The sequence below is a fragment of the Georgenia ruanii genome, assembly GCF_009193175.1.
Classification (GTDB): Bacteria; Actinomycetota; Actinomycetes; order Actinomycetales; family Actinomycetaceae; genus Georgenia; species Georgenia ruanii.
Genome location: NZ_VUKE01000002.1, coordinates 1 through 230,686 on the forward strand (window position 1 = coordinate 1; position 230,686 = coordinate 230,686).

187 protein-coding genes and 3 pseudogenes (1 of these 190 cut by a window edge) are annotated in these 230,686 nt (G+C 73.3%); 104 read left to right on the forward strand and 86 right to left on the reverse strand.

Going from position 1 to position 230,686, the window contains the following annotated elements:
- Positions 1-219 precede the first annotated feature (219 nt).
- The gene (locus GD880_RS03090) at positions 220-1,347 is read left to right on the forward strand and encodes a hypothetical protein (RefSeq protein ID WP_152230168.1); all 1,128 of its coding nucleotides are present in this window, start codon (positions 220-222) and stop codon (positions 1,345-1,347) included.
- Here the strand turns inward: GD880_RS03090 and GD880_RS03095 are convergent.
- A complete protein-coding gene (locus tag GD880_RS03095) occupies positions 1,305-1,910 on the reverse strand; it encodes a GtrA family protein (protein ID WP_319593242.1) in 606 nt (201 codons plus the stop codon). The two genes, GD880_RS03090 and GD880_RS03095, sit on opposite strands and share 43 nt — an antisense overlap.
- Positions 1,911-1,944: 34 nt before the next feature.
- Here GD880_RS03095 and GD880_RS03100 point away from each other — a divergent pair, with 34 nt between their 5' ends.
- The gene (locus GD880_RS03100) at positions 1,945-3,165 is read left to right on the forward strand and encodes a 5-(carboxyamino)imidazole ribonucleotide synthase (protein WP_152230170.1); all 1,221 of its coding nucleotides are present in this window, start codon (positions 1,945-1,947) and stop codon (positions 3,163-3,165) included.
- Positions 3,166-3,249: 84 nt separating this feature from the next.
- Here GD880_RS03100 and GD880_RS03105 read toward each other — a convergent pair whose 3' ends face one another.
- Positions 3,250-3,729, reverse strand: a complete 480-nt coding sequence (locus GD880_RS03105) for a hypothetical protein (RefSeq protein WP_152230171.1) — start codon at positions 3,727-3,729, stop codon at positions 3,250-3,252.
- A gap of 263 nt (positions 3,730-3,992) precedes the next feature.
- Between GD880_RS03105 and purE the strand changes: the two genes are divergently transcribed.
- Positions 3,993-4,496: a 5-(carboxyamino)imidazole ribonucleotide mutase gene (gene purE, locus GD880_RS03110; protein WP_152230406.1), complete on the forward strand. Its 504-nt coding sequence runs from the start codon at positions 3,993-3,995 to the stop codon at positions 4,494-4,496.
- A 61-nt stretch (positions 4,497-4,557) separates the two neighbouring features.
- Here the strand turns inward: purE and GD880_RS03115 are convergent, their stop codons facing one another.
- The 8 genes from GD880_RS03115 to GD880_RS03150 form a co-directional block, all read right to left on the reverse strand.
- Positions 4,558-5,463: a type II secretion system F family protein gene (locus GD880_RS03115; RefSeq protein WP_152230172.1), complete on the reverse strand. Its 906-nt coding sequence runs from the start codon at positions 5,461-5,463 to the stop codon at positions 4,558-4,560.
- Positions 5,464-5,473: 10 nt separating this feature from the next.
- Positions 5,474-6,406, reverse strand: coding sequence for a type II secretion system F family protein (locus GD880_RS03120; RefSeq protein WP_152230173.1), 933 nt, complete (start codon positions 6,404-6,406; stop codon positions 5,474-5,476).
- On the reverse strand, positions 6,403-7,863 hold the full coding sequence (locus GD880_RS03125) for a CpaF family protein (RefSeq protein WP_452176728.1): 1,461 nt from the start codon (positions 7,861-7,863) through the stop codon (positions 6,403-6,405). The genes GD880_RS03120 and GD880_RS03125 overlap by 4 nt, the downstream gene beginning before the upstream one ends.
- Before the next feature lie 191 nt (positions 7,864-8,054).
- A complete protein-coding gene (locus GD880_RS03130; protein WP_152230174.1) occupies positions 8,055-9,254 on the reverse strand; it encodes an AAA family ATPase in 1,200 nt (399 codons plus the stop codon).
- Complete coding sequence (gene cpaB, locus GD880_RS03135; RefSeq protein ID WP_152230175.1) at positions 9,251-9,997, reverse strand: Flp pilus assembly protein CpaB; 747 nt, start codon at positions 9,995-9,997, stop codon at positions 9,251-9,253. The genes GD880_RS03130 and cpaB overlap by 4 nt, the downstream gene beginning before the upstream one ends.
- 10 nt (positions 9,998-10,007) lie before the next feature.
- The gene (locus GD880_RS03140; RefSeq protein ID WP_152230176.1) at positions 10,008-10,997 is read right to left on the reverse strand and encodes a pilus assembly protein TadG-related protein; all 990 of its coding nucleotides are present in this window, start codon (positions 10,995-10,997) and stop codon (positions 10,008-10,010) included.
- On the reverse strand, positions 10,985-11,374 hold the full coding sequence (locus tag GD880_RS03145) for a TadE family protein (protein WP_226909344.1): 390 nt from the start codon (positions 11,372-11,374) through the stop codon (positions 10,985-10,987). Before GD880_RS03145 ends, GD880_RS03140 begins: the two co-directional genes overlap by 13 nt.
- A 103-nt stretch (positions 11,375-11,477) precedes the next feature.
- Positions 11,478-11,693: a Flp family type IVb pilin gene (locus tag GD880_RS03150; RefSeq protein ID WP_152230178.1), complete on the reverse strand. Its 216-nt coding sequence runs from the start codon at positions 11,691-11,693 to the stop codon at positions 11,478-11,480.
- Between the two features lie 406 nt (positions 11,694-12,099).
- Between GD880_RS03150 and GD880_RS03155 the strand changes: the two genes are divergently transcribed.
- Both GD880_RS03155 and GD880_RS03160 read left to right on the forward strand, forming a co-directional pair.
- Positions 12,100-12,738 (forward strand): TetR/AcrR family transcriptional regulator, encoded by a 639-nt coding sequence (locus tag GD880_RS03155; RefSeq protein ID WP_152230179.1) that lies wholly within the window; start codon positions 12,100-12,102, stop codon positions 12,736-12,738.
- Positions 12,739-12,939: 201 nt separating this feature from the next.
- Positions 12,940-14,193, forward strand: coding sequence for a lanthionine synthetase LanC family protein (locus GD880_RS03160; protein WP_152230180.1), 1,254 nt, complete (start codon positions 12,940-12,942; stop codon positions 14,191-14,193).
- A 42-nt stretch (positions 14,194-14,235) separates the two neighbouring features.
- Here the strand turns inward: GD880_RS03160 and GD880_RS03165 are convergent, their stop codons facing one another.
- The 7 genes from GD880_RS03165 to GD880_RS03195 form a co-directional block, all read right to left on the reverse strand.
- On the reverse strand, positions 14,236-15,744 hold the full coding sequence (locus tag GD880_RS03165) for a M23 family metallopeptidase (RefSeq protein WP_152230181.1): 1,509 nt from the start codon (positions 15,742-15,744) through the stop codon (positions 14,236-14,238).
- Between the two features lies 1 nt (position 15,745).
- Positions 15,746-16,384: a hypothetical protein gene (locus GD880_RS03170; protein WP_152230182.1), complete on the reverse strand. Its 639-nt coding sequence runs from the start codon at positions 16,382-16,384 to the stop codon at positions 15,746-15,748.
- Entirely contained in the window at positions 16,368-17,729 is a 1,362-nt protein-coding gene (locus tag GD880_RS03175) for an ATP/GTP-binding protein (protein WP_152230183.1), read from the reverse strand. Before GD880_RS03175 ends, GD880_RS03170 begins: the two co-directional genes overlap by 17 nt.
- 281 nt (positions 17,730-18,010) lie before the next feature.
- Positions 18,011-19,621 (reverse strand): hypothetical protein, encoded by a 1,611-nt coding sequence (locus GD880_RS03180; RefSeq protein WP_152230184.1) that lies wholly within the window; start codon positions 19,619-19,621, stop codon positions 18,011-18,013.
- Positions 19,618-20,979, reverse strand: coding sequence for a hypothetical protein (locus GD880_RS03185; protein ID WP_152230185.1), 1,362 nt, complete (start codon positions 20,977-20,979; stop codon positions 19,618-19,620). Before GD880_RS03185 ends, GD880_RS03180 begins: the two co-directional genes overlap by 4 nt.
- Before the next feature lie 33 nt (positions 20,980-21,012).
- Positions 21,013-21,333, reverse strand: a complete 321-nt coding sequence (locus GD880_RS03190; protein WP_226909345.1) for a hypothetical protein — start codon at positions 21,331-21,333, stop codon at positions 21,013-21,015.
- A gap of 519 nt (positions 21,334-21,852) precedes the next feature.
- Positions 21,853-22,719: a DUF559 domain-containing protein gene (locus GD880_RS03195; RefSeq protein ID WP_193314331.1), complete on the reverse strand. Its 867-nt coding sequence runs from the start codon at positions 22,717-22,719 to the stop codon at positions 21,853-21,855.
- Between the two features lie 159 nt (positions 22,720-22,878).
- Here GD880_RS03195 and galE point away from each other — a divergent pair, with 159 nt between their 5' ends.
- The 3 genes from galE (at position 22,879) to GD880_RS03210 (ending at position 27,276) form a co-directional block, all read left to right on the forward strand.
- Positions 22,879-23,862, forward strand: coding sequence for a UDP-glucose 4-epimerase GalE (gene galE, locus GD880_RS03200; protein WP_152230187.1), 984 nt, complete (start codon positions 22,879-22,881; stop codon positions 23,860-23,862).
- A gap of 142 nt (positions 23,863-24,004) precedes the next feature.
- On the forward strand, positions 24,005-25,822 hold the full coding sequence (locus tag GD880_RS03205) for a hypothetical protein (protein WP_152230188.1): 1,818 nt from the start codon (positions 24,005-24,007) through the stop codon (positions 25,820-25,822).
- Between the two features lie 593 nt (positions 25,823-26,415).
- Complete coding sequence (locus GD880_RS03210) at positions 26,416-27,276, forward strand: HAD family hydrolase (protein ID WP_193314332.1); 861 nt, start codon at positions 26,416-26,418, stop codon at positions 27,274-27,276.
- A 40-nt stretch (positions 27,277-27,316) separates the two neighbouring features.
- On the opposite strand, the gene GD880_RS03215 is transcribed toward GD880_RS03210, so the two are convergent.
- Together GD880_RS03215 and GD880_RS03220 are read right to left on the reverse strand one after the other, a co-directional pair.
- Positions 27,317-28,948 (reverse strand): PucR family transcriptional regulator, encoded by a 1,632-nt coding sequence (locus GD880_RS03215; RefSeq protein ID WP_152230190.1) that lies wholly within the window; start codon positions 28,946-28,948, stop codon positions 27,317-27,319.
- Positions 28,949-29,098: 150 nt separating this feature from the next.
- Positions 29,099-30,595: an NCS1 family nucleobase:cation symporter-1 gene (locus tag GD880_RS03220; RefSeq protein WP_152230191.1), complete on the reverse strand. Its 1,497-nt coding sequence runs from the start codon at positions 30,593-30,595 to the stop codon at positions 29,099-29,101.
- Between the two features lie 357 nt (positions 30,596-30,952).
- Here GD880_RS03220 and GD880_RS03225 point away from each other — a divergent pair, with 357 nt between their 5' ends.
- Positions 30,953-32,479, forward strand: a complete 1,527-nt coding sequence (locus tag GD880_RS03225; protein WP_152230192.1) for a CoA-acylating methylmalonate-semialdehyde dehydrogenase — start codon at positions 30,953-30,955, stop codon at positions 32,477-32,479.
- 23 nt (positions 32,480-32,502) lie between these two features.
- Positions 32,503-33,870: an aspartate aminotransferase family protein gene (locus GD880_RS03230; protein WP_152230193.1), complete on the forward strand. Its 1,368-nt coding sequence runs from the start codon at positions 32,503-32,505 to the stop codon at positions 33,868-33,870.
- 241 nt (positions 33,871-34,111) lie between these two features.
- On the opposite strand, the gene GD880_RS03235 is transcribed toward GD880_RS03230, so the two are convergent.
- The 8 genes from GD880_RS03235 to GD880_RS03270 form a co-directional block, all read right to left on the reverse strand.
- Complete coding sequence (locus GD880_RS03235; protein WP_152230194.1) at positions 34,112-35,272, reverse strand: glycoside hydrolase family protein; 1,161 nt, start codon at positions 35,270-35,272, stop codon at positions 34,112-34,114.
- A gap of 5 nt (positions 35,273-35,277) precedes the next feature.
- The gene (locus GD880_RS03240; RefSeq protein ID WP_152230195.1) at positions 35,278-35,733 is read right to left on the reverse strand and encodes a hypothetical protein; all 456 of its coding nucleotides are present in this window, start codon (positions 35,731-35,733) and stop codon (positions 35,278-35,280) included.
- A 474-nt stretch (positions 35,734-36,207) separates the two neighbouring features.
- Positions 36,208-37,713, reverse strand: a complete 1,506-nt coding sequence (locus GD880_RS03245; RefSeq protein ID WP_152230196.1) for a tripartite tricarboxylate transporter permease — start codon at positions 37,711-37,713, stop codon at positions 36,208-36,210.
- On the reverse strand, positions 37,710-38,213 hold the full coding sequence (locus GD880_RS03250; protein WP_152230197.1) for a tripartite tricarboxylate transporter TctB family protein: 504 nt from the start codon (positions 38,211-38,213) through the stop codon (positions 37,710-37,712). The genes GD880_RS03245 and GD880_RS03250 overlap by 4 nt, the downstream gene beginning before the upstream one ends.
- Positions 38,201-39,121 carry a dihydrodipicolinate synthase family protein gene (locus GD880_RS03255; RefSeq protein WP_226909346.1) on the reverse strand — a complete coding sequence of 307 codons (921 nt, stop codon included), beginning with the start codon at positions 39,119-39,121 and terminating at the stop codon, positions 38,201-38,203. The genes GD880_RS03250 and GD880_RS03255 overlap by 13 nt, the downstream gene beginning before the upstream one ends.
- Before the next feature lie 197 nt (positions 39,122-39,318).
- Positions 39,319-40,290, reverse strand: coding sequence for a tripartite tricarboxylate transporter substrate binding protein (locus tag GD880_RS03260; protein WP_152230198.1), 972 nt, complete (start codon positions 40,288-40,290; stop codon positions 39,319-39,321).
- A gap of 44 nt (positions 40,291-40,334) precedes the next feature.
- Positions 40,335-41,009, reverse strand: coding sequence for a GntR family transcriptional regulator (locus GD880_RS03265; protein WP_152230199.1), 675 nt, complete (start codon positions 41,007-41,009; stop codon positions 40,335-40,337).
- A 274-nt stretch (positions 41,010-41,283) separates the two neighbouring features.
- On the reverse strand, positions 41,284-42,036 hold the full coding sequence (locus GD880_RS03270; protein WP_152230200.1) for a DeoR/GlpR family DNA-binding transcription regulator: 753 nt from the start codon (positions 42,034-42,036) through the stop codon (positions 41,284-41,286).
- Between the two features lie 212 nt (positions 42,037-42,248).
- Here GD880_RS03270 and GD880_RS03275 point away from each other — a divergent pair, with 212 nt between their 5' ends.
- The 7 genes from GD880_RS03275 (at position 42,249) to GD880_RS03305 (ending at position 49,582) form a co-directional block, all read left to right on the forward strand.
- Positions 42,249-43,292, forward strand: a complete 1,044-nt coding sequence (locus GD880_RS03275; RefSeq protein WP_152230201.1) for a substrate-binding domain-containing protein — start codon at positions 42,249-42,251, stop codon at positions 43,290-43,292.
- Between the two features lie 64 nt (positions 43,293-43,356).
- Positions 43,357-44,871 (forward strand): sugar ABC transporter ATP-binding protein, encoded by a 1,515-nt coding sequence (locus GD880_RS03280; RefSeq protein WP_152230202.1) that lies wholly within the window; start codon positions 43,357-43,359, stop codon positions 44,869-44,871.
- Complete coding sequence (locus GD880_RS03285; protein ID WP_152230203.1) at positions 44,868-45,956, forward strand: ABC transporter permease; 1,089 nt, start codon at positions 44,868-44,870, stop codon at positions 45,954-45,956. The genes GD880_RS03280 and GD880_RS03285 overlap by 4 nt, the downstream gene beginning before the upstream one ends.
- Positions 45,953-47,032: an ABC transporter permease gene (locus GD880_RS03290; protein WP_226909347.1), complete on the forward strand. Its 1,080-nt coding sequence runs from the start codon at positions 45,953-45,955 to the stop codon at positions 47,030-47,032. The genes GD880_RS03285 and GD880_RS03290 overlap by 4 nt, the downstream gene beginning before the upstream one ends.
- A 35-nt stretch (positions 47,033-47,067) precedes the next feature.
- On the forward strand, positions 47,068-48,069 hold the full coding sequence (locus GD880_RS03295) for a dihydroxyacetone kinase subunit DhaK (protein ID WP_152230204.1): 1,002 nt from the start codon (positions 47,068-47,070) through the stop codon (positions 48,067-48,069).
- A gap of 5 nt (positions 48,070-48,074) precedes the next feature.
- Positions 48,075-48,701: a DAK2 domain-containing protein gene (locus GD880_RS03300; RefSeq protein ID WP_193314333.1), complete on the forward strand. Its 627-nt coding sequence runs from the start codon at positions 48,075-48,077 to the stop codon at positions 48,699-48,701.
- Positions 48,698-49,582, forward strand: a complete 885-nt coding sequence (locus GD880_RS03305) for an NAD(P)-dependent oxidoreductase (RefSeq protein ID WP_152230206.1) — start codon at positions 48,698-48,700, stop codon at positions 49,580-49,582. The genes GD880_RS03300 and GD880_RS03305 overlap by 4 nt, the downstream gene beginning before the upstream one ends.
- Before the next feature lie 107 nt (positions 49,583-49,689).
- On the opposite strand, the gene GD880_RS03310 is transcribed toward GD880_RS03305, so the two are convergent.
- A complete protein-coding gene (locus GD880_RS03310) occupies positions 49,690-51,165 on the reverse strand; it encodes an FGGY-family carbohydrate kinase (protein ID WP_152230207.1) in 1,476 nt (491 codons plus the stop codon).
- A 334-nt stretch (positions 51,166-51,499) separates the two neighbouring features.
- Here GD880_RS03310 and GD880_RS03315 point away from each other — a divergent pair, with 334 nt between their 5' ends.
- From GD880_RS03315 to GD880_RS03325, 3 genes are read left to right on the forward strand one after another with little or no spacing between them, the layout of a single operon-like run.
- Positions 51,500-52,510, forward strand: a complete 1,011-nt coding sequence (locus GD880_RS03315) for an ABC transporter substrate-binding protein (RefSeq protein ID WP_152230208.1) — start codon at positions 51,500-51,502, stop codon at positions 52,508-52,510.
- Positions 52,511-52,517: 7 nt separating this feature from the next.
- A complete protein-coding gene (locus tag GD880_RS03320) occupies positions 52,518-53,438 on the forward strand; it encodes an ABC transporter permease (RefSeq protein ID WP_152230209.1) in 921 nt (306 codons plus the stop codon).
- On the forward strand, positions 53,438-54,229 hold the full coding sequence (locus GD880_RS03325) for an ABC transporter ATP-binding protein (protein WP_152230210.1): 792 nt from the start codon (positions 53,438-53,440) through the stop codon (positions 54,227-54,229). The genes GD880_RS03320 and GD880_RS03325 overlap by 1 nt, the downstream gene beginning before the upstream one ends.
- 70 nt (positions 54,230-54,299) lie before the next feature.
- Here the strand turns inward: GD880_RS03325 and GD880_RS03330 are convergent, their stop codons facing one another.
- Positions 54,300-55,754: a cell wall-binding repeat-containing protein gene (locus GD880_RS03330; protein ID WP_193314334.1), complete on the reverse strand. Its 1,455-nt coding sequence runs from the start codon at positions 55,752-55,754 to the stop codon at positions 54,300-54,302.
- Between the two features lie 465 nt (positions 55,755-56,219).
- Between GD880_RS03330 and GD880_RS03335 the strand changes: the two genes are divergently transcribed.
- Complete coding sequence (locus GD880_RS03335; protein WP_193314335.1) at positions 56,220-57,383, forward strand: acyltransferase family protein; 1,164 nt, start codon at positions 56,220-56,222, stop codon at positions 57,381-57,383.
- Between the two features lie 31 nt (positions 57,384-57,414).
- On the opposite strand, the gene GD880_RS03340 is transcribed toward GD880_RS03335, so the two are convergent.
- Positions 57,415-57,846: a CoA-binding protein gene (locus tag GD880_RS03340; protein ID WP_152230213.1), complete on the reverse strand. Its 432-nt coding sequence runs from the start codon at positions 57,844-57,846 to the stop codon at positions 57,415-57,417.
- A gap of 77 nt (positions 57,847-57,923) precedes the next feature.
- On the reverse strand, positions 57,924-59,165 hold the full coding sequence (locus GD880_RS03345) for an LCP family protein (protein ID WP_152230214.1): 1,242 nt from the start codon (positions 59,163-59,165) through the stop codon (positions 57,924-57,926).
- A gap of 223 nt (positions 59,166-59,388) precedes the next feature.
- Here GD880_RS03345 and GD880_RS03350 point away from each other — a divergent pair, with 223 nt between their 5' ends.
- The 5 genes from GD880_RS03350 to GD880_RS03370 all read left to right on the forward strand — a co-directional run bounded on the left by GD880_RS03350 (position 59,389) and on the right by GD880_RS03370 (position 69,797).
- On the forward strand, positions 59,389-61,386 hold the full coding sequence (locus GD880_RS03350) for a glycosyltransferase (protein WP_152230215.1): 1,998 nt from the start codon (positions 59,389-59,391) through the stop codon (positions 61,384-61,386).
- 18 nt (positions 61,387-61,404) lie between these two features.
- Positions 61,405-63,480: a DUF6541 family protein gene (locus tag GD880_RS03355; protein WP_152230216.1), complete on the forward strand. Its 2,076-nt coding sequence runs from the start codon at positions 61,405-61,407 to the stop codon at positions 63,478-63,480.
- 535 nt (positions 63,481-64,015) lie between these two features.
- A complete protein-coding gene (locus GD880_RS03360) occupies positions 64,016-65,338 on the forward strand; it encodes a UDP-glucose dehydrogenase family protein (protein ID WP_152230217.1) in 1,323 nt (440 codons plus the stop codon).
- Positions 65,339-65,442: 104 nt separating this feature from the next.
- The gene (locus tag GD880_RS03365) at positions 65,443-67,554 is read left to right on the forward strand and encodes an acyltransferase family protein (protein ID WP_226909348.1); all 2,112 of its coding nucleotides are present in this window, start codon (positions 65,443-65,445) and stop codon (positions 67,552-67,554) included.
- A gap of 167 nt (positions 67,555-67,721) precedes the next feature.
- Positions 67,722-69,797, forward strand: coding sequence for a cell wall-binding repeat-containing protein (locus GD880_RS03370; protein WP_152230218.1), 2,076 nt, complete (start codon positions 67,722-67,724; stop codon positions 69,795-69,797).
- Between the two features lie 23 nt (positions 69,798-69,820).
- On the opposite strand, the gene GD880_RS03375 is transcribed toward GD880_RS03370, so the two are convergent.
- The 3 genes from GD880_RS03375 to GD880_RS03385 all read right to left on the reverse strand — a co-directional run bounded on the left by GD880_RS03375 (position 69,821) and on the right by GD880_RS03385 (position 74,052).
- Positions 69,821-71,248, reverse strand: a complete 1,428-nt coding sequence (locus GD880_RS03375) for a cell wall-binding repeat-containing protein (RefSeq protein WP_152230219.1) — start codon at positions 71,246-71,248, stop codon at positions 69,821-69,823.
- A gap of 158 nt (positions 71,249-71,406) precedes the next feature.
- The gene (locus GD880_RS03380) at positions 71,407-72,303 is read right to left on the reverse strand and encodes an LCP family protein (protein ID WP_226909349.1); all 897 of its coding nucleotides are present in this window, start codon (positions 72,301-72,303) and stop codon (positions 71,407-71,409) included.
- 447 nt (positions 72,304-72,750) lie between these two features.
- A complete protein-coding gene (locus tag GD880_RS03385) occupies positions 72,751-74,052 on the reverse strand; it encodes an LCP family protein (protein ID WP_193314336.1) in 1,302 nt (433 codons plus the stop codon).
- 221 nt (positions 74,053-74,273) lie between these two features.
- Between GD880_RS03385 and GD880_RS03390 the strand changes: the two genes are divergently transcribed.
- Positions 74,274-75,491, forward strand: coding sequence for a glycosyltransferase family 4 protein (locus tag GD880_RS03390; protein WP_152230222.1), 1,218 nt, complete (start codon positions 74,274-74,276; stop codon positions 75,489-75,491).
- 21 nt (positions 75,492-75,512) lie between these two features.
- On the opposite strand, the gene GD880_RS03395 is transcribed toward GD880_RS03390, so the two are convergent.
- Both GD880_RS03395 and GD880_RS03400 read right to left on the reverse strand, forming a co-directional pair.
- Positions 75,513-75,959, reverse strand: a complete 447-nt coding sequence (locus GD880_RS03395) for a DUF2304 domain-containing protein (RefSeq protein WP_152230223.1) — start codon at positions 75,957-75,959, stop codon at positions 75,513-75,515.
- A gap of 8 nt (positions 75,960-75,967) precedes the next feature.
- A complete protein-coding gene (locus GD880_RS03400; RefSeq protein ID WP_152230412.1) occupies positions 75,968-76,660 on the reverse strand; it encodes a glycosyltransferase family 2 protein in 693 nt (230 codons plus the stop codon).
- Between the two features lie 197 nt (positions 76,661-76,857).
- Here GD880_RS03400 and GD880_RS03405 point away from each other — a divergent pair, with 197 nt between their 5' ends.
- Genes GD880_RS03405 through GD880_RS03415 form a run of 3 tightly spaced genes read left to right on the forward strand, consistent with a single transcriptional unit; the run spans position 76,858 to position 79,612 of the window.
- Positions 76,858-77,472 carry an acyltransferase gene (locus tag GD880_RS03405; RefSeq protein WP_152230224.1) on the forward strand — a complete coding sequence of 205 codons (615 nt, stop codon included), beginning with the start codon at positions 76,858-76,860 and terminating at the stop codon, positions 77,470-77,472.
- An 8-nt stretch (positions 77,473-77,480) separates the two neighbouring features.
- A complete protein-coding gene (locus GD880_RS03410; protein ID WP_152230413.1) occupies positions 77,481-78,584 on the forward strand; it encodes a DegT/DnrJ/EryC1/StrS family aminotransferase in 1,104 nt (367 codons plus the stop codon).
- A complete protein-coding gene (locus GD880_RS03415) occupies positions 78,584-79,612 on the forward strand; it encodes a Gfo/Idh/MocA family protein (protein ID WP_152230225.1) in 1,029 nt (342 codons plus the stop codon). The genes GD880_RS03410 and GD880_RS03415 overlap by 1 nt, the downstream gene beginning before the upstream one ends.
- A gap of 62 nt (positions 79,613-79,674) precedes the next feature.
- Here GD880_RS03415 and GD880_RS03420 read toward each other — a convergent pair whose 3' ends face one another.
- The 9 genes from GD880_RS03420 to GD880_RS03460 all read right to left on the reverse strand — a co-directional run bounded on the left by GD880_RS03420 (position 79,675) and on the right by GD880_RS03460 (position 89,628).
- Entirely contained in the window at positions 79,675-80,232 is a 558-nt protein-coding gene (locus tag GD880_RS03420; protein WP_152230226.1) for an OsmC family protein, read from the reverse strand.
- Positions 80,233-80,330: 98 nt separating this feature from the next.
- The gene (locus GD880_RS03425) at positions 80,331-81,182 is read right to left on the reverse strand and encodes a 3-hydroxyacyl-CoA dehydrogenase family protein (RefSeq protein ID WP_226909350.1); all 852 of its coding nucleotides are present in this window, start codon (positions 81,180-81,182) and stop codon (positions 80,331-80,333) included.
- 123 nt (positions 81,183-81,305) lie between these two features.
- Positions 81,306-81,992 carry an NADPH-dependent FMN reductase gene (locus tag GD880_RS03430; protein ID WP_226909351.1) on the reverse strand — a complete coding sequence of 229 codons (687 nt, stop codon included), beginning with the start codon at positions 81,990-81,992 and terminating at the stop codon, positions 81,306-81,308.
- A gap of 78 nt (positions 81,993-82,070) precedes the next feature.
- The gene (locus GD880_RS03435) at positions 82,071-82,976 is read right to left on the reverse strand and encodes a MaoC/PaaZ C-terminal domain-containing protein (RefSeq protein WP_152230227.1); all 906 of its coding nucleotides are present in this window, start codon (positions 82,974-82,976) and stop codon (positions 82,071-82,073) included.
- Positions 82,973-84,241: a CaiB/BaiF CoA transferase family protein gene (locus GD880_RS03440; protein WP_152230228.1), complete on the reverse strand. Its 1,269-nt coding sequence runs from the start codon at positions 84,239-84,241 to the stop codon at positions 82,973-82,975. Before GD880_RS03440 ends, GD880_RS03435 begins: the two co-directional genes overlap by 4 nt.
- 62 nt (positions 84,242-84,303) lie before the next feature.
- The gene (locus GD880_RS03445) at positions 84,304-85,356 is read right to left on the reverse strand and encodes an LLM class flavin-dependent oxidoreductase (protein WP_152230229.1); all 1,053 of its coding nucleotides are present in this window, start codon (positions 85,354-85,356) and stop codon (positions 84,304-84,306) included.
- Between the two features lie 29 nt (positions 85,357-85,385).
- Entirely contained in the window at positions 85,386-86,855 is a 1,470-nt protein-coding gene (locus tag GD880_RS03450; protein ID WP_152230230.1) for an aldehyde dehydrogenase family protein, read from the reverse strand.
- 128 nt (positions 86,856-86,983) lie between these two features.
- Positions 86,984-88,177, reverse strand: a complete 1,194-nt coding sequence (locus GD880_RS03455) for an MFS transporter (protein WP_152230231.1) — start codon at positions 88,175-88,177, stop codon at positions 86,984-86,986.
- A complete protein-coding gene (locus tag GD880_RS03460) occupies positions 88,174-89,628 on the reverse strand; it encodes a flavin-containing monooxygenase (protein ID WP_193314337.1) in 1,455 nt (484 codons plus the stop codon). Before GD880_RS03460 ends, GD880_RS03455 begins: the two co-directional genes overlap by 4 nt.
- 141 nt (positions 89,629-89,769) lie before the next feature.
- Here GD880_RS03460 and GD880_RS20195 point away from each other — a divergent pair, with 141 nt between their 5' ends.
- The 13 genes and pseudogenes from GD880_RS20195 to GD880_RS20590 form a co-directional block, all read left to right on the forward strand.
- Entirely contained in the window at positions 89,770-90,033 is a 264-nt protein-coding gene (locus tag GD880_RS20195) for a hypothetical protein (protein ID WP_193314338.1), read from the forward strand.
- A 56-nt stretch (positions 90,034-90,089) separates the two neighbouring features.
- Positions 90,090-91,271, forward strand: a complete 1,182-nt coding sequence (locus GD880_RS03465; protein WP_193314339.1) for an ABC transporter substrate-binding protein — start codon at positions 90,090-90,092, stop codon at positions 91,269-91,271.
- A 66-nt stretch (positions 91,272-91,337) separates the two neighbouring features.
- Positions 91,338-92,207 carry a branched-chain amino acid ABC transporter permease gene (locus tag GD880_RS03470; protein WP_193314340.1) on the forward strand — a complete coding sequence of 290 codons (870 nt, stop codon included), beginning with the start codon at positions 91,338-91,340 and terminating at the stop codon, positions 92,205-92,207.
- Positions 92,208-92,212: 5 nt separating this feature from the next.
- Entirely contained in the window at positions 92,213-93,292 is a 1,080-nt protein-coding gene (locus tag GD880_RS03475; RefSeq protein WP_152230235.1) for a branched-chain amino acid ABC transporter permease, read from the forward strand.
- Entirely contained in the window at positions 93,282-94,100 is an 819-nt protein-coding gene (locus GD880_RS03480) for an ABC transporter ATP-binding protein (protein ID WP_193314341.1), read from the forward strand. The genes GD880_RS03475 and GD880_RS03480 overlap by 11 nt, the downstream gene beginning before the upstream one ends.
- Complete coding sequence (locus tag GD880_RS03485) at positions 94,097-94,795, forward strand: ABC transporter ATP-binding protein (RefSeq protein WP_152230237.1); 699 nt, start codon at positions 94,097-94,099, stop codon at positions 94,793-94,795. Before GD880_RS03480 ends, GD880_RS03485 begins: the two co-directional genes overlap by 4 nt.
- 11 nt (positions 94,796-94,806) lie before the next feature.
- Entirely contained in the window at positions 94,807-96,123 is a 1,317-nt protein-coding gene (locus GD880_RS03490) for a PucR family transcriptional regulator (protein WP_152230238.1), read from the forward strand.
- Between the two features lie 123 nt (positions 96,124-96,246).
- Positions 96,247-97,008 carry a crotonase/enoyl-CoA hydratase family protein gene (locus GD880_RS03495; protein WP_152230239.1) on the forward strand — a complete coding sequence of 254 codons (762 nt, stop codon included), beginning with the start codon at positions 96,247-96,249 and terminating at the stop codon, positions 97,006-97,008.
- Between the two features lie 273 nt (positions 97,009-97,281).
- Positions 97,282-97,415, forward strand: a pseudogene (locus GD880_RS20585) (helix-turn-helix domain-containing protein); the annotation flags it as partial.
- Positions 97,416-97,557: 142 nt separating this feature from the next.
- Positions 97,558-97,885, forward strand: a pseudogene (locus GD880_RS03505) (gfo/Idh/MocA family oxidoreductase); the annotation flags it as partial.
- A 139-nt stretch (positions 97,886-98,024) separates the two neighbouring features.
- Positions 98,025-100,172 carry a cell wall-binding repeat-containing protein gene (locus tag GD880_RS03510; RefSeq protein ID WP_152230240.1) on the forward strand — a complete coding sequence of 716 codons (2,148 nt, stop codon included), beginning with the start codon at positions 98,025-98,027 and terminating at the stop codon, positions 100,170-100,172.
- Positions 100,173-100,817: 645 nt separating this feature from the next.
- A complete protein-coding gene (locus tag GD880_RS03515) occupies positions 100,818-102,488 on the forward strand; it encodes a cell wall-binding repeat-containing protein (protein WP_152230241.1) in 1,671 nt (556 codons plus the stop codon).
- Between the two features lie 246 nt (positions 102,489-102,734).
- Positions 102,735-102,950, forward strand: a pseudogene (locus tag GD880_RS20590) (transposase); the annotation flags it as partial.
- A gap of 600 nt (positions 102,951-103,550) precedes the next feature.
- On the opposite strand, the gene wecB reads toward GD880_RS20590, so the two are convergent.
- A complete protein-coding gene (gene wecB / locus GD880_RS03525; protein WP_152230242.1) occupies positions 103,551-104,609 on the reverse strand; it encodes a non-hydrolyzing UDP-N-acetylglucosamine 2-epimerase in 1,059 nt (352 codons plus the stop codon).
- A gap of 60 nt (positions 104,610-104,669) precedes the next feature.
- Between wecB and GD880_RS03530 the strand changes: the two genes are divergently transcribed.
- From GD880_RS03530 to GD880_RS03545, 4 genes are all read left to right on the forward strand, one after another.
- Positions 104,670-105,791, forward strand: a complete 1,122-nt coding sequence (locus GD880_RS03530; protein WP_152230243.1) for a glycosyltransferase family 4 protein — start codon at positions 104,670-104,672, stop codon at positions 105,789-105,791.
- The gene (locus GD880_RS03535) at positions 105,784-106,887 is read left to right on the forward strand and encodes a glycosyltransferase family 2 protein (protein ID WP_152230244.1); all 1,104 of its coding nucleotides are present in this window, start codon (positions 105,784-105,786) and stop codon (positions 106,885-106,887) included. Before GD880_RS03530 ends, GD880_RS03535 begins: the two co-directional genes overlap by 8 nt.
- A gap of 60 nt (positions 106,888-106,947) precedes the next feature.
- Entirely contained in the window at positions 106,948-108,102 is a 1,155-nt protein-coding gene (locus tag GD880_RS03540) for a cell wall-binding repeat-containing protein (RefSeq protein ID WP_152230245.1), read from the forward strand.
- A 67-nt stretch (positions 108,103-108,169) separates the two neighbouring features.
- Positions 108,170-109,303 carry a glycosyltransferase family protein gene (locus GD880_RS03545; RefSeq protein WP_152230246.1) on the forward strand — a complete coding sequence of 378 codons (1,134 nt, stop codon included), beginning with the start codon at positions 108,170-108,172 and terminating at the stop codon, positions 109,301-109,303.
- A gap of 30 nt (positions 109,304-109,333) precedes the next feature.
- Here the strand turns inward: GD880_RS03545 and GD880_RS03550 are convergent, their stop codons facing one another.
- Complete coding sequence (locus tag GD880_RS03550) at positions 109,334-110,482, reverse strand: heparan-alpha-glucosaminide N-acetyltransferase domain-containing protein (RefSeq protein ID WP_193314342.1); 1,149 nt, start codon at positions 110,480-110,482, stop codon at positions 109,334-109,336.
- Between the two features lie 91 nt (positions 110,483-110,573).
- Between GD880_RS03550 and GD880_RS03555 the strand changes: the two genes are divergently transcribed.
- Together GD880_RS03555 and GD880_RS03560 are read left to right on the forward strand one after the other, a co-directional pair.
- Positions 110,574-111,866 (forward strand): lipopolysaccharide biosynthesis protein, encoded by a 1,293-nt coding sequence (locus GD880_RS03555; protein ID WP_152230248.1) that lies wholly within the window; start codon positions 110,574-110,576, stop codon positions 111,864-111,866.
- 283 nt (positions 111,867-112,149) lie between these two features.
- Positions 112,150-113,751 (forward strand): cell wall-binding repeat-containing protein, encoded by a 1,602-nt coding sequence (locus tag GD880_RS03560; RefSeq protein WP_152230249.1) that lies wholly within the window; start codon positions 112,150-112,152, stop codon positions 113,749-113,751.
- Between the two features lie 126 nt (positions 113,752-113,877).
- On the opposite strand, the gene GD880_RS03565 is transcribed toward GD880_RS03560, so the two are convergent.
- From GD880_RS03565 to GD880_RS03580, 4 genes are all read right to left on the reverse strand, one after another.
- Positions 113,878-114,867: a glycosyltransferase gene (locus GD880_RS03565; RefSeq protein ID WP_152230250.1), complete on the reverse strand. Its 990-nt coding sequence runs from the start codon at positions 114,865-114,867 to the stop codon at positions 113,878-113,880.
- A gap of 135 nt (positions 114,868-115,002) precedes the next feature.
- The gene (locus GD880_RS03570; protein ID WP_193314343.1) at positions 115,003-117,636 is read right to left on the reverse strand and encodes a fibronectin type III domain-containing protein; all 2,634 of its coding nucleotides are present in this window, start codon (positions 117,634-117,636) and stop codon (positions 115,003-115,005) included.
- Positions 117,637-117,822: 186 nt separating this feature from the next.
- A complete protein-coding gene (locus GD880_RS03575) occupies positions 117,823-118,875 on the reverse strand; it encodes a hypothetical protein (protein WP_152230252.1) in 1,053 nt (350 codons plus the stop codon).
- A gap of 80 nt (positions 118,876-118,955) precedes the next feature.
- On the reverse strand, positions 118,956-119,981 hold the full coding sequence (locus GD880_RS03580; protein WP_152230253.1) for a cell wall-binding repeat-containing protein: 1,026 nt from the start codon (positions 119,979-119,981) through the stop codon (positions 118,956-118,958).
- Positions 119,982-120,164: 183 nt separating this feature from the next.
- Between GD880_RS03580 and GD880_RS03585 the strand changes: the two genes are divergently transcribed.
- The 5 genes from GD880_RS03585 (at position 120,165) to GD880_RS03600 (ending at position 127,539) form a co-directional block, all read left to right on the forward strand.
- Positions 120,165-121,460, forward strand: coding sequence for a nucleotide sugar dehydrogenase (locus GD880_RS03585; protein WP_152230254.1), 1,296 nt, complete (start codon positions 120,165-120,167; stop codon positions 121,458-121,460).
- A gap of 25 nt (positions 121,461-121,485) precedes the next feature.
- Positions 121,486-123,513 (forward strand): DUF6541 family protein, encoded by a 2,028-nt coding sequence (locus tag GD880_RS03590; RefSeq protein ID WP_152230255.1) that lies wholly within the window; start codon positions 121,486-121,488, stop codon positions 123,511-123,513.
- Positions 123,514-123,596: 83 nt separating this feature from the next.
- On the forward strand, positions 123,597-124,574 hold the full coding sequence (locus GD880_RS20200; RefSeq protein WP_226909352.1) for a glycosyltransferase: 978 nt from the start codon (positions 123,597-123,599) through the stop codon (positions 124,572-124,574).
- Positions 124,567-125,457 carry a glycosyltransferase gene (locus GD880_RS20205; RefSeq protein ID WP_193314344.1) on the forward strand — a complete coding sequence of 297 codons (891 nt, stop codon included), beginning with the start codon at positions 124,567-124,569 and terminating at the stop codon, positions 125,455-125,457. The genes GD880_RS20200 and GD880_RS20205 overlap by 8 nt, the downstream gene beginning before the upstream one ends.
- Positions 125,458-125,568: 111 nt before the next feature.
- Positions 125,569-127,539, forward strand: coding sequence for a DUF6541 family protein (locus GD880_RS03600; protein ID WP_152230256.1), 1,971 nt, complete (start codon positions 125,569-125,571; stop codon positions 127,537-127,539).
- Between the two features lie 4 nt (positions 127,540-127,543).
- On the opposite strand, the gene GD880_RS03605 is transcribed toward GD880_RS03600, so the two are convergent.
- Complete coding sequence (locus GD880_RS03605) at positions 127,544-128,800, reverse strand: polysaccharide pyruvyl transferase family protein (RefSeq protein WP_193314345.1); 1,257 nt, start codon at positions 128,798-128,800, stop codon at positions 127,544-127,546.
- 217 nt (positions 128,801-129,017) lie between these two features.
- On the opposite strand from GD880_RS03605, the gene glf reads away from it, so the two are divergent.
- The 9 genes from glf (at position 129,018) to GD880_RS03650 (ending at position 140,965) form a co-directional block, all read left to right on the forward strand.
- Positions 129,018-130,205 carry a UDP-galactopyranose mutase gene (gene glf, locus GD880_RS03610; RefSeq protein WP_152230258.1) on the forward strand — a complete coding sequence of 396 codons (1,188 nt, stop codon included), beginning with the start codon at positions 129,018-129,020 and terminating at the stop codon, positions 130,203-130,205.
- On the forward strand, positions 130,202-131,071 hold the full coding sequence (locus GD880_RS03615) for an ABC transporter permease (protein WP_152230259.1): 870 nt from the start codon (positions 130,202-130,204) through the stop codon (positions 131,069-131,071). Before glf ends, GD880_RS03615 begins: the two co-directional genes overlap by 4 nt.
- The gene (locus GD880_RS03620) at positions 131,071-131,820 is read left to right on the forward strand and encodes an ABC transporter ATP-binding protein (RefSeq protein ID WP_226909353.1); all 750 of its coding nucleotides are present in this window, start codon (positions 131,071-131,073) and stop codon (positions 131,818-131,820) included. The genes GD880_RS03615 and GD880_RS03620 overlap by 1 nt, the downstream gene beginning before the upstream one ends.
- A complete protein-coding gene (locus GD880_RS03625) occupies positions 131,817-133,523 on the forward strand; it encodes a glycosyltransferase (RefSeq protein ID WP_152230260.1) in 1,707 nt (568 codons plus the stop codon). Before GD880_RS03620 ends, GD880_RS03625 begins: the two co-directional genes overlap by 4 nt.
- Entirely contained in the window at positions 133,523-134,422 is a 900-nt protein-coding gene (locus tag GD880_RS03630) for a glycosyltransferase family 2 protein (protein WP_152230261.1), read from the forward strand. Before GD880_RS03625 ends, GD880_RS03630 begins: the two co-directional genes overlap by 1 nt.
- Positions 134,419-135,633 carry an acyltransferase family protein gene (locus tag GD880_RS03635; protein ID WP_152230262.1) on the forward strand — a complete coding sequence of 405 codons (1,215 nt, stop codon included), beginning with the start codon at positions 134,419-134,421 and terminating at the stop codon, positions 135,631-135,633. Before GD880_RS03630 ends, GD880_RS03635 begins: the two co-directional genes overlap by 4 nt.
- Positions 135,634-135,779: 146 nt before the next feature.
- A complete protein-coding gene (locus tag GD880_RS03640; protein ID WP_152230263.1) occupies positions 135,780-137,738 on the forward strand; it encodes a DUF6541 family protein in 1,959 nt (652 codons plus the stop codon).
- Positions 137,739-137,828: 90 nt separating this feature from the next.
- Positions 137,829-139,742, forward strand: a complete 1,914-nt coding sequence (locus GD880_RS03645) for a SpoIID/LytB domain-containing protein (protein WP_152230264.1) — start codon at positions 137,829-137,831, stop codon at positions 139,740-139,742.
- A 233-nt stretch (positions 139,743-139,975) separates the two neighbouring features.
- Positions 139,976-140,965: an excalibur calcium-binding domain-containing protein gene (locus GD880_RS03650; protein ID WP_152230265.1), complete on the forward strand. Its 990-nt coding sequence runs from the start codon at positions 139,976-139,978 to the stop codon at positions 140,963-140,965.
- Positions 140,966-141,040: 75 nt separating this feature from the next.
- Here the strand turns inward: GD880_RS03650 and rfbB are convergent, their stop codons facing one another.
- Positions 141,041-142,033 carry a dTDP-glucose 4,6-dehydratase gene (rfbB, locus tag GD880_RS03655; RefSeq protein WP_152230266.1) on the reverse strand — a complete coding sequence of 331 codons (993 nt, stop codon included), beginning with the start codon at positions 142,031-142,033 and terminating at the stop codon, positions 141,041-141,043.
- Positions 142,034-142,237: 204 nt separating this feature from the next.
- On the opposite strand from rfbB, the gene GD880_RS03660 reads away from it, so the two are divergent.
- The gene (locus GD880_RS03660) at positions 142,238-144,415 is read left to right on the forward strand and encodes an N-acetylmuramoyl-L-alanine amidase (RefSeq protein ID WP_152230267.1); all 2,178 of its coding nucleotides are present in this window, start codon (positions 142,238-142,240) and stop codon (positions 144,413-144,415) included.
- Between the two features lie 101 nt (positions 144,416-144,516).
- Here the strand turns inward: GD880_RS03660 and GD880_RS03665 are convergent, their stop codons facing one another.
- The gene (locus GD880_RS03665) at positions 144,517-145,161 is read right to left on the reverse strand and encodes a dTDP-4-dehydrorhamnose 3,5-epimerase family protein (protein WP_152230268.1); all 645 of its coding nucleotides are present in this window, start codon (positions 145,159-145,161) and stop codon (positions 144,517-144,519) included.
- A 102-nt stretch (positions 145,162-145,263) separates the two neighbouring features.
- Here GD880_RS03665 and rfbD point away from each other — a divergent pair, with 102 nt between their 5' ends.
- The 3 genes from rfbD to GD880_RS03680 are packed head-to-tail and all read left to right on the forward strand — an operon-like array spanning position 145,264 to position 147,270.
- On the forward strand, positions 145,264-146,130 hold the full coding sequence (gene rfbD / locus GD880_RS03670; RefSeq protein WP_152230269.1) for a dTDP-4-dehydrorhamnose reductase: 867 nt from the start codon (positions 145,264-145,266) through the stop codon (positions 146,128-146,130).
- A complete protein-coding gene (locus tag GD880_RS03675; protein WP_152230270.1) occupies positions 146,123-146,890 on the forward strand; it encodes a glycosyltransferase family 2 protein in 768 nt (255 codons plus the stop codon). Before rfbD ends, GD880_RS03675 begins: the two co-directional genes overlap by 8 nt.
- Positions 146,887-147,270 (forward strand): DUF2304 domain-containing protein, encoded by a 384-nt coding sequence (locus tag GD880_RS03680; RefSeq protein WP_152230271.1) that lies wholly within the window; start codon positions 146,887-146,889, stop codon positions 147,268-147,270. The genes GD880_RS03675 and GD880_RS03680 overlap by 4 nt, the downstream gene beginning before the upstream one ends.
- Here the strand turns inward: GD880_RS03680 and GD880_RS03685 are convergent.
- Genes GD880_RS03685 through rfbA form a run of 3 tightly spaced genes read right to left on the reverse strand, consistent with a single transcriptional unit; the run spans position 147,240 to position 150,435 of the window.
- Positions 147,240-148,256, reverse strand: a complete 1,017-nt coding sequence (locus tag GD880_RS03685; RefSeq protein ID WP_152230272.1) for a glycosyltransferase family 2 protein — start codon at positions 148,254-148,256, stop codon at positions 147,240-147,242. The two genes, GD880_RS03680 and GD880_RS03685, sit on opposite strands and share 31 nt — an antisense overlap.
- Complete coding sequence (locus tag GD880_RS03690) at positions 148,253-149,569, reverse strand: lipopolysaccharide biosynthesis protein (protein WP_152230273.1); 1,317 nt, start codon at positions 149,567-149,569, stop codon at positions 148,253-148,255. Before GD880_RS03690 ends, GD880_RS03685 begins: the two co-directional genes overlap by 4 nt.
- Positions 149,566-150,435, reverse strand: a complete 870-nt coding sequence (gene rfbA, locus GD880_RS03695) for a glucose-1-phosphate thymidylyltransferase RfbA (RefSeq protein WP_152230274.1) — start codon at positions 150,433-150,435, stop codon at positions 149,566-149,568. Before rfbA ends, GD880_RS03690 begins: the two co-directional genes overlap by 4 nt.
- A gap of 61 nt (positions 150,436-150,496) precedes the next feature.
- On the opposite strand from rfbA, the gene manA reads away from it, so the two are divergent.
- Together manA and GD880_RS03705 are read left to right on the forward strand one after the other, a co-directional pair.
- Positions 150,497-151,723: a mannose-6-phosphate isomerase, class I gene (gene manA / locus GD880_RS03700; RefSeq protein WP_152230275.1), complete on the forward strand. Its 1,227-nt coding sequence runs from the start codon at positions 150,497-150,499 to the stop codon at positions 151,721-151,723.
- Between the two features lie 369 nt (positions 151,724-152,092).
- The gene (locus GD880_RS03705) at positions 152,093-154,060 is read left to right on the forward strand and encodes a S8 family peptidase (RefSeq protein WP_226909354.1); all 1,968 of its coding nucleotides are present in this window, start codon (positions 152,093-152,095) and stop codon (positions 154,058-154,060) included.
- A 62-nt stretch (positions 154,061-154,122) separates the two neighbouring features.
- On the opposite strand, the gene GD880_RS03710 is transcribed toward GD880_RS03705, so the two are convergent.
- The gene (locus GD880_RS03710) at positions 154,123-155,019 is read right to left on the reverse strand and encodes a glycosyltransferase family 2 protein (RefSeq protein ID WP_152230276.1); all 897 of its coding nucleotides are present in this window, start codon (positions 155,017-155,019) and stop codon (positions 154,123-154,125) included.
- A gap of 250 nt (positions 155,020-155,269) precedes the next feature.
- On the opposite strand from GD880_RS03710, the gene GD880_RS03715 reads away from it, so the two are divergent.
- Entirely contained in the window at positions 155,270-157,387 is a 2,118-nt protein-coding gene (locus GD880_RS03715) for a DUF6541 family protein (protein WP_152230277.1), read from the forward strand.
- A 117-nt stretch (positions 157,388-157,504) separates the two neighbouring features.
- Here GD880_RS03715 and GD880_RS03720 read toward each other — a convergent pair whose 3' ends face one another.
- A complete protein-coding gene (locus tag GD880_RS03720) occupies positions 157,505-158,383 on the reverse strand; it encodes a TIGR03089 family protein (RefSeq protein WP_193314346.1) in 879 nt (292 codons plus the stop codon).
- Between the two features lie 350 nt (positions 158,384-158,733).
- On the opposite strand from GD880_RS03720, the gene GD880_RS03725 reads away from it, so the two are divergent.
- The 4 genes from GD880_RS03725 to GD880_RS03740 all read left to right on the forward strand — a co-directional run bounded on the left by GD880_RS03725 (position 158,734) and on the right by GD880_RS03740 (position 166,618).
- Positions 158,734-158,982 carry a WhiB family transcriptional regulator gene (locus tag GD880_RS03725; protein ID WP_193314354.1) on the forward strand — a complete coding sequence of 83 codons (249 nt, stop codon included), beginning with the start codon at positions 158,734-158,736 and terminating at the stop codon, positions 158,980-158,982.
- A 13-nt stretch (positions 158,983-158,995) separates the two neighbouring features.
- A complete protein-coding gene (locus tag GD880_RS03730; protein WP_152230279.1) occupies positions 158,996-162,694 on the forward strand; it encodes a glycosyltransferase in 3,699 nt (1,232 codons plus the stop codon).
- Positions 162,694-164,676 carry a DUF5719 family protein gene (locus GD880_RS03735; RefSeq protein WP_152230280.1) on the forward strand — a complete coding sequence of 661 codons (1,983 nt, stop codon included), beginning with the start codon at positions 162,694-162,696 and terminating at the stop codon, positions 164,674-164,676. The genes GD880_RS03730 and GD880_RS03735 overlap by 1 nt, the downstream gene beginning before the upstream one ends.
- 370 nt (positions 164,677-165,046) lie before the next feature.
- On the forward strand, positions 165,047-166,618 hold the full coding sequence (locus GD880_RS03740) for a lytic transglycosylase domain-containing protein (protein WP_226909355.1): 1,572 nt from the start codon (positions 165,047-165,049) through the stop codon (positions 166,616-166,618).
- Positions 166,619-166,873: 255 nt separating this feature from the next.
- Here GD880_RS03740 and GD880_RS03745 read toward each other — a convergent pair whose 3' ends face one another.
- Complete coding sequence (locus GD880_RS03745) at positions 166,874-167,524, reverse strand: alpha/beta hydrolase (RefSeq protein ID WP_193314347.1); 651 nt, start codon at positions 167,522-167,524, stop codon at positions 166,874-166,876.
- A 166-nt stretch (positions 167,525-167,690) separates the two neighbouring features.
- On the reverse strand, positions 167,691-168,155 hold the full coding sequence (locus tag GD880_RS03750) for a metallopeptidase family protein (protein ID WP_152230282.1): 465 nt from the start codon (positions 168,153-168,155) through the stop codon (positions 167,691-167,693).
- A 175-nt stretch (positions 168,156-168,330) separates the two neighbouring features.
- Here GD880_RS03750 and GD880_RS03755 point away from each other — a divergent pair, with 175 nt between their 5' ends.
- The 3 genes from GD880_RS03755 (at position 168,331) to GD880_RS03765 (ending at position 170,201) form a co-directional block, all read left to right on the forward strand.
- Entirely contained in the window at positions 168,331-168,744 is a 414-nt protein-coding gene (locus tag GD880_RS03755) for a DUF3499 domain-containing protein (protein ID WP_152203377.1), read from the forward strand.
- A 46-nt stretch (positions 168,745-168,790) separates the two neighbouring features.
- Complete coding sequence (locus GD880_RS03760) at positions 168,791-169,030, forward strand: Trm112 family protein (RefSeq protein WP_152230283.1); 240 nt, start codon at positions 168,791-168,793, stop codon at positions 169,028-169,030.
- A 199-nt stretch (positions 169,031-169,229) separates the two neighbouring features.
- The gene (locus GD880_RS03765) at positions 169,230-170,201 is read left to right on the forward strand and encodes a cation diffusion facilitator family transporter (RefSeq protein WP_152230284.1); all 972 of its coding nucleotides are present in this window, start codon (positions 169,230-169,232) and stop codon (positions 170,199-170,201) included.
- Positions 170,202-170,340: 139 nt separating this feature from the next.
- Here GD880_RS03765 and GD880_RS03770 read toward each other — a convergent pair whose 3' ends face one another.
- The 5 genes from GD880_RS03770 to GD880_RS03790 form a co-directional block, all read right to left on the reverse strand.
- Entirely contained in the window at positions 170,341-171,387 is a 1,047-nt protein-coding gene (locus tag GD880_RS03770; RefSeq protein ID WP_152230285.1) for a hypothetical protein, read from the reverse strand.
- A 399-nt stretch (positions 171,388-171,786) separates the two neighbouring features.
- Complete coding sequence (locus tag GD880_RS03775; protein WP_152230286.1) at positions 171,787-172,677, reverse strand: glycine betaine ABC transporter substrate-binding protein; 891 nt, start codon at positions 172,675-172,677, stop codon at positions 171,787-171,789.
- A 275-nt stretch (positions 172,678-172,952) separates the two neighbouring features.
- Complete coding sequence (locus GD880_RS03780) at positions 172,953-173,861, reverse strand: glycine betaine ABC transporter substrate-binding protein (protein ID WP_152230287.1); 909 nt, start codon at positions 173,859-173,861, stop codon at positions 172,953-172,955.
- Between the two features lie 184 nt (positions 173,862-174,045).
- A complete protein-coding gene (locus GD880_RS03785) occupies positions 174,046-174,915 on the reverse strand; it encodes an ABC transporter permease (RefSeq protein WP_152230288.1) in 870 nt (289 codons plus the stop codon).
- A complete protein-coding gene (locus tag GD880_RS03790) occupies positions 174,912-176,225 on the reverse strand; it encodes a quaternary amine ABC transporter ATP-binding protein (protein WP_152230289.1) in 1,314 nt (437 codons plus the stop codon). Before GD880_RS03790 ends, GD880_RS03785 begins: the two co-directional genes overlap by 4 nt.
- 575 nt (positions 176,226-176,800) lie before the next feature.
- Between GD880_RS03790 and GD880_RS03795 the strand changes: the two genes are divergently transcribed.
- Entirely contained in the window at positions 176,801-178,711 is a 1,911-nt protein-coding gene (locus GD880_RS03795; protein WP_152230290.1) for a glycoside hydrolase family 2 protein, read from the forward strand.
- 254 nt (positions 178,712-178,965) lie between these two features.
- Positions 178,966-179,355 carry an SHOCT domain-containing protein gene (locus GD880_RS03800; RefSeq protein ID WP_226909356.1) on the forward strand — a complete coding sequence of 130 codons (390 nt, stop codon included), beginning with the start codon at positions 178,966-178,968 and terminating at the stop codon, positions 179,353-179,355.
- Positions 179,356-179,674: 319 nt separating this feature from the next.
- On the opposite strand, the gene GD880_RS03805 is transcribed toward GD880_RS03800, so the two are convergent.
- From GD880_RS03805 to GD880_RS03815, 3 genes are all read right to left on the reverse strand, one after another.
- Positions 179,675-180,466 (reverse strand): MBL fold metallo-hydrolase, encoded by a 792-nt coding sequence (locus tag GD880_RS03805; RefSeq protein ID WP_152230291.1) that lies wholly within the window; start codon positions 180,464-180,466, stop codon positions 179,675-179,677.
- Between the two features lie 148 nt (positions 180,467-180,614).
- Positions 180,615-181,631: an isopenicillin N synthase family dioxygenase gene (locus tag GD880_RS03810; RefSeq protein ID WP_152230292.1), complete on the reverse strand. Its 1,017-nt coding sequence runs from the start codon at positions 181,629-181,631 to the stop codon at positions 180,615-180,617.
- A gap of 770 nt (positions 181,632-182,401) precedes the next feature.
- Complete coding sequence (locus GD880_RS03815; RefSeq protein WP_452176729.1) at positions 182,402-183,829, reverse strand: helix-turn-helix domain-containing protein; 1,428 nt, start codon at positions 183,827-183,829, stop codon at positions 182,402-182,404.
- 268 nt (positions 183,830-184,097) lie between these two features.
- Between GD880_RS03815 and aceA the strand changes: the two genes are divergently transcribed.
- The 8 genes from aceA to GD880_RS03855 all read left to right on the forward strand — a co-directional run bounded on the left by aceA (position 184,098) and on the right by GD880_RS03855 (position 193,355).
- Positions 184,098-185,423, forward strand: a complete 1,326-nt coding sequence (gene aceA / locus GD880_RS03820) for an isocitrate lyase (RefSeq protein ID WP_152230293.1) — start codon at positions 184,098-184,100, stop codon at positions 185,421-185,423.
- A gap of 26 nt (positions 185,424-185,449) precedes the next feature.
- Positions 185,450-187,363 carry a malate synthase A gene (aceB, locus tag GD880_RS03825; protein ID WP_152230294.1) on the forward strand — a complete coding sequence of 638 codons (1,914 nt, stop codon included), beginning with the start codon at positions 185,450-185,452 and terminating at the stop codon, positions 187,361-187,363.
- Positions 187,364-187,541: 178 nt separating this feature from the next.
- Positions 187,542-188,162 carry a GNAT family N-acetyltransferase gene (locus GD880_RS03830; RefSeq protein ID WP_152230295.1) on the forward strand — a complete coding sequence of 207 codons (621 nt, stop codon included), beginning with the start codon at positions 187,542-187,544 and terminating at the stop codon, positions 188,160-188,162.
- A complete protein-coding gene (locus GD880_RS03835) occupies positions 188,159-188,680 on the forward strand; it encodes a class I SAM-dependent methyltransferase (protein ID WP_152230296.1) in 522 nt (173 codons plus the stop codon). The genes GD880_RS03830 and GD880_RS03835 overlap by 4 nt, the downstream gene beginning before the upstream one ends.
- Before the next feature lie 160 nt (positions 188,681-188,840).
- Positions 188,841-190,286 (forward strand): sensor histidine kinase, encoded by a 1,446-nt coding sequence (locus GD880_RS03840; RefSeq protein WP_152230297.1) that lies wholly within the window; start codon positions 188,841-188,843, stop codon positions 190,284-190,286.
- 75 nt (positions 190,287-190,361) lie between these two features.
- Complete coding sequence (locus tag GD880_RS03845) at positions 190,362-191,069, forward strand: response regulator (RefSeq protein ID WP_405002723.1); 708 nt, start codon at positions 190,362-190,364, stop codon at positions 191,067-191,069.
- 193 nt (positions 191,070-191,262) lie between these two features.
- Entirely contained in the window at positions 191,263-192,159 is an 897-nt protein-coding gene (locus GD880_RS03850; protein WP_152230299.1) for an ABC transporter ATP-binding protein, read from the forward strand.
- A complete protein-coding gene (locus tag GD880_RS03855; RefSeq protein ID WP_152230300.1) occupies positions 192,156-193,355 on the forward strand; it encodes an ABC transporter permease in 1,200 nt (399 codons plus the stop codon). Before GD880_RS03850 ends, GD880_RS03855 begins: the two co-directional genes overlap by 4 nt.
- Positions 193,356-193,619: 264 nt before the next feature.
- Here GD880_RS03855 and GD880_RS03860 read toward each other — a convergent pair whose 3' ends face one another.
- Entirely contained in the window at positions 193,620-194,162 is a 543-nt protein-coding gene (locus GD880_RS03860; RefSeq protein ID WP_152230301.1) for a CGNR zinc finger domain-containing protein, read from the reverse strand.
- Between the two features lie 108 nt (positions 194,163-194,270).
- On the opposite strand from GD880_RS03860, the gene GD880_RS03865 reads away from it, so the two are divergent.
- On the forward strand, positions 194,271-195,236 hold the full coding sequence (locus tag GD880_RS03865) for an EamA family transporter (protein ID WP_226909358.1): 966 nt from the start codon (positions 194,271-194,273) through the stop codon (positions 195,234-195,236).
- Between the two features lie 67 nt (positions 195,237-195,303).
- Here GD880_RS03865 and GD880_RS03870 read toward each other — a convergent pair whose 3' ends face one another.
- The 4 genes from GD880_RS03870 to GD880_RS03885 all read right to left on the reverse strand — a co-directional run bounded on the left by GD880_RS03870 (position 195,304) and on the right by GD880_RS03885 (position 199,588).
- Positions 195,304-196,146 (reverse strand): carbohydrate deacetylase, encoded by an 843-nt coding sequence (locus GD880_RS03870; RefSeq protein WP_152230303.1) that lies wholly within the window; start codon positions 196,144-196,146, stop codon positions 195,304-195,306.
- Positions 196,147-196,326: 180 nt separating this feature from the next.
- Positions 196,327-197,982 (reverse strand): ABC transporter permease, encoded by a 1,656-nt coding sequence (locus GD880_RS03875; RefSeq protein ID WP_152230304.1) that lies wholly within the window; start codon positions 197,980-197,982, stop codon positions 196,327-196,329.
- Between the two features lie 25 nt (positions 197,983-198,007).
- On the reverse strand, positions 198,008-198,925 hold the full coding sequence (locus GD880_RS03880) for an ABC transporter ATP-binding protein (RefSeq protein WP_152230305.1): 918 nt from the start codon (positions 198,923-198,925) through the stop codon (positions 198,008-198,010).
- A 12-nt stretch (positions 198,926-198,937) separates the two neighbouring features.
- Positions 198,938-199,588 carry a TetR/AcrR family transcriptional regulator gene (locus GD880_RS03885; protein WP_226909359.1) on the reverse strand — a complete coding sequence of 217 codons (651 nt, stop codon included), beginning with the start codon at positions 199,586-199,588 and terminating at the stop codon, positions 198,938-198,940.
- A 121-nt stretch (positions 199,589-199,709) separates the two neighbouring features.
- Here GD880_RS03885 and GD880_RS03890 point away from each other — a divergent pair, with 121 nt between their 5' ends.
- Positions 199,710-200,228 carry a cysteine hydrolase family protein gene (locus GD880_RS03890; RefSeq protein ID WP_152230306.1) on the forward strand — a complete coding sequence of 173 codons (519 nt, stop codon included), beginning with the start codon at positions 199,710-199,712 and terminating at the stop codon, positions 200,226-200,228.
- Positions 200,225-200,929: a putative glycolipid-binding domain-containing protein gene (locus GD880_RS03895; protein ID WP_226909360.1), complete on the forward strand. Its 705-nt coding sequence runs from the start codon at positions 200,225-200,227 to the stop codon at positions 200,927-200,929. The genes GD880_RS03890 and GD880_RS03895 overlap by 4 nt, the downstream gene beginning before the upstream one ends.
- Before the next feature lie 406 nt (positions 200,930-201,335).
- Here the strand turns inward: GD880_RS03895 and GD880_RS03900 are convergent, their stop codons facing one another.
- Positions 201,336-202,199, reverse strand: coding sequence for an RDD family protein (locus GD880_RS03900; RefSeq protein ID WP_152230307.1), 864 nt, complete (start codon positions 202,197-202,199; stop codon positions 201,336-201,338).
- An 18-nt stretch (positions 202,200-202,217) separates the two neighbouring features.
- Between GD880_RS03900 and GD880_RS03905 the strand changes: the two genes are divergently transcribed.
- Positions 202,218-203,213 (forward strand): stage II sporulation protein M, encoded by a 996-nt coding sequence (locus GD880_RS03905; RefSeq protein WP_152230308.1) that lies wholly within the window; start codon positions 202,218-202,220, stop codon positions 203,211-203,213.
- 77 nt (positions 203,214-203,290) lie between these two features.
- Here GD880_RS03905 and GD880_RS03910 read toward each other — a convergent pair whose 3' ends face one another.
- Together GD880_RS03910 and GD880_RS20210 are read right to left on the reverse strand one after the other, a co-directional pair.
- Positions 203,291-203,998 carry an ATP-binding protein gene (locus GD880_RS03910; protein WP_226909361.1) on the reverse strand — a complete coding sequence of 236 codons (708 nt, stop codon included), beginning with the start codon at positions 203,996-203,998 and terminating at the stop codon, positions 203,291-203,293.
- Positions 203,999-204,030: 32 nt separating this feature from the next.
- Positions 204,031-204,726 carry a hypothetical protein gene (locus tag GD880_RS20210; RefSeq protein WP_193314349.1) on the reverse strand — a complete coding sequence of 232 codons (696 nt, stop codon included), beginning with the start codon at positions 204,724-204,726 and terminating at the stop codon, positions 204,031-204,033.
- Positions 204,727-205,016: 290 nt separating this feature from the next.
- Between GD880_RS20210 and GD880_RS03925 the strand changes: the two genes are divergently transcribed.
- Positions 205,017-205,460: a hypothetical protein gene (locus GD880_RS03925; RefSeq protein ID WP_152230311.1), complete on the forward strand. Its 444-nt coding sequence runs from the start codon at positions 205,017-205,019 to the stop codon at positions 205,458-205,460.
- Between the two features lie 103 nt (positions 205,461-205,563).
- Here GD880_RS03925 and GD880_RS03930 read toward each other — a convergent pair whose 3' ends face one another.
- The 5 genes from GD880_RS03930 to GD880_RS03950 all read right to left on the reverse strand — a co-directional run bounded on the left by GD880_RS03930 (position 205,564) and on the right by GD880_RS03950 (position 211,318).
- Complete coding sequence (locus tag GD880_RS03930) at positions 205,564-206,856, reverse strand: DUF58 domain-containing protein (protein WP_152230312.1); 1,293 nt, start codon at positions 206,854-206,856, stop codon at positions 205,564-205,566.
- A complete protein-coding gene (locus GD880_RS03935) occupies positions 206,856-207,863 on the reverse strand; it encodes an AAA family ATPase (RefSeq protein WP_152230423.1) in 1,008 nt (335 codons plus the stop codon). The genes GD880_RS03930 and GD880_RS03935 overlap by 1 nt, the downstream gene beginning before the upstream one ends.
- Before the next feature lie 161 nt (positions 207,864-208,024).
- Complete coding sequence (locus GD880_RS03940) at positions 208,025-209,236, reverse strand: DUF4350 domain-containing protein (RefSeq protein WP_152230313.1); 1,212 nt, start codon at positions 209,234-209,236, stop codon at positions 208,025-208,027.
- Positions 209,233-209,880, reverse strand: a complete 648-nt coding sequence (locus GD880_RS03945; RefSeq protein WP_152230314.1) for a DUF4129 domain-containing protein — start codon at positions 209,878-209,880, stop codon at positions 209,233-209,235. The genes GD880_RS03940 and GD880_RS03945 overlap by 4 nt, the downstream gene beginning before the upstream one ends.
- A gap of 1 nt (position 209,881) precedes the next feature.
- Positions 209,882-211,318, reverse strand: coding sequence for a glycerophosphoryl diester phosphodiesterase membrane domain-containing protein (locus tag GD880_RS03950; RefSeq protein WP_152230315.1), 1,437 nt, complete (start codon positions 211,316-211,318; stop codon positions 209,882-209,884).
- A 211-nt stretch (positions 211,319-211,529) separates the two neighbouring features.
- On the opposite strand from GD880_RS03950, the gene mtrA reads away from it, so the two are divergent.
- The 5 genes from mtrA (at position 211,530) to hpf (ending at position 217,849) form a co-directional block, all read left to right on the forward strand.
- A complete protein-coding gene (gene mtrA, locus GD880_RS03955; RefSeq protein WP_152230316.1) occupies positions 211,530-212,213 on the forward strand; it encodes an MtrAB system response regulator MtrA in 684 nt (227 codons plus the stop codon).
- Positions 212,210-214,228 carry an MtrAB system histidine kinase MtrB gene (gene mtrB / locus GD880_RS03960; protein ID WP_152230317.1) on the forward strand — a complete coding sequence of 673 codons (2,019 nt, stop codon included), beginning with the start codon at positions 212,210-212,212 and terminating at the stop codon, positions 214,226-214,228. Before mtrA ends, mtrB begins: the two co-directional genes overlap by 4 nt.
- Positions 214,225-215,907, forward strand: coding sequence for an LpqB family beta-propeller domain-containing protein (locus GD880_RS03965; RefSeq protein WP_152230318.1), 1,683 nt, complete (start codon positions 214,225-214,227; stop codon positions 215,905-215,907). Before mtrB ends, GD880_RS03965 begins: the two co-directional genes overlap by 4 nt.
- Positions 215,908-215,996: 89 nt before the next feature.
- Positions 215,997-216,782: a ComF family protein gene (locus GD880_RS03970; RefSeq protein WP_226909362.1), complete on the forward strand. Its 786-nt coding sequence runs from the start codon at positions 215,997-215,999 to the stop codon at positions 216,780-216,782.
- A gap of 368 nt (positions 216,783-217,150) precedes the next feature.
- Positions 217,151-217,849 carry a ribosome hibernation-promoting factor, HPF/YfiA family gene (gene hpf / locus GD880_RS03975; protein WP_152230319.1) on the forward strand — a complete coding sequence of 233 codons (699 nt, stop codon included), beginning with the start codon at positions 217,151-217,153 and terminating at the stop codon, positions 217,847-217,849.
- 131 nt (positions 217,850-217,980) lie between these two features.
- Here hpf and aroD read toward each other — a convergent pair whose 3' ends face one another.
- Positions 217,981-218,742: a type I 3-dehydroquinate dehydratase gene (gene aroD / locus GD880_RS03980; RefSeq protein ID WP_152230320.1), complete on the reverse strand. Its 762-nt coding sequence runs from the start codon at positions 218,740-218,742 to the stop codon at positions 217,981-217,983.
- A 176-nt stretch (positions 218,743-218,918) separates the two neighbouring features.
- On the opposite strand from aroD, the gene GD880_RS03985 reads away from it, so the two are divergent.
- The 7 genes from GD880_RS03985 to GD880_RS04015 all read left to right on the forward strand — a co-directional run bounded on the left by GD880_RS03985 (position 218,919) and on the right by GD880_RS04015 (position 228,775).
- Entirely contained in the window at positions 218,919-219,776 is an 858-nt protein-coding gene (locus GD880_RS03985) for a DUF72 domain-containing protein (RefSeq protein ID WP_152230321.1), read from the forward strand.
- Positions 219,773-220,402 carry a UdgX family uracil-DNA binding protein gene (locus GD880_RS03990; RefSeq protein ID WP_152230322.1) on the forward strand — a complete coding sequence of 210 codons (630 nt, stop codon included), beginning with the start codon at positions 219,773-219,775 and terminating at the stop codon, positions 220,400-220,402. Before GD880_RS03985 ends, GD880_RS03990 begins: the two co-directional genes overlap by 4 nt.
- 146 nt (positions 220,403-220,548) lie before the next feature.
- Positions 220,549-221,847, forward strand: coding sequence for a DNA glycosylase AlkZ-like family protein (locus GD880_RS03995; protein WP_226909374.1), 1,299 nt, complete (start codon positions 220,549-220,551; stop codon positions 221,845-221,847).
- A 181-nt stretch (positions 221,848-222,028) separates the two neighbouring features.
- Positions 222,029-224,857: a preprotein translocase subunit SecA gene (gene secA / locus GD880_RS04000; RefSeq protein ID WP_152230323.1), complete on the forward strand. Its 2,829-nt coding sequence runs from the start codon at positions 222,029-222,031 to the stop codon at positions 224,855-224,857.
- 298 nt (positions 224,858-225,155) lie between these two features.
- Positions 225,156-226,352 (forward strand): CE1758 family FMN-dependent luciferase-like monooxygenase, encoded by a 1,197-nt coding sequence (locus GD880_RS04005; RefSeq protein ID WP_152230324.1) that lies wholly within the window; start codon positions 225,156-225,158, stop codon positions 226,350-226,352.
- 35 nt (positions 226,353-226,387) lie between these two features.
- Entirely contained in the window at positions 226,388-227,005 is a 618-nt protein-coding gene (locus GD880_RS04010) for an FMN reductase (protein WP_152230325.1), read from the forward strand.
- A 390-nt stretch (positions 227,006-227,395) separates the two neighbouring features.
- The gene (locus GD880_RS04015) at positions 227,396-228,775 is read left to right on the forward strand and encodes an HNH endonuclease (RefSeq protein WP_226909363.1); all 1,380 of its coding nucleotides are present in this window, start codon (positions 227,396-227,398) and stop codon (positions 228,773-228,775) included.
- A gap of 40 nt (positions 228,776-228,815) precedes the next feature.
- Here the strand turns inward: GD880_RS04015 and GD880_RS04020 are convergent, their stop codons facing one another.
- The 3 genes in view from GD880_RS04020 to GD880_RS04030 are tightly spaced (at most 47 nt apart) and all read right to left on the reverse strand, a layout consistent with a single transcriptional unit that may run on beyond the window.
- Positions 228,816-229,841 (reverse strand): NADPH:quinone reductase, encoded by a 1,026-nt coding sequence (locus tag GD880_RS04020; RefSeq protein WP_226909364.1) that lies wholly within the window; start codon positions 229,839-229,841, stop codon positions 228,816-228,818.
- Between the two features lie 47 nt (positions 229,842-229,888).
- On the reverse strand, positions 229,889-230,491 hold the full coding sequence (locus GD880_RS04025; RefSeq protein WP_152230327.1) for an Rv3235 family protein: 603 nt from the start codon (positions 230,489-230,491) through the stop codon (positions 229,889-229,891).
- Positions 230,488-230,686 carry the end of a LysM peptidoglycan-binding domain-containing protein gene (locus tag GD880_RS04030; RefSeq protein ID WP_152230328.1) on the reverse strand. Its footprint extends 734 nt past the window's final position, so 199 of the gene's 933 nt are visible here — the last part of the coding sequence; its start codon lies off the right edge, out of view; the stop codon is at positions 230,488-230,490. Before GD880_RS04030 ends, GD880_RS04025 begins: the two co-directional genes overlap by 4 nt.

Here is a 230,686-nt window from a genome sequence, read left to right on the forward strand (position 1 = left end):
CGGCCCTCCCGGCCATGACCGCCCTGCCAGGACCGCCCTCACCGCCTCGAGCACTCACGATGTTCGCGAACCGACCCAATGACCGCGGTCAGCGCGTCGCCATGCCCTTACCGACCCACGCTCCTAGGGGCCGCCGTCCCCCGGGCGGGGGAACGCCGATCGGCCCGTTCACCCACCCAGGTGATCCCCGGGCGGCGCCGGCCCGGCAGCGTGGCGGGCATGGACACCAGACCTCATCACTCGCCCCGCCCGGTCCTCGGCCAACCGGCCTCCGAGCGGCCGCCGCGCCTGCCCAGTCCCACCCGTCACGCCCCGACGCGGCGCCGCCCCTGGGCGCCGGGCGCCGCCGCCGGGTACTGGGCCACCGTCGCCCTCGCCGGTCTCCTCCTGCTCGCCACGGGCACGGAGGTCGCCGTCGGCGCCGCCGAGCCCGCCGGCTTCCCCGCACTCGTCAACCACGTCCCGGCCCGGGTGCTCCTCGCCGCGGTGACCGCGCTCGCCGTCGTGCTTGCCGCCGCCGGGACCTGGATGCGCCGCGCGCTCACCCTGGCCACCACCGGACGGCTCACCGCCGCAAGGGCGGGCCGCGCCGTCGTCCTGGCCCTCGCCTGGGGGCTGCCCGCGCTCGCGGCGCTCACGCTGCTGGACGCCGAGCTCCTCGCGCTCGTCGGCTACCTGCCGCTGCTGGCGGTCACCGCGCCGTTCAACGCCGAGATGCGCGCGAGCCTGGAGGCCGCGCTCACCGCCGGGCTGCTGCTCGAGCTCGTCGTCGCCGTCGGCCTGGGCCTGTGGGCGGGCGCCGTGCTCGCCTACCAGCGGGCCACCGCGATACCGGGGCGCCCGGCGGGCTGGACCACCCCCGCCGCCGCGGCCCGCTGGGGACGCGTCGCGGCCTACGTGGCGGCCACCGTCCCGGCCGTGTACGCGCTGACCCGGTTCGTGTGGATGGTCTACCCGCTCGGCATCGACCGGGAGCTGTGGGAGGCCGGCCGCAGCGACCTCCTCGCCGGGGTGTGGCTCGGCGCCTTCGGCCTGGTCGGCGCCTGGCTGACGATCGGGCTGACCCGCCCCTGGAGTCGGCGGTTCCCCCGGTGGATCCCGGGCCTCGGTCGGCGCCGGGTGCCCGTCGCCGCCGCGGTGGTGCCGGCCTGCGCCGTCGCGCTCCTCGTGCTGCCGGCGGGGACGAGCATGCTTCTGAGCGTCCTGGACAAGCCGGCCGGGGAGCTCGCGAAGAGCTGGGCGGCCGTCGGGCCCACGCTGCTCTGGCCGCTGTGGGGCGTGGCGCTGGCCGCCGCGGCGCTGGGCTACGCGCTGGCCCGGCGCGGCGAGCCGGTGAAGACCAGGTAGCGGTAGCAGACGTACCGGAAGGCGGTGCCGAGCACCAGGCCGACCCCGTTGGCGGCGATGTTGTCCGCCAGCGGCGAGGTCAGGCCCAGCACGTAGTGGCTCACCGCCAGGCAGGCGACGGCGATGGCCATGCCGCCGAGGTTGACGGCGACGAACATCACCAGCTCCCGGGCCCGGGAGGATCGCTTGCCGCCGGCGAACGCCCAGTACCGGTTGCCCAGCCAGGCCACGAGCACCGAGACCGCGACGGAGATCACCTTCGCGGTCAGCGGCTTGTCGCCGAGCACCTCACCGGGGCCGAAGCGCAGCAGGTTGAACAGTCCGACGTCGACGACGAACGCCACGCCGCCGACCGCCCCGAACCGGACGAGCTCGAGCAGCCAGGCGCCCAGGCTCTGTCCGCGCGTCAGCCGGCGCACGAGGCCGGGCCGGGCGGCGGGCGCCGTGGTGGTGGCGGGCGCGGCGGGCGCGTGGTTCTCGGAGGGCGCCGCCGCGGCGGGGTCGCGGGTCTCCGGGGCCGCCGCCGGGCGGCTCGCGGCGTCGGCTGGGCGGGACGCGGTCACCTCCGCAGCGTAGACGCCGCTACGCTCGATGACCGTGGGAGCACCGGTAGTCGCAGTCGTGGGCGGGGGCCAGCTGGCCCGGATGATGCAGCAGCAGGCCATCGCGCTGGGGGTGCACCTGCGGGTGCTCGTCGAGTCGCCGACCGTCTCCACCGCGCAGGTCGTCCCGGACGCCCCGGTCGGCGCGGCCGACGACGCCGCCGCGATCCGGCAACTGGTCGACGGGGCCGCGGTGCTCACCTTCGAGCACGAGCACGTGCCCAACGACCTGCTGCGCGAGCTGGAGGCCGAGGGCGTGCCGGTGCGCCCCGGCCCCGCCGCCCTGGTGCACGCCCAGGACAAGATCGTCATGCGCCGCCGGCTCAGCGAGGTCGGCGCCCCCTGCCCCGCCTGGGCCGCGGTGACCAGCGACGCGGAGCTGGCCGCGTTCGGCGACGCCACCGGTTGGCCCGTCGTCGTCAAGACCGCCCGTGGCGGCTACGACGGCAAGGGCGTGCGCGTCGTTTCCTCCGCGGCCGAGGCCGCCGACTGGCTCGCCGCCCTCGCGCCCGGCGACGCGCTGCTGGCCGAGGAGAAGGTGCCCTTCACCCGGGAGCTGGCCGTGCTGGTCGCGCGCCGGCCCTCCGGGGGCGCCGACGGCGACGGCGAGGTCCGCGCCTGGCCGGTGGTGGAGACCATCCAGGAGCGCGGCGTGTGCAGCGAGGTGCTCGCCCCCGCGCCGGGCCTGTCGGCGGAGACCGCGGCCCGGGCGCAGGAGGTCGGCGAGCGGATCGCCACCGGGCTCGGCGTCACCGGCGTGCTGGCGGTGGAGATGTTCGAGGTCCACCACGACGACGGCACCTCCCGCCTCGTGGTCAACGAGCTCGCCATGCGCCCGCACAACTCCGGCCACTGGACCATCGACGGCGCCGTGACGAGCCAGTTCGAGCAGCACCTGCGCGCCGTGCTCGACCTGCCGCTGGGGGAGACGGCGGCCACCGCCGAGCACACGGTCATGGTCAACCTCCTCGGCTCCGAGCTGGAGGACCCCCGCGCCGCCTACCCCGCCCTCATGGCCCGCTATCCGGAGGCCAAGGTGCACCTGTACGGCAAGGAGGTGCGCCCCGGGCGGAAGCTCGGCCACGTGACGGTGACGGGCCCGGACCTGGCGCAGGCGGTCGCCACCGCCCGTGCTGCGGTCGCGCTGCTGCGCGGGGACGAGCACGTCGAGGGCGGGGAACTGGGCGCCGGGGACCTGGACACGGTCGACCGCTGACCGCCCCTCGGCGAAGCACGCGCGAGGGTTGCCGCACGCGGGATCATCGGGGAGCCGGTGCCCCGGAACGAGGTGAGGTCGCCCCTAGAGTCGGCGCGCCTCCTGGTCCGGGGTGGCGGGCGCGGCGGCGGCTCCCGACCAGCCGCCCGCCGAGGGCAGGTGCTTGCCGGCCGCCGCGCGCGCCGAGAGCACGCCCGCGGTGAGGAGCGCGCTCGAGGTCAGCACGTTGAGGCCCACGGCGACGGCCGCGGCGAACGAGCGCGGCCGCCATGTGGACGGCTGGACGAGCGTGTCGAGGAACGCGGCGCCACCCATGACGGCGCAGACCCGGCCGGGCAGCGGGCTCTCCGCGTCCCCGAGCAGCGCTTGCCACAGCGCCGCGGCCGCGAGCGGCCACGGCACGGAGAGTCCGGTGCCGAGCCCCACGCCCTGCTGCACGGCGGCCGAGCCAGGCACCTTCCGACCGAAGGGCCGGCGGGGCGTCTCGGTGGAGACGGCGACGACGCCGCCGAACGCCGTGGCGCCGGCGAAGGCGCTGGCCGCCGTCGCGAGGGGAACGTCCATGGCGATGCTCCTTCGTCGGAGGGCCGGTGCGTGCCGGATCCAGCGTGCCAGCCCACGGGCGGCGCGGCGCGCTCTGCTGAAGATGAGCGGCGCGCGCTGCGCCGAGGATGAGCGGCTGCGCCGAGGACGCGCGCCGCGCGGTGCGCCGAGAATGAACGGCCCCACCGCCCGTCGGTGGGCGGTGGTTGACTGACGCCAGGAGCCGGCGGGCCTCGCCGGCCAGAGCAGCGGGAGGCAACGTGGGCGCCGTCGTCGGGATCGTCATGGGCTCGGACTCGGACTGGCCGGTGATGGAGGAGGCCGCCGACGTGCTGGCCGACTTCGGCGTCGAGACCGAGGTCGACGTCGTCTCGGCGCACCGGATGCCCGCCGAGATGCTCGAGTACGGCCGCAGCGCCGCCGAGCGGGGGCTGCGGGTGATCATCGCCGGCGCCGGCGGCGCGGCGCACCTGCCCGGCATGCTCGCCGCCGTCACCCCGCTGCCGGTCATCGGGGTGCCGGTGCCGCTGCAGCACCTCGACGGGATGGACTCGCTGCTGTCCATCGTGCAGATGCCCGGCGGGGTGCCGGTCGCCACGGTCTCGGTCGGCGGGGCGAAGAACGCCGGGCTGCTCGCCGCGCGCATCCTCGGCTCCGGCAGCGACGACGACGCCGCCCGGGTCCGCGAGCAGATGGTCACCTACCAGGAGGGGCTGCGGCAGGTCGCGCAGGAGAAGGGCGCCCGTCTGCGCGCCCAGCGCGGGCACAAGATCGGGTTCGGCGCCTGAGCGGGAGCGGTCGCCGTGTGTGCGGCCGCCGCCACCGGCTCAGACGTCGATCCGCAGGCCGTCAGCCGCTGAACGCCTCCATGATGTCCATCGCCGCCGGGCCCATGAGCACGATGAACAGCACCGGCAGGATGCACAGGATGAGCGGGAAGATCACCTTGACCGGGATCTGCATGGCCTTCTCCTCCGCGCGCTGACGGCGCTTGAGCCGCATCTCGTTCGCCTGGGTGCGCAGCACGTCGCCGATGGCGATGCCGTAGGTGTCGGCCTGGACGACGGCGCGGACGAACCGGCGCAGGTCGGCGACGTCGGTGCGGGCGGCCAGCGCCTCGTAGGCCTGCCGGCGCGACTGGCCCACCTGGATGTCCTGCAGGGTGCGGACGAGCTCCTCCGCCAGCGGGCCCTTGCCGTTCTTCCCCGCCCGGGCCATGGCGGAGTCGAACCCCAGCCCGGCCTCGACGGCGATGGTCATCTGGTCCAGGGTGTCGGCCAGCTCGAGCTGGATCTGCTCCCCGCGTTCCTGGGCGCGGCTGTGCAGGAGCAGCTCGGGCAGGAAGTAGGCGACCGCCACCACGACGAAGCCGATCACCAGCGTGAGCGCGCCCGGCTTCGCCGAGGCGTAGAGCACCACGAGCACCGCGGCGGCCAGGCCGAGGAGCAGCTTGCCGGCCAGCAGCCGCTCCAGGGGCCAGCCCGCGGGCCGGCCGGCGCGGGCGAGGAGCCGGTCGAGCAGGCGGATCGACCCGCCCGGGGTGAGCCGGCGCGCGAAGGCGGACAGCCCGCCGGCGTCGGGCGCGAGCCCCGCCGCGGCGAGCTCGGCGGCGGCCGGGTCGCTCCGCTCGAACCCGCGCTGCAGGTTTGCCACGGTGCGCCGTCGGCTGGTGTCCGGCCCGGCGAGCAGCAGCCAGACGAGCGCGGCGATCGCCGCGCTCAGCGCGGCGGCGGCGGCAAGGACCAGGGCGGGCACGGGCGTCCTCTCAGAACTTGATCTTGACGGTCTTGCTCAGCCACACCCCGCCCACGACGAGCAGGACGACGGCGAGCCCGATGAGCCCGTAGCCGAGCAGGCTCTGGGTGAACTTGGCGAGGTAGCTGGGGTTGGCCACCAGCAGGAACGCGACGATGCCGAACGGCAGCGCCATGAGCACGATCGCGGAGAGCTTGCCCTCGGCGCTCAACGCCTTGACCTGGCGGCGGATCTGGTTGCGCTCGCGGATGGTGCGGCCCACGCCGTCGAGCACCTCGGCGAGGTTGCCGCCCACCTCCCGGTTGATGGCGATGGCCTGGGTGACCCAGTCGAAGTCCTCGCTGCCCATCCGGGCGGCGGTCTCGGCCAGCGCCTCGCCGAGCTCGCGGCCCACCCGGGCCTCGTTGATGACCCGGGCGAACTCCTCGGAGGTGGGTTGCTCGGACTCCCGCGCCACCGAGGCCAACGCCTGCGGGAGGCTGTGCCCCGCCCGCAGGCTCGACGCCATGAGCTGCAGCGAGTCGTCGAGCTGGTCGGCGAAGGCGGCCTGCCGCTTGCCGACGAGCATCCCCACCCGCACCCGCGCCCCGACGGGCACCAGGGCCGCGAGCACCAGCCCGAGCAGCGGGCCGCCGAGGACGGTGCCGACCGCGGCGGCCACCACAATGCCCACCACGAGCAACACGAGCAGGTCCTGCGGGCGGGTCTTGATCCCGGCGCGCTCGAGCGCCGCCACGACGCCGCCGGCGCGGCGGCGTCGCAGCGCCCGGGCGGCCGCCTCGGTGGTCAGCGCGGCGGCCCCGGCGAGCAGGCCCGGGTTCGGGGCGGCGCCGAGCCGGCGGCGGTCCAGCGGCAGCCGCGCGGGACGCGGACCGAGGAGCAGGTAGACGGCGACGCCGAGTCCGAGCACGAGGGTGGCGAGGCCCAGCTGGAGCTCGATCATCGCAGCGTCCATTCCTCCGGCACGCCGAACACCCGCGGGGAGACGGCGATGCCGAGCTCGGCGAAGCGGTCGGTGAACCGGGGCCGCACGCCGGTGGGCCGGGTGGTGCCGAGGAAGCGCCCGTCGGGGGCGACGCCCGCGGAGTAGTCGAAGAGGAAGGCGTCCTGGAGGGTGACCGTCTGGCCCTCCATGCCCTGTACCTCGGTGACGGCGGTGACCCGGCGGGTGCCGTCGCGCAGTCTGGTGAGCTGGACGATGACGTCGACGGCGGAGGCGATCTGCTCGCGGATGGCGCGCAGCGGCAGGTCCATGCCGGCCATGAGGACGAGGGTCTCCAGGCGGGCGATGGCGTCGCGCGGGGAGTTGGCGTGCACCGTGGACAGCGAGCCGTCGTGGCCGGTGTTCATCGCCTGGAGCATGTCGAGGGACTCCCCGCCGCGGACCTCGCCGACGACGATGCGGTCGGGCCGCATGCGCAGCGAGTTGCGCACGAGGTCGCGGATAGTGATCTCGCCCTTGCCCTCGGTGTTGGCCGGCCGGGCCTCCAGGCGCACGACGTGCTCCTGCTGGAGCTGCAGCTCGACGGCGTCCTCGATGGTGACGATCCGCTCGCCGTCGGGGATGAACGAGGACAGCACGTTGAGCAGGGTGGTCTTCCCTGTGCCGGTGCCGCCGGAGACGATGATGTTCAGCCGGGCCTCCACGCAGGCATGGAGCAGCTCGGCCATCTCCGGGCTCATGGTGCCGAAGCGGATCAGGTCGTGGACCTGGAACGGGTCGCGCGCGAACTTCCGGATGGTCAGCGACGAGCCGTTGAACGCCAGCGGTGGGATGACCGCGTTGACGCGGGAGCCGTCGGCGAGGCGGGCGTCGACGAGCGGGGAAGACTCGTCGATGCGCCGGCCGACCTTGGAGACGATGCGCTCGATGATCCGGCGCAGGTGCTCCTCCGAGGCGAACCGCACGGGGCTGCGGGAGAGCTTGCCGTGCTGCTCGACGTAGACCATCTCCGGGCCGTTGACCATGATCTCGGTGACCGCGTCGTCGTCGAGGAGACGCTGGAGCGGGCCGAGGCCCAGGGCGTCGTCCTGCACGTCGCGGATGAGGCGCTTGCGCTCCTCCCCGGTCAGCGGGACCTTCTCCTCCTCGACCACCTGGTTGAGCTCGGCCCGCACCAGCGCGTGCAGCTGCTCCTCGCTCAGCGAGGGGTCGGTCAGGCGCGCGCCCATGCGCTCGAACAGCGCCGTGGCCGCCCGGTCCTTGAGCCGGCCCAGGGCGTCGCTGGGCGCCGCGGCGGGCGCGGAGGCCGTGGCGCTCCCGGCGCGGCGACCGGAGAGCGTGGTGCGCTCGGGGGCTGGGGCGGCGACGCCGGCGGGCACGGTCGCACCGCCGGCCGCGGGCAGACCGGCGGGAGCGGCCGGGGCGACGGGTGGCATCGCGCCGACGGGCACCTCCATCCCGGAGGGCGCGGCAAACGGGCTGCCCGGGCCGGTCAGCGGGTCCGGGGTGCCGGCCGCCCGCCCACCGGCGCGGTGCGCCGTCGCGCCGTCGTCGGGCGTCGCGAGGGATGAGCCCGCCGGGGCGGCGGCGGACGGTGTCGGCTCCGCCCCGTGGGTGCCGGCGGCCCGCAGGCGCTGGGCGAGGTTCATCAGGCGCCCACCTTGACGCCGCGGTGGCGGCCGCGCCGCCGGCCCGGCCGGGCCACGAGGGTCGGCACGCCGGCGAAGCGCTCCACGAGCCGGCCGAGCTGGCGGGTCATCGGGTTCTTCTTGCCGCCCAGCTGCAGCAGGGGGATGCCCTGGTTGACCGACGCGGGGACGGCCGGGCAGCGGGGCAGCGTCAGGTCGACGTCGCGGGCGATGGTGGCCTCGACGTCGGCGATGGACAGCCCGCCCGCCGGGTCCTCGAAGTTGAGCAGCACGAAGCGGCCCTCGGGGAACATGCCGAGGTCGGTGAGGGTGTCGAGCTCCTTGCGCAGCCCGCGCACGCCGGGCACGTCCATGCTCGTCAGCAGCACCGGGTCGGTGGTCTGGTCGAGCGCGGCGAGGGTGTGCTCGTTGAGGCCCGGGGCGGTGTCGACCACGACGTACTGGAACTGCGAGGCGAGGGCCTGCAGCAGCCGGCCGACGTCGTCGCCGGAGATGCCGTCCGCCGCCGCGGGCGACTCCGGGGCGCACAGCACGTACAGCCCGGTCTCGTGCAGCGTGAGGAACGTCTTGAGCACCATCGTGTCGCGCCGGGCCGGGTTGTGGACGGCGTCCGCCAGGGAGTACTCGGGGTCCAGGTTGAGGGCGCTGGCGACGTCGCCGAACTGCAGGTCGAGGTCGACCAGCACGGTCGAGTGCGGCACGGTCCGCGTGAGGCCGACGGCGAGGTTGGTCGCCACGGTGGTCTTGCCGACGCCGCCCTTGGGCGAGACGACGGTGATGACCTTCCCGGCGGGGCCGGCGTCCGGTGTCAGCGGCAGTCCGGTGGTGGGCGTCTGCGGACGGGCGAGCTGGGCGGCGCGGGTGAGCGCGTCGCGCATCTCGGCGGCGTCGGCGGCCGGCGTGAGGATGTCGCGCACGCCGGCCCGCATCGCCGCCAGGCCCACCTCGGCCGGGCAGTCGCTGACGAGCACGACGCCGATGCCGGGGGAGATGGCGGTGAGGCCGGCGGCGACGTCGAGCACCTGGTCGGGAGCGGTGCGCGCGTCGAGGACGACGACCTCCGGCAGCCCGCCGGCGACGGCGAGCACCTCCCCAGGGGTGGCGGGCAGCTGGGGCAGGGCGACGTACGCGCCCGCGGTCGCCGCCGCGACGGTGGCGGTGAGCTCGGGGGAGGCGGTGGCCAGCACGACGTGGCTCATGGGTACACGTTCTCCTCGGTGACGATGCGGGTGCCGTCGGTGGTGGCGTCCTCGGACTCCAGGGAGAGCCAGACGGTGCCGTGCTCGGCGCCGAACACGAGGCGTTCGGCGTCCGGCGGGTTGACGGCCAGGGTGACCATGACGGCCCCGGTGGGGGCGACGTCGGGCCCGGCGGCCGCGTCGCCGTCGGCGACGGCGGCCGTCCCACCCTCGGCCTCTGGCGGGGGCGCCACGCCGCCCTGCACGGCGGTGACGAGCACCTTGTCCAGCGTCAGGCGGGTGCGGGCCGGGTCGGTGAGCGAGACGAACACGCCCACGATGTCGCCGGGCCGGACCCGCCCGCCGACGACCCGGCTGGGGTCCAGGAGCACCGAGACCTGGTGCATGCCGGTCGGCATCTCGACCGCGCCCGTGTCGACCATGGCCGGGTCGGCGAACCGGGCGGCGAGGAGCTGTTCGCCGACCTGCAGGTCGGTGGTCGCGACCTGCCCGGCGAGGTCGTCCAGCGTGCTCAGCGCGCCGCCGGCCACGGCCGTGGCGGGGAGTTCCTTGACGGCGACGGCGTCGCCGAGCTGGTCCGCGGGGGTGCCCTGGGGGACGGGCCGGGTGATCACGAGGACGCGGACGGGCTCCATGCCGGCCATGGCGCGCTGGTCGGCGCCGGCTACGTAGGCGAGCACGAGGGCGCCGCCGAGGACGGCAAGGACGATCGCCGCGAGGGCGGCGAGGACACGACGTTTCACGATGTCTCGTTCACTCGGTGAGGGCGACGACGGACGCGCCCAGGTTGGGGGCGGTCGCGCCGTAGCGGAAGGCGTCGGAGAGGTCGACGAACTCGACGAACTGGCCGCTGATGCAGGTGTTGACGGTTTTAGGGCACTTGACGCCCCACGAGCCGCTGCCGTGTCCGACGAATTCGTAGCCGCGGAGGTTGAAGGCGGCGTAGCCGATGATGTCGAACCAGGCGTTGTTGCCGGTGCCGCCGTAGTCGTTGTAGATCGGTAGCAGCACCGTGGCGTTCTGCAGCGCCTGGATGTCGGTCGACCCGCACTCGGACGGCAGGGAGTTTCCGGGGTCGGAACCTTCCACGTTGGTGCCGATGGCGCTGGTGGTCTGGCACGTGCCCGGTTTGGTCTTGAGCCAGCCGAAGCCGCCGGGGACGGGGTTGCCGGAGTTCGTTCGCTTGCAGGGCCAGTCGGCCGGGAGTCCCGTCTTTTCGAGGTCCTTCGAGCGCAGGATCGTCAGGACGACCGGGCTCGAGGACGTCAGGCTGCCGCCCTGACGCTTGATCTGGGCCTCCAGCTCGCACTTGTGCAGGGCCAGGGGCAGGACCGCCGTCCCGCCGGTGGGCCGGCCCCAGGAGGCGGTGGCGCGCGCGCCGAGGGGGGTGCTGTCCGCGCCGATCACCGGCGCGAACCAGTGCTGACGGACACCGGAGGTCTGGACGGTCACGCGGCCCGAGGCCGGGGTGAGGCCCGGGGTCACGACCTGGCCCCGAACGTCTTCGTCCTCGACGTTAGCCTCGGCCATGCGCTGGGCGGTGAGGGCTGGTGTGCCGCAGTTGCCGTGGGCGCAGTCCTGGGCGATGGCCAGTGCCGCCGCGTCGGCCCCGGTCTGGAGCTGCTGGCGCTCGGCCCACATGGCGGCCACGTCGATCGAGATGGCCGCGAAGCCGATGAGCGGGATGGCGAGCAGCGCCACGATGACGTTGACCGCCCCGCGCTCGTTCCTCAGCCGTGGCATCGCATGGTCCCCTTCCCGGTGAGCGTGAGGTCGGCACCGAACAGGCCGGTGAGGAAGCGTATGGGGTAGGTGACGGTGACCGTGGCGGTCGCCGTCGGCGCGGACGACGTGGTGACGCAGGTGGTGGGCGTGACCCGAATCTGGCTGTCCTTCAGGGAGAGCTCCGGGGCATAGGCCCGGACGGTCTCGCGGGTGCTCGTCACGCTGTTGTGCAGGGCCATCACGCGCACCCCTTCCCGGGCGGCGCCCGAGAGGGTGGTCTGGAGGTGGTAGGCCCGGCCGAACTCGGCGATGCCGACAACGAGGAGGAGTAGCAGGGGGAGGACCAGGGCGAACTCGACGGCGGCCGAGCCGCGGTCGCGCTGCTTGCGGCTCACCGTGTCTCCCTCAAACCGATTTCCGGTGACCTCCCATGCGCCTACGAGCGGCGACCCGGTGCGCGGTCGAGCAGAACCGACGCACCGGATCGCCCTAGGCATGTCAGGCCGCCTTGGCCTTGGTCAGTTCGGTCGAGACGTTGTTGAAGAGCTCCTTGAGCTGGCCGCCGAGAGCCGTCACGGCAACGATGATTGCGACGGCGATGAGGCCGACCATGAGGCCGTACTCGACGGCGGTGGCGCCCCGGTCGTTCCGGCCCTCGAAGCGGCCCTGGACGACGTGGAACATGGAGAGCAGGAAAGCGGCTGCACGGTTCATGTTGATCTTCCTTGGCTTGGCGCTCCGGATGCCCGGACCGCGGACTGCGCCAGATCGGTCGATCCGGCGGCTGCGACCAAGGTGGCAGACGTTTGCGCGTTCGGCAAGAGTTCCGGCTAGGTTGAGTTGCATAGCCCGCAAAAACGCTTCGGTAGCGGTTCGCGCATCGTTGCTGGACGTCAACGGCCGTCGAACATGGCTAAGTGGCGCCCGAAATGTCATGGCCCTATCGCCAGGTGTGGGGCTCGAGAGCGTTGCGGCTCTGGTGCGGATGTGGCTCGGAGAGGGGTCGCGGACGCTAGGCTGTGGCCACCATCACATCCTGAATGCCTCATGTGCCGACCTTGAAGCGAAAACCTGCGTTGTCGGCAAGCTCGCGGATTAGGCATGCCCTAGGGTGTGGCGCATGACGGCGACGGAGACGACGGTGAACGAAGCCCCGGAGATGGGTCTGCGCGAGCTCAAGAAGCAGATGACCCGGGAGGCTCTCGCGGACGCCGCGCTCCGGCTCACCGGGGAGAAGGGTCTCGACAACGTCACCATCGAGGAGATCGCCCGCGCCGCCATCGTCTCCCCGCGCACCTTCTCGAACTACTTCTCCTGCAAGGAGGAGGCGGTCGTGACCGCCGGCGCGGCCGACCCCGCCGTGATCGTCGCAGCCTTCCTCGCCGTCGCCGACTCCGAGCCCCCGCTCAAGGCGCTGTGCCAGGTGCTCTCCGACCACGCCAGCTCCAAGACCGCCGACCAGCTCCGCGTCATGGTCGAGAAGATGGAGCTCGTGCAGCGCTACCCCTCGCTCCTGCCGTTCCAGTCGGCCCAGTACGACCGGCTGGAAGAGGGGCTGCGCGGCGCCGTGGCCGAAAGGACCGGCACGCAGCCGGACACCGACGTCTATCCCTGGCTCGTGGCGGGTGCCGCGGTGTCCTGCCTCCGATCGGCCCTGCAGCTGTGGGCGCACGCCGGCGACGACGCCGGGCGCCTCGCGCCGTTCATCCAGGACGCCTTCAACCAGGTCAGCGCCGGCCTGCCGGTCCCGCAGCGCTGACGCTGCCGGCCGAACGGCGACACGGGACCGCGCGGGTCGCCGTCTGGCACGTTCCGGCCATGGCAGCACCCTGTCACCTCTGAACGGCTCCACCCCCCACCGCGTGGGGCAGCATGTCGTCATCACATTCGTCGGCCGAGGCCGGTGAACACGAACCCGGCTGCTGGGGCGGAGCACCGGGCATGGCGAAGGAAGTCACCCATGTCTGTCCCGTCCGTCCGCGTGCCGGTCGCCGACCTGCCCGCCACGACGCTCCGAGGTGTGCGACCGGCCGAGGTCACGCCCCTCACCCGGCGCTCGGCCGTTCGGGTCACGTGCGACCGTGGCGAGCGCGACGCCGTCGGCGGGCTGCTGCCGTGGGCTCGCAGCGCCCGGGAACGGCGCGACCCGGTCATCAACCTCGCCGACGTCGAACGGCGCCACCAGCTCGTGGCCGGCTTCGCCGGCGGCATCGCGGTCGCCGCCCAGGCGGACGCCGAGCTGCTCGCGGGCGACCTGTGCACGGCGCAGTCCCTCGGTTTCGCCGGAGGCATGGCGGGGGTGCTCTGGGCGCTCGCCGAGGTGGGCGGACACGTCCCCGACGCGCTCGCGGCCTCGCTCGCCGCGGCCGCCGACCGCATGCCGCTCGACGCCGGGCTGGCGCACGGGCGCAGCGGTGTGGCGCTCGCGCTCGACGCCCTGGGACACCACGACGCCGCCGCCCGCCAGTGGGCCGCCGTCGAGCGGACGGATCCCGAGGCGCTCGGGCTCACGCTCGCCGACGGCCTGCCCGGCGTCGGCCTCGCCCTGCTCGAGCGTGCCCCCATCCGCGACGGCGAGGCGCTCCTTGCGCGCGTGGAGATGCTGGCCCGCACGCTCGCGGACCAGCTGCGCGAGGAGCCGCGGATGGACCGGCTCGGCCTCATGCGCGGCGGCGCGGGGGCGGCGCTGTTCCTGCTGCACGTCTACGACCTGACCGAGGACGAGTCCCTGCTGGCGGCCATCGAGCGGTGCCTGCGCCACGACCTCGCCATCCTCGGCTGGGGCTCGTTCGGCCGGCACGCCGCGCTGCCGCTGTGGTCGCGGCCCGGCTCGCTGAGCGAGGGCAGCATCGGGGTCGGCGTGGTGCTCCACCAGGCGATGCAGCACCTGGACGCCCCCTGGGTGGCCCGGGCCGCCGCGGACATCACCGAGGCCGCCGAGCGGTGGCTGCTCGAGCGGCCCGGCCTCTCGAACGGGCGGGCCGGCGCGATCCTCGCGCTGCAGTACCTGCGCTCCCACCCGTGGGAGACGGCGGAAGAACGGTTCGCGCGCATGCGGCCCTTCCTGGAGCCGCTGACCGTGCACGGGTCTGCCCTCGGCAGCGAGCCGTCCGCCCCGGTGTCCCTGAGCCTCGACGGCGGCGCGGCGGGGATCCTGCTGGCGCTCGGCCACCTCGGGATGGCGGGGGACCGACGGCTGCCGTTCTTCTGGTGAGCCGGTGGTGAGCGGGCACCTCACCGCCGCGCTCCGCGCTACTCAGCCCAGCGGCGCCCCACGGCCGGCCATGAACGGCTCGGGGTCGACGTGCCGGCCGTTCTCGTACACCCCGAAGTGCAGGTGGCACCCGGTGGAGTTGCCCGAGTCGCCCACCAGCGCGATGACCTGGCCGGCGGCGACGTGGTCGCCGGAGCGGACGAGCACCCCGCCGGCGTCCATGTGGTTGTAGGACGTCTCCACGCCGCCGCCGTGGTCGACGAACACGACCCGCCCGGTCAGGCCACGGAACGGCCCGCCCGCGTAGGTCACCACGCCCTCGGCGGCGGCGTAGATGGGCGTGCCGCAGGCGGCGGCGAGGTCCGTGCCGGCGTGGAAGTGCGCGCCCTCCCCGCTGCCGCCCTCGCCGCCGGCGAGCACCCGGGGCCCGTAGCGCGAGCTCACCGGGGCGTCGAGCGGGGCGAGCCACTGGCCGGTGCCGAACGCCGCCGGCCGCACGCTGCTCGCCATCAGGCAGGTCAGCGCCCCGGCGCCCGGGCCGGGGGCGGCCGAGAGGTTGATGTGCGGGTGGTCCATGTGGTTCGCCGTCGGGCCGCCGCGGTCGTCCATGGGACGCCAGCCGTCCTGCGGCGAGGCGGCGAACCAGATGCGCTGGCGCCAGATGATGTAGTCCACTCCCAGCCGCTGAGCGTTGGCGATCGCATAGTCGACGATCGCGTCCCCCTTGGCGGCGTCGTCGCCCACCATGAAGTCCAGCGCCAGCCCGGCCGGGTGGCCGCCGCTGTCGACGGCGTTCTCCCGGTACCCGCCGATCTCGGCGACGGCGAAGCGCTGCCCGATCTCCGCGGCCACCGCGGCGGTGTGCGGGGCGACCGGGCCGAGGTTGTATCCGCCAGCGGGCACGGCCGGGGTGGCGCCCGCACCCGACGGCTGGGCGGCGGGCGGCGGCCCGGCCGGGGGCGCCGTCTGGCCGCCCGGCACCCCGGCGAGCGCGGCCACCACGGCCACGGCGTCGGCCCAGAACTTGGCGTAGTGGCCCGGGTCGGCGTTGCGCTGCACCCGGTTGGCCGCCAGGGTCGGCTCGAGCCCGCGCCAGCCCTCCACCCGGTCGAGCGCCCGGAAGAACAGCCGGGCCGAGCGTTCCGGCGTCATCCGGTCGGCGTAGCTGCCCCAGTTGTCCTGCTGCTGGAACAGCCCGACCGAGGTGGTCGGCCGCCCGTCCGGGTTGGTCACCCCGCGCACGGCGTCGCCGAAGGGCAGGTTGCGCAGCGACGACTCGCCCATCGCCGTCATCACCGCGATGGTCTGCCCCCACGGATCGAACCCGAGCTCCTTGCCCACCCGCAGGATGGTGGCCGCGTTCTGCAGCTGCTCCCCGGCGTACCCGGCCACCTCGCCGTCGGGCACCCCCGCGACGTCGACGCCGGACCCGCCCGGCTGGCACCACGCCTGCGGCCGGTTGCTCAACCCGGCCCCGACGAACAGCACCAGCGCCATCCCCGCGCCGCCCAGCAGCGCCAGGGCGACGACGGCGGCGAGCAGCTTGCGCACCTCACCCACCCGCCGGCTCGGCGTGCTGCACCAGCCAGGGCGCGCCGGCGGCGGTGCGGGTGAGGGTGACGACGTAGTCGCCCGCGTCGGTGCCGACGACGACGGTCGCCACGTACGCCGACGGCCCGTCCTGCGCGGCGGCGGTGCCCGTCACCGCGGAGGCCGGCACGTTCCGCGGGTCGACGGCGGCGTAGTAGTCGCGCGCCTCGGGCGCCATGAACGGCTGGATGCCGGCGAGCCAGTCGCGGGCGGGCAGGTCCGGCCGGGCGAAGGCGCGCATGAACGCCACCGCCTGGCTCTCGGCGTCGCGCTTGGCCGCCTCGTCCCAGACCGGGGGCGTGTGGTTGGCCTGGTCCTGGCCGGACAGGTCCTCCATCGGCGCGCCGGCGGTGGGGGAGGCGGACGGCGAGGAGGTGACGGTCGCCGTCGCCGGCGGGCTCGGTGGTGGCGGCTCCGGGGACGACGCGCACCCGCTGAGCAGGGCGGCGCCGAGCGCGAGGGCGACGGTGCCGGCGCGCAGGACCGGCTCGCGGGGCCCGCTTCCGATCGCCCCGCGGGTCTCTCTCGCGCCGGCCGCGGGGCCCGGCGCGAGGTCCGCCGCGGCGCCAACCGCGCCGTCGGCCCTACCTGCGCCCGCCACGGGTCATGGCCTCGTCGGTGTTGGTCAGGCCCGTCTCGAAGGCCGAGCGGATGTGCTCGACCATGACCTCCGGGTCCCGGCCCCGCTTGAAGAGGTGGAAGCCGTCGCCGAGCGCGGGCAGCGTCGCGGCCAGGCCGGGCTCGAAGCCGAAGTCGTGCACCACCCGGTCGATGTCGTCGGCGCGGGACTGGCGGTAGCAGTGCACGGTCTGGGCCTCCTGCAGCACCGTGAGGGCGGGGGAGTCGACCGGGATGTCGGCGATCTTGTGGATGGCGACGACCAGGGCCAGGCCGAGGCCGCGGGCGAGCTTGGTGTTGGCCCGCATGAGCTGGGCGTTGGGCCCGCCGACCAGGTGCCAGCCCTCCTCGGCGATGAGGTTGGTGAACCGGCCGCGCTCGCGGCGCAGCGTGCCGAGCAGCCACATGTTCGCGATCGCCATGACGGTCGGCACCGCGGGGCCGTCCTCGGGCAGCTGGGAGACGTCGAAGCTGGTGAGCTTCTCGCCCAGGGACACCCACGGCGAGGTGGGCCCGTCGAAGATGCCCGAGTACTCCTCGAGCAGCCCGTCGAGCAGGAAGCGCACGCCCAGGCCGGCCTCGTGCAGCCGCTCCAGGGCCCCCGGGGTGAGATCGGCATAGGCGGGGTCCTCGGCGGCGTGGCCGGCCTGGGAAAGGACGTCGGGCAGGACCGGGATGCGCTCGTCGGCCTCGGCGGCGCGCATGGCCAGGCGGTAGGCGCTGCGCAGCGCCTCGCGCTCCCACGGGTCCAGCGGGGCCCCGCCCTGGGCGAGCTCGGCGGCCACCTGGAGCAGGTGCGCCTGGTTCTTCGCGCCGGTTCCGCCGGTGATGATCGGATCGAGCAGGTTGAGCACGGTGCCGCCGGGCTCGAGGGAGAAGCGCATCGGCGCGGCGCCGTAGCGCTCGACCAGCGCGCAGTACTCGCCCTCGCCGCCGCGGTCCTTCTTGTCGAAGATCACCGACCGGCGTCCGGCCAGGGTGAGCGGGCGCAGCACGTAGACGGTCTTGAGCAGGCTCGACTTCCCGGCGCCGATGTCGCCCAGGACGAGGACGTTGGGGGAGGAGACCAGCCCCTTGGCGTAGGCGGTGAACGGGTCGTGCGCCACGACGGCGTTGGACAGGCAGTCCCGCCCGATCGCCACCCCCTCGGCGTCGGTGGGGGCGGCGACCACGGCGGTGTTGAGCACCTCCGCCTGCCGGGTGGTGGTCGGGGCGCCGCGGTGCAGCGGGGCGTAGTAGCCCCGGCGGGCGCGGCGCAGCCTGGGCCGGGCGGGCCAGCCGCGGGCCTCCCACGGCGGTCGGCCCTCGCCCTCGCCGGGGGCGGACACCGGGGCGCGGAAGATGTTGCGGCGCTTCTTCGCCGGCGCGATCGGGGCCGACGGCTCCGCCGGCGCGCCTGCGTTCGCCGGCGCGGTCGCTGCGCCATTGCTCGACGCCGGCGAGGCGAGCGGCGGCGCAGCTGAAGTCGCCGGGGCCGTGTCCTCGGACCCTCGAGCTTTCGACGGGGCCTTGAGGTCGGTGCCGGCCTCCGCCGGAGCCGCATCCGGCGAGGCGGCGGACGTTGTTGCGCTATCCCCGGCGTCAAGGCGCGGGCTGCGGCGGAACCGGCTCACAGCGCCTCCCTCGCCCCGTGCCCGCTGAGCGAGCGCATCATCCGCTGCGCCGTGGTGGGCGCCGGCGGGCGCATGCCGCGGACGATCGGCCACGTGCACCCCGACGCCGCCGCCTGGTAGGTGTCCAGCCACTCCAGCCGCTCGATGCCCAGCCCCCGCTCCGCCGTCGCCGTGACCAGGCGCACCGCCTGGGCGAGCTCCTCGCGGGAGGGCGCGGAGACGGTGAGGTGCCCGAGCCACTCCGCGCCGTGGTGCTGGGTGCCGGGGCGCAGGTCCTCCAGGCGGCGTTGGGCGGCGGAGAGGGACGCCTCGCTCTCGTCGTCGAGCAGCCGGCCCGCCTCGCGCCGCCGCAGGATCTCGGAGTGGTCGCTGGTGGCGTCGAGGCGGGCGGTGGCCTTGGCCTCGCGGGCCGGCACCATCCAGGTCTGCAGCGACAGGGTGCGCACGATCCGCTCGGGCATCCCCGACAGCAGCGGCGTCACCCACAGGCTGTTGCGTTCGCCGGTGGCCATCGCCTTGGCGGTGACCAGCGCGGTGCGGTGCCACCACCGCACGGGTTCGCCGGTGGAGGGGTCGACGTCATCGACCACGTGCGCGGAGTAGGCGTCGGTGCCCGCCAGGCCGAGGGCGTCGGGGTCGACGTCGTGCGTCTGGTCGACGGGCCGCGAGGGGTTTTGCATGTGGGCGATGACCGCGGCCGCCTCGTGCGCGGTCAGCGCCCGCACGCGCCCCATCCGCGCCCGCCGCAGGCCGCGGGTGATCGCGTCGACCTCGTGGTCCATGAGGCGGCGCCAGCCGTCGCGGCCGGGCCCGTAGCGCGCGGCGGCGCGGGAGAAGGCGCCGGTGAGCGGCCAGCGCACCGCGACGTAGTGGCGCTGGGCCATCTCGCGCCGGCCCATCCGGTGCAGCAGGTCGTCGTAGGAGCGCAGCAGCTCCTCCGGGGCGTCCGGGTCCACCTGCGAGACCACCCAGGCCTCGTGCCCGGCGGAGTCCGGCGGGAGCACCCGGCTGAGGCTCTGGACCGCGCGGGCCAGGGAGTCCTCGCTGCCGAGGGAGGCGAGGAACGCCCCCCACGCGACCTGGGACTGCTCGACGGCGTGCTCGGACTCGATCCCGCGGACCTGCCCGGAGACCTCGAAGGCCACCGACAGGTACGGCTCCTCGCCCGTGGGCGCGTGCCAGGCGATGCCGGGCCGGCCGGGCCGCTTGTCCAGCCAGCCCAGGCCCTCGGCGCCGTCGGGGCGCTCGCGCAGCGCGGCCGCCTCCCGCGCGGCGGCGCGCCGGTGACGTCGCCGGGCGCCGAGCTCGTGCCAGCGGGCGTCGTCGAAGGGCGCGTAGGCCACCGTGCCGGTGCGGGTGCGCTCCTTCCACCGCCGCCGCGCCACCCACCGCTCGGCCAGCGAGCCGTGCACGGTCGGGGACGTGACCAGCCAGGTGACGATGACCAGCGCGGCGCCGACGGCGAAGCCCGGCGTCCCGAGGGTGATGGTCAGCACCATGCCGGCGACGGCCGCGGCCAGCAGCGCGAACAGCCGGCTGTGCGGGACCGAGCCGCCGAGGAAGCTCCGGTGGCCGCTCTCCCCGCCGAGGATCGACGTGCGGGTCATCGGGCGGCTCCCGGCTTGCGGTGGCGATGGTGCGCGACGGCGGAGGTGGCGCCGGGTGCGGCGCCATCCGGGCCGCCGGGCGCGGCGCCGTCGGGTGGTGCGGCCGTGGCGCCTGCAGAGCCCGGCTCGGCGCCGACCGCCGGGCTGCCCGCAGGCGCAGCACCGGCGGTCGTGGTGCCCGTGGCCCCGTCAGGGGTGGTGCCGGTCCCGCCGCCGGGGCCGCTGGGCGTCGCGGGGTCGTCCGGGCCCTCCTCGCGGGACTGCTGGGCCATGGCGGCGCGCTGCACCGGGCCCGGCTCGGGCGGCGCGGGGCGCCCGTGGACGGTGTTGGACAACAGGGGGAGGAGCGTCGCCGTGCCGTCGAAGGTCGCCGATCCGCCCAGGGACAGCGGCCGGTTCGCCTGCAGCCGGGCCACCCGGGCGATGGAGGACTCCCCGGTGGGCCCGGGTCCGGTGCGTGCCGCGGCCGTCGTCCCGCCGGTGCCGGGCAGGTCCGGGGCGGGCGCCGGGCGCAGGCTGAGCAGGGCGACCGGGGCGAGGGCGGCGAGGATCATCGCCACGGCGGCGGCGGTGAGGTTGGCGAGCTGCTCGATGCGCGGGTCGGTGGACAGCCAGCGGGTCTGGGCGGCGGTCATCCGCAGCGTCAGGCCGACGAGGAAGAACAGCAGCGGCTTTGCGGCCAGGATCGTCACCCACGCCAGCACCATCCGGGTGCCGGTGCGCCGGTGTGCCGGGTCCACCAGCCACACCAGGGCCAGCGGCACCAGCGCGCCGGTGAAGTACAGCGTCACCATGGCCACGACCAGCACCAGCGCCACGAGCAGCAGCCCGAGCAGCATGAGGCTCATGGCGAGCAGGGCGACGACGCCGCCGCCGACCACCCCGCTCGGCTCGGTGGCGTCGATCATCGCGGTGAGGTTCGCGACGGCGCCGGTGACCGACCCGCCGGCGGCCCAGTCGATGAGCGACTGGCTCAGCGCGCCGAAGAAGCGCACCACCACCCATCCGGCCGCGGGCCCGTAGATCGCCCCGCCGAGGAAGAGGACGGAGTAGGTGGTGAAGGACTCGAGCAGCTCGTGTCCGGTGATGAGGCGCCGGGCGGCGCGCACGACGTTCCACAGCAGCAGCACCGCCCACAGGAAGATGGCGGCGGCGAAGGAGATCCGGTAGGCCTCGAGGAACCAGTTGGCGCTGAGGTCCGGCTGGGTGGCGTTGAGCAGCCAGGGCAGCAGGTCGCTGGCCAGGCCGTGCGCCGCCTCCTTGATGTTGGCGAACAGGAACCCGAGCGGGTCGACGTCGAAGGAGACCACCGGCGCCGGGGGCGGGGGGACGGTGGCTCCCAGGACGCCGGCCGTCACGTCGGGACTCCGGTGCTCATCCGCGCGCTCCCGTCAGCCCGCGACCTGGAGGATCGCGCCGACGATGACGCCGAACGCGGCCACGCACACCAGCGAGATGGCGGCAGTCACGGCGCGCGACCGCCCCCGGGTGTGGTCGTGGGGGTTGTCCCCGGCGGTGGCCATGACGACGATCCCCTGCAGCAGGAAGACGATCGTCACCAGCAGCGCGAGCGCCCACAGCGCGGCGAAGACCTTCTGCCACCACTGGGTGAACTCGGCGCCGAAGATGGTGAAGTCCGGCAGGATCCCGTCGATCGGGTTCTTGATGGATCCCTGAGCCGCGAGCACCTGTGCTCCGAGCCGGTCAAGCATCGACACCCTCCCCCTGCCGTGCAGTCATGGCGGCGGCATCCCCGCCGTTCCGTGACGACATCTCCACCCCCTCGTGCAGCGCAACGGCCGACCGTTGCACCGGACGCAGCCCGTCGGAGTTTGCCAGGCCGCGTTGCGCGGCGCGCTCCGAACGCCATCTCGATTCTGCCTCCGGGGGCAGGGTCTGCCCACCCTTTCGGTGGGGGAGTTCTCTTGGCGTGCGGGACGTCGCGGCGGGTGGTTGTTCGCGGCGACACGCCCGGCAAAACGGCCCTCGGTTTTCCGATATGAGGGTGTAGCCGTGTAACTTCCAGCCCAGACGAGGAGGTTGGAGCATGAACGAGGCGGACGAGCGCTGGTTCGACGACTGCGACGTCGAGTAGAGATCTGGATCTGGAAAACGCGCCACAAAGTACCTGCGGGAGACCTCAGAACCGGCGTGGCGGGACCGTTTCGACGGCTCGGAGTCGCACATTGTGGCGCGATTTCCAGGACAGGTGACCCGCCGTGTCGCAGGCCCTAGCGTCGGTGCGAGACACGGAGCCGTTTCAGCGCACGTAAGACCTCGGTGACGACAAAGGCGGGGTCGTTGGTGACGTCCCGCCAGGTGAACCGCAGGACGACGTACCCGCGGGCGACAAGTTCGCGGTCCCGCCGCCGGTCCTCCTGGAACGCGCGCCGGTCGGCGTGGTAGCCGTAGCCATCGCACTCGACGACCACACACTGCTCGACCAAGAGATCCACCTCGCCCACCCCGTGAACGACCTCACCGGCCCGCACGTTCAGTCCGGCATCGACGAGGGCGAGCCTCGCGAGCGTCTCGATGGCTGACCGGCTGCGCTCGTTGCACCGCCGCAGGGTGGCGAAAGCCAGCGGGCTGCCGGGTCCGAGGAGACCGCGTTCGAGCTCCTCGACGGTGATGAGGTTCTTGTTCAGCGCCGAATCCACCATCACGATGGACTGCTCGGCTTGCTGACAGCGCAGCGCACGAGTGAGTACCTCGGCGATCGGGGCGACAGGCCAGCGTGCCTCGGCGGGGCGCGTCCAGCCCGTCTCGCGGTGGACCACCGTGTCGGCCGTCGGACGAGACGACCGCGGGCGCGCGCCACGGGTACGCGGGACCGCCAGGTGGATCGCGGGGACGGTGTCGAGCGTGGCGAGGCCGTAGAACCCGGCCGCGCTGACACAGGTGATGGTCGCGTTGAGCCGCCGCGCCTTCACGATCGCCGGATGGGCTGTGGCCAGGGCGACCCATCCGGCGCCGAGGTCGACGATCGTGCCCTCGTCCAGGGCCTCGGCCAGCTCCCGCCGCTGTGCGGGAGTGTGAACCAGGTGGGCACGTCGGGCCACGCCGCCCAGGCCGTGCAGCACGTCCCAGAGGTCCATGCGGGCAGATTCGCAAAGACAGGGCGCGTGGCGGTGGCGGGGTGTGAATTGCTGAGGCGATGGGTTGCGGCTGAGGCGGCGGGCTGTGGATCGCTGAGAGGTGCTCGGCGCCGGCCCAAGGACGGCCGGGTCCTCCGGCGCTGTCGATACGCTGACCCGGTGAGCACCCTGGTGATTGGCGGCGCCGGCTACATCGGCGCCCATGTGGTCCGTCTGCTGCTCGACCGCGGGGAGGAGGTCGTCGTCGTCGACGACCTGTCCACCGGTGCCGGGGAGCGGGTGGGGCAGGCCACACTGGCCGAGCTCGACGTCGCCGCCCCGGGGGCGCAGGAGAGCCTCGAGAAGCTCATGGCGGAGCGCGGGGTCACCGCCGTCATCCACTTCGCGGCGAAGAAGCAGGTGGGGGAGTCGGTCGCGAAGCCGGCCTGGTACTACCAGCAGAACATCGGCGGGATGGCGAACATCCTCGCGGCCATGGAGAACGCCGGCGTGCGGAACATGATCTTCTCCTCCTCCGCCGCCGTGTACGGCATGCCGGACGTCGAGCTCGTGCGCGAGGACATCCACGGCCGCCCCATCAACCCCTACGGCGAGACCAAGCTCGTCGGGGAGTGGATGCTCGCCGACTGCGAGCGCGCCTGGGGGCTGCGCTGGGCCGCGCTGCGCTACTTCAACGTCGCCGGGGCGGGCTGGCCCGAGCTGGGTGACCCCGCGATCCTCAACCTCGTGCCCATGGTGCTCGACCGCCTCGCCCGCGGGGACCGGCCCAAGATCTTCGGCGACGACTACCCGACGCCGGACGGCACCTGCGTCCGCGACTACATCCACGTCCTCGACCTCGCCCACGCCCACCTCGCCGCGATGGACTACCTCGAGGGGGACGCCCCGCTGGCCGAGCACGTCTTCAACGTGGGCACGGGGGAGGGGGCCTCGGTGCGGCAGGTGATCGACACCCTCGGCGAGATCTCCGGGCTGGACACGACGGCGGACGTCGAGCCGCGCCGCCCGGGTGACCCGCCCCGGCTGGTCGGCGACCCCGCGCGCATCAAGGACGTCCTCGGCTGGAAGGCCGAGCACCGCCTCGAGGACATCATCCGCAGCGCCTGGGAGGCCTGGCAGGCGGGTCCGCGCCGGATCGGCTGAGGGCTCGCGCGGACGACGGCGACGACCAGCGCCCTTCGCACGTCCCCCGTTCGGGCCGCGGACCCTACATGTTCACGGACGGGTCATGTCCGCTTCCTACCGTGCGGGTGACTAGTCATCCAGTACGAACAGGGGCAGGGGCATGACATCGGCAATCACACGACGCGGCGTCCTCACGGCGGGAGCGGCACTGGGGATCGGGGCGGCGGTCGGCCCGCTGCCCGCCGTCGCGGCCCCCGCCCGTGCCGCGGGCAATCGCGGCACCCGCGCCATCAGCATGGCGATGCACATCCACTCCTCCTTCAGCGAGGGCGTGGGGAGCATGGAGGCCCACCTCCAGCAGGCCACCGAGCACGGCGTCGACGTCATCTGGTGGACCGACCACGACTTCCGGCTGCAGGCCCACGGCTACCGTCAGGCGGTGCGCTTCGAGGGCCTCAACGAGCCCGAGAACGGGCGCTCCTGGACGTGGAAGCAGCTCCTCGAGGGCAGCAGGCTCGACCTCGCCACCGCAAGCTTCGTCGCCGAGCCGCACACCCCGGACGAGCCGGGCAAGGCCATGCGCCTGCGCGCCCAAGGCCCCAAGGCTGCCTGGGGCGAGCTGCTCTACGAGGGCATCGCGTGGAACAGCACGTACACCACCAGCGTGGCCGGCACCGTGCTCGAGCTCGACGTGCTCGCCGAGCAGCTGGGCGCCGACGCCGAGCTCGTCGTGCGGGTGATGTCCTCCTACCGCCCCGCCCTCGCCGGACGCCCCAAGGGCCGCTACACGCTGGAGTACCGCATCGGCGAGCGCACCGGTCACTGGACGGAGAACAACGGACTGCTCGGCGTCGTCGGCATCGCCGCCGTCCCCGGGCAGTGGCAGCGGCTCGCCCTCGATCTCGAGGCCGACGTCGCGGCGTTGTGGCCGGACCTCCTGGCCGCCGACTCCGGCCTGCACCGGCTGCGCGTCGGTGCCCGCTCCCGCAACGGCGCGCTGGCCTCGGGCCTGTTCGACCGGTTGCGGTTCGTGCGCACGGGCCGCGAGGGCGACGCCACGGTCGCCATCCAGGGCGCCATGATGCGCGAGTACGCCCGCCGCTACCCGGCCGTGCGCCAGTTCCACGGCTCCGAGCTCTCCCTCGTGCGCCACCTCAACTCCTACGGCGGGAACTTCACCCTCCCCGACTACGGCGACGCGCCGCCCACGAAGGTCAAGGCGGTCCAGGCGGCGGTGGACATGGTCGACTTCGTCCACGCCCACGACGGCCTCGTGACCTTCAACCACCCGCTCGAGGAGGCGCCGTCGGGCCCGGAGCTCGCCCGGCTGCTCATCGAGACCAACTCGCTGGGCGCCGACATGGTCGAGGTCGGCAGCAAGGAGGACTTCGGCGAGTCGGTCTACGGCTACGACGCCGCCGCCCGCAACGCCGTCTTCGTCACCGCGACCGGGGTGAGCGACGACCACGGCGGCCAGGACTGGATCGGGCAGAACCAGCGGTGGATCACCTCGGTGTGGGCCGACTCCACCGAGGAGGCCGACCTGTTCGCCGCCCTGCGCGGCGGCCGCGCCTGGTTCTACGACCCGCAGCACTGGCGCGGGGAGCTCGACATCGTCGTGCAGGGCGCCGTGCCGATGGGCGGCGTCGCCGTCACGCCGGCCGCCCAGGTCCCGGTGGAGGTCACCGCCACCGACCTGCCCGACGGCGCCACCGTGCGGCTCGTCGTCGGCGAGGTGGACTTCGCCGGGCTGGCCGACCCCACGCCCGCCATCACCACGCAGGAGCTCACGATGAAGCGCGGGCGCGGGCACCTCGTGCTGCCGGTGCCCTCCGACCGGTACGTGCGCATCGAGGTGCGCAGCGCGGACGACGCCGTCATCGGCTTCTCCAACCCGGTCTGGATCCTCGACCGCGAGCCGGCCGGCGGGGTGCCCGCCGAACGGCGCGGCAACTACGGGTGGGCGCTGCGCCGATAGGGCACGGGCGGGCGGCGGTGCGCACGAGGGTGGCGCGCCGCCGCCCGCTGCTGGGCGACGACGTCCTGTCACTCGCACACTGCTGTTCTCGGCCCGGCTGCCGCCAGGTCACCGGCTGGTCACCCGGCCGCCCTAACCTCCGAGGTGCAGTCCCACTGGCGCAGTTGCAGCAGCGCCCGGGGCGGGGGCGCACGGAGGAAGTCACGTATGTCCGTCACCCCGCTGAAGTTCAGCCCTACCACCGGCCGCAGGCGGCCAGTCCCCGTCACGCGACGGCGCCCGTCCCGCAATCCGGTCGCCGCGCCAACCGCCGCCACGGCGACGCCGACCCGGGCGGTCCGGGGCCGGGACGGTCGGCGGCCAGGGCACGGCGCTTGAGCCGCCCCGCTGAGAATCACGCCGGCATTTCGCCAATCCGTCTCCGTCTGACAGGCTGACGGAAGGTCGCTGTGCGGATCGGAGATGGTGTGGAGCTGGCGAGGCGTCGCGTGACCGGCGAGTCGGAACCGGGTCAGGTCGGGGCGTCCTCGTCCCCGAGCCGGGCAAGCCTCGGGTCCGTCGACCCCACGCGCACCGCTCGGCCGCCGCGGCTCGTGGCCACGGACATCGACGGCACGATCCTGCCCCACGGCGGAGCCGTCTCCGCCCGCACCCGCGCCGCCCTCCAGAACTCCGTCCGTCAGGGAGTGCCCGTGCTCCTCGTCACCGGCCGGCCGCCGCGCTGGCTGCCGCCGGTGCTCGAGGCCACCGGTCACCGCGGGCCGGTCATCTGCGCCAACGGCGCGGTGGTGCTCGACGGCGACAGCCGGGTCGTGACCGCCCACGCCATCGCGCCCGAGCAGGTGCGCGAGGTGGCCGGCCGGCTCCGGGCCCGGGTGCCGGACGTGCTGTTCGCCGTCGAGACCACCGAGGACCTGCGGGTGGAGAGCGGCTATCTCGAGCTCCGGGGCCGACGGCGGGCGGAGGGCCTGGTGCCCACGCTCCCGCCGCGCACCAGGCACGCCAGGCAGGTGGAGGACCTGCTCGACGGCGCCCCGATCGTCAAGGCCGTCGCCCTGAGCCCCGCCTCGCGCCCGGACGCGCTCCTGGCCCTCGGCCGCACCCATCTGGCCGACCTCGTCGCCCCCACGCACTCCAGCACCGGGATGGCCCTGCTCGAGCTCGGCCCGCTGGGCGTGTCCAAGGCTTCCACGCTGGCCGACGTCGCCGGGTCCCTCGGCGTCGCGCGGGCGGACGTGGTGGCGTTCGGCGACATGCCCAACGACGTGGAGATGCTGCGGTGGGCGGGCCGGGGCTACGCGATGAGCGGCGGGCATCCCGACGCGGTCGCCGCGGCCGCGCACGTCGCGCGGCCGGCCGCCGAGGACGGCGTCGCGCGGGTGCTCGAGCAGCTCCTCGACCTGCCGCGGAACCCGGCGTCCGAGGAGCCGGTGCCGGTGGCGGGCGGTCGCTGAGCCCGCCCAGCGCCCGGGCCCACGCCCGGCGGTCGAGGGGTCAGCCCGCGCCGACGTCCTTCGCCAGCAGCGCCACGTGGAGCCCGGTGCGCGTCTCGGCGTCGCTGAGGTGGGCGCCCAGCACCCGCTCGATGCTGCGCAGCCGGGCGTACAGGGCCTGCCGGCTCAGGTGGGAGGTGCGCGCCAGCGCGGCGATGTTGCCGCCGGCCTCGAGGTACTGGCGCAGGACCTCCACCAGCCCGGTGCCGTGCTTGGCGTCGTGGACGAGCAGCGGCTGCAGCTCGCGCTCGGCGAAGGCGGTGACCCGCGCGTCGTCCCCGAGCAGCATGAGGAGGCCGCGGATGCCGATGTCGGTGATGCGGTAGTAGGCGGGGCGCCGGCCGCCGGGCATGAGCGCCGCCGCGCGGGCGACGTAGGTCGCCTCCGCGAGGTCGGACCCGGCCAGGACGAGACCATCGCGCTCGCGGACCGCCGCGCGCACGTGGCGCAACGGTGAGCCGTCCAGCGCGCGTGCCAGCCGGTCCAGGGCCGTGGCCTCGGTGAGCTTGCCGGTGAGGGCCAGGACGGCGCCCACGACGCCGTCCTCGACCGGCGCCACGAGCGCGGACAGCTTGGCGGTCGCGGCGGCGGCCGCGACGGTCTCGGCCAGGTCCTGGTCGGGGTGCGGGCCGGCGAGGAAGCCGGTCGACGTCGCGGTGGCCCGGTCGGGTGCGACGGCCGGTTGAACCGGCGCGACGCACACGGCGAGATAGCGCGACGCCGGCGCCAGGCCGAGTGCCCCCGCCGCGGCCCGCAGGTCCTCCTCGTCCGCGCCGCGCGCGTGGAGCAGCTCACCGAGCAGGCGCGCGTGGGCCCGCGCGCGCACGGAGGCGACGTCCCGCTCCAGAAGGCGCGCGACGGCGAGCGCCTGCGCGGCGCGCTCGAGGAGCATCCGGGCGGCCGGCTCCGGCACGGCGGCGGAGCCGGCGAGCACCAGCCGGCCCCACACCCCCTGCCGCGGGCCGACGTCAGCGAGCAGCCAGCCTTGCTCGGTGTCCGCCCGCGTGCCCGCGCCCTCCGGCACCAGGCGCGAGCGGGCGGACCAGTCGTGCAGCACCTCGCTCGCGGACGCTCCGGCGAGCGCGTGCGCCACCACCTCGTGCCCGAGGTCTTCGAGGACGACGGCGGTGCCCGCCATGGCGGCGGTGCGGTCCACGATCTCCTGGGCGTTCGCGCCCTCGACGCCGAACTCGGTGAACGCCTCGTGCACCCGCCGCGAGAAGGTCAGGAGGTCGTGCTGCTCGTCGACGATCTGGGCGTGCACCGCCTCGGTGATCCTCACGAACTTGACCACCTTGTGCAGCGCTATGACCGGAAGCTCGGCGGTGGCCGCCTCGGCGACCATGACATCGGGAACCTTGGCGAAGCGCCGGCCCAGCTCGACCACCAGCGCCACCGCCCCGGCGTCGGCCAGCGCCCGGACGTAGGCGCGCTGCTCGCCGGGATCGTCGGGCAGCGCGATGAGCGTGGTGAGCAGCAGCTCGCCGCCGGAGAGCAGGTTCGCGGGGTCGGCGCCCTCGAAGACGTGCACCCAGCGCACCGAGCGGTCCAGCCGGTCGGGCGCGCACAGGAGCTCGGGGTGCCCGGCCTGGACGGCCGGAGCGGCCAGCACCTGGCCGACGGTCACAGGCATGGGCCAGAGTGTATGAGCCCGCCGCCGTCTGGTGGACACATTGGCGCCCGCCACGTGGGCCCCAGGAACCCGCGGCTCGTCGCCGAGCGGTGCCTACGACCCGCGTTGTCTCGACGAGCCGCGCCGTCGACGAGCCGCGGGCCTCCCGACCTACGGCAGGACCTCGGGCGGCTCGGCTCCCGCCAGCTGGCCGGGCGTCTCCCGCTCGAGGCTGATGGCGGCCCGGACCGACGCGGCGATCGTCTCGTCGTTGTGGGCGATGGCGTAGTGGATCGCTGCCGCCAGGCCTGCGCCGATGAACCACGAGAAGGGCGCCAGGACGGCGAACACCGGTACCAGGGCCACGATCACGGTGGGGACGGCCGCGACGAGGAACGACACGACCGCCTTGGCGTTCCAGCCGCGCGTGTAGGTGTAGTAGCCGTCCTCGTGGAAGAGGTCCGCCACCACCACCTTCTGCCGGCGGAGGATGTAGTAGTCGGTGGCGATGATGCCGAAGAGCGGACCGAGCACGGCGCCGAGGCCGCCGAGGAACAGGTTGACCGCCTGCGGGTTATTGTACAGGTTCCACGGGGTGATCACGAGGGCGACAAGGGCCGCGATGAGCCCGCCCTTGCGGAAGTCGATCTTGGAGGGCCAGGTGTTCGCGAGGTCGTAGGCGGGAGAGACGAAGTTGGCGACGACGTTGATGCCGAGCGTGGCGACCGCGAACGTCACGGCCCCCAGCAGCAGGGCGACCATGTTGTCCATGCGGCCGACGAGCTCGACCGGGTCGTAGATGTACTGCCCGTAGACCTGGAAGGAGCCGGCGGTGACGACGACGGACACGATCGAGAACGCGATGAAGTTGACCGGCAGGCCCCACAGGTTCGCCTTGGTGACGGCCCTGCGGCTCGGGGCGAAGCGCGAGAAGTCGCAGAAGTTGAGAAGCAGGGTGGAGAAGTAGGCCACCGTCAACGCGATCGCCGCGAAGAAGGCCTGCGCCACGCCCCACTTGGCGACGCCGCCGGGAAGCGAGAACGAGACGTGCCAGCCGGCGGCGTTGAGGACGTAGAGCGTCAGCAGGAGCATGACGACCCACACCGCCGGCCCGGCCCAGTCCTGGAACCTGCGGATCGTCTCCATGCCGTTGCGCAGCAGGAGCAGCTGCAGCGCCCACATGATGAGGAAGGCGATCCAGCCGAGCGTCGACTCCCCGAGCAGGTTGTTGTGAGTGAGGCCCGCGAGATCAGGCCAGATCCGCAGGGCGATGACGATGACCGCGCGGGAGGCGAGCCAGGTCTGGATGCCGTACCAGGCGACGGCGACGAGGCCGCGGGTCAGCGCGGGCAGGTTCGCGCCGAAGGTGCCGAAGGAGATGCGCGCCAGGACGGGGTAGGGCAGGCCCGTCTTCTGACCGGCCCAGCCGCTGAGGTTCATCAGCAGGAAGACCAGGATGATGCCGAGCACGAGGGCTCCGAAGACCTGGAACCCACCCAGCCCCAGGGCGAACAGCCCGGCGGCGAAGGTGTACCCGCCGATGGAGTGGATGTCGGACATCCACATGGCGAAGAGGGAGTAGAAGCCCCACTTGCGGTGCTCGGCCGGCGCGAGGTCCTCGTTCCACAGCCGTGGGCTGAAGCCCGCCGGCACCTTGCTCGTTGACATGCGGGTCACCTCGTCGTCGAGATGCGGGGCCACGTGCGGCCCTGGCCCCTGGGGAGTGTGGCGTTGTGGAGGTCGTGCTCCGCGACCGTGGGCGGAGCTGCGGCGGCGCTGCCCCTTCGGCGAACCCAGAGAGCTGAGTTGGCCTGTCCTGCGATCGCCAGCGTATTCCGTGCGGTCGGTGCTGTCATCGGCCGGTCCTGCCGCCTAGCGGGCCGGCGGCAACGGTGCCACGTCGGCGCGGCACCCAGAGGCCGCCACAGTGTGCGAATCTCGGCTGGTCACAAGACACTGTGCCGCTTCCCTGCGCGGCCAGCGGGAACCACACTCGGGGCATCACCTGCGCCCGAAGGAGCCGCCATGACCAGCACGCAGACCACGACCTCCGGCACCGCGACGGTGCCCGCCTCGCACTGGCTCGACGGCAAGCCCTTCGCGGGCAGCGCCGCCCGCACCGGCGAGGTGTACAATCCCGCGACCGGGGAGGTGACCTCCCTCGTCGCCTTCGCCGACGGGGCCGACGTCGCCGCCGCCGTCGCCTCCGCCAAGGCCGCCTTCCCCGCCTGGCGCGACACCTCCCTGGCCCGGCGCACCCAGGTGCTCTTCGCCTTCCGCGAGCTGCTCAACGCGCGCAAGAACGAGCTCGCCGAGATCATCACCGCCGAGCACGGCAAGGTGCTCTCCGACGCCCTGGGCGAGATCGCCCGCGGCCTGGAGGTCGTCGAGGTCGCCTGCGGCATCGCCCACCTGGTCAAGGGCGAGATGACCGAGAACGCCTCCACCGACGTCGACGTCTACTCCATCCGCCAGCCGCTCGGGCCCGTCGCGATCATCTCCCCGTTCAACTTCCCGGCGATGGTGCCGATGTGGTTCTTCCCGATCGCCATCGCCGCCGGCAACACCGTGGTGCTCAAGCCCTCCGAGAAGGACCCCTCGGCCTCGCTGTGGCTGGCCGAGCTCTGGGCCGAGGCCGGCCTGCCCGCCGGGGTGTTCAACGTCGTCCAGGGCGACAAGATCGCCGTCGACGCCCTGCTCACCCACCCGGACATCAAGGCCGTCTCCTTCGTCGGCTCCACCCCGATCGCGAAGTACGTCTACGAGACCGCCACCGCCCACGGCAAGCGCGTCCAGGCCCTCGGCGGCGCGAAGAACCACATGGTCGTCCTGCCCGACGCCGACCTCGACCTCGCCGCCGACTCCGCCGTCAACGCCGGCTTCGGCTCCGCGGGGGAGCGGTGCATGGCCATCTCCGCCCTTGTCGCGGTCGGTCCGGTGGCCGACGAGCTCGTCGCCAAGATCGCCGAGCGCGCCCAGGGCATCAAGACCGGCGACGGGCTCCGCAGCTGCGACATGGGTCCGCTGGTGACCAAGCCGCACCGGGACAAGGTCGCCGGCTACATCGAAGCGGGCGAGAGCGCCGGCGCCGCCGTCGTCGTCGACGGCCGCACCGTGCAGCCCGACGGCGCCGCGGGCGGGTTCTGGCTCGGCCCCACCCTGCTCGACCACGTCACCCCGGAGATGAGCGTCTACACCGACGAGATCTTCGGCCCCGTCCTGTCGGTGGTGCGGGTGGAGACCTACGAGGAGGCACTGGCGCTGATCAACGCCAACCCCTACGGCAACGGCACCGCGATCTTCACCAACGACGGCGGCGCCGCCCGGAAGTTCCAGAACGAGGTCGAGGTCGGCATGGTCGGCATCAACGTGCCCATCCCCGTGCCGGTGGGCTACTACTCCTTCGGCGGCTGGAAGAACTCCCTCTTCGGGGACACCCACGCCTACGGCGCCGACGGCGTGCGATTCTTCACCCGCACCAAGGCGGTCACCGAGCGCTGGCTGGACCCCAGCCACGGCGGCATCAACCTCGGCTTCCCGCAGAACCACTGACGACGGCGACAAGGAGACTCCCCGTGCCCGCACCCACCGACCCCGCCGCGAGACGCGCCTACGAGCTCGACCGCGCCCACGTCTTCCACTCCTGGTCCGCCCAGGGCGCCCTCGACCCCATGGTCGTCACCCGCGCCGAGGGCTCCTACGTCTGGGACGGCGACGGGCGGAGGTACCTCGACTTCTCCTCCCAGCTCGTCAACACCAACATCGGCCACCAGCACCCCAAGGTCGTCGCCGCCATCAAGGCCCAGGCCGACGTCCTGTGCACCATCGGGCCCCCGTATGCCAACACCGCCCGCTCCGAGGCGGCCCGGCTCATCGCCGAGCGCGCCCCGGAGGGGCTGAACAAGGTGTTCTTCACCAACGCCGGCGCCGAGGCGGTGGAGAACGCCGTGCGCATGGCCCGCCTGCACACCGGCCGGCAGAAGGTGCTGTCCACCTACCGCAGCTACCACGGCGCCACGACGACGGCGATCAACCTCACCGGGGACCCGCGGCGGTGGCCCAACGAGTTCGGCAACGCCGGCTTCGTGCACTTCTTCGGCCCGTTCCTGTACCGCTCGCCCTTCCACGCCACCACCGAGGCGGAGGAGTGCGCGCGGGCGCTGGAGCACCTCGAGCAGGTCATCACCTTCGAGGGGCCGGGCACCATCGCGGCGATCATCCTCGAGACCGTGCCCGGCACCGCCGGCATCATGCCCCCGCCGCCCGGCTACCTCGCCGGGGTGCGCGAGCTGTGCGACCGGCACGGCATCGTCTACATCGCCGACGAGGTCATGGCCGGCTTCGGCCGGACGGGCACGTGGTTCGCCGTCGACCACTACGACGTGACGCCGGACCTCATCACCTTCGCCAAGGGCGTGAACTCCGGGTACGTGCCGCTGGGCGGGGTGATCATCTCCGACGCCATCGCCGCCACGTTCGACGAGCGGGTCTTCCCCGGCGGGCTGACCTACTCCGGGCACCCGCTGGCTTGCGCCGCCGCGGTCGCCACCATCGAGGCGATGACGGAGGAGCGGATCGTCGAGCACGCCGCCGAGCTGGGGGAGCGGGTCATCGGGCCGCGGCTGCGAGAGATGGCCGAGCGGCACCCCGTGATCGGCGACGTCCGCGGCCTGGGCGTGTTCTGGGCGCTGGACCTGGTCGTGGACCGGGAGACCAAGGAGCCGCTGGCACCCTACGGCGGGTCCTCGCCCGCCATCGCCGAGCTCATGGGCGCGGCGAAGAAGGCCGGGCTGCTGCTGTTCAACAACTACCACCGCATCCACGTGGTCCCGCCGTGCACGATCAGCGAGGCCGAGCTGGAGGAGGGGCTGGCGATCCTCGACGAGGTGCTGTCGCTCGCGGACGCGCACACCACCGTGGGAGCGGTGGTCACGGCGCGGTAGCGGCGGCGCCGTCGTCGTGCGGACGTTGTCGTCGGCGCGCAGGCGTTACGTGCAGGAATGACGCGCAGGCGTTACGGCGCAGGCGTTAGTGGTGTGCTTTCGGCAGGCATTGCCTGCTGAAAGCACACCACTAACCGCCGGCCCCGCCCGGCCCCGTGCGGCCCGCCCGACCCCGTGCGCGTCACCAGAAGCCCGTGCGCGTCGCCAGGACCCCGTGCGCGTCACCAGAGGCCCGGGTGCCTCACCAGAAGAAGGCCATCCGCGGCTCTTGCTCGGCGTGCAGATAGTGCGCGGTGTGCAGGACCGGGGCGGCGAGGGACACCGCGATGTGCTGGGGCGTCCGGATCCGCGGCCGGGCCTCCCGGGGGTGTCGCAGCCGAGCGGCGCCCGCCCGGAGGTGTCTGAGCCGGGCCTCCACCGGCCGGGGGTGCCTCGGCCGAGGGGTAACCGCCCGCGGGACCTCCGTCGGCGTCTCGGGCCTGGCGGGGTCCGGCCGCCCCTGTGCGGTGCGGCGCACGTACTCGACGGCGAGGACCGTCCCGACCCCGCGGCGCGTCAGCGGGTGGGCGGCATGGTCCTGGCAGGTGGCAAGGAGGTCGTCACGGGCCGCGGCGATCCAGGACGCGTCGAGGTGGCGCGCGGCCTCGTGCAGGACCATCGCGATGCCGGGCAGGCCCGTGGCGACGCCGCCGGTCGGTGCGTGACGCAGCGGGCGGCCGGCGCCGGGCGACCAGCCGAGGAGGTCGAGATCGTGGCGCAGGCAGTGCTCGACGGCGCGCAGGAGGGACGCGTCCCCGGTCAGGCCGTAGGCGTGGAGCAGGTACAGCGCCGGGCCCGAGTACCCGAACAGGATCCCAGGTCGGATCAGACGGTGACCGGAGACGAGCTGCGCGACCAGCGCTTCGGCGATGGTGTCGAGCCGGGCGAAGAGCTCCTCCGCGTCGCGGACGGGCGCCCGCTCGAGCAGCGCGAGGCCCACGCCCGCGAGACCGTCGGCCACCGTGACGCCGAGCCGGTCGAGCGGGAAGACCTCGGCGTCGTGCCAGAACTGGTCGGCCTCGTCGTGGTGGCCCACGCCGTCCAGTGCCAGGGCCACGCCGCTGTAGCCGGCGGCGAGGCCCGGGCCGGCCATCGAGGCGGCGCTCGCGCGCTGCACGAGTCGGTCCGCGCCGAGAGCCGGCACCTCGGCCCCGACATAGGCCAGGGACCAGAAGAGCCCGGCGGCGCCGTCGGCGAACCGCACCCTGGCGTCCAGCGTCCCGCCGTCGACGAGCGCGGCCACCTGAGAAGCGATCGAGGTGGTGAGGCGAGCTGCCGCGAAGGTGGCAGAGACGTCGATCGTGAGGTGCGGCTCGGCTCGACCGGAGGACGGTGCACCCGGGATGAGTGCCGTCGAGGTCATGATGTTCACGCTCCACTCACGATGACCGCCATCGTTCCGCTGCCGTAGCCCCTGACCGTGACGTCGACGTCGATCCGGGGCAGGTGGCTTCGCAACACGGCGACGACGTCCGAGGGTGGAAAGGTCTGCAAGGTGTCGTACACGGTGGCCCGCCGCACGTGCGGCGCGCCGTCCGCGTTGAGCAGGGTCGCGAGGACGTTGAAGACCTCGGAGATGTCCTCGAACTGCTCGGCCCACAGGGTGCCGCCCGCGATCCGCTCGTCGATGCGTCGGGGCGCGACCAGGGCGAGCGCGCCCGCGATGCGAGCGGCCAGGGGCGTCTCCATGGCGATGAGGGCGACGGTTCGCCACTCGTCGTCCGCGTAGAGCGCGATGACGGTGGATCCGGCCGTCTGCAGCGGATGCGCGGCCTGCTCCAGCTCCACCTCCCGGCCCAGGGTGTCGACGAGGACGTCACGCACCTGGGCCAGAGCGGGCAGCGGGGTTCCTCGCGTGATCCGGGGAGGGCGCCGCCGGGAGCGGCCGGGAGAAGGGGGCGCACCGCGGGGGCGATGGGGCGCGGAGGCGGTCGTCGGTGCCACGCCAACTCCCCTCAATATAGGACGGCTGTCTCTGCTATGTGTTATAGCGCACCAGGGGCGGAATTAGTAGTACTTGTCCGCGAACGGTTCGCTCGAGTGACATGGGCAACATGCTCGACCCTGTCGGTGCCCGTCCCGGCGGTGCAGGCCGTCCGAACGGTTCATTAACGATTCAATTAGCCGGCCGGGATGTCTCCGTCGGCCGGTGATGGTCTCCGGAGGCGGCGGTGCGCGGCGCTCGGCGGGCGCGTGCGCCGCGCGGGGCGCGTGCGCCGCGCGGGGCGCGGTCACCGTGGACGGCGGTGACCGCGCCCCGTCCCAGACCGGCGAGGCGTCGCACCTCGCCGGTCCGGATCAGACCGAGACGGTGTCCCGCTCCGCCGCGACGCTCTCCCCGCTGCGCTTGTTGCGGCGCAGCAGCGTGCCCAGCAGCACCACGGCGGTGAGGCCGAGCAGGGCGATCGAGATGGGGCTGGCGACGAGGCTCTCCGGGCCGCCGATGACCAGCGCGCGGCGCAGGTTGCTCTCCGCGAGCGGGCCGAGCAGCAGGCCGAGCACCACCGGGCCGGCGGGGATCTCCGCCCGCTTGAGGGCCAGGCCGATGAACCCGAACACCAGCATGGTGCCGACGGTGAAGAGGTTGTTCGTCGTGGCGTAGGTGCCCACCATGCAGAAGATCAGGATGGTCGCCCACAGGTACTGCGGCTTGAGGTCGAGCAGCTTGACCATGCCCCTGGTCCGCAGCAGGCTCAGCCCGCCGGTGACGAGGGTCGCGATGATCATGATCGCCGCGATGAGCACCACCATGTCGGGGTGCTGGGTGAACATCGACGGGCCGGGCTGGATCCCCCAGATGATCATCGAGCCGATCATGACGGCCATGACGGAGTCGCCCGGGATGCCCAGCGCCATCGTGGTGGTCAGGGCGCCGCCGAGGGTGGCGCTGGAGGCGCTGTCCGAGGCCGCGAGGCCGCCGATGTACCCGGTGCCGAACTTCTTCCGGTGCTTGGAGACGGCGCGCGCCCGGTCCCAGCCGACCAGGCCGGCGATGTCGCCACCCGCGGCGGGGACGATGCCGACGCCGAGCCCGACGCCGGTGCCGACGGCGGCGGGCTGGACGATCTCCCTGAGCTCCTTCTTCGTCGGCCACCAGCGGCCCAGGCTGGAGATGGGCCGCACCGCGCTGGCGCGGTGGGTGAGCATCTGGTCGAGCACCTCGGCGATGCCGAAGAGGCCGATGATCACGGCGATGAACTCCAGGCCCGAGCTGAGGTCGTTGGAGCCGAACGTGAACCGGGCGCTGCCGGTGATCGGGTCGCGGCCGATCACCGCGATGGCCAGGCCGAAGAGCCCGGCGAGCAGGCCCTTGAGGATCGACTTCGACGCGATGCTGATCATGATCGTCAGCCCGAAGAGGACCAGGGCGAACATCTCGGCCGGCCCGAACTTCAGGGCGAACGTGGCCACCGGCCGCGCCACCAGGATGAACAGCAGCATGCTGGCGAGCAGCGCCGCGGTGGTGACCAGGGCCGAGACCACCAGCGCCAGCCCGGCCTGGCCGTTCTTGGCCATCGGGTAGCCGTCGAGCGTGGTCGCGATGGACGCCGGCGTGCCCGGGGTGTTGACGAGGATGGACGGGATGCGGTCCCCGAACTGGCCGGCCACGTAGATGGTCAGCATGACCGCCAGGCCCTGCGCCGGCTCCAGGGAGAGGGTGAAGCCGCTGGCCAGCGCCACCGCCATGGTCATGGTGACCCCGGGGAAGAACCCGACGAGCAGGCCCAGGACGATGCCGACGGCCATGCACAGCAGGAACGTGGGGTCGGTGAAGGAGCTGAGCCCCTCGAGGAGTGTGCTCATAGCGGAACCCTCAGGATCAGGTCGAAGAGGACGTAGATCAGGGCCGTGACGGCCACCGGGAAGATGACCAGCCCGCGGCTGCGCAGCCCGTACGTGGCCAGCAGCGCCGCCAGGTAGATCGGGCAGGCGACGACGAAGCCGACCAGGCCCCACGCCGCCAGGAACAGCACCGTCAGCGCCGAGCTGACGAGCACCCGGAACCAGCCCTCGCGGGTGCCGGACTGGAGGTCCTCACGCGCCGGCGGGCGGCGGACGAGCGCGAGGACAAGCAGCGCCACGGAGATGGCCAGCGCGGCACCGGAGACGACGGTCGGCCACCAGCTCGGAGCGAGGCCGCCGGCGTCCACCTTCGACTCGATGCCCCGGCTGAGCACCAGCACGACGGCGGCGAGGACCACTGCGAGGACGGCGATGAGCAGCTCGAGGCGACGCGAGGCCGGGGCGGGGTGCCCCTCCGCCTCCACCGGCGCGGCCTCGGGCGGCGCGGTCACTGGTTCCATCGCTCGAGCTCCCCGGCGATGGCGGCACGGTCCTCGTCCGGGATCGTCTCGACGGCGGCCCGCACCGGGCCGGCCGGCAGGCCCTGGAGCTCCAGGCCGGCCTTGAGGTGGGTGAGGCTGCCGGCGCGCACGAGCCCGACGGCCCGGGCGACGTCCGCCGTCGCGACGCTGACGGCGTCGTCGTCGCCGGCGCGCAGGGCGGCGCGCAGGTTGAGGAAGGGCTGCGGGAAGACCGAGGAGACACCGGAGATGATGCCCTGGCCGCCGGCCCGGACCAGCTCCCCGTAGGCGATGTCGTTGCCGGAGAGCACCTCGAACCCCGCCGGGGCGTTGGCCAGGTAGGTCGCGACGGACTCGTCGCTCTCGCCGCTGATCTTCACGCCCGCGACGCCGACCTCGGCGAGGGCGGCGAGCGCGTCGTGCGGCACGGCGGTCCAGGTGCGGGCGGTGAACAGGTAGGCGTAGACCGCGGCGTCGTCGGCGGCGTCGACGACCTGGCGGAAGTACTCGACGACGGCGTCCAGCGGCGCGGGGAAGTAGTACGGGGTGATCGCGGCGAGCTTGCGGCCGCCCATGGCCACTGCCGCCCGCGTCAGCTTGACGGCGTGACGGACGTGCGCGGCGCCGACGTGCAGGTACGCCCGCTCGGCGCCGAAGGCCTCGAGCCCGGCGTCGAGGACGGCGAGCCGCTCGTCGTCGTCCAGGGTGGTGAACTCGCCGGTCGTGCCGGCGACGAAGGCGCCGTCGACGTCCCGGGCGGCCAGTGCCGCGAACAGGCGCTTGGTGCCCGGCACGTCGAGGGCGCCGTCCGCGAGGAAGGGGGTGGGGACCGCGGTGATGAGGTCGCTGCGCGGGGCGGCCGACGCCGTCGGGTCGGTCAGCGCGGCAAGGTTCTCGGGCGAGGGCACGGAAGGGCTCCTGGGGTGTCGATGGGGGCCGGCGCCCGGTGGGCCGGACGCCGGCGGTGGGAGAGCGGGGGTGGGCCGCCGGCAGCGGGTGGCTGCCGGCGCCCGCCCGTAGGGATGGGCCGGGGCGCCGCGGGCGGTGGGCCCGGGATGGCGCGGGGGCGCCGCCGGGCGGCGGCGCCCCCGGGCGGTCGGGTGGCTCAGCCGGCGAGGATCGCGGCGAACCGGGCGGCCTCGTCGGAGACGAAGGCCTGGGTGTCGGCCGCGGACTTCCAGCTCGGGATGTTGCCGGCCTTGGTGATGACGTCGGTGTAGCTGTCGGAGGCGACGGCGGCCTCGACGGCGCCGTCGAGCACCTCGACGACCTCCTCGGGCAGCCCGGTGGGCGCGCCGAGCAGGCCCCAGCCGCCGATGGAGACGTCGATGCCGAGGTCCTTGGCGGTCTTGACGTCCGGCAGCGCGTCGGCCGGCTCGTCCGCGAGGACGGCGAGCACGCGGATCTGCCCGTCCTTGTGCGCCTGGGCGGTCTCCGAGACGCCCGCGACGACGGCGTCGACCTGGCCGCCGATCGCCGCGGTCACGGCGGGCGCGCCGCCGTCGAACGGCACCGGCTTGAGGGCCGCCCCGGTCGCCTCGTTCAGCGCGGCGGTGGCGGCGTCCCAGATGGAGCCGGCGCCGGAGTTGGACACGCTGAGGGTGTCCGGGTTCTCCGTGGCGGCGTCGATGAGCTCCTGGAGGGTCTGGTACGGGCTGTCGGCCGGGACTGCGATCGTCGCGGGGACCGCGACGATTTGGCCGAGGTAGTCGTAGTCCTCCGGGTCGGTGTCGTAGCCCCGGTGGCCCAGCATCACCGTCTCCACCGGCATGTACCCAAGGGTGTAGCCGTCCGCCTTGGCGTTGGCGAGGGAGCCGAGGCCGACCGAGCCGGCGCCGCCCGTGCGGTTCTCGACGATGACCGACACGTCGAGGCTCTTCTCCATCTCCTTGGCCAGGGTGCGCGCCGCGAGGTCGGAGGCGCCGCCGGCGTCGTAGGGGACGACGAGGGTGATGTCCTTCGACGGGTAGTCCGCCGAGGAGTCGTCGCCGCCCTTCGCCGATGAGCAGGCAGCGAGCAGGGAGGTCGCCGCGACGATCGCGACGAGCGACGAGGTGGTGCGCTTGGACAGCTTCATGGTGAAGGTCCACTCCTTCGTGGTGGTGGGAGGGGGAGGGGGAATCAGCTGGCTGGCGCCGCAACCTCGGACTCGTAGAACGTCCGGACACGCAGCCGGGCGTTGTCGAGGTGCTGCGTCAGCTCGTGGAGGGCCGGGCCGGGATCGCCGGCGCGGATGAGGTCGGCGAGGGTGTAGTGGCTGCCGATCGACGGGGCGAGGTCCTTGTAGGTCTCTCGTGAAGACAGCAGGACCATCTCGATGCTGGGTCGGTACTGCGCCCAGATCGCGGTGAGCCGGCTGTGGCCGGCGGCCTGGTAAAAGCTGGAGTGAAAGCGGGAGTCCGCCTCGGCGAAGGCCTGCGCCTCGCCGCTGGCCACGGCGGCCTCCATCTCGTGCAGGGCGCCATCGAGCGAGGCCGTCAGACCCTGCGGGTTGCGCTCCATCGCCAGGGGCAGGGCGGTGCTCTCGAGCATGTGGCGCAGCGAGAACAGCTCGTCGATGTCGACGGCGGTGAGGCCGCGGATCTTCGCGCGGCGGCCGCGCGAGGTCACCAGGCCCTCCGCCACGAGGATCTTCAGGGCGTCGCGCACGGGACCGCGGCTCACGCCGAACTGGTTCGCCAGCGCCTCCTCGACCACGGGCGTGCCGTCGTCGATGCGCCGGGTGGCGATGAGGCGCCGCAGCTCGCCGGCGATCTGCTCGCCGAGCGAGTTCTGCTGGATGGGGGTGATCTCCATGCGGCGGACTCCATTGTTAACCGTTAACCGTTGACCGTTTCCAAGATGGAACACTGTGGCGTCGGTAACGTCAAATCAGGTTCCGGTTGGCGGGACGACCAGGTCCTCGACCTGGGTGGGTGGCGGGCGCTAGGAGCGCGGCGGTCGCGAGTCTGGGCGCGCGAGTCTGGGCGCGGGCGCGGGCGCGGGCGCGCGCGGGCGCGCGCGCGTGGGCGCGGTGCGCGGTGCGCGGTCCGCGAGGCGTGCGGTCGCGCCGCGGCGCGACCCCGAGGCCTCAGTCGCTGCTCGGTGTCACCCGGATCAGTGGCACGGGGAACCGGGCCGCCCGGATCGGGTCGAGCGTGTCGTCGGTGATCCCCGCGGTGAAGTTGTCGAACCCGAAGACCTTGAAGAGCGCCTCGCGGCCGAACTTCGTCGAGTCCGCGACGAAGAAGGCCTCCGAGGCGATGGACCGCATCTTGCGCTTGAGCTCGATGGCGTAGCTGCTGGACGCGTAGATGCCGTCGTCCATGACGGTGCCGGCGCCGAAGACGGCCACGTTCACGCGCATGGTCTCGAGCTGCTGGATCGACGCCGGTCCCCACATCGAGGTGCTGGTCGGCAGCAGCTCGCCGCCGATGAAGGCGAGGTTGATCTGCGGCTTGCTCGCGATCTCCAGCCCGATGTGCAGGTCGTTGGTGACGACGGTCAACCGGGCGTGGTCGAGGTGGCGGGCGACCTCGAGGCAGGTCGTGCCGCTGTCGAGCAGGACGGTCTGCCCCTCGTGGATGCGTTCGGCCATCGCCGCGCCGATGGCCCGCTTCTCGGGCAGCTGGGGATCCCGTTCGGAGACGGGCCGGCCGTTCTCCCCGGCGCCCGTCGGCGCGGCGGCGCCACCGTGGGTGCGCACCACGACGCCGTCGGCGGCGAGGCGGTCGAGGTCGCGGCGGATGGTGGAGCTGTCCACGGCGAACCGCTGCGCGAGGGCGGTGACGCTCTGGAAGCCGCGCTGCTCGACGAGCTCGGCGATCTGCTGGCGGCGCGACATCGTTGACCTTCCGCTTGACCTGGGCAAAGGGTACCAACCTGCACGAAACCGTGCATGAAGTGCCTGGAACCGTGCTCATTCTTGCACGACTCATTGGACTTTCAGACGGCGGCCCCCTAATGTGTGCGCCAAGTCAGGAATCTGACGCACGAAAACGGGAATAGATGCGCGGACGTAGGCGTCCCTGCGCACCATCACGAGGGAGTGAACGGATGAGGAACAAGCGCGCCGCGGGCGTTGTCGCCGCGGGACTGGCCACCCTGCTCTTGGCCGCCTGCGGCTCCGTCAACGACGGCGCCGCCGCGAGCGGCGACAAGGCTTCGAGCGGCGGGAGCGGCTCGGACCAGACGATGGTCACGGTCGTCAAGGTCAAGGGCATCGCCTGGTTCGACCGCATGGACGAGGGCGTCGTCGCCTATGGCGAGCGGACGGGCATCGACACGCGCACCGAGGGCGGTGACGACGTCTCCCCGGAGAAGCAGATCCAGATCATCCAGGACCTCATCGCCCAGAAGCCGACCGCCATCACCGTCGTGCCCAACTCGCCCGAGGCGCTCTCCGCGGTCCTGAAGCAGGCTCAGGCCCAGGGGATCAAGGTCGTCGCGCACGAGGCGACGGGCATCGAGAACGTCGACATCGACATCGAGGCCTTCGACAACGCCGACTACGGCATCGACATCATGGAGAACCTCGCCCAGTGCATGGGTGAGGAGGGCAAGTACGTCCAGTTCGTCGGCGGCCTCACCGCCAAGACCCACATGGAGTGGGTCGGCGCCGCCTACGACTACCAGACCGAGAACTACCCGAACATGACGCGGGTCGAGACCCCGATCGAGAGCACCGACAACGAGACGGCCGCGTACGAGAAGGCCAAGGAGATCCTCGCCAAGCACCCGGACATCAAGGGCTTCCAGGGCTCCGCCGGCAACGACGTGCCGGGCATCGCCCGCGCCATCGAGGAGGCCGGCCTCGAGGACAAGGTCTGCAACATGGGCACCTCGATCCCGTCGGCCGCCGCCAAGTACCTGGCGACCGGCTCGATCGACAAGATCTTCTTCTGGGACCCCGCGCTCGCCGGTGAGGCCCAGCTGGAGATCGCCCGCATCCTCGCCGAGGGCGGCACGATCGAGGAGGGCACCGACCTGGGCATCGAGGGCTACAACAGCCTTCGCAAGATGGACGGGTACGACAACGTCTTCGTCGGCGACGCCGGCATCGCGGCCGACGCCGAGGCGGCCAAGCAGTACAACTTCTGATCCGTCCCCAGGCGCGGGGCGGACGCAGCGGTCCGCCCCGCGCCGGTGTCGAGAGGCGCACGGCATGACAACCACCGCCCGTTCGGGCACCCCAGCACCCGTCCTCGAGGTGCGCGACATCGTCAAGACCTTCGGCGGCGTGACCGCCCTGGGCGGGGTGTCGCTCGACCTGCGTCCCGGCGAGGTCCTCTGCCTCGCCGGCGAGAACGGCTGCGGCAAGTCCACCCTGATCAAGATCATCTCCGGCGCGGAGAAGCCCGACGCGGGCGCCATCGTGGTGGACGGCGCGACCTACGCGTCGATGGACACCACCGACGCCATCAAGAGCGGGATCCAGGTCATCTACCAGGACTTCTCGCTCTTCCCCAACCTCACGGTCGCCGAGAACATCGTCTTCACCTCGGCCATCGGCGCCCGCCGGCGGTTCTTCAACCCGCGCGCCGCGCGCCCGGCCGCCCAACGGATCGTCGACGACCTGGGCCTGACCCTCGACCTGGACGCCGAGGTCGGCACCCTGTCGGTCGCGGACAGGCAGCTCACGGCGATCTGCCGCTCCCTCGTCGACGAGGCGCGGGTGATCATCATGGACGAGCCCACCACGGCCCTCACCCACACCGAGGTCGCGCACCTGTTCGCGATCGTCGAGCGGCTGCGGGCCCGCGGCGTGGCCTTCATCTTCGTCTCCCACAAGCTCGACGAGGTCCTGGCGATCTCCGACCGCGTGACCGTGCTGCGCTCCGGCCGGCACGTCGTCACCGCCCCGGCGGCGGACCTCGACCCCCGCAGCATCGCCCAGCACATGACCGGGCAGGAGGTCGACGACTCCCGGCGGGTCACCGAGCTCGTCCCCGGCGCCGCGCCGGTGCTGGAGGTGGCGGGGCTCACCCTCCCGGGCGCCTTCCGCGACGTCTCCTTCACGCTGCGCCGCGGCGAGATCCTGGGCCTCACCGGCCTGCTCGGCTCCGGCCGCACCGAGATCGCCGAGTCCCTCTTCGGCGTCCACCCGTACCAGTCCGGGACGGTGACGGTGGACGGCGTCCCGACGGCGGTGCGCCGCATCGACGACGCCATCGCGGCGGGCATCGGGTACGTCCCCGAGGACCGCCTCACCCAGGGCCTGTTCCTCGAGAAGTCCATCGCGGACAACATCATCGCCAGCTCCGCCGAGCGGCACCGCACCCGCTGGCGCACCCTCGACAAGCGCGCGATCCGCACCACCATCGACACCCTGTTCCGCCGGCTGCGGGTCAAGGCGCCGAACGTCCAGGCGCCCGTGCGCTCCCTCTCCGGCGGCAACGCCCAGCGGGTGGTGCTCGCCAAGTGGCTCGCGCGCCGGCCCAAGGTGCTCATGCTCAACGGGCCGACCGTCGGGGTGGACGTCGGCTCCAAGTCCGAGATCCTCGACATCCTGCGCGCGCAGGCCGCCGAGGGCATGGGCGTCATCGTCATCTCCGACGACGTCCCCGAGCTCGTCGCCTGCTGCCACCGCGTGCTGGTGGTGCGCCACGGCCGGGTCGTGGAGGAGCTCGCCGGCGAGGACGTCGACGTCGACAGCATCCGGAAGAAGGTGGCCGCATGAGTGCGGACAGGTCCCCGGCGGCGTGGGCGCGCCGCCTGCGCGGGCGGAACAACGAGGGCGTCCTCGCAGTCGTGCTGCTCGTGCTCGTCATCGGCATGTCGATCGCCAACCCGGCGTTCTTCTCGCTGCCGACCGCGTTCGGCATCCTGCGCAGCGCGATCGTGCCGATGATCTTCGCCCTCGGCGTGCTGCTGGTCATCATCTCAGGCGGCATCGACATGTCGTTCGCGGCGATCGCGGTGTTCGCCGCCTACACGACCATCAAGCTGCAGCTGGCCGGCGGGTTCGACCTCGGCCTCGTCGGCGCCTTCGTCATGGCCCTGGTCCTCGGGGCCGGGCTCGGTGCGATCAACGGCTTCCTCATCGCGAAGTTCCGCCTGCCGACGATGATCGTCACGCTCGGCACCCGCGGCATCTTCACCGGGGCGCTGCTCACCTACGTCGGCTCCCGCTACATCGCCGACCTGCCGGCGGGCATGGCCTCGGCCTCGACCACCAACCTCGTCGCGGTGACGTCCCCGACCGGCAACGCCTACCTGCACGTCATGGTCCTGCCGGCGATCCTCCTGGCGACCCTCATCGCCTGGGTGCTGCGCCGGACGATGTTCGGCCGCAGCATCTACGCCATCGGCGGCGACACCGAGGCCGCCCGCCGCGCCGGGATCCGCGTGGTCCGCACGCAGGTGTGGATGTACGTGCTCGTCGGGATGATGGCCGCCGTCGGCGGCATGGTCTACATGATCATGGGCCGCAGCGGCACCCCGCAGGAGCTGGTCGGCGGCGAGCTGGACATCATCGCCGCCGTCGTCCTCGGCGGGGCGTCGATCTTCGGCGGCCGCGGCTCCGTGACCGGCACCGTGCTCGGCGTCCTGCTCATCCAGGTCATCAACAACAGCCTCATCCTCGCCGGGGTGCCCAGCGCCTGGCAGCGCACCGCGGTCGGCCTGCTGCTCGTCGTCGGCGTCGGCATCCAGGCGATCGCCGCCCGTCGCTCCGCCCGCAGGATCCGGACCACCGACGCGGCCGACGACGGCGAGGCCGGCCCGGCCCCGGCCCCCGCCCAGCACGAGAAGGTGACGGCATGAACGACGCCCAGCAGCCGATGCGACGGCTCAACCGGTCCGTCGACTCCCGGTGGCAGGACCTGCTCGGCAGGGTGCACGTGGACCGCAGCGCGCGGCGGATGCTGCTGCTCGTCATCGCCGCGTTCGCGCTCTTCACCGCGCTCAACCCCGCGGTGTTCCTCAGCCCGATCAATCTGCAGAACATCGCGCTCGCCTCGCCCGAGGTCGGCGTGCTCGCCCTGGCGATGATGCTCGCGATGCTCACCGGCGGGATCGACCTCTCGCTCGTGTCCATCGCGAGCCTGACGGCGATCACCATGTCGACGCTCCACACGGCCATCGCGGCCAGCGACCCGGCCCGGGCCGACCAGCTGTTCCCGGTCATCACCGTCGTGGGCCTGCTCGTGGGCGTCGTCGGCGGGTTCCTCAACGGCGTCCTCGTCGCCTGGATCGGCATCACCCCGATCCTCGCGACGCTGGGCACGATGCAGATCTACAACGGCATCGCGGTCGCCTGGACCGGCGGCAAGACGCTCTACGGCGCGCCGGCGGGGCTGACGGCCCTCGGGCAGTCGACCGTCGGCGGGGTCCCCACCCTGTTCGTCGTCTTCGTCGTCGTCGCCCTGGCGATCGGGCTGCTCGTCAACCGCACCCCGCTCGGCCTGAAGGTCACGCTGCAGGGCGCCAACCCGACCGCCGCGCGCTTCTCCGGCATCAACAGCTCCCGGGTGCTCATGAGCACCTACCTGACCACCGGCCTGCTCGGCGGCGTCGCCGGGGTGCTGTTCCTCGCCCGCAACCCCACCGCCTCGGCCGACTACGGCGCCTCGTACGTGCTGCTCGTCGTGGTCATCGCCGTCCTCGCCGGCACCAACCCCAACGGCGGCTTCGCGACGGTGCTCGGCGTCGTGCTGGCGACCTTCACCCTGCAGATCGTCCAGAGCGGCTTCACCGCCGTGCGCCTCTCCGCCTTCGAGTACGCCATGGCCCAGGGCCTCATCCTCGTGGCCGTGATGGTCCTCGACCAGGTCAAGTGGCGCCGGCGACGGCGGCCGGCACCCCCCGTCGGCGCGGCCGGCGCGACGACCACCGCGTGAGCGTGACCCCCACCAGCCTCGACGAAAGGAACGTCATGAGAAAGATCATCAACAAGCCCGAGAACTTCGTCGACGAGATGATCGAGGGCATCCTCCTCGCCCACCCGGACCAGGTGAAGACCCCGGGCGAGGACCCCCGCATCCTCGTGCGGGCGGACGCCCCCGTCGCCGGCCAGGTCGGCATCGTCACCGGCGGCGGCTCCGGCCACCTGCCGCTCTTCAAGGGCTACGTCGGCCAGGGGCTCGCCTCCGGGGTGGCGATCGGCAACGTCTTCAGCTCGCCGAGCTCCCAGCAGGTCTTCGAGGCCACCAAGGCCGTCGACGGCGGCCGCGGCGTGCTCTACCTGTACGGCAACTATGGCGGCGACGTCTTCAACTTCGACCTCGCCGCGGACCTGGCCGAGCTCGAGGACATCGAGACCCGCACCGTGCTCGGCCGCGACGACGTCGCCAGCCAGCCCAAGGAGCGCAAGCACGACCGCCGCGGCGTCGCCGGCATCTTCTTCGCCTACAAGGCCGCCGGCGCGGCCGCCGAGCGCGGCGACAGCCTCGAGGAGGTCGCCGCCGTCGCCGAGGACGTCGTCGAGCACACCGCCACGATGGGCATCGGCCTGTCCCCGACGATCCTCCCCACCACGGGCGAGCCGAGCTTCGACGTGCCCGCCGGCGAGATGGAGGTCGGTATCGGCATCCACGGCGAGCCCGGCATTCACCGCGGCCCGCTGGAGACGGCCGACGAGATCACCGACCGCCTCGTCTCCGCGCTCGTCGCGGACCTCGGGATCACCGCCGGCGACCGCGTGGCCGTGCTCGTCAACGGGCTCGGCGCCACGCCGCTGGAGGAGCTGTACGTGATGTACCGCCGCGTGCACCAGCTGCTCGCCGACCGCGGCGTCACCATCGAGCGCCGGTACGTCGGCGAGTACGCCACGAGCCTGGAGATGGCCGGGGCGTCCATCTCGCTGCTCACGCTCGACGACGCCCGCCTCGCCCTGCTCGACGCGCCCGCCGCGTCCCCGTTCTTCCAGGAGGTCTGATCATCATGCAGTCCACAGAGCTCGTCGGCGCCATCCAGCGCAGCCTCGCCGAGCTGGTCACGTACGCCGACGAGCTGCGCGACCTCGACCAGGCGCTGGGCGACGGCGACCTCGGCATCACCGTCTCGCTCGGCGCCAACGCCGTCATCGAGGCGCTCGGCGCCATCCCGGAGGACGCCCGCCCGTCCGAGATCGCCCGCGCCGCCGCCAAGGCCTTCGCCAACGCCAACCCCTCCACGATGGCGGCGCTGGTCGCCGGCGGCCTGCTCGCCGGGTCCAAGGCGTGGGCCGACGTCGAGGACGTCGACGTCGCGGCCGCCGCGGCCTTCGTCCGGGCGGCCGGGGACAACATCGCCCAGCGCGGCAAGACGCAGCTGGGGGACAAGACGATCCTCGACGCCATCCTGCCCGCGGCCGACGCGCTCGCCGCCGCGGCGGACGGCGCGGCCGGCCTCGAGGACGCCATCGCGGCGGCCGAGCGGGCCGTCGTCGAGACCCGCGACCTGCAGTCGCGCCGCGGCCGGGCGTCCTGGCTGCAGGAGCGCAGCATCGGCCTGCAGGACCCCGGCGCCACGGCGATGCTGCGGTTCCTGCAGTCCTGGCAGAAGGCCGCGGCGGTGGTGGCACGATGAGCGCCGTCGCCGTCCTCGGCCTGGGCACCATGGGCCGCGGCATGGCCACCAACCTGGTGGCCGCCGGGCACGAGGTCACGGTGTGGAACCGCACGCCCGGGGCGCGCCCCGAGGTGGCCGGCGCCCGCGCGGCGGCGTCGATCGCCGAGGCCGTGCGCGGCCAGGACGTGGTGCTGTACTGCCTGTCCGACGACGCCGCGGTGCGCGCCGTCGCCCTGGGGGAGGACGGGGTGCTCGCTCACGTCGTCGCCCCGACCGTCGTTGTCGACATGTCGACGATCTCCGCGGCGCTCAGCGACGAGGAGCACGCGGCCTACGCCGAGCGGGGCATCGCCATGCTCGACGCGCCGGTGTTCGGGTCGAAGGGCGAGGCCGAGGCGGGCGGGCTGTGGGTCGTGGTCGGCGGGGACGCCGACACATTCGCCCGCGTGCGCCCGGTGCTCGAGGCCGTGAGCGAGTCGGTGCACCACATGGGCCCGGCCGGCTCGGGCGCGCGCATGAAGCTCGTCGGCAACCTGCTCGTCGCGGCCCAGCTGCAGTCGCTCGGCGAAGGGCTCACCCTGGCCCGGGCGGCCGGGCTCGACCTGGCCAAGGTGCTCGAGGTCGTCGCCGTGACGGACTTCCGCACGCCGATCTACGACGGCGTCGGCGCGGCCGTGCTCGCGGACGACTACTCCCCGAGCTTCGCGCTGCGCCTCATGCGCAAGGACGTGCGGCTGATCGGCGAGCTCGCCGCGCAGGTCGGCGCGCCGGTGCCCGGGGCGATGGTGGCGGCCGAGACGCTCGACGCCGCGATGACCGCCGGGCTCGGGGACCTCAACGCCTCGGCCCTCATCAAGGTGCTGGCCGGCTGGGCGGAGGTCGACCTCGCGCAGCGCTGAGCCTCGCGCGGGTGACGGTGCGGCGGGTGGCGTGGCCACCCGCCGCACCTTTCTGTATGTGGTGCGGCGGGTGGATCCGCGCTAGGCGGTGCGGTGCTGGATCCGCGCTAGGCGGTGCGGTGCTGGATCCGCGCAAGCGCGTGCGTGATCTCGCGGGTGGCGGGGTAGAGGTCGAGGTAGAGGTTGTACCGCTCGTCGTACAGGGCGGTGGTTTCCGGGTCGGGCACGCGGGTGTCGGCGGGCGGGTTCCAGTCGGCGATCGAGACGTCGTCGGCGAGGAGGCGGGCGGCGAGGAACGCGGCGCCGTAGCTGGCGCCGATGGTGCGGCTGGGGATGACCTGCTCGAGCCCGGTGACGTCGGAGACGATCTGCGTCCACAGGTTGCCCTGGGTGCCGCCGCCAACGGCGACGACCCGGTCGATGCGCGCGCCGGCCGCGCGGAGGGCCTCGACGTTGTGCCGGACGCCGAACGCGGTGGCCTCCAGGACGGCCCGGTAGAGGTCGCCGCGGGTGTGGGAGACCGTCAGCCCGGCGATGACGCCGCGGGCCTCGGGGTCGAAGATGGGGGTGCGCTCGCCGGCGAAGTAGGGCAGGGCGAGCAGGCCGCGGGCGCCGGGCCCGGACGCCTCGGCCTCGGCGAGCAGGGTGGGGTAGTCCACGCCGCCGGCGATCTCCCGGAGCCAGCCGGTGAGCGCCCCGGAGGTGGCCATCCCGCCGGCGAGGTTGCGGGTGCCCTGGTAGGCCCCGACGGTGCCCCACATGAGCTCGCTGGTGAGCCGGTCGGGCACGGTGGCGATCAGGAACATGGTGGTGCCGTACATGAGCATGAGGTCGCCGGGGTTCTGCGCGTCGACGCTGACCGCCTCGGACCAGGCGTCGATCGTGCCGGTGATGACCGGCACCCCGGCCGGGATGCCGGCGACCGCCCGCCGGGTGAGGCCGGCCTGCTCGCCGGGCCAGCGCAGCGGCGGCAGCTCGAGCCCGGGGGCGATGCGCTCGGCCCAGGGCGCGTACCAGGTGAGGTTGCGGGTGTCGAACAACGGGGTGCACTGGCTGGCGGAGTGGACGTCGAGCACGTACTGCCCGGTGAGCTGGTAGGCCAGCCACGAGGCGGGCATGAACAGCCTGCGGGCCCGGGCGTAGACGTCCGGCTCGTGCTGGCGCACCCAGGCCAGCTTCGGGCCGACGGCCTGGCTGGACAGCGCCGAGCCGGCCCGCTCGAGGATCGCCGCGGCGCCCAGCTCGGCGTCGAGGGCGGCGATCTGCTCGGTGGCGCGGGTGTCGACGCCGTAGAGGATGGCCGGCCGCAGCGGGGTGCCGGCGTCGTCGGTGAGCAGGACGCACGGGCCCATGCCGCTGACCCCGACCGCGGCGACGTCGACGTCCCCCGGGGCGGTCAGCTCCCCGGCGATGTCGACGAACTCGCGCCACCAGATCTCCGCGTCCATCTCGACCTGGCCCGGCGCGGGCCGGTCGACCGTGTGCTCGCGCGCCGCGGTGCGCAGGATCGCCCCGTCGGGCAGGACGAGCACGCCCTTGCTGCTCGAGGTGCCGATGTCGACCCCGAGGATCGCCCGTTGCATGTCGCCGCCTTTCATGTGCCGGCCGTCGCGACGCCGCGAGCGACCTGGTCCTATTGTCCCGCGCTTTCGGATCGCTCCCGACCCAAAACCTCGGCGACCACCATGCCCATCTGGTCGCAGCCACATGGGCATTCCGGCTGCGGGGCCGGCGGGAGGGCCGGCGAGGTCCACGCCCGCGTGAGCGCCGACACGTGAGACGCCCGCGCCCATTTTTCGGAGGGTCCACTACAGTCTGCCCCCACAGCGGGGCCGTCAGGCCCCAGCGCTGGTCACCCCCTCCGACCGGCGTCCGAACGATGGGCCACAGCCGGCCCGCCTGTCCGGAAGGATCCCCATGAAGCGCTCGACGACGAGCATTCTCACCGCGGCGCTCGCGGCCACCGCCCTCACCCTGTCCGCCTGCAGCTCCGACTCCAAGGCCGCCGGCGCCGACGCCGCCGCCGAAAAGCAGGACGCCGTCGAGATCGGCATCACCCAGATCGTCTCGCACACCTCCCTCGACGCCGCCCGCGAGGGCTTCAAGAAGGCGCTGGCCGAGAACGGCTACGTCGAGGGCGAGAACGTCACCTACGACGAGCAGAACGCCCAGGGCGACCAGGCCACCGCCACCTCCATCGCCAACAAGTTCGCCTCGGACGGCAAGGACCTCGTCCTCGCCATCGCCACGCCGACGGCGCAGGCCGCCGCGCAGGCCATCACGGACATCCCGATCCTCATCACCGCCGTCACCGAGCCCGCCGAGGCCGGCCTGGTCGACAGCTGGGAGGCCCCCGGCGGCAACATCACCGGCACCTCCGACCTCAACGCGGTCGAGGAGCAGCTGAGCCTGGTCAAGGAGCTCGCCCCGGACGCGAAGACCGTCGGCGTCGTCTACTCCTCCGGCGAGGTCAACTCCCAGGTGCAGGTGGACCTGGCCGAGGCGGCCGCCAAGAAGCTCGGCCTGACCCTGAAGCTGACCACCATCACCGCCTCCGGCGAGGTGCAGCAGGCCGCGAACTCCCTCGACGTCGACGCCTTCTACGTCCCCACCGACAACAACGTCGTCTCCGCGCTCGACGCCCTCGTCCAGGTGGCCGAGGCCAAGCAGGTGCCGGTCATCGTCGGCGAGGGCGACTCGGTGGCCAACGGCGGCGTCGCCACCTACGGCTTCGACTACGAGCAGCTGGGCTACCAGACCGGCCTCATGGCGGTGAAGATCCTCAAGGACGGCGCCGACCCGGCCGAGATGGCCATCGAGAAGCCGACCGACCTGCAGCTGTACCTCAACCCGGCGGCCGCCGAGCGCATGGGCGTGACCATCCCGCAGAAGCTGCTCGACAGCGCCGACGTCGTCGTCAAGGAGTAGACCCCGCATGATCGGCGCCCTCGAGCTGGGACTGATCTACGGGCTCATGGCCCTGGGGGTCTACCTGACGTTCCGGATCCTCGACTTCCCGGACCTCACGGTCGACGGCAGCTTCACCACCGGCGCCGCCGTCGCCGCCATCCTCGTCGTGGGCGGCACGAACCCCCTGCTCGCCACGCTCGCGGCCATCGCCGCGGGCCTGGCGGCAGGGGCGATCACGGGCATCTTGCACACCAAGGGCAAGATCAACCCATTGCTCGCCGGCATCCTCACCCAGGTCGGCCTGTACTCGATCAACCTGCGGATCATGGACAACAAGGCGAACCTCTCGCTGCTGCGCGAGGACACGCTGCTCACCCCGCTGCGCGAGGGCGGGCTCATGGGCACCGCGGTGGCGGTGGCGATCTTCGCCGGCGTGGCCCTGGTCTTCAAGGTGCTCCTGGACTGGTTCCTGCACACCGACCTCGGGCTCGCTGTGCAGGCCACCGGCGACAACGCGGAGATGATCCGCAGCTTCGGGGTGAGCACGGACCGGATGAAGGTGCTCGGGCTGGCGCTGTCGAACGGCCTGGTCGCGCTGTGCGGGGCGCTGATCGCGCAGTACCAGGGCTACGCCGACATCGGCATGGGCATCGGCCTCATCGTGGCCGGCCTGGCGTCGGTGATCATCGGCCAGGCGATCTTCGGCGCCCGGACCATCGTCATCGCCACGCTCGCGGTGGTGCTCGGCTCGGTGGTCTACCGGGTGGTCATCCAGCTGGCGCTGGTCATCAACCTCAGGCCCAACGACATGAAGCTCATCTCCGCGGTCCTGGTGGTCCTCGCGCTGGTCCTGCCCCAGTGGGGCGGGGCCCGGCGGCTCGGCTCCCGGCTCGGCCTGCGCCCGTCCCGGGCCGTCGCCGGCGCGAAGGTGGAGGTGGACGCCTGATGCTGCGCCTGGACGACATCACCCAGACCTTCTTCGCCGGCACCGCCAACGAGCGGGTCGCCCTGCGCGGCGTCACCCTCGCGCTTGAGCCGGGCGAGTTCGTCACCGTCATCGGCTCCAACGGCGCCGGCAAGTCCACGCTGCTCAACGTCGCCGCCGGCAAGCTGCGCCCGGGCACCGGCACCGTGACCGTGGCCGGCGCGGACGTCACCGCGCTGGCCGACCACCAGCGCGCCCGCGACGTCGCCCGGGTGTTCCAGGACCCCATGGCCGGCACCGCCCCGCACATGAACATCGAGGAGAACCTCGCCCTGGCCTACGAGCGGGGACGGCGGCGCGGGCTGCGCCGCGGCGTCACCGCCGCCAAGCGGGAGCTCTTCGCCCGCGAGCTCGCGACCCTCGAGCTCGGCCTGGAGCCGCGGCTCAAGGCCAAGGTCGGGATGCTCTCCGGCGGGCAGCGCCAGGCGCTGTCGCTGCTCATGGCCACCTTCAGCCACCCGAAGATCCTGCTGCTCGACGAGCACACCGCCGCCCTGGACCCCCAGCGCGCCGAGCTGGTGGCCCGGCTGACGGCGGAGGCCGTGGAGCGCCACCACCTCACCACGCTCATGGTCACCCACAACATGGAGCAGGCCCTGCGCCTGGGCACCCGGCTGGTGATGATGCACGAGGGCCGCATCATCCTCGACCTCGACGCCGCCACCAAGGCGACCACCACCGTGGCGGACCTGCTGGGGGAGTTCGAGAAGATCAAGGGCGCCCGGCTCGACGACCGGACGATGCTGCAGTAGGTCACCGGGCCGGGCGATCAGTAGGTCGCCGGGCCGGGCGATCAGTAGCTCGCCGGGCCGGGCGACCGCGTCAGCTGCAGGTCCCGGCGAAGCGCTGCGTGTTGCGCACGTCCTTGCCGTCCACGACGGTGCCCGTGGCCACGTAGCGGTACCCGGGGTTGAGGATGTTCGCCCGATGGCCCGGCGAGTTCATGTACCCGGTTATGGCGATGGCGGGGTCGGCGGGGTGGCCCCAGGACGTGTAGATGTTCTCGCCCCACGAGGATCCGCACCCGGCCGCGAAGACGTCGGCGCGCAGGTTGTCGGCGGTGGCGTGCTGGAAGAGCCGGCTGTCGAGCATCCACCTCGAGTGCGCCGCGGCACCCGTGCGCAGCGGCGCCCAGGACGTCAGCGCGGGCACGCCCGCCTTGGCGCGCTCGGCGTTGATCAGCTCGACCATGCGCCGGTCGTACTCGGTCACGGCGGGGGCAGGCGCCGGGGCGGGGGCCGGCGGGGGCGCCGGCGGCTGCGCCGGCAGCTCCCCGGAGGCGAGTCGGGCGGCGTCGCGGCCGGTCGCGTCGGGCACGACGGCGCTCCCACCGAGGACGACGACGCGGCCGGGGCGCAGCTCGGCGAGCCGCTCGCGCACGGCAGCCGGGATGCCCGCCCCGGGCACGAGCAGCACCGGGGAACCGGAGGCCCCGGCGGCGGCCGCGCCCGCGAGGGCGTCGGGGAACCCGCGGCCGCTGGCGAGGTAGACGGTCGGCACGCGGGGGCCGAAGAGGGCGGCGGCGACGCTGGCCGAGGTGGCGTAGCGGTCCTCACCGGAGAGCCGGACGACGCCGCCCCGCGTGAAGGACCCCAGCTGCTGCTCCACCCCGGCGCTGACGGACGCCTCGCCGCCCAGGACGACGATGCGTGCCGGCCGCAGCCGGGCGAGCTCGGCCCTGACCGGCTCGGTGATGTCCGGGCCGGGCACGAGGAGCACGGGCGAGCCGGTCGCCCCGGCGGCCGCCGCACCGGCCAGGGCGTCGGGGAACCCGCGGCCGCTGGCGACGTAGGCGACGTCCGCCCCGGGGTCGAACGTCGCCTCGGAGACCGCGGCGGAGGTGGCGTAGCGGTCCGCGCCGTGCAGCCGGGTGACGGGGCCGCTGGTGTACCGGTCGAGGTCGTCGACGACGGCGGAGCTGACCGCCGACTCCCCGCCCAGCACGGCGATGCTGCGCGGGTCGAGCCGGTCCAGCTCGGCGCGCACGCCGGGGGTGATGCCGGGCCCGGGCACCAGCAGCACCGGGGCGTCAGAGGCCCCGGCGGCCGCGGCGCCGGCGAGGGCGTCGGGGAAGTCCCGGCCGCTGGCGACGTAGGCGACCTCGGCTCCCGGGGCGAAGGTCTGCTCGGACACGATCGCCGAGGTGGCATACCGGTCGGCGCCGGCCTGTCGGGTGTAGGCGTCGCTGGCGATCGCGGGGGCCGACGACACCGCGACGGCGGCCAGCGCGGTCGCTGCTATCAGGGCGCCGGCGAGGGCGCGTCGGGCTGGTCTCATGCGGGTCCCTTTCGTTGGCATGCGGCCGCAAGGAACTGGAGGCTATGCGGCCGTAGCCGTCGCGGGCAGGCTAGCGGCGTCCGCTCGGCGCGTCTCGTCATTCGTGGGGTCGAGCCCCTCGCGCCGGCGTCGACTCGGCGTGGACTGCGGCGCCCGGCACTGCGGCGCACGGCACCCGGCGGCACCGTCCACGTGCCGGACCGCAGGGATCGCATGGTGGTCCGGGGATGAGACGTACGCGGCTCGCCAAGCCCCTGACCTGCACAGATGCCGCCACAACCGGGGACATGAGTCGCCAACACGGGAAATGACGACATAAGGTGCTTGGACGGCGGCCTCGCCCGCTCCTGGGGACCGTAAAGGGAGCGGCGCGGGGCCGCTGCCATGCCAGCGGCACCGCGGCGCCGTGATCGAACCGTGACCTTCCGGATGCGGAACGCCGAGGTCCGACTTAGCGTGGCCGGGATGGTGACCGTCCTGAGCCCCGCCGTAGAAGAGCCGGTGGCCGCGCCGCCGGCGCGTCCGCGCCCGCGCCTGTACGCCCTGGACGGCCTGCGCTTCCTCGCCGCCGCCGGGGTGGTGCTCTACCACTTCACCGCGCGGTGGTCGCAGGTCTGGGGCGACGACCCCGGCCACGTGTTCCCGGGGCTGGGCCACGTCAGCATGTACTTCTCGCTGGGCCCGGAGCTGTTCTTCGTCATCTCCGGCTTCGTCATCCTCATGACGGCGTGGGGCCGGGACGTGCCGCACGTGGTCGCCTCCCGGGTGGCGCGGCTGTACCCGGGCTACTGGATCGCCGTCATCGCGACGTCGGTGCTGCTGCTGTGGGTCTGGCCGGGCGGCAAGAACATCACCGCGGGGGAGTCGCTCGTCAACCTCACGATGCTCCAGTCCCTCGTCGGGGTCCGCCACGTCGACGGCGTGTACTGGACTCTCTGGGTCGAGCTCCGCTTCTACCTGCTGATGATCGCGCTCGTCGCCTGGGGCATCACCCGGCGCCGGCTCCTGTGGTTCTGCGCCCTGTGGCCCCTGGCGGCGCAGGTCGTGTTCGAGCTGAACGGCCCCCACCTCCTGGCCACGGTCCTGCTCGACAAGTACGCCCCGTACTTCGCCGGCGGCATGCTGCTCTACCTGCTGCACCGCGACGGGCACGCGAAGGCGCCCTGGCTGCTCCTCTCCCTCAACGTGGCGCTGGCGCTGCGCAACAACGTCCCCTGGCAGATGCACGCGCTGACGGCGAACACCGTCTTCGCCCCCAACCCGTGGGTCCTCGGCCTGCTGACCGCGGGCTGCTTCGCCGCGGTGGGACTGGTCGCCCTCACCCGGGTGCAGCACCTGCGGTGGGCGTGGCTGGTGCCCCTGGGCGCGCTGACCTACCCGCTGTACCTCATCCACGAGTACTGGGGCTGGTGGGCCATCGCCCAGCTCGCGCCGCACGCGAACCGGTGGGTGGTGCTCGCGGCGGCGATCGCCCTCGCCGTGGCGCTGGCGTGGGGCCTGCACCAGGTCGAGAAGCGCGTGGGGCCGCCGATGCGGCGCGGCATCGAGGCGGGGCTGCGGCGGCTGCGCCGTCCGGCGCCGGCCTCACGGCCCCGCACGGCCCTCGCTGCTCAGGGCGTCCGGCTGTAGGGCGGCCAGGCTCGCGGGATGGCGCTGGGGTTCAGCCGAGGCCCAGGCGCGGGGCCTCGATCGCCGGGCAGGTGTCCATGACGACGGCGAGCCCGGCCGCCGTCGCCCGGGCCGCGGCCGCCTCGTCCACCACGCCGAGCTGCAGCCACACCGCGCCGGCGCCGACGGCGATGGCCTCGTCGACGATCGCGCCGGCCAGCTCGGAACGGACGAACACGTCGACGACGTCGATCCGGCCCGGCACGTCCGCCAGCGTGGGGTAACCGGTCGCCCCGTGTACGGTCTCCGCGCGCGGATGCACCGGGACGATCTCCATCCCGAGGTCGCGCTGGACGTACCGGGCCACGCCGTAGGCGATGCGGGCGGTGTTCCGTGAGAGTCCGACGACCGCCCACCGGCCCCGGGTGGTGAGCAGCCGGCGGATGACCTCGACGTCGTTCACGTGGTGAGTGGCCTGGCTCATGAGGCTCAGCGAACCACGTCGGGGGCCGCCAGGCTCCCCGGAAGGCGGCGTCGGTCGGGCTGTGCTGCCCGCTCCCGCTACTTCCGGCACACCGGGGCAGGCGAGGCCGCGGCGCCCGGTGCCGCCGTCGCCGCTGCCCCGGCCGGCGTCGCGGAGGCGTGCGAACGGCCACCGGACGTGCCGGCCGTCGCCTGGGCCGACGCCGCCGGCGCCGTGCCCTCGGCGGTGACCGCGCCGGGGATGGGCTTGTCGGCGCGCAGCGCGGCCCACACCTCGGCGGCCGCCGGCGCCGGCCGCACCCGGGGGCCGACCGACTCGAACGGCATCGTGGTGAAGACGATGTTCTCCGGGGCGATCCGCCGCAACGAGTTCGCCAGCCCGGCCATCGTGGAGAGCTGCCCGATCTCCGGCCCGGTGACCAGGGTCTTGGTGGTGGCGTCGAGGAAGCGGTAGAGCGCGGGCGGGTTGGTGAGCAGGTTCTTGCCCAGGGCCTCCCGCGCGATCGCCGCGACGAGGTCTTGCTGGCGCCCGATGCGCGAGATGTCGGACCCGTTGCCCACCGACTTGCGCACGCGGGCGAACCCCAGCGCGTCGTGGCCGTTGAGCACCTGGCAGCCGGCGGCGAGCTTGACGTCGGCCTCCTTGTCGTCGATGGCCTGCGGCACGTCCATCGGCACCCCGCCGAGGGCGTCGACCACGCGGGTGAACCCGGCGAAGTCCACGACGACGAAGTCGTCGACGTAGATGCCGGTGAGCTTCTCCACCGTGCGGATGGAGCAGGCGGCGGCCGCGCCCACGTCGCCCGTCTGGCCGCCGATGGAGAAGGCCGAGTTCACCATCGCGCCCCTCTCGGCCCGGGTCTGCGTGCCGCCCGGCAGCGTGCACGCCGGGATGTCGAGCAGCGTGTCGCGCGGGATCGAGACGACCTCGAGGCGCGAGCGGTCCGCCGCGACGTGCACGAGCATCGTCGTGTCCGCCCGCATGCCCGAGATCCCCGAGTTGTCGTTGTTCGCGCCGGCGCGCGAGTCCGAGCCGAGGACGAGGAAGTTCAGGGCCTGGCCCGCCTTGGGATCGATCGGGGCCGCGGCGCCCGCGGGCCGGTCCCCGCCGAGGAAGCTCGTGATGTTGTGCCGCTGGACGTTGCCCTGGATGTGGCGGTAGGCGAGGACGCCGCCGGCGGCGAGGACCAGGACGACGGCGAGGGCCACCAGGCCCAGCCGGCTCAGCAGCGGGTGGCGCCGCTCGCTGCGGGCATGCCGACGGGGCGACCCGAGCGTCGCCGTCGCGTCGGCGGCATCGCTCGCTCGCCGTGACCTCATCCGCCGTGACTCCTTCGCCACAGCAGAATCCTAGGGATTTCCGGCGTTTCCGCCTCCGCCGGCGTGGCCTGGCGACGTGGAGGTTCTGTGCGGATCGGGCACCGCGACGATCCCAGGGTGGCCCCGACAAGTCGGAAACAGGTGTTGCCGTTACTCTCACTTGACAGCAACGGCGCCACGTACCGCACGTCCGCATGCGTCCGTCCACGGTGGGAGTCGACGAATGAGCACGACCGCGACCGACACGGTTTCCCAGGCTGCGTCGAGCAGGAGTCCTTATCGGGTGGTCCAGCGGGTGATCCTCCCGCTCGAGGCCGACTCGGACAGCGTGCCGCTCTACGTCGACGCCGGCGCCACCTTCCTCGACTCGCGCCGCGACGCCGCCGGCGCGGGGGAGGGGGGGGCCCTCGCCGGGCAGGCCGGCCGCGCCGAGGCGGTGCAGTCCTCGGACTTCCGGGGGCGCTTCTCCACCATGGTCCGGCCCAGCGCCCGCGTCTCCTTCGCGACGTACTTCAACGCCTTCCCCGCCAGCTACTGGCGCCGGTGGACCACGGTGCGGTCGGTCCGCCTCGAGGTGTCCGTCTCCGGCGCCGGCGTCCTGGCCGTCTACCGGTCCAACGCCAAGGGCGCCCAGCAGCGGGTGGAGTCCGTCGCCTTCGACGGCGCGCTGACCCAGGCGTTCGACCTGCCGCTCGCGCCCTTCGGCGACGGCGGCTGGTACTGGTTCGACGTCGTCGGCGGCGCCGAGGGGGCACTGCTCGAGAGCGCGCACTGGGCCGTGCCCGATCCCGGCGGCAAGCGCGGCCGGGCCTCCCTGGCGATCACCACGTTCAACCGGCCCGACTACTGCCTGCGCACCATCGAGGCGGTGTGGGCGGCCGACACGGTGCGCGACCTGCTCGACGAGCTCCTCGTCATCGACCAGGGCACCCAGCTCGTGGCCGACGAGGAGGGCTTCGCCGACGTCGCCGCCCGGATGGGGGAGCAGCTGCGGGTCGTCCGCCAGGGCAACATCGGCGGCTCCGGCGGGTTCTCCCGGGGCATGTACGAGGTGGTCCGTGCCGGGCGGAGCGACTACGTCGTCCTGCTCGACGACGACATCGTCCTCGAGCCCGAGAGCCTCACCCGGCTGGTCGCCTTCGCCGACTTCGCCCGCCGGCCCACGCTCGTCGGCGGGCACATGTTCGACATGTACAACCGCACGGTGCTGCACACGTTCGGCGAGGTCGTCGACCCCTGGCGCTTCCAGCCCCGCCCGGCCCAGGAGGACATGGAGCTCGGCCACGACTTCGCCCGGTCGAACCTGCGGACCACCGGGTGGCTGCACCGCCGGGCGGACGTGGACTACAACGGCTGGTGGATGACCCTCATCCCCACCGAGGTGATCCGCGAGATCGGGCTGTCCCTGCCGTTGTTCATCAAGTGGGACGACTCGGAGTACTCGCTGCGGGCGAGCAAGGCCGGGTATCCGACGGTCTCCCTGCCCGGGGCGGCGGTGTGGCACATCTCCTGGGTGGACAAGGACGACCTCGTCGGCTGGCAGGCCTACTTCCATGAACGCAACCGGGTGATCGCCGCGCTGCTGCACTCCCTGTACGACCGCGGCGGGCGGGTGATCCGCGAGTCGGCGTACATGGACGTCAAGCACCTCATCTCCATGCAGTACTACTCCGAGCAGGGGCGGTTGACGGCGCTGCGCGACGTGCTCGCGGGCCCCGACCGGCTCCACGAGCTCCTGGGGGCTCGGCTGGGCGAGATCCGGGCGCTCACCGCGCAGTTCAGCGACGCCCAGCTCAAGCCCGACGTCGACGCCTTCCCGGCGCCGCGCCGGCACAAGCCGCGGCACAAGGGGCACGGCCCGCATCAGCCGGCGCGCATCGCGCTCGCCCCGTGGGCGGCGAAGACCGTGCTGCGCCAGACCCTGCGCCCGGTCGCGGAGGAGGCGCGGGAGCGCCCGCAGGCGCTGATCGCCCACCAGGACGCCCGCTGGTGGCGCCTGGCGCAGTACGACAGCGCCGTCGTCTCCAACGCCGAGGGCACCGCCGCCGCGTGGTACCGGCGCGACCCCCGCCAGGTCCGCACGATGCTGGCCGAGGGCATCGAGCTGCACCGCCGTCTCCTCACCGAGTGGCCCCGGCTGCGGCAGAGGTATCAGGACGCCGCGCCGCGGCTGGCCTCCTTCGAGGCGTGGGAGGAGACCTTCCGGCGCCACGCGGTCTGAGCGCGATCGGGGCGTGCCATGCTCGGCTGGACGGCGGGCGACCTGGCCCTCATCGCCGGGGCCACCGCGCTGCTCGTCGCCCCCGGGCTGCTCGTGCTGGTGGCGGCGCAGGGCGGCCGTCACGTGCGCGGTCCGGTCGCCCTGGCCGCCGCCCCGCTGGTCACCTCCGGCGTGGTCTACGCGGCGGGCGTCCTCGCTGGTGTGGTCGGGGTGTGCTTCAACCTCGGCGCCGTGCTCGTCCTCACCGCGCTCGTCGGCGCCCTCTGCGCCGGCGCGCGCTGGGTGCGCGGCCGGCGCGCGGGTGTCAGACGCGCAGTGGCCGCGCCCGCGCCGCTGCGCACGGCTCCGTTCGGGCCGGAGCCGACCTCGCGCGGCTCAGCGCTCGTCGGGGCGGGGGCGACGGCGGTCGCCGCGGGCGTCGCGCTGTGGACGTGGGCGACCGGGCTCGGCCGCCTCGCCGTGGTGCCGCAGGAGCACGACACCGTCACCCACACCCTCATCACCGCCTACATCGCCCGCACGGGCGAGGCGGCCCCGGGGCAGGAGTGGCCCGCGGACCTGGTCACCGGCGCGCCGGACCGGTTCTACCCCGCGGGGCTGCACAAGCTTGCGGCGCTGCTGGCCCAGCTGGGCACCGACCCGGTCACGGCGCTGAACGCCGTCACCGTCGCGATCTTCGCCGTCGCGCTGCCCGTGGGCATGCTCGCGCTAGGCTCGTTGGTGCGCTGGCGGGGCGCCGGCCCGGTCGCCGGCGGGGCCGCGGCGCTCGCGGGATCGTTCGCCTACCGGCCGGTCTACGCCATGATGCACGACGGCGGGGTGCTGAGTAACGCCGCGGCGCTCGCCCTCGTGCCCGCCGCGGTCGCGGCCCTCGTGGCCGCCGGGCGCCGGCCGGCCCGGGAGATCCCGGGCAACCTGCTGCTCATGGCCGGGGCCTTCTCGCTCTACCCCTCCGCCGTCGTGGCGGTGGCCGGGGGCGTGCTCGCCTGGGTCGCCGGGGAGTGGCTGCTGCGCCGGCCGCCCCGGCCGGAGGTGGGCCGGTGGTTGCTGTCGGTGGGCGGGGCCGGGGCGATCGCCACCGTGCTGGCCGTGCCGGCGCTCGTCGCGGCGCGGGGGGCCGCGGACTTCACCACCCGGTTCCCGAACGACGTCCCGGCGCCGACGCTGACCGGGGCCCTCGGGCTGGCGGTGCAGATGCCGTACGGCGGGTACCTCGATCCGCACTGGAGCCGGCACCAGGTGCTCCTCGCGGTGTTCGTCGGTGTCGGGCTGGTCTGCGCGGTGGTGGTGCAGCGGGCGCTCGGGCCGGTGCTGGCGTGGGCGTGCTGGGTGGGGTTCTTCGTCGCCTTCGCCGTGGGGGCCGGCGGCCCGGTGGTCGGCGCCGTCGCCGGGCTGTTCTACAACAGCTACATCCGGCTCTCGGGCGTCTACGCGCCGTACCAGTGGCTGCTCGTCGGGCTGGCCTGCACGACGGCGGCGGTCTTCGCCGCCGACGCGCTCGGGTGGGCGGCCCGACGGCGCGGGGTGCGCTGGGAGGCGGTGACCGTGCGCGCGGCGGCGACCGGCGCCGTCGTCGCGGCGCTGACGCTGGCCTGCCTGCCCTACGCGTCGCTCAACGCGACGAGCCTGCAGGAGCGGTACCGGTATCCCGAGTTCGTGCGCGTGGGTCCGGACGACCGGGCGGCCTTCGCCTATCTCGACAACCACGTCCACCGCGGCGAGGGGGTGATGAACAACGGCAACGACGGGTCGACGTACCTCTACGTCTACGACGGGATCCCGGTGGTGAACGTCCAGACCCTGCCCAACGGCCCGGACTCGCTGGCGCTCCTGAGCCATTTCAACCGGATCGACACCGACCCGCAGATCCGCCGGCTCGTCCGCGAGCACGACATCCGCTGGGTCTACGTCGATGCGGACGCCCCGCTCATCGGCGCGCAGTTCTCGCCCGTCGGACGCCCGGACGGGCTCTACTCCACGGCGCCGGGGCTGACCGGGCTCGACCGCGTCCGGTCGCTGCAGGAGGTGTTCCGCTCGGGCACGGTCACCGTCTACCGCGTCAGCGACGCGGCGGTCTCAGGGGCCGGACGTTGAAGCGATTCGCGCGCCACGAGCACCCGCCCGGCGCCTGCGCATCCGCACCACGTTGGCGTGCGGGCCAGGTGCCGGCAACCGCAGAGTTCTGCCGACCATGGGGAGAACTCCCCATGGTCGTGTCCTCCTGCGGGGCGATATCAAGCGATTCGACACCGCTTCACCGGGCGGGTGATCTGCGCAACATGGGTCCGCCTTGCGAACAAGGCTGCGCCCGGGCAAGGTGGGGGCACGTCACGAGCGACGTAGGGGCGCACCGTGCTGGGGTGTCATTTCTGACCTCCTACCCCCAGCACGGTGCGCCCTACCGCTGCCGATACTGGCACGGACTTCCCAACGGCGCACCCATTACCTCTAGGTGCCGTCCAAATCGTGACCCGACGGAGACTCTCTTCGCCCCCTGGTGGCCACGGGTCGGACGGCGTCCCTCTCCGCTTGCGTCGTCGTTCATCCGCCCTCCACCTTGCGTTCGCCGCACCCGCGCATGCTGCGTGCGCCACACTGGCCCGGTCATCGAACGCGAGGGAGTTCGGGCATGCGCATCTCGGTCATCGGCTGCGGCTATCTGGGAGCGGTCCACGCGGCGTCGATGGCCAAGCTGGGGCACGACGTCGTCGGGGTGGACACGGACGCGGCCAAGGTCGAGGCGCTGGCGCAGGGCGAGGCGCCGTTCTACGAGCCCGGCCTGCCCGAGCTGCTGCGCGAGGCGGTCGCCACCGGGCGGCTGATCTTCACCACCGACATCGGCGCGGCCGCCGACGCGCAGGTCCACTTCCTCTGCGTGGGCACCCCGCAGAAGCGCGGGGAGTACGCGGCCGACCTGCGCTACGTCAACAGCGCGGTCGACTCCCTGCTCCCGCACCTGGCCCCGGGCAGCCTCGTCGCCGGCAAGTCCACCGTGCCGGTGGGGACCGCCCGCGGGATCGCCGAGCGGGTGGCCGCGGTGCAGCCGGAGGCGATGGTCGCCTGGAACCCGGAGTTCCTGCGCGAGGGGTACGCGGTCAAGGACACCCTGCACCCGGACCGCATCGTCTACGGCGTGCCGGGCGGGCCCGGCTCGGACCGCGGCCGGATCGCCGAGGTGATGCTCGACGAGGTCTACGCCGCCCCGCTGGCCGAGCACACCCCCAAGGTGGTCACCGACTACACCACCGCCGAGCTGGTCAAGACGGCCGCCAACTCCTTTCTGGCCACCAAGATCTCCTTCATCAACGCCATGGCCGAGCTGTGCGAGGCCACCGGCGCCGACGTCACCCAGCTGGCCGACGCCATCGGGCACGACGCCCGCATCGGGCGGAAGTTCCTCAACGCCGGGCTAGGCTTCGGCGGCGGCTGCCTTCCCAAGGACATCCGCGCCTTCATGGCCCGCGCCGGCGAGCTCGGGGTGGACCAGGCGCTGAGCTTCCTGCGCGAGGTGGACTCGATCAACATGCGCCGCCGGGTGCGCATGGTCGATCTCGCCCGGGAGGTGTGCGGCGGGTCGATCGTGGGCCGGCGGGTCGGCGTCCTCGGCGCGGCGTTCAAGCCGGACTCCGACGACGTGCGCGACTCCCCGGCGCTCAACGTCGCGGCCCAGATGCAGCTGCAGGGCGCGCACGTGACGGTCACCGACCCCCAGGCCGTCCCCAACGCCGAGCGCGCCTGGCCGGACCTGACCTTCGCCGCGACCGCGGAGGCGGCCGCCGCGGGGGCCGACGTCGTCCTGCTCCTGACCGAGTGGCGCGAGTACCGCGACCTCGACCCCGTCGCCTTCGGTGAGGTGGTGGCCGGCAAGCGGCTCATCGACGGCCGCAACGTCCTGGACCCGGCCCGGTGGCGCGCGGCGGGCTGGACCTACCGCGCGCTCGGCCGGCCCTGACCCCGGGGATCGGTGGGTCCGATGGCGACGCTCCCAGTCCCTTCGTCCCCACGGCGGCGCGCCGACATTTTGGGGGGCATCAGCCCCTCGCTTAGCCTCGCACGGTGCCCGAAACCTCCTTCAGTGCTGTGGTGCGCCCACGGCGAGCGGTGAAGGTCCCGCCGTCGCCGAGCCCCCGGCACGCGGCGGGCCGCCGTCGTCTCGCGACCGGCGCCGGCACCGGCACCGGCACCGGGCACTTTCGGCCGGAGATCCAGGGCCTGCGCTCGCTCGCGGTGCTGATGGTGGTGGTGTACCACGTCTTCCTCGACCGGGTCTCCGGTGGGGTCGACGTGTTCCTCATGATCTCGGCCTTCCTGCTCACCCTGTCGTTCGTCCGCAAGGTGGAGGGTGGCCGACCGCTCGGCCTGGCCGGCCACTGGCTGCACCGGTTCAAGCGGCTGCTGCCCGCCGCGGCGGTGACCATCCTGGGCACCCTCGTGGCGGTGGGCGTCCTGCTGCCCAGCTCGCGCTGGACCGCCGTCATCGAGCAGGCGTGGGCGTCGCTCCTGTACTGGCAGAACTGGCTGCTGGCAGCCGCCTCCGTGGACTACTACGCCCGCGACGACTCCCTGGCCAGCCCGCTCCAGCACTTCTGGTCGCTGTCCATCCAGGGCCAGGTCTTCATCCTGTGGCCGCTCATCTTCGCCGCCGGCGCCTGGCTGAGCCGCCGCCTCGGCTGGCGCTATCGCACCGTGCTCGCCGTGGCCTTCGGTGCCGTCTTCGCCGGGTCGCTGGCCTTCTCCGTGCACGAGACCGCGACCAACCAGGCCTTCGCCTACTTCGACACCCGCGCCCGGCTCTGGGAGTTCGCCGCCGGCTCGCTGCTAGCCCTCGCGCTGCCGTACCTGCGGCCGGCGCGTGCACTACGGGTGGTGCTGGGCTGGACCGGGGTGCTGGCCATGCTGGCGTGCGGGCTGGTGCTCCCGGTCGGGCAGGCGTTTCCCGGCGCCGTGGCGCTGTGGCCGCTCCTCGCCGCCGCCCTGGTGATCGTCGCCGGGCAGACCGGCGCCCAAGTCGGGGCGGACCGGGTGCTCAGCGCCCGGCCCCTGGTGGGCCTGGGCAACGTCTCCTACGCGCTCTATCTCGTCCACTGGCCGATCCTCACGGTCTACCTCGCGACCACGGACCAGGCCCGCGCGGGCCTGGGCGCCGGGCTGGCGATCATCGCCGCCTCCATCGGCGCGGCCTACCTGGTCACCTATCTCGTGGAGACGCCGCTGCGCCGGGCCACGTGGACCGAGGCGGCATGGTGGCGCATGGGGACCGTGGTCGCCGCGTGCCTGCTGGTGGTCGCGACGCCGGTGGCGGCATGGCAGCTGAACATCGACAGGGCCGCCCGGGCCGCCGCGTCCGGCGTGTCGGCCGACAACCCCGGCGCGCTCGCCCTCCGGCCGGGCTACGAGGCTGTCGGTGACCCCGACGCGCCCACCCTGCCGCTGGCGACACAGCTGGACCTGCAGTGGGCGAGCCTCGACCACCCGTGCGAGGGAGACCTCGCCACCGCCGACCCCCTGCTGGAGCTGTGCCGTCAGACCACACCGCTGACCGCTCCGGACAAGGTGGTGGTGCTCGTGGGCGACTCCCACGCCGAGCAGTGGCTGGAGGCGCTCGAGCCGGTAGCCGCCCAGCAGAACTGGCAGCTCGTCGCGCTGCTCAAGGGCGGTTGCGCCTTCGGGGAGCCGACGGCACCAGGTCAGAACCCCGACTGCCTCGACTGGCTCCATGCCGCGAAGCAGTACGTCCTCGACGTGCACCCGGACGCCATCTTCACCGTCGCGACCGCCGCGTCCCCGACCGGCCCGGACGAGCGCCTCGTCACGGGATACCGGGACCTCGTCACCGAGATGACCGGCCTCGGCATCGACGTCCTCGGGGTCCGGGACAACCCCCGCTTCGCCGTCGACATGTACGAGTGCGTCGAGCAGCGGGGGGCGGACCCGTGCGAGGTGGACTTGGACCGGGCGCTGGCGCCCGTCAGTCCCGCCGAGGCCCTGTCCGGGATCCCGGGGTTCTTCCCGGTCGACCTGACCGACCGGTTGTGCCCCGGCACCGCGTGCCCGCCGGTGATCGGCAACGTCTACGTCTATCTCGACGACAACCACCTCACGGCGGACTACGCCGCCACCCTCGCCACCGACCTGCGGGAGCGGCTGCTGGCCGTCACGGGCTGGTGACGCCCGCCACCGTCGCCGCGCCGGCCGCTCCGTAACAACGGACCGGCGCCTGCCGATGGAGATGGTGCAGCGGCCCGGACGCCTCGTCCGCGCCGCGAGAAGGCCGCAGTCGCGGCGTCTCGTCAGCGCGAGGAAGAGGTCGGCTGGTGCGCCGCGTCAGAGCATCCGTGGTTTCGTTCGCCGTCCTCACGGCCCTGGTCGCCGGCGGAGGGACGACGGCGGCCGGCGCCACCCCCGGGGAGGACGCGGCGGCGCCGCACACCATCGAGGTCGCGCCCGGAGCCGAGGGGCTGGTCCGGCAGGAGCTCGCCGAGATGGGCGTGACGCCCGACTACGAGTTCACCGCCACCGCTGACGGGTTCACCGCCGAGCTCACCGAGGCGCAGGCGGACCGGCTCGAGACCCTCCCCGCGGTGGAGTCGGCCGAGCCGGCCCGGCCCATCGGCATCCTGGACACCCAGGACCGCGCGCCGTGGAGCCTCGACCGCATCGACCAGGTCTCGGGGACGGACGGTCGCTACACCTACCCCAGCTCCGCCGGACTGGGGGTGCGCGTGTACGTCGTCGACACGGGCGTCACGCCGCTGGCCGACTTCGGCGGCCGCGTCGCGCCGGGGGCGGACTTCACCGGCGATGGCCGCAACACGACCGCCGACTGCCAGGGGCACGGCACGCACGTGGCCGGCACCATCGCCTCGCAGACCTACGGGGTGGCGAAGCGGGCGACCATCGTGCCGCTGCGTGCCCTGCGGTGCGACGGCAACGGGGTGACGAGCGACGTCCACAAGGCCGTCGACTGGGTGCTGACCCATCACCCGGCGGGGACGCCCGGCGTCATCAACCTCAGCATCGGCGGCGCCGAGGTCGACCGCAGCCTCGAGGCGGCCATCCAGGCGGCCATCGACGCCGGGATCACCGTGGTGGCGGCCGCGGGCAACAACAACGGCGACGCCTCCCGGGTCTCGCCCGCCGACATCGACGACGCCATCACCGTGGCCGCCTCGACCGGGGCGGACGCCCGCTGGGTCGACGACGCCCAGAACGGCTCGAACTGGGGCCCGCAGGTCGACCTGTTCGCCCCCGGCACCGCCATCCGGTCGCTGTACTTCGACGGCCGGGTCGCCCTCATGACCGGCACGTCGATGGCCGCCCCGCACGTCGCGGGGGCGGTGGCCCTCTACCTCGCCAACGCGCCGACGGCCAGCCCCGCCGCCGTCGCCGCGGCCCTCCGCAGCGGCGCCAGCGCCGGGGTGCTGAGCGCCGCCGGGCTCAACGGCTCACCGAACCTGTTGCTCAACGTCCGGGCGGCCCTCGCCCCGGCCGCGCCGGCGACGAACGCGGTGGCGCGCGCCGGCGGTCGGGACCGGTACGAGACCTCCGCCGCCGTCTCCGCCGCGACATTCGACCCGGGGGTCGCCGTCGCCTACGTCGCCACGGGCGCGCAGTTCCCCGACGCGCTGTCCGGCGCCTCCGCCGCCGCGCACGACGACGGCCCCGTGCTGCTCGTGCGCCCCACCGCGATCCCGCCCGCGATCGGCGCCGAGCTGGGCCGGCTGCGGCCGCGGGCGATCGTCGTCCTGGGCGGGGAGGGGGCGGTGGCCCCGGCCGTCTACTCCGCGCTGGGCGCCTACACCGACGGCGCGGTGACTCGCCTGGGTGGGGCCGACCGGTACGCGACCGCGGCGGCCATCTCCGCCGCCACGTTCGCCGCCGGCGCGCCGGTCGCCTACCTCGCCACCGGCGCCAGCTATCCCGACGCCCTCGCCGGCGGCGCGGCCGCCGGCGGCACCGGCCCGGTGCTGCTCACCGCGAAGGCGACGATTCCGCCGGCGGTGGCCGCCGAGCTGGCCCGGCTCCGGCCCCGGCGGATCGTGGTCCTCGGCGGGGAGGGGACGGTCGCCCCGGCCGTCGTGACCGCGTTGCGCGCCTACACCGACGGCGCGGTGACCCGGCTCGGTGGCGCCGACCGGTACGCCACCGCGGCGGCGGTCTCCGCCGCCACCTTCGCCGGCGGCGCGGCGGTGGCCTACCTCGCGACCGGCACCGACTTCCCCGACGCCCTGTCCGGCGCGGCCGCGGCCGGTGGGGCCGGGCCAGTGCTCCTCGTCGGCCGGGACGGGAACGTGGGGCCGGCCCTGGCCGAGCTCGGCCGGCTCCGCCCGGGCCGGATCGTCGCCCTCGGCGGCGAGGCCTCGGTCGGCCGCCCGGTGTTCGACGCGCTCGGCTGGTACGTCGCCCGCTGACGTCCACCCCCGCGACGTCCGGGCTACCCGATCCGCCCGCCGAACGGGAGCAGGTTGGTCTCGAGCATCGGCACCAGCTCGACCGTCTTGCCGGGGGAGGGGGACTGCAGGCGCATGTGCTTGCCGGTGACGGGGTCGACCCCGGCGTAGAGCGCGTCGTGGTAGATCCCCGTCGGCTCGCCGTCGCTGGACCAGAACACGATGTCGCCGGGCGTCAGGTCCGCCAGCGCGACCCGGCGGGTGGCGGCCCACTGCTGCTTGGTGGTGCGCGGCACGGTCGCCCCGGCGTGCTGGTAGGCCCGCATGATCAGGCCGGAGCAGTCGTAGCCGGTGTGGCCGCCCTCGGGCCCGGTGCCGCCGTAGAGATAGGGCACACCGAGCTGCGTGCCGGCCCAGGCCAGGGCCGCGGCCCCGGCGCCCTTGCTGGCCGGCGGCGGGGTGTACGTGGCGGCGATCTTCGCGATCTCGCCCGAGCCGGTCGCCTGCGCGAGCACGGCGTCGCTCACCGCGCCGGGGCCGCCGAGGACGACGACACGTTGGGGCGCCAGCCGGGTGAGCTCGGTGCGGACGGCGGCCGGCACGCCGTCGGGGGTGACTAGCAGCACCGGCGCGCCGGACATGCCGGCCACCGGTGCCCCGGCGAGCGCGTCGGGAAAGTCCCGGCCGCTGGCCAGGTACGCCACCGGCACGCCCGCCGCGAACGTGCTCGCGGAGACCTGCGCGGAGGTGGCGTACCGGTCCGCGCCGGCGGTGCGGCTCACGGAGCCGTAGCGGGCCAGCTCGGCCTTGACGGCGTCGCTGACGGCGCCGACGCCGCCGAGGACCACGACGCGCCCGGGCCGCAGGCGCTCGAGCTCGGCGCGCACCTCCGCGGTGATCCGGTCGCCCGGGACGAGCAGCAGCGGGGCGCCGCGGCTGCCGGCGGCGGCGGCGCCGGACAGGGCGTCGGGGTAGTCACGCCCGCTCGCGACGTAGGCCACCGGCACGCCCGCGCCGAAGGCGGACGCGGAGAGCCTCGCCGAGGTGGCGTACCGGTCGTCGCCGCTGATCCGGCTCACCTGACCAGTCGTGTGGGCCTTGAGGGCCTGGAGGATGGCGTCACCGACCGCCCCGGGACCGCCGAGCACGACGATCCGCCCGGGGCGCAGGCGGTCCAGCTCGGTCCGCACCGTGGCCGGGACCGCGGTCGGGCTGACGAGCAGCACCGGAGCCCCCTGCCGGCCCGCCACCGCCGCCCCGGCGAGGGCGTCGGGGTAGTCCAGCCCGCTGGCGACGTAGGCGACGTCGACGCCGCGCGGAAAGGTCGCGGCGGAGATGGTCGCGGACGTGGCGTACCGGTCAGCCCCGGCGAGCCGGGTCGCCGACGTCGCTGCGTGGGCCGCCGGGACCGGGGCGACCAGCGTCAGCAGCGCGACGGTGAGCACGACGGCGCGCGAACGACGAGGCAACATCAGCGGGCCGGGACGGGGAAGACGATCACGCCGTCCATCCTGACGGCTGCGGACCTAAAACCGGACGAGTACCGACCGAGTGTTGCGGATCATGCGTGGCGCCGGCGACCGGCGCGGGCTCCCGAGGTCCGCGCGGGCGGAGACAGCCGGCGCGGCCGTCAGGGCGTGACGTCGGCCGCGGTGAGCTGCCCGTCGCGCATGCGCTGGAAGAAGGTGGGGGCCTTGTCCTGGTCGAGCAGCACGGCCGACCCGATGCGGCCCGGCCGGTAGTTCAGGTTCGCGACCGGCGGGGTGCCGACGATGCCGTTCGGCCCGGTGGCGGCGCGGAACGCCAGCGCCATGCGGCCCAGGTCGACGATGCCCGTGTCGGTGTCCACCACCAGCGCGCCGGTGCCGGCGTCGAGGAGCTTCACCTGATCGGCGGGGTTGAGCAGGGTGGCGGGCGTGGCCACCTTCTTCACCACGGCGCCGACCACCTGCCGCTGCCGCTCGGCACGCCCGATGTCGCCCTTGGGGTCCTGCTTGCGCATCCGGGAGAACGCCAGCGCGGTGGGGCCGTCGGCGATGTGGCACCCGGCGGTCCACTCGAGCATGCTCTCCGGGTCGCTCACGTTGTAGTCGAGGCAGAGCTCGACCCCGCCGACGGCGTCGACCACCTGCTGCACGCCGCCCATGCCGATCTGGACGTAGTGGTCCACGGTCAGCCCGGTGAGGTGTTCGACGGTCTGCACGAGCAGCGGGGCGCCGCCGAGGGCGTAGGCGGCGTTGAGCTTGTTGCCGCCGTGCCCGGGGATCTCGACGTAGGTGTCGCGCGGCAGGGAGATCAGCGCCGCGGGCCCGGAGGCGGGCTGCTGCAGCAGCATGATCGAGTCGGTGCGCTGGCCCTCGGTGCCGTCGGGGATGGTGCCGTCCGCGCGCGAGTCCGAGCCGGCGATCAGGTAGGTGGTGCCGGGGGTGTTCGAGGCCCCGGAGAGGGCCTCGGTGTGCTGGATCTTGCCGTCGGCCCACACGAGCAGCCCCACCGGCCAGGCGATGAGCAGGACGAGCAGCACCACGAGCAGCACGGTGAGCGGACGGCGCCGCCGCCGGCGACGGCCCGCGACGGGCGCCGGGGGAGTCGCGCGGTATGGCCGGGGCGGCGCCGACGGGGCCGGGCGCCGACCGGTCGGTTCGTACAGCCGCGTGCCCGTCGGGGCGGACGCGGCGGGCCGGCCGCCCGGTGAGTACGACGGCGGCGTCCCCGGCCGTGGCTCGCGCACCGATCGACGCTGGACGGGCGTCGGCCCGGCCACCCGTCGCGGGTGTGGTGCCGCGGGGCCCTGGTCCGGCCCCACCGGCCGGGCGCCCCGGGCGTCGGGGCGGCGGCCGCCGGAGCCCGGGGTGAAACTGGGCGGCGGGTTGTCCTTGGCCATCGCCGCCCCTTTCGTTGGTTTGTGCCGCACGGCGCGGCGTGCCGTCAGCGTAGGCGCCCGGTGGGCGCCGCCGGGCATCCTAGCGGTGCCTCACCGGGTGCAGGCCGGTGTGGTGGGCTCCGGGGCCGCGGAGACCGCCCCGTCGTCCGCGGGCGCCGACGGCGTCTCGGTCCCCTCGTCGGCGGGCGACGACGGGGTGGCCGGCACCGGGGCCTCGCCGGTGCCGGAGAGGGTGCCCTCGATCGCCAGGTCGGCCGCGAGGGCGTCCCACAGGTCCGCGGCCTCGGCGGCGGGCCGGACCCGCGCCCCGGCCCAATCGAAGGGCATGGTGGCGAACGCGATGCTGGCGGGGTCGATCCCGCGCAGTGAGTTGGCGAGCCCGGCCAGCACCGGGATCTGCCCGACCTCGGGGCCGGTCGTCAGCGTGGAGGTGGCGGCGTCGAGGAACTGGTAGAGGGCCGGCAGGTCGGTGAGGAGGTTCTTGCCGAGCGCCTCGCGGGCGATCGCCGCGACGAGCTCCTGCTGCCGGCCGATGCGGGAGATGTCCGAGCCGTCGCCCACGGACTTGCGCACCCGGGCAAAGCCGAGCGCGTTGTGCCCGTCGAGCACCTGGCAGCCGGCCGTGAGATAGAGGTCGGCCTGCCTGTCGTTGATGTTCTGGTCGACGTTCATCGGCACCCCGCCGAGGGCGTCGACCACGCTGATGAACCCCGCGAAGTCCACGACGACGAAGTCGTCGATGAAGACCCCGGTGAGGTTCTCCACCGTGCGGATCGTGCACGCGGCGGCCGCGCCGACGTCGCCGGTCTGCCCCCCGATGGAGAACGCGGAGTTGAACATCGCGCCGTTCGCCGCACGCGTCTCCGTGCCGTTGGGGAGCCGGCACGAGGGGATGTCCACGAGGGCGTCACGCGGGATGGAGACGACCTCGACGCGGGAGCGGTCGGCGGAGACGTGCACGATCATCGTCGTGTCCGCGCGCATGCCGTCGACGCCGGAGTGGTCGTCGTTGGCGCCGGCGCGGGAGTCCGAGCCCAGGACGAGCAGATTGAGGGCCTTCCCGGCCTTGGCATCGATCGGTGCCGCCTCGGCCCCGCCGGTGGGCCGGTCGCCGAGCAGGGCCGAGATGTCTTGGCGGTCGACGTTGCCCTGGATGTCGGAGTAGGCCAGCGCACCGCCGGTGCCGGCGAAGAGGACCAGGCCCAGGGCGCCGGTGCCGACCTTGCTGAGCAGCCGATGCCGGCGCCGGTCGCGCCCGTGCCGCGGTGTGCCAGGCGCAGGTCGTCCGCGCCGTGCGTGTCGCGCCGCGGCCTCGCGGGCAGCGCGGCGACCACCGACCGGCGCTGCAGCCGTGCGGCGGCCGCTCCTGGCGGAGGAGAGGGGGCTCGACACAACACGCGATCCTACGGAATCGGAGGGCATGGGTGATATCAGCGACGCGTGTGGCGGCGTAGAGACTTCGTGGAGATTCTCCGCGGTGAGCCCCGCGACAGCAGGCCGTTCCTGTCCGCAAATGTGCCACGATCGTCGGTGGAGGGCCGATCCGGCCGCTCCGGCCCCGCTTCCGCCACCGGCCCGCGGGGGCACGCACTTCCGGCAACTCAAAGGCGTCCATGCGCATCGTCCTGACCACACGGATCTTCACCCCCGAGCCGGCCGCGGCCTCCTTCCGGCTGCACGCGCTCGTCACCGCGCTGGGCCAGGTGGGGCATCGGGTGACGGTGCTCACCACCCGCTACCCGGAGGCGGAGGCGGTGGATCCGGCGGGCGCGGTGGTCAAGCGCTGGCCCGTGCTGAGGGACGCGCAGGGGTACGTGCGCGGGTACCTCCAGTACGTCAGCTTCGACGCCCCCCTGGCGCTGCGGCTCCTGCGCGAGCCGGCCGACGTCGTTGTGACGGAGCCGCCGCCGACGACCGGGGCGGTGGTCCGCGTCATCGCGGCGATCCGCCGCGTGCCCTACGTCTACTACGCCGCGGACGTCTGGTCGGACGCGGCGGCGCAGACCGCTCCGGCCGCGCTGGTGGCGCTGCTGCGGCGGCTGGAGGGCTGGGCGATGCGCGGCGCCCGTCGGGTCATCGCGGTCTCGGACGAGGTGGCCGCGCGGGTGCGCGAGCTGGGCGTGCGCGAGGTGGACGTCGTCCCCAACGGGATCGACACCCGCACCTTCACGCCCGACGGCGCGGCCGCCTCGCCCGGCGCGTACCTCCTCTACGCCGGCACCGCCTCGGAGTGGCAGGGCGCGGACATCTTCGTCCGGGCGATGCCGCAGGTCCTCGCCCAGGTGCCGGAGGCCCGGCTGGTCTTCGTCGGCCAGGGCAGCGCCTGGGAGCAGATCCGGGAGCTGAGCACCGAGCTGGCGCCGGACGCCGTAGAGCTGCTGAGCACGATGCCGCCCGAGGAGGTGGCCCGCTGGCAGCGGGGCGCCGCCGCGGCGCTGGTGAGCATCGTCCCGGGGCAGGGCTACGACTTCGCCTACCCCACGAAGGTCCTGGCGGCCCTGGCCAGCGGCACCCCGGCGCTGTTCGCCGGGGTCGGCCCGGCCGCCGAGGACATCGCCGCACACGACCTGGGCGAGGTCGTCGCCTACGACGTCGACGCCGTGGCGGCCGCGATGATCCGGGCGCTGCAGCGTGGCCGGAATGAGGCCGTCCGGCTCCGGCTCGTCGAGTGGGTGGAGCAGCACCGGTCGCTGCGCACCACCGGCCGCCGGGCGGCCGGCGTGGTTGCCGGCGCCGGGACGGCCGCGGTGCCCGGCCGGCGCAAGAGCCCTGACGGCGATGTCGCCGCCGTGGCGGGCCTGCGCCGGCCCCGCCTGCGCCCCCGGCGGTAGCACACCCGCCGGCGTGGCTGGCTAGGAGGTCAGGTCGCCGCCCTTGGTGGCGCCGTCCGTCGGGGCGGCCTCCGGCTCCTCGCTGGGCATGACCTGCTCCAGGCCCGGCTGTGAAGCGGTCTCCTGCGGCGTCGCCGCGAGGCCGGTCTGGCCCTCGGCGAGCGCCAGCTTGCGCGTCAGGATCGTGATCCGCCGGTCCTGGGCGGCGAGGCGGCGGTAGTTGCTGGAGACGTAGGTGAGGAAGGCGATGACCAGCAGGTAGAGGAGCAGGTCGGTCCCGCGCCCGACCCCCAGCAGGTTCGCGACCTTGCTGAACCACGAGGGGAAGAGCACCGCGAAGGCGGCCAGGACCACGAAGCCGAACAGCATCAGCCGGCGGATGGCCTGATGCCGCGCGCCCGCGGCGGACCGGGTGAGCGGGAGCACCGTGGCGGCGATGCCGAGGAGCAGAAGGACCTGGATCCACATGGGCGCTCCTAGTTCACGAGCAGGTCGACGAGGATGTTGATCGAGTTGAGCAGCGATTGCCCCTTGGCCCGGGAGTACTCGGTGTAGCGGATGAACACCGGGTACTCGCGCCAGGGCAGCTTGGTGCGCCCGAGCTGGGTGACGATCTCGCTGGCGTGGGCCATCCGGTTCTGGTGCAGGTGGACCTCGGCGGCGGCGTCGCGCCGGATGACCCGCAGGCCGTTGTGCGCGTCCGTGAGGCGCAGCCCGGTGGACTGGTTCGTCACCCAGACGGCGGTCTTGAGCACGGCGCGCTTGGCCAGGCCTGGCTTGGTCCGGTCGTCGAGGAACCGGGAGCCGAAGACGATGGCGAGATCGTCGTGCTGCGCCAGCCGCACCATGGCCGCCGCGTCCGCGACGTCGTGCTGGCCGTCGGCATCGAACGTCACGACGAACCGCCCCGGGGTGTGGCCGACGACGAACTCGATGCCGGTCTGCAGCGCCGCGCCCTGCCCGAGGTTGACCGCGTGCTGGAGCACCACGGCGCCGGCGCGGCGCGCGCGCTCCGCCGACGCATCGGTCGAGCCGTCATCCACGCACACGATGTGCGGAAAGGTCTGCAGCGCCTCGGCGATCACCTCCTCGATGACCGCCGCCTCGTTGTAGAGCGGGATGACGAGCCACGCGTCGCTGAGGGGCGAGGGCACAGTCATGGGCGCCATTGTCGCAGCCGTCACCCACCTCCTCAGGTCATCGGGACCTGCATCACATCCTCCGCGCCGCCTAGCCACCAGCGGCGGGTGGAGCCGCCCTGGGCCTTCGGCCCCGGGAGCGGATCGGACGGGTTGGGCTAAGTTTTCCTTCGGACCCATCCCGGCCGAAGAGCGGCGCGCCGGCGCCGCGATGGAGGAGCATGCCGATGCCAGCGCGGATCGTGGACAGCGCGGACGTCTCGCCCGACGCCAGCATCGGGGACGACACCTCGGTCTGGCACCTGGCCCAGGTGCGTGAGGGCGCCGAGCTCGGGGAGAACTGCGTCATCGGCCGCGGCGCCTACATCGGCACCGGCGTGCGGATGGGCAACAACTGCAAGGTGCAGAACTACGCCCTCGTCTACGAGCCCGCCAGCCTGGCCGACGGCGTCTTCATCGGCCCAGCGGTGGTGCTCACCAACGACACCTACCCCCGCGCCATCAATCCCGACGGCTCCCTGAAGTCCGCCCACGACTGGGAGCCGGTGGGCGTGACCATCGAGACCGGCGCCGCCATCGGCGCCCGCGCGGTGTGCGTGGCGCCGGTGACCGTCGGGGCCTGGGCCACCGTCGCCGCCGGCGCGGTGGTCACGAAGGACGTCCCGCCCCATGCGCTTGTCGCCGGGGTCCCGGCCCGCCAGATCGGCTGGGTGGGGCAGGCCGGCGTGCGCCTGGAGCCGGTGCCCGGGGCCGACGGCGGAGCGCCGCGGTGGCGCTGCCCGCAGACCGGCCAGCAGTACGACGAGTTTGAGAACACGATCAGGAAGGTGGCGGCCGAGTGAGCCTGCCCATGATTCCCGCGGCCAAGCCGATCATCGGCGAGGACGAGCGCCGCGCGGTCGACGCCGTGCTCGCCTCCGGCATGGTGGCCCAGGGCCCGGAGGTCAAGGCCTTCGAGGCCGAGTTCGCCGAGCACTTCACGCCCGGCCGCGCCTGCGTGGCGGTGAACTCCGGCACCTCCGGCCTGCACCTGGGCCTGCTCGCCGCCGGCATCGGCCCCGGCGACGAGGTCATCGTGCCGTCCTTCACCTTCGCCGCCACCGGCAACGCCGTCGCGCTGACCGGCGCCACCCCAGTCTTCGCCGACATCGAGCCCGACCACTTCTGCCTCGACCCCGAGTCGATCCGCGCCTCCATCACCGAGCGCACCAAGGCGATCATGCCGGTGCACCTGTACGGCCACCCCGCCAACATGCCCGCCATCCGGGCCCTGGCCGACGAGCACGGCCTGATGGTCTTCGAGGACGCCGCCCAGGCCCACGGCGCCAGCCTGAACGGCGAGCAGGTCGGCACCTTCGGCACCTTCGCGATGTTCTCCCTGTACCCGACGAAGAACATGACCTCCGGCGAGGGCGGCATGGTCGCCTGCGCCACCGAGGAGATCGCCCGCAACGTCCGGCTGCTGCGCAACCAGGGCATGGAGACGCAGTACGCCAACGAGCTCGTCGGCCTCAACAACCGCATGACCGACATCCACGCCGCCATCGGCCGCGTGCAGCTGACCAAGGTCGATGCCTGGACCGCCCAGCGCCAGGCCAACGCCAAGTTCCTCGACGCCCACCTCGAGGGCGTCACCACCCCGCCGGTGGCCGACGGCGCGGTGCACGTCTACCACCAGTACACGATCCGCATCCCCGGCGCCGCGGGCGCCGAGCGCGACCGTGTCGTCACCGCGCTGCGGGAGGAGCACCAGGTCGGCAGCGGGGTCTACTACCCCATCCCCAACCACCGGCTCGCGTCGCTTGCGCCCTACGCTCCGGGCCTGGAGCTGCCCGAGACCGAGCGGGCCGCCGCCGAGGTCATCTCCCTGCCGGTGCACCCCTCCCTCTCCCAGGACGACCTCGAGCGCATCGTCACCGCCGTCAACACCGTCGTCGTCAAGGCGGGCGCCTGATGAGCGGCGCCACGAAGACCCTGCGCATGGGCCTCATCGGCCTGGGCTCCATGGGTCGCCACCACGCCCGCGTCATCCGCGAGACCCCCGGCATGGAGCTGGTCGCCCTCGCCGACCCCGCCGGGGACGCCTGGGGCGTCGCCGGCGACCTCGAGGTGCTGCCCGACGTCGAGGCGCTCATCGCCGCCGGCATCGACGCCGCCTTGGTGGCCGTGCCCACCGTCTACCACGAGGACGTCGCCCTGGCGCTGGCCGCCGCGGGCGTGCACACCATGGTGGAGAAGCCCATCGCCGCTACCGCCGACGCCGGCCGCCGGGTGGCCCAGGCATTCGAGGACGCAGGCCTGGTCGGCGCCGTCGGCTACGTCGAGCGGTGCAACCCGGCCCTGCTCGAGGCGCGCCGGCGCATCGCCGACGGCGAGCTCGGCGAGGTCTACCAGATCGCCACCTCCCGGCAGGGCCCCTTCCCGGGCCGCATCTCCGACGTCGGCGTGGTCAAGGACCTCGCCACCCACGACGTCGACCTCACCGCCTGGCTGGCACAGAGCCCCTACGCCTCCGTCTCCGCGCACGTCACGCACCGCTCCGGCCGCGACCACGAGGACATGGTGGTCGCCACCGGCCGGCTGGAGAACGGCATCATCGTCAACCACCTGGTCAACTGGCTCTCCCCGCGCAAGGAGCGCCAGACCGTCATCACCGGCGAGCGGGGCGCCTTCGTCGCGGACACCGGCGCCGGCGACCTTACGTTCTACGCCAACGGCAAGGTCCCCACCGAGTGGGACCGGATCGCCGCCTTCCGCGGCGTGAGCGAGGGCGACATGATCCGCTACGCCATCGCCAAGCGCGAGCCGCTGCGGGTGGAGCAGGAGAACTTCCGCGACGCCGTGCTCGGCACCGGCGACCACATCGTCACCATGGCCGAGGGCGTGCACACCCTCACCGTGGTCGAGGGCATCCTCGAGTCGGCCGCCACCGGGCAGAGCGTGCACCTGCAGCCCGCCGACGTCGCCGCCGTCGCCGGCTGAGCCGGCCTGCGCGGCCCACCGCATGACCTGGTGAGGGCGCCGCGGTCATCCGCGGCGACGCCTCACGCCAGTTCGGTGGTGACCGGGACCCCGCGAACGAGCGTGTCTCGGATCGGAGACCGTTGCTCGACCAGCTCGACGAGCTCGACGAGCTGGTCGCGGCTCACGCCCGGGGCGTCGAGCTCGACGCGTACCCGCACACCCTGCACTCCGGGGGAGACGCTGTGATCCACGCCGAGGAATCCGCTCAGATCGAAGTCCGCCTCCAGATCCAGGCGGTAGCTCTTCAGCTCGATGCCCCGCGCGGCTGCGTTGGCCACGAGCGTGACGGTGTAGCAGCCCGCCAAGGCCTGCAGGACGTACTCGGCCGGGGACACCGCGGTGTCGGTGCCCAGCAGCGCGGTGGGCTCGTCGCTCTCCATGACGTACTTGCCAAGGCGCGTCTGGTCGCTCGAGCCACCCTGGACCAGCGCACCGGTGGTCGCCCTCATGGATAGGCCGCCACGCCATTCGCCGTGCACGGCGAACGTGACGTGCCCGAGCTGGCGGTTCTCGGTGACCGCCTCGATCGTCGCTCTGAGGGCCTGCGCGTCGAAGCCGTTGATGGTGAGTGTCTCCATGTCATGTCCTTACTGTGTGGTCGCTGGTCAGTCGTCTGCGTAAGTCGTGCGCGTGGTCGTCTGCGTGGTCGGGGGTGGGCCGCCGGGGATCCCGGCGCTCACCACCGATAGAAGCCCTGTCCGGTCTTGCGGCCGAGCTCTCCTCTCGCGACCTTGTCGATCAGCAGCTCGGGCGCGGCGAACCGGCTGCCGAGCTCACGCTCAAGCTCCCGGGCGATGGCCAGGCGGACGTCCAGGCCGACGAGATCGGTCGTGCGCAACGGGCCGAGGGGATGGCGGTAGCCGAGCGTCATGGCGGTGTCGATGTCCTCGATCGACGCGACGCCCTCGTCGACCATGCGCATCGCCTCGAGGGCTATCACGACCCCCAGGCGGCTGCTGGCGAAACCCGGTGAGTCGCGGACGACGATGGACGTCTTCTCCAGGGCGGCCACCCAGCGCTGAGCCTGGCTGACGACTTCTGGTGAGGTCGCTCGGCCCACCACGATCTCGACCAGCGAGCTCGCCGGGACGGGGTTGAAGAAGTGGAGGCCCAAGAACCGGGCGGGATCGGTCACGGCCTGCGAGAGCGCGTCGATCGACATCGAGCTGGTGTTGCTCGCGAGGACTGCCTCAGCGCTGATCCGATCGATCCGCCGCAGGACGTCACCCTTCAGCGCGGCGTCCTCGGGCACGGCCTCGATGACGAGCTCGGCATCGTGGAGCACGTCCGGCTCGGTCACCACGTCGAAAGCTGCGGGTGCCGCCTGATCCGCTGACCGCGCGAGCGTTGCCGCGAGCCGGTCGCGGGCCTGGTCGACGGACTTGGGGACCTCCACGATCGTCACCCTGGCGGCGATCGACCCTAACGCGTGGGCGATGCCGATCCCCATCCGTCCGCCGCCGAAGACACCGACATGTGCGAGCGGACGCATCTTGTGCTTCAACGTTCCGTTGAGGGAGAGGCTCATCTTGCTTCTGCTTTCTTCGTGGTGCGACAGGAAGCGTGGGAGACCGTCCGCACGTGGTGATGTGCGGGAGAACCCGTGACGGCCGCGTGCAGTCAGCGGCGGTCGCGGAGCCGGGCGCGCGGATCAGGCCCGGTGGACAGGTCGGACCATCGATGTGCTCGGCGCAAATTTGGCCATCTGCTCGGCCCGCATCGCCTGCGTGAACCGAACGACCTGGGAGGCGACGGTCGTCAGCTGGATCGCGTGATGATTCGTCGGATCCTGGGCGATGGTCTCCATGGAGTTGACGCTGGTGTTCAGGGCGACGCCCAACGGAGTGGGCCAGGCGCGCAGAGCGTGGGCCACTCCCCGCAGGTGCTGAAGGGCGCTGACGGAGGCCTGCCATCCGTAGGCGACGGAGATGCACCCCACGGCGAGGCCGTCGAAGTAACTGCGGCCGATGCGCCGGAGGTCTTCGGCATAGTCGAGGGCATTCTTGATCATTCCCGACATTGAGCCGTGGTATCCCGGGCTTGCGATGATGATGCCGTCGGCGCGGGCATAGGCCTCGACCAGCCGCGTGCTGCTCGCGGAACGAAAGGAGTCCTCGGCGTCGTAGATCGGGAGCATCAGGTCACGCCCTACGAGGAACTCGACCTCGGCGCCGGCCTGGCTGGCGCTGTCGGCGGCGATACGCAGCGCGATCTCTGAGGACGAGTTCTCGCGGGTCGATCCGCCGAGGGCGAGGAGCCTGATGGGCGGCTCTGATTCCGGCCCGTCCTCGTGCAACCGAGGAAGAATCCGAACGGTGGTCGTCTTCTGTGCGTTCACGGCGGTTCCTTCTGTTCCTCGGATCGGGCTCTTACTCGTCGACGGTTTCACGGGGCCTCAACTGACCGCCATGGCTCGTCATCCAGAGTGTTGAGCGAGCGATTGGGGTGTGCCCCAAAGTGGCTCAAGGAGTTGCGGGGCAGGCGCGAGTGTGACGACCCCGTCGCTGAGGAGGGGGACACCTTCCGGGTCGCGCAACTCAAAATCGACGACCGTGCCGGTCTCGTCCTCGTGGGTGGCGTAGACAAGGCGCGCTCGGGTGCCGACAAAAACGGGCTTCCGGAAACCGCACCGGAAGTGCTTGACCCTGGCGTGATCCGTCACGCCGACCGCACCCAGGAGGGCCGACAGGCAGTACGAGAGGGTCGCGGTGCCATGGAGGATGAGTCGCGGGAAGCCGGCCCGCTGAGATTCGCGGAGGTCGGTGTGGAAAGGCACCCAGATCCGGGCGCACTCCGAATAGACGTGCGCGGCGACGTCGGTGAACTCGATCTCGACGGCGGAGCTCAGCGGCAGCTGGCCGTGGCCGGGCGGAGGCATGCGATGCTCGTCAGGGGGGAGGTCGGCCATGGGGGGCAGCTTGAGGCCGCGATAGAGGCTCGTGGCTGTGGTGATCGCGGCCGTGGTGGCGGTCGTCTTGTGCGTGACGACGAACTCGGTGGCGACCACCGTTGCGGTCGCCGTCGGAGTTATCGACGAGATGCGGCCGGTGACCTCCAGGTCGTCGTCCCACTCGAGGGGACGCATCATTGACGTGGAGCTGGTGAGCTGCACGACGGATCGTGCACCGGCGAGCACGGGCGCCTCACGGATGCGCTGCCTGATCAGCCATTCGAGGTGTGCCAGGTAACCGCAGTGCACGGTGCGCGACTCGCCAAGCAGAGCGGGGTTCGGGTCGAGCACAGCCGCGGCATAGTTCATCGCCCACCGAGGCTCGATCCGGTGACTGACCGGACCGAACTCGTGATCGGGCGCATCGGTCATGCCCAGTCCCCGATCCCGCTGCTGCGGGGACCTGAAGGCTGACCGCCACGGGGCGGCCCGGCGGCACCGACACTGGCGGCATAGGCGCTCGCGGGAACCGAGACAACGCCGGAAGCGGCCAGGGCGTCGATCTCGTCGGTCTCGAACCCGCACGACGTCAGGATGCCCATCGTGTCGGCGCCCAGGCCCGGCGCGCGCGCCGGCACGAGGGGCACCTCGGCGCTCATGTGGGCGACGCGGCCGGGCATGGGCACGTGCCCGTCACCGTGCCTGACGTGGGGCAGCATGTCGCGATCGGCGAGCTGATCGGACGCGAGCAGATCGTCGATGGAGCTGACCTTGCCGGTCGGGACCCCCCGAGCCTGAAGCCGCGCGACGATCTCGTCGCTGGAGTGCTGCGTGGTCCACGCGGTGATGGCCTTCTCCAGGCTGTCGTAGTCCTCGACACGCCGCGCGGCCGAGAGATACCTAGGATCGGCCAGCTCGGCAGTGCCCACCTCCTCGGCCAGCCCGGTCCACATACGCTCGGAGAGCGCGGCGATGTAGACGTAACCGTCACGGGTACGGAAGGTCGTGGCGAAGACGTTGGCGCTCCGGTTGCCCGAGCGGGCCGGCTCCATCCCCACGTGCGCCCGGGCAGGCTCGTAGGCGAGCATCGCGACGATCGAGTCCAGCATCGACACGTCCACGAGCTGGCCGACCCCGGTGCGCTCGCGGTGCTGCAGCGCCAGCAGGGCGCCGAGCGCGCCGTGGAGCCCCGCGGCATGATCGGCGATATAGGCGCCGGCCTTCAATGGAGGTCCGTCCCTCTCGCCCGTCAGGTAAGAGATCCCGCTCAACGCCTGGATGATCCCGTCGAACGCCGACAGGTCGCTCATGTGGCCGGTCAGCCCGAAGCCGGTCACCTGGACCATGATGATCCGCGGGTTGATCTTGCTGATCCGGTCATAGTCGAAATGGAGCCGTTCCGGCACGCCCTTGGAGTAGTTGGTGACGACCAGGTCCGCCGTCGACACCAGCTGGTCGACGACGGGCCGGGCCTCCGGCCGCTTCAGATCGATCGCCAGGGACTTCTTGTTCCGGTTCATGGACGTGAAGTAGAGGCTCTGCCCGTCATAGACCGGCTGGGCATGACGGGACGGTTCACCGCTCAGCGGTTCTAGCTTGATGACCTCGGCTCCGTGGTCGGCCAGGAGCAAGGAGCAGTGCGGGCCCGCGATGTAGTGGCTCAGGTCCAGCACGCGGATGCCGTCGAGTGCGAACATCGTTGATCTTTCTGTCGTGTCCAGTCGATCTGTCTGTCGTGCCCGGCGCTGTCCGGGCAGCGTCACACCGCGTGCAGGTGGGGCAGGACGTGGCGGTTGAACGCGGGATCGCCCAGGGACAGGTGCAGCATGCCGACGCCGATTTCCTTGAGCTCCTCCACCTTGGTGAGGATCGTGTCGGGAGAGCCGATCAGCCCGGTGGCGTAGCCCTCGTTCATGTCGAGCGCGGCCAGCTTGCTGTCCCAGTCGCTCCACATGCCCACGCTGTCGGTCATCTTGCGGCGGCTGTTCACGGCGTCCCAGTCGATCGCGCCCACCATCGTGTCGATCTCGTTCCAGGCCGCCTTGTCCGTCGAGCGGCACACCGGCGACGCGGTGACCGCGAAGCGCACCTCGCGGCCCTCGTTGGCGGCTCGCTTGCGCACTTGGGTGATGATGCCCTCGATCTTCTCGGGCGAGCCGCCGTTGAGGAACATCCAGTCGCTGTGCTTGGCGCCCATCTCCATCGCGGCCTCGGACTGCCCACCCTGGAAGACCTCGAGCTCGCCGAGGGGGCCAGGATCGATGATCAGGTCGTCGACGGAGTAGTACTCGCCCTGGTAGGCGACGGACTCGCTGGACCAGGCACGCCGCAGGATGTCGATGAACTCGGCCGAACGGGCGTAGCGGTCGTCATGACTGACCAGATCGGCGCCGAAGCTCGCGAACTCGGAGACCTTCCAACCTGAGACGACGTTGATCCCCCAACGACCGCCCGAGAGCCGGTCCATGGTGGCTCCCCACTTGGCGACGACAGCGGGAAGTGTGAACCCGGGATGGATGGCGGAGATGATCTTCATCTTCGTCGTGCACGCTGCGAACAGCGTTGACATCGCGAAGACGTCGAAGCTGGACGGGCCGTTGTTCGCGGTCCCGTACCACCGCTGCGGCACGAGCAGGTTGTCGATCAGGCCGTCCAGCGCTCCCACGGACTCCTGGAATGCGGCGGTGAGCTCGCTGCCGCCGCCGGCCTGCATCAGCTCGGTCTGGTCGACGGTGGTCGCCAGCGACGGGTCGCCCTTGCGGAAAAGCTTGGCCCGCAGCGTGGTGGTGGGTGCCCAGGTACAAGTTTGCACGGCTACTCCTGTTTTCTCGCGAGCCGCTGCTACGGCTGCGGTGTCTTGTTGAGGTTCACGACCTGCGTGCTCGTGTAGGCCCGGACGCCCTCGATCCCGAACTCCAGACCGAATCCCGACTGCTTCACACCGCCGTAGGGGACGTCCTGGCGCAGCGCGCCGTGCTGGTTGATCCAGACCGTGCCGGCATCGAGCTCCTCCGCGAGCTGCAACGCCCGGTCCGTGTCCTTCGTCCATACGGAGGCGCCCAGGCCGTAGACCGAGTCGTTCGCAAGCCGGACCACGGAAGCGGTGTCGTCGAAGGCGCTGACCGTGCGGATCGGCGCGAAGATCTCTTGGGAGAGGAGTGCGGAGCCGGGCCGGACGTCCGTGACGACGGTGGGCTCGACGAAGTAGCCGGGGGTGTCAAGGGTCCGACCGCCCGTGGCGACCCGCCCTTCGGAGGTGGCCAGTCGAAGCCAGTTCTTCGCCTGCTCGAACTGCTGGGAGTTCTGCACGGGCCCGAGTTGTGTGCTGGGATCGAGGCCGTGGCCGACCTTGAGCTGGCTAGCGTGGTACGCCATCGCGTCGACCAGGGCGGTGTAGACGTCGCGTTGGGCGTAGATCCGCTTGCTCGAAATGCACACCTGTCCCGCGTTCTTGAAGGATGTCGCGACCAGGCGCTGCGCGACGAAGTCGACGTCGACGTCGTCAAGGATGATCGCCGCGTCGTTCCCGCCAAGCTCGAGGGTGAGTCGTTTGAGCGTTCTGGCCGCCGTCTCCATGACCCGGCGCCCGGTCGCGGTGGAGCCGGTGAAGCTCACTTTCGCGACGTCGTCGGCGTCAGCGAGGATCGGGCCGACGTCGCCGCCGTCGGTGACGATGTTGATCAGCCCGGGTGGCACCTGGTCGTGGAGCAGCTCGCCGAGGACGAGGGTGCTCAACGGAGTGGTGGGGGCGGGCTTGACGATGACGCTGTTGCCCGCCATGAGTGCCTGGGTCGTCTTGAAGACGGCCTGGTAGAGCGGGAAGTTCCACGGCACGATCGCGGCGACGACGCCGAGCGGGCGCGGCACGAGCCACACGCTGTTCGTGTCGTCATCGACGAGGAGGGACCGCTCGAGCCTGATCCCGGCCATGAACTCGGCGAACTGGCTCGCTCGCGTGACGTCCGAGCGGGCTTCGTCGATGGGTTTGCCCTGCTCGAGCACGATCAGCGGTGCGAGGCGCTCCACGTTCTCGTGCAGGACGGCGGAGATCCGCAGGGCGACTTCCCGGCGCTGCTCGTACGTCGAGCTTCGCCACACCCGGAACGCGTTGGAAGCTGCGGCGATCGCGCTGTGAACCTGCCTGGGCGATGCCGTCGGGCTCTCGGCGAGGTGCTGACCGGTGCCGGGGTCGGTGATGCTCGTGCGACCCTCGCCGTCGACCAGCTCGCCCCCGATCAGCATTCTCAAGCCGGCAAGCGCCGCGCTGTCGATCACCGGGCTCGCGATGTCCGATTCGGTCGTCTGGTGCATCAAATTTCACTCACCAATCCGTTAAAGCCGCTCATTGCGGCGGTGAACCTCATTCTTCGCGCGAGGGTGAGCCCCATCAATGGAGGGCTGCCCAACGTGTACAGGAGCCACTGTTCAGGTCCACAGCCTCACGAGGGAGCGGGCACGAGGCGCCTTTCGCGAAGGGCCAACACCCCGAAAAGTGGCCCGGCGGAAAGTGCGACAAAGGCAATTCGCCAGCTTGTCGCTTCCGCCAGATACGGCAGGCCCTGGATGGAGACCGTCGTCACGGCAAAGCCGACGGCGGTCTGGACGGTCAGCGCGGTCCCGACGTGGCCGGGGTCGGTGACGTGCGACAGAGCTGCCGAGAACTGTCCGGAGTCGGCAACGACGCTGGCGCCCCAGATCATCAGGAGCGCCGTGAGCGGGACGAGGCCGAGCATCGAGACGCCGTACGAGGCGACGGCACAGGTGCCGCTCGTGACGAGCGCCAGGCGCGCCATGCGCACGGGCCCCGCGCCCTCGCCCCAGCGGCCCGCGGCGACGCACCCCGCGGTGCCGGCGACCCCGATCACCGTGAAGGTGAGGAGCCCGACGGCGGGGCTCTGGATGGCGATGCCGTCACCGAAGATCTCGACCGCTGCGAGATACGTGGGAAGCCACGTCCAGAACGCGTACAGCTCCCACATGTGCCCGTAGTAACCGAGATTGATGCGGCGCTGGTTCGGGTCCTGGAACATGCGGATCGCATAACGCGGGGCGAATGGCGCGGCGCCTGCGAGATGGGGACCGGGCCGAACCAGGACCAGGGCCACGATGCCGCCCAGGCCGGCAAGGAGGGCGGCGGCGACAAGCACCGGTCGCCAGTCGCTGGCCGAGACGGCGACCAGGAGCTGCGGAAGGCTGGAACCGAGCGTCAGGGCGCCGATCAGGACCCCCATGGCGAAGCTGCGGCCGCGGTCGAACCAGGTGGCCATAAGCTTCATGCCCACCGGGTAGACACCGGCGAGGCAGACCCCCGTGAGGAAGCGGATCAGCACGGCCAGGACGTACTCCTCGCCGATGACCAGCACCAGCGCCGTCAACAGGCTGCCGGTGAGGGCGGAGACGCTCATGAGCAGGTGCGCCCGGACCCGATCGGCGATGTTGAGGAAGGCCGAGAGCAGCGCGCCGGCGACGAACCCGACCTGCAGGGAGGTCGCCAGCAGGTTCGCGGCGGACGTTCCGAGATCCCACTCCTGCCGCAGCGCCGGGAGCACCGCCGACGCCGAGAACCACAGCGCCATGGCGAGGACCTGCACGAGCGCGATGAGCGCGAGCTGGCGCCCCTGGGACCGAGTCACATCCTGAACTCCTCATAGATCCACGGGAGGCCCGGGTGTGCTGCCTTGAGGAGACCGGCGTACGCGATCGAGGTGTGCGGCCAGTTCGTGACGATCTTGCCGTCCTGGGTGCTGAAGTAGTTGTTGCAGCCGGCTGTCCACACCGTGTCCGAGATCGACGACTGCAACCACTGGTTGAACCTGCGGTGGGCGTCGGGCCGCACCATCAGACCGGTCAGGCGGTTGCGGTCGGCGTAGGCGAGCGCACGGACGATGTGCTCGACCTGGCGCTCGAGGACGAAGACCATGGAGGTGGTTGCCGTGTTGCTGTTGGGCCCGTAGGTCATGAAGAAGTTCGGCAGCCCGGGGACGGCGACGCCGAGGAACGCCTCCGGGCCGCCGGCCTCTGCCCACTGGTGGCTCAGCAGCCGGCCGTCCGGCCCCTCCACCTCGACGGTGTTCAAGAACTCCTGGGCCCGGAACCCGGTGGCCAGGACCAGGAGGTCCACCTCGACCGTGGTCCCGTCCGCGGCGATCACGCGCGATCCGTCCACACCGACCAGGGCCGACGGGACGGTGGTGACGTTGTCGCGCAGGAGCGCCGGGTAGAAGTTGCTGTCGCGAACTGCTCTCTTGCAGCCGAAGGGGTACGAGGGTTTCAAGACCTCTTGGAGGGCGGGGTCGTCGACCGCTCGCTCGAGGAAGTCCACCGCATGGCGCAGCTGTCGGACGTTTCGCCGGGATCCCATCTCGTACTTGCCGTGGGCAAGCTCGCGTCGGAGGTACTGCCAGCAGCGTTCCGCCTTCTGCAGCGGCCCGGCCGGCCGCTTGACCGTCCCGGCGTGCACCTTGTCCGGCTTCGGCAGCACCCAGCCCGGCTGCCGCTGGAACAGATGGAGACTGTGCACGTGCGGTGCGATCGCCGGCACGATCTGGGCGGCTGACGACCCGGTGCCCACGACAGCGGCGCGTAGCCCGTGCACGTCGAGGTCCTTGGGCCAGCGAGCCGTGTGCGTGGCGACCCCGGTGAACGCGTCCAGCCCGGGTATGTTCGGGATCAGTGGGTCGTTCAACATCCCGACGCAGGCAATGACGCCATCAAAGTTCTGCTCGAAGCCATCTTCGCAGGCGATGCGCCACTGCTTGGAGCTGGGGTCGTAGACGCACGACCGCACGTCGCTCGATGTCCGGATCTTCGGGCGCAGGCCGAATCGGTCGACCACCTCGTTGAGGTAGTCGAGGATCTCGGGCTGCTCCGCGTACCTGCGGCCCCACTGCTTGCGCGTATGGAAGGAGTAGCTGTAGAGCCGCGAGTCCACGTCGCACGCCGCACCGGGGTAGGAGTTCAAGAACCAGGTGCCACCGACGTCCGGGTTCTTCTCGAAGATCGTGAACTCCTCGATGCCCACCTTCTGCAGATTGACGCCGGCAGCGATGCCGGAGATTCCAGCACCGATCACGGCTATGCGCATCGTGGATCCGCCCGCGTGTACAAGCATCAGATTCTTCCTCATCTTCGGGGTCGACCACGAGCGTGCCTGCTCGGGAATGTGACGACCATGGCGAGAGCCACAACAGTCCGGCCGCGGCGTTGGGAACGAGTCCAAAGAGCGATGCTGACTATTGCCACGGTCCGGCTCGCCGTTAAGACTCCGAGCCGTGCTGGCCGTTCGGTGCGGGTCGTGGACGGCGGTGGTGACGATGCAGTTGCCGCCGGCTTTAACGCATCGGTCCAGCATCTGGTAATCAACCCGGTTTTTTGCTGTCTCTCAGTGATTCCCCCCCAACTGAACCGACGGATGCTGTTGGATCAACAGGTTCCAGCCGGAACTGATGAGGCGGCTCATCCGAAGTTCCAAGAGAAGGGCTTGACGTGATCGACTCAATTGAGCCAGATGCGAGGCGAACGAAGATGCGGCCGCGGTTCCGTCGGATGCTGGGGGTCGCGGCTCCGATGTTCCTGGCCGCCTCGCTGCTGAGTGCCTGCGGGCCGGCGAGCGGGGTCAACGACGACGAACCGGTCAAGCTGGGGCTCGTCTACGGCATGAGCGGGGCGTGCGCGTCCGCCGGTGAACGGCAGGAGAAGGGGGCGCGCCTCGCCGTCGACCAGGTCAACGAGCAGGGCGGGATCGACGGCCGCACGGTGGAGCTCACCGTCAAGGACACCGCCTGCGACCCGACCCAAACGATCCGGCAGATCCGCGACCTCGCCCAGAAGGATGTCCACCTGCTGTTCGGCCTCGGCGTCAGCAACGAGGCGCTCGCGGCGAAGCCGATCCTCAACCAGGTCGAGTCGACGCTGATGGTCACCGCGGCCCACACGTCCCAGCTCTTCGACGACAACCCCACCGACTTCATGTTCCGGATCTCCGACGACGCCAGGACCAGGAACGTCGCCGCCGCGCGCCTCATGCACGAGAAGTTCCCCGACGCGCACAAGTGGGCCAGTGTCTCGCCGGACTACGGGTACGGGCACGAGACCTGGGAGTTCTTCCGCGGCGAGATGGAGCGCCTCGACCCGGACTTCGAGGTGGTCGAGGAGGCATGGACCCCGCTCGACACCACCGACTACCGGCCGTACATCCAGTCCGTGATGGGCGCCGAGCCGGACGGCGTGTTCTCGTCCCTCTACACCTCGCTCGCCGTGACCTTCTACCAGCAGGCCAAGCCCTTCAACTTCTTCAAGGACCTCGACGCGTTCCTCATCGTCAGCGACGAGCTCGAGGTGGCCAAGGCCATGGGCGAGGGCATGGAGGACGAGTGGGCCGGCTCGCACTACTACCCCGGCTCCTTCGACAATGAGCTCAACGACCGCTTCGTCGAGACCTACAAGGCCAAGTACGGCGAGGAGCCCACCGGGTACTCCTCGGAGTCCTACAGCGCGGTGTGGGCCTACAAGGCGGCGATCGAGAAGGCGGACAGCTCATCCGCGAAGGATGTGAGCGAGGCGCTGAAGGGCCTGGAGGTCGACACGGTCAAGGGTGTTCGCACGTTCCAGGAGAACGGTCAGGCACTGACCGCCGTGGCCTTCTTCCGGATTGCACCCGATGACGCCCCGCCGGGGTGGAAGGTCGCCGAAGCGCTGGCGGTGCCCGCGACAGATCTCGGTCAGTAATTCCGCACCAACAGGGGTTGGCTAGGCGCCCGCCTAGCCAACCCCGGAACCGAAATGGCTGATCACATGACACTTCTCCTGATCGCGCTGGTCACGGGACTTTCTCTCGCGTCCATCTACTTCATCGCGGGCGCCGGGCTCACCACCGTCTACGGGGTGCTCCACGTCCCCAACTTCGCCCATGGCGCCTTTCTCATGGTCGGCGGCTACCTGACGTACGCCATCACCCGCGGCATCGCGGTGAGCGTCCCGGTCTATCTCGCCGTGATCATTGTGGCGAGCCTGGGTGTGGGGGTGCTCGCTGCCCTGGTCGACGTCCTCGTGCTGCGTCGCAGCTATCGAGGGCAGGCCTTCGCGCCCGTGATCGCGACGTTCGGCGTCCTGCTGCTCGTCGAGGGCATCGTCGAGGCCGTGTGGGGCCTGGAGCCGATGGCTCAGGCGTTCCCCACGGGCACCGGAAGCTCCCTGGAGATCGGTGGGGTGACGGTGCCCTACTACTCGATCTTCACCATCCTGGTCGCGGTGGCGGTGGGGGTCGCGCTCTGGCTCGTTCTCAGTCGCACGTCCATCGGCATGCTCATCCGCGCCGCGGCGCAGGACAAGGAGATGGCGGAGGCGCTGGGCGTTCCCGTGCAGCTGATCTACACCGGCGTGTTCGCCGTCGGTGGAGTGCTGGCGGGCCTGGCCGGCGGCCTCGCGGTTCCGAACTACGCGCTCTCGCCCGAGATGGGCGCACTGTTCCTGCTGACCGCGTTCGCCGTCGTGGTGGTCGGCGGGATGGGCAGTATCCGTGGTGCTCTGCTCGCCGCGGTGGTCCTTGGCCTCGGTGCCTCCGTGCTGACGGTGTACGGGCCGGCACTGAGCGGAATTGCCCTCTTTGTTCCCATGATCCTGATCCTGCTCGTGCGGCCTCAGGGCCTCCTCAAAGGTTGGTGACTCTAGTGCAAAAGCTCAGCCTGCCCGGCGGCCGGTCCGTGCCTGCCCGAACTCCGACAGCCATTGTCGGCATCGTGATCGTGATCGTGCTGCTCCCTATGCTGCCGAGCGTCCTGGACGGCATCACCATCTTCTGGGTCAGCGGGATGCTGATCTCGATGCTGTTCGCTGCCTCCTATCACCTGCTCCTGGGCACCAGCGGACTCCTGTCCTTCGGGCACGCCGCCCACTTCGGCATCGGTGCGTACATCACGGCGATCTGCTACCGAGAAGGCTGGGGTCTCGTCCCCACGCTGGGCCTCTGCCTGCTCGTCAGCCTCGTGGCGGCCATCGTGATCGGGCTGGTTACGCTGCGTACCTCGGGCGTGCAGTTCGCGATCCTGACACTCGCGTTCAGCATGGTCGCCCACCAGCTCACGTTCCTGTTCCGCGAGTTCACCGGCGGTGATGACGGCATCTCCGCGTTGTCCCCGCCGCCGCTGGAGATCCTGGGGACGAGCATCGAGCTGACGATCCCGAGCGAGTTCTTCCGGGTGCTGGCAGTCATCGTCATCATCGGGCTGACGATGTTGTACCTGATCGACCGTTCCTCGCTGGGGCACGTCCTGCGGTCGATCCGGGACGACTCGATCCGCTCGCAGTACCTGGGTTTCCGCCCGCGCCGCTACCGCATGGTCGCGTTCGCCCTGTCCGGCACCTCTGCCGGGATCGCGGGGGCGCTGTTCGTCACGCTGAACGGCATCACGACCCCCACCACGCTCTATTGGACGACGTCGTCGCTGCCGTTGATCATGGTGCTGATCGGAGGGATGCGCAGCTTCTGGGGAGCGCTGATCGGTGCGGTCGTCTACGAGGGGCTCATGTACCTCACCGCAGACGTGGTCAAGGGTGTGAACATCTACCTCGGCCTGCTCGTTCTCCTAGTCGTCCTCTTCCTGCCCAACGGGGTGGTCGGCCTGAGGCCCACCCTGAGGAGTCTGCTGACCCGGCGACCGGGGGAGGCGCGCGAACGCGCCAAGAATCCAGTCCCGGCGAGCCAACCAGATCCGGGATTCGAGCTGGAAGGGGCACACAGTGGCCGTTGAGCTGCGTTCGAAGACGCCAGTCGACCACGAGCCGGAGTATGCGCTGCAGCTCGCGGGCGTGACCAAGACCTTCTCCGGGTTCTTCGCCCTCAAAGATGTGTCGTTGACGGTTCGGCCCGGGGAGATCCAGGCCATCATCGGCCCCAACGGAGCGGGGAAGAGCACCCTTTTCGCCTCGGTCGCAGCCGAGATCGCCGTGGACGGTGGCTCGGTCGCGATCCTCGGGCACGCGACGTCGAAGAAGGATCCGTCCAGCCTCGTCCAGCTCGGGCTGTCCCGCGCGTTCCAGGTGGCCCGGATCTATCCCAGCATGACTGTTTTCGAGAACATCATGATCGCGGTGCTCGGTATTGAAAGGCTGCGGCCCACGTCTCTCGGCCGCCGGGTGGGCACGTTCTTCGCGCCGCGGCGGTTGCTCAGCGCACGTGTGGTCCAGGCGGCGACGGAGACCGGCCTGGAGGACGTGCTGAGTTACCGGGCCGGGGCGATCTCCCACGGGGACAAGAAGCGGCTCGAGCTGGCCATGGCGCTCTGCATGGAGCCCAAGGTGCTGTTGCTGGACGAGCCCACCGCCGGGATGTCACCGGAGGAGACCGAGTCGACGGTGGCGCTGCTCAAGAAGCTGCACAACGACCGCCGGCTCACCATGTTGATCACCGAGCACGATCTCAGCGTCGTATATGCCCTCTCGGACCGCATTGCCGTCCTCAACAGAGGCGCGATCATCGCCAACGGCTTGCCCGACGAGATCCGCCGTAACAGTGAAGTCGCCAGGGTGTACATGGGCGGCGGAGGGGTGAAGTCATGATGAAGGTCAGCGGTCTGGACGCGTTCTACGGCTCCAGTCATGTGCTCTTCGACGTCTCGCTAGAGATCGGGGACGGTGAGTCCGTCGCTCTTCTCGGCAGGAACGGTGCGGGAAAGTCGACCACGCTCAAGAGCATCATGGGTCTGGTCGGCAGCACCTCCGGAACGGTGGAGTGGCGGGGGAGCGGCATCCGTGGCCTTAGGCCGTCGGTCATCGCCCGGCGCGGAGTCGCCTACGTTCCCGAGGATCGCCGCATCTTCCCCGACCTGACGGTGGAGCAGAACCTGCGCATGGGCCGCTCGGCGAACCCCAAGGGGGCGCTTGCGGTGGAGGAGGTCCTGGAGATGCTTCCCCTGCTCGCCCCCCTGGTCGACCGGCCGGGCGGTGTGCTCTCCGGCGGCGAGCAGCAGGCGTTGGCGATCGGGCGAGCGTTGATTGGTCGCCCCGCCCTCGTCCTCCTCGACGAGCCGTCGGAGGGTCTCGCGCCCCTGATCGTCGAGAGCCTTGGCCAGGTCATCAACGATCTGCGCACCCAGCAGGGCATCTCGATGCTGCTGTGCGAGCAGAACCGTGACTTCGCGCTGGCGCTGACGGATCGTGCCTATGTACTGGACGGCGGCCGGATCGTCTATTCCGGCACGACGGCGGAGATCCGGGCACAAAGCGGGGACATCGATCGTCTCCTGGGCGTCTAGGGGACCGGTCGATGCTCGATTCCGCGCTGGGTGCACACGGCAAGGCCGAGACGTTCGAGGCCCACGTCAAGCAGATGAGCGAAGACATCGAGGTACTCGTCGAGCGGGTCTTCGATCGCGTGTCCCGCCTTCCCGAGTATTCCGTGCTGGCGGGCCAGCCCGATGGCAGGCGGTACATGCGTGACGGGACCCGCTTCCTCATCCGCACCTTCTGCGACCGCCTCCGCGGGGTGTATCGCGAGGTCGCCCACGTCGACTTCGTCCACCGGGCATCGAAGAACAGGGCCGAGTCCGGTGTGCCTGCCCAGACGGTGCTGTACTCCTATCAAGTCGCCTCACGGGTCCTGTGGGACTGGTTGTTCGAGCAGGAGTCCACGCGCAAGGCGGGGGATCCCGTCGTCGGCGGGTTCTGGTCGGCGTGGATGGCCCATGTCGACCGCGCGACGCGTGCGGTGCTTGACGCTTACATCGCCGCGGCGAGCGTGGAGGCGGTCTCGACGTCGACCATTCGATGGCAGTTCCTGCTGGACTTCATCGGTGGTGAGCTCGCCCCCGAGACGTTGACGCACCGGCTGAACGCGATCGGGTTCGCGCGGAGCAAGTCCTATGTGCTGGTGGTGGTCGGCGCGGGCGGTCAGCACAGCGCCGTGCCGTCACGGATGGCGCACCTCGGTGGGCAGTTCGTCCAGAGCCTAACCAGGCTGAGCAGGGGCGCGCCACCGTGCGTGGCCGTGCACGGCCACCGTGCGGTGATCCTCGTTAGCGAGCCGAGGGTCGGCGTGGACGCGATCAAGAAGGCTGTCCTGGAGGTCGTCCAGGACGAAGGCGACAGCCTGGGCATCGTGGTGTCCCGTGAGGTCGCCTGGACCGTTCCCGGGCAACAGGTCTTCGCTCAGCTCGACGCGGTCGCCCGGACGGTACGCCCCGGCGAGGCCGTGTACGTCGACGATCTCTCGCTCGTCGACCACGCCGCCAGCCGGCTGCACTCGGAGTTCAATGAGATCTGCCCGCCGGAGCTCAGGAGGTTCGTCTCTCGTGTGTTCGGCGACCATCCCGAATGGCTCGAGACCGTGGACGCCCTCGTCACCCACAATCTGAACGTTCGCGACGCGGCGAAGGAGCTGTTCGTCCACCCGAACACGATCTACTACCGGATCGACCAGATAAAGCAGCAGGTCGGCATCGATCCCACCGCGATCCGCACGCTCATGGACATGCGGATCGCGATCCGCCTCGCAAGTGCCCTCGAGGAGGTGGTGGCCCCCGCCTCGCTCCCGGCTGCGCCAGGTCTCGCTCACCTCTCGCAGGCCGGTGAGCTCGCGCAATGACGGCACGTCACGCCCAGCGGTCGTGTGCGGGGCCCGCTCGACGCCGCGACCAGGTTCGCTCGGGAGCGGCTGGACACCAGCGTCGCACGCGACCACCAAGAGCCTGTCGAGGTAGGGAGTCAGATGGCTGACCTCAAGGTCGAGGAGCGCGGCCCGGTGCTCGTACTCACCATGGACCGACCCGAGACCCGCAACGCGATGTCCCTGGCGATGGCCGAGGAGGTCGCCGCCGCTGTGACCATGCTCGACGACCGGCCGGACCTCGCCGTCGGCGTGATCACCGGAGCAAACGGCACGTTCTGCGCCGGCATGGATCTGAGGCAGTTCGCGGCGGGGGAGCGGCCATTTGTCGAGGGCCGCGGCTTCGCCGGCCTCGTCGAGCAGCCGCCCCGAAAGCCCTTGGTCGCCGCCGTCGAGGGATATGCGCTCGCCGGCGGATTCGAGATCGTGCTCGCCTGCGACCTGGTCGTCGCCTCCCGGGAGGCCACCTTCGGGCTTCCGGAGGTCAAGCGCGGTCTCACGGCCGCAGGCGGGGGCTTGCTCCGCCTGCAGCAGCGGGTGCCCTATCACCTTGCGATGGAGCTCGTCCTGACGGGCCGGATGTTTCCGGCGACCGAGGCGGCCGATGTCAGGCTGGTGAACCGGGTCGCCGAGCCGGGGACGGCCCTCGATGTAGCCGTCGCCCTCGCCCTGGAGATCGCCGCCAACGCACCCATGGCGCTCGCCGCGTCGAAGCAGGTGCTGCGGCGCTCAGTGGACTGGCCGCTCGAGGAGGAGTTCGACTGCCAGGAGGCGTGGCTGGGTCCGGTGCGCCGGTCCGCCGACGCCAAGGAGGGGGCCCTGGCATTCGTGGAGCGACGCGCCCCCCAGTGGACCGGTAGCTGAGCAGGGGCAGCTCACCGTTCCACCCTCGGGCAGGACGTCGCCAAGGCGGCACGTCGCCCGTCGTCGCGGCAGCGACCACTCAGGCTCCGGCCTCGGCACCACCAGCCGGCGCACAAGCAGTACGAGACATGGTCGCCCTTCCGTGGCGCCCCCGGCGACGGCGAGATCAGGAACCAGCCAGGGTGCCTGCCGGGTGTCGACGGCGGGTGAAAGCTGGACAGTGACGGCGCTCGAAGAGTGAACACACTGGAGACGATTTGGAGTGTGATCACTGTGGAGGATTGGGCGTTGATCAGGAGGCTGGCGGCCGAGGGGTGCCCAAGGCCGCGATCGCCAGACGGGTGGGGGTGTCGAGGGGGACGGTGATCAGGGCGGTCGCCTCGGACGGGCCGCCGAGGTACGAGCGAAGACTGCCGGTCCAAGAGCTCGCTAGCCTCGGCCGTTCATGCCGGAGTGAGGGGTGCAATCGTGGGCTCGCCATCCTCCGGCGGCAGGACCGCCTGGTAATAGAGATCCAGGCGGAGGACATGATGGTCCCCACCGGGCGCCGTCAACTGGCTCTCCCCGCGCAAGGAGCGCCAAACGGTCATCACCGGCGAGCGCGGCGCCTTCGTCGCGGACACCGGCGCCGGCGACCTGACGTTCTACGCCAACGGCAAGGTCCCTACCGAGTGGGACCGGATCGCCGCCTTCAGCGACGTGAGCGGGGGCGACATGATCCGCTACGCCATCGCCAAGCGCGAGCCGCTGCGGGTGGAGCAGGAGAACTTCCGCGACGCCGTGCTCGGCACCGGGGACCACATCGTCACCATGGCCGAGGGCGTGCACACCCTCACGGGTAGTCGAGGGCATCCTCGAGTCCGCAGCCACGGGGAGACCGTCAGGCTGGAGGCTGCCGCGCGGGTCTGAGCGCGACACCTGTCAGTCTCTCCCCGGAAGTTCCGGACGAACCTGTGTGACGTGTGGGACAGTGACGCGTCAATGTGCCGCCTTCCCCAGAAAGCACAGGCAATCTCGTGACCCCTCGTGCCCTCGCGCGCCCGGCCGCCCTCAGCGCGGCGCTTGCGCTGCTCGGTGTTGGACTGACCGCCGCGCCCGCCCCCGCCGAGCCGGCTAGCCCGGCTGACGCCCCGGCGCCCTCGGCGGCTGCCGCCGCTGGGCTGCCCGACAGCACCACCCCCACCGTCGGCGACGCCGTCCCGGTGAGGACCGAACTCGAGGCCGTACCGATGGACGACGTCGAGACGGCCACCGCCGGCGGCCGGCGAGTGGAGGAGGTCACCGTCTCCGGGGCCGGGGGCCATCTCGTCGTGGTCGGCGTGAGCTGGGCGGAGGTCGACGCCGACGCCGGGCTGACCGCCCGGTTGCGCAGCCGCGACGGCGCGACGTGGTCGGACTGGACCGCCATGGAGATCACCGCCGCGCAGACCGACGCCGAGGCCGACGGCGGCATGCGCGGCGGCACCGAGCCGGTGGTCGTCATGGACGCCGACGAGGTCGAGGTCACCCTGGCCGGCGCCCCCGGCACGCTGCCCACCGACCCCCAACTCGTCGTCGTCGACCCGGGCGAGAGCCCCGCCGACGCCGCCGTCCCGGTGGGGGAGCGGCCGCTCGGGGAGCCGGGCGCGGGCGGGGCCGCGGTCGGGGCCTTCGCCGTGGGCGCCACCAACGCCGTGCCGACTATCCGGACCCGCGCCGACTGGGGCGCGGACGAGTCCAAGCGCTTCTGGGTGCCGGAGATCGGCCAGGTCACCGGCGTGGTGGTGCACCACACCGCCGAGACGAACGACTACGGCCCTGAGGACGTCCCCGCGATCATCCGCGGCATCTACGGCTTCCACGCCGACAAGACCGGTCGTGGCTGGGGCGACATCGGCTACAACATCATCGTCGACAAGTTCGGCCGCGCGTGGGAGGGCCGCTACGGCGGGCTGACCAAGGCCGTCATCGGCGCCCACGCCTCCGGGGTGAACTCCACCACGTTCGGCATCTCCGTCATGGGTAACTACGACCTCGTGCCGGTGCCCGACGCCGCCTTTCGCACCGTCGCCCAGGTCATCGCCTGGAAGTTCGCCATCCACGGGATCACTACGGCCGGCACCGCAATCGGCAAGAACGGCGTCCCCATCAAGCGGGTGGTCGGGCACCGCGACGTCGGCCAGACGGCGTGCCCGGGCCAGTACTTCTACGCTCGTCTGGGCGAGCTGACCAGCCTGGTGGACGACTACCAGGCCATGCTGCCCGCAGGCCTCGCGGCGGACCCCGGCGGTGCGCCAACTGTCGTCCGGCTCGGCGGGGCGGACCGGTACGCCACTGCGGCCGCTGCCTCGCGCTTTGCCTTCCCGACGGCGGACGCCGTGTTTATCACCACAGGAGCGGAATACGCCGACGCCCTGTCCGCCGGTCCGGCCGCGGCCATGCTCGGCGCACCGGTACTGCTCGTCCAGCGCGGCGCAATCCCGGCCGACGCGCACCTCGAGCTGCAGCGGCTACGGCCCTTGCGGCTGTACGTGCTTGGCGGCACCGGGGCGGTCTCAGCCTCTGTAGAGACCGAGCTGCGCGCCTACGGCGACGTCGTGCGCCTGGAGGGGGCGGACCGATACGAGACCTCGGCCCGGGTGGGCCGCGCGACGTGGAGTGATGCCGCCACCGTGTACCTCGCCTCGGGGCAGGACTTCGCTGACGGGCTCGCGGGCGGCGCCGCCGCGGCCGCGAGCCGATCCCCGTTGTACGTCACGCCCGGCGGTTCCCTCGCCCCCGCGATCCGCACCGAATTACGGCGGTTGACCCCTACGCGCGTCGTCCTCCTGGGCGGCGAAGGGGCACTCAGTGCGGGCGTGGCCGGCGCGGTGCGGGACGCCTTGCCTGGCGCGGTCGTGACGCGTCTTGACGGTGCCGACCGTTACGCCACTGCTGCCGCCATCGCCGAGGCCACCTGGCCGGTGGGCGCCGACGCCGTCTTTCTGGCTACCGGCCTGCAGTTCGCCGACGCACTTACCGGCGTGCCCGCCGCGGGCAGAGCCGGTGCCCCGATACTCCTCACACGACCCGCGTGTGTGTCCCGTGGGACAAACGACGCTATGAGCGCCCTGGCGCCCGGCACGATCGCGATCCTGGGCGGCACGGTAGTAGTGGAGGAATCGGCGATCAACCGCACCTGTTGATTGGCGCTTGAATCCTCTCCGAGTGTTGCGTGTTGCACCCCAGGCGGCATCTGGCTAATCTTGCGGCGGTGCGGAAGGTCTTGCGGACATGTCTTAGCTCGAAACGGTCCCCTCGGGCGCAACGGTCATGACCAACATATGAGCACCTGGCCGGCGGTCTACTTCGTTTAACACGAAGGAGGCCGCCGGCCGCCGTCTTACTGGGTTTCGCCCGAAGGTTTTGTAGCGTCGTTACGGACCGACTCGGCGGTGGATCCTGGTGGGAGGCCGTGGATTGGGCTGTCGATGCTGTCAGGTGCGCAAAGGGAAGCCGACGGTCGCTTCCCGTATCATGTTCCGTGACTCGTCGCGACGGATTGCGGTGAACAATCTCAAATTGTTATCAACTTGTGACAATTGCATGTTGGGTTACGGTCGCACCACAGCCTGGCGGCATTGACGTAAGGACCTCGACAGCCGGACGCCACGCCGAGAAACGGACTTGCGCGAACACATCTACAACCCCTACCGTCACCTGTGACCCACCGATGTGAGTTGTTGGTGAAGCACGGCCGAGGGAATGTTCCCGAGGTGGCTCTGGCCAAATGGCACGGGTTGTGGGGACCAGATGTACATCTAGCTCGTGACCTTAGGAGGTCAACACAAATGGGTAAGATTACCCGCCGGGGCTCCCTCGCCCTGACCGCCGCACTTGCGGTGGTTCTCGCTGGCACGACCAGCGCTTCTGCTGCTGGCTCGATCGACCGCCTGTCCGGCGAAGACCGTTTCGGGACCGCGATCGACGTTTCGAAGCAGGCTGACACCGCCGCCAAGGCCGCCAACTACGTCATCATCGCTCGGTCCAGCGACTACCCGGACGCTCTGGCGGCCGCTCCGCTCGCTGAGGTGCTTGGCGGAGCTCCCATCCTGCTCAACGAGAACGACAAGGGCCTGCGGGAGGATGTCCTTAAGGAGATCCAGCGTCTGAAGGCACTTAAGGGCGGCACGCTTAACGCCGTCATCGTCGGTGGCACGGGTGCGATCTCGGCTCAGGCCGAGACCGACCTTAAGCTGGAGCTCGGCAAGGACGCTGGCGGCGAGTACCGCGTCTCGCGCATCGCGGGCAGCGACCGCTACGAGACGGCCGTCAACATCGCTGCCGCAGTTGAGACCGGTAACCTGGACTCCGACGCGGCTATCGAGGCTCCGAACCCGTTCGGCCCGAACCTTCCCGTGTTCGTCGCCGACGGCCTGGGCTTCGCTGACGCCCTCGCCGCTGGTCCCGCCGCAGTCAAGGCTAAGGGTGCGATTGTGCTCTCCAGGGGCACGGGCTTCGACTCCTACACGGAGACGGTCCTTGGTCAGACTGAGACCCGCAGCCAGACGCGTGACTACCTGCTCGACGTGACCGCCTCGCAGACCGTCTACGCCGTGGGCGGCCCGGCCGCCGCCGCCGTCGGTGGCCAGGTGAAGGCTGACAACAAGCTCGTGGGCATTGACCGGTTCGAGACCGCGACTAAGGTCGCGGGCAAGTTCTTCCCGAGCCCGACGGTCGTGGGTCTGGCCAACGGCCTCGACTACCCGGACGCCATCGTTGCAGGCGCTTACCTTGGCGCCGACGGTCCGCTGCTTCTTACGAGGGCGAATGAGCTGCCCGGGGTCACCGCTACCTACCTGAAGGACAAGGTCGCCGCGAACGTTACCGCGACGATCTTCGGTGGTAAGGGCGTTGTTGCCGACAGCGTCTCCACGAGCATCAGCGACGCGATCGGTCAGTTCAAGGTTCAGGCGCAGTTCGGTCTCACCGGTTCCGGTGATGAGCAAGTCCTGACCGTGACCGCGCTGCCGGCGTCCAGCGTTACGGTGCAGACCGCGAACGGTCTCGTCGACATCTTCAAGGGCGTGACGGACTCGAAGGGCATCGTCACGACGACCCTGGAAGCCGGTGACAGCGACCCCACCACGCTGACCGACGCCGACGAGGGCGCTAAGTTCCTTGTGACGGTCAAGAACGGAGACACGACTTCGACCGTGTACGCGGTTGTCAACACGACCCCGACCGCTCCCTCGGCCCTCGCAGTTGATGGCACGGTCACGAGCCAGGTCAACGGCACGATCGCCGCTGGCACCGCCAAGGTGAACGTCTACAAGAAGGACGGCACCTTCTTGGGCAGCAAGACGGTTGCCGCGACGGACACCACCTTCAAGTTCGACCTGAAGGGTGTCGCCCCGGCGGCCAACCACGCTGCCGGTGACCTGGTGCTCCGCGCCGCTGACGCCAAGGGCAACCTCTCCGCTACGGTCAACGTTCCCGTGATCGTGGTTCCGGCGGCCTGATCCCGCCACAGAGGACGGATCCGCTTTGAGTGCGTGATCCCGCATCCTGCAGGGCCCTCCACCGTCCTCGGTGGAGGGCCCTGTGCGTAGTTGAAGTGTGACCGCAGGGCGGTGGTTAGGCCCGCCGCCGACTCATAGGGCATCACCGACTCCGCCTTCTCCGGTGCGGTCGGCGCCTGAGGTTTTCATCCTGTCCGCCGATAAGGTGAGCGGCACCCTCTGGGCGGTCGAGATCGAGGCTCCCACTCACCGTGGCAGCGCGGCTCGAACGAGAACACGAACGGACTGCTGCGCGCTTACTTCCCCGAGGCCACCGGCCTGAGCCTTCACTCGCCCCAACACCTACTGGCCGTCGAGAACGAACTCAACCAGCGGCCGCGGATCGTGCTCGACGACCACGCTCCCGCCGAGTTGTTCCAGGCGCTGTTAGACGCACAAACACAGTCCGTGTTGCAACGATGACTGGAACCCGGCCCGTCGTTCCTGGCCTACTCGTCGACCGTCGCCGGAATCTGCACTCCGCCGTCGACGGCGCGCGCGCCGCGAGAACGATACGTGTCATGGGGGCCGGCACGCACCGCTCCACTATCCGGGTAAGGACGGGCACGGGGCCGTGGACCACGTCAACTGGTATTTCACCGCCCCCACCCAGAACCACATCCTGGTCGCCGCTTTCACTTACGTGAGTAGGTGGCTTGGGGAACCGCCGGGTTCCATGGAGGGATTCCTCCTTGGAGGTTGCCTCAAATGTCTGAATCGGCTATGAGGTACTCGGTTAAGGTGTGTGGGCTGGGTGCGTGGTCCTTCAGCCTCGGCAGAACTGTCCCAATGAGAGGCGATCGGCACGATCGCTGACACGCTGGGGTGTGCACGAGACGCTGCGCGGTGGATGCGCCGCCAGGGGTCACCGGGCTGGATGGATTAGGTCTCGTCAGCGATCACGAGGTCGTTGGGGCGTAGCCGGCAGGTGTTCCTTCCGTGCTGGATCGGATGGTCCAGCGAGGGCTTGCCCCGACGAGGACCTTCGATCACTGAACGCGCTGATCCGTTGGTACCGCTCCCTCAGTTGCTGAGGGAATCGATCACCCGCGTTGCCGCGTGGCCGTCGCCGTACGGGGTGGCGTGTGTCGCAATTGGTCTAGATCGGGAGGCTGCCGCAACTAGAGCCTCGCCCGGCTCGACAAGAACGTTCCAGCCCAGCTCGACCGTTTCCACCCACTCTGTCTCGGGCCGCACAGTGGTGCACGGCACTCCAAGCAGGAATGCCTCCTTTTGGAGGCCACCGGAATCGGTGATGATGCCGCGGCTGGCCTGCGCTGCGGCTACCAGGTCGGGGTAGGCCAGCGGCGAGCGTGCGCGCAGGTTGCCGTGCTCGAGGGTAAGCCCAGACTCCTCGGCCTTGGCCACCAGGCGCGGGTGGGTGAGCAGCACCACCGGGTGGTCGACCATTGCCAGCGAGTCGAGGACCGCGGCGAGCCGGTCGTCGTCGTCGGTGTTCTCCGCACGGTGGATGGTTGCGAGCGAGAAGGCGCCCTGCTCTAGGCCCAACTCGGCGAGCAGCGCCGGCGGCCGGCCCGCGACGGCGTCGCGTACCTGCAGCAGCACGTCGGTCATCACGTCTCCGACCAGCGCGCTGCGCCCGGCCAAACCCTCGTCGGCAAGGTGGCCCATGGCGATCTCGGTGGGGGCCAGCAGTAGGTCGGCGGCGTGGTCGGCCATTACCCGATTGATCTCCTCGGGCATAGCGCGGTTAAACGAGCGCAACCCGGCCTCCAGGTGGGCCACCGGCACGTGCAGCTTCACCGCGGATAGTGCCGCGGCCAGGGTGGAGTTGGTGTCCCCGTAGACCAACACCCAGTCGGGTTGTTGGGCCTCCAGTACGCCATCGAGCGCGGCGAGCATGGCGCCGGTCTGCACTCCGTGGCTCCCGCTGCCGACGCCCAGATGCACGTCCGGATCGGGGATCTGGAGGTCGCGGAAGAACACGTCCGACAGCATTGGGTCGTAGTGCTGGCCCGTATGCACGATGACGTGCTCGACACCGCGCGTCGTCGCCTCGTGTGCGATGGGGGCAAGCTTGACGAACTGTGGGCGCGCGCCGACGACGCTGAGAACCTTCACGTCCGGCACTCTAACGGCGCCTGCGAGGAGCGCTCGGCGGCGGCTGGCACAATGAGCCACATGCGGGTCGTTGCGGTCACCACCTGGTTCCCCACCACCCGCGCCCCATCCTCTGGCACCTTCGTGGCGAAGGACGTCGCGGCCGTCGCCGCGGCAGGACACGACGTCGCCGTCGTCCACCTCGTCCCACCCCACCAGGACGACGGCACCCGGGCGCTCGAGCACGAGGGCCTGCGAGTGTGCCGCGTCCCCATGGCCACCAACCGGCCGGACGCCATCGCCGCGGCCGGCCGGGCGCTTCGCCCCCTGCTCGCCGGCGCCGACGTGGTGCACACCATGGCGTTCTCCACCCTGCTGCCCTTCGCCTGGCGGCGCCCGGCGGGGCCATGGGTACACACCGAGCACTGGTCCGGCCTGACCAACCCCGCCACGCTGCCGCCCGCCTGGCGGCTGGCGCTGCCGATGCTCAGCCGGCTGCAGGCCCGCCCGGACGTGACCACCGCGGTCTGCGACTTTCTTTGCCGCACCATCCGCCGCTCCCGCAACGGGCCGCTGGAGATCGTGCCGTGCCTCGTCCCGCCGCTGCACCCGGTGCCGCCGCGCCGGCACCGGGACGGCGTGCTGCGGCTGGTCGGCGTCGGCGGGCTGGTCGAGCGCAAGGATCCGGTCGTCGCGGTGCGCACCCTGGCCGAGCTCCGCCGCCGCGGCACGGAGGCGGCTCTGACCTGGGTGGGGGAGGGGCCGCTGCGGACGGAGGTCCTCGGCGAGGCCGACCGCCTGGGCGTCGCCGACCACCTCACGCTCACCGGCAACCTGGCGACCGCGGGCGTCTCGGCCGCACTCGCCGCGGCCGACCTGTTCTTCCTGCCCACCCGGGCCGACAACTTCTGCGTCTCCGCCGCCGAGGCGCTCGTCCATGGTCGGCCCGTGGTGGTCGGCGCCACCGGCGGGCAGGGCGAGTACATCGACCGCGCCGTAGGCGAGCTCGTCGAACGGCAGGACCCGGCGCTGTACGCCGACGCGATTCAGCGCGTCGACATCGCCACCCAGGACCTTGCGGCGGAGACGATCGCAGCGACCATCGGGGACCGCTTCTCCGCCGCGCAGGTGGCCGCCGGGTACGAGCGCGCCTACGCCGAGGCGCTCGCGGTGCGCGGACGGCGGGTGGGCGACCATGGCTGAGCGGCCCGACGTCGACGTCGTCATCGCCGTCCACACCCCCACCCGCCCGATTGCCCGCGCCGTCGCCTCGGTGCTCGACGGCAACGGTGCGCTCGACGGCCGGCCGGGCGCGGTCCGGCTGACGGTGGTGTGCCACAACATCGGCGCCGACGTCATCGCGGCGAAGGTGCCCGCGGGGCACCGGGAGCGGGTGCGGTTCCTCGAGCACCGCGACGGGCTGCGCAGCGCCGCCGGCCCGTTCAACGCGGGCATGCGCGACTCCGACGGGGAGTTCGTCTCGATCATGGGCTCGGACGACACTCTTGAACCCGGCGCCGTCGCGTCCTGGGTGGCGCTGGCGCGGCGGACGGGGGCGGAGACGGTCGTCTCCCGCCTTGTGCGTGGTGCCGGCCGGGCCGTCGTTCCCACCCCACCCGCGCGGCCGTGGCTGCGCGGGCTTGCCGACCCGGTGGCCGACCGGCTCAGCTACCGCAGCGCCCCGCTGGGGCTGGTGGCCACGGCCGCGCGGCGGCGGCTCGGCGCGGAGCTGGTGGAAGGCCTGCCCGTGGGGGACGACGTGCCCTACGTGACCCGACTGTGGTTCGAGACCCGAGTGGCGGTCGCCCGCCGCGGCCCGGCGTACGTCATCGGCGAGGACGCCGCGGACCGCGTGACGTACGCGGCACGCCCCATCGCCGTCGAGCTCGCGTTCGTCCACCACCTGCTGGACCAGGAGTGGTTCGCCGCCTACCCGCTGCCGGCTCGGCGGGCGGTCGCCGCCAAGCTGGCCCGCATCCATCTCTTCGGGGCGATCTACCACCGCCAGGAGCTCTCCTCGTGGACGCCGCAGGAACGGGCGGATCTCACACGGGTGGTCATCCACCTCGCCGCGGCCGCCCCCGGCTATGCACGCGTACTCTCGATCGCCGACCGGCGCGTGCTTGACGCTGCACTCGCGCCCGAGGTGCCGGCCAGCGACCTCGTCGCCGCAGCCCGGGCCCGTCGCCGTCACGGCCGACCGACCACTCTGATCACCCGTGACCCGCGCGGACTGCTCGCCGCCGAAGGGCCCGTGCGGTTCATGGCGGCGTCCGCGATGACGCGCCTGCGGACCTAACGCGCAACGGACCTGCGCCGGCTGTAATGTCGGCCTCCATCGCCTGGGAGGTCGATTGACGTGCGCAGCTTCGTCCGACGCGGCTCGGTTGCCGCCGCCACAGCCCTGACCTTGCTGTTCGTCGCCGGGAGCGCGGCCGGCGCGAGCAGCGACGACGTTCCGCAGCCCACGGCCGACGCGGTCACCCGGGTGGCCGGCACGGACCGGATCGGGACCGCGATAGCGGCGTCGCAGGCGCAGCAGCCCGCTCCGGTCGCCCCGGGGACCGGCACCGTCATCCTCAGCCGCTCGGACGACTTCGCCGACACGCTCACGGCCGTGCCGCTGGCCGACGAACTCGACGCGCTGATCCTCACCACGCCCAGCGGCGCGGACCTCGATCCCCGCGTGGCGGCGGAGGTTCAGCGGCTCGCCCCGGCCCATGTGGTCGTCGTCGGCGGGGCGGGCGCGGTGTCGACGGCCGCAGAGGCGAGCCTCAAGGCGGTCGTCCCTGGCCAGGGGGCGGTGGTGCGGATCTCGGGCGTCGACCGCTACGACACGGCCGCGCAGTTGGCCCGGTGGACCATCACGTCAAGGGGACAGTCCGCCCCGACCGAGCCGCGGGACATGCACACCATGTGGCCGATCGACGAAGCGAATGAGCGCCGGAACACGCCGGTGTTCCTCGCTACCGGCCTCGACTATCCCGACGCCCTCGCCGCGGGCGCGGCCGCCGCGCAGACGAACGGGGTAGTGCTCCTCACCCGCGGCGACCAGTTCGACGACCACACGGGCTTTGGTGGCCCGAAGCAGCGCAGTTACACGCTCAACTTCATGGTCGACGAGGAGGGCGGCAGGATCACGGGGCCGGTTCACACCGTGGGAGGCCCGGCCATGAGAGCCACCTCCGGCAATTACACGTCTCTCGTTGGCGCCGATCGATACGAGACGGCCGCCCTCGTGGCGCGGTACGCCGGGTGGTTCCCGGCCGCCGACACTCACACGGTCGCCATCGCCTCCGGCGAGGACTATGCCGACGCGGTGGTGGCGGCCGGCTTCATCGCCAACCAGGACGGCCCCCTCCTACTGACGAGGGCGGCCTCGCTGTCGGCGGTCACCGCCAACTACCTCGCGTCGGTGTCCTCGGCCGAGACCGCGACGCAGGTGCACCTCTTCGGCGGCACGGGCGCCGTTTCCGGGGACGTGGCCACGGCTATCCGGCGCGCGCTGAGATGACGCCTGTGCACTCCGGCTCACCCCGCAGGCGGGCTGACCGACGACAGCACCGTGGGAGGATGCCGGGGTGCCCGACCGCCCCCGCCTGCTGATCCTCGCCTTCTCCCCAATTCATCGCGACGCGCGGGTGCTGCGCCAGGTACGACTCTTGGCCGGCCGCTACGAGGTCACCACCTGCGGGTACGGGCCCAAGCCCGACGGCGCGGACCACCACGTGCAGATCCCCGACGAGCTGATCTACTGGCACAAGAGCCGGAGCCTGCTCATCCAGCGCCGCTACGCCGCGGTCTACCGGAGCAACGCCGTCGTGCGCCACCTCCGGGACGCTCTGCCCCGTGAGCACTTCGACGTCGTCCTCGCCGACGACATCGACACCGTCCCCCTGGCGCTCTCGCTGCACCCGCGGGGCGGCGTGCACGCCGACATGCACGAGTACGCCCCCCGGGAGAACGAGCACCTGTGGCGGTGGCGCTGGTTCGTGGCCCCCTACGTGCGGTGGCAGTGCCGCACGTTCCTCACCCGGGTGGACTCGGTGAGCACGGTGGGGGAGGGGCTGGCCACGGAGTACGACCGGGAGTTCGGCATCCACGCCTCTGTGGTGGTCAACGCCGCGCCCCTCGCACCGCTCGCGCCCGCCCGGGTGGCGGACCCGATCCGGCTCGTGCACTCGGGCAACGCCCAGCGCAACCGCGCGCTCGGCCTGATGGTCGATGCCGTCGAGGCGGCCTCCCGGCCCGTGACGCTGGACCTCTACCTTGTGCCCAACGACGCCGCCTACCTCGAGGAGCTGCGCGCCCGGGTCGCGGGCAACCCGGCGATCACCATCCACGACCCAGTGCCGCCGGCCGACCTGCCCCGCACGCTCGCCGCGCACGACGTCGGCGTGTTCGTGCTGCCCCCGGTGACGTTCAACTACCTGTGGACGCTGCCCAACAAGTTCTTCGACTACGTCCAGGCCCGCCTGGGCCTCATCGTCGGCCCCTCGCCGGAGATGGCCGGGCTGGTGCGCCGGCACGGCCTGGGCGCCGTCACCGACGGCTTCACCGCCGCCGACCTGACCCGGGCGATCGACGAGCTCGACCCCGCCAACGTGGCCCGGTGGAAGCACGCCTCGCACGCCGTCGCCGAGGAGTACTCCGCCGAGCGGCAGGTGCAGGGCTGGGCGGACGCCGTCGACGCGCTCGCCGCCCGCGCCCGCTAACCGGCGCGACCGCGAGGCGAGCGTCGCCGTTCAGGCGTGGACGTAGATGCGCCGCCAGTGCAGTACGAGCGCCAGCAGCCACCACGCCGCCAGCGAGACAAGCACGAACTCCAGTCGGGGGTCGGCGTCCAGGGCCACGGCCTGGGCGATCCGCTCGGCGAGCGGAGGCTCGCCGGTGCGCAGCAGCAGCGAGTGCGCCACGTGGGAGCCGAAGTACACCAGCAGGCTGTTGCGGCCCAGCGCAATGAGGGGCACCCCGAGCCGCGCGCGGACTGCCGCCCAGCCAGCGCGGGTGGGAATGTCGTGCAGGAGGTACCCGATGGCGAGGATCGCCACGCCCAAGGCCGCAGTCATGAGGCCGAAACTGGGCGTCCACAGCCGCTTCATCGGCTCGACCCACTCGGTGAGCACCGCCCCGGCGCCGCCCACCACCACCGCCCACCCGCCCAGCCACACCGGGGCCAGGCGCGACCGGCGGTAGCGCACCGCCAGATGGCCCGCCGTCACCCCGGCGGCGGCGGTGACGAACGTCCCGCAGATGGCCACGAGCCCCTCGGGGTCGTGACCCAGCACGCCCGCCGCGTACATGTGGGCGCCGAGCAGCGGGCCGTCGATCGCGCCGGACGGGTTGCACTCCGGCGTCAGGGCCCCGCCGGGGCAGCCGGCCGCCGCCCGGGCCAGCGCCGCGGCCAGCGCGCCGGAGGCGACCAGCGTGGTGAGCGCCCAGGCGCGGGCAGTGCGGACGACGTGGTGCAGGCTTGCGATGACGAGCACCAGCACGGCGTAGACCTGGAGCGGCCCGGTGACGCGGAAGGTCGCCCACGTCAGCTCCGCCGTCGTCACGGCGTTGTACGCCAGCCCGGCGAGCAGGAGCACCACCACCCGGCGGGCGGTGGTGCGGGCGGGCACTTGGTTCTTGTAGGCGAACGCCAGCCCGCAGCCGGAGAGGGTGACGAACAGGGGGAAGATGAGGTCGTAGGCGGTCATCCCTGACCACGCCGGGTGCTGCAGCTGCGCCGGGCGCGGGGAGAGCACCGCCTCGCTGCACACTGAGGCGATCAGGAGCAGCCCGCGGGCCCAGTCCAGGGCGGTGACGCGCCCCGGCCTCCCGTCGGGCTCGGATGCGGCGCCGACGGCGCGGTGGCGAGCGGACGTCGTCGTCCTGTCGGGTGCGGTCACGGGCCGCCACGGTATCGGACGGGCAGGGAGTGGTGGGCGACACGGCCGCGGATGCGGGCCGGGCGGCGTGCCCGTGCCAGGATCGACGGCGATGAGCAGGCTGCGAAGGTACGTGAGCGAGCACGAGTTCGTGCGCCACTTCCTCACCCTGCTCTCGGGCTCGGCGATCGCGCAGGCCATCCCGATCGCGGCGTCGGTGGTGCTCACCCGCCTTTACAGCCCCGCCGACTACGGCGTGCTGGCGCTGTACACCTCCGTCATCACGGCCGTCGTGACGATCGCCGCGTGGCGCTACGACGTCGCCATCGTGCTGCCGCGCACCGACGCCGAGGCCCGGGCGCTCATGCGGCTGGCGTCGCGGCTGGTGACGGCGACCGCGGCGGTCGTCACCGTGCTGATGGTCGCGCTGGGCGGGCACGTGGCCGAGTGGCTCGGGGCACCGGGGCTGGCGCCGTGGCTGTACGTGGCGGGGCTGAACATCTGGATCCTGGGCCAGACGCAGATCTACATCAGCTGGCTCAACCGGCGGAAGAGCTACGCGACCATGAGCGGCAGCCGGCTGCTGCAGTCCGCGGGCACCTCCGGCACGCAACTCGCCGCCGGGTTCGCCCGGGCCGGCACACCCGGGCTGATCGGCGGCACGTTCGTCGGGCAGATCATCGGGCTGGCCCTGCTCGCCCGGCGCTCGCGCCCCGAGCCGGGCGAGCCAAGGAGGGGGACGCGGGCGGAGACGACCGGGCTGGCCCGCAAGTACTGGCGGATGCCGGTGCTCAACGGTCCCACCGCGCTGATCGATGCATTCCGCCTCAACGGCATCAACATCCTCATCGGCCGGGTGTTCGGGAACGCCTTGCTGGGGCAGTTCTCCCTGGCCTGGCGCACCGTCCAGGCGCCGCTGACGCTGGTGAACGGCGCGCTGTCGCAGATCTACTACCAGAAGTTCGCCACCACAGAGCGCGGCGGCATGGGGACCCTCACCGTGTGGTGCGTGACGCGGTCGGCGGCCTTCGGGGTGGTGCCCTTCGCCGCGCTGTTCTTCGTGGCCGAGCCGGCCTTCGGGTTCGTGTTTGGTGAGCAGTGGCGGGTGGCCGGACGGCTGGCGGAGCTACTCGTGCCCTGGCTGTACCTGAACTTCATCACCTCGCCGCTGTCCACGGTGTTCCTCGTGGTCGAGCGCCAAGCCGTCTCGCTGGTGTTCTCCGTGGCGTATATGGCGGCGCCGCTGTTGACGCTCCTGCTGGTGGACGCCAGCCTCGAGCGGGTGGTCCTGTTGATCTCCCTCGAGATGGCCGCGCTGCTGGTGGTCTTCATCGGCCTGGCGCTGTGGGTGGCGCGGGACTGGGACCGACGGGCCTCCCGGCCGGCGCCCGCAGGGGTCGTCTGATCCTCTCCGGACGCGTGAGGTCCCACACAGTTCGAACTTGGATGGTCGCGTCACCACAGGTCACGGCGCCGTGCTCAAGATGTGCGCAAGGCGCAACGAAAGTGGAGCGAAAGCGACCGGAAGCAAAAAGGGACAGTGTTGGTCCGGCGAGGTAGCGTGCTCTTGACCCGCCCCGAAGTCGCCAATCGAGACGGAATCGGGACGGTAGCGCAGGCAACGGCGCGACCGTCCTGGGGCAGGGGGGACCAGTTGCACACGTTCGTGACCTTGGAGGTCATACACCATGGGTAAGCTCACCCGTCGCGGCTCTCTCGCCGTCACCGCCGCGCTCGCGGTCGTCCTCGCCGGCGCCAGCGGCGCTTCGGCCGCCGACAAGGTCGACCGCCTCGGCGGTCTCGACCGCATCGACACCGCCATCGCGACGTCGAAGGACATGTACCCCGACACCGACGCCAACGACTCGGCCGTCAAGTACGTCGTCGTGGCCCGCTACGACGACTACGCCGACGCCCTCGCGTCGACCCCTCTCGCCGAGGCTGCCTCTAACGCCCCGATCCTGCTCACCCAGCCCGGCAAGGGCCTGGACAGCCGCGTGCTGGACGAGGTCAAGCGCCTCAACGCCGAAAACGGCAACACCACGCTGCGCGTGATCATCGCCGGCAGCGAGGGCGTCGTCTCCGCCGCCGCGGAGAAGGACCTCGTCTCCGCCGTCGGCACCGAGAACGTGTTCCGTGCCGGTGGCGTCGACCGCTACGAGACCGCCACCAAGATCGCCAACGTCATCAAGTCCGGCAAGGTCGGCGCCGCCACCCTGGCGGACTTCAACGCGGTCAGCGCGCCCAAGGTCTACCTCGCCCGCGGCGACGACTTCGCCGACGCCCTCGCCGCCGGCGCGGCCGCCGCCCAGAACGACGGCGTCGTGCTGCTCACCAAGGGCAATGGCCTGGAGTTCTTCACGCAGGACTACTTCAACAACAACGCCCCCGCGGCCGCGAACGTCGTCGCCGTCGGTGGCCAGGCCGCTGCCGCCGCCGGCGCCAAGGCCAAGACGAAGCGCGTCGGCCTCGACCGCTACGAGACCGCCAAGCTCGTCGCCGACAACGAGTTCACCGGCCGCGACACGGCCGCGCTCGCGAGCGGCCAGAACTTCCCCGACGCCGTCGTCGCCGGCGCCTGGGCCGCCAAGAACGACGCCCCGGTGCTGCTCACCCCGAAGGCCAGCACCTCGCCGTTCACCACCGTGTACCTGACCGCCAACAACGCCGCGGACGTCACCATCTTCGGTGACGAGGGCGCCGTCACCAAGGGCGTCGGCGACGCCGTCAAGGCGACCCTGACCGCGATCACCGTGCCCACCGCCGCGTTCACGGCGTCGACCGCCGACAACGCGCGCACCATCGAGGTGACCTCGGCGAACAACGCTCAGCTGAGCATCGCCACCAAGGACGGCAAGGTCGTCGCGAGCCGCCAGGCCGACTCCGACGGCACCACCACGGTGACGTTCGCGGGCGCCGCTGCCGGCGGCGAGTGGCTCATCCTCACCTCCACGCAGTCCAACGGCGCGGTGGCGGCGATCGAGGTCCAGGCCCCGGTCGTGCTGTCCGCGGACGCCGCGACCGTCAAGGCCGAGGCTGCGACCAAGGCGATCACCGGCAAGGCGACCCCGGGCGCGTCTGTGACCATCGCGGGCGCCAATGTCGGGTGGACCAAGAACGCCACCGTGACGGCGAACGCCAGCGGCGTCTTCTCCTTCCCGGTGACCGACACCGCGAATGCACCGATCGCTGCGGGTAGCTACACGATCTCCGCCAAGCTCACTGGTGCGCCCGACGCGTTCCCGGTGACCGTCACCGCCGAGGCGCCGGCCGCGGCCGACGCGAAGTGACCCACCTCCGCGGCTGACACTGCGGGTGAGCGGGGCTCCTGCCTTCGGGCAGGGGCCCCGCTTCGTTCCCCCGAGGTGCCGGTGGCTCATACTTCGGCCGCCTGCCGAGGGACGGTCGGACACCGCTCAGTTCGCCGCGCTGCGGTACCGCTCTTGCAGGGTGGGGACCTGACGCGCCGCGTCGTGATGTTCGCGAACCCACGGCCCACCCGCGAGGGAACGTGACGCGGCCAGTGGATCACTGAGGGCGCCGACCGCCTGATCGACGGTGTCGTCGACGCTGCCGGTGAGGATGGGCACCTTGGTGCCCTCGGGTCCCGGGTGATGCGCGCCTGGCGCCGCAAGAGGCACGCCGATCGCCATGGCCTCGAGCTCGCTGACGCTGAGGATCGCCGTCGCCTGCCCGATCGCCAGATGCGCCGAGGCGAGCAGGCTGAGGTACTCCCGATGCGGCAGCCGGGGGACGAGCCGGACGCCGGCCGCGCTCGCCGCTGGGGCCCCAGGACCCCAGTCCAGGCCGACCAGCTCGACCGCCGGGCCGAGCGCGTGGGCGAGCTGCTCGGCGAGAGCCAGCTGGTCGGCGAGCCCCTTGACCTCTTCCCAGCGGGAGACGAAGACCACCCGCGGCCGCTCGGACGGTTGCCAGGCGGGAAGCTCGTCGAAGTTGACGAACACCGGCATGTACTCCGCGTCCGCGCGGGCCTGCTCGGCGTGCTCACGGTTGTCGGGCGTGGTGTAGAAGACGCCCACAGCCTCGCCGGCGGCCCGGCGAATCTCCTCGTGGTACGCGAGATCGAGCCACTGCGTGCGGATGTCCGTGCCGTGCAGGTGAAGGAAGTACGGGCGCGGCGGCATGAACCGCTCACGCAGCAGACGGGCCGAGGTGGCGTAGTGGACGTGCACCACGTCCGCCCGCTGCAGGGCCCGGCGGCGACGGACGAGATATGGCGCGTAGCGGGCCCTTCCCAGGCCCTGGAGCCGCTCGGGAGACACACTGGGGCGCACCCGCTCGGGCGACATGTACTCCCAACCCCAGCCGCGCGCCTGGGCGGCACGCACGAGGTTGGCACCCACGTTGGCGCAGTCGTTGAAGTGCAGGACAGCGGGCTCGGTCACGGCTCGACCATACGGGTCGCCGTCTGTCCGGGCCGCGCCTGCCCGTCTGTGCACCGCGGCGTTCCTCGTCGACCCACTGGTCTATGGCCGACGATGGTGCCCCTACCTCCGGGCAGGGACCCCATCCGCGCACCGTTACCTCACGAACGCGCCGAGGGCGTTGACGAGAGCCTCCGAGATGGCCACCTCGCCCCCGAGCACCACGATCCGCCCAGGCTGGAGCCGCTTGAGCTCGCTGAGCACAGAGGCCGGCGCCTCGCCCGGGCGGACGAGGAGGACCGGACCACGTCCGCCAGCGGCGGCCGCCGCGGTGAGGGCATCGGCGTAGGTGGTCCCCGTGGCGACGTAGGCGACCGGGACGCGGGGCGTGAACGTCGCCGCGGAGATCTTCGCGGACGTGGCGTACCGGTCGGCGCCGCCCTGGCGCGTCACCTCACCTCGGGTGTACCGGCCGAGAGCATCGACGACCTCTCTGGACACCGCCGCCTCGCCGCCGAGGACGACGATGCGCGCCGGCCTGAGCCGCTCGAGCTCGTCCGCCACGGCCGACGGCAGAGCGTGGCCTCGCGTGAGCAGGACCGGCCCCGCGCCGCCCGCTGCTGCCGCTCCGGAGAGCGCGTCGGCGTAGTCGTTGCCGGTGGCGACATAGGCGACAGGAACGCCCGGGGCAAACGTTTGGGAGGACACCACGGCCGAGGTCTCGTACCGGTCCGCGCCGCCCTGCCGGCTCACCCGGCCATACGCCCCGAGGGCCTCGAGCACCTCCGCGGACACAGCGTGCTCACCGCCGAGGACGACGATGCGCTCCGGCTTCAGGCGCGCCAGCTCCGCCATGATCGAGCTCGGGATCGTGCTCGGCCGTACGAGGAGCACCGGACCTCCGTCGAAGGCTGCCGCGGGGGCGCCGGCGAGCGCGTCGGCGTAGCCGGTGCCGGTGGTCACGTAGGCCACCTTCACGCCAGGCTTGAAGGTTGCGGCGGAGACGCGTGCGGCCGTGTCGTACCGGTCGATGCCGCCGGCGCGGGTGATGTCGCCCGCGGACGGGGCCGGGCTCGTCGACGGAGGGGCCGGGGTCGGGGCTGGGCCTGGGGCGGGCGGCGCGGGAGGTGTGCCGCCCCCGGGAACCGGCATGACCACGTCCCCTGAGCCAGCGGTGGTGAAGGTGATCTCTGACGCGGCGGGCCCAGGCCCGTGTGTAAACACGGCGCGCAGCCGCGCCGTGTAGCGCACGCCCGGCTGCAAACCGGCAATGGCGTAGGAGGTCTCGGAGGTGGCGGTGTAGCGGATCGACCACTCGGCGACGCCCTCCGGCCGGTACTCAAGCTGATACCCACCCCTGTACGTTCCCTCGACCTCAGGTGCCTCGTTCCAGGCGAAGAGTGCGGCCGTGTCGTTCTTCATGAGCAGCGTGAAGTCACGGGGCGCCGTCAGGGCCGGAGCGGGCGTGTGGAACTCCACCACCTCGCTGGGGGTGGACTGGACCCATTCGGACGTGACGGCCACGACGCGCAGCTGGTAATCCCGGCCGCCGAGGAGATCGAGCTCAAGCGAGGTCTGTGGCGGGGTGGCGACGCCTGCCAAGTACCACCATTCGCCGTCGGGATTGTCTCGCTCGCGCAGCTGCACCCGATACTCGACGACCGGGACGCCGTTGATCGCCTTGAGACTGTCCCAGGACGCTGTCGCATGCCCGGCGGTGACATCGCGGATGCGCACCCCGGTGACTGGTTCTGGCGTCGCGGGCTCCGGCTCAGCGGCCGGTTCCGTGGAGAACCACGCCCCATAGCTCGCCTCGCCAAGACCGTCCTCGTTGTATGCCGTGACGCGAGCCTCATACGACGTACCGGGCCGCAGGCCCGTAAGGCGCGACTCCCAGGCCGTCGTGTCAGGTGACACCACCCAGTCCTCCGACCCAAACTCCCGGTACTCCAGCCGATAACCTGTCGGCACCCCCGTGGGCCTCGGCGGGAAATCTGCCCAGCCGGAGTACGGCGGCAGCCACATCACCAGAGCCTCCGTCTGGCCCAGGGCGTAGGCCCCGACAGCCGAGACCGGCAGCGGTGTCATGGAGTTCGCCGATGTCGCCGATCCGAAGGGAACAGGACGGCTCGACGGCCCCGGACGCCCAATGGCGTACGACATCCCGCTGACCCTGAGCTCGTACCCGCGCCCAGGCTCCAGTCCTGCAAGCGTGGCTTCGGGCTCCAACGTGGTTTGACCGAGCCATCCCCACGTCGGCTTCCTATCCTCGGCAACCTCACGCCACTCGACAGTGTAGTAATCGGCCGGTACATCTCCATTGTTGGAGGGCTCCCACGAGGCCGTGGCAGTTCCGTCGGTGGTGATGTTGGAGACGACGACATTGGCCGGGATGCCGGGCGTCTTGCTGCCCGTTGCTTGCCGCAACAGCGTGGGTGCGCTGTGCGCGTCGGCAGACGCAGCGACAATGCGAAACTCGTATTCGCTCTGCTCCTTAAGTCCGGAAACCGTCACGGTCCGCGCCGTCGACACGCCGTCATCGGTGTGGATCCAGGTGCGGGGGGCGCCTGCTGGTGGAACCTCTCGGTAATCGATGAGGTAGTCGATTACCTCAGCGCCCTGGACAGGAGGCGGTGTGATCCAACCCAACGTGACGGAGTCAGCCGTCGCTCGCAACGTTCCGATCCGCTCGATTGGTGACGGCGTTGGCTTCTCGCCGCTGATCGTCGTCGCGCCGGCGCTCACTCCCAGTGGCAGCACGAGCGCGCCAGCCGCAGCGAGCGTGCTCAATGCTCTCCATGTTCGACGCAACCCGACCGCCTTCCGCCGCCGTCCTCGCGCGGCATTTCCTGTTTCCGCAGATTGGTGACAGGCGGAACGTATCGACGGTGCCTCACCGCCAATCGGGTGAATGAGACCCGATATTCCTGTAATCACCCTGCGGGTGACGCAGGGTGATCTCGTCCGGCTCCTCGGTCAGGTGATGTGACGGAAAGCCTGCTGCCGAGGGAAGAGCACGTGGTTCGCGGCCAGTGGCAGGTCGCCCGTGCGCCAGTAGTTGTCCGGCGCGGCGAGCCACCCGAAGGCCACCTGCTGGGCGCCCACCCGGCGCCAGGAGGACGGGTTGCTGCCACTTCCTTGCAGGCCCATCAGCCCCGCGTAGTCGTCCTCGCTGAGGGTGAAGGTGTCGGTTGCGCTGTCGTCGAACGGCTGGGTGACCCCCCAGGCGCCCTCGTCGGCGAGCCTGGCGAGGCTGGGGAGGGCGTCTCTCACGGCGACGTGGTCCGGGTGCTTGTCCGGCAGGGCGCGGGGGTCGCCGTCGGGCCCGTTGACGTAGCTGGCCGCCAGCACCGTGGACAGCGGAAGGTCGGGCAGCGGACCGCCCCGCAGGGCCAGCACCGCCCGCACCGCCCACCGCACCTCGTCCTGGGTCAGGTTGCCGTCGCCGAGGTCCAGGGCGAGCCGGGCGCCGTCCGGCCCGATCCAGGCCTGCGCCTTGGTGGCGCCGAGGGGGGCGTGCGGGTTCTGCGGCTGGGGCACACCCGCGACCGGTCCGAGCGTGAGCACGGTGCCGGTCACCGGGCCGGTGTCCGCCGCCGGCGTCACCTTCGCGGCCAGGTTCAGGAAGGCGACCCAGGAGTCGATGCGGGCTGCGGCACACGCGGGGGAGTAGCGGCCCGCGGGCATCGGGTGGGGCGGGCGTTCGCCGAGGTCCTGCTGCAGGTTCCGGCGTGCCGCGGCGGGCTCGCAGTAGCCCGACGCCTCGCCGTGGGTGAGCGTCACGAAGACGGTGTAGGCGTCCTCCTGACCCAGCGCCGCCCACGCCTCCATCTCGTCGTCGGGATGCGGGGAGAGGAAGAGTCGCATCGATTGCTGCTGGGCCGGCGCGCTCTCCTGACGCGAACCTGAGCGGGCACCGAGTCCGCTCGCGGCAGGAGACGCGGCGAACGTCGTGATCAGGACGACGACGAGGAAGGAGAGCCCGACCGAGACGGTGTGCCCGGCCGTCGATGCCCGATGGGGCGGCACGGGTCAGAAGCCTAGAGCGGACGCGGCGCGGCGCCTCTCGACCGAAACGGAGCACGCGGGGGGCAGCCGCGAGTCGCGCGTCAGCACACGGTCAGGTGCGCCGCCTCCTCGCCCACGGAGGCCTTCCCACCCAGCACGACGACGCTCGTCGCGCCGAGGCGCGAGATCTCCGCGTCGGTGGCCGGCGGCAGGCACTCCCTGGTGGTCAGCAGCAGCGGAGCGCCGCTGCGCGCCGCGGCGGGGGCGCCGGTGAGGGCGTCGGCGTAGCTGGTCCCGGAGGCGAGAAACACCGTGCGCGCGCCGTGCGGGTAGGTCTGCCGGGAGATCACGGCAGCGGTCTCGTACCGGTCTCGCCCGGACCACCGCTCCACCGGCACACCGGGAAGGGCACCTCGGAGCTGCCGGACGACGGCGTCGCTCACCGAGCCTTGCCCGCCGAGCACGACGACCTTCGCCGGATCGTGGGCCGCCAGCCACCTCCTGGTGGGCTCTGGCAGCGACTCGCGCCTGGTCAGCAAGAGGGCGCCCCCACTCTCCCCGGCCGCCGCGGACCCGCCCAGCGCGTCCGCGACCGCGCCGTCCCCGGCAAGGAAGACGGTGGGCTGACGTGCGCCGGTCGTGCGCGCCGCCGCCGCGGCGGTCTCGTAGCGATCCCGCCCGGCGAGCCGGAAGACGAACGGGGCCGAGAGCGTGAGCTGGGTCTCGACCCGGCCGCTGACGCTCCCGGCTCCGCCCGTGACGTTGACCAGGTAGGGGTGCAGGCGTGCGAGTTCCTGGGTGACGACCGGCGGGACCACCCCGTCCTCGGGTACGAGCAGGAGCGGCCCCGTTTCGCTGCCGGCCAGCAGCCCGGCGGCGAGCGCATCGGTGAGCTCGGTGCCGGAGGCCACCGTCACCGCGAACTGGTCCCCGCCGTACCGCGGCTGGTAGGCGTACCTCGAGATGGTCACGGCGGTGGCGTATCGGTCCTCCCCGGCGAGGCGGGTGTAGCTGGATTCCGCCGAGGCCGTTCCCGTGACCGTGACCAGCAGCGCGGCGAGGGCGACCAGAAGTGCGAGCGCGACCGGTCGGGGGCGCCCGGGCGTCCTTGCCCGCGGGAACGGCACGGTTCAGCACCCTAATCTCGCGGCGCGGGGGCGCCTCTCGACCGATTCGCGAACACGGACGGGGCGCCGCGGAAGCGGATTCGGGGCTTCGGTCACGAGGCACTGGTGGTGGAGGCCCGACAATTATGCTGACAGGCGCGTCCGTCCCAATCGGGCGGCGCCACGGACCAGCTGAGGAGCTTCATGCGTATCGCCGTCGTCGCCCTGGGAAAGATCGGGCTGCCGCTGGCCGTCCAGTTCGCCGACGCCGGCCACGACGTCATCGGCGTCGACGTCCAGCAGCGCGTGGTCGACCGGGTCAACGCCGGCACCGAGCCGTTCCCGGGCGAGGCGCACCTGCAGGAGAAGCTCAGCGAGCTCGTGCCGGCCGGGCGGCTGCGCGCCACCACGGACTACGCCGACGCGATCCCCGGCGCGGACGCCGTCGTCGTCGTCGTGCCGCTGTTCGTCGACGACGCCACCTGGGCGCCGGACTTCGCCTGGATGGACGCCGCCACCCGGTCCCTGGCCGAGCACCTCACGCCCGGCACGCTGATCTCCTACGAGACCACCCTGCCGGTCGGCACCACCCGCACCCGGTGGAAGCCGCTCATCGAGGAGCTCTCGGGGCTGACCGAGGGGGAGGACTTCCACCTCGTGTTCTCCCCGGAGCGGGTGCTCACCGGGCGGGTGTTCGCCGACCTGCGCCGTTACCCCAAGCTCGTCGGCGGGCTGTCCGAGGCGGGCACCCGCCGCGCCGTCGACTTCTACGAGGCGGTGCTCACCTTCGACGCGCGGGAGGACCTGCCGCGCCCGAACGGGGTGTGGGACATGGGCTCGGCGGAAGCCGCCGAGATGGCCAAGCTCGCCGAGACCACCTACCGCGACGTGAACATCGGCCTGGCCAACCAGTTCGCGCTGTTCGCGGACAAGGCCGGCATCGACGTCCACAAGGTCATCGAGGCGTGCAACTCCCAGCCCTACTCTCACATCCACCGCCCGGGCATCGCGGTGGGCGGGCACTGCATCCCGGTCTACCCGCGGCTGTACCTGTCCACCGACCCCGACGCCTCCATCGTGCGCACCGCCCGGCAGTCCAACGCCGCGATGCCCGAGTACGTGGTGGACCGGGCCGCCGACGTGCTCGGTGACCTCGACGGGCTGCGCGCGGTGGTGCTGGGCGCCGCCTACCGCGGGAAGGTCAAGGAGACGGCCTTCTCCGGGGTGTTCGCCACGGTCGACGCTCTGCGCGCCCGCGGCGCCGAGGTGGCCGTGCACGACCCGATGTTCTCCGACGACGAGCTCGCCGAGTTCGGCTGGGCCCCGTACCACCTGGGCGAGCCGGTCGACCTAGCCATCGTGCAGGCCGACCACCCCGAGTACGCGTCGCTCACCCCGGCCGAGCTGCCGGGCGTGCGGCTGCTCTTCGACGGCCGGCGGGTGACCGACGCGGCGCTGTGGAACGGCACGCCGCGGCTGACCGTGGGCGGCGGGGCCTGAACGCCTTCCTCCCGGGGCGCCGGCGATGAGCTGGTGGGCGGCGCTGCCGGGCACCCTGGCGCTCGCGGCGCTGTGGGTGGCGCCCGGCTGGGCGGTGCTCCGCGGCCTGGGCGTGCGCGGGCTGGTCGGCCTCGGGGCCGCCCCGGCGGTGACCGCGGCGCTGCTCGGGCTGCTCGGAGTGGGCTACCAGCAGCTGGGCGTGCGGTGGTCGCTCGCGTCCCTGCTCGCCGGTCTCGTCCTCGCCGCGGTGGTGGCCGCCGCGGCGGGGCTGCTGCTGGAAACCTGGCGGCCGAGCCGGGGGGTGATCCGGCGGTCCCGACCGGCGATGAGCGGGTCCGGCCTGCCGGCGGGAGCCGCGCTGCCCGCCCCGTTGACCGGCGGGCAGGCGCTCCTGCTCGGCGGCTCGCTTCTGGCGGCCGCGGTACTCACGGCGGGGCCGCTGATGGCCGGCATGGGCGGACCCGACCGGCCCGAGCAGGCCTGGGACGCCGTCTTCCACCTCAACGCCCTCGCCCTGGTCCGGGAGAGCGGCAACGCCTCGATCTTCGGTGCCCTCGGGCCCCTCTACGGCGAGGGCGCGCCGTACTACCCGACCGTGTGGCATGCTATGGCCGCCGTCGCGCCCGGCCTGGCATCCGTGCCGGCCGCGGCGAACGTGCAGAACCTCGTGCTCGCGGCGGTGGTGTGGCCGCTCGGCCTCGCCGCGCTGACCCGGGCCAGCGTGCGCGGCGCGATGCCGGCGGTCCTCGCCCCGGTCGTCGCGGCGAGCTTCGTCGCGTTCCCCACCGTGGTCCTCACCGTGCTGGCCACCTGGCCGTTCGGGCTCTCGATCGCGGTGCTGCCCGGTGCCCTGGCCGCGCTCCTCGTCGCGCTGCGCACCCCGTGGCGGTGGCGGCCCAAGGCCGCCGTCCTGCTCGCCGCCGCGGCGGCGCTGGCCGGTGTGGTGCTCGCGCACGGGTCGGGGGTGTTCTCGGTGCTCGCGCTCGCGGGCGTCACCGTGGTCGTGATCCTCGCCCGGCAGGCGCGGCACTGGTGGACCCGCGGCCGGCCCCGGGTCGTGGCGGCCGCCGCGGCCGGGGCGCTCGCCCTGGCCCTGGCGGGGGCGGCGCTGCTGACCCGCGTGCCGGCGCTGTGGGCCACGCTGGGCTTCGAGCGGGCGGGCGGCGCGACCTACCGCTCCGCGCTGGGCCTGGTGCTCGTCGACGCCCCGCTGGTCTACGACTACGGGCCCCCGGGCTACGGGCACCTCGCCATCACGGTGCTGGGCGCCCTGGGCGCCGTGCTCTGCCTCGTGCGCAAGCGGTCGCGGTGGCTGGTGGCGGCGTGGGTGACGGCAATCGCGCTGGTGCTCCTGGCGGCCGGGCCGGCGGAGAACCCCCTGCGCACCCTCGCGGGCTTCTGGTACACCCAGGCGGCGCGCATCGCGCCGCTCGTCGTGATCCCTGCCGTGGTCCTTGCCGCGATCGGGCTGGCCGGAGCGGGCGCGGCGGCGGCCCGCGCCGCCGGCGCGGGCGAGCCCCGGGCCCGGACAGTGGCGGCGCTCGCGGTGCCCGCCGCGCTGCTGGCCGTGGTCGCCGTGGTGACCGGCGGGCTGCGGTGGGACCTCAAGGAGCGGGTCACCGCCTCGGTGTACGAGCCGGGGCAGATCGCCTGGGGCACCATGCTCAGCGGGCCCGAGCTGGCCATGATGACCCGCCTGGGCGGGGAGCTGCCGGCGGACGCCGTCGTGCTCGGCGACCCGTTCAACGGCTCCGCCTATCTGCCCGCGCTCGCCGGGGCGAAGGTCGTCTTCCCGCAGCTCGGCCCGGTCCGCGGCGCCGACGCGCGCACGCTCGAGACGTCCCTCGACCGGCTCCGCACCGACCCGGCCGTGTGCGCCGCGGCGCGTGCGCTGGGCGTCACCCATCTCTACACCGACACCGCCACCCGGGCGGCCGGGGCCAAGGAGCACGCCCGCACCACCGCCATGCGCGGCGTGGACACCACCACCGGCCACGAGCTCGTCGACCGGGCGGGCACCGCCGCCGTGTGGCGGCTCACGGCCTGCGACTAGCGCGAGGCGCTGAGCGGCCGCACGCGCCGGATAGGCTTTCCAGGGCTCGCCGTCCGGTGGGCCGTCCCGAGCAGGAGTACGACGTGACCACCTCACCGCAGCCGAGACCCACGCCCCGGGTGGTGGCCGTGGTGGTCGCCTACAACCGGCGCGACCTGCTCGCCCAGACCCTCGACGGGCTGGCCGCCCAGAGCCGGGCCTGCGACGCCGTCGTGGTGGTCGACAACGCCTCCACCGATGGCTCGGGGGCCGCCGCGCGGGCGCACGCCCTCGGCCCCGACGTCGTCACGCTGCCCCGCAACACCGGCGGCGCGGGTGGCTTCGCGGCCGGGATCGCGCACGCCCTGCAGAGCCACCGCGCCGACCTCGTGTGGATCATGGACGACGACACCGTCCCGACGCCCGCGGCGCTCGAGGCGCTGCTGGCCGCCCGCGCCGCCTATCCCGGCGAGCCGGCCGTGCTCGCCTCCCGGGTGGTCTGGCACGACGGCCGGGACCACCCGATGAACACCCCGCGCGAGCGCCCGCTGGTCTCCGGTGACCTCGCCCTCAAGGCCCGGGCGGTGGGCGCGGTCCAGATCCGGTCGGCCTCCTTCGTCTCGCTGCTGCTGGACGCGCGGGCGGTGCGCGCCCACGGCCTGCCGGTGGCGGCGTACTTCCTGTGGAACGACGACTTCGAGTACACCGCCCGGCTGCTGCGCCGCCGCGTCGGGCTGTACGTGACCGGCTCGGTGGTGCGCCACCTCACCAAGACCTTCGGCTCCACCGACGCCGACCCGGGGGAGCGCTTCCGCTTCGAGGTCCGCAACAAGCTCTGGCTCTTCGCCCGCTCCCGGGCGCTGGACCCGGTCGGCGCCGTGCTCTACGGCGGCTCGAGCGTGCTGCGCTGGGCGCGCACGATCGCCCGGTCCCGGCAGCGCCGCGTGGTGCTGCGCGCCGGGTGGCGCGGCCTGCGCGAGGGCCTGGGCAGCCGGCCGGCGTCGACCACGGCGGAGCTGGCCGGGCTCGGCCCGGTCAGCGCCGAGGTCGCGGAGGTCGAGCGGGGAGCCGGCCGTGGCTGAGCGCGGCGTTGGTGAGCCGGGCGCCGGCGGGCGCGCCGGCGACGCGGCCCGGCCGGCCCCGTTCAGCGTGCTGCTGCCGGTCTACGCCGGCGACGACGCGGTCGCCTTCCGGCGGGCGGTGCGCTCCGCCACGGTGGAGCAGGAGCTGCCGCCGGACGAGCTCGTCGTCGTGCGCGACGGCCCGGTCGGCGCGGCGCTGCGCGCCGCCCTGCGCGACCTGATCGCCCCCGGCGCGGCCTCCCCGGCGGGCGAGGTGCCCGTCCGCGTCGTCGAGCTCGCCAGGAACGAGGGCCTGGCGTGCGCGCTCGAGCGGGGCCTGGCCGCCTGCGCCCACGAGATCGTCGCCCGCGCCGACGCCGACGACATCTCCCTCCCCGGGCGCTTCGCCACCCAGATCCCGCTCGTGGCGGCGGGGCTGGACCTGCTCGGCTCGGCCATCACGGAGTTCGACGACGACGAGCACTGCCTGGGCCTGACGCGGGTCCTGCCCGCCGAGCCGGCCGAGATCGCCGCGACCGCCCGCTTCCGGGACCCGTTCAACCACCCCTCCGTGGTGTACCGCCGCTCCGCCGTCCAGGCCGCGGGGGGCTACCGGCACCTGGACCTCATGGAGGACTACTGGCTCTTCGCCCGGATGATCGCGGCCGGGGCCCGGGTGGGGAACGTCGCGGAGCCGCTGGTGCTCTACCGGGTCGGAGCCGGCGCGTACCGACGCCGCGGCGGCTGGCGGCTGCTGCGTTCCGAGGTGGCGCTGCAGCGCCGCTTCCGGGCGGCCCGCTTCACCACCCGGGGGCAGTTCCTGCGGAACGTGGTGGTGCGGGGCGGCTACCGCCTGGTGCCGGAGCGGCTGCGCAAGGCGGCGTACCGGCGGATGGTCGCCTGAGGTCGGCGCGGGTGGAGGAGGTCACCGCCTGCCGGCGGTGAGGCGCGCCGAGCGTCGGCCCCGGGGCCGGTAGCCTGCGTTGGTTCGGGTGTGGAGAGCGGGGAGTAGTCGATGTCGTGGTGGTCGGGGCTGGACGAGGCCGCCGTGCTCACCGCGTTCCTGTTCCTTCCCGGCCTGCTCGTCGGGGCCGTGCTGGGCCTGCGCCGCGTGGTGCTGCTGGCCGCCGCCCCCGGCCTCAGCGTGGCGATCCTCGGTCTGGTGCCCGTGCTGCTCGCGCCGACGGGCGTCGCGTGGAACCCGGCCAGCGCCGTCGTCTCCGCCCTGGTGGTCGCGGTCCTCTTCGCGGCCCTGCGTCGGGCGTTCCGGCGCGGCTGGCGGGTGGGCGCCGAACCGGGCCCGGCGGTGTGGCCGGTGCTGGTGGCCGTGGTCCTCGCGGCGCCGTTCGCCGCCCTCCCGATGAAGAACGGCATGGCGATGCCGGACCTGCCGCCCCAGACCTGGGACGCGGTCTTCCACCTCAACGGCATCCGCGCGATCGTCGAGACCGGGGACGGCTCCTCGCTCCACCTCGGGCGGCTGGCGGATCCCGGGACCGCCACCGTGTTCTACCCGGCCGCCTGGCACGACATCGCCGCGCTGGCCCTGCGCGACGACGTCGTCGTCACCGCCAACGTGTTCACGCTCCTCCTGGCCGCGGTGATCTGGCCGCTCGCGCTCGCCGGCCTCGCCGCCGTCCTCGCCCCGCGCTCGTGGGCCGCGCCCGCGGCGGCGGCGCTGGCCGGTACCGCGCTGGTCGCCTTCCCCGCGCGGATGGTGTCCTACGGGACGCTGTGGCCCAGCGCCCTCGCGTACGCCCTGGTGCCCGTGGCCCTCATGCTCACGCTCGTGCTGCGGGACCGGCTGCGGCGCTGGCACTCCCACCCCCGGACGGCCTTCCCGGTCAGCGAGGTGGTCGCGCTGCTCGCCGTGCTCGGCGGGGCGGGGCTCGCCCACCCCAGCGCGGTCCTCGCGTACGGGGTGATCGGCGGGGCGATCTGGGTGCACCTGTGGTGGCGGCTGCTCGCCGCCGCCCGCCGCCTGGGCGGCAGGTGGCGCTGGGCGGGCGTGGTGGCGGCCCCGGCCGCCGTCCTGCTCGGCCTGGCCGTCTTCGTCGCGTCGCCCCAGTTCACCACGACGGCGGCGAAGAAGCCGGAGCCGTTCGGAAGCGTGACGAACGCGATCCTCGGCGCGTTCACCGACGCGCAGCTCCCCGAGGTCGGCTTCGGCAACACCGAGCGCTCCTGGCTCATCGCCCTGCTCGTCACGCTGGGCATGGTGGCGACGGTGGTCGTCCGGCGCCACCGGTGGCTCGCCCTGGCGATGGTCCTCACCACCGCCCTGTTCGTGCTCTCCGTCGACTCCTCGCTGCCCGGGGCGTTCCTGGTCGGGCCCTGGTACTCCGACCCGGTGCGCCTCGGCGGCATGGTCGCCCTCGTCGTGCCGGTGCTCGTCGCCGTCGCCGTGGCCTGGCTCGCCGAGGCGGGCGCCCGGTGGGCGCGGCCGGCGCGGCGCCAGGCACTCGCCCAGGCGGTCGCGGCCGCGCTCGTGGTCGTGCTCGTGGTGGGCACCGGTGGGCTCCGGCCCGGCGAGCGCACCGAGCAGATGCAGACGAACTACCTCTTCGTGCCCGAGTCCGGGCTCAACGGGCTCGTCAGCCCCGACGAGCTCGCGATGATCGAGCGGGCCGACGAGACGCTGCCCGCCGACGCCGTCGTGCTGGGCAGCCCCTTCACCGGGGCCCCGCTGCTGTACGCCCTCTCCGACGTCGAGGTGGTCTACCCGCACTTCCGGGGCAAGTGGAGCGCGGAGGCGACCCACCTGGCGCGGCACTTCAACCGGCTGCGCTTCGACCCGGGAGTGTGCGCGGATCTGAACGACCTGGGCATCGAGTACGTCTACGGCGACGACCTCATCTACTGGCCCGAACACTCCGAGAACGAGAACTACCGCGGGCTGGTGGGCCTGGGCCGGCTCGGCGACGCCCTGGAGCCGGTGGACACCGGCGGCACCGCCACGCTCTACCGCATCACGGCCTGCGGCTGAGGGATCACCGCCTGCGGCTGAGCGCCCGCAGGCGATCCGTGCCCGATAAGGCCCGCCCGGCCAGCGCCCGCACGCGCTGGCGCAGCGGACGACGCTCCGGCCCCGCCAGCAGCGGGCCGTAGAGCAGCCGCGCGGTCGCCGCCTTGGCCGCGCGCAGCCGGGGCAGCTTGTGGGGCAGCTCGGCGGGCTCGGCGGCGCCGATCTCCTCCAGCGCGTTGTTGCGCAGGCTCCAGCCCGACCCGGCCGCCCGGACCAGGCGGTGCTTGGCGTCGTAGTAGTCCGGCCGCACCGAGATCGCCACCCCGGTGGCGCCGGCCATGGCGGCGATCAGGTGGGGGTGGTAGCGGGTGGAGATCCACCGCTGGTGCGGTGCGGCCGGGAGGCCCCGTTGCCACACCTGCTGGAAGGAGACGATCTGGACGCCGGGCCACTCCTCCCGCAGGGAGTCGTAGATGAAGGCGTCCAGCCGGGGGATGGCCTCGACGACGGCGACCCGCTCGGGGGCCACCTCCCAGGCGGCGATCTGCTCGCGCACGAAGGCCACGAGGTCCGGCCAGTCGACCTCGCGCAGGTCGTGCTGGACGACGACGCCGACGTCGAAGGCCTGCGCGCCCTGCGGGTCCAGCAGCGCCGCCGGCGGCTGGAGCAGCACGTCGTCGCCGGTCATCCGCAGGGGGAGGGCACGCTCGGCGTGCCGGGCCAGGGCGTCGGCGGAGCCGCGGTCGCGCACGTCGAGCACGGTGAGCGGCTCGGCCGCCCGGGCCACCCGGGCCGCGGCCGCGTCGCCCAGCGGCAGCAGGCCGATCCCGGTGACGCCCACCCGGGCGCGGGTGTGCCGGGCGAGCCACCCGAGGGCGTCGAACAGGGCGAGGTTCTGCGGCCACACCTCGTTGGCGTACCCGCCGCCGACCAGGTGGACGACGTCGGCGCCCTTGAGCAGGTCGATGCCGGCCGTCCACCACGGCGTGATGCCGGGGTCCGCGAGGCAGTCGACGATGAACTGGCCGACGTCGGCCACGCCCTCCTCGGCGGCGCGGTCGCGCAGCCGGAACAGGGTGTCGGTCACGCGCAGGCGGGGGTGGCGCCCGGCCAGCAGCGGCGCGGCCGGGCCGGGGAAGGGGGTGTCGAGCCAGACGTCGGCGTCGGGCAGGTGCTCGGCGAGGTAGTCCAGCCAGGCAGCGACGATGAGCTCGTCGCCCAGGTTGGGGTTCCCTGCCACCCCGACGAGATAGATCGTCGGGCGGTGCGCTGGATGCTGCACGGTGCTCCCTCGTTGGTTCCTGACCGCGCAGCGTATCGGGAACCGGAGGTCCGTTAGAACGCGGCCCTGCCGCCCGGGATCGCCTGGCACGGCGGACCACGCGGCTGGCCCGACCGTGGGTGGGATCACTCACCATCACGGCCCGGTTACGGGGACGGACGTGGTGAGCGGCTAACCTTGCGGGGACCGTTTGGCAAGACGAACGAGGAGAACCCGAGTGAACGCGGACCTGGTCGTGGTGGGTTCGGGCTTCTACGGCCTGACCGTCGCCGAGCGCTGCGCCGTCGAGCACGGCCTCAAGGTGCTGGTGATCGACCGCCGCTCGCACATCGGCGGCAACGCGTACTCCGAGGCCGAGGCGACCACCGGCATCGAGGTGCACCGCTACGGCGCGCACCTGTTCCACACCTCCAACGAGCGCGTGTGGGAGTACGTCAACCGCTTCACGGCGTTCACGGACTACCAGCACCGCGTGTACACCACCGTGGCCGGTGAGGTGTACCCGATGCCGATCAACCTCGGCACCATCAACCAGTTCTTCCGCGCCGCCTACGGGCCGGAGGAGGCTCGCGCCCTGATCCAGGAGCAGGCCGGCGAGCTGGCCGGCGCGGACCCGCAGAACCTCAACGACAAGGGCATCCAGCTCATCGGCCGCCCGCTGTACGAGGCGTTCATCAAGGGCTACACCGCCAAGCAGTGGCAGACCGACCCCAAGGACCTGCCCGCCGGGATCATCTCCCGCCTGCCGGTGCGGTACACCTACAACAACCGCTACTTCAACGACACCCACGAGGGTCTGCCGGTCGACGGGTACACCGCGTGGCTCGAGCGGATGGCCGACCACCCCAACATCGAGGTCCGGCTGAACACCGACTTCTTCGACACCACCCAGCCCGTGAACAAGGCCGCCGTCGTGGGCCAGGTGCCGGTGGTCTACACCGGCCCGGTGGACCGCTACTTCGACTTCGCCGAGGGCGAGCTGAGCTGGCGCACCCTCGACTTCGAGGAGGAGGTCCTCGACGTCGGCGACTTCCAGGGCACCTCGGTGATGAACTACGGCGACGAGGACGTGCCGTACACCCGCATCCACGAGTTCCGTCACTTCCACCCCGAGCGGGACTACCCCACGGACAAGACCGTCATCATGCGCGAGTACTCCCGCTTCGCCGAGCGCGGCGACGAGCCGTACTACCCGGTCAACACCGCCGACGACCGCGCCCGCCTGCTGACGTACCGCGACCTCGGCAAGGGTGAGGACGGCGTCATCTTCGGCGGCCGGCTGGGCACCTACAAGTACCTCGACATGCACATGGCCATCGGCGCGGCGCTGTCGACGGTGGACAACAAGCTGACGCCGCACTTCCGCCACGCGGCCGTGCTGACCAGCGGCGGTGTCGACGAGTGAGCACCAGCACGCTCCCCGCCGGCACGTTCGTCGAGCCGGGCCGCGGCAGCGGCCTGCTCGACGTCGTCCGGCAGCGGTTCCTGCTCAAGCTCCTGGTCCGCAAGGACCTGCGGGTGCGCTACCGCGGCTCGGTCCTCGGCATGCTGTGGTCCTACGTCAAGCCCGCGGTGCAGTTCGTCGTCTACTACTTCGCGGTCGGCGTCTTCCTGCAGATGAACCGGGCCGTGGACAACTTCGCCGTCTACCTCTTCGCCGGCATCGTCGTGGTGAACTTCTTCGGCGAGGCGTTCGGCAACGCCACCCGCGCCATCGTGGGCAACAACGCCCTGGTGAAGAAGATCTACCTGCCGCGCGAGCTGTTCTCGGTCTCCGCCCTGTGGGTGGCGTTCATCCACTTCATCCCCCAGCTCGTCGTGCTGGTCATCGGGGCGCTCCTGACCGGGTGGAGCCCCTCGCTGGTCCAGCTCGGGGCCGGCCTGCTCGGCTTCGTCATCCTCGCGATCTTCTCCCTCGGCCTGGGGCTGGTCTTCGGCGCGGTCAACGTGATGTTCCGCGACGCGGAGAACATCGTCGACCTGCTGCTCATGGTGGCCACCTGGGCCTCGCCGGTGCTGTACCAGTGGACCGCGGTCCGCGCCGTCGTCGGCGACAGCTGGGTGTGGACCGTCTACCAGCTCAACCCGCTCACTCCGATCGTCGAGCTGTTCCACTACTGCTTCTGGGCGCCCACGAACGGCGCCCAGTACGTCGGCGTGCCGAACCTCGGCACGTGGGTGGGCCTGGCCGCGCTGATCTCGGTGCTCACCCTGGTCCTCGGCGAGTGGGTGTTCCGCCGCCTCGACGGCCGGTTCGCGCAGGAGCTGTGATGAGCGTCGACCACAACCACATGCCGCGCATCGTCGTCGACGACGTCGCCAAGCACTTCACCCTGCGCCACACCCACACCGCCAAGGACTGGGTGGTCTGGAACCTCAAGGGCCGCAAGGAGGCCCGCAGCGACGACTTCGTCGCCCTGCACGACATCTCCTTCACCGTCGGCGACGGCGAGGCCGTCGCCCTGCTGGGCCTCAACGGCTCGGGGAAGTCCACCCTGCTCAAGCTCGTCTCCGGCGTCATGCGCCCCGACACCGGGAAGATCCGGGTGCGCGGGAACATCGCCGGCCTCATCGAGGTGGGCGCCGGCTTCCACCCCGACCTGACCGGCCGGGAGAACGTCTACCTCAACGGCGCGATCCTGGGCATGACCGAGCAGCAGATCGACGACAAGTTCGACGAGATCGTCGCCTTCTCCGAGATCGAGGAGTTCATCGACACCGAGGTGAAGTTCTACTCCTCGGGCATGTTCCTGCGGCTGGCGTTCGCCGTCGCCGTGCACACCGACCCGGACGTGTTCCTCGTCGACGAGATCCTCGCCGTGGGCGACGAGCCGTTCCAGAAGAAGTGCCTGGCGAAGATCCGCGAGCTGCGCGACGCCGGCAAGGCCCTCGTCATCGTCAGCCACGACCTGGACATGGTGGCCCGCCTGTGCAGCCGGGGCATCCTGCTCGAGCGCGGGCGGATGGTGATGGACGGGCCGATCGAGGAGGCAGTGGCAACGATGAGGGGGGAACGATGACGGCCAGCGAGAAGGTGTCGAGCCTGCTCGAGGACATCCGCGGCGGGATCGAGGCGCGGGAGGCGGAGCTGACGCTCACGCCCGACGGCGTCGCGGCGGTGGAGGCGGTCGGCCCGGCCTGGGTGGCCGCCGCCGTCCGCGCGCTGCTGGTGGCCTACCCCGGCAGCCCGCTCGAGCTGGTGCTGCGCACCTCCGGGGCCGAGCCGCTGGCCGAGGGGTGGGACACCGCGCCGGCCGCCGCCGGGACCTTCTTCCTCGGCCAGGGCGGCGTGGGGCGCCTGTCGGTGGCCGGCGCCGAGGGCGCCGAGCGGGTGCACCGCGTGCTGCAGATGCCGCGGCCGGAGCTGATGACCAGCGACGGTGCCTTCCACTTCATCGCCCCCACCGACCCGGTGCGCCGCGCGGCGGGCAAGCTGTACGCGACGCTGTACCGGCGCACCCCGGTCCTGCTGGACACCTGGCGCCAGAGCCGGAACAACACCCCGCCCGGGGGCCGCTCGCCCATGGCGCCCAAGGCCCAGCCCCTCGTGGCGGCCGGCCGCCGGCCGCGCCCGGCCGCGCCGGGACGCCCGGCGGTGTGGGTGGCCATGCACTGGCTGGAGTCCGGCGGCGCGGAGGCCTGGGGGTACCGCTCGGCGGAGATCGCCCGCGACGCCGGGCTCGAGGTGGTCATCACCGTCGACCGCAGCTCGCCGCAGCACGCCCTCGACAAGGCCCTGGCGATCACGCCGCACGTGTACCTGGCGGCCAACGTCCTCACCCTCGAGGACTGGGACCCGTTCCTGCACCGCCTGCTCGCCGCGCACGACATCCGCTTCGTCCACATCCACCACTCGGCCAAGGCCTACGAGTTCCTGCCCGAGCTGCGCCACCGCACCGCGGGCGTGCAGGTGATGGACAGCACCCACATCGTCGAGCACCGCACCGGCGGGTTCGTCCGGCACAGCCTGGAGTACTCCCACCTCATCGACGTCCACCACGTCATCAGCCCCGCGCTGCGCGACCTGTACCTCATGGACGCCCGGGTGGCGCCGGGGAAGGTCGCCTACCACCCGCTCACGGACCTGTCCGCCGGCGCGGGCACGCGGACGGACGAGCTGGCGACCGCCGAGGCGGCCGCCATCGCGCACGGCGCCTCCACCGGCGCCCTCGCCGGGCGCCCGCTGCGCGTGGGCTTCCTCGGCCGCCTCGCCGCCCAGAAGCGCCCCTTCCTGTTCATCGAGCTGGCCCGCCGCCTGCACAAGGCGCACCCGGAGGCCTTCACCTTCCTCATGCAGGGCTCCGGCGTGCTCGGCGGCTACGTCTCCGAGCAGATCGCCCGGGCCGGTCTGGGCGGGGTCATCGAGCGGCGCGAGTGGGGCCCGGCGGAGCAGTTCTTCGACGACGTCGACGTCCTCGTCATCTCCTCGGACAACGAGGGCCTGACGCTGACCACCATCGAGGCCGAGCAGCACGGGGTCCTCGTGCTGTCCGCCGACGTGGGCAGCCAGCGCACCGTCATCGCCCCGCTGCTGCTGGTCCCGCGGGCACCCCGCGCCTTCCTCGCCGGCGCCGTGCGGGCCCTCGGGCACCTCGCCACCGAGCCGCGGGCGTTCGCCCGTGTCCGCGAGGACCAGCGCCGGCTGCTGCGCGACCTGCGCGCCGTCCAGCCCGCGGGCACCTATCTCACCGCCCACTACGCCCAGAAGAAGGAGCACGCCTGATGCAGGTCGGAGCCGTCGTCGTCACGTTCAACCGGTTGGGCATGCTGGGGCAGACCCTCGACGCCCTGGAGGCGCAGGAGCGCCCGGTCGACCACCTGGTCATCATCAACAACGCCTCGACCGACGGGACGCGGGAGTACCTCGAGGCCCGCGAGTTCACGGTGCCGACCACCGTCAAGCACCTGGCCACCAACACCGGCGGCGCCGGCGGGTTCGCCGAGGGCACCGACGTCGCCTACGGCCTGGGCATGGACGCCGTCTGGCTCATGGACGACGACACCGTCCCGCGCCCCGGCGCCCTCGGCCCGCTGGTGAGCTCGCTCGAGGACGCCGAGCAGCGGCTCGGCTACCTGCCGAGCTTCGCGTGCTCGATGGTGCTGTGGAGCCAGGACGGCGCGCTGTGCGAGATGAACGTGCCCGAGCCCACCTGGGACTGGGCGCGGCCCCTCGCCGTGGGCGCGAGCTACACGCTCATGAAGTCCTGCTCGTTCGTCTCCGCGCTGATCACCCGCGAGGCGATCCACGCCGTCGGGCTGCCCTCGGCGAACTTCTTCATCTGGTACGACGACGCCGAGTACACCCACCGCCTGTCCAAGTACCGCCCGGGCATCTTCGTGGCCGAGTCCAAGGTGGACCACCAGCTCCCGCAGAACCGCGGCGTGAACTGGGGCGACGTCAACGAGAAGAACATCTGGAAGTTCGAGTACGGGGCGCGCAACCAGATCGCCTCGGCCGTGAAGTTCCGCAGCCCCACCATCGCCGCCTCCCTCGCGGAGAACATGATCAAGCAGATGCGGGGCTCCGGGGTGCCCAAGGGGCTGCGGCTGCGCCTCCTGAAGGCGGCCGCGAAGGGCCTGGTCTTCAAGCCGGAGATCAAGCAGGCCCGGACCGTTCGGTGACCAGCAGCACCGTCCTGCAGGGCGAGCGGCCGGCGGCCGGCGAGGTCGCGGCGCCGCTCGCCCCGCCGCCGCGCCGTCCGGTCCACGCGCTGACGGGCGTGCGGATCCTCGCGGCGCTGTGGGTGGTGCTGTTCCACATCCGGGGCAACCTCTACTCGGAGTTTCCCGAGGTGCAGCGCTGGGTGGGGCCGCTGCTCGACCAGGGCGGGCTCGGCGTGGACCTGTTCTACGTGCTCTCCGGGTACGTGCTCGTGCTGAACTACGGCTCGCGCATGGGCCGGCGGTTCCAGTGGGACGCCGCCGGTCGGTTCTGGTGGGCGCGGCTGTCCCGGGTGTGGCCCGCGTACTTCGTCACGCTGCTCGTCGCCGCGCTCTGGCACGGCTTCCTGCTGGCGACCGAGCGCCCCGACCCGGTGGCGCCGCGGGACTTCACCGTGCTGAGCTTCCTGCGCCAGACCTTCCTGGTGGTGCAGTGGACCGAGCCCGACTCGGACCGGCTCACCTGGAACGGCCCGGCCTGGACGGTGTCGGCGGAGGCGCTGGCCTACCTGCTGTTCCCGGTGCTCGTGCTGGTCGTCTACCGGCTCGCGGCGAGCTTCTCCGTGCGCGGCCTCGCGGTGCTGGCGCTCGGCGCCGTCGTCCCCACCGCGATCCTCATCGCCGGCCTCGGCACGCCGGAGTGGCCCGGCCTCTACGCCCCGTTCATGTGGATCCTGCGCATCGGTGGCGGCTTCGTCGCCGGGGCGCTCGCGTGCGCGGCGGTGCAGCACGTCCGGGCGACCCCGCGCGCGCGGGCCTGGGCCAGCCACCTCGCGCTCGCCGCGGTCGTGGTGATGATCGCGTGCTTCTACGCCGTCGACCGCACCGGGCGGGCACACCTCACCCCGGCCCTCGCGATCCCGTTCTTCGTGCTCGTGGTCGGGGCCCTCGGGCTGGCCGACCGGCACATCGCGCGACTGCTGAGCACCCGGGTGCTCGTGGTCGGCGGCATGGCGTCCTACAGCGTGTACCTCGTGCACATGCTCGTCATCGAGCCGGTGTGGTACCTGCAGGGGGAGTACGCCGTCCTCGCCCCCGGCACGACCGGCTCGAAGCTCGCGTTCGTGCTCGTGCCGTTCGTGGTACTCGGGGCCGGCTACGCCCTGTGGCGCTGGCTCGAGGAGCCGGCCCGGCGGCGCATGCGGGCCATGGCCAAGGTCGGGTCGCAGTAGGCCGGTGCGACGCCTGCCGCCGGGCGACATCCCGACGGTGAGGCGGGCCGCCTGAGGGGTGGGGCAGGGCCGGGATCCGGCTTCGCCGCCCGCCGGGCGGGCAGGCACGGCGACGATGATTGACGACGTAACAAGGAGAGATACACATGGCGGCCGCTGACATCGCGGGCACGCTCGCCGTCGCGACCCTGCTGACCTGGCTCCCCGGCCTGCTGGTGCTGAGCCTGGCGCGGCTGCCCCGGCTGCTGGTGCTCGCCCTGGCCCCGGCGGTGACCCTCTTCCTCGCCTACGTCGGCACCCTGGCGGCCCGGGCGGTGGGCGTGTCGTGGTCGGTGGCGGCCCTCGCGGTCTGCACGGCCGTCCTGATGGCCGTCGTGTGGGGGCTGCGCCGGTGGCGCGGCCTGGAGGCGACCCGCCAGGCGAGGTGGACGCCGTCCGGCATCGTGTTCGTGACGCTGATGGTCCTGGTGGCGGTGGGCATCGGCGCCCGGGCGTACCTCGTCGCCTCGCAGAACTTCTACGTGATCCCGCAGGACTTCGACTCCGTCTTCCAGGCCAACGCGGTGCGCTGGATCGCCGAGCACGGGGACGGCACGGCGTCGGGGCTCACGGGCATCAACAACTACGCCTCGACGGCCCCCTTCTACTACCCGTCCACGCTGCACGCCCTCATGGCGCTGACCTACCAGCTCGCCGGCACGGGCGTCATCGCGGCGGTGCACGCCCACATCCTGCTCTGGATGCTCGCGCTGCCCCTGGGCGCCGCCGCCCTCGTCCGGGCGCTCGGCGCCGGGCCGGTGGGCGCCGGCGTCGCGGCGCTGGTCTCCACGAGCTTCACCGCCCTGCCCTACGAGCTCATCTGGCGCGGGCTCGTGCCCTTCACCGAGACGCTCGTCCTGGTGCCGGCGATGCTCGCGATGCTCGCCCTGGCGGCACGCCGGCGCACGGCGGTCGACGCCGTCCTGCTCGTCGGGGCGGCCGCGGGGCTGGTCGGCACGCACACGTCGGCCGCCACGACCCTCATGGTGTTCGGGATCCCGATGATCGTCGGGCTGCTCCTGCGGGAGCGGCGCGCGCTGCTCCCGCTGCTGCGGTGGGCGGCGCTCGCCGTCGTCCTCCTCGCGGTGCTGCTAACGCCCACCGTGCTCGACCTGCTGCACAGCTTCGACGAGCAGGACCTCGTGTGGGACTGGCCCGCGCTGCTGACCGTGCCCGAGGGCGTCAAGACCGCCGTGCTGTTCGGGACCGGCTACCGGGACACGGTGCAGCTGGCGCTGGCGGTCCTCGTGTGGCTCGGCGTCGGGTGCGCGGTGGTCTTCCGGCGCTACCGGATGGGGGTGGCCCTGGCGGTCGGCATGGTGGGCGCCATGGCGCTGTACGTGCTCGCCGTCGCCTCCGACAGCGCCCTCTCGCTCACCCTCACCGGGTTCTGGTGGAACGACCAGCTGCGCCTGTCCGCGCTCGTCGCGATCGCGGCGCCGGCGCTCGTGGGCCTGTTCGGCGACGCCGTCGGGTCGCTCGCCGGCCGGGGCGCGCTGCGGTTCGCCCGCGGTGTCTCGGTGGCGGGCCGGCGGCCGGTGATGGCGGTCGTCGCGTCTGTGCTCGGCGCCGCCGTGCTGGTCGCCGGGTACCTCGCCCTGACCCGGGACGGGTACTTCGTCCGCAGCCGCGACGCGATGCTGTACCGCTACGCGCTCGGCCCCACCGTGACCGAGAACGAGCGGGCGGGCATCGCCGAGCTGCCGGGCATCGTCCCGCCGGGCAGCCGGGTGATGAACGACTACCGCGACGGCTCGGCCCTCATGTACGCGCTCAGCGGCGTCCGTCCGGTGTTCGGCCACATGATGCCGGACCGCAAGAGTCCCGACCAGCTGCTGCTGGACCAGCACTTCGACGAGCTGGCCACCAACCCCGAGGTGGCGCGCGTGGCCCGCGAGCTGGACGTCGACTACGTCTGGATCTCCGAGGGCTTCCTCGAGCCCGGTGCCGTGCGCGCGCCCGGCGTCGACCAGGTGCCCGACCAGCCGCACCTGTTCGAGAAGGTGTACGAGAACCCCGGCGCGGTGCTCTACAAGATTGCGTGGGATACCGTCCCGAAGGGGTGAACTTAGGGGGCATCCTCAAGTATTGGTTCTCTGTGACGATATTCAGTCACGGGGGTCGTGTGCCCCAGTCGAACACCACGAGGGGTACGCATGAGACGGTTCAGACGCGCGGTGCAGGTCGCGGTCATCGGAATTCTTGCCGGCGCCGCGGCGAGCGTCGCTCCGGTCGCCCAGGCCGCCGAGGCGATCTACTACCCGCCGGCGTCCGGTGCGTGGGAGGTGCGCGGCCACGGCTACGGCCACGGCGTCGGGTTGTCCCAGTGGGGTGCCCGCGGTGCCGCCCAGCAGGGCCGCTCGGCGAACGAGATCCTCGACTTCTACTACCCGGGCACCGCGACCAACAACATCGGCAACCCCCAGATCCGCGTCGGGCTGACGTCGACGTTCGGCTCGGTCACGGCGGCCAGCTTCTGGAGCCCGGCCGGCACCGGTAACGCGGTCGCCGTCGATAACGGCGGCGGCGGCGTGCGCGTCGAGGGCGCCGGCATGTTCAACGTCCGGATCGACGGGCAGGGCTTCGTCGTCGACCGGGTGACGGCGGGCGGGGAGACCACCCGCTTCCCCGGCAACGAGCTGTGGGTGCGCACCATCAACGGCGTCGTCGCCTCGCCCGCGGGCGCGGCCGAGGGCGTCTGGTACCGCGGCGCCATCCGCCTGGTCCGCACGGGCGCGACCACGTACGACGTCGTCAACCACGTCTCGATGCAGGAGTACCTCTACGGCGTGGTGCCCCGGGAGATGCCCGCGGGCTGGGAGGCCGCCGCCCTGCAGGCCCAGGCCGTCGCGGCCCGCAGCTACGCGCTGTCGGTGTCCCGCCCGGCCAACGCCTACGACCTGTGCGACACGACGGCGTGCCAGGTCTACGGCGGCCGCGCCGCGGTCAACCCGGCCGGCACGATGACGTTCAACCGCGAGTCCGGGTCCAGCAACGCGGCCGTGGACGCCACCGGCGGGCTCGTGCGCTGGCACCAGGGCGCTGTGGCGTTCACCCAGTTCTCATCCTCCAACGGCGGGTACACCAAGGCGGGCAGCAAGCCCTACCTCGTCGCCAAGCCCGACCCGTGGTCCGGCGCCGCCCGCAACGACACCGTCTCGAGCTGGGGCGCGCAGCTGCCCGTCTCGGCCGTCCAGGCGAAGTGCCCGGCGGGCGGGACGCTCCAGCGCCTGGTCATCACCTCGCGCGACGGACGGGGCGAGTGGGGCGGCCGCATCACCGGCGCCCGGGTGGAGTGCACGACCGGCAACGCGAACGTCACCGGCGACGCCGCCCTCCGCTTCGGCATGAAGTCCTCGTGGTGGGTGCCGACCGCGCCGGCCGCCCGCGCCACCGGCTTCTTCCTGTCCAACTCCAACGCCACCGGCACCGCGGACATCGTCTTCAACTACGGCGACCCGGGCGACACGGTGCTGGTGGGCGACTGGGACGGCAATCGCACGGACACCCTGGCGGTGCGCCGCGGCGGGGTGTACTACCTGTCGAACTCCAACGCCACGGGCAAGGCCGACATCGTGATGGCGTACGGCAACCCCGACGACACGGTGCTGGTGGGGGACTGGGACGGGGACGGCGTGGACACCCTGGCCGTGCGTCGCGGCGGGGTGTACTACCTGTCGAACTCCAACGCCACGGGCAAGGCCGACATCGTGATGGCGTACGGCAACCCCGACGACACGGTGCTGGTGGGGGACTGGGACGGCAACGGCACGGACACCCTGGCGGTGCGCCGCGGCGGCGTCTACTACCTGTCGAACTCCAACACCACGGGCAAGGCCGACATCGTGATGGCGTACGGCAACCCCGGTGACACGGTGCTGGTGGGGGACTGGGACGGCAACGGCACGGACACCCTGGCGGTGCGCCGCGGCGGCGTCTACTACCTGTCGAACTCCAACGCCACCGGCAAGGCGGACGTCGTCATGGGCTACGGCGACCCCGGCGACGAGGTCATCGTGGGTGACTGGGACGGCAACGGCACCGACACGCTGGGCGTGCGGCGCCGCTGAGTCGCTGAGCTGCCTGGAGGCCCGCACCCCTCGGGGTGCGGGCCTCCACCCATGACGGTGCTCTGCAGAAGCAGAGGTTCACCGACCCTCGTCGCGACGAGAGCGGCCGCTGACGGCGCGGCCCGACGGCGCGAGGGGCGTGGCAGATGCGCCGAGAAGGAAGGGCCATTCGGCTCCGCTCGCTCCGGCATTACGGATAGCCTCCCGCCAAAAGCCTTCCGAAAGGGACCTTCATGTCCAGATTTCGTGCACTGCCCCTGCTCGCAGCCGGGGCGCTGTGCGCCACCGCGGGCCTTGCCGGCCCGTCCGCCCTCGCACAGGGATCGCCTGTAGGGGGAGCGGGGAGCCAGTACTTCCTCAACGACCAGTTCACCGGGACGGCGAACCACGAGTTCTTCTACGGCGAGCCGCGGGACAACGTGTACTTCGGAGACTGGAACGGCGACGGGATCGACACCCCGCTGATCCGCCGGGGCAACACCTTCTACGTGCGCAACGCCAATGTGACCGGCGGCGCCGACGCCGTCTTCGCCTACGGCGACCCGGGCGACACGGTGCTGGTGGGGGACTGGGACGGGGACGGCGTGGACACCCTCGCCGTGCGCCGCGGCGGCGTCTACCACGTGAAGAACTCGATCTCCTCGGGCCGCGCGGATGCGGTCATCGCCTACGGTGACCCGGGCGACACGGTGCTGGTGGGCGACTGGGACGGGGACGGCGTGGACACCCTGGCCGTGCGCCGCGGCGGGGTCTACCACGTGAAGAACTCGATCTCCTCGGGCGTGGCCGACGCCGTCTTCGCCTACGGCGACCCCGGGGACGCCGTCATCGTCGGGGACTGGGACGGCAACAAGACCGACACCCTGGGCGTGCGCCGCGGCAACGTCTACCACCTGCGGAACTCCACCACCTCCGGCGTGGCCGACGTGGTGTTCGCCTACGGCAACCCCGGCGACGCCGTCTTCGCCGGCGACTGGAACGCCGACGGCACAGACACCCTCGGGGTGCGCCGCGCCCCGGCCCCCGCCGTCGCTACGCCGGCACCGGTGAGCAAGCCGGCCCCGGCCCCCTCCGCTCCGGCGAAGCCCCGCAACGTCAACTGCTCCGACTTCAGGACCCAGGCGGAGGCACAGGCCTGGTTCAACCGGTACTACCCCTACTACGGCGACGTGGCCGGGCTCGACCGCGACCACGACGGGAAGGCCTGCGAGGCCCTGCCGTAACCCCGGCTCACCACGACCAGGGCCGTAGGCCCACTCACCACGTTCCGGCCCCGCGCGATCCGCGCGGGGCCGGACTCATTGCCCCTGAGCGGCGTACTTCGCCTCGACGGCGGCCTTCTGCGGGCGCCACCAGGCCTCGTGCTCGCGGTACCAGGCGATCGTGTCGGCCAGGCCGGCGCGGAAGTCCCGGAACTCTGGCTCCCAGCCGAGCTCGTCGCGCAGCCGGGTGTTGTCGATGGCGTAGCGGAGGTCGTGGCCGGGGCGGTCGGCGACGTGGTCGTAGTCGTGGGGATCGTGGCCCATGAGCTCGAGGATGAGCTCGACGACGTCCTTGTTGTTCTTCTCCCCGTCGGCCCCGATGAGGTAGGTCTCGCCGATCCGTCCCTCGTCGATGATGGTCCACACCGCGCGGTTGTGGTCGCGCACGTGGATCCAGTCGCGCACGTTCTGGCCGGCCCCGTAGAGCCTGGGGCGCACGCCGTCGAGGAGATTGGTGATCTGCCGGGGGATGAACTTCTCGATGTGCTGGTACGGGCCGTAGTTGTTCGAGCAGTTGGAGATCGTGGCCTCGAGCTGGAACGAGCGCACCCAGGCCCGGACCAGCAGGTCCGAGCCCGCCTTGGTCGAGGAGTAGGGCGAGGACGGGTTGTACGGGGTGTGCTCGGTGAACCTCGCGGGGTCGTCGAGCTCGAGGTCGCCGTACACCTCGTCCGTGGAGATGTGGTGGTACCGCGTGCCGTGCCGGCGCACGGCCTCGAGCAGGGTGAAGGTCCCCACGAGGTTGGTGCGCACGAAGGGCGAGGGGTCCTGGAGCGAGTTGTCGTTGTGCGACTCGGCGGCGAAGTGCACGACGACGTCCGCCTGCGCCACCAGGGGGTCCACGGTGTCCGCGTCGGCGATGTCGCCCTCGACGAGGGTGACCCGGTCGAGGCCGGCCAGCGAGCTGGGGTTGCCGGCGTAGGTGAGCTTGTCCAGGACGGTCACCTCCGCACCCTGCCGGTCCTCCAGGGTCTGGTGGACGAAGTTGGCGCCGATGAAGCCGGCGCCGCCGGTGACGAGAACACGCACAGATTCCTCCTGAGGCCACTACAACTCGGGCGAGTATGGCCGATTGTCCTAGATGGACGACGGGTGCGGGATGAGAGTCGCGGATCGCCCCGACCAATCCCGAGTATCCCCGTTCGTCCGCGCTACCGTCGGTAATGCAGGACACACGCAGAGCCCTGGTCCGATGTGTCCGCGTCCGTTTCCCCACCGACCGAAGGGCATCCGTTGTCATTCCGCCGCATCAACGCCGTGGCCTCGTCCGCCGCGTTGCTCCTGGTCCTGGGTGGTCTCCCCGCCGCCACAGCCACGACCGCCGGGGCCGCCATCCCCGCGTCGACCACGCCCGAGAGCCCGGTCACGCTGATCTCGCTGACGGACTCCGTGGGAGAGCCCACGAAGATCGCCGTCCAGGGCATCGAAGAGATCGCTGCCGACGCCGGCACGGCGCTGGGCACCGGGGTCGGCGGGACGGGGATCGGCGGCGTCGCGGGCGCCTCGGTCCCCACCTTCCGCGCCGCCTCGGCCGACACGACGGGTGATCCCGCAGAGCTCGACAACGTCGCCGTCCTGACGCCGCCGACGGCGACCGAGGAGTTCCTCGTCGCGGGCCTGACCTGGGACGCGGACAGCCCGCTCGCCCCCGGCTCCCAGATGTTCCTCCGCGTGCAGGAGAACGGCGACTGGTCGGACTGGCTGCAGATCGAGGAGGAAGAGTCCGACCGCCCCACGAGCGTCGCCGGCACCGGTCCGTTCCTCACCGGCGGCGCCGAGGCCGTCCAGGTCCAGGTGACGGGCGAGGCCGCCGCGCTGCCGGCCAACCTCCAGCTCAGCCTCATCCCGGCCAACCCCACGCCGGCCGAGGAGGTCATCACCGACCCCGGGGAGGCGCCCGACCAGCTGCCCACCGAGGCCCCGGTGGCCGCGGCCGCGCCGGTGGCATACCGCAGCCTCGGCACCCTGACGACGAGCGGAGCCGGCACCGTCCAGCCCGCGTCCTTTACGCCCGCCGCGGCACCCGCAGCTGCCGCCGTCGCGGCCGCAGCGCCCGCCGCTACCGCCGTCGCGCCCGCGGCGAGCCCGGCGGTCCCGACGACGCTCGGCGGGCCCGCGGCCGCTGCCGCCCGCCCGGCCGTCATCTCCCGCGCCGGGTGGGGCGCGGACGAGTCCTTCATGAAGTGGCGCCCGAGCTACAAGGCGCTCAAGGCCGCGATCGTGCACCACACGGCGGGGACCAACAACTACACGGCGGCCCAGTCCGCCTCGATCGTGCGCGGCATCTACTACTACCACGCCGTGACCAACGGCTGGGGCGACATCGGGTACAACTTCCTCGTCGACAAGTACGGTCAGGTCTTCGAGGGGCGCTCCGGCTCGATCCCCGCGCCCACCGGGACCATGCCCCAGGGCGCGCACGCCGCCAGCACCACCCTCGGCAACTTCAACCCCGGCACCCTGGGCATCTCGGCGATGGGCGACTACACGCAGGTCGGCGCCCCGCAGATCATCCTCGACCGCATGGCCGACGTCATCGCGTGGAAGTTCGGCGAGGCCGGCATCGACGTGAACACGCCCAGCGGGATCATGTCGCCCGGCACGGCGGCCCGACCGAAGGGGCAGAACCTGCCCCGGATCTTCGGGCACCGCGACGTCGGCGCGACCACCTGCCCCGGCAACGACATCTACGGCCGGCTCGGCAGCCTGACCCGGGCCGTCGACGCGCGCCTGACCCACCTGTTCTATCTGAACAACTCCTTCTCCGGTCAGGCTGACATCGTGTTCGACTACGGGAACCCCAACGACCGGTTCCTCGTCGGGGACTGGGACGGCGACAAGATCGACACGATGGCGATCCGCCGGTCGAACGTCTTCTACGTCCGCAACTCCAACACCACCGGTAACGCCGACAAGGTGTTCGCCTACGGCAACCCCGGCGACGTCGTCCTGGTGGGCGACTGGGACGGCGACGGCGTCGACACCCTCGCGGTGCGGCGGGGGAACCTGTACTACTTCAAGAACTCGGTCTCCACCGGCGTCGCCGACGTCGTGATCGCCTACGGCAACCCCGACGATCAGGTGCTGGTGGGGGACTGGGACGGCGACGGCAAGGACACCCTCGCCGTGCGGCGCGGGAACAACTACTTCGTCAAGAACTCCATCACCACCGGCGTCGCGGACAAGGTCATCATGTACGGCAACCCCGGTGACATCACGATCGTCGGCGACTGGGACGGTGACGGCGTGGACACCTTCGGGGTGCGCCGCGGCATCACCTACTACCTCAAGAACTCCATCTCCACGGGCGTGGCCGACCGGGTGTTCGCCTACGGCAACCCCGGCGACGAGGTCATCGTGGGTGACTGGGACGGCAACCGCACCGACACCCTCGGCGTCATCCGGCGCTGAGCCGCAGGAGCGACCGAGACCCGCCGTCCCCTGGACGGCGGGTCTCGGTCGTGGAGAGGGGAGGTCGCGCTCGACGCCGTGGGCGCCGGTGCGGCTTCGCGTCACACGGTGCCCGCGCGGGAGCCGGGCCGGCTCCCGAGCGTGGCGAGGTAGGCCTGGACGTCCTCGTAGGAGGGCAGCAGCCCCTGCTCCCGGGCCGCGGTCAGGGTGGGCGCGGCGGCGTCCTTGTCCGAGAGCAGCGGCTCCAGCGGGCTGCCGTCGCGGGCCTGGTGCGGCCAGTCGATGGCGAGCTCGGGGGAGAGCGGGCTGATGCCGTGCTCCCGCCCCGGGGCATACGGGGCCGAGCACAGGTACATCACGGTCGAGTCGTCCTCCAGGGCGCAGAAGGCGTGGCCGAGCCCCTCCGAGATGTAGATCGCCCGCCGGTCGACGTCGTCGAGCAGCACGGTGTCCCACCGGCCGAACGTGGGCGAGCCCACCCGGATGTCGACCACCACGTCCAGCACCGCGCCGCGCGGGCAGGTGACGTACTTGGCCTGCGACGGCGGGACGTCGGCGAAGTGGATGCCGCGCACCACGCCCGCGGCCGAGACGGAGCAGTTGACCTGCTTGAGATCGAGCGGGTGGCCGACGGCCTCGACGAAGGCGTCCTCCTTGAACGCCTCGAGGAAGACCCCGCGGGGGTCGCCGAGCTGCCGGGGGGTGATCTCCCAGGCTCCTTGGATCCCGAGCTCACGGAACTGCACTGCACCCTCCTTGTCGCCTGGTCGGACCGGGCGTCCGACCGACTCACCCTAGCGACGCGGTTAGGCTGCTACCCGGACACCGGGCACGACGAGGGGAGCGGCATGCGCTGGTTGGTGGCAGGGGCCACCGGGATGCTGGGCACCGACCTGGTGGCACGACTGCGGGGCGACGGCCGCGACGTCGTCGCCGCCGGCCACGCGGAGCTCGACATCACCGACCCGGTCGCCGTCGCCGCCCGGGTGCGCGACGTCGACGTCGTCGTCAACTGTGCGGCGTGGACCGCGGTGGACGACGCCGAGACCCACGAGGGTGCGGCCTTCCGGCTCAACGCCACCGCCCCCCAGCTGCTCGCCCGCGCCGCGCACGCCGCTGGGGCCCGGCTCGTGCAGGTCTCCACCGACTACGTCTTCGACGGCGCGGCCACGGCGCCCTACGCCGAGGACGCGCCGCTGGCCCCGGTCTCCGCCTACGGGCGCACCAAGGCCGCCGGGGAGTGGGCGGTGCGGGCGGAGACCGACGACTACCTCGTCGTGCGCACCGCCTGGCTCTACGGGGCGCACGGGGCATGCTTCCCGCGGACGATGGCCCGTCTGGCCGCCGAGCGGCCCCAGCTGCAGGTGGTGGCCGACCAGGTGGGCCAGCCGACCTGGACCGCTGACCTCGCCGACCTCCTCGTGCGCCTGGTCGACGCCGGCGCGCCGAGCGGCACCTACCACGGCACCGCCTCGGGACAGGTCTCCTGGCACGGCTTCGCCCGCGCCGTCGTCGCCGCCGCGGGCAAGGACCCCGCGATGGTGGCCGAGACGACGTCCGCGGCGTTCGTGCGGCCGGCGCCGCGGCCCGCGTACTCGGTGCTCGGCCACGACGCGCTCGTCGCCGCCGGCGTGGCCCCCATCGGCGACTGGGCCGCGCGGTGGGCCGCGGCCGCCGACGACGTGCTGGCGCTCGCGGGGCGGACCCGTGGCTGACGGCGCGGCACCCAGCGGGCGCGGGCTCCTCGTCGTCCTGCCCGCCTGGAACGAGGAGGAGGCGCTGCCCGGCGTGCTGGCCGAGCTGCGCGCCGCGATGCCCGAGGCGGACGTCGCCGTCGTCTCCGACGGCTCGGTGGACCGCACGGCCGACGTGGCCCGGGCCGCGGGGGTCCGGGTGCTCGAGCTGCCGTTCAACATGGGCGTGGGCGGCGCGATGCGGGCCGGCTACGCCTACGCGGCCCGCAAGGGCTACGCGCGCGTGGTCCAGCTCGACGCGGACGGCCAGCACGACCCCACCGAGATCGGCGCGCTCGTCGCGACGGCGGAGGCCACCGGCGCCGACCTGGTGATCGGCGCCCGCTTCGCGGGCAAGGGCGACTACGAGGTCCGCGGCCCGCGCAAGTGGGCGATGAAGCTGCTGTCGTCCGTGCTCTCGCGGGTGACCCGGACGACGCTGACCGACACCACCTCGGGGTTCAAGCTCGCCGGGCCCCGGGCCATCGAGCTGTTCGCCCGGGACTACCCCGCGGAGTATCTCGGCGACACCGTCGAGGCGCTCGTGCTCGCCGCGCGCCACGGCCTCGTGGTGCGCCAGGCCGCGGTCGAGATGCGCCCGCGCGCCGGCGGCACGCCGTCGCACAACCCCGCCAAGGCGGCGCTGTTCCTCATGCGCGCCCTGGTGGCGCTGTTCGTGGCGCTCACCCGGCCCCGCGCCGCGGGCGCCGAGGCCACCCAGGACCAGGAGGCGGGACGATGAGCGGGTACGTCTTTGCGATCTGCTTCGCGGTGCTGACGGTCCTGGTGATCTTCTCGCTGCTGCGCAGCCGGCACATGCGCGAGAAGTACGCCACCGCCTGGATGCTGGTGGCGGTGGCCGTCCTAGTGGTGGCCGTCTTCCCGGGAATCCTCGACTGGCTCGCCGCCCTGTTCGGGATCAAGACCCCGATCAACCTCGTCTTCTTCGTCGCCTCGCTGGCGCTGCTCCTCATCTCCGTGCAGTACTCCGTCGAGCTCTCCCGGCTGGAAGAACGCAGCCGCAAGCTCTCCGAGGAGGTGGCGATCCTGCGCGCGGAGGTCGAGGACGTCCGCGCCGCGGTGGAGGGGGGTCAGACCAACGGGCGCACCAGCCGCCAGTAGGCGCGCAGCAGGCTCTCGAGCGGCTGCGCCGCCGCCGGCAGGGCCATCTGCGCGGGGTCGAACCGATCCGTGAGCAGCCGCGTCAGGTGCTGGTCCGAGACCGTGCGGGTGCCCTGCACGAGCCGGCGGCGCCGCCGGATCCAGCCCGGGTGGCGCAGCACCCAGCCCCAGGAGCGGACCTTCTGCCGGGCCCACCCCTGCGAGGCCGCCACGGCGAGCAGCGCGACGTCGAAGGCGAGGAGCGGCAGGGCCAGCAGCGCGAGGGTCTTCAGCTCGTGGCAGGTGAGGAGGAAGAGCCAGCGGTTGCGCTCGACCAGGTACATCTTCAGCGGCGAGCGGCCGAACTCGTAGTGGTGGCGGACCCGGGCGTCCGCCAGCACCTCGACCCGCAGGCCGCGCTGCCAGCACCGCCAGGACAGCTCCAGGTCCTCCAGGTAGGCGAAGAACTGGCCGGGGAAGCCGCCGAGGTCGTCCCAGACCGTCCGGCGCAGCACCATGGTGGCGCCGCTGGCCGAGGCCACGTCGGCGACCTCGGGGACCCGGGCGGCGTCCTCGCCCATCTGGCCGGCCCAGCACAGGCCGAGCACGTGCAACGGGTTGCCGGCGGAGTTGACCTTGTTGGGCTGGTCGGCGAGCAGGACCAGGGCCCCGGCGATGCCGACCGACTCGTCCCCGGCCCGCTCGACGAGCAGCCGGAGGCAGTCCGGCTCCACCTCGGCGTCGCTGTTGACCATCGCGATGAACGGCGCCCGGCTCTCCCGGACGCCGAGGTTCACCCCGCCCGCGAAGCCGAGGTTCGTGCTGGGGCGGATGACGCGGACCCCCTCGCGGCCGGCCACCCGGGACACCGCGTCGCTGGTGCATCCGTTGTCCACCAGGACGATCTCCAGCGAGACCCCCGTCGAGGCGAGGACGGCGTCCACGGCCGCGCCGAGCCACTCCTCCTCGCCGTAGGCGAGCATGATCACGCTGAGCTGGGGGGTCATCGGTCCTCCGGGGTATCGAGGGTGAGGCGGCTCTCCCACGCGCGGGTGGTGCGCTGGAGAGCGAGGGCGAAGAACGCCGCCGCTGCGCCGGAGCCCGTGCACAGCGCGACGGCGACGGTGGTGGTGATGGGCAGCGGCAGGGCGAGGCTGAGCACGGTCACGACGATGCCGAGCCCCCAGCCCAGCGCCACCACGGTGTCCGTCTTGTGGGCGAGCAGCCCCTGCGCCAGCAGCTGCGCCACCATGAACAGCGCGCCGGAGACGGCGATGAGCGTGATGTCCAGCACGGACACGTCGAAGGCCGGGCCGTAGATGACGTGCATGACCCAGCGGCCCAGCACGGCGATGCCCACGACCCCGGCTCCGCCGAGCAGGGCCGTGGCGGCGAAGCCACGGCGCATCGCGGCGCGGAAGGCCGCGTGGCGCCCGGTGGTGACCTGGGCGGCGAGGGCGGGGAGGAAGACGGCCTGGACGGCGGCGAACAGGAACAGGGGCACGCGCCCGATGGTGATCGCGGCGACGAACTGCCCGGTGATGGCCTGCTCGGCGGGCGTCGCGAGCACGGCGATGGCCAGCGGGCCGGCGTTCGCGACCAGCTGCGCGGTGATCGAGGTGGTCACCAGGGGGGCCAGCGGGTACCGCTCGCCGGGCACGGCGGGACCGTCCCGGCGCAGCAGGTCGCGCAGCGGGATGGTGGCGAGCGTGGCGAGCGCGGGGCTGAGGACGAGCACGGCGGCGTACAGCGCGGCCGAGCTCGTGGGGAGCAGGAAGATGGCCGCGCTGAGCACCATGCGCGCGGCCCCGTCCACGGCGAGCTGGGCGCCGTACCGGCGGAACCGTCCCGTCCCGGCGAGCATGCCGCGCGCGTAGTACTCGAGCGCCTGGGCCGCGAGGGCCAGCACGAGCACCACGAGGAGGATCCGCGAGCCGCCGAGGAAGGTGTCGGCGATCGGGCCGTTGAAGACGGCGGCGACGAGGGCCAGGGCGCCCAGCGCGGCGGCGGCGTAGTGCCGCACCCGGGCGAGCGGCGGGAAGGCAGCACCGCGGGCGCGCGCCGCGGAGATGCGCCGGCCGACCTCCTGCTCCAGGGGCATGAACAGGCCGATGCCGACGGCGTTGAGGATGGTCCACGCCACAGAGACCGGGGCCGCGGCGGCCGGGCCCAGGTCGCGCCCGGACAGCCCGAGGAACACGAAGCCGGAAAGCCCCAGGACGAGCAGGCCGACGCCGACCTGGAGGGTGCTGCTCGAGCTGGCGCCGCCGGCCGCCGCGGCGGGGCGATCTGGAACGGGGCTCGGTCCGGCGTCGCTCACGCTTCGCCGTCGAGCAGCCCGAGGAGGTACTCGCCGTAGCCGGACTTGCGCAGCGGCTCGGCACGCTCGCGCAGCTGGTCGTCGCTGAGGAAGCCGCGGCGCCACGCGACCTCCTCCGGGCAGCCGACCTTCAGGCCCTGCCGGGCCTCCACCGTGCGCACGAACGCCGTGGCGTCCGCCAGCGAGTCGAACGTGCCGGTGTCCAGCCAGGCGGTGCCCCGAGGCAGGACCTCGACGTGCAGGCGGCCCTGCTCGAGGTACGCCCGGTTGACGTCGGTGATCTCGTACTCCCCGCGCGCCGACGGCCGCAGGTGCTTGGCGATCTCCACGACGTCGTTGTCGTAGAAGTACAGGCCCGGCACGGCGTAGGAGCTCTTCGGGCGCGCGGGCTTCTCCTCCAGGGACAGGGCCCGGAAGTGCTCGTCGAACTCCACCACGCCGTACGCCGTCGGGTCCGCGACGTGGTAGGCGAAGACGGCGCCGCCGTCGATGTCGCCGAAGCGCTGGAGCGTCGTCCCCATGCCGGGACCGTAGAAGATGTTGTCGCCCAGGACGAGCGCGGCGGGCTCCCGGCCGAGGAACTCCTCGCCCAGGACGAACGCCTGCGCGAGCCCGTTGGGCACCTCCTGGACCGTGTAGGAGAGGGAGATGCCGAACTGGGAGCCGTCGCCGAGCAGGCGGCGGAAGGACGGCGCGTCGTGCGGGGTGGTGATGACCAGGACGTCGCGGATGCCGGCCAGCATGAGCGTGGTGAGCGGGTAGTACACCATCGGCTTGTCGTAGACCGGCACGAGCTGCTTGCTCACACCCTGGGTGATCGGGTGCAGCCGGGTGCCGGAGCCGCCCGCCAGAATGATTCCGCGCATTCGTCCATTCTGACGCATGCACGACCGATACGGTTGAACGGTTGAGGATGGAAGGTGACGGGTGCTCAAGCTGCACGGTGTGGGGCGCGACTACGCGTGGGGCTCGGTCGAGGCCATCCCGCAGCTGGTGGGCGCCAGCCCGAACGGTGCTCCGCTCGCCGAGCTGTGGTTCGGCGCCCACCCGGGCGGACCGGCCGCCGTCCGCCCGGCGGAGGCCGACGGGGCCGGGTCGGCGACGACGATGCCGGACCTGCGGGCGGTCATCCAGGCCGACCCGGCGGGCACGCTGGGCGCCGACGTCGTCTCGCGCTTCGGTGCGCGCCTGCCCTACCTGCTCAAGCTCATCGCCCCGGAGCGTCCGCTCTCCCTGCAGGTGCACCCGAGCCTCGACAGGGCGCGGGAGCGCTACGCGGCCGAGGAGGCCACCGGCATCGCCCGCGACGCGCCCGAGCGCAACTACCGTGACCCGAACCACAAGCCCGAGCTGGTGTACGCGCTGACGACGTTCGAGGCGATGTGCGGCTTCCGCGCCCCCCGCCGGGCGGCGGAGCTGCTGGTCGGGCTCGAGGTGCCGCTCGCCCAGCGCCTGCGCGACCTGCTGCGGGCCGACCCCAGCGCGGGTGGGGTGCGCGACGCGTTCACGACGCTGCTCGATCACGGCACCCGTCCGGCCCGGGAGGAGGTCGCGGCGGTGGCCGAGGCGTGTGCCGCCCGGCTGGGCGATGGGTCGCCGTCACCGCGCGCGGACGGCACCGTGGTGATGCTCGCGGAGGCCTACCCCGGCGACCCCGGCGTCGTGGCGTCCCTGCTCCTCAACCCCGTCACCCTCCGCCCGGGTGAGGCGCTGTTCGTCCCGGCCGGCGGGGTGCACGCGTACCTGTCCGGCCTGGGCGTCGAGATCATGGCCTCCTCCGACAACGTGCTGCGCGCGGGGCTGACCGAGAAGCACATCGACGTGCCCGAGATGCTCGAGTGCGTGGACTACGTCGCCGCCCCGCCCATCCGTCCCGCCCCGGAGATCTTCCACGGGGCGACGAAGGTGTTCTATGCGCCGGTGGACGACTTTGAGCTCTCGGTGACTGACCTCGCCGACCCGCCCGCCGGGCCTCCGCACCCGCTGCCCGGCCGCGGCCCGCGCATCCTGCTGTGCCTGGAGGGCGCCGTCGACATCTTCTCGACCGCGGAGCGGGCGACGCTGGAACGGGGTCAGGCCCTCTTCGTCCGTGCCGACGAGGGACGGGTGTCCGTTCGTGGCCAGGGCACCGTCGTGCAGGCCGACGTGCCCTGAGCGGCGGCTCCCTGTCGGTCGCGGCAACCAATGCCCTGATCGGGAGGATATCGATACATGAGCTGTCCGTCGATTTCCTATACATGACCTGTTCGTCTATTTCTGAGCGGTCGCGGACGTCCGAATGTCATATGCGTATCGGACGTATTGTTTTCTGCTGAACAACCCGTTCTCGTTTTAGCCGCACCGCCCACATTTGTGTCCTACATTCCCTCGTAGGCAGGCGCAGGTGTCGTTTTCGGTGGCGCCGGCGGACGGCGATGTCCCCCGGCGCGCGACGGCAAGGGGGAAGCCGTGACCGACGCAGGAGCATGGGGACACCGCGCCCGGCCGCGGCGGGCCGGGTGGTCGCGCCGGGCGAGGCAGCTGGTGGCCATCGCAGGCGTTCTTGTGGTGGCGACGGCCCTGGCGGTGGGGCAGGCATCCGCCGCGCCTCCTCCGCTCGACAGCGCCGAGGTCGCGGGCCTGATCGTGGCCTACGCGCCCGGCGTGGCCGCGGCGGAGCAGCCGGGCGTGGCCACCGGCTCGGCGTTCCTCGGGAATCCGCGCTTGCGGGTCGGCAACGACCTCGGGCGCGGCATGCGCACCGTGGGCCTCGAGGCCCCGTTGGCCGTGGACGCCGCCCGCGACCTCGCGGCGCGGCTGACCGCCTCCCCGCAGGTGCTGTGGGCGGAGCCGGACTACGTCGTCTCCCTGCCGGAGAACCTCGGTGCCATCGAGTCGCCCGGCACCCACGTCGTCGATCCAGCGCCGAAGGAAGGGCTCACCACGGAGGCCGTGCAGCTCTCGCCCCCGTGGGGGCTGGACCGCATCGACCAACGCTCCGGCCTGAACGCGAGATACGAGTACGGCACCACCGGGGCCGGCGTCACCGCGTACGTGGTGGACACCGGGATCCGCGCGAGCCACCAGGAGTTCACGGGCCGCGTCCGGCCGGGCTTCTCTGCCGTCGCCGACGGTCGCGGCACCGCCGACTGTCACGGTCACGGCACCCATGTCGCCGGCACGCTCGGAGGCACCACCTACGGCGTTGCCAAGAAGGTGACGTTCGTCCCGGTGCGCGTGCTGGACTGCAACGGCTCCGGGACGATCTCCACCGTCGTCAGCGGGATCGACTGGGTCGTCCAGGATCACCCCGTCGGGGCGCCCGCGGTGGTGAACATGAGCTTGGGTGGTCCCGCGAGCGACGCGCTCGACGCCGCCGTGCGGCGGCTCGTCGCGGACAACATCACGGTCGTCGTGGCGTCCGGCAACAGCGGCGCGGACGCGTGCCTGACCAGCCCGGCGCGCACGGCGGAGGCCATCACGGTGAACGCGTCGACGCAAACCGACGAGCACGCCCCGTTCTCCAACTTCGGTGCGTGCACCGACATCTACGCACCCGGGGTGGGGGTCAGGTCCGCATGGGCGTCGTCCGACACGGCCGCCATCGAAGGTGATGGGACGTCGATGGCCACCCCGCACGTGGCCGGGGTGGCCGCGCGGACCCTCGAGGCGAACCCACGGCTCATGCCGGCCGAGGTGTGGCGCGCCATCGAGCAGGCGGCCACCCCCGTCGAGCTCATGCCGGTCGACGGCACAGACGCCGGCAAGTTGCTCTATGCCGCGCCCACGCCCGCTGCCCCCGCGCCGCCGGGCCCAGGAGCCGCGCCCGGGCAGGATTACGGATTCTTTCTCAACAATTCCGTGACCGGCACGGCTGACGTGCACTTTTTCTACGGGGATCGGGGCGACGAGGTTCTCGTGGGCGACTGGGACGGTGACGGAATAAAGACCCCGGCCGTGCGCCGCGGCGCCACGTTCTATGTGCGCAATTCGAATACGTCAGGAGGTGCCGACCGCGTTTTCACGTACGGCAACCCGGGCGACGAGGTACTGGTGGGGGACTGGGACGGCGACGGCACCGACACACTCGCCGTCCGTCGAGGCGGCACGTACTTCATCCGGAACTCCACGACGACCGGCGGGGCCGACGTCGTCATCGCCTACGGGGATCCGGGCGACGAGGTGGTGGTGGGGGACTGGGACGGGAACGGCAGCGATTCGCTGGGGGTGCGCCGGGGGAACCAGTTCTACCTGCGCAACACGCTGACGTCGGGCAACGCGGACCTCGTGGTGGGGTATGGCAACCCGGGCGACGAGGTGGTGGTGGGGGACTGGGACGGGAACCGCAGCGATTCGCTGGGGGTGCGCCGGGGGAACCAGTTCTACCTGCGCAACACGCTGACGTCGGGCAACGCGGACCTCGTGGTGGGCTACGGCAACCCGGGCGACCAGGCCCTGGTGGGGGACTGGGACGGCGACCGCACCGACACGCTGGGCGTGTACCGCCGCTGAATCCGGTTGACGCGGCGCCCGAGAGACCGGGGCGCCGCGGAGGCGTCCGCGGGCCCGGTGATCTACGGGAGCACGGCGTGGGATACCAGGGCACGAAGCCCGCGCCACTGCCGCGTCGAGAGCGCCTGTGGGAGCAAGGTCAGGGCGTGCAGTCGTGAGGAGCCATGGAGGCGCGCCGCCCGCGCCGCGTGGCTCCAGCCCAGACGCTGGAACTCCTCGGCGTACGCGGCGAAGAGCCGGTGCTCCTCGGCGAACCTCCGGCCGTCGACGGCGCGCACGGCCGAGTCGCTCTGCCGATGGCGCCGATACCGGAAGCAGACGTCCTCCAGCACGGCGATCTTGCCGCCGGACCTGACGACGTCGATCGCGAGCGCGAGGTCCTGCACCACGTCGTACTCACGCCGGAACGGGTGGGTCTTCAGCTCCGCCGAGCGCCACGCCACCGAGGGGAAGTACAACCAGTTGGCGCTCATGAGACTGGCGGCGGCGGCCTCCCCGGCGACGACGGCACGCGAGCTGCGGCCCACCGCGCGGCGACGGACCCAGGCCTTGACCCGGTCCCCGAGCGGGGCGTAGACGTCGCCGTTCTCGTCGATCACCTCCACCCCGGGCTGCACGAGGGACACGTCCGCGTCGTCGAAGGCGCTGCGCACGGTGGTGAGATAGCCGGGGAGCATGACGTCGTCGGCGCCCATGATGACCGTGATGGGGTGCTCGACGAGGGCGACGCACTTGCGGTAGTTGGCGTTGGCGCCGAGGTTGGTGTCGTTGCGCAGGTAGACCACGCGCGGGTCCTCGGCCGCCAGGCCGGCGAAGTACTCAGGCACCGCCGGGTCGGGGTAGGCGTCGTCGATGACGGTCAGCCGGAAGTCGCCGTCGTCCTGCGCCAGCACACTGCTCACGGCGGCCTTCATCATGGCGACGTCGCCGTAGTAGGGCAGCATGATGTCGATCGTCACGTGCGGCCTCCCTGACGTCCGATGCGTGCCGGTCGGCGGCCAGAACCCATTCGCACGCTAGCCGTCTCCATCGGCTCTCGGGGCCGGTTCGCGGTCGCCGTCATCGTGATCGAGGATCGCCCGCGGCTGGACGGCTCGCATCTGCTGCTCCCCGCGTGGAGGTCCAGGGGGCGGCCCCGCACGGTGGTTCGGGTGGTCCGGTGGACCGTTCCGGTGGGTCATCCCGGGCCCGCTAGGTACCGTTCCCACCATGGCATGGTGGGCCGTCTCCGCCGCTGCCGCCGGGATGGCGATGCTTCTTTTCGCGCCTGGCTGGCTGTGCCTGCGCCTGCTCCGGGTGAGGGGCGTGCTCGCGGTCGCGGCCGCACCCAGCGTGACGTTGGCGGTTCTTGCCCTGGCGGCGGTCGTCTCCTCGTTTCTGGGCGTGCGGTGGAGTCTCGCGTCGGCGCTCGTCGCAGCCCTGGCTGCTGCGCTGGTTGCCGGCGCGGTGGGATGGCTGACCCGCGGCAGGCACCCGCCTGCCTCGATCCGGCGGGAGAGCGGAACCGTCCGGACCGGCTCGGTGCCGGTGGGGATGGGGGCGCTGCCGGCGCCCGGCACCGAGGGCACAACGGCCGTGCCGACCCGCGACGGCGCGGCTGCCGTGCCGACCCGCGAGGGCACGGCAGCCATGTCGCCCCGGCTGATCGCCGCCACCGCGGCGGCCGTCGTCGTCGCCGTCGGGTTCACGTGCCTGCCCCTCGCCCGCGGCATGGAGCACCTCAGCGCCCCGCTGCAGTCCTGGGACGGGATCTTCCACGTCAACGCCCTCGCCCTGGTGCGCGAGACCGGGAACGCCTCGAGCCTGGGCGGGCTCGCGCCGATGTACCCGCTGCACGACGCCACCTACTATCCCGCCGCCTGGCATGCGCTCGTTGCGGTCGCCCCCGGACTGAGCTCGGTCGTGGTCGCCGCCAACCTGTCGACCTTCGTCCTCGTCCTGCCGTGGATCCTCGGCATCACCGCCCTGGCCACGGTCGCCATCCCCCACCGGCCGCGGGTCGCCGTGCTGGCGCCGCTCTTCGCCGCCACCTACATCGCCTTCCCGGTCATCACGATGACGGTCCAGGGCCAGTGGCCCTACGGCGCCTCGATCGCGTTGCTGCCCGGCGCGGCCGCGCTGGTGCTCGCCGCGCTGCGCCCGGGCGGCGCGCGGAGCCTGCCCCTGCTCCTCGCGGCCGCCGCGGCGACGGCGGGGGTGGCGCTGGCGCACGCGACCAGCGTGTTCAGCCTGATCGTGCTGGTGGGCCCGTGGATCGTGGTCGGCGCCGTCCAGCATGAACGGCAGCGGTGGCGGGCGGGGCGGCGCCACGAGGTGATCCGCGACGCCGTGCTGGCCGGGCTGGGACTGGCGATCGTCGTCGTCGTGCTGAGCCAGAGCAGCGTGTTCGGCTCCGTCGTCGGCTTCAACCGGCGCTACTTCGGCTCGCACGCGGGGGTGTTCTTCAACGCGCTGCGCGACAAGGCGACCTTCGGGCGTTACCCGTCGACCTGGATCGGCAATCTTCTGGTCGCCGCGTTCGCCGTCGCCGGTGCGGTGCTGACCTTCCGCCGTCGGGAGGCACGCTGGGTGGCCGTGGCCTGGGGGTCCTTCCTGCTCCTGTGGGTCGTCGCCGGCGGCTCCCCGCCCTTCCTGCGGTGGCTGGCCGGGCCCTGGTGGACCGAGCCGTCCCGGCTCGCGTCCCTCGCCATCATCCCGGCGTCGCTGCTGGCGGGGCTCGGGGCCGACGCCGCGCTGCGCGCCGGGGCCGAGCGGGCCGCGCGCCTGCCGTCCGCGGCCTCCGCCACCCGGCGAGCCGTCCCGGTGGGCGCCGTCGTGCTGGCCATCGTGGCGGCCCTGGGGATGGGGGCGCGGCTGGGCACCAAGGAGCGCGTGGTGGAGTCGGCCTACGTCCCGGGCAGGATCACCTACGGCACCGTCCTGGACGCCGACGACGCGGCGGTGCTCTCGCGCATGCCGCAGACCCTCCCGGCCGACGCCGTGGTGCTGGGCGACCCGGCCGGCGGCGCCGCCTACGCCTACGCCATCGGCCACCGCCACGTCGTCTTCCCGCAGCTCACCGTGGCGGCGATCCGGTCGCCGGACCCGCGCGAGCCGCACGTGCTGCTCGCCATGCATTTCAACCGGATCCACTGGGACGCGAGGGTGTGCGACGCCGTGCGGGCGGTGGGCGCCACGTACTTCTACCAGGACACGGCAGGGGACGCGCAGGGCGACAAGGTCTCCGACACGACCCTGGGCCTGCGCAACGTCGACACCTCCCGGGGGTTCGAGCTGGTTGACCGGGCGGGCACCGTGTCGCTCTGGCGGATCACCGCCTGCGGGTAACCACGGGTGCTGGTGGGCACCCGCTGGGCGCGCGTGGGCACCCGCTGGGTGCTCGTGGGCACCCGCTGGGCGCGCGTGGGCAGCCGCCGGGTGGGGCGGGCCCCCAGCGGCGAGAAGCTACCAGCGCTCCTCGACCCGCTCCTCGCTCGCGATCCGGTCCATCGTCTCGGCCCGCGTGCCGGGCTCGACGAGCACCAGCGACCCGCCGGCGTGCCACACGGCCAGCGCGTGCTCGAGCAGCTCCTCGAGGGTGTCCGGGCACAGGAGCACCCGGGCGGCCTCCCGCTCCTCGCCGTCCTCGAGGTCGTCCAGGGCGTCGAAGTCCTCGAGGTCGTCGCTCTCGTCCTCGTCCTCGAAGCCCAGGCCGTCGTCGTCGACCAGGTCGTCGAGGTCCTCGACGTCGTCGTCCAGCTCGTCCACCGCGGCCCCGCCTGCCCAGCCGCGCAGGTCCGCGAAGGTGGCCTCGACTTCGTCGCCGACCAGCGCGACGTCGTCGTCCTCCGGCTCGCTGACGTAGCCGAGGTGATCGCCGAAGCTCATGAGCTCGGCGGCGGCGTCGACGACGCCGGAGGGCAGCTCCTCGCCGTCCCACTCCATCGCCAGTGCCGGCAGGGCGACGGCGAGCACCAGCTCGGCGGCGTCCTCGCCCGGGGCCTCGCCGGGCCGGTGGGTGACGACGACGTCGGGCCCCTCCTCGTCCTCGAGCACGTCCTCGGCCGAGGTCAGCACCACGCGGGCGCCGCAGGTCCACGACGCCAGCGCCCACACGACGGCGCGCCAGTGCACCGGCAGGTCGAGCACGACCGTGGTGCCGGGCTCGGCGTCGGCCTCCTCCACGAGGAGGTTGGCGGCCTTGGTGACCCAGTTGGCCAGCACCCGGCCGGAGAGCTCGGTGCGCTCGCCGTCGGTGCCGTACCAGGTCAGGCGGGGGCTGGAGGTCTCGCCGCCGGTGAAGGAGGCGAGGAGCTGGCCGGGAAGCGTCTCGGGGAGGCTCATGACGGCAAGACTAAGACGGCCGGGGGAGGTGTGGGGGCGTTGTTCGGACGGGTGTGGCGAGCCGTCCCACGCGAGTGCGCCGTGAAGGAATTAGGGCGACAATTCCCTCATATATCGGCACCGGACGCCGATGCCGAGAAGTGACACGCCGCGCGACACGCCGTTACGGTGTTCTCGGTCACAAATTCTCCGTCCATATAGCACCGTTCCGCTTGACGGCGACGGATGACACGCGTGTAATTCTCTCAGTGAAGTCATCCGAGCGAGGGGAAAGACCTGTGTGGAACATTCTCGGTGACGGTCCGCTGAACGCGACCGTCTCGGCCCCCGCCTCGCTCGGCGGTGACGTCCTGCACCTCCTCTCCGGCGACGACGAGGGCGTGCTCGCCTGGCAGGACCGCGCGCTGTGCGCCCAGACGGACCCCGAGGCCTTCTTCCCGGAGAAGGGCGGCTCCACCCGCGAGGCCAAGCGCGTGTGCACCTCGTGCGAGGTGCGCGCGGAGTGCCTCGACTACGCCCTCGCCAACGACGAGCGGTTCGGCATCTGGGGCGGCCTCTCCGAGCGGGAACGACGCAAGCTCAAGCGCCGAGCGGTCTGAGGCGCCCGCCCACATGGCGGCTTCGCAGTTCCCTCAGCGTCACCAGCCGATCCGGCCCGCCACGCTCGCCGTGGTGGTCAGCGCCGGCGTCTCCACCTATCTGCCCCGCACCCTGGCCGGCCTCGCCGCCCAGACACACGCGCCCGACGTCGTCCTCCTCGTCGACGTCGGCGCCCCCGGCCGCGACCTCGGCACCGGCATCCCCATCCACGAGGCGGTCGCCGACGCCGGCCTCGAGGCCGTCGCCCGCGTGCGCGTGGTGCGCGCGCCGGACGCCGCCACCTTCGGCGAGGCCGTCAAGCAGGGCCTGGCCGAGTACGCCGCGCTGATCGAGCGGGCCGCCGAGAAGGCCCGCCGCCGCGGCCACGACCTCAGCCGCACCGGGACGCGCTCGCGCGTGCTCGCCGGCACCGGGTGGTCCGGCGTCACCGGCGAGCTCACCCCGGTGACCACCGGCGAGGTCCGCGCGGTCGGCGCCCTCGGCCTCGAGCCGGACCGGCAGGCCCAGCCCGAGTGGCTCTGGCTGCTCCACGACGACTCGGCCCCCGCCCCGGCCGCCCTCGACCAGCTGCTGCACGCCGCCGAGTCGGGTCGGTCCATCGCCATCGCCGGGCCCAAGCAGCTGGACTGGACCGAGCCGGACCGCCTCCTCGAGGTCGGCCTGCGCACCACCCGCACCGGGCGCCGCGTGGCCGACATCGAGCCCGGCGAGATCGACCAGGGCCAGCACGACCACCGCGAGGACGTCCTCGCCGTCGGCACCGCCGGCGCGCTGGTGCGCCGCGAGGCCTGGACCCAGCTCGGCGGCACCGACCCGGCGCTGGGCCCCTTCGGCGACGGGCTGGACCTCTCCCGCCGCGCGCGGCTGGCCGGGCTGCGCGTCGTCGTCGTCCCCACCGCCGTCGTGCACCACGCCCGCGCCTCCCACCTGGGCCTGCGCGGCCCCGGTATGCGTCCGGCGCGGCCCGGGGCGCCGGGGGAGACCCCGCCGCCGGACACCCGCCGCTCCTACCAGGCCCGACGGCGCGCCCAGGTCTACAACGCCCTGCTCGCCGTCTCCGCCGCGTTGCTGCCCGCGCTCGCCCTGGGCTTCCTCGTGCTCGCCCCGCTGCGGGCGCTGGGCCGCCTCGCCACCAAGGAGCTGCACCTGGCCGGGCCCGAGCTCGCCGCCGTCCTGACGGTCCTGGCCCGCCCCGGGGCGCTGTGGCGCGCGCGCCGCGCGGCCGGCCGCACCCGCCGCATCCCCGCCCGCGCGCTCGCCCCGTTGCAGGCCACCGGCAAGCAGATCCGCGCCGCCAAGCGCGACGCGCGCCGCCAGCTCGCCGCCGCCCGCCGCGCCGCCCAGGCGCCCAGCGAGCTCGAGCTCGCCGAGCGCGCCGCCCTCGCTCGCCGCCGGCGGGCGACCCTGGCGGTCGTCGCCGCGGCGCTGGTCGCGGTGGCGCTGGTGGTGTTCCTGCCCGTCGTCCTCGACGGCGCCCTCACCGTCGGCGCCCTGCTGCCCGCCGACGCCTCGCTCACCGAGCTGTGGCACGCCGCCCGCTCGGGGTGGATCCCCGCCGGCGACGGCGAGCCCGGCCCGCCGGACGCGCTGCTGCAGGTCCTCGCCGTGCTCATGGTGCCGGTGGCGGCCCTGGGCGGGGACGCCAACGCCCTCGTCGCCGCGCTGGTGCTCGCCGCCCTCCCGCTCGCCGGCCTCGGCGCCTGGTTCGCCGCCGGCGCCGCCACCCGCTCGGTGGGCCTGCGCGCCTGGGCCGCGCTGGTCTGGGCGCTCGCCCCGACGCTGCTGGTCGCCGTCGGCCAGGGCCGGCTGGGCGCCGTGCTCGCCCACCTCGCCCTGCCCTGGGTCGCCCTCGGCCTGGCCCGGGCGGTCGGCGTGGAGCGACGCGACGTCGTCGTGCCGGGGCTCGTCGGCGCGCAGCGCACCGCGCTGGCCCGGCGGCGGGATGCCGCTGCGGCCGGTGCCGTTACGAGGGGTGCCGCTGTGCGCGGTGCCGCTGCGACCGGCGCCGCGGCGACCGGTGCCGTCGGCCCCGCGGCGAGCGCCTCCCCGCACCACCACACCCCGGCCGGGTCGGTGACCGCCGCGGCCGCCGCCTCGCTGGCCCTGGCCGTTGCCGCCGCCGGCGCGCCGGTGCTGCTGCCCGCCGCGGTGGTGCTCGCCGTCCTGCTCGCCCTCGTCGTCCCGCGCCGGCGCCGCTGGGTGCTCGCCGTCCCGCTGCCCGCGCTGGCGCTGCTCGGCCCGCTCGTCGTCGAGGCGCTGCGCGACCTGGACGGCGGCAGCTGGCGCCTGCTCCTCGCCGACCCGGGCGCCGCCTACGCCGCCGCGCCGGCCGCGCCGTGGCTGGGCGTGCTGGGCTGGCCGATCGCCCCGCCGGCCTTCCCCGGCCTGGACCCGGCCGCCGCCGGCGTGCCCGGCTGGCTGGCGCAGTTCACCCTGCTCGCCGGCGGCGCCGGACTCCTCCTCGCCGCACTGGCCGCCCTGCTGCGCGGGACCGGCCGGGCCCGGGCCGTGCGTGCCGGCTGGCTGGTCGCCGTCGTCGGCCTGCTCGTGGCGTTCGCCTCCGCCCGCACCGACGTCGCCGTCGGCTCCGGCCCCGACGGCGCGGCCGCCGTCGTCCAGGGCTGGGCCGGCGCCGGGCTGAGCCTGGTGGTCCTCGGGCTGCTGCTCGCCGCAGTCGCCGCGGGCGACGGCGTCCAGGCCGCGCTGGGCACCCGCAGCTTCGGCTGGGCGCAGGTGGGCGCGACCGTGCTCAGCGTGCTCGCCTTCCTCGGCCCGCTCGTCACGGCCGGCGGCTGGCTGGTCGCCGCGCGCTCCGGCCAGGACGCGCCCACCGCCGTCTTCGCACTGCACGGGCGCGCCGCGCCGGCGGTCCCGGCGGTCGCCGCCGAGATGCAGCACTCGCCCCAGCGCTCCCGCGTGCTCGCGCTGACCGCGACCGGCGGCGCGGTCCGCGCCGAGCTGTGGCGCGGCCCCGGGCCGCAGCTGACCACGGCCGCGGCGGTGCGCGGGGTGCGCGCGCTGGCCGAGGCGACCGCCGTCGCACCTGCCGACGGGACGGACGCCGCCGGCCCTGGCGGCGATGCCCAGGTCGGCGACCCGGCCGAGGCCGACCTCGCCGACCTCGTCGCGGCGCTGGCCGTGGGGGCGGCCGACGACGCCGCCGCCCGGCTCGGCGCGCACGCCGTCGGGATCGTCGTCGTCCCGCCCGAGCCGCAGTTCGTCCCCGCCGGCACCGAGCCCACCACCGCCCAGCGGCGCGCCCTCGTCGCCCGCCTCGACGCGACCGCCGGGCTCGAGCGCATCACCGAGAACACCTCGGGCACCATCTGGCGGGTGGCCCGCGGCACCGGCGACGACGCGACGCCGTCCGTCGCCCGGGCGCAGGTGCTCGACGCCGATGGCGCGTTTGTGCAGGACCTGGACGCCGGTGTGGTGGGCGTGCACACCGAGGTGCCAGGGGGGCCCGAGGGCCGGCGCCTCGTGCTGGCCGAGCGCGCCGACGCCGGCTGGCATGCCTGGTACGAGGGGCGCCCCCTGCGCGCCACGACGGTCGGCTGGCGGCAGGCGTTCGAGCTGCCCGCGGACGCCGGGAGCCTGACCGTGCGGTACAGCGCCCCACAGGGGAGCGCGTGGGGCTGGGCGCAGGGCGCCGTGTTCGGCCTGACCCTGCTGCTCGCCCTGCCCCTACGACGCCGCCGGGAGGTGGACTGATGCGCTCGCGCAAGAAGAAGGACGCCCCGACGACGGACGCGGCGCCGGAGTCCGCGGAGGCGACGGCGGAGGCGCAGCCGCTTGCTGAAGGGGATTCGGCGCCCGAGATGCAGCCGACCGTCGAGGGGGATGCGACGGCGGACGCGCGGCCGCCCGCCGAAGAGGACTCGGGGAACGACGGCTCGGTCGATGCGCCACGGGCGTCCGAGGAGCTGGCCACCGCGCCCGCCGCCGACTCGGCCGCGGATACCGGCACGCCTCAAGACTCGCCGGTGGCGGCAGACGCGACGGGCGACGGCGCGACAGCTCCCGGCGCACTCGATTCCTCCGCGGCCGCCGAGTCTTCTGACTACGCCGACCAGGCCGCCACGGCACCGGGCGAAGCTCGCGGCCCCGCCGAGGACACGGCCGCTGACGACGCCGCCGATGCCCCGGCACCGGCCGCCCGCCCCTCCCGCGGGCGCACGGCCCTGCGCCGCGTGGGCGCGACGACCTCGGCGCTGCTGCTCGTCGGCGCCGCCGCCGGCGCCGTCGTCGCCGCGCAGTACCTCACCCCGGAGCCGTCCGCGGCGGTCACCGCCCCTCTCGTCGACGTGCCCGCCGGCCCGGTGACCGCCGTGTGCGCCGGCCCGCCCGCGCTGACCAGCGGCGACGGCATGTCGGTGGACCCGGACCTCGACCCCGCGGCCGCCACCCCGGCCAGCCGCACCCAGCTGCTCACCCTCCCGCGCGCCGACGCCGCCGCGGGGGAGGGCACCTTCACGTCGCTGGACGGCGACGCCCAACCGCTCGCCAGGCAGGGCGAGGTCCGCGCGCTCACCACCGACCCGGCGGCCGCCGGGATCCTCCAGGCCGAGCCGGTCGGCGAGGTCAGCGCCCTGCTCGCCGGTGCCACGGTGGCCCGGGCCACCGCCGGCGACCTGCGCGGCCTCATCGCCACGGGCTGCCAGACGCCGGCGTCGTCGACCTGGCTGGTCGGCGGCGCGAGCGAGCCCGGCGCCAGCGGCCAGCTGGTGCTCACCAACCCCGGCCGCACGCCGGTGACCGTGAACGTCACGGTCTGGACCTCGCTCGGCGTCACCGACGCGCCGCTGCTCACCGGCGTCGTCATCGCCCCCGGCAAGCAGACCGCCGTCCTCCTCGAGGCCGCGGTCACCAGCGACCCGCGCCTGGCCCTGCGCGTGGACGCCGACGGCGGCGAGGTCACCGCCGTCGTCCAGGACGCCCGGCTGAGCGGCTTCGTCCCCGCGGGCGTCGACGCCGTCACCCCCGCCGCGCCGCCGGCGCTGCACCAGACGATTCCCGGCGTCGTGCTCGGCGAGTCCGGCATCGACGACGCCGCGAGCTCCGCCGTGCGGCTGGTCAATCCGGGCGAGGAGGTCGCCACCGCGCGCGTCAGTCTCCTGGGCGCCGAGGGGGAGCAGGCCGTCTCGGGAGCCGAGGAGGTGGCGATCGACCCCGGCGCCGTGCTCGACCTCTCGCTCGCCGGCATCGCGCCCGGCGCGTACGCCGTCGCCGTGAAGTCCGACGTCCCCGTCACCGGCGCCGTCGTGCTCGCCCGCCCCGGCACCCCCGGCGAGCTCGACCCCGACGTCGCCCCGGTGGACCGGGCGTGGACGCCGGCGGCGGCGCCGCTCACCGCCGGGACGCTGCCGCTGCCGGGCCTCGGCCAGCTCGTCGACGCCGCGACCGTGACCCTGAGCAACCCGGCCGAGACGCCCGTCGACGTCGACCTCGTCCCGGTGAGCGGGACCGGCTCGCGCGGGAAGGCCGTCCAGGTGACCGTGCCCGCGAAGGCCACCGTGGCCACGCCCGCCGCGGACCTCGGCGACCAGCTCGCCGCCGTCGAGCTGAGCGCGGAGGACGGGGTGACGGCCGCCGTCGTCCTCACCGCCAAGGCGCCCGACGGCGAGCTGATCTCGGTCCTGCCGCCGGCGGCCGACCCGCACGCGCAGCGGGCGGTCCGCGTCGACGTGCGCTGAGTGCCGACGGCCGCTGCTGATCTGGTGGAGCCTCCGCGCCTCCGCGCCTCCGCGCCTCCGCGCCTCCGCGCCTCGGCGCCTCCGCGAGCACGCCGCGGCTCCTCGGGGCGCCCGCGACCTGCACCGGCCGGGACGCAGGCGCAGCGGCGTGCCGTCCTCCCCGGCGCCGCTGTCCGACCGGCGTCGTCGAGCCGATTCCCCGGCCCAAAATCAGGACGAAGGTTGTCGTGACGGCGCAGGATGGTTACTGTCACATCAGTAACACCTGTAACAGGCGACACAGACGTCACACGGACACGTCACGACACCGGCGCTGGGGGAGAGCGCGGGCGGTGCCGCCGGACTGTCGCCGCTGCTTGATGGAGGACCGATGTCGAAGGCCGGACACACCCGGGCACTGCCCCGCGCCCAGGCGGGACGTGCCGGCGTGGGCCTCGCGCTCGCGGCGACCACCGCGGTGAGCGTCGCCGTCCCCGCCGCCCAGGCACAGGCCGCCCCCAGCCTCCCCGCGGCGGCCCTGCACGGAGGGGCCACCGGCGCGCGCACGAGCGCGCCCACCGCCGTGCCGCAGATGACCTACCGCGTCCAGCCGGGGGACACCGTCTCCCACATCGCCCTGCGCACCGGCTCGTCGGTGAGTGCGATCGTGCGGGCGAACAACCTCGACTCCCGCGCGCTCATCCGCGTGGGCCAGATGCTCAAGATCCCCTCGGCCGCCGGGACGACGGCGTCGTCCGCCGCCCCGGTCGTGGCCGCGGCCGCTTCGGCGGCGGCCGGCGCGACGACGCACACGGTGGCCGGCGGGGACACCGTCTCGGTGCTGGCCAAACGCTACGGCACCACGGTCGCGGCGATCGTGGCGGCGAACGGGCTGAAGTCGGCGAACCTCGTCTACGTCGGGCAGCGCCTGACGATCCCCGGGACCGCCGGCGGGGTCACCGCGGCGCCCGCGGCGCCGGCCGCTGCCCCCGCACCCGCCAAGGCCGCCGCCCCCGCCGCCCAGGCCTCCGGCGCCAGCCACCGGGTGGCCGCCGGCGAGACCGTCTCGGTGCTGGCCAAGCGCTACGGCACCACCGTCTCGGCGATCGTCGCGGCGAACGGCCTGCGCTCGGCCGACCTCATCCACGTGGGCCAGGTGCTCACCATCCCGGGCTCGGCCAGCGCGCCGGCCCCCGCCGCTCCGGCCCCCACCCCGGCGCCCACGGCCCCGTCCGCTCCGGCACCGTCAGCTCCGGCGCCGTCGGCCTCGCCCGCCCCCGCCGCCATGGCCGGCACCTACACCGTCCGGGCCGGCGACACGGTCTCGGCCCTGGCCAAGAGCTGGGGGACGACCGCCTCCGCCGTCGTCCAGGCCAACGGCCTGAGCAGCGCCGCCCTCATCTACGTGGGCCAGACGCTGAAGATCCCCGGCACCTCCACCACCCCGAACGTCACCCCGGTGACCAAGCAGCTGGTGCCCAGCACCTTCCTCGGCCGCACCTACCCCGAGGCCACCGTCAACGCCGCGAACGCCAACAAGGCGGCGCTGCTGGCCGTGGGGGTGCCCAGCCGCGCCGAGATGCAGGCGATGGTCGTCCGGGTGGCGCGCGAGATGGGGGTCGACCCGGTGCTCGCCCAGGCCCACGCCTACCAGGAGTCCGGCTTCAACCACGCCTCGGTGTCCCCGGCCAACGCCATCGGCACCATGCAGGTCATCCCGACCTCGGGAGAGTGGGCCTCGCAACTGGTGGGGCGCCACCTCAACCTCATGGACCCCTACGACAACGTCGTGGCCGGCGTGGCGATCCTCCGGGCGCTGCACAAGACGTTCCCGAACAACCTCGACTACGCCATCGGCGCGTACTACCAGGGCGCCGGCGGCGTGCAGCGCTACGGGCTGTACTCCGACACCCAGATGTACGTGAACTCCGTCAAGGCGCACATGACCCGCTTCTCGGGCTGAGGCCGCCGGGCCGCGTCACACACACAGCCCGCTTCGGGCCGCGGCACGCCGTCGTCCCTGGTTCACTCCGGTCGGCGGCGTGCCGTGTCTTCCGCACGGCATGAACGCGTGCCGTGTTTTCGCACCGCATGAACGCGTGCGGTGTCTTCCGGCCGCATCAACGCGGTGCGGGCCCGCCTCCACGGTGCCCGGCCTGGAATCCGTCCGCGGAGTGGGGTGCTGCCCTCCTCGGGAGGGAACGCCCGTCGCGGTCCGTCAGGCGGCGACGTCGGCCCGCACGCGGGCCAGCAGGCGCGCCGCGGCCGCCGCCTGCTCGGCGAAGACAAGGTGGTCGGCGCCGGGGGAGATGACGAGCTCGACGTCGGCCCCGCGCCGCCACAGCGCGTCCGCGGTCTCCTCGACCCGCTCCATCGGGACCTCCGGGTCGTCCTGTGCCACGCCGAGCACCACCGGCCGGCCGTCCCAGCGCCCCTCGATCGGGGCCCTCGTGCCGACCGGGCCCAGGTAGCCGCCGGCGAGCAGGACCGCACCCGCGAACGGCATGCGGGAGGAGGCGATGTGGTGCGCCAGCACGCTGGCACCCTGGCAGAAGCCGAGGAGGACCGTGCGGGCGGGGGCGAAGCCCGACCAGGTGATCTGGGTGAGCGTCGCCTCCACCGCTTGCAGGGCCGCGTCGAGCTCGGGCTGGTTGGCGTCGATCGGGTCGGTCAGCGGGTTCGGGAACCAGCCGCCCTCCGGCGCGACGGGCGCGAAGTAGGCCGCGCGGGGCTCGCCGATCCGCGCGGCCAGGGCCCGCATGTCTGCGACGTCCTGACCACGGCCGTGCATCGCCAGAACGGCAGTGGTGGCCAGGTTCAGCGGCGCCCCCCAGCGCTCGATGACGGGTCGCGACGCCCGCTCCGTCATGTGTCGCCTCCCAGGGGCATTACGTGGTCGTGCGCGTTCTTGTCGTGACGCCGTCGTCCGAAGAACGCCGTTCACCTTCATCGGACGCAAACTACCCCGGATGAGGACGTCATTTGTACGAAAGCAATGACCGATATCCTCCGCACTGTGAGCCGCTCCGGGGCGGTCAGAACTCGGCGGGGTAGTCCGGGTCGATGTCCTCCGGGGCCCGGCCGAGCATCCCGGCCACCTGCTCGACGAGCACGACCCGCACGAGCAGCTCCATCTCCTCGGCGTCCTCCGCGCGGGCGAGCACCGGGCGGCGGTACACGACGATCCGGTGCGTCAGCCCGGCCGCGGGGTCGGCGGGGAAGTAGCGCCCGAGCGCGACCGTGCGGTGCTCCCAGGGCGCGGGGTCCGACGGCGGGACCTCCTCGACGGCGAACTCCACCCCGTCCAGCTGCTTGGCCCAGCGGCGCTCGAGCCGGCGGACGCAGCGCAGCACGAGGTCGTCGAAGCGGTCGCCGCGGGTACGCCACCCGGGCAGCGACGGCGGGATGAGGGGGCCGCGCAGGCCCCGTCCGTGCCGGTCCCGCCGGTGCGTCGGCCGGCGCGCCGGCATCGCGGGCAGGGTCGGCTCGAGATCGGGCATCCCACGAGGCTAATCGACCGGGCCCTGGCGGTCATCGCTCCGCCCGGTTTGCCGCCCGTGCCGACGCGGGGCCCGGCTAGCCCCGCTCCGTTTGCCGCCGCCCGCTCCGGGAGGTAATGCCACTCACGGCGTGGATCCGCCGGCTTCGGCCCCGCACGCGGTAGCGTCGACCATCGTGAGAGCCGTCCGTCAGTGCAGCAGGTCCGCCTGCGACCGCGCCGCCGTGGCCACGCTCACGTACGTCTACGCCGACTCGACGGTCGTCCTCGGCCCGCTGTCCACCACGGTCGAGCCGCACGCCTACGACCTGTGCGACGTGCACGCGGACCGCCTCACCGTCCCGCGCGGCTGGGACGTCGTGCGCCTGGCCACCGAGTTCAAGCCCGCCAGCCCCTCCAACGACGACCTCGTCGCCCTCGCCGACGCCGTCCGCGAGGCCTCCCGCGCCAAGCCGCAGCACGCCGCGCCGGCGCAGCGGCCCAGCTCGGCCGCCCCGGCCCCGGTCACCCACCACCTGCCCGAGCCGCTGGTCGACGGCGAGATCGGCCGCCGCGGGCACCTGCGGGTGCTCAAGGGCGAGGGCGAGTAGCCGCGCCGGTACGCTGGCCACGCACCCGAGCCCAGGAGCAGCACCCATGAGCGAGACCACGCACACCCCCCACACCCCGCTTCTCGGGATCGACCCGTGGGTGCGGCAGATCCTGCGCTGCCCGGTGACCGGGGCCGACCTCGTCGACGGCGTGGGGCCGGACGGCCAGCCCGAGCTGGTCTCGACCAGCGAGGTCAACCCGCTCGCCTACCCGGTGCGCGACGGCGTGCCCATCCTGCTCGAGGACGAGGCCCGTCCCGCCGAGCGCGTGCCCAGCGACGACTGATCTCCTTCCCAGCCATCCCGCGGGTCCACGGGAGCCACGAGTTTGCGCTGGCGTTCGGCGGCGCTGGCGCCCGGCGCGGTAGCGCACCAGCGCCGCCCGGACCAGCAGCGCTGCCGCGCCTGAGCGAGCGCGTCGTCGTCGTCCCACTAGCCTGTGACGCGGACCTGCGGGTCCGTCCGATCGAGCACAGGGAGCAGACATGTCCGCGAGCGGCGGTACCAAGGCGATCATCGCGGCTCTCAGCGCCAACCTGGGCATCGCCGTCGCCAAGTTCGTCGCGTTCCTGCTGACCGCGTCGAGCTCGATGCTCGCCGAGGCGATCCACTCCGTGGCCGACTCCGGCAACCAGGTGCTGCTGCTGGTCGGCGGCAAGCGGGCGGCGCGGCGGGCCTCCGCCGTCCACCAGTTCGGCTACGGGCGGTCGCGGTACATCTACGCGTTCATCGTCTCCATCGTGCTGTTCAGCCTCGGCGGGCTCTTCGCGCTCTACGAGGCGTGGCACAAGTTCGCCGACCCACACCCGATCGAGTCCTGGCAGTGGGTGCCGATCGCGGTGCTGCTCATCGCGATCGGGCTCGAGGGCCGCTCCTTCTCGGTGGCCATCAAGGAGGCGAACGCCGTCCGCGGCACGCACTCCCTGCGGGAGTACATCAAGGCCTCCCGGGCGCCGGAGATCCCGGTGATCCTCCTCGAGGACTTCGGGGCGCTGGTCGGCCTGGTGTTCGGGCTCTTCGGCGTGGGCATGACGCTCGTGACGCACGACGGCCGGTGGGACGCGGTGGGTTCGGCGGCGATCGGCCTGCTGCTCGTCGTCATCGCCATCTATCTGGCGCGGGAGATGGCCTCGATGCTCATCGGCGAGTCGGCGCTGCCGTCGCACCACCGAGCGATCGAAGCGGCCCTGCCGGGCGAGGGGATCGAGCGGGTCATCCACATGCGCACAATGCACCTGGGACCGGACGAGGTGCTCGTGGCCGCCAAGGTCGCGGTGCCGACCGGGGCGTCCGCCACCGGGATCGCGACGGCGATCGACCGAGCCGAGCAGCGCGTGCGCGCCGCCGTGCCGCTGAAGACGCTGATCTACCTGGAGCCGGACATCTACCACGCCGAGCTTTCCGGCGCCGAGGGGATGGCCGAGGAGGAGCATCCTGCGGCCCCGTCGGGGCACTGAGGGACGGGCATCGCCCCGGTCGCCCCGGTCGCTCCGGTCGCCCCGGTCGCCCCGGTCGCCCCGGTCGCGGCTCGTTCGCCCGGTGCACTGCGCTGGCAGCCGCAATGGTGTACTTCCGTACGGCGATGCCTGCCGTTCTTTACCCACGGGCGCCCGAGGCGGGGAGGGACGAGGGCCGGCTCGATGCTCGGCCGTGGCGCGCGCCGCCTGGGCCCTCGGTAGCGCCATGGTCTACGAGGTCGCCCAACGGGCAGCTGGGGCTGCAGGGGTGGGGCGCGCCGGTCCACCCACGAGACCGCAGCGCCAGTGCGACCTGGCGCGCCACATGGCAGGGGGTGATCGCGACATGCCGCCAGCGGTACCGCAGCGTCAGGTCGCTCGCGAGGATGCCGACCGAGTTGTCCCGCCAGACGTCGGCGTCGGTCCGGCCCAGCGGATGCGCCAGCTTGCCGTCGAGCTCCACCCGGACGTGATAGCGACGATACCGGCAGTCGGCGCGCAACCAGAGCCCGTCGAGCACCTCCCGCACCTGGAGCTGTGAGCGGGGCAGCCCGTGGCTGCGCTCTATGCGGTGGTACCGGTATTCGAGGGGCGACTCGACGCCCTCCTCCACCGCCGCCAGCAGCTCCGTGAGCAGGCGTCGGTGTCGAATCCGCCCGCGACGATTCAGCGCCATGCGTATCTGCTCGATGTCGATGTTCCGCTGTGCTGCCCGGCAGACCAAGCCGACGACATCGTCCGCAGGGGTCTCCCGCAGGTCCGCGAGGTCGAGCACGGTGTCGATCGGGCCGACAGTGGGCAACCGACCCCAGACGGCCGGCATGCGGCGCCGGTAGCGAATCTTGAGGCCGCGTTGATGTCGCAGACGGCGACCATGAGGAACGATCACCTGGATCACACGGCCGGGGCTGTCGACGATTTTGTGCCGGAACGCCGCACTAGCGTGACTGAGGGCCGCACCTCGCCCGGCATACAGGAGCGCGGCTCGCGCACGGCTCGACCAGCGCGGCTGGCCCGTGTGGGTCAGATAGACGCCGGGAAACAGTCTCTGCCAGCGCTTCGACTCGACCTGCCTGGAGATCCAGTCCGTCGTCGCGCCGAGGCCGAGCAGCTGTGCCCGAGAGACCACGGCGTCCTGAGCTTTCGCCAGACGGGCGATGCCGGCCGTGTCCGCTCTCGGTGCCATCCGGCGACAGTGCCCGGTCTGGCGGGGGGCCTGCCGGGCGACGCCGGCGCCCTGTGGACCGGCCTGCGCTACTCGTTCGCAACGGTGGCGTGCTGGGCCGGGCGTGGAGTGCTCAGTGGTGGACATCCGTCCGGCTATGCCTGTCGTTCTTTACCCACGAGCCGCAAACCCGTGCGGACACCGAGTCAAGCGGGGCTGGCGGGTGACCTCCCGAGCAGCGGCGGCCTCAGGGGACCGGCCTGCGCCGGACCGGGCGGTGGCTTTAGACACCGGCCTGCGCCCCGCCGGGCAGTGGTGGCGGGCTGCGCGCGGCGCGTGGAGTGGTCAGTGGGAAAGGAGGAGGCGCCCGCACAGCGGGGCGCCCCCTCCAACGCGGCTTGTCGTTAGAACGGCCCCGCGTCAGGCGGTCATGCCCTCCAGGAAGTCCGGGTTCTCCTCGGCCCACTGCTTCACCGACGCCTCGTTGTCCTTGCCGCCGTTGACGTTGAACATGAGATTCTCTAGGGACTGCAGCTGCTCGGCGCTCATCTCGAAGTCCCCGATCCAGGCCGCCACCTCGGGGTAGCCCTCGATGAACCCCTGCCGGCTCATGGTCTTGATCTCCTCGGTGGTGCCGAACAGGCCCTTGGGATCCTCCAGATCCCGGATGGGGTACGCCTCGTACGCCCAGTGCGGGCTCCACATCGTCACCGCGATGTTCTGGCCGACGGCGGTGGCGCCGTCGAGCTCGGCGAGCATGGCGGGCGTGGACGACAGCGTGAGCATGTCGGCCGGGATGTCGTAGGCGGGCATGACCTCGTCCTGGGTGATCCCGATCTGCCCGGCTCCTGGTTCGATGCCGACGATGCGGCCGCCGAAGGCATCAGCGTTGGCCCCGAGCTCGTCGAGCGACGTGATCGGGGCATCCTCGTTGACGGCGATGCTGATGGTGCCCTTGTCGTACCAGGCGCCCAGGTCCTCGAAGCTCTCCCCGAACTTCTTGACGTACTCGCCGTGGCTGTTCGGCAGCCAGGTGTCGAAGTTGAGGTCGAGGTCGCCCTCGGATAGCCCGGTGAAGACGACGCCGACGTCGGCGGTCTGCAGCTTCACCTCGTAGCCCTCCTGCTCGAGGGCGTACTGCCACAGGTGGGAGACGGCGATGCCCTCGTCCCAGCCGGAGTGGACGCCGATCGTGATGGGGTCGCCGTGCTCCGCCGAGCGGTCCGTGCCCGCGGTGCTCGGGCCGCAGGCGGTCAGGGCCACGACGGCGGTGGCAGTGGTGGCGAGGAGGATCTTCCGTGCGTGCTGCATGCGTTCCTTTCGTCCGAGCGGCTGCGCCCGGGGCGGGGGTCTGGTGCGGCGGTGCGGGTCGAGGCTCTGGCGGGGCGGTGCGGGTCGAGGGGCTGGCGGGGCGGTGCGGGTCGGGTGCGCGTCGAGAATCTGGCGGCGCGGCCGCGGCAGCGGTCCGGTGACGAGAGCCCGGCCTCGCAGCGGCCCGGTGGCGATTCACGGAGGGACGTCCCGCCGAGACGCACGTGGCCCGCAGTCCTGGGACTGCGGGCCACGTGCGTTCGGCCGGGCAGGCGTCAGCCGGTGATCCCCGCGACGAAGTCGGGGTTCTCCTTCAGCCACTGGTCGACGGCGGCGTCGTTGTCCTTGCCGCCCATCTCGTTGAACATGATGTTCTCGAGGGAGAACAGCTGCTCATCGGTCAGCGTGAACTTCTTGATCCACGCGGCGACGTCGGGGTTGGCCTCGGCGAAGCCGGACCGGCCCATCGTCTTGATCTCCTCGGCATCGCCCATGGCACCCTCGGGGTCCTCGAGGTCCTTGATGGGGTAGGCGTCGTAGGCCCAGTGCGGGCGCCACAGCGTCACGGCGACGTTGTTGCCGGCCTTCGTGGCGCCGTCGAGCTCGGCGAGCATGGCCGGCGTGGAGGAGATGAGGTACTCCATCTTCTCCAGCCCGTAGGTGGGGATGGCCCGCTTCTGCGTGGTCTCGGTCAGGCCGGCCCCGGCCTCGATGCCGACGAGCTTGTTACCGAACAGGTCGGCGTTGTCGGCGAGCTCCGCCAGGGAGTTGATGGGGGCGTCCTCGTTCACCGCGATGGTGAGCTTGGCGTCGTCGTACCAGGTGCCGAGCTCCTCGAGCTGGTCGCCGTACTTCTCGACGTAGGACGCGTGGGTCAGCGGCAGCCAGGTGTCGAAGTTGAGGTCGTAGTCGCCCTCGGCGAGCCCGGTGAAGACGACGCCGGCGTCGGCGGTCTTGAGCTCGACGTCGTAGCCCTTGTCCTCGAGGATGCGCTGCCACAGGTGGGAGACGGCGATGCCCTCGTCCCAGCCGGAGTGGACGCCGATGGTGATGGTGCCGTCGTCCGCGCCGCCGGCCGAGGCGGCACCCGCGCCGCTCGTCTGGGAGGGGCCGCAGGCGGCGAGCGTGGCGGCGACGGCGGCCGCGGTGGCGACCGCGGCAGCGCGGCGGATGGTGAACTTCATCTTCCTGATCCTTCCGTGAGCGCACCGGGCGCTCGGGTTGGTGCCCGCGGTGGCGGGCAAGTCGTGCACGAATGTCCGTGACGAGCAGGGCGGGACGTGCAGCAGCACGGCGCCCCTGGCGCTGAACCGCCGAGGCCGCGCAGCACGGCGGGCCCGGGGCTGCGCCACCGGGCCCGCCGCGGCGTCAGTGCTCGGCGCGGATCTTCAGCGCCCGGGCCACCGGCGCCCGGTCGCCCAGCGCCGCGGTCACGCGGTCGAGGAACATCGCGAGGATGACCACGGACAGGCCGGCCTCGAACCCGAGCGCCACGTCCACCCGCTGCAGGGCCTGCACCACGTCTTGCCCGAGCCCGTCGGCGCCGACCATGCCGGAGATGACCACCATGGACAGGGCCAGCATGATGACCTGGTTGACGCCGGCCATGATCGTCGGCAGCGCGAGCGGCAGCTGGATCTGGCGCAGGATGCGCCCCGGCGCGGCACCGAAGGCGTGCCCGGCCTCGACGACCTCGCCGTCCACCTGCCGGATGCCGAGCTCGGTCATGCGCACGCCCGGGGCGAGCGCGAAGATCACCGTCGCGACCAGGCCGGGCACCACGCCGACGCGGAAGAGCACGACCGCGGGGATGAGGTACACGAACGCCGGCATGGTCTGCATGAAGTCGAGGATCGGCCGGACGATCTTCGACACCGTGGCGTTGCGGGCGGCGAGGATGCCGACCGGGATGGCGATGACCAGCGCGACGATGCTCGCGACGAGCACCAGCGCCAGGGTCGCCATGGCGTTGTCCCACTGATCGACGCCGTAGATGACCGCGAAGCCGACGAGCGAGCCGACGGCGAGCTTCCAGCCCTTCGCGAGGAACGCCAGCGCGGCGAGGACGAGGCCGACCACCCAGAACGGCGGCGTGGCCAGGACGAACTCGAGCGTGTCGTAGCCCCAGCCGAGGATCATGCGGATGAAGTCGAACGTCCGCCCGACGTTCATGGTCAGCCAGTCGACCAGCGCGGCGGCCCACTCGCCGGCCGGGATGCGGAAGAAGATGTCGTTCATCGCTCGCCCCCCTCGCTCGTGGCGGAGCGGCCGACGGCGATCGCCCCGCCCGCGGTCGAGGTGCCTGTCGTGGTGGCCGGCACGCTCTCGCCGTCGTCCGGCGTGGCGGCGGAGACGGCGCTGTCGGCGCTGGTGCTGGGCGCCATGGCCTCCAGCAGCGCCACGCGCGGGACGACGCCGACCAGCCGGCCGCCGTCGTCGAGCACGGCGAGCGGCAACCGCGCCTCGGCGGCCGGGGCGAACATCTCCGACAGGGGCGTCTCCGCCCGCACGGCCGTGGTGTCGGGGTGGACGAGGCCCTCGAGGGTCTTGGCGCCGGCGCGGTGGGCGGTGAGCAGCTCGTCGTCGTACACCGAGCCCTGCAGCACGCGGCGGCGGTCCACCACGTAGCCGGCCGTGGCCTGGGCGTCGCGTAGCTCGCGCAGGGCGACCGCGGGCCCGGCGCCCGCCTGGACGGTGACCATCGGGCGGCGCATGAGCGAGCCGGCGGTGAGCACCCGGGAGCGGTCGACGTCGGCCACGAACTGCATGACGTACTCGTCCGCAGGGTGGGTGAGGATCTCCTCGGCGGTGCCGATCTGCACCACGCGGCCGGCGCGCATCACGGCGATCCGGTCCCCGAGGTACATGGCCTCGTTGAGGTCGTGGGTGATGAAGACGATCGTCTTGCCCAGCGTGGCCTGCAGCTCCACGAGCTGGTCCTGCATCTCGCGGCGGATCAGCGGGTCGAGGGCGGAGAAGGCCTCGTCCATGAGCAGGATGTCGGTGTCGGCGGCCAGCGCCCGGGCCAGGCCCACGCGCTGGCGCATGCCGCCGGACAGCTGTGACGGCAGGGAGTCCTCCCAGCCGGCGAGCCCGGTGAGCTGGAGAGCCTCGGCCGCCTTCTCGCGCCGCTCGGCCGTCCCCACGCCCTGGATCTCCAGGGGGTAGGCGGCGTTGTCGAGCACCGTGCGGTGGGGCAGCAGCGCGAAGTGCTGGAAGACCATGGAGATCTTCTTGCGCCGGATCTGCCGCAGCTCGCCGGCCGAGACGCCGGCGATGTCGGCGCCGTCGACCTCGATCGTGCCGCTGGAGGGCGGCAGCAGGCCGTTGAGCATGCGGATGAGCGTCGACTTCCCGGAGCCGGACAGGCCCATGACGACGAACGTCTCGCCCTTGGCGACCTCGAAGGAGGCGTCGATGACGGCTGCGGTGCCGAGCGGTTTGACCTCCTCGCGGGTCTTTCCTGCCCTGAGCCGCTTCACAGCCTCCTGTGAGCGTCGGCCGAAGACCTTGTAGACGTGTTCTGCGCGAATCGCGCTCACGTTCACCTCGTATCCGTCAGGGTCGGGCGCCGCGCCGGGGGAGGCGCGCCGTCCGTCCACGTGTCGGTCGCCGGGGCGCCGTCAGGCACCGCACCCGAGCGGGTCCGCAGCTGGCCGCCACTACCTGGGATCCCTGGGAGGAACCTGGGCGGCGGCGCCGCGACTCGCGACCTTGGAAAAATGGACACCCCACCATTGCAAAGATCTGGTGAAGGCGCACCCCTGTGACCTGGCGCGCATTCAGTCGATCGACATGGGGTATTCGTTGCCGTAGTGCGGATAGGTCCTGGTCGGAGCAGGGGCCGGTTCGTGACCGAATTGTGACTTTTTAGACGTCTTTGACGCGTATTTTGTGTGCGGCGTCACACGTGTCCGGTGTCCGGCTCCGGTGCCCGCAGCGCGCCACCGCCGCCCCGGCTGCGCCGGGCGGACGGGGCGCACGTGGCCGCCGGCCCCGGCCGCTGGGCGCCCGGGCCCGGCCGGCGGCATGATGAGGAAGCAACCGCGCCGTCGCCCCCGGCACCGCCCCGGGCGCGCTCGCCCGGGCCCGCGCAGCGGCGCGCGCGAGAAGGAGCCGCAGGATGCCCCCGCCGCGCCGTCGAGACGTCCGCGCGAGCCGCCAGGACGGCGCGTACCCGCGGCCCCAGCTGGTCCGGGACGCCTGGGCCGACCTGTGCGGGCGCTGGGACTTCGCCTTCGGCCCCGCGCGGGATCCCGACGCCGTGCCCACGTTCAACCGCGTCATCGCGGTGCCCTTCCCGCCCGAGTCGCCCGCCTCCGGCATCGGCGACCCGGGCTACCACCCGGTGGTCTGGTACCGCCGCGTCGTCGGCGCGGCCGAGCTCGACGACGCCGGCGGGCGCGGGCCCGGCCGGCGGGAGCTGCTCCAGTTCGGTGCCGTCGACCAGGTGGCCGACGTCTGGCTCGACGGCCACCACGTCGGGCACCACGACGGCGGGCAGACCCCCTTCACCTGCGACATCACCGCCGCGCTCGGCCCGGGGGAGGCGCACGAGCTGGTCGTGCGCGTCCAGGACGATCCCCATGACGACTCCTTGCCGCGCGGCAAGCAGGACTGGCGCGAGCGCCCGCACGCCATCTGGTACCACCGCACCACCGGGATCTGGCAGCCGGTGTGGCTGGAGACGGTGCCGGCGGAGCACGTCGAGGAGCTCGCGCTCACCCCGGACGTGCCGGCCGGCGCCGTCGACCTCGAGGCGCGCCTGTCCGCGACGACGGACCCGGACCTCACGCTCGGGGTCCGCATCGAGCACGACGGCGAGCTGCTCGCCGAGCAGTCGACCCGGGCGCTGCGCCGCGACGTCCGCCTCCGCCTGGACCTCGCCCGGCAGCGCAACGGCCAGGAGTACGAGGAGCTGCTGTGGTCCCCGGAGCACCCGACGCTGCTCGACGTCACGGTCGAGGTGCTGCGCCGCGGCCGCGCCGTCGACGTCGTGCGCAGCTACACCGGCCTGCGGTCCGTCGCCGCCACGGGCCACCGGTTCCTGCTCAACGATCGCCCCTACCTCGTCCGCGCGGTGCTGGCGCAGGGGTACTGGCCCCAGTCCCACCTCGCGGCGCCGAGCGCGGCGGCGCTGCGGCGCGAGGTTGAGCTCATCAAGGCGCTGGGGTTCAACGCCGCGCGGGTGCACCAGAAGGCCGAGGACCCGCGCTTCCTCTACTGGGCCGACCGCCTCGGCCTGCTCGTGTGGGGCGAGACGGCCAACGCCTCCGCCTTCGATGCCCGCGCCGTCGCGCACCTCACCGCCGAGTGGACGGCGCTGGTGCGCCGGGACCGCTCCCACCCGTGCGTGGTCACCTGGGTGCCGCTCAACGAGAGCTGGGGCGCGCCGCACGCCGCCCACGTCCCCGCGCAGCGCCACTACGGCCTCGCCCTCGCGCACCTCACCCGGGCGCTCGATCCCACCCGCCCCGTGGTGTCCAACGACGGGTGGGAGCACACCGACTCCGACATCTGGACCGTCCACGACTACACGCCCGACGGCGCCGAGCTGCGCGCCCGGTACGGCACGCCGGCCGCGATCGCCGAGATGCTCGACGGGCTCGGCCCGGCCGGCCGGCGCATGCGGCTGACCGGCGAGCCGGATCGCGGCCAGCCGGTCATGCTCACCGAGCTCGGCGGCGTGAGCCTGGCGCCCGCCGGCGACCCCGACGCCTGGGGCTACTCCACCGCCCGCGACGCCGCCGACCTCCGCGCCCGCCTCGCCGAGATCTTCGGCGCCGTCCACGCCTGCGCGCCGCTCGCCGGCTGGTGCTACACCCAGCTCGCCGACACCGCGCAGGAGACCAACGGCCTGCTCACCGCCGCCCGGGAACCGAAGCTGCCGCTCAGCGAGGTGCGGGTGATGGTCACCGGCGGGGGCGGCGGCGACGACGGCGGGGGTGGCGGCGACGGCGGGGGTGGCGGCGGGGGTGGCGGCGACGGCGGGGGTGGCGGCGGCGCCGCCGCCTCGCGCTCGGGTGATCGGTGAGGCGTCCGCGCCGCGCCGACCGCGCCGACCGCACCGCCAGCACCGCCGTGCCCCGCGACCGGCCTGGGTCGTGCCTGCCGGCCCCCGGGATTACGGTGGCGCCAGCGGTCGAGGACGATCGTGCAGGGCCAGCGGCGACGCTGGCCTGTCGCGGCGAGACGCCCTGGCGCTGCTTCGCGCGCGGGCGAGGGGCACGGCCGCCGTGCAGGCCGGCGGGTGGTGCGTCGGCGGGACCGTCAGAGAGGCGGGACGACATGATGGGTTACGGCTACGGCGGGTCGTTGGCGTGGGGCCTGCTCGGGTTCTTGCTCGCCCTTCTCATCATCGTGGCGATCGTGGTGCTCGTGCTGCTCGCGGTCCGGTTGGTTCGCGGGGGCTCGCGCCCCGCTCCGCCGCAGTACGGACCGGGGCCGGGTCAGCCCGGGCAGATGGGCATGGGAGCCGCGCCGGGTCAGCCCGGCATGGGGCCTGCGCCAGGGCAGCCCGGCGTGGCCCCGGGCATGGGCCCTGGGATGGGCCCGGGGATGGGCGCGGGGATGGGCCCGGGGATGACTCCTGCCCGGCAGATCCTGGACGAGAGGTTCGCCCGCGGGGAGATCGGCGCCGACGAGTACAACGAGATGCGGCGGCACCTCGAGGGCTGATCCGCCGGCCGGCCGCCGGCGACGACCCGGCCGGCGAAGTCAGGCGCCGCTCGTCCCGGCGCGGGTCGAGCCGCACGTTCCGCGAGGCCCGGCAGCTATCGCTTCGTGGCGCGCGCGATGGTCGGCGCCGAGCCCACATCGGCACGGCGCCGGCCGGCCTGGCGCACCTCGAGCGCCACAAGTGGGGCTGGAGTGACGCCACGGACGCGGCACGCTGTCACATCCGCACCACTGGCCCCAGTTGTGGCATTTTGCGGGTGCTCGGACGGCAGCGCGCACACGGAGGTGCCCGACAGGCTGTGCCGGTCTCTGCGGTGGGTCAGCGTTGCTGCCCGGGCATCACGAGTGCCACCAGCTGGGCGTGCTCCTGCCGCAGCCAGTCCGGGCCGGCGCTGAGCCGCGGGTCGTCGACCGGCCGGCCCGCGCGGACGTCCGCCAGGTAGCGCCGGTCTGCCGCGATCCGGCGGCGCAGCTCTGCACGGTCGCCGACGCTGCCGTGCCCGGGCACGACGACGTCGACGCAGCTCACGATCTCGGTAAACCGGTCCAGGGCCCGGTCGTAGTCGCCGAGCGGGTCCGCCGCGGCGGTGTCGGGGAGCGGGATCTCGACGTCGGAGAGCATGTCGCCGGCCAGGAGGACCCCGGCGTCGGGGACGAGCAGCGCGGCGTGGCCGGGGGCGTGCGCGCGGTGCTCGAGCACCTCGACCCGCGGGCCCGCCCACGGCAGCGTGGCGGCGCCCTCGGGCAGGGCGGTGACCCGCGCCAGGCCGGAGACGTCCAGCCCCGGCAGGGCGGCGAGCGCCTTCCTCCGGTTCTCCGCCTGGCACGCGCGGGCGGCGCGGGCGCCGGCTGCGGTGGCGTAGCGGGGTGCCGCGCCGAGCGCGTCGCGCCACAGCAGGTGGTCCCAGTGCGGGTGCGTCGAGAACGCTGCGGCGACCCGCCGCCCGAGGGCGGCGATCTCGGCGGCGAGCGCGTCGATCTCGGAGGCGGTGACGGCCGGGTCGACCACCAGGCAGCCGTCGTCGTCGCCGAAGATCACCGTCGTGGTGGTGGTGCAGAACTCGTGGGTGGCGACGAGGACGCCGTCGGTCACGGCGGCGAGCGCGGTCATGACTCGCCAGTGTAGGGACGGCGAAGGGCGGTCCCCGCCAGCGTCGGAGGGACCGCCCTCGTCGGCAGGGACCGCCAGCGCGGGCAGGGACCGCCTCGTCGGTGGGCCGTCGCCGGCCCGTGTCAGGCCCGCGGGACAGAGCCCGGGGTCAGATGCCCAGGCGCGCCGCGAGCTCGGCGTGGTGGCGGGCGGTGACCTTCGGGTGGCTGCGGAACCACATCTTCAGCGCGTTGAGCCCGTAGGTGTCGTAGATCTTGTTGTGCTCCTGGACCTCCACGCCGGGGGCGGCCGCGGCGAGTCCGGCCGGCAGGTCCCAGGGGTGGAAGGTGGTGCCGAGGCCGGGGTTGAAGAAGTACGGCACGCTGATGCGGTCGCCGTCGCCGGGGCGGGAGACCACGCGGTGGTTGGTGGCGCGCAGGTACCCGTCCGTGGCCGCCTCGAGCATCTCGCCGATGTTGACGATGAGGGCGTCCTCGAGCGGCTCGGCCTCGATCCAGGCGCCGTCCTTCTCCACCTGCAGCCCGCCCTTGCCGGGCTCGACGAACAGCAGGGTGAGGAAGCCGAAGTCCTTGTGCTCCCCGACGCCCTGGCCGTGGTCGTCGTCCGGCGCCTCGGGGTAGCGCACGATCTTCAGCCGCGCGTCCGGCGCGCGGAAGTCGTCGTCGAGCAGGTCGGCCGGCTGGCCGAGCGCCTGCAGCCAGCCGTGCAGCAGCGTGCGGGCGACGCGCTCGTTGTGGCCGACCCACTCCTCGACGATGCCGCGGAAGTCGGCCGGCTCGGCCGGCCACAGGTTCGGGCCCTCGAGCACCAGCCACGGCTCGTCGGCGGTGGGCTGCTGCGGTGCGGTCTCGGGGCCGACGTCGACCTGCTCGCGCCAGTCCTGGGCGCCCTTGGTCAGCTCGTCGCCGACGCGGCTGTACCCGCGGAAGTACGGGCTGTTGATCTTCTCGATCGCCAGCTTCTGCTCCTCGGGCAGCGCGAAGAAGCGCCGGGCCACCGCGACCAGGTCGTCGCTGAGCTCGCGCGGGATGCCGTGGCCGACGAGGTAGAAGAAGCCGAAGTCGCGGGTGGCGGCGCTGAGACGCTCCTGGAAGCCGAGCGGGTCGGTCTCCACCTCACGCAGGTCGATGATCGGCAGGGTCCGTGCGGTGGTGGTGCTGGTCATGTCGTTCCTTCGTGTGTGGCTGCGATGTTGGTGTGAGTGCTTTGCGAGATAGCTGCGGCGCTGGGGTGGCGACTGCTTCGGCGCTTCGGTGTGACGGGGTGCTCCGGCGCGGCGGGGCAGGCGGCTGCTGACCCGCGACGGGTAAGGCCCTTCGCGTCGGGCCGGGGACGCGGTGTCCGCCACCAGGTGGTGCGCGGACGGCCCGACGGCGAGCCGGCTCCGGTCCCCGAGGACCTCGGGGGGAGGTGCCTCCGGCGAGACGCCTGCGGTGGCGGGCTGCTCGCCCGGAGCCCCACACGTGTCAGGCGGCTCGGGAGTGCAGACCCTCCGGTCGACGCTGGTCCCCGGCTGTCTCGGCGGCGCGGTCGGAGAGCCGGAGCTCGTCCGAGTGCGCCCGGACGTCGACGTCCAGAGGTCGGCCGGGTGACGCGGCAGGCGGTCCTACGGTCGGCGGGGCGTCAGCCCTGACAACACCGACGCGTGGCGAGGCGGTCGAAGGGACGCACGGCGACAGTTGCCGTGTTCCGGACGCCAGGTGCCTTGCGCATGGGCGAGACCGTACGCACGCTCGCTTGACGGGTCAAGGGTGAGGCGCCGTCGTCCCGGTGCGTGAGACGGCGGTCACGCGCCCTCGACCACGACCAGACGGCCATTCTTGTCGCAGCCAGAATGGCAAGCTGGCCGCGATCGGGGCGGCCGGGCCGACCGCCGCGGCCGGCGCGGCCGGGGCGGCCGGGAGCGCAGGCGCGCGGCGCCACCCGCAAGCGGCGTCAGGCCTCGACGCCGTGGCGGTCGAGGAACTCGTAGACCTCGGTGTCGTCGACGCCGGGGAAGGTGCCCGGCGGGATGGCCGCGAGCAGGTGGGAGTGGGCGCGGGCGCTGGGCCAGGCGTGCTCGGCCCAGCGGTCCGCCAGGTCGGCCGGCGGGCGGCGGCAGCACACCGGGTCCGGGCATGTCGACGTCGCCCGCACGGTGGTCTCGCGGCCCTGGAACCACTTCACGTGCGCGAACGGCACGCCGACGTCGATGGCGAAGTCGCCGGAACCGGTGCGCTCGACGTGCGTGGTGCACCAGTACGTCCCGCGCCCCATGTCGGTGTACTGGTAGTGGGTGGCGTAGCGGTCCGGGCTGTGGAAGACCCGCCGCGAGGCCCAGTTCCGGCAGACGATCTGCCCCTCGATGGCGCCGGTGACGTCGGTGGGGAAGGTGACGTCGTCGTTCTCGTAGGCCTTGTAGATCACCCCGTCCTCGCCCACCCGCATGAAGTGCACCGGCAGGCCCAGGTGCTCGGTGGCGAGGTTGGTGAAGCGGTGCGCGGCGGTCTCGTAGGAGACGGCGAAGACGTCGCGCAGGTCGTCGATGGCCAGCGCCTTGGCGGCCTTGGCCTGCTTGAGGAAGTCCACCGCCGGCCGCTCGGGCATCATCAACGCCGCGGCGAAGTAGTTGGCCTCCACCCGCTGGCGCAGGAAGTCCGCGTACCCGGTGGGTTCGGTGTGGCTCAGGGCGAAGTGGCCCAGGGTCTGCAACAAGATGGTGCGCGGGTCGTGCCCGCCGTCGGCGGCCATGGGCAGGTAGATGCGCCGGTTGCGCAGGTCGGTCACCGACCGGGTGGCCCGGGGCAGGTCCGCCACCCGGTGCAGGGTGAAGCCGAGGTGCGCCGTCACCGCGCTGACGCCGCGCTCGGTCAGCGGCCCGCCGGTGTGCCCGACGGCGGCGGAGATGCGCGAGGCGAGCTGCTCGACATCGGCGAAGTAGTTGTGCCGGGCGCGCATGTGCAGGCGCAGCTCGGCGTTGGCGCGGCGGGCCTCCTCGGGGGTGGCGGAGCGCACCGACGCGAGCCGGCCGACCTCGGCGTGCAGGCCGACCAGCGCCTCGAGCGCCTCGGTGGGCAGCTTGGCGCTGGGCCGCACCTCGGGCAGGCCCAGCCCGGCGTACAGCGGCCGCGCCTGGGCCTGGGCCAGGGCGATCTCCAGCGCCGCCCGGCGCGACGGCGGCTCGGCGCGCATCAGGTCGGCGACGGTGACGTCGAGCGCGCGCGCGATGGCGCTGAGCAGCGCCAGGCGCGGCTCCTTGCGGCCGTTCTCGATCTGGGAGAGCAGCGACGGCGCCCGGTCCACCGTCTGGGCGAGGTCGGCCAGCGTCAGGCCGCGCGCCTGGCGGGCGTGCCGGATGCGGGCGCCGAGGGTGGCGAGATCGATCTCCTCCCCGGGGGCCGGGCCCGGGGTGCCGAGAGCGCCGACGGCGCCGCTCGGCTCGGGGATGCGTGCCGCACCGCCGCGAGCGGCGGCCTCCGCCGCCGTCGGGCGTACTCGACTGGCCACTTCTTCTCCAAGGGTGAAGAACGAGCGAACTTCACCCAGGTTAGCAGTGGTTGTGAGGTGAATCACGCAGCCACTGTGTATTCACAACGACATTCACCCGGCCGGGCGGAGCGACACCCCCGCCGGACGTCACCGAGGAGCACCGATGACCAGCACGCTGGAGACCCCGACCGCCACCCGCCCCACCCTCGCCGAGCGCCAGCGCGCCGAGGCCGCCGAGCTCGAGCGCACCTGGGCGTCCGACCCGCGCTGGGCCGGCATCCGCCGCGACTACACCGCCGAGGACGTCGTGCGGCTGCGCGGCTCGGTGCGCGAGGAGTTCACCCTCGCCCGCCGCGGCGCGGAACGGCTGTGGGAGCTGCTGCACACCAAGGACTACGTCCACGCCCTGGGCGCGATCACCGGCAACCAGGCGGTGCAGATGGTCCGCGCCGGCCTGCAGGCCATCTACCTCTCCGGCTGGCAGGTCGCGGCGGACGGCAACACCGCCGGCAACACCTACCCCGACCAGTCGCTCTACCCGGTCAACTCGGTGCCCACGATCGTCCGGCGGATCAACAACGCGCTGCTGCGCGCCGACGAGATCACCTGGTCCGAGGGCACCGAGACCGGCAACGACTGGCTCGCCCCGATCGTCGCCGACGCCGAGGCAGGCTTCGGCGGCCCGCTCAACGCCTTCGAGCTGGCCAAGGCGCTCATCACCGCCGGCGCCGCGGGCGTGCACTACGAGGACCAGCTCGCCTCGGAGAAGAAGTGCGGGCACCTGGGCGGCAAGGTGCTCGTGCCCACCCGCCAGCACGTGCGCACCCTCAACGCCGCCCGCCTCGCCGCCGACGTCCTCGACGTCCCGACGATCATCGTCGCGCGCACCGACTCCCTGGCCGCCAACCTCATCACCTCCGACGTCGACGAGCGCGACCAGGCCTTCACCACCGGCGAGCGCACGCCCGAGGGCTTCTACCGCACCACGCCCGGCCCCGAGGTGGTCGTCGCCCGCGCCCTGGCCTACGCCCCGTACGCGGACCTCATCTGGGTCGAGACGTCGACGCCGGACCTCGGCCTGGCCCGCCAGGTCGCCGAGGCCGTGCACGCGGAGTTCCCCGGCAAGATGCTCGCCTACAACTGCTCGCCGTCGTTCAACTGGAAGAAGCACCTCACGGACGAGGACATCGCCCGCTTCCAGCGCGAGCTCGGCGCCATGGGCTACAAGTTCCAGTTCATCACCCTGGCCGGCTTCCACCAGCTCAACTACGGCATGTTCGAGCTGGCCGAGGGCTACGCCGCCCGGGGCATGAGCGCCTACGTCGAGCTCCAGGAGAAGGAGTTCTCCGCCGAGCCGCGCGGCTACACCGCCACCAAGCACCAGCGCGAGGTGGGCACGGGCTACTTCGACCTCGTCTCCACCGCGCTGAACCCCGAGAGCGACACCCTCGCGCTGCGCGGGTCCACCGAAGAGCAGCAGTTCCACTAGACCGAGCAGCGGACAAGGACACGGCCATGACCACCACCGGAACGCCTCTCACCGTCGCCCCGCCGCGCCGCAGCGGCGCCAGCGCCCTGCACGTCGTCGCCCCGAGCGCGCCGTCGCCCGCCCCGGCCGGGACGCCGGCCTCCGCCGGGACGCCGGCCTCGGCCGGGACGCTGGCCTCCGCCGGGACCCGGGCCTCCGCCGGGACGTCGGTCTCCGCCGGGACGCCCGCCGCCGTCGTCCCCGCCGCGACGACGACGGCGGAGCCCGTCACGGCCCCGCCCGTGCGGCGGACCCGGCCCGCGGCTGCTCCCCGTGCCCGGGCGGCGCGCCGGGCGACGGCGGTGCCCGCCCCGCTGGTGGAGGTCGCCGGCCCCACGGTCCCCGGCGCGGGCGAGATCCTCACCCCCGAGGCGCTGGCCTTCCTCGCCGAGCTGCACCGCCGGTTCGCCGGGCGGCGGGCCGACCTGCTCGCCGAGCGTCAGGAGCGCCGCCGCCACCTGGCCGACGGCGGCACCCTCGGCTTCCTGCCCGAGACCGCGCACATTCGCCAGGACCGGGACTGGCGGGTGGCGCCGCCGGCCCCCGGCCTGGAGGACCGCCGGGTGGAGATCACCGGCCCCACCGACCGGAAGATGACCATCAACGCCCTCAACTCCGGGGCGAAGGTCTGGCTCGCCGACCTCGAGGACGCCAACACCCCGCACCTGGCCAACGTGGTCGGCGGGCAGGTCAACCTGCGCGACGCCATCCGCCGCACCATCACGTTCGCCGCGCCGGAGGGCAAGCGCTACGCCCTGCACGACGGCGAGCTGGCCACCATCGTCGTGCGCCCGCGCGGGTGGCACCTCACCGAGAAGCACCTGCGGCTGGGCGGGGAGGCGATGGTCGGCGGCCTGGTGGACTTCGGCCTCTACGTTGTCCACAACGCCCACGAGCTGGTCCGCCGCGGCGTGGGACCGTACTTCTACCTGGCCAAGCTCGAGAGCCATCGGGAGGCGCGGCTGTGGAACGACGTGTTCACCTTCGCGGAGCAGCACCTGGGCCTCGCGCGCGGCACCATCCGCGCGACGGTCCTCATCGAGACGATCACGGCGGCCTTCGAGATGGAGGAGATCCTCTACGAGCTGCGTGAGCACGCCGCCGGGCTGAACGCCGGGCGGTGGGACTACATCTTCTCGGTCATCAAGAACTTCCGGACCCGGCCCGAGTTCGTCCTGCCGGACCGGGCGGACGTGACGATGACGGTGCCGTTCATGCGGGCCTACACCGAGCTGCTGGTGCGCACCTGCCACCGCCGCGGCGCCCACGCCATCGGCGGGATGTCGGCCTTCATCCCCTCCAAGGACCCCGAGCGCGACGCCATGGTCGACGCCAAGGTCCGCGAGGACAAGCGCCGCGAGGCCCTCGCCGGCTTCGACGGCTCCTGGGTGGCCCACCCCGGCATGGTCGCCGCCGTGCGCGAGGTCTTCGACGGCGTGCTCGGCTTCATGCCCCACCAGATCGGCCGGCATCGCGAGGACGTCGCGGTGACCGCCGGTGAGCTCCTCGACGTCGCCGCCACCCCCGGCGCCGTCACGGCCGCCGGGCTGCGCACCAACGTCGCCGTCGCCCTGCGCTACCTCGAGGCGTGGCTGGGTGGGCGCGGCGCCGTCGGGATCTTCGGGCTCATGGAGGACGCGGCGACGGCGGAGATCTGCCGGTCGCAGGTGTGGCAGTGGATCCACCACGCCACCCGGCTCGAGGACGGCCGCCCGGTCACCCGCGAGCTCGCCCGGCAGGTCCTCGACGAGGAGACGGCGATCCTGCTCGGGGAGTCGGACGACGACGCCGCGCGCGCCGACCGCGTCGCGCAGGCGGCCGCCCTGTTCGCCGAGGTCGCGCTGGGGGAGGACTACCCGACCTTCCTCACCATCCCGGCGTACGCACGGCGCGTGGACTGACCGGAACGGGCGGCCGGCGCGGCCGGCCCAGCCACGTGGCGACGGCCCCGGAGACCCCGGGGCCGGCGCCACGTGCGGAGGCCAAGCCATGCCCTCCCGCCCGGGCGACCGAGAGGGCACCCGTCGGCCCGGCCGCAAACTCGTCGACAGGCGAGCGGTGGTCTGCGACCGTCGTGGCATGAGTGAGACCCACCCCCGCATCCGCCGGCGCATCGAGCTGGTCCACCTGGGCCTCGAGGCCCTCCGGGCGCTCGCGGCCGGCGACGTCGCCGCCGCCAGCGAGGCGAGCGGGCTGGCGGTGACGGCGTGGCTGGCAGGTCCCGAGTGCGTGGGCACGTGGCGCATCCGGGCCGCCCAGGTCGCCGCGCACCCGGTGGCCGTCGGCTGGGTCACCGCCGTCGTCCTCGACGCCGACCGGCGCGCGGTCGTCGGCAAGGCTGGTTACCACGGGCCGCCGGACGAGGCGGGCATGGTCGAGGTGGGCTACGCCGTCGACCCGGCGTTCCGCCGTCGGGGCTACGCCCGGGCGGCGCTCGAGCACCTACTGGCCCGGGCCGCCCGGGAGCCGGGGGTGCGAACGGTCCGCGCGTCGATCCGACCCGACAACATGCCCTCGCGGAACCTGGTGTTGGGCTACGGCTTCGCCGAGGTGGGCCGCCAGTGGGACGAGGAGGACGGCTGGGAGACCGTGTACGAGGTCGCCGCGCACCGGTTCCTCGAGGTGGCCGCGCGCCCGCCGTCCGGTGAGGTCACGCCGTCCGAGGTCGCGATCCACCCTCCGAGCCAGCCGGGGCGATGAGCCGCCCGCGGGTACCCGAGCGGATCCTCCGGGCCGTCGAGGCGCTGGACCTGGCCGGCGACGAGCGGGTCCTCGAGCTGGCCTGCGGGCGCGGCGTGGCCGCCGAGCTCCTTCTCGCCCGCCACCCGCGGCTGACCTACCTTGCCGTCGACCGCTCCGCCGCCGCCGTGGCCGCGGCCGCCGCCCGCAACGCGGCCGCGATCGCGCAGGGGCGCCTGCGCACGCTGTGCTGCCCGCTGGAGGAGCTCGGGCCGGACATCGCCCCGGAAGGCCCCTTCGACGTCGTCTTCGCCATCAACGTCAACCTCTTCTGGACCACGACCACGACAGCGGTGGCCCAGTCCCTCGCCGACCTCATGTCCCCGGGCGCGCGGGTGTGGCTCTTCGTCGAGGCCCCGGGCGGTGTCGGCCGCGCCGTCGGCCCCGCGCTGCGCTCCCTCGACATCCCGGCCCTGACGGCCGACGCCAGCGAGGCCGGCGGCCTCACCGTCGTCCGGGCGACCAAGCGCCCGGGCTGAGGTGCCCGGCGGCCGTCGACGCCGCGGCGCGGGTGGGGAGGGGTGCGGTCCCTCCCTCCGTCCGGCGGGGGAGTTGGCCAACGTGCCGCGGCGTGAGCCCTGCCCCACCTCCGCCGGACGGCGGATCTCGGGACGGCGGAGCGCCGATACTGTTGCCGGCATGGCCCCTCCCGTCCCCGCGCCCACCGGGCTGCCGGACCGGCTGAACGCCTGGCTCAACGACCCCGAGGACCCCCTGTGGGAGCGGCCCGGCCCCACCGCCCGCCAGCGGCGGTACGACGTCGTGGGCGCCCTGGCCTTCGTCGCCGCGGCCCTCGTCATGACGGTGCTCGCGAAGAGCATGGGCATCCGGCTCGACGGCGAGGCGGACTGGCGCGGCTATGTCGCCATCGCGCTGATGATCGTGCCGCTGGCGGCCCGTCGCCGGCTGCCGCTGACCGTGCTCGTCGTCTCCAGCGCCGCGTTCGTCGCGCTGTCCTACCTCAGCCCCGAGGTGTCGTCGCAGGTCGTCTTCCAGGTGGCCTACTTCGCGGCCCTGTACGCGGCAGTGGCGTGGGCGCCGGACCGGCGCCTGCTGTGGATCGCGATGGGCCTCGTGCTGCTGGCCATGGCCCTGTGGATCGTCATCAACTTCACGGTCTCCGCCGGCTACGCGGAGATGTTCAAGAGCGACGACGGCCCGACCGGCCCGCTGCCGCAGACCCTGGCGGCGGTGCTCTACACCGCCGGCATCAACCTGGTCTACTTCGGTGGCGCGATCGCCGTGGGCCGTTCGTCGTGGCGGGCGGCGCTGCAGCGCGAGCGCCTCGCCGCCCAGGCCGAGCACATCCGTCAGCAGGGCAGCGAGCTGGCCCGCCGGGCGGTGGTCGACGAGCGGCTCCGCATCGCCCGCGAGCTGCACGACGTCGTCGCCCATCACGTCTCGGTCATCGGGGTGCAGGCCGGCGCCGCCCGCAAGGTCCTCACCCGCTCGCCCGACGCCGCCGCCGAGGCCCTGCGCACCATCGAGGACGCCAGCCGCACCGCCGTGGGCGAGATGCGCTCGCTCCTCGGGGTGCTGCGCAGCGAGACCGACACCGTGCGCGGCGGCGACGGCGGTCGCGCGCCCGAGCCGGGCCTGGCCGAGCTGCGCGAGCTGGTCGCCTCGCAGCGGCGCCCCGGGCTCGACGTCGAGCTGGCCCTGGTCGAGCAGCGGCCCGGCGACCTCGAGGCGGTGGCGGGGCCGGTCGGGCTCTCGCTGTACCGGACGGCGCAGGAGTCGCTCGCCAACGTCGTGCGGCACAGCACCGCCACCCGCGTGCAGGTGACCCTCCGCACGGGCGGGGCCGACGGCGCGCGGTGGGCCGAGGTGGAGGCGGTCGACAACGGCCAGGGCCGCCCCGGCAGCCACGGCTCGGGCTACGGCCTGCGCGGCATCCGCGAGCGGGTGCACCTCCACGGCGGGGAGGCCGAGATCGGCCCGCGCGCGCAGACGGCCGGGTGGCGGGTGCGGGTGCGCCTGCCGCTCGGTCGCGCGACCGGCGGTCCGATCGCGCCCGCACCAGCCGGCCGCCCATCCCTCCAGCCCGCCGGTGAGCTCCCGCACGCGGCGCAGCGCCGCTCGTAGAAAGAAGAACCCGTGCCTGACCCCATCCGCGTCCTGCTCGTCGACGACCACGCCCTCGTCCGCTCGGGCTTCGCCATGGTCCTGTCGGTGGAGGACGACGTCGAGGTCGTGGGCCAGGCGGCGAACGGGCGCGAGGCGCTGGCCGTGCTCGCCGAGCGGCCCGCGGACGTCGTGCTGATGGACGTGCAGATGCCCGGCATGGACGGCATCGAAGCCACCCGCGAGGTGGTGGCCGCGGGGCTGGCGAAGGTCATCATCCTCACCACCTTCGACCGCGAGGACTACCTCTTCGACGCCCTCGCCGCCGGCGCGAGCGGCTTCCTCCTCAAGAACGCCGACCCAGACGACCTCGTCGAGGCCATCCGCGCCGTGGCCGGCGGGCACGCCCTGCTCGCGCCGGAGGTGACCCTCAAGGTCATCTCGCGGCTGGTGGGCCACGAGACACCCGGCGGGACGGCGCCGGCCGGGTCCGCCGACGCGTTCGGCGACCACGCGAGGGCCGACGGCGCCGCCGCAGTTGGCACGGCGCCCGGGGCGCCGGGGACCGCCGTCGTCCAGGACCCGCGGGTGCGCCGCGCGGTCGAGTCGCTCACCCCGCGCGAGCACGAGGTGCTCGCGCTGCTCGCCGAGGGCCTGTCCAACGCCGAGATCGCCGCCCAGCTGTTCCTGGGGGAGTCCACGGTGAAGACCTACGTGTCGAACATCCTCGCCAAGACCGACTCGCGCGACCGGGTGCAGGCGGTCGTCTTCGCCTACCGCGCCGGGCTCGCGGGCGGCGTCTGAGCGCGCCCGCTCCGCCGCTCCGCTCCGCACCACCCGCCCGCCCGGCGCATCCGCGATCGCCGCCGCTCCGCCGCGCGGGGGAGGCCCGGCGGACGGTCACCGACCCGCCCCGCGGCGAAATATCCGCCCCCCGGCGGAAGCGCCCGACACCGGCCGATTCCTAGCCTGGTCCCGGACCAGAAAGGGGACCGGGATGAGCCACCACACGCCGCCCGCGCTCGAGGTGCGGCACCTCACCAGGATGTTCGGCGCGAAGACCGCCGTCGACGACGTCTCGTTCGTCGTCGAGCCCGGCCGGATGACCGGCTTCGTCGGCGCCAACGGCGCCGGCAAGACCACCACGATGCGCATGATCATGGGCGTCCTCGCCGTGCACGGCGGGGAGGTGCTGTGGGGCGGGCGCCCGATCACCGCCGCCGACCGCGCCCTCTTCGGCTACATGCCCGAGGAGCGTGGCCTGTACCCCAAGCAGACGGTCATCGACCAGCTCACCTACCTCGGCCAGCTGCGCGGCATGACCCGGCGCGACGCCACGGCCGAGGCCACCCGCATGCTCGACCGCTTCGGCCTGGGCGCCCGCCTGAAGGACAAGCTCGAGTCCCTCTCCCTCGGCAACCAGCAGCGCGTGCAGATCGTCGCCTCCCTCCTGCACGGCCCGACGGCCCTCGTCCTGGACGAGCCGTTCTCCGGCCTGGACCCGGTCGCCGTGGACTCCATGGTCGACCTGCTGCGCGACCGGCTCCGCGAGGGCGTCCCGGTGCTGTTCTCCAGCCACCAGCTCGACCTGGTCGACCGGCTGTGCGAGTCCCTCGTGGTGCTCTCCGACGGCAAGATCATGGCCGCCGGCACCAGCGAGGAGCTGCGCGCCCGCGGGCCGCGCCGCTTCCGCATCGCCACCGAGCCCGACGCGGGCTGGCTGCGCGAGGAGCCCGGCGTCCAGGTCGTCGACGTCGAGGGCCCCCAGGCCGTCGTCGAGCTCGACGACGGCGCCCGCGACCGCGTCCTGAGCCGCGCCGTCGCCCTCGGCCTGCGGGAGTTCACCCCGCTGCGGCCCACCCTGTCCGAGATCTACCGGGAGGTCACCCGATGAGCACCACGACGCAGGGCCCCGCGGCGACGACGGTGAAGAACCCCTGGCTGGTCGTCACGGTCCGGGAGATGATGGTCAAGCTCACCGACCGCAGCTTCCTGCTCTCCACCGGCCTCACGCTGGTGATGATCCTGGCCGGCGTCGGCATCTCCGCCTTCGTGAGCTCGCGCAGCACGGACTTCACCGTCGCCGTCGCCTCCGACGCCGCGCGCGACGTCGTCGTCCGGGCGGAGCCGGCCATCACGGCCGACGACTCCGGCGACACCCTCGAAGCCGTTGAGCTCCCGGACGCCGACGCCGCCCGCGCCGCGGTGCGGGCGGAGGAGGCCGACGCCGCCCTGCTGCAAGCCGAGGACGGCTGGACCCTGGTAGGGCTGGATGGTGTGAGCGCGACGCTGAGCCGCGCGCTGGGCGACGCCGTCGAGGCCACGGCCCTCGAGGCGAACGCCCGGGCGGCCGGCACCACCGTGGCCGCGCTCACCGCCGGGTCGACCCTGGAGACCGAGCTGCTCGACGGTGGCGAGCGCAGCGCCATGGCCAACGGCGTGGGCTTCGTCTTCGCCTTCCTCTTCTACGTGGCCGCGATCGTCTTCGGCATGGCGATCGCGAACTCGGTGCTCGAGGAGAAGCAGAACCGGGTAGTCGAGATCCTCGCCACGGCCATCCCCGTCCGCCAGCTCCTCTACGGCAAGGTGCTCGGCAACACGATCCTCGCCCTCGCCCAGGTGGCCCTGTACGCCGTGGTCGCACTCATCGCGGTGAACGTGGCCGGGCTGGCCGAGGACCTCGGCTGGCTGCTGAGCGCGTCGGGGTGGTTCATCGTCTTCTTCGTCGCGGGCTTCGTCGCGCTTGCGTCGATCTGGGCCGTGCTCGGCTCGCTGGCCAGCCGCAGCGAGGACCTGCAGTCCAACACCGGCCCGGTCATCGGGATCATCATGGTCGCGCTGTTCGCCGGCCTGTTCGCCGAGGGGGCGTGGCTCACCGGCGCGTCCTACGTGCCGATCGTGTCCTCCGTGGCGATGCCCATCCGCATGGTGAAGGACGACGTCGCGCTGTGGGAGCCGGTCGCCTCCCTGCTCCTGACGGTCGCGGCCGCCTACCTGCTGCTGCGGCTGGGGGAGAAGATCTACCAGCGGGCCGTCATGCAGAGCGGCACGGCGCTGACCTGGCGCCAGGCCATGCGGCTCGAGGCCTGACCGCCCGCGCGCGGGCCGGCGGCCGACGGAGAACGCGCCACGAAGTTCCCTCGAGCGCGCGGCACGTGCGCGACACGCCGTGCCGACACGCCGCGGCACCGGGACTTCGTGGCGCGTTCTCCGGGCTGTGCCTGTGCCTGTGCCTGTGCCTGTGCCCGTGCCCGTGCCCGTGCCCCGGCGGGACCCCCGGCCCGGTGGCGGCGCTGCCCTTGGCGGCGCGGGCGATCATGTCGGCGGTGATCGGCGTGGCCTGCGGCACCTGGGTTACGACGCGGCCTTGCGCGCCCGGTAGGCGGCGACGTTGGCGCGGTTGCCGCACCCGCTGTCGCAGTAGCGCCGCGAGCGGTTCCGGGAGAGGTCCACGACCAGGTCCGCGCAGTCCTCCCCGGCGCACACGCGCAGCCGGTCCAGCTCGCCGCCGCGCACCACGTCGGCCAGCGCCATCGCCGCCTCCACCGCCATCCGGGTGGCCAGCGGGGCGTCGTGCGGGGTCGCGTGCCAATGCCAGTCCCACCCGTCGTGGCGGACGAGCTGGGGCAGCGCGCGGGCGTCGGTCAGCAGGGCGTTGACGCCAGCGGCCACGACGTCCGGGTCGCGGGCCGCCCACAGGCCCCGCAGCACCGGGCGCAGGGCGCGCACCCCCTGCAGCTCGGCGTCGTCGCGGCGAAGCGCGCCGGTGAACTCCCAGTGCGTGACGAAGGCGTCGAGATCGGCGAGGGTGCTCAGCCGATCCTCCTCGGCGCCGAGGGTGTTCACGAGCGCCGCAGCGGTGACGAGGCCGATCTCGGTGTCACGACTGAAGACCACGTTGACCCCTTAAACCGGGCAGGACTAGTGTCATGAGTCTCACGCATTTGACTCATGACATCAACCCCGCCGGCCTGCCGCACAGGTGCGGCGAGCGAGGGGGGAGCCGTGGCGGCCGACGACCGGAGCCTGCGTCCAGGGCTGGCGTTCGCCCTGACGTCCGCGGCCGCGTTCGGCACCTCCGGCGCGGTCGCGAAGTCGCTGCTCGAGGCCGGCTGGTCGCCCGGGGCAGCGGTGACGGCGCGGGTCGCCGGCGGCGCCCTCATCCTGCTCGTGCCCGCGCTGGTCGCGCTGCGCGGGCGGTGGCGATTGCTGTGGCGCAACCTCCCGCTGATCGCCGTGTACGGGCTGCTCGCGATGGCCGCGTGCCAGCTGTTCTACTTCAACGCCGTGACCACCCTGTCGGTGGGCGTGGCGCTGCTGCTGGAGTACCTCGGCTTCCTGCTCGTGGTGGGCTGGCTGTGGGTGCGCCACGGCCAGCGCCCGCGGCGGTTCACCGTGCTGGGCATCGTCGCGGCCCTGGCCGGCCTGGTCCTCGTGCTCGACGTCACCGGCGGGGTGCGCGTCGACCTCGGCGGGGTGCTGTGGGGGCTGGGGGCCGCCGTCGGCCTGGCCGTCTACTTCGTCCTGTCCGCGCACCAGCGCACCGGGCTCCCGCCGCTGGTCATGGCCGCCGGCGCGATGGTGGTCGCCGCGCTCGCCCTGGGCGGGGCCGGGGCCGCCGGGCTGATGCCGATGCGCGCCGCCGCCGGAACCGTGGTGCTTGCCGGGCTCGAGGTGCACTGGCTGGTGCCGCTGGCCGCCCTGTCGCTGGTGGCGACGGCGACGGCGTACGCCACCGGCATCGCCGGCACGCGGCGGCTGGGCTCGAAGGTCGCCTCGTTCGTCGGACTGACCGAGGTGATGTTCGCGGTGCTGTTCGCCTGGCTGCTCGTCGGCGAGCTGCCGCTGCCGGTCCAGCTGCTCGGTGGGGTGCTCATCGTGGCCGGGCTGGTGGCGGTGCGCTACGACGAGCTGCGGGCACCGGCGCCCGCGGTGGTGGCGGCGCCGGCCGCGCCGGCGCAGGAGCGCTGAGCAGCGACCAACCTGCCAGCCGGGCTGCGACCAACCTGCCGGTTCGGCTGCGGGAGCGGCGGGGCGCCTACCAGGCGGGTGCCAGGCGGATGCCCTCCCTGCGCAGGGTGCGCCAGAACAGCGGGTCGCGCAGCAGCCGCAGCTCCCACACGCGCTTGCGCCCCTCGGCCCGGTCGAGCCGGCGCGCGGCGCGCGGCGGGGCCGGGTGCAGGATGAGCTCGGAGACGCCCTCGGGCAGGTGGCGCAGCTGGTTGAGCACCCCGGCGCGCAGCTGGGCGTAGCCGCCGAGGAGCAGCCGGCCGGGCAGCCAGCACCCGATCAGGGCGTCGGGGAGCCGCACGCCCGCCGCGGCGGCGGCGGCGACGCCCTCGTCGTAGCGCCGGCGCACCTTGCCGCGCCAGGCCGCGTCGACGAGGCGGGGGAGGCGGCGCGGCAGGCGGAAGGCCAGGCCGTTGTCGGCGCAGAACTCCAGCGCGGCGGGCAGCAGGGCCCGGCCGCGGGTGCCGTAGAGGCTGCCGGAGTGGGAGTCCAGGCCGGCGGGCCGCAGGCCGGCGTCGTGCATCCAGGCCAGCTGCGCCCTCATCTCGCGGTCGACGTCGGCGGGGGTGGCGGCGCCGGCGAGCCGGCCGGGATCGGTGTGAAAGGCGCCGTCGAGATCGGTGAGCGTGGCGACGCCCTCGGCCAGCGGGCGCCACGGGTGCATCTCCCGCGCGCTCGTGAGGGTCACGTGCAGGCGGGGCGCGGGCAGGCCCGCCGTGCGCACGCGCTCGACGGCGTCCTTGGCGGCCGGGGCGACGGTCATCAGCGTCGTGGACGTGACGCGTCCGCCGGCGACGAGGTCCGCGATCGTCTCGTTGGTCTCGGCGTCGAGGCCCAGGTCGTCAGCGGTCACGACGAGCTGACGCGTCATGTTGCTCCGGCTTCCGCGCGGCAGTCGCCGCGCCAGGTCGAGGGTACCGCCGGGGGCAGACCGCCACCTGTCGGCGAAGTGGATCGACCTCGACGGTAACTGCGCGCGGGCGCGCGGCGCAGCGTGTTCTCCCTCACCCGCCGGGCGGCGCAGGCTCACCCGCCGGGCGGCGCGGGCCCCTCACCCGGCGAGGTCGCGGCGCCGGAACCCCGCGAACCCCGCCGCGACCAGCACCGCCGCCACCGCCGCGAGCAGCGCGAGCGGCCCGACGGCGGCGGCCTCGACCGGCACGTTCGGGGTAAGCCCGACCGGCGAGAGGTCCTGCGCCCAGCCGGCCATGCCCAGCAGCGGGCCGAACCAGGCCACGAAGATCGCGTACGTCACCACCGCCCAGGCCAGCGAGGCCAGCCGCGGCGCCAGCCCGAGCAGGGCGACGGCGAGACCCGCCGTGGCGAGCACCGCCGGCAGGTAGGCGAGCGCGGCGGCGGTGAGCCGGGCGACCGCGCCGCCGTCGCCGGTCGCCACCGCCACGCCGAGGCCCAGGCCGATCCCGGCGAGGACGAGGAGCGCCACGGCCTGCGCGAGGACCGTGGCGAGCCACCCGCCCAGCCAGGCCGCCCGCGAGGCGCCGGCCGCCAGGACCGGCGCGGCGCGGCCGGCCTCCTCCTCGGCGCGCAGCCGCAGCACCGCCCCGACCGCGAACGCGGCGACGCCCAGGGTGAGGTAGGAGAGCATCGCGGCGGCGAACGTGGCGGTCATGTCCTCGAGCACGGACCCGCCGCCGATCCACTCGCCGATCTGCGGCAGGTCGGCCACCGCGTCCTGGACGGAGCGGGCGAGGCTGCCGAACGCCACGGCGAAGCAGAACAGCCCGACCGCCCAGCCGACGAACGACCCGCGCAGCAGTCGCGCGGCCAGGCCGGCGGGGGAGAGGAGGGCGGGCCGCGCGCCGGCCGGGCCGGGCCGGGCCGGCAGCAGCCCGGCACCGAGGTCGCGGCGCTGGGCGAGGACGACGGCGGCGGCCAGCAGCCCCAGGACGGCGCCGAGCGAGAGGGCGAGGGGCCACCAGCGCAGCTCCACGAACGGGCGGGTCTGCTGGGCCCAGGCCAGCGGGGAGAACCACGACAGCCAGGACCCGCCGGTTCGCATGATGTCGCCGACCCCGCGGACCAGGAACGCCGCGCCCAGCACCGCCAGCGCGAGGCCGGACGCGCCGCGCGCGTGCGTCGTCACCTGGGTCGTGACCGCGGCGACGGCGCCGAAGACCAGCCCGGTCAGCGCGGCGCCAAGGCCCATGGCCGCCGAGCCGGCCGCCTCCAGCCCGCCGGCGAGCAGCCCCACCGTCACCCCCGCGCCGACCCCGACGCACGCGACCGTGACGAACAGCAGCGCCGCCGTCGCCGGGGCGAAGCGGCCCACGGGCAGCGCGCGGAGGATCTCGGTGCGCCCGGCCTCCTCGTCGGCCCGGGTGTGCCGCACCACCAGGAGGATCGCCATGATCGACGTCGCCACGAGGACGGTGAGGCTGAGCTCGTCGGCGACCATGGCGCCGAAGGTGTAGTCGTGCACCCCGAAGGCGGGGCCGGTCATCAGCACCGCGGAGGGGTTGGTCATGAGGGCCGCGCGGGTCTGGCGCGCGGCGGCGTCGGGGTAGGCCGCCTGCAGCGCGGGCACGGTGCCGGCGACCGTGAGCGTCAGGGCGAGCACCCACACCGCCACCCGCACCCGGTCCAGGCGCAGGTACAGCCACAGCAGCGCGCCGGTGCCGGCCCACGGCTCGCGGGTGGCGGCCGGCCGGGGCACGGCGGGCGCCGGGGCGGCGGCGGCGACGCTCATCGGGCACCGACCTCGGCGGTGACGTTCATCGGGCACCGACCTCCGCGTGCTCGCGCACGTCGTCGCCGTAGTGGCGCAGGAACAGCTCCTCCAGCGACGGCGGGGCGATGGTGAGGTTCTCCACGCCGGCATCCGCGAGCACCCGGAGGACGGCGGGGACGTGGGCGGAGTCGACGTCGAAGGTGAGGAAGCCGTCGTCGTAGGCCAGGTCGTGCACCCCGGGGGCGGCGCGCAGCGCGGCCGGGTCCGCCGCCGTCGTCGCCGTCACGGTGGAGCGGGTGAGGTGGCGCAGGTGGGCGAGGGTGCCGGACTCGACGTCGCGGCCGGCGCGGATGATCGTCACGGTGTCGCAGAGCTTCTCCACCTCGGCGAGGATGTGGCTGGAGAGCAGGACGGTGCGGCCCTCGTCGCGCAGGCGGCGCACCTCGTCGGTGAACACCGCCTCCATGAGCGGGTCCAGGCCGGCGGTGGGCTCGTCGAGCAGGAACAGCTCGGCGTCGGAGGCCAGGGCGGCGACCAGGGCCACCTTCTGCCGGTTGCCCTTGGAGTACGCGCGCGCCTTCTTGGTGGGGTCCAGCTCGAAGCGCGCGAGCAGCTCCGCGCGCCGCCGCGGCCGCTCGGCGCCGTGCAGCCGGGTGAGCAGGTCGATGGCCTCCCCGCCGGTGAGGTTCGGCCACAGGTTGGTGTCGCCGGGCACGTAGGCGGTGCGCCGGTGGATCGCGACGGCGTCGGCCCACGGGTCGCACCCCAGCACGGCGGCGGTGCCGGCGTCGGCGCGGAGCATGCCGAGCAGGACCCGGATGGTGGTCGACTTCCCGGCGCCGTTGGGCCCGAGGAAGCCGGCGACCTGGCCGCGCTGGACCCGCAGCGAGAAGCCGTCGAGGGCGCGGGTGGTGCCGAAGGACTTCACGAGGCCGCGGGCCTCGATCGCGAGGTCGACCATGGGGGTCTCCGGTCAGTCAGGGCGCGAGGCCAGATAGGCCTCGAGCAAGGTGGCGTCGGGAAGGAGCGGCTCGGTGAGCATCTCGAGCACGGGCAGCGCGATCCGCTCGAGGTAGCCGTGCAGCCAGGCGGGCAGCGCGTCGAGGTCGAGGTGGTCCTGGCGGGCGGGGAGCTGGAGGAGCAGGGCACCGAGGGCCTGCTCGGTCAGCAGGCGAGCCCGGCCCTCCGGGTCGCGGCTGGCGCGGACCGTGCCGGCGGCCACGGCCTCGCCGAGATAGGCGACGGCGTCCCGGGCGAGGTGGTCGACGAGGTCGCTCGCCAGCTGCCCGCCGGCCTGCAGGCAGCGCAGCACGTAGCCCACCAGCGGGGCGTAGCCCTCGACCTGCGCCAGCTGGGCGAGGAACGCCCCGGTGCCGCCGGTCGGGCTGAGCACCGCCGTCTTGCTCTCGCGGATCTCGGCGAGGACGTGCTCGTCGCACGCGGCGCGCAGCCCGGCGCGCGAGCCGAAGTGGTGGAGGATCAGGCCGGGGCTCACCCCGGCGTCGGCCGCGACCGCGCGCAGCGGGGCGGCCATGCCGTCGGCGGCGAAGCGGCGGATGGCCGCGTCGCGGATGCGGGCCCGGGCGGTGAGGTCCGCCGGTGTGCTCGCCTTCGCTGAACGCACGTTCAACACGCTACACGCGTGTTCAGCCGGTGTCGAGGGTGTTGTGCGGGCTCGGTGCCCGCCGGCGGGCCGCCCCTGGTCAGGCGGGGCGGCCGCTGGTGACCGGGGTCACACTTGAGGTATGGCGACAGCGCTGATGGTGGTCGACGCCCAACGCAACCTGCTCGAGGGGGAGGGGGCGGTGCCGGCGGCGGGCGCGATCCGCCCGGCGCTGCTCGACCTGCTGGCCCGGGCGCGGGCGGCGGGCGCCGTCGTCGTCCACGTGCAGAACGACGGGCCGCCAGGCTACCCCGACGAGCCGGGCTCCGCCGGGTGGGCGCTGGTGTTCGAGGTGCACGACGGCGAGCTGCTCGTCCGCAAGTCCGCCTCCGACGCGCTGGGGGCGGACCCGGGCCTGGTCGGGGCGCTGCGCGAGCGCGGCGTCGACCACGTGGTCGTGGCCGGGCTGCAGAGCGACTACTGCATCCGGGCCACCGGCCGCGCCGGGCTGCAGGCCGGCTTCCGGGTGACCATCCCCAGCGGCGCGCACGCCACGTTCGACGACGAGGCGCCGGCGGCCGAGCTCGCCCGCGCGGTGGAGGAGGAGCTCGCCGCCGAGGGAGCCGTCGTCGTGCCCGCCACCGACGTGACGTTCGCGTGAGCGGCCCCGGGCCCGGCGACCCGGTGGCGCCCGACGCGGCGCGCGGGCCGGAGGGGGCGCCGGTACCGGGCGGCGCGGGCGTGGCCGGCGGGCGGTCTCCCGCCGGCGCCCCGGGGATGGACGGCGGCGGCTGGCTACCCCCGCCGACGACGGCGGCCTGGCGCCACGCCGGCGCCCGCGTCGGCTTCGAGGTGGCCTACCTGCGCACGCACGGCACCGGGTGGCGGCTCGAGGGGGGCACCACCGCCGTGGAGGCGGGGGAGACGTGGATGGTGGAGTACCTCGTGGAGGTCGACGCGAGCTGGACCACCCACCACGCGCGGATCACGTCGCGGTGCACGTCCGGGCTGTTCCACCTCGAGGTGGAGGCGGACGGCACCGGCTCGTGGCGGCTTGACGGCCGCACCGCTCCGCAGCTGCAGGGGTGCCTGGACCTGGACCTGGAGTCCTCCGTGCTCACCAACGCCCTGCCCGTGCACCGGCTGGGTCTGGCGCCGGGCGCGCGGGCCGAGGCGCCGGCGGCCTACGTGCGCGTGCCGCTGCTCGCCGTCGAGCGGCTGGCGCAGAGGTACGAGCGCCTGGCGGGGGAGGAGGGCAGGTATGCCTACGCGGCGCCCGCCTTCGAGGTAGCGACCGAGCTGCGGGTCGACGCGTCGGGGCTGGTGGTGAGCTACCCCGACCTGGCCGTCCGCGAGCTGTGACGTGCCGGCGTGGCCTGTGCGCGGGAAGCAGCCCTCGCCCGGGCCGCGTCGCCGGTGCGTGCCGAGGCGGTTGCCCCGCGGTGCACATGCCGAGGCGGTTGCCCCGCGGGCTCACGTTTTGAGGCGGTTGCCCCGCGGGCTCACGTTTTGTGGCGGTTGCCCCGCGGGCACACGTGCCGAGGCGGTTGCCCCGCGGGCACACGTCTCGAGGCGGTTGCCCCGCGGGCACACGTGCTTATGGGTAAAGAAGGTCAGGAATAGCCTGACATTGTTTACCCGGAAGGGCGCGCGACTGCCGCAGGAACGCTACGGCTGACTTAGCACCGCATATGGCTGGCTCAGGAGTGCCGAGAGGCGCACGGACAACGCGGACGACCCGCGACGAGCAGGGGCAGCGGCGGGGAGGTCAGCCGCGAATCTCGAAGGGCAGCCGGCCGATCTGCGCCGCCTCGGCCCGCTCGCGCTCCTGGGCGCGCAGGCCCGCGGCGAGCTCCCGGTCCCGCCGGGCCACCAGCACGGCGGCGAGGAAGCGCTCCGGCGGGGTCCCCCACGGCGGGGGCGGCGCCACGAACGGCTCCACCTGGGCGGCGAGGTGCGCGCCGAGCTCGGCACGGCGCTGCGGCGTCATCGAGTCGCGCCCGAGGAAGGTCCGCACGGACAGGCCCAGCCCGTCGGGCAGGGCGCGGATGTCCGCCCCGGCGGCCCAGGCGGCCAGCTCCGGCGGCATGGCCAGCGGGGCCGGCGGCCGGGCCCCGCCGCGCACCCGGACGGCATAGGTGCCGGCGAGCAGGTCGCCCAGCCGCTTGCCGCGCCGGTTGACCGCCGCGGCGACCACGGCGACCGACCCGGCCGTCAGCCACAGCTCCCCGACCCCCGCCAGCGCCCGGACGAGGGCGTGGCGCAGGCGCACCGGGCCGCCGTCGTCGCGCACGACGCGGGTGCCGGTGGCCCACTTGCCCAGCGACCGCCCGCGGGTGAGCGTCTCGACCACCGTGGGGGCGATGACCATGACGACGGCGAACGTGACCACCTGCACCACGCCGATCTGGGCGTCGTTGAGGCCGGAGAGCAGCCGGGTGGCGAGGATGAGCAGCCCGACCGCGCCGAGAAGGTAGGCCAGGGCGTCCACCAGCCCACCGAGCACCCGCATGCCCACCGACGTCGGCCGGATGTCCAGCGCGACCGCCTCGCCGGTGATGATGAGGTCCTCCTGCAGCCGGGCGCGCGTGAGGGCGGCCTCCGGGCCGCGGCGGCGGGAGGGGGTGGTCATGTGTGGCAGGGTACCGGTGTGGACACCGACGCCTTCGCCGCGGTGCATGGCGCCGAGTGGGACCGCCTCGAGCAGCTGAGCAAGCAGCGCCGGCTCACCGGCCCGGAGGCCGACGAGCTGGTCCGCCTCTACCAGGCCACCGCCGGGCACCTCTCGGCCGTGCGGACCTCCGCCCCCGACCCCTACCTGGTGGGCCGGCTCTCCGGCCTGCTCGGTCAGGCGCGCGGGCGCGTGGCCGGCACCCACGAGCTGCGCCTGGCCGACCTCGCGCGCTTCTTCACGATCACCCTGCCCACCGCCTTCTACCGGGTGCGGTGGTGGACGGTCGCGGTCATGGTCGCCTGGGTCGCGGTCGCCGTCGTCGTGGGCTTCTGGACGGCGCGCACCCCGGCGGTGATCGCCCAGCTCGGCAGCCCGGCCGAGCTGGAGCGGTACGCCCAGGAGGCGTTCGCGGCGTACTACTCGAACTACCCCGCCCCCGACTTCGCCGCTCAGGTGTGGACCAACAACGCCTGGATCGCCGCGCAGTGCGTCGGGCTGGGCATCACCGGCGTCTTCCCCGCCTACGTGCTCCTTGCCAACGCGGTGGGCGTGGGGCAGGCCGGCGCCATCATGGCGGTCTTCGGGGACGTGCGGGTGTTCTTCGCGCTGATCCTGCCGCACGGCCTGATGGAGCTGACGGCGATCTTCATCGCCGGTGGGACGGGCCTCAAGCTGTTCTGGACGGCGGTCGCCCCGGGGCGTCGCACCCGCTCGCGCGCACTGGCCACCGAGGGCCGGGCGCTGATCACGGTGGCGGTCGGGCTCGTGCTCGTGCTCGCCCTGTCGGGGCTCGTCGAAGGTTTCGTCACCCCGTCCTCGCTGCCGACGTGGGCGAAGATCGCCGTCGGCGCCCTGGTCCTCGCCGGGTACTGGACCTACACCCTCGTGCTCGGCCGACGCGCCGTGCGGGCGGGGGAGACCGGCGACCTCGAGCAGGACCTGGCCGGCCACACCCTCGCCCAGGCGGGCTGAGCTCGGCCGCCGGCGCCGTCGTCGACCGCCAACCCTGGGACACGGTCCGACGACGGCGTTCCCCCGCCCGCCGTCCCTCAGGTGGGCGCGGCGCCCGTGGTGACCTCGACCGAGAGCCATGAGAAGCGCGCCGCGGCGCGGACCTCGTCGGGGGTGGTGGTCGGCCGGTCCACCAGGTGGTGATCGACGAGGAAGTGGACGGTGGTGCCGGTGGCGGCGTGCGCCCCGCTGCCGGTGCGGGTGCCGGGCCGGTCGTCGACGCCGTCGGGCCGGTCGTCGAGCGGGACGAGGTCCGTGACCGGCAGGCCGTGCTCGTAGCGCTGGGTCCAGGCGCCGTCGTGGCGGCGGTTGGTGTGAACGAGCCACCGGCTCAGGGCGGCGACCACCGACATCCCGCGGCGCGGGCGACCATCGGGCAGCAGGGCGTCGTGCCCGGCGTCGAAGAAGCGCAGGTCCTTGGTCGCCATCACCGGCTTCTTGATCACCCGCCCGGCGCGGTCGCGTCGCGTGTCGGTGCCGCGGCCGTCGTCGGCGATGCGGATCGAGCCGTCCTCGTGAACGGTGACGCGGCATCGTCCCCGTCGCCCCAGCGCCTCGGCCTCGTCGTCGGCGTAGGCCAGGACCTCCAGGACGAGGTGCAGCGCGCCGCCAGGGGCGTGCGCGTCGGGGGCGCGGCGGATGGCGGCGAGGTGCGCACGGTCGACGCCGGCGGCCCAGTCGTGCGTGGTGTTCACCCAGCTCGGGGCCTCGGAGCTCGACCAGCTCGCGGCGTCAGGGCTGGGCATCAGGGTCTCCTCGGGACGACAAGAATCTGCGGTCACCCGTGCGCGCCGGGACGCCGGGAAGCGGGCCCGCCGCGCAGCCGCGACTCGAACGCCTCGCGGACCAGCTCGGGCCCCAGGTGTGGGTCCTCCAGGCATGCGAGCGAGCAGACGATGACGCCGGGCTCGACCGTCGCCCACCAGGTCCCCGGCACGGCGAGCCCGAGGAGCGATCCGCGCACCGCGTCGGGGGCGACGCCGTGAGCCGCGATGACCGACTCGGCGACGGCGCCGGCATCCTCGGTGAAGGCGCGTGCCAGCTCGGGCTCGGGTCGCGCGGGATGCGGCCGCCACCGCACCGCCTCCGGGTGCAGCGCGACGACGGCGCGCCGCAGCGCCGGGAAGGGCGCCAGGCCGGCGAAGTCCGGCGGTTCACCGACCGTGCGCGCGCGTTCCTCGGCGTGGGCGCGGTGCCACCTGGGGAAGTCGTGCGGACCGTCGGCCGGGTCCTGGAGGCGGGCCTGCAGTCGCAAGGTCTCGCGCCACCACCGCGGCCACTGCGCCGCCGCCTCGGCACGCTCGGCTGCGGTGAGCAGGCCGCGGCGGTCGGGTGCCGACGGGTCGAGCCGGGGCGGCGACGTCGGCTCCGCTGAGGTGTCCAGGCCCAGCGCGTCGCGGACGTACAGCTCGGGCGCCGGGTCGGTGCTCGTGGCGACGCTCAGCGACCACGACGGCGCGCCGGCCTGCCTCATCGCAACCCGGCGGCGTCGGCGGGCGGGGCCCAGGGCAGTGCCATGGGCTCATTGTGGCGCGGCCGCGGGCGTGGGGTGGGAGATGCGCCTCGGCGCGGCTGGCGGAGGCGAACCGACCGCACCCCGCGACACGCGGAGACCGACACGCCGCGCCGCACCGGGTGAAAGCGGGCGTCATCCCCTTGTCGGCGGCGACGGCGCGGCTATCGTCGACAAGTGATGGCCAGGCGTGCGTGGCCTGCTGCATCGGGGCGGCGGCGCGCTGCGCGGGGGGGCTGGAGGTGGTCGTCATGAGGCGGTCGCTGCGCTGGCAGCTGGTGGGGGCGGGGGCCGTCGTGCTGGTGGGAGCGGGGCTCATCACGGCGGGAGCCCATTCGGGCGGGGAGGTGCGAACTCCCATCTCGGGGCTGACCGTGGTGGTCTCGGACGCCATGGCCGGGCCGAAGGCGGACTGCTCGGCGATCGACTACAGCGACACCTTCTTCGCGGCCGCCTCGGTCCAGTTGCGTGACGAGGACGGCAAGGTGCTCGCGACGGCACCGCTCCGTGGCGCGCCCCGGCCGTCCAACCTCGGGTGCGACTGGTCGGTGACTTTCGCGGACGTGCCCGGGGCCTCGAGCTACGGCATCGAGCTGCGCGGGGACACCGTGCCGCCGCGGGTGCACGACTACACCGTCTCGCGCCAGGAGCTCAGCGACCACGACTGGCGGGTGCGCATCGGCGTCATCCGCTGACCCGCGGCGCGCCCCGCCGCGCGGCCGGGCACGCCTGAGAGCCGCCCGCCGGGCGGTGTCGGAGCAGCCCGCGCGCGGCTCCCGTGTCGGAGCCGTCGGCGCCTCAGAGCCGCCCGGCCGCCTTGAGCGCGAGGTACGTGTCGGCCAGCGCCGGGGCCAGCTCGTCCGGACCGGCCTCGACCACCTCCACCCCGCGGCGCCGCAGCCGCGCCGCGACCGCCCGGCGCTCGAGCTCCCCGCGCTCGGCCGCCGCGGCGTCGAAGACCGCGTCGGCGCTGTGCCGGTCCCGGCGGATCGCCGCCACCTCGGGGTCCGCGGCCGAGGCGAGCACCACCGTGTGGTCCTTGGACAGCGCCTGGGCGACGGGCAGCAGCCCGGACGCCACCGCCGAGGGCTCGAGCGCGGAGAGCAGCACGACCAGCGCCCGCTGGGACAGCGTGTCGCGCACCACCTGCGTCACCCGAGGCCAGCTCAGCTCCACCAGCGACGGCTCCAGCGGCGCCATGGCCGCGGCCAGCTCGCCGACCAGCCCCGGCCCGTGCGACCCGGCCACCCGGGCGCGCAGCTGGCTGTCCACCGCGACGAGGTCCACCCGGTCCCCGGCGCGCGCGGCGAGCGCACCGAGCAGCAGCGCCGCCTCGATCTGGGCGTCCAGCCGCGGCGCGTCGCCGAGCCGGGCCGCGGACAGGCGCGCGACGTCGAGCACGAGCAGCACCCGCCGGTCCCGCTCGGGCCGCCAGGTGCGCACGACGACGTCGCCGCGCCGGGCGGTGGCCCGCCAGTCGATGGCCCGCACGTCGTCGCCGATGACGTACTCGCGCAGCGAGTCGAACTCGGTGCCCTGCCCGCGCACCTGGACCGCGGCGCGCCCGTCCATCTCCCGCAGCCGGGCGAGGCGGGAGGGCAGGTGCCGGCGGGAGGCGAAGGCCGGCAGCACCCGCAGCGTGGCGGGGGCGGGCAGGGAGGCCTGCCGGGCCGCCAGGCCCAGGGGCCCGAACGCGCGGACGGTGACCAGGTCCGCGTCGCGGTCGCCGCGGCGGGTGGGCACCAGCGCGGTCCGCACCCGGCGCCGCTCCCCGGGCGGGACGGCGACGCGGTGGCGGTTGTCCGTCGCGCCCGCCGAGGGCGGCCACGCGTCGCGCACCAGGGCGCGCAGCACGCGCGGGCCGGGATGGGTCAGGGTGAGCGTCGAGGTGGCCGGCTCGCCCAGCCGGACCGCGTGGGGGACCTCGCGGCGCACGACGACGTCGCGCGGCCGGGCCGCCAGCAGCGCGTCGGCCACGCACGCGAGCACCACGAGCGCCAGCCACGTCCACAGCATCGCCCAGCGCGGCCACAGCACGACCGGCACGACGCCGGCCGCGGCGAGCGCGGCCGCCCGGGCGGTGGGGACCATCAGCGCGGCACCGGCACCGCGGCGAGCACGCCGGCCAGCACCGTCTCGGCGGTGACGCCCTCGAGCTCGGCCTCGGCACGCAGCTGCACGCGGTGCCGCAGGGTGGGCAGGGCGAGCGCCTTGACGTCGTCGGGGGTGACGTAGGCCCGCCCGGACAGCCACGCCCACGCCCGGGCGGTGGCGAGCAGCGCCGTCGCCCCGCGCGGGGAGACGCCCAGGGAGAGCGACGGGGAGGTGCGGGTGGCGCGCACGAGGTCGACGACGTAGCCGAGCACCTCGGGGCCGACCTGCACCCGGGCGACCTCGGCGCGGGCGGCGGCGAGGTCGGCCGCGCCGGCGACCGGGCGCACGCCGGCGGCGGCGAGGTCGCGGGGGTTGAAGTCGGCGGCGTGACGGCGCAGCACCTCGATCTCCTCGGCCCGCTCGGGCAGCGGGAGGACGAGCTTGAGGAGGAACCGGTCCAGCTGGGCCTCGGGCAGGGGGTAGGTGCCCTCGTACTCCACCGGGTTCTGGGTGGCGATGACCATGAAGGGGTCGGGGACCGGGCGCGGGACGCCGTCGACGGAGACCTGCCGCTCCTCCATCGCCTCGAGCAGGGAGGCCTGCGTCTTGGGCGGGGTGCGGTTGATCTCGTCGGCGAGCATGAGGTGGGTGAACACCGGGCCCTCGCGGAAGGAGAACTCCGCGGTGCGCGCGTCGTAGACGAGGGAACCTGTGACGTCCCCGGGCATGAGGTCGGGGGTGAACTGCACCCGCTTGGTGTCCAGGTCCAGGCTCGCCGCCAGGGCCCGCACCAGGAGGGTCTTGGCCACGCCCGGCACGCCCTCGAGCAGCACGTGCCCGCCGCACAGCAGGCCGATGACCAGGCCGGTGACGGCGGCGTCCTGGCCGACGACGGCCTTGGCCACCTCCTCGCGCACCTGCCCGAGCTTGGCGCGCGCCTCCGACGGCGCGGCGGACGGCGCCGGGGCGGGCGCCCCGGGCTGCTGGCTCTCGCCCGGCGTCAGGGCGTGCGCGCCGCCCGCGGCGTAACGGTCGCCGAGGCCGTTGCCGGGGCCGTCGGCGCCGGCCCGGTGGTCCGCCGGCGCCCCGTCGGGCACGGCAGGCAGGGGGCCCGGCGCCAGCGGGGCGCCGGGGTGGGCGGGCGGCTGACCGTACGGGGGGTGGGTCACGATCGGTGAACCTCGCTTTCCAGGGTATCCAGGGCGGTGGCCAGGGCCAGCAGCTGACGGTCGTCGGCGGGGGGCGCGCCGTGGAGCAGGTCGCCCACCTGCTCCGGCGGCCGGTGGGTGGCGCGGGCGACGGCGGCCTGCAGCGTCGCGGCGTCGGCCGAGGCCGGCACGCCGAGGGTGCGGGCGAGGCGGGTGGCGGTGCCGGCCCGCAGCGCGGCGGCCGCGTGGTCGTAGGCGCGCGAGCGGCGGTAGAGCCGGCCTCGCCCGCGGGTGGTCTCGGCCGCGCGGACCACGACCGGCATGACCTCGGTGACCACCGGACCCAGCGCCCGGCCGCGGGCGAGGGCGAGGAGGACGACGGCGGCGACCAGCGCCGCGCCGACGAGCGCGGCGCGCACGGGGACGGTGGGCACGGACGCGTCGACGGAGCCGGCGTCGAGCGGGGAGGGCAGATACCACACGAGGTCGCGGTGGTGCCCCAGCATCCGCAAGGTCAGCGCCGCGTTGCCCGCCTCGGCCAGGTGGGCGTTGGTCACGAGCCGGGAGTCGGCGAGGTAGCGCAGGGTCTGGTCGCCGTGGTGCCACACCGCGTAGGCGCCGGCCCCCGCGGTGCCCACGGGGAAGCACACGACGGCGCCGGCGGCCGGGGCGGCGGTGACCGAGCCGCGGGTGAAGGAGATCTCGCCGGCGGCGGTGGCGTCGGGGTCGGCGCAGCGCGCGGGGACGGGGTGGGTCGACCCGGCCCCGCCGGGGGTGAGGGCGCCGAAGCCGTCGAGGGTGCCGAAGGTGGCGCCGACGAGCACGAGGTCCGCGCCGGTGCTGAGCAGGCCGGCGCGCTGCTCCTCGCCCAGCAGGCCGAGGTCGGTGACCAGGACGGTGGTGCCGGGCCCGGCGAGGGCGCCGACCTGGGCGAGCGAGGTCGCCTCGCGCACCCGCACGCCCTGCTCCCCGAGGATCTGCGCGGCGGCGCGGGCGCCGCCGGGCTCGGCGTTGTCGGGCGCGAGCGGACGGCTGGAGGTGCGGGTGGACAGGGCGTACGCGAGGAGGGTGAGGCCGAGGAACACCACGACGACGGCGACGGCGAGCCGGTGGCGCCGCCACCAGCCGGGCGGGCCGCCGGGGCGCGCGGGGGCCGGGGCGGCGCCGGGCGCGGCGCCCGGGCCGGGGGCCGTGGCGGGCCCGGACGGCGCGGCGAGGGCGGCGCTCACGACGCCACCGCCGGGGCCGGGCGCCGGGCGTGGGTGACCTGCTCGGCCAGGCGGCGCATCGTCGCGTCCTCCTCGGGGCCGGCGGCGGCGTGGCCGTAGCGCACGTCGTCGAAGAGCCGGCCCGCGTCGTCCAGCTCGCCGGCGAGGGCGGGCAGGGCGGTCGTGGCGAGCCCGGTGGCCTCGTGCGCGGTCAGCCCGGGCCGGTCGTCGAGCAGGCCGCGCTCGTCGAGGCCGCGGATGACGGCGCGGAAGCGCTCGAGGACGGCGGTGGTGAAGTCGCCGCGGCGGGCGGCGTCGTCGGCCGCGCGGGTGAGGTCCGCGCTCGAGCGGTGATCGTCGAAGAGCGCCGGTCCCGCGGCGGCGCCGGCCACGCGCCGGCGTCGGACCCGCCCGCCCAGCAGCAGGCCGACGGCGAGCAGGCCGGCCAGGACGATCGTGAGCACGACGGGCACGACGAGCGGCGGGGCCTGCCCGCCGAGCCGGCCCAGGGCGTCGAACAGCTCGCGCAGCCAGTCCAGCAGGCGTTCGACGAGGCTGGGGGAGGTGTCGTAGACGGCCTTGGCCAGCTCGTGCTCGGCCCAGCGCCGCGCCTCGGCGGCGTCGGGGGCGACGGGCACGAGCTGGCTGCTCAGCGCGACCAGCACGTCAGGCGGCCTCCGCCGCCCGGGCCAGCTCGACGTCGAGGGCCTCCTTGCGCATCCGCACGTCGACGTAGACCAGGGCGAGGACGGCGGAGAGGAACGGCGTCGTCAGCGCGGAGATGAGGACCGAGAGCACGCTGGAGACGACGAGCATGGTCCCCGACAGCGCCCCGGAGGGCCCGGCGAGGGCGCCGATGACGCTCAGCGGCACGAGCAGCACCGAGTTGAGGACCCCGACGATGATGTACGCCAGGGCGAGGATGCCGAAGATGCGCCAGAACTGCCCGCCGGTCAGCCCCCAGGAACGCTTGAGGGAGTCGCCCACGCCGCTGCGCTCGAGCATGAGGGCCGGGGCGGCCAGGCCGAGGCGGACGGCGAGGAAGACCGCGAGGACGACGGCGCCGAAGACGATGAGCAGCGTGAGCAGCACGGCGACCGCAGCCCCGCCGCTGCTGCCGCCGGCGGCGGCGACGCCGCCGATGAGCAGGACGGCGACGACGGCGACAACCACGGCGACGGCGAGGCCGATGAGCCCGAGCAGCACGGTCAGGCCGATCAGGCGCCAGACCTGGCCCTTGGCCTGGGCCCACAGGTCATGGATGGAGATGACCCGGCCGAGCACCGACTGGCTCACGGAGATGATGAGCAGCCCGGTGAGCACGACGGAGGCGAACGAGACGGCGATCGAGGCCGCGAGGTAGCCGATGCTGCTGCCCACCCCGAGCGCCGCCAGCTCCTCGGGGGTGGCCGCGGACGACATGAAGGGCATGGCCTGGTTGACGAAGATGCCCACGAAGATCGCCTGGATCACCGACAGCACGGCCATGACGACGAGCGAGAGCCCGAACATCACCTTCGGGTTGGCGCGGATCGAGCGGAAGGCGCCGTCGAGGATCTCCCCGACGTTGAGCGGGCGCAGCGGGACGATGCCCGGCTGGGCCGCGCCGCCGAACCCGGCCGGCGGGGCCTGCGGGAACCCGGCGCCGTACTGGCCGTACTGGCCGTACTGCGGCTGGGCCTGCTGGCCGTAGGCGCCGTACTGCCCGTACTGGGGCTGGGCCTGCTGGGCGCCCGGATCCGGTGCGCCGTACCGGGGGTCGGGGGCCGGCTGACCATAGGCGCCGTACTGGCCGTACTGCGGCGGCTGGGGCGTCTGGTCGCCGTACTGGCCGTACTGCGGCGCGGACGGCTGCTGCCCCGACGCGCCGTGGGGCGGCTGGGGCGCGGGCTGGGGGGTCTGCTCGCCGTAGGCGCCGTACTGGCCGTACTGCGGCGGCTGACCCGGCTGCTCGCGCCAGGGCCGTGCCGGCCCGCCCGGTCCCCGCCCGTGCCACGTGGACGGCGCCGGACCGCTCGCGGGGGTCGCGCCGTCGTCGGCCGGATCGTGGGGCGACGCGCCTTCGGGGCCCCTCGGCTCGGGGCTCGGCTCGTTCGTCGACATGGCGGCGCCTCCTTCACGGGGGGACGGTGTCCCCGCTGGGTCGTCGGTGTTATCGTCCCACGACCGGGCCACGGCGATGGCCCGGCCTCGCCGCGCCACCTGGGCCTACATCCCGGCGGCGGTCGGCCCCACTGTGCGGTGAGACGCGCTTGTGACGCATGTCGGCCGCACAAGGGGACACTAGCGGCCGAAAATCTGGGACCATGGGCGCATGAGTGCACGGCTCCTGGTGGTGGACGACGACACCGCGCTGGCAGAGATGATCGGCATCGTGCTCGAAGCCGAGGGCTTCCAGCCGATCTACTGCGCGGACGGCGCCCAGGCCCCGGAGATCTTCCGCGCCGAGAACCCTGACCTCATCCTCCTCGACCTCATGCTGCCCGGCATGGACGGCATCGAGGTCTGCCGCACCATCCGCGCGGAGTCCGACATCCCCATCGTCATGCTCACGGCGAAGTCGGACACCCTCGACGTCGTCGCCGGCCTGGAGGCGGGGGCGGACGACTACATCGCCAAGCCGTTCAAGCCCAAGGAGCTCGTGGCCCGCGTGCGCGCCCGGCTGCGCCGCCAGGACGTGCCCGAGCCCGAGCGGCTGCGCATCGGCGACCTCGAGATCGACGTCGCCGGCCACGAGGTCCGCCGCGGCCAGCAGCTCATCTCGCTCACGCCGCTGGAGTTCGACCTCATCGTCGCCCTCGCCCGCAAGCCCTGGCAGGTGTTCAGCCGCGAGGTGCTGCTCGAGCAGGTCTGGGGCTACCGCCACGCCGCCGACACCCGCCTCGTCAACGTCCACGTGCAGCGGCTGCGCGCCAAGGTCGAGAAGGACCCCGAGCACCCCGAGGTCGTCGTGACCGTCCGCGGGGTCGGCTACCGCGCGGGAACCCCCCAGGCGTGATCCCGTCCGCCCTGGGCCCCGGCGGCCTCGGCGCCCGGCCCGGGCCCGCCGAGTCCGGCGGGCCGACCCCGAGCGAGCCCGGGCGGCCCGCCGGGCCCAACGACGCCGCGGCCGGCCCCCGCCCCGGCCAGGAGCCGGCGGCCGCCCCTGCGCGCGCCGCCGACGCCGAGGAGCCCGAGCCCGAGCTCGTCCCGGGCCTCGTCAGCCCTGCCTACGATCTCGGCTCGATCGCCCACCCGGACGGCCCGGCGACCACCTACCGGCCGCGCACCCGCCGCAGCCTGCGCATTCGCCTGCGCCGCAAGGTCAAGCGGCTCGTCCGCCGCTGGCGCACCTCCCTGAGCGTCCGCGTGGTGAGCGTGACCGTCGTCGGCGGCTTCTTCGCCCTCGCCCTGCTCGGCGGGGTGCTGTCCGGGCAGATCCGCGACCGGCTGTACGACCAGCGCGTCGACCAGATGCTCGAGGACGCCGCCCTGCGTGCCCGCGACGCCCAGCAGGCGTTCGACTCGGCGGTCGCCACCACCGCCCCGCAGGTGCAGTCGATCGCCGCCGACTGGATCACGAAGGCCCAGTCGGCCGCCACCGCCGGCGCCGTCGGCGCCGTCCTCATGCGCTCGCCCGAGGCCGCCTCCTCGGTGACCTTCGCGGAACCGGCCACCAACGGTGCGGTGCGCGAGCTCGTCACGCCCGCGCTGCGCCGGGCCGTGCAGGGCGGCGGCGGCCAGCACTGGCAGCCGGTCGGCGTGCCCATGGCCGACGGCGAGGCCCCGGGCATCGTCGTCGGCGCGCCGGTGACCCTGCCCGCGGCGGGCGCCTACGAGCTGTACATCGTCTACACCCTCGAGCCCGAGGAGCAGACGATCGGGCTGGTCATCCGCATCCTCGCGGTGGGGGCCGTCGGACTGGTGCTGCTGCTCGCCGCGCTGGCCTGGCTCATCAGCCGCTGGGTGCTGCGCCCGGTGCGCGACGCCGCGTACACCGCCGAGCGCATCGCGGACGGCCTGCTCGACGAGCGCATGGACGTGCGCGGGCACGACGAGCTCGCGCTCCTGGGCGAGTCCTTCAACGAGATGGCCGCCTCGCTGCAGCGCCAGATCGAGCAGATGGAGGAGCTCTCCCGGCTCCAGCAACGGTTCGTCTCCGACGTCTCCCACGAGCTGCGCACCCCGCTGACCACCATCCGCATGGCCAGCGAGGTCATCCATGACAACAAGGACGCCTTCGACCCGGTGGTGCGCCGCTCGGCCGAGCTCCTCCAGGCCCAGCTGGACCGCTTCGAGGCGATGCTCGCCGACCTGCTGGAGATCTCCCGCTTCGACGCCGGCGCGGCCGTCCTGGACTGCGAGGAGCGCGACCTGCGCGACGTCGTCACCCGGGTGGTGGAGATGTCGGCGATCCTCGCCGAGCGCAAGGGGTCCGCGGTGCGCGTCGACACCCCGGAGGGGACGTGCACCGCGGACATCGACGCCCGCCGCATCGAGCGGGTGCTGCGCAACCTCGTGGTCAACGCCATCGAGCACGGCGAGGGACGGCCCATCGACATCACCGTCCGGTGCACGCCCGGCGCCGTCGCGGTGCGCGTGCTGGACCACGGCGTCGGCATGAGCGAGGAGGCCGCCGGCCACGTCTTCGACCGCTTCTGGCGGGCGGACCCCGCGCGCGCCCGCACGACCGGCGGCACCGGGCTGGGCCTGTCCATCGCCATGGAGGACACCCGCCTGCACGGCGGCACGCTCGAGGCGACGGGCCGCCAGGGCGTCGGCTCGTCCTTCCTGCTCACCCTGCCGCGGCGGGCGGGGGCCGCCGTCGGACGCCCGCCGGTGGCGTTGTGGCCGGAGGAAGCCGGCACGACCGCGGACGCCGGCTCCGTCACGGCAGCCGCTCGGCCCGTCGCCGCCGTCGCTCCCGCCGCGGCGGGTGTCGCGGCGCCCGCCGGTGCACCGGTCGCTACGCCCGCCGGCGCCACCGTGGCCGCCGCGATCGCCGCCGACGCCGACGACGAGGCGGACCGATGAGCCGCCGGCTGCGCGCGGCCCTGGCCGCCCTCGGCGCCAGCGCGCTGCTGGCCGGCTGCGTCAGCCTGCCACGAACGGGGCCGGTCACCGCCTCGCAGCCGGACCTGCCCGCTTCCGAGGGCATCGGCCTGTTCGCCACCGGGCCGCAGGTGGGCGCCGAGCCGGAGGCGATCGTGGGCGGCTTCCTCACCGCCTCCGCGGCCGGCTACTCCGACGACTTCTTCGTCGCTCGCCAGTACCTCGCCGGCCCCGCCGCCCAGGCGTGGCAGCCGCTGGAGCAGGTGCGCGTCTTCGCCGACAGCCAGACACCCCGCTACGACCGCGGACCGGACGGCGCCGTCAACCTCAGCGTGGCCGGCCAGGCGTCGGTGGACTCCGCCGGCCGGTACACCGAGTCCGCCACCCAGAGCGTCATCGAGACCAGCTTCACCCTCGCCCGCAACGCCCAGGGGGAGTGGCGCATCATCGACCTCGACGACGGCGTGCTGCTCTCGGCGGCGTCGTTCTCCTCGGTCTACGTCGAGAGCACGCTGCACTTCCTGACCCCCGACCACGCCGCGTTCGTGCCCGAGGTGCGCTGGTTCCCCCAGCAGAACCTCGCCACCTCCCTGGTGCGCGGCCTGCTCCAGGGCCCCTCGCCGTGGCTCGAGCCCGGCGTGGTCACCATGGTGCCCACCGGCACCCGCATGACGGTCGAGTCCGTCGCCGTCGCCGACGGCGTCGCCCGGGTGGACCTGTCGGCGGACTCGCTCAGCGCCGAGCCGGACCAGCGGGCGCTGTTCGTCGCCCAGCTCGAGCGCACCCTGCGCGACGTCCCCGGCGTGCAGCAGGTCCAGGTCACCGCCGCCAGCGCCCCCTACGAGGTCACCGAGGCGGTGCCCGAGCTGCCCGCCTACCCCTACACCAGCACCAACCTCACCGTCGTCGCCGACGGTTCCCTCGCCGGCGTGATCGACGGCGAGGTCGTGCCCACGCCCGGGTCCGACCAGCTCGCCGGGACCACCCCCCGCTTCCCGGCCGTCGGGTACGACGGCGGACCCGCCGTCTTCCTCGACGGCCCCGACCGTCTCCTCGCCGCCCCCACCGAGGACGCCCCACCCGTCGAGCTCGCCCAGGGCAAGGACCTCGTGGCGCCGACGGTGGACCGGCGCGGCTGGGCGTGGACCGCCCCCGCCGCCAACGACGGCCGGCTCGTCGCCGTGCGCGCGAACGGCACCCGCACCGACGTCGGCGCCGCCTGGCTCGCCGGCGGCACGGTCAAGGCGCTGCGGATCTCCCGCGACGGCGCCCGCGCGGTGGTGGTGTGGCAGTCGGGCGGCTCGACCGTCATCGACGCCGCCCCCGTGGTGCGCAACGTCGACGGCAGCCCCCGGTCCCTCGCCGAGCCGGTGCGCATCGGCGAGCGCGTCGACGACGCCAGCCAGGTGGTGTGGGTCGACGAGCGCACGGTGGCGGTCCTGGGCACCTCCGGCGGCGACGCCGCCCCCGCCGTGCACCTGGTGCCGATCGGCGGCCCGACCAAGCGCCTTCCGGTGGTCGAGGGGGCGGCGACCATCACCGCCGGCCGCGGGGACCGCTCGATCATGCTGGGCACGGAGTCCGGGCGGGTGTTCGAGCGCAACGGCGCCGCCTGGCGCCCGGTCTACACCGACGCGTACTACCCGACGCTGCCCGGCTGACCGACCTGCTGGCGCCCTCTCGCCCCGCCGTCCCCAGCCCGGCCCGGCCGCCGCCCGCGAAGCGGTCCCGGTGCGCCAGGCTGGGCGTCGTGGTCCCCGACGCCGCCCGCCGGGCGGCGGGCGCCCTGGCCGACGCCGCCGGTCTCGTCGTGCCCGTCGAGTGCGCCGGGTGCGGGCGCTGGGACGTCGCGCTCTGTCCGGACTGCCGCGCCCTGCTGCAGGCGCGGCCGGAGCGGTGCGAGGATGACGCGCCGATGCTCGCCGGGGAGTGGACCGGCCGCCCGCTGCCCACCTGGTCCCTCGGGCCCTACCGCGGCCCGCTGCGGGCGATCGTCCTGGCCTGGAAGACCCACCGCCGCCAGGACATCGCCCCCGCCGTGCTGGCCGGCGCCGCAGAGGCCGCCCGGACCTGGGCGGGCGACGCCGACCTGCGCCGGGAGATCGTCGGCGCCCGCCAGGTCCTCGTCGTCCCCGCGCCGTCGGGCTGGCGCCGCCGCGTCGCGCGCCGGCTCGTCGTCGCCGACCTGGCCGACGCCGTCGGCCGGGGCATGGCGCGCGGGCTGCGCGAGGCGGCGGAGCCCGGCCCGGGCCGGGTGCTCGTCGTCGACGTCCTGCGGCGCCGTCGCGGCGGCGCCCACCAGGCGGGGCTGGGCGCGCGGGGGCGGGCGGCCAACCGGGCGGGCACCGTGGTGGCGCTGGCCGCGCCGCCCGCCGGCGCCGTCGTCGTGCTGGTCGACGACGTGCTCACCACCGGCGCCACCCTCGCCGCCAGCCGGGCGGCGGTGGAGCAGCGCGGCGGCCGGGTGGCCGGCGCGCTCGTGCTCGCCTCGACGCCGGCCCCCGGGCGTGCCGCCCGGGCGACACGCCGCTCCTAGGGCGAAGAGGTCCGAACCTCGCCTCACCGGACTTCTGCGTTCCGCTAACCTTCCGTGGCGCCTGTGGGCCACTTTCGGCCAGATTGCGCGGAAATTGGGGAATCGGCGCCATGGTGCGCTTTCCACGCTATCGCCAGCGGTGGACGCGCGGGTGGGACCAAGGGGATGATCGCCCTTCCCGAAGCGACTAGCGTTGATGCATGGAGCCAGTCCCATCCCGCAGGCGAGGTGTCGAGACGGCGCCGCCCGGGTCCGGACGGGTCCTGGAGGAGGTGGTCACCACCCCAACCGCTCGCCCGTGAGCCTGGCGAGCAGCACGAGTCCGGGGCCGGCAGAGCCCCCACGTCTAAGGACCGCTGGAGGTCACCATGGAGATCGTCGTCAAGGGTCGCAACACCGAGATCGCCGACCGCTTCCGCACCGCCGTCGAGGAGAAGCTCGCCAAGATCGAGCAGCTCGCGCCGCGGGCGCAGCGCGTCGAGGTCGAGCTCACGCACGAGAAGAACCCGCGACTGGCGGACCAGGCGGAACGCATCGAGATCACCGTCCGCGACAAGGGCCCGGTGATCCGGGCCGAGGCGAAGGCCTCGGACCGCTACGGCGCTCTCGACCTCGCGGCGGGCAAGCTCGTCGAGCGGCTGCGGCGCGCGCGTGATCGGCGCAAGAACCACCATCGCTATGCCACCCCGACGCCGGCGGACGCCCTGGTGCCCGTGCCGGAGGCGCTGGAAGACGAGGCGGCGGAGCGGGTGATCCCGCCGACCACCCCGGGCGAGGCGGTCGAGAGCCAGCTCGGGGACTCCCCGGTGGTCGTGCGCCAGAAGTGCCTCGAGGCGACCCCCATGACGGTGGACCAGGCCCTGTACGAGATGGAGCTCGTCGGGCACCCGTTCTACCTGTTCATCGACGACGAGACCGGCCAGCCGTGCGTGGCCTACCACCGCCACGGCTGGACCTATGGCGTCATCCGCCTCAACGCGGTGATCGCCGACCACCAGCCGGACGCGTCCGCCGCGGCCGAGAACGCCGCGCCGGCCGTGCCCGCGGTGGCCGCCAACCACGCCTGACGCTGCTGCTCCCGGGGCCCGCCGCCACCGCGGCGGGCCCCGGTTCGTGCCGGGCCCCGGTTCGTGCCGGGCCCCGGCTCGCGCCGGGCCCACGCCGGACCGCCGGGTCCCGCCGGGACGGTCCCGGGTGCTCAGCGGGCCCGGTGGAGGAGGTCCAGCGTGCGGCGCAGCTCGTCGGCGTCGACCTGCCCGGGCGCGGAGGCCGCACCGACGGTCCCGAACGTCGCGGCGGAGCCGAAGACCTCCCCGGCCAGGCGGGAGACGACCCCGGTGCCGGCCATCGCCATGGTGATGAGCGGGACGTCCGGGAGCTCGCGGTGCATCGTCCACGTCGCCTCGAGGAGGACGAGGACGTCGCCCGGGTCGGCCGGCATGACAGCGATCTTGGGGATGTCCGCGCCGAGGCCGTGCATGCGCCGCAGCCGGGCGAGGAGCTCCGCCCGCGGGGGCGTCGCGGCGAAGTCGTGGCTGGACATGACGACCGCGACCCCGGCGTCGTGCGCGGCGGCGACCAGGCCGCGCACCACCTCCTCGTCGCGGAAGAGCTCGACGTCGACGAGGTCGGCCGCCCCCGAGGCCACGATGGCGCGGCACAGGGCACCGTAGGCGGCGTCGTCGATCGCCCGGGCGCCGCCCTCGGCCGCCGTGCGGACGGTGACGAGCAGCGGCAGGCCGCCCAGCGCGCCGGCGAGCTCCCGGGCGACGGCGCCGACCTGGTCGGGTCCGGCTGGCGCGGCGAGGTGGTCGACGCGCCACTCGACGACGTCGACCGGGTGCCCGGCCAGCGCGGAGGCCTCGGCGTGCAGCGCCGGGACGTCGGCCCCCGTGAGCGGGACGATGATCTTCGGCCGGCCCTCCCCGATAACGACGTCCTTGACGGTGACGGCGGGCATGGTGCTCCTCGGTGGTGGTGTTTCGGGCGGCCGGGCGTGCGTGCGCGCGGCGACGTGCCCGGCCATCCGGACGGGGGTGTCGCCGGAACCATAGCCGCGGTGGCCGCCGCGCCGCCGTCGCCGCCCGCCAGTACACCGCCGCGCCGCCGTCGCCGCCCGCCAATACAGTCGGGCCCATGGTCGTGCGGGTGGGCATCTCGGGGTGGCGGTACGCCCCGTGGCGCGGGGTGTTCTACCCCCGCGGGCTGCCCCAGCGGCGCGAGCTGTCCTACGTGGCCAGCCACCTGTCCAGCGTGGAGATCAACGGGTCCTTCTACTCCCTGCAGCGGCCGCCCAGCTACCGCGCCTGGGCCGAGCAGACCCCGCCCGGCTTCGTCTTCGCCGTCAAGGGCGGGCGGTTCATCACCCACATGAAGAAGCTCGTCGACGTCGCGACCCCGCTGGCCAACTTCTTCGCCTCCGGCGTCCTCGCCCTGGGGGACAAGCTCGGCCCGGTGCTCTGGCAGCTCCCGCCACAGCTGCCGTTCGACGCCGAGCGGGTCGACGCCTTCCTCGCCCAGCTGCCGCGCACCACCACCGCCGCGGCCGCGCTCGCCGCCGGGCACGACGACCGGCTCACCGACGAGCAGACCTGGACCACCACCGACGCCGACCGGCCGCTGCGCCACGCCATGGAGGTCCGCCACCCCAGCTACCGCGACCCCGCCTTCACGGCGCTCCTGCGCGAGCACGGCGTGGCCGCCGTCGTCGCGGACACCGCCGGCCGCTGGCCGCTGCTGGAGGAGGCCACCGCGGAGATCGTCTACGTGCGCCTGCACGGCGACCAGGAGCTCTACGTCAGCGGCTACACCGACGCCGCGCTGGACACCTGGGCGGAGAAGATCCGCCGGTGGCACGGCGAGGGGCGCGACGTGTACGTGTACTTCGACAACGACGTCAAGGTCCGGGCGCCGGTCGACGCCATCGCGCTCGCGGACCGGCTCGGCGACATCGCGGCCCGTCCCGCGGCGGTGGCGGGGCAGGAGGGGAGATGACCGAGGAGCGGCCCGGCGCGCAGCGGTGGGTCCCGCCGGAGGCGGACGTGGACGGCCTGCGGGCGGCGGCCCCGGGCTGCCGCGGCTGCGAGCTGTGGGCGGACGCGACCCAGGTGGTCTTCTCCACCGGCAGCGACCGGGCGCGCGTCGTCCTGGTGGGCGAGCAGCCCGGCGACCGGGAGGACCGCGAGGGCAAGCCCTTCGTCGGCCCGGCCGGCCGCATCCTCGACGACGCCCTCGAGGCGGCGGGCATCGACCCTTCCGGCGTCTACGTCACGAACGCCGTCAAGCATTTCCGCTTCCAGATGCGCGGCAAGCGGCGCATCCACAAGACGCCCGGGGTCGCGCACGTCGAGGCGTGCCTGCCGTGGCTGGAGGCGGAGCTGGCGGCGGTGCGCCCGGGCGTCGTCGTGTGCCTGGGCGCCACCGCGGCGCGGGCGGTCCTGGGCCGGGAGGTCCGGGTCACCGCCGAGCGCGGCGCGCCGCTGAGCCGTCCCGGGCCCGACGGCGAGGTGCGCGTCGTGGTGACCACGCACCCCTCCGCGGTCGTCCGGCTGAGCGGCAAGCCCGGCTTCGACGAGGCCTTCGACGCCCTGGTCGCCGACCTGCGCCTCGCCGCGCCCTGACCCTGCCCCCCAGCAGCCAGATTGTCATTCTGGTCGCCGCCGGATTGCCATTCTGGTCGGAGGCCAGGCGGCCATTGTCGCTGCCGCCGGCGAGGGCTTCGCGCGTCGATGTCGGTGCCGCCGGGCACGATGGGCACGTGACCACCATCGCCGCGCGCCCCGCCGGCCGGGCCCGCTCGCTCCGGCCGGGCCGCACGCTGACCGTCGGCCAGGCCCGCCGCGTCGCCGTCGCCGCCCAGGGCCTCGACCGGCCCCGCCCCGCCGCCCCCACCATGGCCCACCTGCAGCGGGTGATCGCCCGCATCGGCTTGCTCCAGATCGACTCGGTCAACGTGCTCGCCCGCGCGCACCTGCTCACGCTCTTCTCGCGGCTCGGGCCCTACGACGTCGCGCTGGTCGACCGCGCCAGCGGGCGCGCGCCGCGCCGCCTGGTGGAGTTCTGGGCCCACGAGGCCTCCTACCTCCCGCCGCGCACGTACCAGCTGCTGCGCTGGCGCATGGAGGACTACCGCCACCGCGACCACTGGGGGCGCGAGCTGGCCCACCACCCCGAGATCCTCGCGGCCGTGCGCGACGTCGTCGGCGAGGCCGGCCCGGTGACGGCGAGCCAGGTGCACGAGGCGCTGGGGCACCGGCGCGGGCCGCGGGAGCACTGGGGCTGGAACTGGACGCCGGCCAAGCGCGCCCTGGAGCATCTCTTCAACATCGGCGAGATCGCCGCCGCCGGGCGCACGCTGCAGTTCGAGCGGGCCTACGACCTCACCGAGCGCGTGCTGCCCGGCGACGTCCTCGCCGGGCCCGTCCCGGCGCGCGCCGACGCCGTGCGCGAGCTGGTCGCCATCGCCGCCCGCGCGCACGGGGTCGCCACCGTGCGCTGCCTCGCCGACTACTTCCGCCTGCCCGTGGCGGCGACCGCCGTCGCCGTCGCCGACCTGGTGGAGGACGGCGCGCTCGAGCGCGTCCACGTGCCGGGCTGGAAGGAGGCCTACCTCGCCGCCGGGGCCCGCCTGCCGCGGCGGACCGACGCCCGCGCGCTGCTCGCGCCCTTCGACCCGCTGGTCTTCGAACGCCGACGGGTGCGGGACCTGTGGGGCATGCACTACCGCATCGAGATCTACACCCCGGCCGCGCGCCGGCGGCACGGCTACTACGTGCTGCCCTTCCTGCTGGGCGAGCACCTCGTGGCGCGGGTGGACCTCAAGGCCGACCGGCAGGCCGGCGCCCTCCTCGTCCGGGCCGCCCACCCGGAGGAGCGGGACGCCGTCCCCGGGCTGGTCCGGTCCGGGGCGGGGGCGTGGCCCGCCCGCGGCGCGGTGGCGGAGCAGCTCGCGGCGGCCCTGGGCGAGATGGCCGGCTGGCTCGGCCTGGACGACGTGCGCCTCGACGGCGAGGCCCACGGCGACCTCGTGCCCGACCTGGCCCGCGCGCTCCCGAGGGCGGGCTGAGCGCCCTCGCACGGACGCACCGATGAGCCGCCGCGCGCCGGATCCCCGCCCGTGGTGCACCGGCGGCGTGTGTGGCGGCTGTGGCCCCAGCGCGGCACCGCCTACTATGGAAACCGGGTGCGCCCATCCGGGGCCCCGCACCGGCGTGTCCGGTGGACGTGAGACGACCAGGAGCTGGCGCGTGCCGAAGATCCTCGACAAGATCCTGCGAGCGGGCGAGGGCCGTGTCCTCAGGCGGCTCAGCGCCATGGCGGACCAGGTTGACGCGCTCGAGGACGAGTTCTCGTCCATGTCCGACGCCGAGCTGCGTGAGGAGACGGACCGGTTCAAGCAGCGCTACGCCGACGGCGAGAAGCTCGACGACCTGCTGCCGGAGGCCTTCGCGACCGTGCGTGAGGCCGCGACCCGGACGCTGGGCCAGCGCCACTACCGCGTGCAGGTCATGGGTGGCGCGGCGCTGCACCTGGGCAACATCGCCGAGATGAAGACCGGTGAGGGCAAGACCCTCGTCGCGACCCTGCCGAGCTACCTCAACGCGCTGACCGGCAAGGGCGTCCACGTCGTCACGGTCAACGACTACCTCGCCGGGTACCAGAGCGAGCTCATGGGCCGCGTGCACCGCTTCCTCGGCATGACGACCGGCACGATCCTGTCCGGCCAGAGCCCCGACGAGCGGCGCACGCAGTACGCCGCGGACATCACCTACGGCACGAACAACGAGTTCGGCTTCGACTACCTGCGCGACAACATGGCGTGGTCGGTCAGCGAGCTCGTCCAGCGCGGCCACCACTTCGCCGTCGTCGACGAGGTCGACTCCATCCTCATCGACGAGGCCCGCACGCCGCTGATCATCTCCGGCCCCGCCACCGGCGACGTCAACAAGTGGTACGCCGAGTTCGCGCGCCTGGTCACGCGGCTCAAGCCGGAGGTCGACTACGAGGTCGACGAGAAGAAGCGCACCGTCGGCGTGCTCGAGCCGGGGATCGAGAAGGTCGAGGACTACCTCGGCATCGAGAACCTCTACGAGTCCCTCAACACGCCGCTGATCGGGTTCCTCAACAACGCGATCAAGGCCAAGGAGCTCTTCCACCGCGACAAGGACTACATCGTCAAGAGCGGCGAGGTGCTCATCGTCGACGAGCACACCGGCCGCGTGCTGGCCGGGCGCCGCTACAACGAGGGCATGCACCAGGCGATCGAGGCCAAGGAGGGGGTGGCCATCAAGGCCGAGAACCAGACCCTGGCCACGATCACCCTGCAGAACTACTTCCGCCTCTACGACACGCTCTCCGGCATGACCGGCACCGCCGAGACCGAGGCGGCGGAGTTCTCCAGCACCTACAAGATCGGCGTCGTGCCGATCCCCACGAACAAGGAGATGGTCCGCAAGGACCAGCCGGACCTCATCTACAAGGGCGTCACGCAGAAGTACACGGCGATCGTCGACGACATCGCCGAGCGGCACACCGCCGGCCAGCCGGTCCTCGTGGGCACCACGAGCGTGGAGAAGTCCGAGGTCCTCTCGGCGCTGCTGAAGAAGAAGGGCATCCCGCACCAGGTCCTCAACGCCAAGCAGCACGAGCGTGAGGCGGCGGTCGTGGCCATGGCCGGGCGCAAGGGCGCCGTCACCGTCGCGACCAACATGGCCGGCCGCGGCACCGACATCATGCTCGGCGGCAACGCCGAGTTCATCGCCGTCCAGACCCTCAAGCAGCAGGGCCTCGACCCGGCCGAGACTCCCGAGGAGTACGAGGCCGCCTGGCCGGCGGCGCTGGAGGCCGCCAAGAAGGCCTCCGCCGCCGAGCACGACGAGGTCAAGGAGTTCGGCGGGCTGTACGTGCTGGGCACCGAGCGGCACGAGTCGCGGCGCATCGACAACCAGCTGCGCGGCCGCTCCGGCCGTCAGGGCGACCCGGGCGAGTCCCGGTTCTACCTGTCCCTCGAGGACGACCTCATGCGGCTGTTCAACTCGGGCCTGGCGATGCGGGTGATGGACAGCGCGTCCTTCCCCGACGACATGCCGCTCGAGCACAAGTTCGTCTCCCGCGGCATCGCCAGCGCCCAGGCGCAGATCGAGGCCCGCAACTTCGAGATCCGCAAGAACGTCCTCAAGTACGACGACGTCATGTCCCGCCAGCGCGAGATCGTCTACGCCGAGCGGCGCCGGGTGCTCGACGGGGAGGACCTCCAGCAGCAGATCCAGGCGTTCCTCGACGACGTCGTCGCCGGACTGGTCACCGTGCACACCGCCCAGGGTGCGCCGGAGACGTGGGACCTCGAGGCGCTGTGGACCGAGCTGAAGACCACCTACCCGGTCTCCATCACGCCCGAGGACGTCGTCGAGGAGGCGGGCAACGCCACCCGGGTGAGCGCCGAGATGCTCACCGAGGAGCTGCAGTCCGACATCCACCTCGCCTATGCCGCCCGCGAGGAGCAGCTCGGCTCGGAGGTCATGCGCCAGCTCGAGCGGCGCGTGGTGCTGTCGGTGCTGGACCGCAAGTGGCGCGAGCACCTCTACGAGATGGACTACCTCAAGGAGGGCATCGGCCTGCGGGCCATGGCCCAGCGCGATCCGCTGGTCGAGTACCAGACCGAGGGCTACCAGCTCTTCCAGGCCATGAACGAGGCCATCAAGGAAGAGTCGGTCCGGTACCTGTTCAACCTCGAGGTCAAGCGCCAGGAGGCGCCGGTCAACGCGCCGTCCGAGCTCGTCGACAACGCCTCGGCCGCGGCGACCGCGGCGAAGGCGGCGGCGCACGCCCGGAAGCGCAAGGCCTCGGCTGCCGCCTCCGCCGCCGCCCCGGCGACGGACGAGCTGGGCCTCGAGGCGCCGGAGCGGCCCCAGCGGCTGTCGTACTCAGCCTCGGCGCTCGACGGCACCATGCCCACCGGCGTCTCGGGCGACGGCGAGCCCGCCGCCCAGGTGGCCGGCGAGGACGGCCAGCCGGCGGACGCGGGCAACCGCGAGCAGCGCCGGGCGCAGGCCAAGGCAGCGCGTCGCCGGCAGTAGCCGCGGCGCGAGCGCTCCAGGCGCTGAAGATGTCACGCACGTCGGGCCTCACCACAGATGTGGTGGGGCCCGACGGCGTTGTGGCTTGCCGAGGCGTCACCGGCTCGTTGGGTTGTCGGCGGTCCGGCCGGCGCGTCGCTGCTTCCCCGGGCTGTCGGCGGGCCGGCCGACCCGTCGCTGCTTCCCCGGGCTGCGGCGCGCCGTGGCCGTCGTCACGATGGAGGTGGAATACCCACCTAGGTCCCGCTGTTGGCCCGGATGTACATGCAAATGCATCGATCCTGCGAGGGGCGCAACCATGCAGTTCGGAATCTTCACGGTCAGTGACGTCACGACCGACCCGACGACCGGCACGACGCCGAACGACACCGAGCGGGTGCAGGCGATCCTCAAGATCGCGCAGCACGCCGACCAGGCCGGGCTGGACGTCTTCGCCACCGGTGAGCACCACAACCCGCCGTTCGTCGCGTCCTCTCCGACGACGATGCTCGGCTACCTCGTGGGGACGACGCAGAACATCGTCCTGTCGACCTCCACCACGCTGATCACCACGAACGACCCGGTGAAGATCGCCGAGGACTACGCGATGCTCCAGGTGATCTCCGACGGGCGGATGGACCTCATGATGGGCCGCGGGAACACCGGCCCGGTCTACCCCTGGTTCGGCAAGGACATCCGCCAGGGCATCAACCTGGCCATCGAGAACTACGCGCTGCTGCGGAAGCTGTGGGAGGAGGAGGTGGTGGACTGGCAGGGCCGGTTCCGCACCCCGCTGCAGGGCTTCACCGCGACCCCGCGCCCGCTCGACGGCGTGCCCCCGTTCGTGTGGCACGGCTCGATCCGCAGCCCCGAGATCGCCGAGCAGGCCGCGTACTACGGTGACGGCTTCTTCCACAACAACATCTTCTGGCCCATGAGCCACACCAAGCGGATGGTGCAGTACTACCGCCAGCGCTTCGAGCACTACGGCCACGGGCGCGCTGACCAGGCGATCGTCGGCCTGGGCGGGCAGTTCTTCGCCCGGAAGAACTCCCAGGACGCCAAGGCCGAGTTCCGCCCCTACTTCGACAACGCCCCGGTCTACGGGCACGGCCCGTCGATGGAGGACTTCACCCGGGAGACGCCGCTGACGGTGGGCTCTCCGCAGGAGATCATCGACCGCTACGCCGCGATGCGTGAGGACGTCGGCGACTACCAGCGCCAGCTGTTCCTCATCGACCACGCGGGCCTGCCGCTCAAGACGGTCCTGGAGCAGATCGACATCCTCGCCGAGGAGATCGTCCCCGCGCTGCGCAAGGAGAACGAGGCCAAGCGGCCGGCCGGCGTGCCCTCCGACCCGCCCAGCCACGCAGAGATGGTGGCCAAGGCCCGCGCCGCCGGCGCGGTCGCGGGCGAGCACGTCGCCGGCGAGGACCGCTGGACCGGCGCCACCGCCGAGGACGACGCCGCCGCGGCCCAGGCCGCCACCAAGAAGGGCGCAGCCTTCGGGCTGTGAGCCGCCGAGCCACCACTGCCATCACGAGGAGAACCATGAGCGAGCGCACGATCGTCGCCGTCTCGGCTGGGCTGGGCCAGCCGTCGTCCACCCGCCTGCTGGCGGACCGGCTGTCCGAGGCCACCGTCGCCGAGCTGGGCCAGCGCGGGGGGAGTGCGCGGGTCGAGACCGTCGAGCTCCGCGACGTCGCGCACGAGGTCATCAACGCGATGCTCACCGGCTTCCCCACCGGCGCGCTGCGGGAGGTCATCGAGAAGGTCACCGGCGCGGACGGGCTGATCCTCGTCACGCCGCTGTTCACCACGACGTACTCGGGCCTGTTCAAGTCCTTCGTCGACATCCTCGACAAGGACGCGCTGGTCGACATGCCGGTCCTGCTCGGCGCGACCGGCGGGACGCCGCGACACTCGCTGGCGCTGGAGTACTCCATGCGGCCGCTGTTCACGTATCTGCGCGCCGACGTCGCGACGACGTCGGTGTTTGCCGCCACGGACGACTGGGCCGGCGAGGGCGACAAGGTCAACCCGCTGCCCGCGCGCATCCAGCGCGCGGGGCGCGAGCTCGCCGAGATGGTGGCGTCGCGGGAGAACACCGGGCCGGCGGACCTGTACGACGACGTCCCGAGCTTTGACCAGATGCTCGGGAACCTCTGACGCCGTTCACCTCGCGGCGCGCATGCCCGTGTGCCGCTGAGGAGTGCCGATGGCCGTGTCCGCCGGACACGGCCATCGGTGTCTTGCCTGCGCTTCATGCTCGGTGCTACCTGCCGCAGCACCTCGCTCCAGCGGGTTTGAGACCGCTGCCTGGTGAGTTGTGTTCGTCGTGCCGGGGTTGTCCCCAGGCTCGGGGCGGATGTCGCACCCCGCGGGTAGTGTCCTACACATGTTCGATAGGCGGGGTGGCCGGGACCGGGGTGCGGGGCAGCCCGGTCCGGACCCTGCCCCGGCGGCGCCCTCGGTCCCGTCGGTTGTGGCGGCTCCGGCCCGGCTGACCTCGGCCGACATGGTCGGCTGGCGCGAGACCCTCGCCGAACTGGACCCGACGTGTCGGATGTCGAGCGGGTCGACCAGCTGCGGGTGTTGGAGGAGCTGAAGGCGGCCGCGGCGGCGGCGCAGGCGCGGATCGCGGTGGACCTGGACCTCTCCCAGCGCCGCGACCAGGAGGCGGCCGGGGTGCCCGCGGTCCGGCGGGGGCGGGGGGTGGGGGCGCAGGTGGCGCTGGCCCGCCGGGAGTCTCCGCACCAGGGCGGGCGGCTGCTGGGCCTGGCGAAGGCGCTGGTGCTGGAGATGCCCCGCACGTTTTCCGCGCTGGAGTCCGGGGCGTTGAGCGAGTGGCGGGCCACGGTGCTGGTGCGCGAGTCGATCTGCCTGGACGCCCCCGCCCGGGCCGCCTTCGACGCCGAGCTGTGGGCCGACCCCGCGGCGGTCGAGCGGCTGGGCACCAGGGCGCTGGTGGCCCGGGCCAGGCAGATCGCCTACCGCCTGGACGCCGCCAGTGTGGTGGCCCGGGCCCGAAGGGCCGAGCACGAGCGCGGGGTGAGCCTGCGCCCGGCCCCGGACACCATGACCTACCTGACCGGGCTGCTGCCGGTGGCCCAAGGCGTGGGGGTGTGGGCGGCCCTGACGAGGACGGCGGACGCGTTGCGCGCCCAGGGCGACGGCAGGAGCCGCGGGCAGATCATGGCCGACACCCTGGTCGAACGCGTCACCGGCCAGGCGTGCGCGGAGCGGGTGCCGATCGAGGTCCAGCTGGTCATGACCGACAAGGCCCTGCTCGCCGGCGATGCCGAACCGGCCGTCATCCCCGGCTACGGGACCGTGCCCGCCCAGTTCGCCCGCGACCTGATCGCCGACCGCCTCGACGCCTCAGCCGGCACCGGCGGCGAGACGAACGCCGACGCGGGGAAGGTGCTGGCGTGGTTGCGGCGGTTGTTCACCGCCCCGGGCACCGGAGAGCTGGTCGCGCTGGACTCCCGCCGCCGCATCGCCCCGCCCGGGCTGGCCCGGTTCATCGCCGTGCGGGACCAGGCGTGCCGGACGAACTGGTGCGACGCCCCGATCCGCCACCGCGACCACGTCGTCCCCGCCGCCGAGGGCGGGCCCACCACCGCGCACAACCTGCGCGGGGCCTGCGAGGGCTGCAACTACGCCAGGCAGGCCCCCGGCTGGACCGCCCGCACCCTCAACACCAGCAGCGACGCCGGCGGGAACACCGCAGGTCAGCGGGCCGGGCCCGGCGGGCACGTCGTCGAGCTCACCACCCCCACCGGACACCGCTACACCTCCCACGCCCCACCCCTGCCCGGCCACCGACCCGCGCGAGCGACCGCACCACCAGGCCGACACGCCGACAGAGAAGGCGCACGCACCACCGACAGCGCCCTCGAACACCGCATGCGAGCCGACTTCGCTTGGACCGCCTGAACCGCCGCTCCGCTCGTGGTGCCGGCGGGACAGTGGGTGGTTACGACGGGCGGCCGGTCCACACCTCCTCGCCCTCGCGCGCCCAGGGGTGGAGCAACAACCGGCCGCGAAGGTCCCCGGCCTCCATCTGGCGGTGGGCGTCGGCGGCGAAGGTGAGCGGCAGCTCGTCGATGATGCGGGCGGTCAGTCGCTCCTCGACGAGCATCTGGTTGATCAGCGCGGCCGCGGACGTCAGGTTGCGCACCGACGCCCGGCTGATGACGAATCCGTGAACGCTGATGTCTCGGGTGTACAGCACCGCCAGGGGCACTGGTCCGGAGCCGTCCCGCACGGCGGTGACGACGATCTTTCCGCCGGGTTTCACAACCTCAGCGGAGATCTCGTGGGCCTGATGGCCGGACGTATCCCAGGCGACGTCGACGCCGTCTGGGGCGTGTGCCCGCACGGCCAGCGCGAGGTCGGGGTCCCGGTAGTCCAGGACGACGGCGGCACCGGCCGCGGTGCACCGCTCGTGATCATCGGGCCGGGCGGTGGCGATGACCGTGGCGCCCGCCCGGGCGGCCAGCTCGATGGCCGAGGTGCCCACGTTGCCGCCCCCGCCGCCGACCAGGACTACCTGTGCCGGTCGCAGCTTCGCGTGGACGAACCACGCGAGGTACGCCGTCGCCGCCGAGTGCGCGACGGCGACCGCCAGCCGAGGATCGACGTGCTCGGGAAGCCGATACAGGCGCTCGGCCGGGACGATGGCGTACTGCGCGAAGGATCCCTGCCGCCCGTCATGGCCGAGGCTGTTGCACCAGACCCGGTCGCCCGGGCGGAAGCTCCGCACCGCGTGGCCGACCTCGAGGACGGAGCCGACGAGGTCGCGGCCGAGAATCAGCGGCAGCGGGACCTCGGTGCGGTAGGCGCCGGAGCGTACCAGGGTGTCGACCCGGTCCACCGCCACGGACTCCACCGTCACGAGGACCTCGTCCGGGTGCGGGACGGGGACGGGCAGCTCGCCCACCCGGATCTCTTCGGCCGGCCCCAGCGCCGGGACGTACGCCGCCGTCATCGTCGAGGACATGCGGGCATCGTCGCGCGGCGGCGCGGGGCCGGCACGTCGGCCGCGTACTACCCGATCTCGAGGGCGGTCGCCCGCCACCGGCCCCGGTGGGCCTCGAGCCGCACGGCGGCCCCGCGCACGCGGTCCCCGTCGTGCACGACGACCGCCGCCTCCACGGTGCGGGCATCGATCTGGCATATCCGGACCCGGCGGACCTGGGTGCGCCGGGCGCGGGCCGGCCGGCCGACGACCCGCTCGGCCAGCCGGGCGCGGCGCGCGAGCGGCCCGTACAACTCGGGAGCGAGCAGGCGCGCGAGCTGGTTCGGCGGCCGCAGCCCTATCAGTGCCTCCACGGCGCCCAGCACGACGGCCCCGGCCCAGGGCGCCGGCTCAGGCAGCGGCTGAGTGGTCGCGTCCTCCCGCGGGCTCGCCCGCACGGTCAGCACGACCGAGCCGTGCGCCGCCGACGGCTTGGTGGACGGCGGGGCCGGCGCGATGCCGCCGGCGAAGCGGACCCGGTCCCACGCCGGCGACGTGCCGGGACGCCCCTGCAGCGCACGCGGCCCGGCGCCGGGGACGCGCGGAAAACCGAGCGTCCCGCCGCGGTGCACGGGCGCCGCGGTCGTCGCGGACGGTCGCACCGGGGACGGGATGACGGTGAGGGCGCTCATGAGGACTCCTTCGTCGGGGTCTGCAGCAGCTGACCGGGGCGGATGAGGTCGGGGTCGGTGCCGATCACGGCGGCGTTGGCGCGGTACCACTGCGGCCAGGCCGCGGCGATCTCGGCGTCGGTGGCCGATTCGGGCAGGTGGTCTGCGGCGATCGCCCAGAGGCTCTCGCCGGCGCTGACGACGTGGCGGTCGGTG

Excerpts from the sequence above, each read along its gene's own strand:
- GD880_RS03345 (WP_152230214.1), bottom strand. The coding sequence starts at position 59,165 with ATGAGGTCACGGCGAGCGAGCGATGCCGCCGACGCGACGGCGACGCTC.
- GD880_RS20210 (WP_193314349.1), bottom strand. The coding sequence starts at position 204,726 with ATGAGGCAGGCCGGCGCGCCGTCGTGGTCGCTGAGCGTCGCCACGAGC.
- GD880_RS03750 (WP_152230282.1), bottom strand. The coding sequence starts at position 168,155 with ATGCCCGATCTCGAGCCGACCCTGCCCGCGATGCCGGCGCGCCGGCCG.
- GD880_RS04010 (WP_152230325.1), top strand. The coding sequence starts at position 226,388 with ATGAGCGAGCGCACGATCGTCGCCGTCTCGGCTGGGCTGGGCCAGCCG.
- GD880_RS03290 (WP_226909347.1), top strand. The coding sequence starts at position 45,953 with ATGAACGACGCCCAGCAGCCGATGCGACGGCTCAACCGGTCCGTCGAC.
- GD880_RS03260 (WP_152230198.1), bottom strand. The coding sequence starts at position 40,290 with ATGAAGCTGTCCAAGCGCACCACCTCGTCGCTCGTCGCGATCGTCGCG.
- GD880_RS03105 (WP_152230171.1), bottom strand. The coding sequence starts at position 3,729 with ATGGACGTTCCCCTCGCGACGGCGGCCAGCGCCTTCGCCGGCGCCACG.
- aceA (WP_152230293.1), top strand. The coding sequence starts at position 184,098 with ATGACCAGCACGCTGGAGACCCCGACCGCCACCCGCCCCACCCTCGCC.
- GD880_RS03150 (WP_152230178.1), bottom strand. The coding sequence starts at position 11,693 with ATGAACCGTGCAGCCGCTTTCCTGCTCTCCATGTTCCACGTCGTCCAG.
- purE (WP_152230406.1), top strand. The coding sequence starts at position 3,993 with ATGGGCTCGGACTCGGACTGGCCGGTGATGGAGGAGGCCGCCGACGTG.
- GD880_RS03925 (WP_152230311.1), top strand. The coding sequence starts at position 205,017 with ATGAGGCGGTCGCTGCGCTGGCAGCTGGTGGGGGCGGGGGCCGTCGTG.
- GD880_RS03965 (WP_152230318.1), top strand. The coding sequence starts at position 214,225 with ATGAGCCGCCGGCTGCGCGCGGCCCTGGCCGCCCTCGGCGCCAGCGCG.
- GD880_RS03650 (WP_152230265.1), top strand. The coding sequence starts at position 139,976 with ATGTCCAGATTTCGTGCACTGCCCCTGCTCGCAGCCGGGGCGCTGTGC.
- aroD (WP_152230320.1), bottom strand. The coding sequence starts at position 218,742 with ATGCCCGCCGTCACCGTCAAGGACGTCGTTATCGGGGAGGGCCGGCCG.
- GD880_RS03585 (WP_152230254.1), top strand. The coding sequence starts at position 120,165 with ATGCGTATCGCCGTCGTCGCCCTGGGAAAGATCGGGCTGCCGCTGGCC.
- GD880_RS03265 (WP_152230199.1), bottom strand. The coding sequence starts at position 41,009 with ATGGAGATCACCCCCATCCAGCAGAACTCGCTCGGCGAGCAGATCGCC.
- GD880_RS03305 (WP_152230206.1), top strand. The coding sequence starts at position 48,698 with ATGAGCGCCGTCGCCGTCCTCGGCCTGGGCACCATGGGCCGCGGCATG.
- GD880_RS03400 (WP_152230412.1), bottom strand. The coding sequence starts at position 76,660 with ATGGCGCCCATGACTGTGCCCTCGCCCCTCAGCGACGCGTGGCTCGTC.
- GD880_RS03405 (WP_152230224.1), top strand. The coding sequence starts at position 76,858 with ATGCCAGCGCGGATCGTGGACAGCGCGGACGTCTCGCCCGACGCCAGC.
- GD880_RS03340 (WP_152230213.1), bottom strand. The coding sequence starts at position 57,846 with ATGAGCCAGGCCACTCACCACGTGAACGACGTCGAGGTCATCCGCCGG.
- GD880_RS03300 (WP_193314333.1), top strand. The coding sequence starts at position 48,075 with ATGCAGTCCACAGAGCTCGTCGGCGCCATCCAGCGCAGCCTCGCCGAG.
- GD880_RS03325 (WP_152230210.1), top strand. The coding sequence starts at position 53,438 with ATGCTGCGCCTGGACGACATCACCCAGACCTTCTTCGCCGGCACCGCC.
- GD880_RS03840 (WP_152230297.1), top strand. The coding sequence starts at position 188,841 with ATGGCCCCTCCCGTCCCCGCGCCCACCGGGCTGCCGGACCGGCTGAAC.
- GD880_RS03295 (WP_152230204.1), top strand. The coding sequence starts at position 47,068 with ATGAGAAAGATCATCAACAAGCCCGAGAACTTCGTCGACGAGATGATC.
- GD880_RS03250 (WP_152230197.1), bottom strand. The coding sequence starts at position 38,213 with ATGGAACCAGTGACCGCGCCGCCCGAGGCCGCGCCGGTGGAGGCGGAG.
- GD880_RS03090 (WP_152230168.1), top strand. The coding sequence starts at position 220 with ATGGACACCAGACCTCATCACTCGCCCCGCCCGGTCCTCGGCCAACCG.
- GD880_RS03645 (WP_152230264.1), top strand. The coding sequence starts at position 137,829 with ATGAGACGGTTCAGACGCGCGGTGCAGGTCGCGGTCATCGGAATTCTT.
- GD880_RS03720 (WP_193314346.1), bottom strand. The coding sequence starts at position 158,383 with ATGAGCCTCCCCGAGACGCTTCCCGGCCAGCTCCTCGCCTCCTTCACC.
- GD880_RS03125 (WP_452176728.1), bottom strand. The coding sequence starts at position 7,863 with ATGGAGGTGCCCGTCGGCGCGATGCCACCCGTCGCCCCGGCCGCTCCC.
- GD880_RS03490 (WP_152230238.1), top strand. The coding sequence starts at position 94,807 with ATGCTCGATTCCGCGCTGGGTGCACACGGCAAGGCCGAGACGTTCGAG.
- GD880_RS03190 (WP_226909345.1), bottom strand. The coding sequence starts at position 21,333 with ATGCTTGACCGGCTCGGAGCACAGGTGCTCGCGGCTCAGGGATCCATC.
- GD880_RS03930 (WP_152230312.1), bottom strand. The coding sequence starts at position 206,856 with ATGGTCCCCACCGCCCGGGCGGCCGCGCTCGCCGCGGCCGGCGTCGTG.
- GD880_RS03130 (WP_152230174.1), bottom strand. The coding sequence starts at position 9,254 with ATGAGCCACGTCGTGCTGGCCACCGCCTCCCCCGAGCTCACCGCCACC.
- GD880_RS03810 (WP_152230292.1), bottom strand. The coding sequence starts at position 181,631 with ATGACCAGCACCACCACCGCACGGACCCTGCCGATCATCGACCTGCGT.
- GD880_RS03215 (WP_152230190.1), bottom strand. The coding sequence starts at position 28,948 with ATGCCTGTGACCGTCGGCCAGGTGCTGGCCGCTCCGGCCGTCCAGGCC.
- GD880_RS03680 (WP_152230271.1), top strand. The coding sequence starts at position 146,887 with ATGAGCGGGTACGTCTTTGCGATCTGCTTCGCGGTGCTGACGGTCCTG.
- GD880_RS03470 (WP_193314340.1), top strand. The coding sequence starts at position 91,338 with ATGACACTTCTCCTGATCGCGCTGGTCACGGGACTTTCTCTCGCGTCC.
- GD880_RS03285 (WP_152230203.1), top strand. The coding sequence starts at position 44,868 with ATGAGTGCGGACAGGTCCCCGGCGGCGTGGGCGCGCCGCCTGCGCGGG.
- GD880_RS03890 (WP_152230306.1), top strand. The coding sequence starts at position 199,710 with ATGGCGACAGCGCTGATGGTGGTCGACGCCCAACGCAACCTGCTCGAG.
- GD880_RS03435 (WP_152230227.1), bottom strand. The coding sequence starts at position 82,976 with ATGACCGATGCGCCCGATCACGAGTTCGGTCCGGTCAGTCACCGGATC.
- GD880_RS03460 (WP_193314337.1), bottom strand. The coding sequence starts at position 89,628 with ATGCGCATAGCCGTGATCGGTGCTGGAATCTCCGGCATCGCTGCCGGC.
- GD880_RS03765 (WP_152230284.1), top strand. The coding sequence starts at position 169,230 with ATGTCCGCGAGCGGCGGTACCAAGGCGATCATCGCGGCTCTCAGCGCC.
- GD880_RS03350 (WP_152230215.1), top strand. The coding sequence starts at position 59,389 with ATGAGCACGACCGCGACCGACACGGTTTCCCAGGCTGCGTCGAGCAGG.
- GD880_RS20195 (WP_193314338.1), top strand. The coding sequence starts at position 89,770 with ATGCTGACTATTGCCACGGTCCGGCTCGCCGTTAAGACTCCGAGCCGT.
- GD880_RS03875 (WP_152230304.1), bottom strand. The coding sequence starts at position 197,982 with ATGAGCGTCGCCGCCGCCGCCCCGGCGCCCGCCGTGCCCCGGCCGGCC.
- GD880_RS03880 (WP_152230305.1), bottom strand. The coding sequence starts at position 198,925 with ATGGTCGACCTCGCGATCGAGGCCCGCGGCCTCGTGAAGTCCTTCGGC.
- GD880_RS03530 (WP_152230243.1), top strand. The coding sequence starts at position 104,670 with ATGCGGGTCGTTGCGGTCACCACCTGGTTCCCCACCACCCGCGCCCCA.
- GD880_RS04025 (WP_152230327.1), bottom strand. The coding sequence starts at position 230,491 with ATGAGCGCCCTCACCGTCATCCCGTCCCCGGTGCGACCGTCCGCGACG.
- GD880_RS03830 (WP_152230295.1), top strand. The coding sequence starts at position 187,542 with ATGAGTGAGACCCACCCCCGCATCCGCCGGCGCATCGAGCTGGTCCAC.
- GD880_RS03730 (WP_152230279.1), top strand. The coding sequence starts at position 158,996 with ATGGCGGCTTCGCAGTTCCCTCAGCGTCACCAGCCGATCCGGCCCGCC.
- GD880_RS03910 (WP_226909361.1), bottom strand. The coding sequence starts at position 203,998 with ATGCCCAGCCCTGACGCCGCGAGCTGGTCGAGCTCCGAGGCCCCGAGC.
- GD880_RS03800 (WP_226909356.1), top strand. The coding sequence starts at position 178,966 with ATGATGGGTTACGGCTACGGCGGGTCGTTGGCGTGGGGCCTGCTCGGG.
- GD880_RS03225 (WP_152230192.1), top strand. The coding sequence starts at position 30,953 with ATGACCAGCACGCAGACCACGACCTCCGGCACCGCGACGGTGCCCGCC.
- GD880_RS03630 (WP_152230261.1), top strand. The coding sequence starts at position 133,523 with ATGCAGGTCGGAGCCGTCGTCGTCACGTTCAACCGGTTGGGCATGCTG.
- GD880_RS03275 (WP_152230201.1), top strand. The coding sequence starts at position 42,249 with ATGAGGAACAAGCGCGCCGCGGGCGTTGTCGCCGCGGGACTGGCCACC.
- hpf (WP_152230319.1), top strand. The coding sequence starts at position 217,151 with ATGGAGATCGTCGTCAAGGGTCGCAACACCGAGATCGCCGACCGCTTC.
- GD880_RS03220 (WP_152230191.1), bottom strand. The coding sequence starts at position 30,595 with ATGTCAACGAGCAAGGTGCCGGCGGGCTTCAGCCCACGGCTGTGGAAC.
- GD880_RS03845 (WP_405002723.1), top strand. The coding sequence starts at position 190,362 with ATGGTCCTGTCGGTGGAGGACGACGTCGAGGTCGTGGGCCAGGCGGCG.
- GD880_RS03560 (WP_152230249.1), top strand. The coding sequence starts at position 112,150 with ATGGGTAAGCTCACCCGTCGCGGCTCTCTCGCCGTCACCGCCGCGCTC.
- GD880_RS03160 (WP_152230180.1), top strand. The coding sequence starts at position 12,940 with ATGTCTGTCCCGTCCGTCCGCGTGCCGGTCGCCGACCTGCCCGCCACG.
- GD880_RS03495 (WP_152230239.1), top strand. The coding sequence starts at position 96,247 with ATGGCTGACCTCAAGGTCGAGGAGCGCGGCCCGGTGCTCGTACTCACC.
- GD880_RS03555 (WP_152230248.1), top strand. The coding sequence starts at position 110,574 with ATGAGCAGGCTGCGAAGGTACGTGAGCGAGCACGAGTTCGTGCGCCAC.
- GD880_RS03515 (WP_152230241.1), top strand. The coding sequence starts at position 100,818 with ATGGGTAAGATTACCCGCCGGGGCTCCCTCGCCCTGACCGCCGCACTT.
- GD880_RS03985 (WP_152230321.1), top strand. The coding sequence starts at position 218,919 with ATGGTCGTGCGGGTGGGCATCTCGGGGTGGCGGTACGCCCCGTGGCGC.
- GD880_RS03180 (WP_152230184.1), bottom strand. The coding sequence starts at position 19,621 with ATGACCCGCACGTCGATCCTCGGCGGGGAGAGCGGCCACCGGAGCTTC.
- GD880_RS03600 (WP_152230256.1), top strand. The coding sequence starts at position 125,569 with ATGTCGTGGTGGTCGGGGCTGGACGAGGCCGCCGTGCTCACCGCGTTC.
- GD880_RS03950 (WP_152230315.1), bottom strand. The coding sequence starts at position 211,318 with ATGTCGACGAACGAGCCGAGCCCCGAGCCGAGGGGCCCCGAAGGCGCG.
- GD880_RS03140 (WP_152230176.1), bottom strand. The coding sequence starts at position 10,997 with ATGCCACGGCTGAGGAACGAGCGCGGGGCGGTCAACGTCATCGTGGCG.
- GD880_RS03590 (WP_152230255.1), top strand. The coding sequence starts at position 121,486 with ATGAGCTGGTGGGCGGCGCTGCCGGGCACCCTGGCGCTCGCGGCGCTG.
- GD880_RS03360 (WP_152230217.1), top strand. The coding sequence starts at position 64,016 with ATGCGCATCTCGGTCATCGGCTGCGGCTATCTGGGAGCGGTCCACGCG.
- GD880_RS03805 (WP_152230291.1), bottom strand. The coding sequence starts at position 180,466 with ATGACCGCGCTCGCCGCCGTGACCGACGGCGTCCTCGTCGCCACCCAC.
- GD880_RS04020 (WP_226909364.1), bottom strand. The coding sequence starts at position 229,841 with ATGTCCTCGACGATGACGGCGGCGTACGTCCCGGCGCTGGGGCCGGCC.
- GD880_RS03760 (WP_152230283.1), top strand. The coding sequence starts at position 168,791 with ATGAGCGAGACCACGCACACCCCCCACACCCCGCTTCTCGGGATCGAC.
- GD880_RS03415 (WP_152230225.1), top strand. The coding sequence starts at position 78,584 with ATGAGCGGCGCCACGAAGACCCTGCGCATGGGCCTCATCGGCCTGGGC.
- GD880_RS03775 (WP_152230286.1), bottom strand. The coding sequence starts at position 172,677 with ATGCAGCACGCACGGAAGATCCTCCTCGCCACCACTGCCACCGCCGTC.
- GD880_RS03440 (WP_152230228.1), bottom strand. The coding sequence starts at position 84,241 with ATGTTCGCACTCGACGGCATCCGCGTGCTGGACCTGAGCCACTACATC.
- GD880_RS03770 (WP_152230285.1), bottom strand. The coding sequence starts at position 171,387 with ATGGCACCGAGAGCGGACACGGCCGGCATCGCCCGTCTGGCGAAAGCT.
- GD880_RS03450 (WP_152230230.1), bottom strand. The coding sequence starts at position 86,855 with ATGCACCAGACGACCGAATCGGACATCGCGAGCCCGGTGATCGACAGC.
- GD880_RS03485 (WP_152230237.1), top strand. The coding sequence starts at position 94,097 with ATGATGAAGGTCAGCGGTCTGGACGCGTTCTACGGCTCCAGTCATGTG.
- GD880_RS03850 (WP_152230299.1), top strand. The coding sequence starts at position 191,263 with ATGAGCCACCACACGCCGCCCGCGCTCGAGGTGCGGCACCTCACCAGG.
- GD880_RS03870 (WP_152230303.1), bottom strand. The coding sequence starts at position 196,146 with ATGACGCGTCAGCTCGTCGTGACCGCTGACGACCTGGGCCTCGACGCC.
- GD880_RS03780 (WP_152230287.1), bottom strand. The coding sequence starts at position 173,861 with ATGAAGTTCACCATCCGCCGCGCTGCCGCGGTCGCCACCGCGGCCGCC.
- GD880_RS03315 (WP_152230208.1), top strand. The coding sequence starts at position 51,500 with ATGAAGCGCTCGACGACGAGCATTCTCACCGCGGCGCTCGCGGCCACC.
- GD880_RS03740 (WP_226909355.1), top strand. The coding sequence starts at position 165,047 with ATGTCGAAGGCCGGACACACCCGGGCACTGCCCCGCGCCCAGGCGGGA.
- GD880_RS03280 (WP_152230202.1), top strand. The coding sequence starts at position 43,357 with ATGACAACCACCGCCCGTTCGGGCACCCCAGCACCCGTCCTCGAGGTG.
- GD880_RS03685 (WP_152230272.1), bottom strand. The coding sequence starts at position 148,256 with ATGACCCCCCAGCTCAGCGTGATCATGCTCGCCTACGGCGAGGAGGAG.
- GD880_RS03155 (WP_152230179.1), top strand. The coding sequence starts at position 12,100 with ATGACGGCGACGGAGACGACGGTGAACGAAGCCCCGGAGATGGGTCTG.
- GD880_RS03855 (WP_152230300.1), top strand. The coding sequence starts at position 192,156 with ATGAGCACCACGACGCAGGGCCCCGCGGCGACGACGGTGAAGAACCCC.
- GD880_RS03990 (WP_152230322.1), top strand. The coding sequence starts at position 219,773 with ATGACCGAGGAGCGGCCCGGCGCGCAGCGGTGGGTCCCGCCGGAGGCG.
- GD880_RS03330 (WP_193314334.1), bottom strand. The coding sequence starts at position 55,754 with ATGAGACCAGCCCGACGCGCCCTCGCCGGCGCCCTGATAGCAGCGACC.
- GD880_RS03245 (WP_152230196.1), bottom strand. The coding sequence starts at position 37,713 with ATGAGCACACTCCTCGAGGGGCTCAGCTCCTTCACCGACCCCACGTTC.
- GD880_RS03735 (WP_152230280.1), top strand. The coding sequence starts at position 162,694 with ATGCGCTCGCGCAAGAAGAAGGACGCCCCGACGACGGACGCGGCGCCG.
- GD880_RS03535 (WP_152230244.1), top strand. The coding sequence starts at position 105,784 with ATGGCTGAGCGGCCCGACGTCGACGTCGTCATCGCCGTCCACACCCCC.
- GD880_RS03425 (WP_226909350.1), bottom strand. The coding sequence starts at position 81,182 with ATGAGCCTCTCCCTCAACGGAACGTTGAAGCACAAGATGCGTCCGCTC.
- GD880_RS03390 (WP_152230222.1), top strand. The coding sequence starts at position 74,274 with ATGCGCATCGTCCTGACCACACGGATCTTCACCCCCGAGCCGGCCGCG.
- GD880_RS03205 (WP_152230188.1), top strand. The coding sequence starts at position 24,005 with ATGACATCGGCAATCACACGACGCGGCGTCCTCACGGCGGGAGCGGCA.
- aceB (WP_152230294.1), top strand. The coding sequence starts at position 185,450 with ATGACCACCACCGGAACGCCTCTCACCGTCGCCCCGCCGCGCCGCAGC.
- GD880_RS03335 (WP_193314335.1), top strand. The coding sequence starts at position 56,220 with ATGGTGACCGTCCTGAGCCCCGCCGTAGAAGAGCCGGTGGCCGCGCCG.
- GD880_RS03420 (WP_152230226.1), bottom strand. The coding sequence starts at position 80,232 with ATGGAGACACTCACCATCAACGGCTTCGACGCGCAGGCCCTCAGAGCG.
- GD880_RS04005 (WP_152230324.1), top strand. The coding sequence starts at position 225,156 with ATGCAGTTCGGAATCTTCACGGTCAGTGACGTCACGACCGACCCGACG.
- rfbD (WP_152230269.1), top strand. The coding sequence starts at position 145,264 with ATGCGCTGGTTGGTGGCAGGGGCCACCGGGATGCTGGGCACCGACCTG.
- GD880_RS03625 (WP_152230260.1), top strand. The coding sequence starts at position 131,817 with ATGACGGCCAGCGAGAAGGTGTCGAGCCTGCTCGAGGACATCCGCGGC.
- GD880_RS03235 (WP_152230194.1), bottom strand. The coding sequence starts at position 35,272 with ATGACCTCGACGGCACTCATCCCGGGTGCACCGTCCTCCGGTCGAGCC.
- GD880_RS03195 (WP_193314331.1), bottom strand. The coding sequence starts at position 22,719 with ATGGACCTCTGGGACGTGCTGCACGGCCTGGGCGGCGTGGCCCGACGT.
- GD880_RS03375 (WP_152230219.1), bottom strand. The coding sequence starts at position 71,248 with ATGTTGCCTCGTCGTTCGCGCGCCGTCGTGCTCACCGTCGCGCTGCTG.
- GD880_RS03640 (WP_152230263.1), top strand. The coding sequence starts at position 135,780 with ATGGCGGCCGCTGACATCGCGGGCACGCTCGCCGTCGCGACCCTGCTG.
- GD880_RS03270 (WP_152230200.1), bottom strand. The coding sequence starts at position 42,036 with ATGTCGCGCCGCCAGCAGATCGCCGAGCTCGTCGAGCAGCGCGGCTTC.
- GD880_RS03900 (WP_152230307.1), bottom strand. The coding sequence starts at position 202,199 with ATGACCACCCCCTCCCGCCGCCGCGGCCCGGAGGCCGCCCTCACGCGC.
- GD880_RS03785 (WP_152230288.1), bottom strand. The coding sequence starts at position 174,915 with ATGAACGACATCTTCTTCCGCATCCCGGCCGGCGAGTGGGCCGCCGCG.
- GD880_RS03620 (WP_226909353.1), top strand. The coding sequence starts at position 131,071 with ATGAGCGTCGACCACAACCACATGCCGCGCATCGTCGTCGACGACGTC.
- GD880_RS03355 (WP_152230216.1), top strand. The coding sequence starts at position 61,405 with ATGCTCGGCTGGACGGCGGGCGACCTGGCCCTCATCGCCGGGGCCACC.
- GD880_RS03395 (WP_152230223.1), bottom strand. The coding sequence starts at position 75,959 with ATGTGGATCCAGGTCCTTCTGCTCCTCGGCATCGCCGCCACGGTGCTC.
- GD880_RS03745 (WP_193314347.1), bottom strand. The coding sequence starts at position 167,524 with ATGACGGAGCGGGCGTCGCGACCCGTCATCGAGCGCTGGGGGGCGCCG.
- GD880_RS03120 (WP_152230173.1), bottom strand. The coding sequence starts at position 6,406 with ATGATCGAGCTCCAGCTGGGCCTCGCCACCCTCGTGCTCGGACTCGGC.
- GD880_RS03320 (WP_152230209.1), top strand. The coding sequence starts at position 52,518 with ATGATCGGCGCCCTCGAGCTGGGACTGATCTACGGGCTCATGGCCCTG.
- GD880_RS03465 (WP_193314339.1), top strand. The coding sequence starts at position 90,090 with ATGCTGGGGGTCGCGGCTCCGATGTTCCTGGCCGCCTCGCTGCTGAGT.
- GD880_RS03310 (WP_152230207.1), bottom strand. The coding sequence starts at position 51,165 with ATGCAACGGGCGATCCTCGGGGTCGACATCGGCACCTCGAGCAGCAAG.
- GD880_RS03410 (WP_152230413.1), top strand. The coding sequence starts at position 77,481 with ATGATTCCCGCGGCCAAGCCGATCATCGGCGAGGACGAGCGCCGCGCG.
- GD880_RS03715 (WP_152230277.1), top strand. The coding sequence starts at position 155,270 with ATGGCATGGTGGGCCGTCTCCGCCGCTGCCGCCGGGATGGCGATGCTT.
- GD880_RS03835 (WP_152230296.1), top strand. The coding sequence starts at position 188,159 with ATGAGCCGCCCGCGGGTACCCGAGCGGATCCTCCGGGCCGTCGAGGCG.
- mtrA (WP_152230316.1), top strand. The coding sequence starts at position 211,530 with ATGAGTGCACGGCTCCTGGTGGTGGACGACGACACCGCGCTGGCAGAG.
- GD880_RS03795 (WP_152230290.1), top strand. The coding sequence starts at position 176,801 with ATGCCCCCGCCGCGCCGTCGAGACGTCCGCGCGAGCCGCCAGGACGGC.
- rfbA (WP_152230274.1), bottom strand. The coding sequence starts at position 150,435 with ATGCGCGGAATCATTCTGGCGGGCGGCTCCGGCACCCGGCTGCACCCG.